This window comes from Synechococcus sp. W4D4 (assembly GCF_047716805.1).
GTDB lineage: Bacteria > Cyanobacteriota > Cyanobacteriia > PCC-6307 > Cyanobiaceae > Vulcanococcus.
Genome location: NZ_CP180404.1, coordinates 1740682 through 1966106 on the forward strand (window position 1 = coordinate 1740682; position 225425 = coordinate 1966106).

The window sequence follows — 225425 nt, forward strand, 5'->3', positions numbered from 1 at the left end:
CCACTGACGCAGGGTAAGGCCCAGAACCCCAGCCCAGAGATCCGCCAACAGGCCCCGCAGGCTCTGGTTGCTGAAGCCACCGCTGGGCAGCTGCCGGCGAGGGCCCACCCTCCGCAGCAGCCCCTGCGCTTCTGCCCCTTGATAGGCGGCACCCTCACCCACCATCGACAGCACCGCCACCTCGATGTCGGGGCGCCGCTGCTTTAACGCCTGAATCACCCGCAGGGCGATCAGGTCTTCCCCATGGCCGTTGCTCAGGACCAGCAGGCGGCCAGGCATCCCGTGACTGATACGATCCGTCCCTGGGAGTTTGCTCCCAAGCGGCGGCATGGCCAAGTGGTAAGGCAGAGGATTGCAAATCCTTTACCCCCAGTTCGAATCTGGGTGCCGCCTTTGAATCGCGCAGAGCTTCGGTGCCCGGAGGCTCAGCGCAGCACCGCGTCCGCCGACCACCGCTCCCCAAAGCGCGTCTGGGCATCGCAGTGGGCCTCAAGGCCGTCGATGCTGCAGGTGCCAACCACCGGAAGGGTTTTCGGGAAGCCCACCACCAGCCCCCGGGGGTTGAACTGCGCCAAGCGCAGCAGCCTGACGCGCAACAGCACCGAGCCATCAAGCTTGCAGACCCCGTCACTGCAGCGCAGGGGCGCAGCGGAGCTGGCCCTCTCCCCCACAAAGCTCACCTCCTGCAGCAGCTCCTGATCCGGCACCGGTGCAATCAGGCTGAAGCGCAGCACCGAGGCATTGCGCTGATCGATCCGCAAGCTGCGGCAGGGCCGCGGAGCCTGTCCAAAGAGGGCCAGCTCACAGCGCTTGGGATCCACCTGCCAACGCCCGAATCCCTCTTGCCTCTCCTCAGCGGCCCAAGCGGGCGCAGCAGCACCTAGCCAGGAGACCAGCAGCAGCAAGCGCGCCGAGCTCAATAGCCGGAATCCGCCACGCACATGCCGATGCAGACCAAGCCATTGCTGGCCGTGCGGCCGCAGTGACCGCAGAGCACGGGGTCCTCCTTCTGATCAGGGGAGGTCTCCGCTGCCTTCGGCGGCGGAGCGCTGGGCTCAGCAGCCGGGCCGGGCAGAGAATTCAGCACAGTGCAAGTCCGCGATGGCTCGATCATGACAAGAGAGGCGGACCAACCGGGCATTGGCGTTGGCACCTGGGCCTGGGGCAACCAGTTCCTTTGGGGCTACGACCCCAAGCGGGACGACGGCCTGCTGGAGCAAACCTTTCAGCGCTGCCTGGAGCTGGACTTCCGCTTCTTCGACACAGCGGACTCCTATGGAACCGGGCGGCTGAACGGCCGCAGCGAGCTCTTGCTCGGGCGTTTCGCCATGCAAGCCAGCACCGCTCAGCGGCAGCAGCTCTGCATTGCCACGAAATTGGCCCCCTTTCCCTGGCGCCTCGGTCGGCATGGCTACGCCAAGGCCTTTGCCGCCTCGCAGAGGCGCCTACAGGGGCAGATGAAACGGGTGCAGCTGCACTGGAGCACAGCGCGCTACGCCCCCTGGCAGGAACCGGCCCTGATTGACGGCCTGGCGGATCTGGTGGAGCGGGGAGAGGTCGCCAGCCTGGGGCTCTCGAACATGGGGCCGAAGCGCCTGCGGACCGTCCACCGGCAGCTCCAAGGGCGGGGGATTCCGATCAGCAGCTTGCAGGTGCAGTTCTCCCTTCTGGCACCTCAACCGCTCGAAGACGGAGGAATCATCACCACCTGCCGGGAGCTAGGGATTGAGCTGATTGCCTACAGCCCCTTGGCCCTCGGCCTCCTTGGCCGAAGTGCAGGGGACCCGAGACAGGTCCCCAAAGGAACCCGGGGCAACCTCTTCCGCCGCCTGGAGACCTCGCTAAGCCCCTTACGCCAGACCATGACAGAGATCGCCGCCAATCGTCCGGGAGGCCTGGCGGCCGTAGCCATGAACTGGTGCCGAGCCCACGGGGCCATGCCAATCCCAGGGCTGCGCACTCCGAAGCAGGTCGAGCAAACAGCGGCCGCCCGCAGCTGGAGTCTGACGGGCGAGGAACGGGCCGCCCTGGATGAACTTGCCCTGATGGAAGGAGCGACACGGATGCCGGCCAATCCCTTCCAGAGCGCCTAGCGCTCAGTCTCCGCCCATCTCCGGGGAAGGATCAGGGGTCAGGACCACCGTCATTTGTTCGCGCTCAGGCGACTGCGGGGTCTCGATCCGACGGACCATGGGCACCACACGCGCACGGGGAGGCTCGGGAGCTACGGGTTCAGGCGGTTGAGGCTGAGCCTCTTCTGCCGGCTCACCGGAGCCTTCATCACAGGCGGAGAGGGCCTCCTGCAACAGCGAGTCAAACGTGGCTCCAGGCAAACGGTGCCGTGCGATCTCAAGGAAGGCACGCGCCAGGGATTCACCAGCGGCAGCCTTCAAGGCCGGATTACTGCGGCGCTGTTCCTGCTCTTCTTCGACGGCCCGGATAAAGCGTTCCGTGACATCCCGCTTGGTCGCGGCACGGATCCGCGTTTCCTGCTCCTGGGGGTTGAGATCGAGCTGCTGATCGAGCTCCTCGAGGCGGCGACACAGGCTTTCCATCACCTCCTTGGCTTCCTTGCCGACGTGAGCCAGCTGACCATCGGAGAGGCGGGGGAGATCTGCGACAAAGACCTTGCCGTGATCCCGCAGGGTCAAAAAGGTGGGTCGGACATTGCTGCGGCCGGGATAGGTGTCGCGGCGCAGGGGACGGTTCGGGGGAACGGGACCGGCGGAACTACGGCGGCGGGTCATCCGCCCCGAATTACCTACAAATGCAGCAGAAGACTGCGCGCTGAAAGACATCTCAAACAACCCTATAAACAACAGAACCTTGAACAGAAAGACATCTGAACAACGGTCAATAGAACTGAATTACGGAGCTACCACAAAACAGCTTGCGTGGAACCTAGGCAGCAACTCGAGAGCAGTTGCCTGGTTTTGGCGCGACTGAAGCAATTTGGCAGGTCCAGATCGCGGCTTAGTACGGCAAACCCGCCAACGGCTCGGCGCCTGCCTCTCCAGCCTCCACACTGCCCAGCAACCAGGCACGGTGCCCAGCCTGCTGGCAAACGCCAATGGCCCGCTCCACCTGGGCCTCAGGCAGCACCAGGGCCAGGCCCACCCCCAGGTTGAACGTGTTCCAGAGATCCCGCTCCGGCACCTCACCTTTCTCCTGCAACCAGCGGAACAGCGCGGGACGCTCCCAGCTGCTGGGGTCGATGCGGCCATGGACTCCGGCAGGGAGAGTCCGCGGCAGGTTTTCCGGCAGTCCGCCACCAGTGATGTGGGCCATCCCGTGGAGATCGAGCCCGTCCTGCAGCAGGCGCTGAACAAGCGACGGATACAGAACTGTGGGCTCCAGCAGGGCATCCAGCACCGGCAGTCCCGCGCCCTCCAGCGGCGTGGAAGCGGTTACCCCATGGGCCTCCAGGATCCGGCGGACCAAACTGAAGCCATTGCTATGGACACCGCTACTGGCCACAGCAACGATGCGATCGCCCGCTTGAACGCGGCTGCCATCGATCAGGGCGTCCTCATCGACCACCGCGACGCAAAAGCCGGCGAGGTCGTAGCGCCCGGGGCCATAGAAACCGGGCATTTCAGCGGTCTCACCGCCCAGGAGAGCGCAGCCGCTCTGGCGGCAGCCGTCGGCGATGCCCTCCACCACTTCAGCCATGGCCTCGGGCGCCAGCTTCCCGGTGGCGATGTAGTCGAGAAAGAACAGAGGTTGGGCACCGCTCGTCACCACGTCGTTGACGCACATCGCGACGAGGTCGATGCCAACGCCGTGGTGACGGCCATGGGCCTGGGCCAACTCCAACTTGGTCCCCACCCCATCGGTCCCCGAGACCAACAGGGGTTTCTTGATCCCCTCAGGAATGCGGCAGAGCCCGCCAAAGCCGCCCAGACCACCGACCACCTCGGGCCTGCGGGTGGATTCAACGCTTGAGCGAATGCGCTCCACAAACGCGCGCCCAGCCACCACATCAACGCCAGCGGTGCGGTAGTCCATGCCCTAGACGGCCCATCTCTCTTCTGATCCTGCCCCGTCAGCCACCCCCGAAGCCCAAAAACAAGTGGACGATCTCAAAATCGCACCAAGACTTGATTAGCGGCACTGATCAAAGCAATGACTCCTGCTAATTGGAGCCCGGCAATTCATTTCTCCTAAGCCCTGATGAAAAGAGAGTTTTTCAGCGAGATTGCCAATCCTGATGAATGCAACCGAACCAAAGTGTGAGGAGACGTTGATGCAAAGCCGGCTAACTTCCGACTGACCTTTTAAGCCCCAAGGAACACCTCCACGCATTCGCAACAGAAACTGCGCGTTTCTGTCGCCACTGCCAACGAGTTGAAGCACAGCCAGTCGCCCTCCCGCGACTAGGTGTTCCGGTTGTTATGCGTCGTCTTTCTCTCCTCGGCGGATTCGCGCTCCTGCTCTCTGGGAGCAGCAATGCCAATCCGGTTCTGGCCATCAAGAGTCCAGCAATCCCCGAGATCCCCGCGGCCAAGGCCGTTGCCCTGCGCAGCCTTGAAACACCCGGGAGCGAGTCGGAAGCACTGAAAAAGCCTGCTGCTCCAGCTCTTCCCATCGCGGCTCCATCCGCGCCCCGCGTCCGTGCCGTCAGCACCGGAGAAGCCAGTTGGTATGGCCCCGGTTTCTACGGCAACCGCACCGCCAACGGCGAGGTCTTCCGACCCGGCACCCTGACCGCCGCACACCGAACCTTGCCGTTCGGCACCAAGGTCCGCGTGACCAACCTCTGGAACGGCCGCAGCGCCATTGTTCGCATCAACGACCGGGGCCCCTTCCACGGCCGCCGCGTCATTGACCTGGCCCACGGTGCCGCAAGCCAGCTCGGCCTGGTCTCCAGTGGAATCGCCCAGGTGAAGCTCGAGGTGCTGCAAGCTCAGTAGGGTTCGCCCCCTCGCTGTGCAGCTGCTGCAAACGCGCGCCGAGCTTGAAGCCTGGCGCGGCATCTCTGGGGATCGGCCCTTGCGCTGCGTTCCCACCATGGGCGCCTTGCATGCCGGCCACGGCAGCCTGATCCAGAGAGCCGGCAGACAGGGCCCTGGAGAAGCCAGGCCCCTGGTCCTCACCAGCGTGTTTGTGAACCCGCTGCAATTTGGGCCCAACGAAGACTTCGCGCGCTACCCGCGCTGCCTGGATGCTGACCTGAAGCTCGCCCAGGAGTCTGGAGCTGATGCCCTCTTCGCTCCCAGCGTTGAAGAGATCTACCCCCAGGGCGAAAGCCAGCTGACCCGGGTTCAACCGCCCAAATCTCTACAGGCGGGACTCTGCGGCCGGCACCGACCGGGACATTTCGACGGAGTGGCCACGGTCGTCGTTCGGCTCTTGTCCCTGATCCGCCCCCAGGTCCTACTGCTCGGGGAGAAGGACTGGCAGCAGCTGGTCATCCTCAAACGGGTCGTCAGGGACTTGGGCCTCCCGGTCCAGGTCTGGGGCTGCCCCACCCTGCGGGAGGCCGATGGATTGGCCATGAGCTCCCGCAATCGCTACCTCTCCAGCGACGAGCGCCGTCAAGCTGCCGTGCTCCCGCAAGCGCTGCGTCGGGCGGCAACGCGCTGCTTGCAGGAGCCAGGCCTGGCCCTGGCGGCGGTGCAAGCCGAGGTTCATCAGGCCCTGGAGGGTGCGGGCATGGTGGTGGACTATGTGGAGGCCGTGAAGCCTCTGTGCCTCCAGGCCCAATCCCGTCTAGACGGACTCACCTTGCTGGCAGTGGCTGCCCACTGCGGCCCCAGCCGACTGATTGACCACGTCTTCCTCATGAGCCGAGCCCCAATCGTTGCCATCGATGGCCCTGCCGGAGCCGGCAAAAGCACGGTGACCCGCGCCTTTGCCGAACGGCTTGGTCTGATCTACCTGGACACCGGGGCGATGTATCGCGCCGTGACCTGGTTGGTGCAAGACCGCGGCGTCGACCCCACCAAAGCCGAACAGGTGGCTCCCCTGCTGGCGAACCTCGACCTCCAGCTCAGCAGCACCGGCAACGGCCAACGGGTCCGCGTCAATGGGGTGGATGTCACCGAAGCCATTCGCTCACCCGAGGTCACGGCCCAGGTCTCCGTGGTCGCGGCCCATGGTTGTGTTCGCGAGGCCCTGACCCAGCAGCAACAGGCGATGGGAGCTCGCGGGGGGCTGGTGGCGGAAGGGCGCGACATCGGCACAGCCGTCTTCCCAGGCGCGGAACTCAAGGTGTTTCTGACCGCCACCGTGACCGAGCGGGCCCGCCGCAGGGCTCTTGATCTGGAGCAACGGGGCTTTGAGGTGCCCGAGCGGGCTGATCTCGAGGCTCAGATTGCTGAGCGCGACCACCTGGACTCCACCCGTGCCGTGGCCCCCCTGACCCAGGCGGAGGATGCGATAGAGCTGATCACCGATGGCATGGCCATCGAGGCGGTGATTCAACGGCTGGTGGATCTCTTCCGCGAGCGCGTCCCCCACGACGCCTGGCCTGACCCCAGTTAGGGGCGCATCAGGGTCTCTAGCAGACCTGAGCAGGCATCCTCGAGCAAATCGAGGACGTGCTCAAAACCCTGTTCACCCCCGTAATAGGGGTCCGGGACTTCCTTGTCGCTGAAGCGGCGGCAATGACTGGTCATCGGTTCCACCACGGCAAGGCCAGGTCGGGAGCCCAGCTCACCAGCCAACGACCGAACAGCCCGCAGGTTGTCGTCATCCATGGTGAGGATGCGATCGAAACTGCTGAAATCCGCTAGCTCGATCTGACGGGCGCGGCTGGGGAGGTTGATGCCGCGGCGCTCGGCGGCGGCGCGCATCCGACGGTCCGCCGGGTTGCCCACATGCCAACCACCGGTACCGGCACTGTCGACCACAAAGCGCTCCTCCAGGCCCGCCTGGGCGATCTGGTGCAGAAAGACCCCCTCAGCCGCTGGAGAGCGGCAGATATTGCCGAGGCAAACAAAGAGCAGACGTTGTTCAGCCATGGGGGTCTCCAGAGTGGTCAATGCGATGCAGTGCCAAGGCGGAACGCCTCTGAACCACAACAGGCGAAAGTGGATCAGATCCTGCTGCCAGGCCAGTCAGCGCACGCCTGAGGGCATCAAGGCTGAGGTCCGAGAAGCGCTTGGCTTGATGAAGAGCTAAGCCTTCTAGACCAACAACGACCGCGTAGCGCACGATCCACTCTCCGTCTCCACAGGCAGCGAGCAGCGCCTGCAGACTTCTCTCAGCCAGCTCTGACGCCTGATCGTCAGACAGAGGCCTGAGATCGAGCCGTCCCAGACCGGAGGCTGCTGCACGCCGGACTGAAGGCCCAATATCCGTAGCCAAGGCTCGCTCGAGCACCTCAATCCCGCGAGGATCGCCAATTCCGGCAAGGGCGCGGACAGACCATGCCCGAGCCCCATAGTTATTGGTCCTGAGCGACGCAAGAATCGGCTGAACAGCAGGTTCTCCGATGGCGATGAGACCATCGACCGCTGCAACGGCTGCCCCTGGATTGTTGAAGCCCAAGATCTCCAGCAAACAGGATGTTGCTGCGGGATCCTTTGCTTCGGCCAAGCACTCAACGGCGCTTAAAAGTGCATCAGCAGAATCAGCCGATTGCACCTTGGCAATCAATTGATCGACAGTCGTTCTGGATTGAATGGGGTCAGACAGCATCTAAAGCAACCCATCCATCACGTCAAAAATTTCCTCATCGAAGCTGTCACTGGGCACAGACTCAACCAAACCCTTCAAAGCAATGAGTTTGAGGCTGTTTTCAGCCAGCGTCTCGGCAATCGCTTGGGTCGCGGGTCGCCAACCAGCCGCTCCGAGGTCCATCAAAGCAGCACGTCTGACCTGCAACTGCGGATGCAACAACAGCGTCTTCAGTCGCTCACCCCAGCGGGAATCTTTGGTGAGTTGAAGCAGTGATCTACAAGCCGAACTTTGAACGACAGGACGCTCATGGGTCAAAAACGACTCCAGAACCTCAAGGACCCCATCACCTGAGATTCCAAGGTCACCAATGGCCTCCAACAGGGCTTCGCAAGGTTCGACCAGATTGGCCGAATCCAACGAGCAGGCCCCAGCGACTTCAGGACCTGATTGCAATCGCGCCAGCAGAGCAGGCAATGCCGCTTTGGCCTTGAGTTCACCCAGGGAGCGAGCCGCAGCTTCCCTCAAGCCGTAATCAGGGTCGTCGAGCAGTTCAAGGAGGGTCGGAATCGCCTCACGCGCGGACGGGCCAAGCTTGCCGACGGCACGGGTGGCATTGCGGGCGACGGCATTCTCTTCAACACCATCACCGAGCTGGCGAGCCCGCCGTTGACGCATCGCGGCCAGTAGTAACGGGAGCGTGTCTGGGTGCTGACTGCGATGACGACCCAGCCACCAGGCGGCGTAGTACTGAGCGGAGGGGTCATCGGTCGCCCGCAACCGCCGCAAAGCCTCCGCTTCGTCGATGGGTTCAGCCATCTCAAAGGTTGTGGAGGAGGGAGCCGACATAACCCGCTCGGAAACACAAGACAAAAAGAAAGACCCCCCAAATTGGGGGGTCTCGAAAGCCAATCGTGCGCTGATCAGATCAGAGCGTTGATGGCGTAGTCGAAGTAGTTGTTGGCTTCGGTTGCAGCCTCACCGCTCAGACCGTGGTTGGCCTTGATGTAGTTGAGAGCTTCGACGTACCAGGAGGGGGACAGTTCGAAGGTCCGGTTGATCTCGTCGAGACCAGCGATCAGGTAGTCATCCATGGGGCCGGTGCCACCTGCCACGAGGCAGTAGGTCACCATGCGGAGGTAGTAACCGATGTCGCGGGAGCACTTGGCCTTGCCTTCTGCCGTAGCGGCATAGGCGGGACCCTGCATCTGGGTGGTGTAGGGGAACTTGGAGTACACAGCCTGAGCTGCGCCGTTCACCAGGGTGTCGGCCTTGGCGGTCAGAGCCTTGGCAGCTTCGAGACCAGCCTTAGCGCGGTTGAAACGACCGAAAGCGCCTTGGATTTCGGTGTTGCCCAGGAAACGACCCTGGGAATCAGCTGCGGCAACGGCTTCGGTGAGAGGCGTCTTCATGACGGAGAAAGAGAGGGGTGGACGTGAACTGGTGCCAGATCAGGCAACAGCGGCAGCAGCACGGTCGAAGTAGGTGCCGATCTCGCTCATGAGGGCGGTGCAATCACCTTGGGTGATGCCAGCCTTGTCGTTAGCGATGGAGATGGCGGCTTCCTTCATCAGGTTCACGCCAGCGGCGACGGAAGCACCGGGGGTACCGAGGGCCAGGTAGGTCTCACGCAGACCGTTCAGGCAGCGGTCTTCCATCACGGAAGCATCGCCGGTGAAGATCGAGTAGGTGACGTAGCGAAGGATGATCTCCATGTCGCGCAGGCAAGCAGCCATGCGGCGAGAGGTGTAGGCGTTACCGCCAGGAGCAATCAGAGCGGGCTGCTGAGCGAACAGCTGGCGAGCAGCGGCCGACACGATGGTGGAGGCGTTGCTGGTGATGCGGTTGACGGCATCCAGACGCTTGTTGCTGTCGGAAACCATGGCGGCCAGAGCGTCAAGCTCACCGGCGCCGATGAATTGGCCCCGGGCGTCGGCCTGGGCGACAACCTTGGTGAAGGCGTCGAACATGAGTTAACTCCTTTGGGCTTCGTCTGAGGGAGGGGACTGCAGACGCTATGGATGGGTCTGCCGGGAGGCATACCGCATCCCGTCGCTGTGATTGTCGCCACACCCCAGTGCAGACCCGCGAAGGCGTTCATAATGTTTAACCAGGGCCATCCCACTGGGCTTGAGCCAGAAGGGATGACAAGTTCTTGAGGTCCATGCGGTTTTCCGCCTGACCCGCTTCCCGCCTCTTACGGTCAACTCCATTGTTTGTGAGTGGACCAGGGCATGGCCAAGGTCGGCGTGGTGTTGCTGAACCTCGGCGGCCCTGAGCGCATTCAGGACGTCGGACCCTTCCTCTACAACCTCTTCGCGGACCCGGAAATCATCCGGCTACCCAATCCCGCTCTCCAGAAGCCCCTCGCCTGGTTGATCAGCTCCCTGCGTGCTGGCAAGTCGCAAGCCGCCTACCGCTCCATCGGTGGCGGCTCACCGCTGCGTCGCATCACCGAGCAGCAGGCACGCGAACTCCAGAGCACCCTCCGCCAACGCGGCATTGAGGCCACCAGCTACGTGGCCATGCGCTACTGGCATCCCTTCACCGAATCGGCCGTCGCCGACATCAAGGCCGATGGGATCGATGAGGTCGTCGTCCTTCCCCTCTATCCACACTTCTCCATCAGCACCAGCGGCTCCAGCTTCCGCGAACTGCAACGCCTGCGTCAGGGCGATCCCTCCTTCTCCAAACTCCCCATCCGCTGCATCCGCAGCTACTACAACGACCCCGGCTACATCGGCGCCATGGCCGAACTCATCGGCAAAGAAATCCAGGCCTGCCCCAACCCCCCTGACGCCCACGTCTTCTTCTCCGCCCACGGCGTTCCCAAGAGCTACGTCGAGGAAGCCGGTGATCCCTATCAAAAGGAGATCGAAACCTGCGCCCAGCTGATCATGGACAAGCTGGCCGCTGATCTCGGCCACACCAATCCCTTCACCCTGGCCTACCAAAGCCGCGTCGGGCCGGTGGAATGGCTCAAGCCCTACACCGACGACGCCCTCAACGAACTCGGTGAATCCGGCGTCAAGGACCTCGTCGTCGTCCCGATCAGCTTTGTCAGCGAGCACATCGAAACCCTCGAGGAAATCGATATCGAATACCGCGAAATCGCAACGGAAGCCGGCATCACCAACTTCCGACGCGTTCCCGCTCTCGACACCACACCGTCCTTTATCAACGGTCTGGCCAACCTCGTCCAACACGCCCTAGAAGGACCAGAAGTCAACCTCGATCAAGCCGCCGCTCTTCCCACACAGGTCAAGCTCTACCCCCAGGACAAGTGGGCCTGGGGATGGAACAACAGCTCAGAGGTCTGGAACGGTCGCTTGGCAATGCTCGGCTTCTCCGCTTTCCTGCTCGAGTTGCTCAGCGGTCGTGGGCCTCTTCATTCCATCGGCTTGCTTTAAACGGACTGAGCCTCGAGATCAAAGAGGACATCGTGGATGTAGGCCTCGGTCCATTCCGAGCCGTAGAAACGGCTGAGCATCCCGCGGGCGGGATCCTTCTCGGCGCGGTATCGCGTGTAGCGCTTTTGGCCTGCCAACAACAGTTCTGATCGCTCCGCAGACACTGGGGTCGCCGTCGCCTCGAGGCTGAGATAAAGCTGGAGGTACTCCTGGAACGCGGGACGAATGACCGTCTCGATCAGCTGATCACCCTCGGGACCCAACGGAATCCGTGTCCAGAGGAACCCCGGGGAGAAGTAGGGCTGGGCTTCTTCGGGAATCGGGCCTCCGTCAGGAAGAGCCTGCTTCCAACGCTCGAAAATCGGCAGGAGTTGTTCCCAAACCGCTTGAGTGTGTTGGCGATCTCCCCGATCGACCGGTTGAAGATCCAGTGCCAACAAATGGCCATTGGGAAGGGTGACCAAATCAGCGCCAAAGAAAGGCAGGTCGTAGCGCGTCCGAGGGTTAATGACGAAGTTCAGAACTGAGGCCGCCATCCCCGCTGAGACACAGGCCGCTCGGACCTGACGAAATTTCTCGCTCTGGCATGCCCAGGTTGCGGTGGCCACAGGAACAGGCTTGGCCTTGGATCCCGTCACTCCCTCGCGGGTGAGGAACTGAGGATCAATGGGATACGGATCAGGGTTAAGCGGTTTCAGCATGGCAATCGCTTCATCCAGAAACCACTGCCACCGCCAATCAGGGAGCGCAACAGGGTCGAGGCTGCTTGCCCGTGTGGCCGCAGGATCAGACATCGGATTCACAGGCGCGCGGGAAAGAGGAACTCACTCAAAAAGGCATCGGCCCATGGCTTGCCGAAATGGCTTGAAAACAGGCCATGGGCGGGATCACGCTCAGCGCTGTAGCGGTCGTACGCCACCTGCAAGTCAGCAACCTCCTCGGCAGTGAGCTGCCCGGCTTCGCTGCGGGCACGATCGTGCATCTGCCAGTAGGCACCCATGAACCCCTCAAAGGCAGGGGGCAGTGAGGTCTGCGCCTCCTCGGCACCGCCGCGACAGAACAGCAGCCAGGGCGAGAAATACTGATTGGGGTCAAAGGAGCGCATGGTCTCCTCGCCACTGAGGTCGGGGTAGCGCTCATGCAGAGCTGACAACTCCTTGTAATGGCGCTGGAGATAGGCCTCTCCCTGCTGAAGCGGCTGAAAATCCAAAACCGCCACCAACTTTTGGCGCGCCCCAAACCACAGCAAGTCCACACCAAGAATCGGGTGGTCCAGGCTGCAGTCCGGGTAGGCAACCGAGTTAAGGACCTGCAAGGTGTCGCCGGCGTCCAGGCGTGTGACGCGCCAACGGCGAAATCCAGGGACGTTCCAGAGCCAACTGCGGATGGTGCTGCTTTGCTTGTCCGACTGCTTCAGGGCGAATTGAGGCTCAACCTCAAGCGGCTCGGCACCACGCTCCTTGAGACCGGCGTGCAAATGCTCCAGAAAAGGATCAAACATCACGCCCCTCCTGGAGTGGAGTAGTGCGACACGAGCGCCTGGGCCTGTTGCCGAGCTGCAGCCAAGTCATCGGATGACGGGCAGCGGAACTCGGTGCAGTACGTCGTCATGGAGACCCCATCAAGGAACTGGACTGAACTCACCCGCATCCGTACCTGATCGGTGACGAACCAACAGCGCTCAATACCAACGTTGGTGTCGTAGCGCGTCGTGATGGTCAGCAGCCCGTCCGCCGCAAAGCTGTACTCACTCAAGACCGGCTTCTTCTCCACATATCCCTTGTCCCTGAGCAAAAAGCCACGGGTGGGATCCGAAGGGTTCGGAGCATCGACAAGGACTGCGGCGTAATCCTCGGAACGACTGCTCTCTTTCAGGTTGCTTTCCCACCAAAACCGAGCACCACCAGCTGCAGCAACAAGGTCAAAATCAAGACTTTCGCAAACCTTGGCAGTCACTGGGTCCTGCTGATCAAACGGCTCAATGATCAGGTTGGAGTCAGCGAACTCGTCGTCCTGATGATCCAAATGATGGACAGCGCGGCGGGTCATCCACTCGCCACGGCTAGCCAAGAAGAAGTCCCGCATGGACATCGGGACGACAAAGGGAACCGCCACGACTCAAGCTTGAGGTTGGGCCAACTGGCTTTGAAGCTGCCCAAGGACCTCCTCTAAGCGGGTGAGTTCCGGGTGGTCCGCCAAGGTGCGATCAATCTTGGCCTGGGGAAGCTTGAGCTTCTGCCCCATGGCAATGACGTCCTGGCGCAGACGATCTCGATAGGCGATGAGCTGCTCAATGGACTCCTGGATGTCCTGAGGGGTTGCGTCCATCACAAAAGGAGCCGTGTGCGGAGAAGCTAGGAGGGGGGCTGGCCTGCCGTTGCCGACAGATCAAATCTGAAATAAATCCGAAGAGCCGAACCAATTACGCCTCAATTGGTCAACCCAAAACCGCCAGACCCGCTGCAGCACAGGACATGAGCAGAAGCTGAGGATGGTTCATAAAGAAGGTTTGCGTATCTGAGGCGAAATGGGGAAGCCGCCGCTGGATTGCCCTTAGGTTCTCTTCGTGCCTTGACCCAGTGGGCCAAAGCAAAGTCACCACCGCCAAGAATTCAGTTCACCTGAAATCGCGTCGGGAGCAGACACCAAACAAACGGTCCGCCGAACGTTTGAGTCAGCTGCTTTAGGTGGCCTCAGCCCCCCCAAAAAGTCCTGCTCTCTCATGCTCGACGCATTCTCCCGCGCCGTCGTTAGCGCTGACGCCAAAACCGCTGCCATCGGCGGTGGCGACATCGCTGCCCTCAAAGGCTTCATCGCCGAAGGCAACAAGCGCCTCGACGCCGTTAACGCAATCACCTCCAACGCCTCCTGCATCGTCTCCGATGCAGTGACCGGCATGATTTGCGAGAACACCGGCCTGATCCAAGCCGGCGGCAACTGCTATCCCAACCGCCGCATGGCTGCTTGCCTGCGCGACGGTGAGATCGTTCTTCGCTACATCTCCTACGCCCTGCTGGCCGGCGACGCATCCGTGCTGGATGACCGCTGCCTGAACGGCCTCAAGGAGACCTATGTGGCTCTGGGTGTGCCCCTTCAGTCCGCAGCGCGTGCTGTGGCCATCATGAAGGCCTCCTCGACCGCTCACATCAACGAGACCAACACCACCGGCACCAACCCCGTGGAAACTCGTTTCCGCAAGATGGAAACCGTCCAGGGCGACTGCTCTGCACTGGTTGCCGAAGCTGCTTCCTACTTCGATCGCGTGATCAGCGCCCTCAGCTGAATCAACGAGGGTTAGCTCTCTCTTTTCTACGCAAACCTCCATCTAAGGATCTCAACGATGAAATCCGTTGCAACCACCGTTGTGACCGCCGCTGACGCAGCCGGTCGCTTCCCTTCCCAGAACGACCTCGAGGCCGTTCAGGGCAACATTCAGCGCGCCGCTGCTCGCCTGGAAGCCGCTGAGAAGCTGGCTGCCGGCCTCGACGCCGTCACCAAGGAAGCTGGCGATGCCTGCTTCAACAAGTACCCCTACCTCAAGCAGCCCGGTGAGGCTGGTGAGAACCAGACCAAGGTGGACAAGTGCTACCGCGATCTGGGCCACTACCTCCGCCTGATCAACTACTGCCTGGTTGTGGGCGGCACCGGCCCTCTGGATGAGTGGGGCATCGCTGGCGCTCGTGAGGTGTACCGCACCCTGCGTCTGCCTACCGCTGCATACGTCGAAGCTCTGACCTTCACCCGCGACCGGGCTTGCTCCCCTCGCGACATGAGCCCCCAGGCTCTGAACGAGTTCAAGGCTTACCTCGACTACGCCATCAACGCCCTCTCCTGATCTCTTCACCGAATCAGATGAGTGCAGGAGGCCTTCGGGCCTCCTTTTTTTTGGTTTCTTGCACCTCAAGGGTGAAGAAAGCGAAGAAGAGAAGCGGAGGATTAAGGTGACCGGAAACGAAGTGGGGGACCCAAGATCACCGTGAGCAACCAAGAACTAGACCAGTTATTTGCAGACCTAGAGCATCCGAATCCCTATATCCAAACCCAAGCCTTTACGGCCATGGCTGAGCGTTGGCAAGTCGAAGCCATCCCTCGATTGATTGGGTTACTCAGTCAGCCCAATGTTGGACTGAGAAGAGCATCGGTACGGGCATTGGGATCATTTGGCGAGACAGCAATGCAGCCCATTGCCGATTGCTTTAAGGCCACGGAAGAGGCGACGGTTCGTGCAAGCTGCGTGAAAGCCTATGCACAACTCGCATCAAACTATCCGGGACTTCGTTTCAGCGAAGGAGCCATGACCGTCCTACGGGATGGACTCAACGATGAATCACCCGTTGTCGCCGTGGCATCGGTGATGGCCCTCGGTCAGGTGGGGCAACAAGCCGTGTCATTGCTCCTTGAGGTGAGCCGCGGGGAGAACCCCGCTCAGGGAGTGGCGGCCATTAATGCCCTTGCGGAGATTGATGATCCCTCTGTGGAGCAAGGTTTCAACACTCTCCTCAACGAAGAGAAGCTGGACAGCTACGTCAAAGAAACCCTCAACTCAGCCATCATGCGGGTCAGGGACCTCCGGGCTCGTCAGGCCTCTTGATTCTTGAGCTGACTGATCGCAAGAGACAGAACGGACTGCACATCCGGTTGGATCTCCTGGTCCAACCGGCTTTGAAGCACATCAATCGATCGGGTGGCCCTGAGCTTCATCAGGGAAAGCGCAGCGTTCTTGCGAACTTGACCAACTGAATCCTGGAGCAATGGCTCCAGCTGAGGTGCAGCCCAGACCGGGTCATGGAGCTTGCCAAGCAACGTTGCCGCCTCGGCACGAACATCGGCATCGACGTCAGATAGGGCTCGAACCACAAGATCTTTAGCGACGTCATCCGCCAGGCTTTGGATCTGATCCCCGAGTGCTGCGATCGCCGCACAGCGAATTTCTGGATGCTCCGATGAGGCGGCGTCCCGAAGGGCATCAGGGGCTCGGGCACCGACGAATGCAAGCGCCCAACTGGCGAGCCCCAGTTGCATGGCCGTGCTCTCTGGATGAATCAAAACGTCCAGCAGCAGAGGAATGGCCTCAGCTCCGACCGCCGCCATCGCGCCAACCGCAGACCCTTGGACCACTGGATCGGGGTCGCTGCGGAGAGCCTCCAGCAGAACAGGAAGCGCCCGGGGATCTTCGATCAAGGTCAGCGTCTTTGCGGCTGCTCGTCGAACCGTGACGCTGTCATGGCCTGACAATGCGCGGCAAAGAGAAGGCACGGCTGCCTTGCCGACGACACCGAGACTCTCAGCAAAGGTCAGGCGCATCAAGCCCCTCGGATCACCTAGGCCAGCCACCATTTTTTCGATGGCGTCCGTGTCACTCGGGGGTAAGTTCCCGCTGCGAAGTTGTTGCTTGAGCTCTTCTGCAAGCTGACTCGCTTCCTGTTCGTTGAGCTGCTGGGGCTGCCCGTTGACGGATAGAGAGTGGGCCTCGGGCACGAGCACGGGGATCAAGCGATCCTGAATTATCGACCGCCAGATTCACGCTTTATGGTCTTCGTCACACTCCAGCTGCCATGACCTGCTTCGTTCTCTCACACAACCTGCAGGTTCACTCCGATGCAGTGCCAGGTCTGACTGCTGACGCGCTGGCAGAAGGTCTAAAGGTGAGCAGCCCACACATCGCCGTCGCCGAGCCACTGGAGCACCCCCATTGGCTTGTCCGCATCGAGTCGGAGCTTGACGCCGCCGCCCTTGCTCTGGAGCTAACACGCTCTTGGCGTGCAATGCGCAAGTCCATGGGCCACGCAGAGGACCATGAGCTGCTTGCACTGGGTGGACGCAAAGACAGCCAGGGGATGCCGGGCTCACCTCTCCAACAAGGGAGCTGGGGCGTTGACGTCGTCGAAACCAGCGATGGGGACGCCTTCCTGAAGGCCATTAATTGGGACGGACTGAAGCAAGGCCGTCCCGTTGATGGTGTCTTCGAAGAGCGGGGCTAACCCTGCTTTTTGCGGCTGCGGCGCCGGGGCTTGGCCTCCGTCTTCGCGGTGCGTTCCATGGTTCGCTCAGGCGTCTGCTCCGCGCCTGACGCGATCAGATCCCGGGCATGGCGCTGGACAGCGATCACTGGAGAACCGTTTTGACGCATGGCGCGCATGGCCTGCGACAAGGCGCCCAGAGGAACACGTACATGCCGCGGGGTATGAAGCTCGGTACGGGTGCCAATGCCAGTAGTCACTGTCAAAGCATTGGAAAGTGACGGTCCCATAGGGCCTCGAGCTGACTGGGTCCAGGTTGCCAACCCCGCGGAGTGGGAGCCAGCCCGTAGATAGTTCTTAACGAGAGCGCAGTCCGGGTCCCTGAGGAACCAAAGTCAACTCTGTTTTAAACGTCTGCGATCTTCGCAGGGTGCGTCGGTGAGTCGCTTCAACAACATCCACCTGGGCTTATCGCACGAGGAGGCTCTCCGCATCCTCACACTGGCAGAAGCGGACCTAGAAGCGGCCAGTGATTACTACATGGCCGCTTCTCACCTGATCAACTTCCCAGGCGATGCATCGGAAGAAGCCTTAATCACACTGCTAGAGCAGGCAAGTGAGAGCCAATCCATCAAGCTCGCGCAACGCAAAGCCGTTGAAGTTCTGGGTCAGCTCAATGCACAGCAGGCCATACCTGTCATTGGTACATGCCTGGATAGCGACGATATTTACCTCGTTGAAAACAGTGCCTGGGCACTGCAGCAGCTCAACTGTCAAGACGAAACACTGCATCAACGCCTCACCAACCTGCTTCAGGATGAAAGGCAAAACAGGCGAGTCATTATTCAAAGCCTTGCCGGCCTGAAGATCAAAGAGGCCGCCGAACGCATCAGAACACTGATCGATGATCCCCAACCAGGGGTACGTGGTGCCGCACGAGCAGCCTTGGCACAACTGATCGACGAACGAGCGCATCTCGAGGCCATTGAGGACCACCTCGTTCTGCCAAACCAGATGGACCGGCAGGCAGCGATCCAGGACATCATTGACGCACGTTCCATAGAGCTATTGCCAAGTGTGCTCAAAGCACCTGTCTCACCAGCCTTTCGCTTAAGAGCCCTAAAAGCCCTGTGGCCAGAACAGACCAAAGAGTGCAGGGGTCTTTCTCTGACCACTGCACTTGATGGACTCCTGCAGGATGAGCCAGAGGATCTTGTGTTGGTGCATCGGTATGACCAGACTCCAGAGCATGCCTTCCTTCTGCAGGAATTTTTTGGCACGGATTTCAGCCGTTGCTATCTCGCCCTCCAGAACCTCAAGGGACAATCCGCGGAAACCATCTGGCCGTTGATCAAGCAGCGCTGGGAGGAGGAAGCGCACAACGACTATGGAGCCCACTATTTCTTTATCCACCTGTTTCAAGAACTGGTGAACTGGCCCGATGCGGCCCTAAGCGAAATCGGAAACTGGCTGATGGATGCCGCGGACACGCTGCGTCCGCAGTTCATGAAATCAAAACCGGCAGCCATTTTGACTCTCGCAACGGTTCTACCCGAGCGATGTCGTCAAGAGCTCGAGCGTTGGAGTGATCCCGAGCAGACGCCATTTTGGGAAAGCCGCTATGCGGCACTGATGGCGATGGAGCAGCTCGGTCGTCAACCAACCCGGACAGAGGATCCGAACCCATTTGTCACCGCAAGGATCGAGTCGTTTAGCGACTGATCTCGGAGTAGCGGGTCTGGCTTGAACCGCGGGAAGCCCAGTACTGCACAAGCTTCTCCCCGCCAGGCCTGGGCACACTGGCTGTGGCACGAAGGATTTTGAAAGCACGATTCGGTCCCATCGGCCAATTCCCGACGGCCTCAACAGTGCGTATGGAACCGCCGATCTCCACCAGACAGCGCTCAAAACGCTCCAGTTGAGCCTGATCCACCGTTTCAAAAATGAAGTCCGTTCCCAAGCAAATCAGGTGTTGGGAGCGAATCCATACACGCAACTGGTTCTCGGATGGAGAAACCGGCATCAGACAACCCCCTGGCGGCTAATCGCTCAGGCCAACGAGCCAGTCTTCTTGAAGATGTTCCGCGAGGAAAGCCAACCGCTCAAACTTCAGCAATCCATGCTCTGAACCCCAGACCAACTGATCGGTATCAGGGTCAAAGCCTCGATCTCGACTCGCCCACGACGACTGATCAACAAACACCTCGCTGACGAGGTAAGTGAGCTTGCCATCGCGCGGGACCAAGCACCCCTTACCCGGCTCAACAGAACCTTGATATCCAAGCTTGGAGTCACCTGTGAAATGCATCGAGCAACCGCAACGCGGCTGCAGGAGATCAATCTTGATCTCATTTAGCAGTGGAAGGTGTTGCGGCGCACCCGCAACTCGTTCGGCATTACGGATACCAAAGTTCTCCACAATGTGAATTCCAGACTCACCTGCCCGTAAACGGTGGACGCCCTGGCGGTAGGGCCGCCAGGGATCGTGGTCATAACTTTGCTCGGAATAGAAGCCGGGTGCCTGAAGCACATCCCAGGGGAGCGGTAAAAAGAAGATATTGATATGGGCGAACTTGCTGGGATCTGCCTGGGCCTGGGCACGGTTGCTGTAGTGACCGCAGAGCGTGCGGGCAAAGAGAAGCGAATCGTGCATCAGAGCGTGAGCCGCCGGACTTCGGAAGCAAACGACGTTTGCAGCACTCCCGAACCCTCCGAAGTACGAAGGACTGATGAACGGCAGCGCACATGCTCAGAGACAAACCAGATCCGCTCTTCCGCAATGGACTGGCCGTACTTTGTGGTCAACACAAAGGTGCCATCAGAGAGAAAACGGTATTGAGAGATGGCCTGCTCTGCCTCGGCATAACCGACGCTGCGAAGCAGAGCGCCACTGGTCTGATCCTCAGGAACAGGAACGAGAACACAAGAGCCACTCGAGACCTCTGAAGGGTCGTCAGGCTCCCAGTCGCTCTCGGCACTCCACTCCATTCGGAAGGGGGACTGAATCAACGCTGGATCCTGGGAGGTGGACTCAAGGAGGTCCAGGACCCGTTGATCATGAGATGTGAGCTGCTCAATCGTGATCTGACTGAGCACCTCTTCGAATTGCTGAAAAGCAAGGGAATGACCACTTCGCATGGAGCGCCAGGTTCCTGCGCTGCGCTCAACAAACGACGTCAGATTCATTCAGTTGCTACTTAGATCCGCTCGTTAAAGCTGGAGGGAGAACCGTCGCGAGCACTCTGAACCATGTGAACCATCGACTCAACCATCATCGACATGGCAGAAGCCGCCTGAGACCCCGAGCCAGAAGCCTTGGCTTCAACACTGGATCGCTGGTCACGATGACGCTGAGAATTCGAGGGCATCAGAGTTGGACCGTGAAACGCCGGTGGGCCATAAAAAAGCCCGGAAGGCAACCTTCCGGGCTCAATCATCGTTCAGAACAGGGCTGGACCGCGGCCCAAGGCATCAAGGATTAAGTGTTCGCAATAGAAAGGATGCGCCCACCACGTCGCTGAATCCCCTGAATGGCCGTGCTCAAGGAGCTGTAGGGAGCCGTGCTGGTCTGCACGGAGCGGCGACGCACACCCACCGGAGCGGCTGTGGTCCATTTGATCGTGTAGCGCTTGCCATCACGGTTTCCAGGTCCAGGAAGCTTGGGCCCAGCAGCAGGTGCAGAGGCGGTTCCCAGACTTGTGGTCAAGCGTGATTGCCTCGAGCCATCGAAGCCGGCAAAGCCAGAATCCATCGCGACAGATCGGGTGTAGCTCAGGTTGCTCTGACCGACCTGGGTGGATGCTCCACGCATCGAGGGAACATGGTCGAGGCCAAAAGCCCCGATGTATTCATCACTGAAGGTGTAGCTGTTGATCTCAGCCTCGTAACCCTCATTGGCGAGACGCTGAACGTGCTCACTAACCTCAGCTTGGTTATGGGGTGCACGCCCAAGCAGGTGCTTGAAGTTGAGTTCGACGAAACGATAGGGACCGTTTTTCTCGAGGAACAAACGCCGATAGGTGTCGGACTGAGCCAAGGCCGTGACAAGGCCTTGAACCGTCAGATCGCCATTGACAAACAGACTCTCGGCTGAAGTGCAACGCTCCTCATCCATCAAGTGAGCATTGCCAAAGACCTGGCGGTAGGCAGCTCGAATTACAGCAGTGGTATCAGTCATGGAAGGAATGAATGTGGTGGTCAATCAAGCGTTGGTGATCAGAGGTTGATCACATCACTTCAGTGATCGAGACAATCCGCCCACCACGGCGATGGATGTAGCCCAACTGAGACGTCATGTCCTTGCCCGAGACCAGATAGCTGGCATTCGGAGTGCGCTGACGACCACCTGCGGGCTGCGCCTGAACGACGATCCGGTAGCGCTTGCCAGTGGGTTCAGTGGTGCCTGAAGCGGCAGCCACCCGATTGATGCGCTGGGTGGTGCTACTCCAATTGGTGGGGACACCATTCGTGGCCACGGATGCCACGAGACTGGAGGCCGACTGAACAGTGTCACTCGCTGCATAGCCCTGTGACAGGGAGAGATGGCGGTTGAAGGCCACCTGGGAGCGACCGGCTTCGGTTGCAATCCGTTGGTAAGGAATCGTGTCCTCACCGAAGACTTCCTGGTACTCGGCAGAGTCCAGATAGCTGTTGATTTCAGCTTCATAGCCCTCATTGGCCAGACGCTGAATGTGTTCGCTCACCTCAGCTTGAGAGGTGGGAGCACGACCCAGGAGATGCTTGAAGTTGAGCTCGATGAAGCGGTAAGGAGCGTTGCTTTCAAAGAAGCGACGGCTGTACTCAGCGGATAGGGCAATGGCCCGAACAAATTCACGGGTACTGGAGAGGCCTTCGGCAAACTTGCTCTCCGCAGTCAGGCTGCGCTCGCTCTCCATGAGATGGGGGTTACCCATCACCTGGCGGTAGGCAGAGCGCATCAGTGCCTGAATCTGATCGGCGGAGTCGCCGGAGGTGCGAGCAAACACTTCCTGCTCGCGCTGACCAAGACCAAAGCCCACATACAGATCGCCACGCATCGGAGCGCTGTCTCCACCGTCAGACAGAGCGCGCTTCACCGGAGCAAACGCCGTGCGACCGCTGCTCGTTCCAGTGAAACCGCCAGCTCCGCCAGCGCTGCGGTACACCTGCGCTGGAACCTTGATCGACAACCTGTTGCCCTTAGCGAGGTTGCCGAGGAGTTGGCTGCTGGCTCCGATCGCAGTGTCACTACCGGCAAAGTTTTGCTCGAGTGCTGCAATGCGGTTAAAGCTCGCCTGGGGCATCCCAGGAGTCGAACCCCAGCTGCGGGCATAGGGAACGGTGTCTTCGCCAAAGGCTGCGAAATACTCGTCTGAATCCAACAGATGATCGATCGCCGCCTCGAACCCCCCAGTGGCCATCTGGGCTACCTGGGCCGTGACTTCGGCTTCGCTTGATGGTCCACGGCCGAGCAGATGCTTGAAGCTCAGCTCCACGGAGCGGTGCGGACCAACCGCTTCGAAGTAGCGAGCGCGGTAGAACTCGGATTTCGCCAGCTGGCGAACGAATTCACGCACCGAGATTTCGCCTTGGCGCAGACGGGACTCAGCACTGATGCAGCGCTCACTCTCCATCGGCTGCACGTTACCGAAGACCTGGCGATAAGCCGCTCGAATCACAACAGCAAGTGCCGTCTCGTCGTCAGGAGCAAATTCGTCGCGAGCTGGCGAAAGATCCTGGTTACGGAAAGACCCGTTGGTCAACGCCGCATCCGCCGATGGCATGCGGTTGCGGCTGTAGGAAACGGGACCCTCGATCAACTGGGTGGCACCGAAGCCAAGGGAATTCGAACGATTGGCAGGCATGGGAAGATGAGATGGGGAGATCCTTGTTCAGAAGGCAGGTGTCGCTCCCTGCGATGACTGGGCAGTTGGCTCTGCTCAGTCATCCAGCTTTTGAAAGCCCTCGCCCTGAAGCGAGGGCCTAGAGATCAGCTGACGGGGGTGATGCTTGCGATCTTTCCGCCCTCGCGGTGAATGCGCTTGAACTGCTCGGAGAGCTTGTCGAAGGGCACGTAGTAGACACGGTTGCCGCGGGTGTAACGGGACACGCGACGAACGTTGTTCGCGCTGTAGGCCGTGACCTCGACGCGGAAGGTTTTGCCTTGGTCGGAAGCACCGACGCCAAGACGGGTTGCTGCATCCGCCAGGTTCTTCGCAGGACGGAAGCTGAAGCCCTGGGACTCCACAGAAGAAGGAGGAACAACCGCCATCGGGCGGTTCTGATAAGCGGCACCGCCCAACTTGCTGGAAATGCCAGCCAGGTCACCCTTCAGGCTGCTGCTGCTGTTGCCGCGAAGCAGCTGGAAGCTCCAGGTGAATTCCTGCATCGTCCCGCAGCTTTCGGTCTTCCAACCGCGCTGATAGGGAACGGTCCACTCGCCGAACGTGTTCTGGTAGTCGTCGGAGTCCAGGAAGCTATCGATATCGGCTTCGTAGCCCTTGGCGTCCAGGCGCTCGGCGTGATTCCTCATTTCCTGGAAATCAACGGGAGCCCGGCCCAGCAGGTGGCGGAACGCCAACTCGATGTAGCGATAGCGGGGGCAAGCGTCGAAGAAGCGCGCCTTGTAGAGCTCGCTCTTGGCGATGCTGCGCACGAATTCGCGCACGCTGATTTCACCCAGCTTGAACTGGGATTCGGGGACGAGCTGACGCTCGCTCTCCATCACGTAGGCGTTGCCCAGGACCTGCTTATAAACAGCCGTGATGATCTGCTCTTTCTTGGCGTCGTCATCGCCAGGAATGAGCTCGAGGGGGGCTTCGCTCTCTTGAGAGAAGCGCTCAACCCCAAGGAGAGAGGCAGGACCGAAGGGCATGGGCTGCGGACGGAATCAGCTGACTCATCCTCAGGGCAAAGGAAACCAGGGGGCTCCCGCCTTCATAAAGCTCAACCAATTGTTTCTCAATGTTGCGTGACTCAACGGAGTCCTAGCCCCCGAGGCTGGTGCGCGTCGTCTCACGGGTGAGCGGGTTCCAGGTGTCCAACTCCTTGTAAGGCCTGGACAGCAGTGCCGCCCGCTCAGACTCGAGTCCCAAGCAGCCCGAAAAATCAGCACCGGAAAGCGTTTCTGCTCCCTCGAGGCGAGCGGAGGTCAGATCGGCAGCCCTGAAATCTGCAAAGTCCAACTGACAGCCCGAGAAGCTGGCGCCCACACAGGACGCTCCCCGTAAAACAGCGTGACGCAGGTCAGCACCAACCAAGCGAACGCCATCCAGCAGCGAACCACTGAGGTCTGCTCCGCTGAGATAAGCCCCCATCAAATTGCATCCACGCAGGTCCAACCCGCGCAGATCCGCGCTGTTCAGAAAAGCGCCATTCAGCTTGGCCCCAGGACCGACAGCTCCCGAGGTGCGGTAATCAAAGCCTTCAGGGAAGCGCGTGAATGCGTCGAAACGCGCCAGGCGTAGATCAGCCCCATCCACCACACAGGCGCTCAGATCGGCCCCTCGCAAATCAACCCTGCAGAGCGCAGCACCCTGAAGATCAATCCCAGCAAGGTCCCGTCCACTCCAATCGGCACCTCTGGCATCAAGAGGAGCCGCAGAACCGACCGTTGGCAGCAGGTCTTCAGGGGGCTGCCACTGCAGAAGGTCAAGCACTGGGTTCAGTGAAGTGAGGGCGAAACGTTAAGGACTTGGCAGAGATTAGGAGTGGCGCAGAGCCGCCAAAGCGACAGTCAGCAACACACGGGTGATCTCGACGCCACCGACCACGGCCACAGCGAGCCACGCCTTCAGGGCCCAAGCCGGAGGCTGACCATTGACCCAAGCCTCTGAAACCTGACCGGACGACGCCCAAGCTTCAGCAGAAACCGGAGCACGTTCGGCCATGGCATCGCGCCAATCCGAGCCATAGCGGGGGAATTGCTGATAGATCGGCAGCTCGCCGGTGGCTCGACCCGGCAACAGCCTGGAGCGCTGGGACGGAACCCGATCAAAACCGAAGTTAGAGATGTATTCGTCGCTATCTAGCAGCTGATCCACAAAAGCCGGGAAGCCCTGCTCAGCAATCACAATCGACCAGCGCAACCGCTCCTCATTGGAGTAAACCTGCCTGCCTAGGACACGACCGATGACCTGGTCGATCATGCGGTAATTGGAGTTGCACTGGTAGTAGTCGCTCAGGAACCGATCCGAAAGAAGCAAGCCACGAATAAAGTCCTTCGTCGTAATCGAACCATTGAGGTATTGCGACTCTAAATAAGGCTCTCGATCAACCTTCAGGGCATGAAAGAAGATTTGCTTGTACGACTTTTCAATGAGAGCTTTACGCTCGTCTTGAGCGAAAGGAGCACTGCCACCCTGCATGGAAGCCTTCAGGGGGACCCGGGAGTTCTGCGTTGTAAAAGGAGCTTCCAGGAGAGGCAGAGCCATGAACCATCAATGCGCTGCGGCCATAGTGCAATGGGCCCCGGCCGCTCCCAGAAAAAGCTTCTTAGCTCTTTACAGAGCCACCAAAAAGCAGTTCATGTAAATTATCAAAAGAGTCTTGAAGCAAGGCCAAGACAGGAGATCGGCCATACAGCGCTTCAAAGGATGCGCTCGAAATCGCGCTCAACTGGCTCAAAGCAAAAGCGAGACCATCCGTGGGAACATTCATCAGCTGATACAGCTCATTCAAGGCATCAATAGACGGCTGATCACTGAAGCGAGGACGGGCTGCGGCAACGGCGTAAATCACAACACGAAAGAAGTTCTCGCAATCACGCCAACAAGCCTCGGCACGCTCTGGAGTTGCCAAAGCACCACCGGCAACAAACAACTCGGGATGCTGCAGCGCCAAAGCTGAACGGGCCTCACGAACACAAGGATCAACCAGACCCTTCAGCGCTAATAACTGATCAGAAGGTAGGTTGGAATAAACCGAAAACAAAGCCAACTCAGGATCACTGAGCTGATGCTTACAGCGATTCGCCTCTACAAGGATTTGCAGGAGATCAGCAGGAAGATCCCCGAAAAGGTCGACGTTGAAGACTTTTGCCCGACGAATCAGAGATTGCAGATTGGAGTTGCCGTCAACCATCCGTGCCTCTCAAAATAAAGCGCCCAGGCAATCGTGCCAATCAAACCGGGGCAGTGCTCGAGGGCCATGGAGGCAAGATTCTTGGAAACACCAAGGCTCAAGAGGATCTCTGTGAACTGCTCCTTGGTCTGAACCGTCTCAGGACGAATAGCAGAGCCGACGACCCAGGTCAATTTTGTCGCCTCAAGATTTCCGCCTGAATTCTCACAAGCCAAAAATAGATTGGCTTCATTCCCTTTTACAGTGGCCTCGTCTTGCCACATCTGAATATAATCTTCTCGAAGATCGATCCGTAGGACTTCTCCGTCTCGATCAAACCGAAGCTCACGATCTCCACCGGACAGCAGACGAAGCCTGTCAATGTCGGAATCAAGAAGGCGCTTCATTGCTCAACCGAGAGTCCGTAGAGCGAACTTAATTCCAACTGGGGGGTATTTCTTGACTCCAGTCGCAAAGCTTTTCAAAACGGAATGGGCCGGCAATTGATCCCCAAAGGTGCTCATGGGTGTCAGGATCGTAGCCACGGTCAATGGTTTGCATCGTTTGAGGGGTCAACTCAAACTCGCTTAACAGATAGGAATCACGGCCTTTGCGAAATACCTTGCAATGACAGCCAGGTTCAACCTTTCCAATGAATCCTTCACTGGTCTTATCCACCCAATAGGTGCAACCGGAAAGCAGCCTTAAATCAGTCTCGACAAGCTCGGCGAGCCTTGCTGGCTGCTCAACAGCACCGTAAAAACGCTCAGGAGACTCGATCGCGAAATTCAAAATGGAAAGGGTCCCATCTTCGAGATACCCCGGCCGCAGCACTCTGACCCGATAAGGTTCATTCGGTGCAATCGCATAAGCCTGCTCTAGCAAGAGGCTATGGGCCTGAAGATGAGGAATTGGGCGAATACGAACGAGAATATTTCCATACAGCGGTGGGTTTTCAAATGCCTGCGCTTGATTGCTAAAGCTGCCCGACAGCATTTGCGTTAGCTCACCAGCAAGATCTGCCACTTGACTTAAATCAATAAAATCAGGATAACACTCTCTTGGATTAACCAAATCCAACGTCGTCACAATGCAAGCGCACCGCCTTCTACTTGCAGTCCAGACGGTTGCGTCTTGCCCTAAAGCCGATACCATCCAGCCAATTCCAGATCTCCTCACATGTCGGCAGGATCGTCAGCCAACCCTGAGGCCCGCTCACAGCCAGACGTCCTCGCATCGCTGAGCCAAAGCCTGGAAGCACTGAGCATCATTGGCGAATCGCTGACTTTCCGACTGCTTGAGCTTGAACAACGGCTCGGGGCCGTCGAAGCAAAAGCCAATCAACTGGCCGAGATCCAACCGACGGAAGGGCTGCACCTAGAGACCGCCGCAACGCTTGAGTGCACCGAACGGCGCATTGCCCGGCTTGAAGACCTGCTCACCAACCCAACCTCGGCGCACGCTGTGAGTCCCGAGGTAGTCGAAGAGATTCAGAATGAGGAAGAATTCCTTGAAGAGAATCCATTCCCAGATGAGGTTGAGCAGCCCTTTATGGATGAATTTGCCGCTTAAACAGTGCGAGCAGAAGGTCTAATCAGAATGCACTAGAGGCCGAATAAACGCAGCCTGAAGTCAGCCACTTGGGATGCCAATTGGGGGTTACTCAGGAAAAAAGGATGATCGGAGCAGGCCTGGATCGCTAAATCTTTTTTCTCTTGCAGGCTCAGATTTTCCTGGCCTCCGGCATCGGCCTGCCGCTTGAACGCAGCATCAAAAACCATACCGAAGCTATCGGCATTATCAAAAAGCTCGCCAGGCTTATCGGGAATGCTGATTGGCATAAAGATGTCCGACTTACGCGGTCAACTATTGGTTTGATGAATGCCAGGACCCAGATTTGAACTGGGGACACGGCGATTTTCAATCGCCTGCTCTACCAACTGAGCTATCCCGGCCCGTCGCTTTCGCGACCCGTGCATCTTAGATCACAGCCCCCCGTCCTCAGGGCTGTTCAAGCAAGCGACTCAGGCCTTGGGCATGGCCCGCAACATGGCAACAAGGGTGCGATGGGCGTCTTCACTGTCGGTCAGGGTGTGGTCAAAGCACACCTCAACACTGGCCCCATCCACCTCAAGCTCCATCACTTCTGGACGAACAGCCAGCATCCTGGCCGAGACAGGGGCCTCAACACCGCCGTAATGACGGGCGTAGGCCAGCACCGCCTCGGCGTGATCGTCATTCATGTGCTTGCAAATCCGGTCACTCACAGCGGGAGTGAGAGGGTCGGCGGACATGGCGACGCGGTTCAGGGCGAGTTGATTCTGACCCCTGCCCTAAGCCCCTGCGAAACGCTGCCAAAGCAAGAGGCCCAGGCGAACCCCTGAGAAGCCCACATACCCCGCCAGAACCACGAACAAAGCGATGGAGAGCCAAGAGGCAAGGCGTTCCTTCACGGAGGGCAAGCGGCAGAAAGCGCCAGTCTGGCCATCCCTGAGGCTGCTGTGCAGCTTGGGCGGTTCAGCACTGGAATCCCCAGGATGCCCTGACGGATCAGGCGCCACTGAGGATTGCGGGCACCACCGCCCAAGCTGATCACACGCTGGATCGGATCAGCTCCCAGACGCTGCAGTGCAGACCAGCCCTGGGCCTCGATCCGCGCCAAGCCCTCCAGCAAGCCCTGCAGGTAGAGGGCATCGCTGATGGGCCGGGGCTCAAGAATCGGCTCCAGGGAGGGATCGTCCACCGGGAAGCGCTCTCCCGTCCGGGGCAAAGGCCGCAGATTCAGACCACTGCTACTGCGCGGATCAATCTGACGACTCAATTCAACAAGTAGGGAATCGGAGAAGAACTGGCGGAGGACGCCGGCCCCGGCGTTGGACGCGCCCCCTACGAGCCAGCGGCCCGCGACGCGATGGCAGCTGATGCCAGGGCCAGTCAACGGTTCCTCAGCAAATTGCTTCAGGACCAGGGTGGTTCCCAGCACCGTGACCCCGTCACCAGGCTGGGGATCAGCAGCCAAGACAGCCGCATTGGCATCGGTGCTACCGGCCACCACCTGGCAGTGAGCCGGTAATCCCAGGGCGGTCCTGGCGGTCTGCGACAAGGGCCCAAGAGCAGTACCCGACGCAATCACCTCCGGCAGGGCCCGACTCCAGGGTTGGTCCCCGATGGCGCCCTGCCAGCGCCTCTGGCGAAGATCCCATCCGAGGCGCAGGTTGTTGCCCTCCTCTCCGAAGCGCCAATCCCCGATCAGCCAACCACTGAGCCAGTCGGCCTGATGCCGAAACAAGACCCCGTCGTCCCTGCGTTCAGCCCGCAACCGAAGCACCCTGGCCAAGCTGCCACTGGCACTGCCCGCGGGCACCGAAGCACTGCCCGCGAGCTCGGCCGACGCAGAGCCCTGCTCCTGACAGGCCAGGAAATACGGAAGCGCACTGCCAAAGGGTTCACCATTGGCTGCGCAGGCCAGGACCGTACCTGAGGTGCCATCGACAGCAACAGCGCTCACCCGGTCGCGTAGAACTTCAGGCAGCTCAGCGCAGAGAGCGATCACCCCCTGACGCCAGCCCAGTGGATCCTCAAAACTGCTGGGGTAATCGCCCGAACTCTCGGCCAGAAGGGTGCCCGAGGGATCAACCAGGGCCAGCCGCAAACCGCTGGTACCCAGGTCAATTCCCAGGCCCAGCGGCTCAAGGCTGCTGGAGATCAAGCGGCTGCGCGGGCGGCCGTGGCTTGCTTCAAGGTGGCAGCAACGTCATCGACGTTCTCCCAGGGGAGGTTCAGATCACTGCGACCGAAGTGGCCATAGGCGGCAACGTCTTGATAGAAGCCACCACCGCGCTGCTGAGGCAGGCTGCGCAGACCGAAGGTGTCGATGATCGCGCCCGGGCGCAGATCGAAGTGCTCCTGCACCAAGGCGGTGAGGTCGTCATTGCTGACCACACCCGTGCCAAAGCTCTCCACCAGGATGCTGACGGGCTTGGCAACACCGATGGCATAGCTCAGCTGAACCTCAGCCTTGCGGGCCAGACCAGCGGCCACCAGGGCCTTGGCGACGTAGCGGGCGGCATAGGCAGCGGAGCGATCCACCTTGGTGGGATCTTTGCCAGAGAAGGCACCACCGCCATGGCGGGCATAGCCGCCATAGGTGTCCACGATGATCTTGCGGCCAGTCAAACCGGCGTCGCCTTGGGGGCCGCCGACCACAAATTTGCCGGTGGGATTCACCAGGAAACGGGTGCCGTCCTTGGAGGGCTTGAGGGTCAGGTCCGCAGTGGCGGGCTCGACGACATGGGCCCAGAGGTCAGCTGAGATGCGCTCACGAATGGCCTTCTCTTCGCTCACCCCGTCGATCTCGGAGATGTGCTGGGTGGAGATCAAGATCGTGTCGATCGCCACAGGCTGGTCGTTTTCGTAAACGACGCTGACCTGGGTTTTGCCATCAGGAAGCAGATAGGGGAGGGTGCCGTCGTGGCGCACCTCTGCCAAACGCCGTGAAAGACGGTGGGCCAGGCTGATGGGGAGCGGCATCAGCTCGGGAGTCTCGTTGCAGGCGAAGCCGAACATGATGCCCTGGTCACCAGCACCCACCAGATCCAAGGGATCACCGGCGTGGTCGTCCGCTTCGTTAACGCCCTGGGCAATGTCGGGGGACTGCTGATCTAGGGCCACCAAGACCGCACAGCTGTTGGCGTCAAAACCACCAGCACGGGCACCGGAATAGCCGATCTTCTGAATCACACCCCGCACCAGGCTGATGTAGTCGACCTTGGCGGTGGTCGTGACTTCACCGGTGATCAAGCAGAGACCGGTGTTGACCACGGTTTCGCAGGCCACACGGGAGGCGGGGTCCTGAGCAAGGAGGGCGTCGAGAACCGCATCACTCACCTGATCGCAGATCTTGTCGGGATGCCCCTCGGTCACCGACTCGGAGGTGAAGACGTATCGGCTCATTCCCAGACTTGGGTTCTTAGTTAAAAGCCAACCTAAGGGAAGGACGGGCGGACACTCAACTCGCTCCAGGCATGCACCAAGGGATGGGGTTCGGCCAAAGGGGGTGTGGTTCTCCAGGCCGCCGTATAGCCCAGGGCTAAGGGATGAGGGATTCCTGCGGCGACCGCCATGCGCAGATCACTATTGGCATCACCGATCAGGGCGCAGCGGCTGACATCAACGCCCATCTCCGCGCAAAGCCCGTGAACCGCAGCGGGATCCGGTTTGCGGGGACGATGCTCAGCGCTCCAGAGCCCGGAAAAGTAACCCCGCAAGCCGTGGGCTCCAAGAAAGTGCTCGATGCCGGCCATGTCGTCATTGCTGATCACGGCGCAACGGACCCCGACCACCTGCAACTGCTCAAGCCAAAGGAAGAGCCCCTCAGTGGTGGAACTTGTGGGAAGCGGGGAGTCCGCAGTGCGGCGAGCATCAACTGCATCGGCCTCTGCGAAAACCTGCTCGCTGAGAGCCAGCGCCTCTGGCCAACCAACACCGACTTGAACAAAAGCCGTCGCCGTGGCGATCAAGTTGTGATCTCGGCTCGCCACCGCGGTAATGCCAGCCGGACAGATGGCGTCGGACTTCAGGCCATAGGCCCGCTGCAGCAAATCCTTCAGCGGGTCACGCCGCTCAACGCTGACCTGCTCCAAGCAGAGAAAAACCCTGGCTTCCGCCAGGGTGAGTAGCTGGGGCTCACTGATGCTGAGGGTGCCGTCCTTGTCGAACAGCACCGCATCAATGGCTCCAAGCTCCGTGCCACGCAACAGGAGCTCAGCCATGGCTCAACTTCACTCGTAAGCCATTTCGCCGTCTTCAGCCTGCTCAAGCAGCATCTGCTTGTAGCGGGCCGCCATTTCCTCAGCCTTCTCGAACACCTTCTGAGGATCGGTGAGCATGTCACCGGGCTCGGGCTCAAGGGCTTTGGTGGAGAGGGAGATGCGACCACGCTCTGCGTCGAGGTCGATGATCATCACCTTCATCTGATCGTTGACATTGAGCACCGTGTGGGGGGTCTCAATGTGCTCGTGGCTGATCTCGGAGATGTGCAGCAGGCCGCTGACACCACCGATGTCGATGAAGGCGCCGTAGGGCTTGATGCCACGGACGGTACCGATGACCACTTCGCCCACCTCGAGGCGATTCATCTTGCGCTCAACCAGGGCACGACGATGGCTGAGGACGAGGCGGTTGCGCTCTTCATCCACCTCCAGGAACTTCAGAGGCAAGAACTCAGCAACCAGCTCCTCCTTGGGCTTGCGGGTGCTGATGTGGCTACCAGGGATGAAGCCACGCAGACCTTCAACCCGCACCAGCGCACCACCACGGTTGGTGGCAAACACCTCGCTGTAGATGGTGGCGTCTTCCTTCTGAAGCTGACGAACCCGCTCCCAGGCGCGCTGGTACTCAATGCGGCGAATCGAGAGGGTGAGCTGACCATCCTCGTTCTCTTCGCTCAGGATGAAGAACTCACGCTCTTCGCCTGGCTCGAGCACATCACTGATGTGCTCGACCCGGTTGATCGACACCTCCTGCATGGGCATGAAGGCGGCTGTCTTCGCGCCGATGTCGATCATTGAGCCCTTGGGCTCAATGGCGAACACGGTGCCCTTTACTACGTCGCCAGGCTTGAAGTTGTAGTCGTACTTGCTCAGCAGCGACGCGAACTCGTCCAGGGTGAAGCCAACGCCATCGAGGTCGCGAGCCACAGCACGGCTGCTGGGGTCGTCGGCGCTGGGCACCTCTTCCGGAATATCCAGGTCGAGCTCAGCAGCAGCGTCAACCACGTCTTGATCGACAGCCTCGACGGCCACGTCCTGATCAACGGCCTCTACGGCCACGTCAGTCTCGCTGGTGTTGAGATCGGAAGGGGTCACGGTCATGGAGAGTCGGCGGACTGCCCGAGGCAGCGCGAAGGGACCAATGCGTCGGCCGCCACCGGCGCAGGGAATCCAAAACTATAGAGGTCAGCTGCTGAAGAACCCTCGCAAGCGAGGCCTAGCCCACCGCAGCCAATGACTTGCCTTTGGGCTTGCGGTTCAGACCATCCAGCGTGGCCACAAAATCTGCGACGCTCTGGAACTGGCGATAGACCGAAGCGAAACGGATGTAGGCAACGTCGCTCATCCCCGCCAAGTGCTGCAGGGCCAATTCACCGATGTCCCGACTGGAGACTTCCCGGCCGCTGCGGCTCTGGAGCTCTAACTCCAGTTCGTCGACAACCAGCTCTAATCGACTGGGTTCCAGTCCCGTTTTGTCACAGGCCCGAAGCAGACCATGCAGCAACTTGCCGCGATTGAAAGCCTCGCGGTTGCCGCTGCGTTTCAGCACAGTGATCGGAACTGTCTCCACCCGCTCATAGGTGGTGAAGCGAAACTCGCAATTAAGGCACTCCCGACGACGACGCACACTGCGACCGGTGTCCGCGGAACGCGATTCAAGAACGCGGCTATCGGTGTGCTGACAGGAGGGGCACTGCATGCCCGAAGTTCCGCCGGAGAAGTTGCTCAAGTTTAGACAGAACATTTCCATTTGAGAAGGGCTGCTGCAACTTGGGTCTTGCCAAGCAACAGAGCGACTCCCCGCGTCAACCGGTGAGACTCAGCAGCGAAACAACAGCCAGATAAGTCGAAATGAGATTGCTTTAAAAGCCGCCGCTGAGCTGATTTGCGGCATTCAGCGCGTCCAAAGCAAAAAGCCCCCGCTTGTGGCGGGGGCTATGAAACTCACCGGGGTCGAATCACTTGCCGATCTTCGGGGGATCGCGGAAGGCGATCGCGAAGAACAGAGTGGAAATGGCCAACGCCAGGATCAGAATGTAAGCAAAGCTTTCCATGGGTTACCTCCGAGGCGCTCAGCTAAGGGTGCTGCCTGCGGGGGGCACATAACCCTCCGGCAGACGACGGGTGGTGCGGTCGCCCAGTTTCTGGAACAGACCGAACTCAACCTGCTCACCGAGATCAGGATCAACGCCGGCAAAGACATCGCGGTAGAGGGTGCGAGCACCGTGCCAGATGTGACCGAAGAAGAACAGCAGAGCGAAGCAGGCATGGCCAAACGTGAACCAACCGCGAGGTGAGCTGCGGAAGGTGCCGTCAGAGTGGTAGGTCTCACGATCGAACTCGAAGGCCTCGCCAAGCTGTGCCTTGCGGGCCAGACGCTTCACGTCTGCCGGATCAGTGAAGGACTGACCGTTGAGGGAACCGCCATAGATGGTGGCCGTTACTCCGGTCTGCTCGAAGGAATACTTCGCTTCAGCGCGGCGGAAGGGAATATCAGCGCGGACGATGCCTTGGCTGTCTTCCAGAACGACAGGGAAGTTCTCGAAGAAGTTGGGCAGACGGCGCACCTCGAGATCGCGGCCTTGGTTATCGGTAAAGGCCACGTGACCAAGCCAGCCCGTGGGCAGACCGTCACCATTCACCATCGGGCCAACGCGGAACAGACCGCCTTTGGCAGGACTGTTCCCGACGTAGTCATAGAAGGCGAGTTTTTCAGGAATCTGGGCGTAGGCCTGTTCCTTCGTTGCACCGTTGTCCAGAGCGGTCTGAACGCGGCGGTTGATCTCAGTTTTGAAGTAGCCCTGGTCCCACTGATAGCGAGTCGGACCGAACAGCTCGATCGGGGTGGCAGCAGCGCCGTACCACATGGTTCCAGCCACGATGAAGGCGGCGAAGAACACTGCAGCGATGGCACTCGAAAGCACGGTTTCGATGTTGCCCATCCGAAGGGCCTTGTACAGGCGCTCGGGGGGGCGAGTCGTGATGTGGAAGACGCCGGCAATGATGCCGACGATGCCAGCGGCGATGTGGTGGGCAACGATCCCACCGGGGTTGAAGGGGTTGAAGCCCTCAGGTCCCCAAGACGGTTGAACGGCCTCGAGGTGTCCAGTCACGCCATAGGCGTCTGAGACCCACATTCCTGGGCCAAACACACCAGTCAGGTGGAACGCACCAAAGCCGAAGCAGCCAAGGCCAGCGAGCAGCAGGTGGATACCAAAGATCTTGGGGAGATCCAGCGCAGGCTCGCCAGTGCGAGGGTCCAGCCAGATCTCCAGATCCCAGTAGGTCCAGTGCCAGATGGCGGCCAGCATCAGCAGGCCGCTGAAAACGATGTGAGCAGCTGCGACACCTTCGAAGCTCCAGAAGCCGGGATCAACACCGGTGGCACCGGTGATGCTCCAGCCGCCCCAGCTGTCCGTCACGCCCAGGCGAGCCATGAACGGCATGACGAACATGCCCTGGCGCCACATGGGGTTGAGCACCGGGTCGGAAGGATCGAAAATGGCCAGCTCATAAAGAGCCATGGAGCCGGCCCAGCCAGCAACCAAGGCAGTGTGCATGAGGTGCACGGCGAGCAAACGGCCCGGGTCGTTAATCACGACCGTGTGCACCCGATACCAGGGCAATCCCATGGGGGTCAGGTCCGAGGAAACAATCCAGCCTTCCGCTTCAGAAAACCGAAACAGGAAGTCAGCGCGATCAGTTTTTGCCAGCAAGAGCCGACAAACACGTGATCCGTGCTCGCGATCGTAAGGGGTTCAGCTGACAGAACGTTTTGAACCGCACCGAGCTGAAACGTGCCGTGACGGGAAAACGACGCTGGAGCCACAAGGAGTGCCCTCTCCGGCGATGCCGCGGTTACAAAACGCAATCCATTCCCTCAGAATGTTCGGATTCCGAGCGATCCGCCATGCCCGTCATTCGATTTGTACGTGAAGGGCGGGACGTGGAGTGCTATCCGGGCGAGAACCTCCGAGAGGTGGCTCTCCGTGAAGGCCTAGAGCTCTATGGCCTCAAAGGTCAGCTGGGGAACTGTGGTGGCTGTGGCCAGTGCATCACCTGCTTCGTCGACGTCGTGGAGGAGAGCAGTCCCGGAAGCCTGAGCGGCCGGACCGCCGTTGAAGATCAGAAGCTGCGCCGGAGGCCCCAGAGCTGGCGATTGGCTTGCCAAACCCTGGTGCAGCAATCAGTGCTGGTGCTGACCCGCCCACAAGTGCGTTTTGGCGATGCCGACGCTCGGATTGCGACCGCCAAAGCCAGCCCTCTCCCGGCCGGGCCCACCGCCTGGCCCGAACCTGAACCGCAAGAGGAGGACGTCACGGAGTCCGCTGCCGAGACCGAAACCACAACGAGGGATGAAGAGGCCTGATCAACCCCCTTTGGCGGTGATACGGTCACCGAGCTCAAGACTTTTGCGATGGAAACCAACGACCTCGGCTTCGTTGCCAGCCTGATGTTCGTGCTGGTTCCGACGGTGTTCCTGATTGTCCTTTACATCCAGACCAGCAGCCGCCAGAGCTGAACTCACGGCCCCGCATCCACTGACCCTGGACGCATCTTCCTGATGGGTCCAAGGCTTTCTTGATCCCAGCGTCCTAGCGGGCTCAACAGCCAACACCCCCAGAGCCCAAGGGCCCTGGGGGTTTTCCTTATTTCAGGTCAGCAGCAAATGGAGGCAGCGGTGACCATCAGCTCCGGCCTTCCGGCTCCCGAACCAAGAGGACCGGCGCAGGGGCATGCACACGGATGTAGTCACTGACCGAGGAACCCAACAGGCGATCGATATCCACCAGCCCGCGGGCCACCAGAGGGCGACGATCCTGAGAGGCGATGACAACCAAATCGGCTTTGTGCTCTTCAGCGGCCTGACAGAAACCCCGGCCGATGTCGCCGGTGCCGTGGATTGCTTTCATCTCAACGCCAAAGCCCCGGGCCCGCTGCACGGCCTTATCGAGCAACTCATCGGCAGGGGTTTGCCCACCGCGAGAGGGGGTGATGTCCTGGCGGCTGATGTGAACACCCGTCAGGCTGCTCCCGGGCACATCGCGCACCAACTCACAGGCCAGCCTGAGCGCGTCGTCACCGACCCCAGTGCCATCAATCGCCACCATCACACGGTTGATGTGACGCACATAGAGGTCGTCGCGCACCAGCAACATCGGCCGGGTCGAGAGCTGGAAGACGTACTGGCTAGCACTGTTGTTCAGGATCGACTGGAGCCGGCCCAAACCCCGAGAACCCATGACGATCAGGTCAGCATCCAGTTCATCAGCCACCTTCAACACCGTTTGCTTGGTGTCCCCTTGGCGAATGATCGTGTTGACCTCAGAAGGGTTGAGCCCCAACCGCTGAACGGCTTCAGCGACGATTCCGGCTGCTTTTTGGGAATGTTCGGCGTAGTCCTGACCCGCCTGCTCTGCGACAACGTGGAGCAGATTGATGCGGGCCTGACGCACGGTGGGAATGTCGCGCAGCATGCGCACCATTTCCTCAACGTGGCCTTTGCCTGAATCGGCGATCAGAAGATTGCGAAACACATCCCAAGGGCGCGTTGGGGCAGCCTATGGCTGAATTGCGCGTAACCCCGACTTGTGCCGGAGACCGTGACGGAGCAGCAACATCAGCGCCCCTGGCACCTGGAGCGATCGGTTCTGCCACAACACACCGACCATGCCGGAGTGATGTGGCATGGCAGCTATCTGGCCTGGCTGGAGGAAGCCCGGGTGGAAGCCCTACGCCAGGCGGGACTTGCCTACAGCGACCTCTCAGAGCGCGGCCTGGAACTGCCGGTGGTCTCACTACAGATCGACTACCGGCAAGCCCTGCTGCATGGAGAATCCATTCGACTCGAGAGCTGGGTCCTACCGCAACAGGGCGTCAAACTCCCATGGCGCAGCGTCTTCATCAAGGCAGATGGAAGCCTGGCCGCCGAAGCCCGCGTGGAGCTGGTCCTGGTGGACCTGAGCCAAGGCCCAGGGCAGAGGCGACTACTACGCAAGGCGCCTGACGACCTGCGGCAGGCGCTAGAGCGCCTAAGACAAGGCCCAGGCTCAGACTCACGGGTCTCGCTATAGTACAGAAGTACTGTCGCGATCGGGTATGGGCGAGCTCCTGCGAGGTCCCTTCTGCTCTGGCCAAGGCCGCAGTTGCCGCCTTGGCGCGGAACCCAGCGAGGCGCATCGCCTCTGGCGCTTGATCTGGAGCCGCTGTCCTGGCGTGGGCTGGCGAAGACTCGAACACCTCGAGAACCTCTTTGAAGATCTCGATCAGGCCTGGCAGGCCTCCAGACAAGAACTGGAGCATGCTCTCCGCGGAACCCAGGCCAGCACGCAGGATCTGGAGCGGATCGATGCCTACCGCCAACAGGTGGGGCCATCACCCGTCAGCCATCCACCAACCCCCGCGCAACGCCTGAAGTGGTCTGCCCGCCGCTGCCTACTCCCTGGAGACCGCGCCTTTCCAAGCTGCCTTGAAGAGATCGCGCAACCACCTCTGGCCCTGCATTGGGAGGGGCGGGGAAGCGTCTGGGCTGCACTGCGAGAACGCCAAGCCATTGCCATCATCGGGACCCGGCGCGCATCCAGACATGGCTTGGCCATGGCCCAGGCGATCGGACGAACGCTCGCGCAGGGGGGCTGGCCGGTGCTGGCTGGCCTGGCTGAAGGGGTTCAGGCGGCGGCCCATCAAGGTTGCCTGTCCGCTGGCGGGACACCCATCGCCATCCTTGGAACACCGCTCGATCAAACCTCGCCACGCACCTTGGCGCCTTTGCAAAAACAGATCTCCGCTGAGGGATTGTTGATCTCTGAATGGCCCAAGGGCACAGCGGTGCGGGCTGCTCACTTCAGCTTGAGAAAACGTCTTGAGACCGGCCTGGTTCAAGCCATGGTCCTGGTGGAATGCCCGCTGCAAAGCACGGCCCTCAAGACCGCACAGTTGGGCTGGGCTCAGGGAATCCCCCTCTGGGTGATTCCTGCGGATGCTGGACGGAGCAGTGCAGCCGGCAGCAATCGCCTACTGGGCCAAGGGGCCACACCTCTGCTCCTCCCCTCAGATCTGTTGAACCAGTTGGGAACCGGTCCGCTAGCGGTGTCCGGCGAAAGGTCCACAGCCCAGGAGCATGCTGGCCTGCTCAGCCGTCAGGCAAAGCTGATGGCTGCCCTTGGCCAGGGGGCAAGCCTTGAGCAGCTCTGCCGGTCCCTTCGCCTCGACCCTGGGCAGATCAGTCAAGGGCTACTGCAGCTAGAGATGGCCGGACTGGTGCGCAGCGCTCCTGGCCTGTGGTGGCATCCCAGCTGAAGGGACGCTGCATAGGCTGAGCGCATGGGCGATTCGGTCACAGCTCAATCACTGCTGAACTGGCGGAAGACCATGCTCCGCCAAGGCGGAGAAGCCAGTGCGCTCGACTGGTTGCTGGATCTCAAAGGCGGGGTGCACTGGCCGCAGTTGCAAGCCCTCAGGCTCTACCCCGAATCGAAGGTGGCGCTGGAGCACAGGCTGGAAACGCTGGAGGAAATCTGGCAAGAGCACCTTGAACAAGGCAAACCCCTCCAGTACCTGGTCGGCCTGTGCCCCTGGCGGGATCTGGAACTGAAGGTGGCCCCTGGGGTTTTGATCCCCAGGCAAGAGACAGAGCTACTGATTGATCTGGCCTTGGCCTGCCTGAGACCTGATCAACAGCAATCACAAGTGAGCTGGGCTGATCTGGGAACCGGCTCAGGCTGCATCGCGATCGGGTTAGCCAAAGCACTGCCAAGCAGCAAGGGCTTCGCCGTTGATCGCTCGACCGCGGCGCTCAGGCAGACGGAGGAGAACGCCAGACGAATCCTCAACAGCAACAGCGTGGAGTTCAGAGAGGGTGACTGGTGGGATGCGATCCAGGACCAGTGGGGTCAGTTGGATCTGGTGGTCAGCAACCCGCCCTACATCCCTGCTGCGGTCTGGGCGGAACTCGAGCCGGTCGTGCGCGATCACGAACCTGAGCTGGCTCTCAATGGAGGGGCAGATGGCTTGGATGCCATTCGCAGGATTACGAGCGATGCCCTCCAATGTCTGGCGCCAGGGGGCTGGCTGCTTCTGGAGCACCACTACGACCAGAGCTCTGCTGTCCTGGGCTTGCTGAAGGAAGCGGGATTGGTCAAAACCCAGGCCCACTCGGACTTAGAAGGAGTCCAACGATTCGCCAGGGCGCAGAAGCCTTCAGATCAGGAGGGTCCCTAGCCATGGAAGGCTGCCTCGATGAAGACCGCTTTGCCGCAGCGCTGCAGCAAGGCCAAGCCGGAGTCTTCCCCACCGACACACTGCCGGCCTTAGCCACCACACCGGAGCACGCTGCTCTGTTGTGGCGGATCAAGCGACGCCCCCAGAACAAGCCCGTGATCTTGATGGGCGCGGACGGCGAGCAGCTCTTCAGCAGCCTGGGCCTGGAACCCGAGCAGAGCTGGCTCCAATTGATGGAACAGCACTGGCCCGGGGCCCTGACCCTGGTGGTGCCAGCGGGTGGCGAAAAGCTCGAGCTGCTCAATCCAGGTGGAGCCGCCCTGGGCCTACGGGTGCCGGACTGCGACCAGGCACGAAACCTGCTGCGCATCAGCGGCCCCTTGGCAACAACCAGTGCCAATCGATCCGGGGAGGAGCCCTGCAAAACAGCGGCTGAGGTGCAGCTGAAGTTCCCTGAACTCAACCGGTTGGCACCCGAACCATGGCCAAGCCCCTCAGGTCAGGCCAGCACTGTGATTGCGCTGGAGCCCGGGGGCAATTGGCGCTTGCTCCGCGCGGGTGCTGTGATGCCCAGAGAGCTCCTCAACTAACCGGCCATGGCTTGGTTGCCCCTGCTGCTGGTGGTCCTGCTGAGCGTGCACGAGTGGTTGTTTCAGCCACTGCTGGTCATCAGCGCTGCTCTGTTTGAGCTGAGGCCACTGCCTTGGCTGCTGCTTGCGGGCCTGGCCTGGCTGATGGCAGGAACCAGCTCATCACAAGGGCGTTAGTCCCTGCTGAGCAGCGTCGAGGTCAGGCATAAAAAAAGCCCCCGGCAGAGCCGGGGGCGCTTGGTCGTCCCTCAAGGGGAGCAAGTCAAGGGTTGATCGAAGGGATCAACCGAACTTGCCAGAGGTGGAGGCGATCAAGAAGGCGGCGTAGGTCACGAAGTAGCCCACGGTGAAGTGAGCCAGACCAACCACACGGGCCTGAACGATCGAGAGAGCCACAGGCTTGTCGCGCCAGCCCACCAGGTTGGCGAGCGGGGTGCGCTGGTGAGCCCAGACGATGGTCTCGATCAGTTCCTGCCAGTAACCGCGCCAGGAGATCAGGAACATGAAGCCGGTGGCCCAGATCAGGTGACCGAACAGGAACATCCAAGCCCAGACGGCGAGGTTGTTGCTGCCGAACGGGTTGTAACCGTTGATCAGCTGAGAGGAGTTGAGCCACAGGTAGTCGCGGAACCAGCCCATCAGATAGGTGCTGGATTCGTTGAACTGAGCCACGTTGCCCTGCCAGATGGCGAGGTGCTTCCAGTGCCAGTAGAAGGTGAGCCAACCCACGGTGTTCAGGGCCCAGAAGACAGCCAGGTAGAAGGCGTCCCAGGCACTGATGTCGCAGGTACCGCCACGGCCGGGGCCGTCGCAGGGGAAGGAGTAGCCGAAGTCCTTCTTGTCAGGCATCAGCTTGGAGCCACGGGCATCCAGAGCACCCTTGACCAGGATCAGGGTGGTGGTGTGCAGACCCAGGGCGATGGCGTGGTGCACCAGGAAGTCACCAGGGCCGATCTGCAGGAACAGATCGTTGCCACCGTCGTTGATGGCGTCCATCCAACCACCCATGTAGGCGGCGCTGGCATTGCTAGCAGCGCTAGCGCCATTGGAGAGGAGCACGTCGAAGCCGTACATGGCCTTGCCAGAGGCGGCCTGCACGAACTGTGCAAAGACGGGCTCAACCAGGATTTGCTTCTCGGGGGTACCGAAGGCCACAACCACGTCGTTGTGGACGTAGAGGCCAAGGGTGTGGAAGCCGAGGAACAGGGAGACCCAGCTCAGGTGGCTAATGATCGCTTCTTTGTGCTCGAGCATCCGAGCAAGAACGTTGTTCTTGTTGGCCTCGGGGTCGTAATCACGGATGAAGAAGATCGCACCGTGAGCGAAGGCACCGCACATCAGGAAGATGGCGATGTACTGGTGGTGGGTGTAAAGGGCAGCCTGCGTCGTGTAGTCCTTGGCGATAAACGCATAGGACGGCATCGAATACATGTGCTGCGCCACCAGGCTGGTCACAACGCCCAGGGAAGCCAGGGCCAGACCAAGCTGGAAGTGGAGCGAGTTGTTGATGGTGTCGTAAAGACCCTTGTGGCCAGCGCCCAAGTCACCAGGGGTGCCGTTGGGGGGGTTGTGGGCTTCGAGGATCTCGCGGATCGAGTGACCGATACCGAAGTTGGTCCGGTACATGTGACCGGCGATCACGAACAGACAGCCAATCGCCAGGTGGTGATGGGCAATGTCGGTCAGCCAGAGGGCCTCACTTTGGGGGTGGAAACCACCCAGGAAGGTGAGGATCGCGGTGCCAGAGCCTTCTGAGGTACCGAACACCTGATAGGCAGTGTCGGGGTTCTGGGCGTAAACGCCCCAGTTACCTGTGAAGAAGGGAGCCAGGCCTGCCGGGTGAGGCAGCACGTTGAGGAAGTTGTCCCAACCCACGTGTTGACCCCGGGATTCGGGGATGGCGACGTGGACCAGGTGACCAGTCCAAGCGATCGAGCTGAAACCGAACAGAACCGCGAGGTGGTGGTTCAGGCGGGATTCAGCGTTCTTGAACCAGGCCAGGGAAGGCCGGAACTTGGGCTGAAGGTGCAGCCAACCAGCGAACAGGGCCCAAGCCGACAGGATCATCATGAAGATGGAGCCCTGGTACAGCTCGGCGTTGGTGCGCATGCCGATGGTGTACCACCAGTGGTACACGCCGGAGTACGCAATGTTCACCGGGGAGGAGGCGCCTGCCTGGGTGAAGGCAGTGATGGCGCCTTGGCCGAAGTGGGGATCCCAGATCGCGTGAGCGATGGGACGGACATGCAGCGGATCGGCGACCCACTGCTCGAAGTTGCCCTGCCAGGCGACGTGGAACAGGTTGCCCGAAACCCAGAGGCCGATGATCGCAAGGTGACCGAAATGGGTGGAGAAAAGCTTTTGGTAAAGCTTTTCCTCCGTCATTCCGTCATGGCTCTCGAAGTCGTGAGCCGTGGCGATCCCGTACCAAATACGACGGGTTGTCGGGTCCTGTGCCAGACCCTGGCTGAACGAAGGAAATTTCGTTGCCATTGGGAAAGGTCAGGAGAGGTCAGCCGACCGCAATGATGCGGGCCAGGAAGAACGACCAGGTGGTCGCGATGCCGCCCAGCAGATAGTGGGCAACACCGACGGCACGGCCCTGGGTGATGGAAAGCGCCCGCGGCTGAATGGCGGGAGCAACCTTCAGCTTGTTGTGAGCCCAGACGATGGACTCAATCAGCTCTTGCCAGTAGCCGCGGCCACTGAACAGGAACATCAAGCTGAACGCCCAGACGAAGTGGGCACCAAGGAACATCAGACCGTAGGCACTGGTGGCGGAGCCATAGCTGTTGATCACCTGTGCGGCCTGAGCCCACAGGAAATCACGCAGCCAGCCGTTGATCGTGATGGCGCTTTGGGCAAAGTTGCCGTTGGTGATGTGGGACACGGAACCGTCAGCGTTGACGGTGCCCCACACGTCGCTCTGCATCTTCCAGGAGAAGTGGAAGATGACGATCGACAGGGAGTTGTACATCCAGAACAGGCCCAGGAACACGTGGTCCCAAGCCGACACCTGGCAGGTACCGCCACGGCCGGGGCCGTCGCAGGGGAAGCGGAAGCCGAGGTTCGCCTTATCGGGAACCAGGCGGCTGCTGCGGGCATACAAAACACCCTTCAGCAGGATCAACACCGTCACGTGAATCGTGAAGGCGTGGATGTGGTGGACCATGAAGTCGGCCGTTCCCAGGGGGATCGGACCGGCAGCAACCTTGCCGCCCACAGCAACCACGGTGCCGTTGAAGACCTCGCTGACGCCGGCGAGGGCGTTAGGTGCGGTGCTACCAGCAGCAGAGGCGTGCAGACCCTGGATCCACTGCGCGAAGACGGGCTTCAGTGCAATGGCGGAGTCACTGAACATGTCCTGGGGACGGCCCAGGGCACGCATGGTGTCGTTGTGGATGTAGAGGCCGAAGCTGTGGAAGCCGAGCCAGATGCACACCCAGTTCAGGTGACTGATCAGGGCATCGCGAGCCTTGAGCACCCGATCGAGCACGTTGTCCACATGCTTGGCGGGGTCATAGTCGCGAATCATGGCGATGGCGGCGTGAGCGCCAGCACCAACGATCAGGAAGCCACCAATCCAGGTGTGGTGGGTGAAGATCGACAGCTGCGTGGGGTAGTCGATGCCGATGTAGGGATACGCAGGCATCGCGTACATGTGCTGAGCGACGATGATGCTCAGTGAGCCCAGCAGAGCCAGGTTCACGGCCAACTGAGCGTGCCAGCTGGTGGTCATGAACTCGTAAAGGCCATCGTGACCTTTGCTGGCGGGGAACAGCAGGGGGTCGCCCTTCTGGCCCTCGAGGATCTCCTTGATGCTGTGGCCAATGCCCCAGTTGGTCCGGTACATGTGACCGGCAACGATGAAGAGCACGGCGATCGCCAGATGGTGGTGAGCGATATCGCTCATCCACATGCTGCCGGTCACAGGATTCAGGCCACCTTTAAAGGTGAGGAAATCGCTGTAAGCAGCCCAGTTGCCGGTGAAGAAGGCATTGATGCCTGCACCGAAACCTGGGAACAGCTGAGCCAGCAGGTCCTGGTTGAAGAACTCGTGGGGCAGTGGGATATCCGCCACGGTGGCGATGGTCTTGCCATTGAGCGACAGGGGGCTGCCGGCATCGATGGCGTCCATCAGCGCGGTGGTGGGCAGAGACACATGGATCAAGTGACCCGCCCAGGACAAGGAACCCAGACCAAGCAGACCGGCCAGATGGTGGTTGAGCATCGACTCAACGTTCTGGAACCACTCGAGCTTGGGAGCTGCCTTGTGGTAGTGGAAGACGCCCGCATTGAGCATCAAACCGGCCATCACCAGAGCACCGATGGCCAGGGCCATGAGCTGGGTTTCAGTGGTGATGCCCCAGGCCCGCCACACGTGGAAGAGGCCTGAAGTGATCTGGATGCCGTGGAAACCGGCACCCACATCGCCGTTAAGGATTTCTTGGCCGAAGACAGGCCAAACCACCTGCGCACTGGGTTTCACGTGCGTGGGGTCGGCGAGCCAGCCGGAGAAGTTGGAGAAGCGAGCACCGTGGAAGAAGGCGCCGCTCAGCCAAACAAAAATGACAGCCAGGTGACCGAAGTGGGCCGAAAAAATCTTCCGGCTGACCTCTTCGAGATCGCTGGTGTGGCTATCGAAGTCGTGAGCGTTGGCGTGGAGGTTCCAAACCCAGGTTGTGGTTTTGGGACCTTTGGCAAGGCTGCGATCGAAATGGCCGGGCTTACCGAACAGTTCGAAGGTGGCCGGGTTGTTCACCCGGTCGACCTGGGCCTTCGCCGTTTTCCCACGCTCTGGTGGGCTGATGGTCATCGAGAGGTTCCTCGAGGGACGGGGTCGAGGTGGAGGTCCACCCTTCTGGCCAGGCAATTCGACGAATCAAAGAGCCGCCAGTGGAGCCACGGACGCAAGCCGGGAGCTCGCGCCATGGGCGCCGGGCCAAGAAAGCCTGTTACGACCGAGGCCGAAACCGCTCTTCCTGACTGGCGCTTTGGGCCCCAATACGGGGACCGCTGGCGGAAGTATAAAAGCGGAATCCAAGCCTCTCGGCCTGGCAGTTACAAAGGTTCAACCCGGAGCCGAGCCAGTCAGGGACTGAGTTCTCACGGGAGCAAAGAATCATCAATTTTTCTCAGATTACCCCGCTCTTGTTAAGCAAATCAGGCCATTTCAAGGGATCTATTTATCGAGAATGCATTAGTCCTTCCGGTCAAATAGTCCGCAAACCTGCAGAATGTGTTCAGTCATTTGCCCGAACGAGTGGGGAGAGGCAATCGCATGTGCCAGTCAGCACTGAAGGCCATCTCGGCCGTGGTGCTTGCGGTGTTGCTCATGGTCACCAGTGGCTGCACATCCGGCGCCAGCGCAAGAGGGAGCAGGAGCGAGGTCTCCCCAGTCACAAGCTCAAAGCCGAGTGGAGAGCTGCAGGAAGTTGCCCCACCAGGAGCAGTTCAACAACTAAGGGAAAGGTTGAACGACCGGGCACCACAGATCGACGTGTTGGCCCCCGCAAATGACAGCAGCCTTCCCGCCGGTCCCTGGACGCTGAAGCTCAACGTTCAGGACTGGCCCCTCTATGAAGACGAGAAAAACGGGCTAGGCCCCCACCTGGTCGTCCAACTGGATGATCAGCCGCCCCTGCGGATTAGCAGCAACACAGAGGCCCAGGCGATTGCCATGCCGGAGCTCAGCCCAGGCAGCCATCGCCTGACCGTGTTCGCCGCCCGGCCCTGGGGGGAGGTGGTCAAAGCACCCGGCGCCAGTCAGCAATTGCGCCTGCATCGGGTCGCCCGCAATCCATCTCAACTTCCCAGCTCTGGCTCGCCGCAACTGATTGCGGCCAGTCCTTCGGACCTGCAGCACAGCGAACCGGTTCTGATCGACTGGCTGCTGATCGACGCACCGCTGCAGCACCTCCGGGATGACGACGCCCGTTGGCGTCTGCGGGTCAGCGTCAACGGCGACAGCTTCCTGGTGGATCGGCAGACACCCCTCTGGCTCAAGGGCCTGAAACGGGGCAGCAATGCCGTTCAACTGGAACTGCTGGATGGACGGGGTGATCCCTTAAACCCGCCGTTTAACAGCGTGGTTCGTGAGGTAGTCATCGACACCAGCCCCAAGCCCAGTTGGCAGCAAGCCAGTCTCAGCGCTGAAGCCCTCGCGGCCCTCAGTGGCACGCCGACACCCGAACCCGAGGCCAGCGGCGCCGTGGTTGTTGAGAAAGCAGCAGTTCCTCAGCCCGCACCGCCGGAACCTGCCGAACCGCAGGCGACTGAAATCGAACCCCCAGCAGTAGCTCCGGAGACTCCTGCGGCACCAGTCAGCGAGGCCCAGCCCGAGGTCGCCAAGACGGAACCCAGCCCAGAGAAGCCCGAGGAACCTCAACCCGCCGCAGAGACACGGACTCCATCGCCGGCTTCAATGGGCGAGGCCGAACCCACGCCAGCAACCAGTCCCAAGCTGACTCCCGCGCCGTCACCGGTTCCAGCGCCAGAACCTGATCCAAGCGCTGCCCCCGCGCCTGCTGCGACAGCGAGCACGGAGCCACGAACGGCTCCCAGTAGTCGCCTGGGCGGTTCGGCCCGAGATTTGGTCAGTAGCGACGGCTCCCTGATCGAAGCCCAGCCCAAGGGCCCCTTTGGCGGCCTGAAGGCGAAGCTGGGTGGATGAACGACAGCCTGATTTGGGGTTTCAGCCTCAGCGCCAGCGGCCTGCCGCTGCTGCGACGCCTACTGCAATCAGGCGACATTGACCGTCTGGCCAGCCCGGCCAATGGCAGCCACTGGGAAAGCGGGGAACTGCAGACCCTGCTTCAGGCCAATTGGAGCGTGAGTCGTGCCTTTGTAGCCGTCGGGGCCTGCGGTGCCATTACCCGTCTGATCGCCCCTCAGCTCAGGGACAAAGCCAGCGATCCGGCGGTGGTCGTTCTCGATCCCAGCGGACGCTTTGCGATCCCCTTGCTTGGGGGACACGAAGCAGGCGGGGAGTCCTTAGCCCAGACCCTGGCGGCCCGCTGCCAGGGAGAAGCGGTGATCACCGGAGCCGCCCATGGCGAAGGCCGTGTCGCCCTGGACAGTTTCGGTCAAGCCTGGGGCTGGAAACGGAACGGCGGCCCCTGGAACGAGCTGATGAAGGCGATCGCCCGGGGGGAAGCACTGGCCAGCCAACACCTACAGGGGAATCCCCGCTGGCAAGAGCTCCCGGGCCTGGCCCCAGGGCAAGAGCAGGCCACACAGGAGCTCTCAGTTGGCATCACGGCAGAGCGAGGCTGCCGCTGGCACCCGCCCAGCGTTTGGCTGGGCATGGGCTGCGAGCGCAATACCAGCCTGAGCCTGCTGGAGCGCTGCTGCGACAGTTTGATCCAGCAAAACCAGATCGCACCGGAAGCAATCGCTGGCTTGGCCAGTGCCGATCGCAAGGCCGATGAACCAGCGCTGCTGGAGCTGGCGGAACGTCGCGGCTGGCCCCTGCGCTGCTTCAGCGCTGAACGCCTGGCTCCTGTGGCTGTGCCCAACCCATCCGCGGTAGTGGCCGCAGAACTGGGGACGGCCAGCGTGGCAGAAGCCTCGGCCCTGCTCGCCGCGGGCCCTGACGCGAGGCTGCTCGCGGAGAAACAGATCACCCGCGCCGAAGCCGAGGAGCAGGGGGCGGCGACCGCAGCATTAGCCCAGGCCGCAAGCCAGTGGGCACCCCATCGCGGCCAGCTGCACCTGATTGGCAGTGGGCCCGGACGCCTGGACCTCTTAACCCCCGACGCCAAAGCGGCCTTAAGTCAGAGCTGCGTCTGGGTGGGCTATGGGCTCTACCTGGATTTGCTCGAACCGCTGCGGCGGCCGGATCAACTACGCAGTGACGGGCAACTCACGCAGGAGCGGGAACGCTGCAAAGAAGCCCTGAGACTGGCCTGCGAGGGACAGACCGTCTCCTTGATCTCCTCGGGCGACAGCGGGATCTACGGAATGGCCGGTCTAGCCCTGGAGCTCTGGCTGGAGCTAGATCCAGCCGATCGACCCAGCTTTGAAGTCCACCCCGGCCTCTCGGCCCTACAGGTCGCCGCAGCCCGGGCAGGGGCACCGTTGATGCACGACTTCTGCACCATCAGCTTGAGCGACCGTCTAACGCCCTGGGCTGTGATCGAAAAGCGCCTGGAGGCAGCGGCCGCAGGCGACTTTGTTGTCGCTCTGTACAACCCACGCTCCAAAGGCAGGGATTGGCAACTGGAGCGCGCCCAGCAACTTCTACTCACCGGCAGATCCGAGACCACCCCTGTGGTCCTGGCGCGCCAACTGGGCCGCCCCGACGAGCAGGTGACCCTGCACGAACTGGGTAGCCTTCCCATCGAGCAGGTGGACATGCTCACCCTGGTGATGGTGGGCAACAGCAGCAGCCGCGCAGAATCTGGCCAGATGGTTACCCCGCGGGGGTATCCAGGCGCTGAGCTGCAGTGAGAATCGGGATGACAGGATTCGAACCTGCGGCCCCTTCGTCCCGAACGAAGTGCGCTACCAAGCTGCGCTACATCCCGATGGGCGGAGTGTAGGAGATGGTGGCCCAGTCGCTTCCTAGAGTCAGCAAGCCCTTTGGTGCCTTCGGCGCGCTCAAGATCCCTTGCTGAAACCCGACTGGCTGCGCGTTAAAGCTCCCCAGCGGGAACGCATCGGTGAGGTGGCCGATCTGCTGCTGGATCTCAAACTCAACACCGTTTGCCAGGAAGCCAGCTGCCCCAACATCGGCGAATGCTTTGCCGGCGGCACAGCGACCTTTTTGATCATGGGTCCGGGCTGTACCCGGGCCTGCCCTTACTGCGATATCGATTTCGATAAGAGCGTTCGCAGCCTTGATCCGACCGAGCCCGAGCGGCTGGGCGAAGCCACCGCTCGGCTTGGCCTCAAGCATGTGGTGATTACCTCGGTGAACCGGGACGACCTCAGTGATGGCGGAGCCAGCCAATTCGTGGCCTGCATCGAGGCCGTTCGCCAGCGCTCTCCCCAGACCACCATCGAGCTCTTAATCCCCGATTTCTGCGGGGACTGGAACGCCCTGGCCACGGTCATGGAGGCCGGACCCGATGTCCTGAACCACAACATCGAAACCGTCCCCCGGCTCTACAAAAAAGCCAGGCCCCAGGGCATTTACGAACGCTCCTTGGAGCTGCTGCTGCAGGTGCGGGAGCGCTGGCCTAAGGCCTACAGCAAATCCGGGTTAATGGTGGGCCTGGGTGAGAGTGATGAGGAGGTCATGGAGACCCTGCAGGATCTGCGCGAGCACCGGGTCGACATCGTCACCATCGGCCAGTACCTCTCCCCAGGACCAAAGCACCTGCCGGTGGATCGCTTTGTCACCCCCGAGCAATTCGAGCGCTTCCGGCTCCACGGCGAGCAAGAGCTGGGCTTCCTGCAGGTGGTCAGCACTCCCTTGACCCGCAGCAGCTATCACGCCGGTGAGGTGCAGCGACTGATGCAGCTGCACCCTCGCTAGGGCTGGCTTAGGCCTAGGGATCCAGCAAAAATTCGGCTTCCAATGCCTGGGCCTCGGGGCTCTGGCCCAGCGCATCCAGGCGTTGATTAACCAGGCTCACAGGGGCGTCTAAGCGAACACAGTGTTCGAGCAAGGCCAGTGTCATCTGGCGTGCGAACAGCTGCTGAAAGGGTTGGGCGAACTCAGGAGGCATGGCTCCGTTGCAGGTGCCAGAACGCTATGGAAGGTCTCAGCTTGCAGCGGTCGGGCCAGCCGAACCAAGGGGTGGGGTCAGCCGACCCCCTGGTGCAGCAACCGAACGCAATGGACGGTGAACCGGCGGCTTAGGCCGCCACCGCCTGCCGCTCAGCCAAGCCGACGTTGGCCTTCTCGCTGGGGGGGACGAGGACCTTGAAGCGCTCCTTCCAGCTGGACCAATCCGCAAGGATCGCGGCGGCCTTGGTGCTGCCGGTGGCTGAGACATGAGCCTCCAGCAGGGGCTTGAGCATGGCCTCCTGCTCCGGGGTACTGAGGGCACAGATCTCGACGATCTCGGGGTTCACCCGATCGCGCAGACCACCAGTCTCGTCCAAAACAAACGTGACTCCACCGGTCATGCCGGCGCCGACGTTGCGGCCAGTGCTGCCGAGCACCACGACCACACCACCGGTCATGTATTCACAGCAGTGGTCGCCGGCACCTTCCACCACGGTCTTGGCACCACTGTTCCGAACAGCGAAGCGTTCGCCGGCGCGGCCGAGGGCAAACAGCTCACCGCCGGTGGCGCCGTAGAGGCAGGTGTTCCCGAGGATCACCTGAGCACCGGGATCATTGCCGCCCGCAGGGGGAACCACGGTGAGGCGACCGCCGTTGATGCCCTTGCCGACGTAGTCGTTGGCTTCACCCACCAGGCGCACATTCATGCCCTGAACGGTGAAGGCACCGAAGCTCTGACCAGCAGCGCCCTCATAGGTGAGGTCGAGCTGGCCCTTGAAACCGGTGTTGCCATGGCGTGCCGCGATCTCACCGCCGAGGCGGGCGCAGACGCTGCGATCGGTGTTGATGATCGGCAGGGTCCGGGCCAGCTGGCCGTGGTTCTCGATGGCGGCCATCAGCTCGGCGTCAGCCAGCAGCTGATCTTCCAGGATCACGCCGTTGCCATGGGCTGCCTCGGCATGACGCAACCAGCCGCGATCAGCCGCCTGAGGGATGGGATCCAACAGGCAGGAGAGGTCGAGGGCCTTGGTTTTGGCCAACTGCACGGCGCGGGGCTTCAGCAGATCCGAGCGGCCGATCAGGTCCTCCAGACGGGCCACGCCCAGGACGCTCATCAGCTGACGCACCTCCTCAGCCACAAACAGGAAGAAATTGACCACCTGCTCCGGCAGACCGGTGAAGCGCTTGCGCAGGGCTTCCTTCTGGGTGGCCACCCCGACCGGGCAGTTATTGGTGTGGCAAACGCGGGCCATGATGCAGCCCTCGGCGATCATCGCGATCGAACCGAAGCCATATTCCTCAGCACCCAGCAGGGCCGCAATCACCACATCCCAGCCGGTCTTCAGGCCGCCGTCGGCCCGCAGCAACACGCGATCGCGTAGGCCGTTCTCGAGCAGGGCCCGGTGCACCTCGGTCAAGCCGAGTTCCCAGGGACCGCCAGCGTGCTTAATCGAGCTCAGGGGCGAGGCGCCGGTGCCACCGTCATGGCCAGAGATCTGGATGACGTCAGCATTGGCCTTGGCGACACCCGCCGCGATAGTGCCGATGCCGATCTCGGCCACCAGCTTCACGCTCACCTTGGCGGCGGGGTGCACCTGGTGCAGGTCATGAATGAGCTGCGCCAGATCTTCGATTGAATAGATGTCGTGGTGGGGCGGGGGTGAGATCAGAGCCACCCCAGGCTTGCTGTTTCGCAGCCAGGCGATGTAAGGGTCGACCTTCGGACCCGGGAGCTGTCCGCCTTCACCGGGCTTCGCGCCCTGAGCCACCTTGATCTCGAGCTGCTTGCCACTGCGCAGGTATTCGGGGGTGACCCCGAAGCGACCCGAGGCGATCTGCTTAATCGCCGAGCAGGCCGTGTCGCCATTGCGGAGCCCCTTGATCGAGGGCAGGGTGGCCGAGAGGCCCTCCGCATTCACGTCGCCGAGGACGTTAAAGCGTGCTGGGTCTTCACCGCCCTCACCGCTATTGCTCTTACCGCCGATGCGGTTCATGGCCACCGCCAACACCTCGTGGGCTTCGCGGGAGAGCGCACCCAGGCTCATGCCACCGGTGCAGAAGCGCTCACAGATGCTCTCGATGCTCTCGACCTGATCGAGGGGAAGCGGCGTGGCGGCGGGCTGCAGTTCCAGCAGATCCCGCAGGGCCGTGACCGGACGGTTCTCCACAAGGGTCTTGTAGGTGGAGAAGTGGTCGTAACCAGGGCCCTGCTTGATGGCTGCGTGGAGCGCCTTGGTCATCTCCGGGCTGTTGAGGTGGTACTCGCCGCCCGTGCGGTACTGCACAAAGCCCATGAACTCGAGCTTGGTGCGATTGAGTTCTGGGAAGGCCTTGGCGTGGAAGGTCAGGGTCTCGCTCGCCAATTCCGCCAGGCTCAAGCCAGCCACACGGCTGGTGGTGCCCTTGAAGGCCCGCTCAATCAGATCCGCACCGACACCGATCGCCTCGAAGATCTGAGCGCCGTGATAGCTGGCCAGCAGGGAAATGCCGATCTTGGAGAGGATCTTGCGCAGACCGTCTTCCAGGGCCTTGCGCACATTCGCCTGGACCTGATCTGGGGTGAGGGCCGGCAGTTTGCCCCGTTCGATCAGCTTCTGGGTCTTGGGATGAGCCAGCCAATGGCGGGTGGTCTCCCAGGTCAGCCAGGGGCAGACCGCGCTGGCGCCATAGCCAATCAGGCAAGCCAGATGGTGAGTGCTCCAGCACTGGGCGGTTTCAGCCACCAGGGAGGTCTGCAGCCGCAGACCTTGCTTCAGAAGGTGATGGTGAACCGCACCAACCGCCAGCAGGGGCGGGATATAGGAGGTCGTCGCCGTGATCCCACGGTCGGAGAGCACCAGGATCTGGTTGCCGCTGCGCACTGCGGCTTCCGCGTCGCTGCAGAGCTGGGCCAGCGCCACCTCTAGGCCAGCTGGTCCGCCGCTGATCGGCATCAGGGTCGAGAGGGTGCGGCTCGCAAGTCCCTGTTGGGTGGCTGCCGCCAGCTCGGCCTCGTTGAGGATCGGGCTGTTGAGATGCAGAACCTTTGCAGCTGAAGCATCGGGCTTGAGGGGGGAACCCCGCTTACCCAGGTGCATCTCCAGGCTCATCACCAGCTTCTCCCGCAGGGGATCAATCGGCGGGTTGGTGACCTGAGCGAAGCGCTGTTTGAAGTAGTCGTAGAGCAGGTGGGGCTTATCGGAGAGCACCGCCAAGGGGATGTCATCGCCCATGCAGTAGGTGGGCTCCTTGGCGGCACCGGCCATGTCCTCGATCACCAGATCGAAGTCCTCGGCGGTGAAGCCAAAGGCAGTTTGCTGCTGCAGCAGCTCGAGATCCCCCAGCTGTCGCTCCTGCATCCAGGGCAAAGCGCTCAAGGTGCGGCGATGCTCAGCCAGCCACTGGCCATAGGGGTGACGCGACGCCACCTCCTGCTTGACGTCCCAGTTGTGGAGCAGACGGCCGTTCTCGAGGTCGACAGCCAGCATCTGGCCGGGGCCAAGACGCCCCTTCTCGATGATCCGGCTTTCTTCGAGCTCCACAACACCGGTTTCAGAGCCCATCACCACAAAACCGTCACTGGTGATGCAGTAACGGGCGGGCCGCAGACCGTTGCGGTCCAGGGTGGCGCCGACGCTGCGGCCATCGGCAAAGACCAGCAGGGCTGGACCATCCCAGGGTTCCTGGGTGCAGGCCGAGTACTCATAGAAGGCTGTGACCTCTGGCTTATCCGCCAGGGCAGGCTGATCGCGGAAGGCCTCCGGCACAAGGGTGAGCAGGCTCTCGGTGATCGGGCGACCACTGCGTACCAGCAGCTCCAGGGTTGCATCGAGGTTGGCGGAGTCGCTGAAGGCGGCATTCACCACCGGCTTGAGATCAGCAGCGGCATCGCCCCAAACCGCATCAAGGTCCGCTTCGGCGGCCCGAGCCCAGTTCAGGTTCCCCAGCAGGGTGTTGATCTCCCCGTTGTGGCCGAGCAGACGCATCGGCTGGGCCAGGGGCCAGCGAGGCAGGGTGTTGGTGCTGAAGCGACGGTGATAGACCGCAAAGCTCACTGCAAAGCGCTCATCGCGGAGGTCGCCATAGAAGGCGGAGAGAACCTCCGAGCGAACCATGCCCTTGTAGACAACGGTCCGACCGCTCAGCGAGGCGAAGTAGAGGTCGCTAGGCACCGCACCCCAGACGCTGCGGGCGCGATCACCACAGCGGCGCCGCAGACGGAAGAGCAACGCTTCGAGGGCATCGCCGTCGCACTCCGCGGAGAGCAGCCACTGCTCAATCACCGGAGCGGTCCCGCGGGCCAAAGGACCCAAGACGCTGGGGTCGACGGGGACCGCGCGCCAGCCCAGGCTGCGCAACCCCAAGGACTGTGCTTCCTCGTCGCAAAACGCTTTGGCCTGATCGCGCTTGCCGGCCTCGGCAGGCAAGAACACCATGCCCAAACCCCGAGTAGCGCCGGATGTGCCGGCGGCTTCAGGCCAGACCGCCTCGAGATAGGACCAAGGAATGCCGCAGAGAACGCCTGCACCATCACCAGAGTCGCCGTCGCCGCCGCAGCCGCCGCGGTGCTCCATGCAGTCCAGGCCACGCAGGGCCTGCTTCAGCACCCAGTGGCTGGTCTCACCCTTGAGGTTCGCCAGGAAGCCAACGCCGCAAGCGTCCTTCTCGCCAGCCACCTCGAGCGGAGCGGGGCTGTCGCAATGGGGCCAAACAGGACGAGAAGACAGCGGCATAGCCCAGCGACAACAGGTCTATCGGTAGTAACGAAGCAGCCGGGTCGACGGCCTGTTCTGAAGGCCTTCAGTCCCGCCGAACCGAACGGAAGGCGACGAATCGCCCTAAACCGCGGTCCCGCTGCGAACTTCTGAATCTAAAAGCTGGACCACCTTCAGCGAAAGTCAGTCCTGGCGGAGCGCCGCAACCTCGCTAGCGTTTCTGGACCCAGTGGGCTGCTTCATGGCATTGATGCCCGTTCTGGCAGCCCTGCATCCGGGGATTCCGCTGCTCCCGCCGCCGCCTCTGCCCGCCGAGGAGAGGCCGATTCGGCAAGCGGAAGGGTCCCTGGTTCGATCCAATGGCCTGACCCAACCAGCCCGCTGGCGCATCGAGCGTGGCGAACTGTGGCTCACCCTCGAATTTCTCGAGAACCAACTCGGAGTCCATCGCTCCAGCGGCGAGAGAGGCGGCCTGCAGCTGGAGTGGTTTGGTACCGAGATCAGCCTCTCCTCGAGACGGCAGAAGTCCCTCGGGGATGAAGTCGCCGTTCCCGTCAGTGATCTGATGCGCCGGGTTGGCGTCCGCTTTGCGCCGTTTGGGAAAAAAGAACTGAGCTTGGAGCTGCCCGCCCGTCCGCTTCAGGCGGTGCGCGCCCGGGACAACGGGATCAGCGGCAAGCGGGTGGTGCTGGACCTCAGCGCCCCGGCCCTGGTACGCAGCGACGATGGCCAACTGGCCATAAGTGCCGACAGCAACCGAGAGCAGCTGCAGCAACTCGCACGGCTGGGGCTGAACCCCCGCCAAGAGCGGGGCTGGCTGCTGCTGAAAGCAGATGGAGAGCGTCTGACCCTGGGGCGCCCTTGGCGCCTGGTCCTCGACCTACCCGGTGACACCGCCCTCAGCACCCTCAATCGGCCCAGCGCCAATGCAAAGAACACCGCCCTGGCAACGCTGCAACGCCAAGGCCTGGTGCTCAATCGAACGGTCGGCCGCATCGGCAACCGCCAAGTTCTGATCAACAGCGTCCAGCTCGACCCCCGCCGGGTGCCTGTCGATATCCGCCCCCTGAACCGCCCTAACGGAATGAAGGGACTGAGCAGCCTGAGTCAGCTGGCCCGCAATGAATCAGCCCTGATTGCGATCAATGGAGGGTTCTTCAATCGGGTCAACCGGCTTCCCTTGGGGGCACTGAAAGACAACGGGCAATGGCTCTCAGGACCAATCCTGAACCGGGGGGCCGTGGGCTGGGGTGATGGTGAACTCCCTGAGTTCGATCGCCTGCGGCTCCAGGAGAGCGTGCTGGATCAACGCCAACAACGTCTGTCACTGGTCAGCCTCAACAGCGGCTATGTCCGAAAGGGAGTAGCTCGCTACACCGAGGACTGGGGGCCTCGCTATCAACCCTTAACGGGTCAGGAGCTGGGCTTCGTGCTCCGCGATGGCGTGGTGCAACAGCGCATCGAAGCCATTCCCCAACCCGGGGTCCCGCTGCGCACCGGTGACGTGCTCTTGGTGGCCCGGGGCGGAGTCAAGGTCGACTGGCAGCCGGGGGAGCGACTGGTCCTCAGCAGCCGCTCGACGTCCATCGTTGGAGACAAACCCTTTGTTGTCGGCGGCGGACCGCTGCTGTTGCGTTCAGGGCTCGTGGCACTCAATGGCCAGGCGGAAGGGTTCAGCCCAGGCTTCATCCGCCAGGGGGCGCCGCGAACCGTCATTGCCAGCGATGGACGCCAGCTCTGGCTGATCACCCTGCAAGGGGTGAACAATGCCGGTCCGACCTTGATGGAGACGGCCTTGCTGCTGAAGCAACAAGGTCTCAAGGAGGCCCTGAACCTCGACGGTGGCAGCTCCACCGGCTTGGTCCTTGCGGACGTTCAAACCGTGAAGGGGCGCGGGATTGCCGGATCGGTGCACAACGGCATTGGACTGATCCCCCGCATACCGCTACCGATGCCGAACCGCCCACCCGCAAGGCTGGCCTCCAGCCCGCCCTGACACACTGATTCGACCCAGCCATTCTTTTGCCATGCCCAAGGGCCAAGGCATGCAAGTCACCGCAGCGGCTGCCGCAGAGCTCGGCCGCCAAGCGGCCGTCGCCGGCACCCCGGGGATGATGCACCTTGACCTGGTGGATGGCAGCTGCGAGCGCTGGGTGATTCGCATCCGTCCCGGCCGTCTGGCAGGCGTTCCCGTGGCACGCGCCGATGGGATCACGCTGTTCGCCCCCGGCGACCAGGAGGAGCGACTCAACACCCTCGAGCTCGACTATCGCGGTGATCTCAGCGGGGGCGGATTTCTGATCCGCACCGGCCGTGACCACCGCGTTTGCGCTTGTGGTGCGGCCTTTGGCCCCGCTGACGAACCCTCTCCGGGTACCAGCACCTCGACAAAGTAATGTGGCGGATTGTCGAAACGGTCGGCTCCCCGACCTCGCTTCCGGCCCCTCGAAAACTCCCGGCCCTCGATGCCCACGATTCAGCAGCTGATCCGCAGTGAGCGGACGCGCCTTACCCGCAAGACCAAGTCGCCCGCACTGCGCTCCTGCCCTGAGCGCCGTGGTGTCTGCACCCGCGTTTACACCTCAACCCCCAAGAAGCCCAACTCGGCTCTGCGGAAGGTGGCTCGTGTGCGCCTGACCTCCGGCTTCGAGGTGACCGCCTATATCCCCGGTATCGGCCACAACCTTCAGGAACACTCCGTGGTGATGATCCGCGGCGGTCGTGTGAAGGATCTGCCCGGCGTCCGCTACCACATCATTCGCGGCACCCTGGACACCGCTGGTGTGAAGGACCGTCGTCAGTCCCGCTCCAAGTACGGCGCCAAAACCCCCAAGGATTGATCTCCTTCGACGTTCGTTTCTGACTTCCTCCCCTTAGCTCTATGTCACGCCGCAACGCCGCTGAGAAGCGCCCGGTTCTCCCCGATCCTCAGTTCAACAGCCGTTTGGCAACCATGATGGTTGCTCGGCTGATGAAGCACGGCAAGAAGTCCACCGCCCAGCGGATTCTTTCCGACGCCTTCACGCTGATCAACGAGCGCACCGGCAGTGACGCCCTCGAGCTGTTCGAGACCGCAGTGAAGAACGCCACTCCCCTCGTGGAAGTCCGCGCTCGTCGCGTCGGTGGTGCCACTTACCAGGTGCCCATGGAAGTACGCCAGGAGCGCGGCACCGCCATGGCCCTGCGCTGGCTGGTCAACTTCTCCCGCGCCCGCAACGGCCGCAGCATGGCCCAGAAACTGGCTGGCGAACTGATGGATGCCGCCAACGAAGCTGGCAGCGCCGTCCGTAAGCGGGAAGAGACCCACAAGATGGCAGAAGCCAACAAGGCCTTCGCCCACTACCGCTACTAAGCCTCACCGGCAGGGCCGCGAGCGGTCCTGCTGCTTCTCGGGTCGGGTGAGACCGACTTGTAGAGTGACGCCCGCTTTTTTGTCGATCCCACCCTCCGGAGACCTGCCCCGTGGCTCGCGCTATTCCCCTGGAACGCGTCAGGAATATTGGTATTGCGGCACACATTGATGCCGGTAAAACCACCACCACCGAACGAATCCTGTTCTATTCAGGTGTGGTGCACAAGATCGGTGAGGTGCATGACGGCGCCGCCGTGACCGATTGGATGGCCCAGGAGCGCGAGCGGGGCATCACCATCACCGCTGCTGCGATTTCCACCAGCTGGAACGACCACCGGATCAACATCATTGATACCCCTGGTCACGTGGACTTCACCATTGAGGTGGAGCGCTCCATGCGTGTGCTGGACGGTGTGATCGCCGTCTTCTGTGCTGTGGGTGGTGTTCAACCCCAGTCTGAAACCGTCTGGCGTCAAGCGGATCGCTACAGCGTTCCCCGCATGGTGTTCGTCAACAAGATGGACCGCACGGGCGCTGACTTCCTTAAGGTGCACGGTCAGATCAAGGACCGCCTGAAGGCCAACGCTGTCCCCATTCAGCTTCCCATTGGCGCTGAGGGTGAACTGAGCGGCATCATCGACCTCGTCAAGAACCGCGCCTTCATTTACAAGGACGACCTCGGCAAGGACATCGAGGAAGCCGATGTGCCCGCCGACATGAAAGATCTCGTCGAGGAGTGGCGCGCCACCCTGATGGAGACCGTTGCCGAAACCGACGAAGCCCTGATCGAAAAGTTCCTCGAAGAGGGTGAACTGAGCGAGGCTGAACTCGCCAAGGGCATCCGCGAGGGCGTTCTGAAGCACGGCCTGGTGCCGATGCTGTGCGGCTCCGCCTTCAAGAACAAGGGTGTTCAGCTTTTGCTCGACGCCGTTGTCGACTACCTGCCTGCCCCCGTAGATGTGCCCCCGATCCAGGGTGTGCTCCCCAACGGTGACGAGGCCGTTCGTCCCTCCGATGACAGCGCTCCCTTCAGCGCCCTGGCGTTCAAGGTGATGGCCGACCCCTTCGGCAAGCTGACCTTCATCCGGATGTATTCCGGAGTGCTGCAAAAGGGCAGCTACATCCTCAACTCCACCAAGGACAAGAAAGAGCGCATTTCTCGTCTGATCGTGCTCAAGGCCGACGACCGTGAGGAAGTGGACGAGCTGCGCGCCGGTGACCTCGGCGCTGTTCTGGGTCTGAAGAACACCACCACCGGCGACACCCTGTGCGTCGATTCCGATCCGATCATTCTGGAATCGCTCTACATCCCCGAGCCTGTGATCTCGGTGGCTGTGGAGCCCAAGACCAAGGGCGACATGGAGAAGCTCTCCAAAGCCCTCCAGTCCCTGTCCGAAGAAGACCCCACCTTCCGGGTCTCCACCGATCCGGAGACCAACCAAACCGTGATCGCCGGCATGGGCGAACTCCACCTGGAAATCCTGGTGGACCGCATGCTTCGTGAGTTCAAGGTCGAGGCCAACATCGGCGCCCCTCAGGTGTCCTATCGCGAAACCATTCGCGGCAGCGCCAAGGGCGAGGGCAAATTTGCCCGTCAGACCGGTGGTAAGGGCCAGTACGGCCACGTGGTGATCGAAATGGAGCCCGGCGAGCCGGGCACCGGGTTCGAATTCGTCAACAAGATCGTTGGCGGTGTCGTGCCCAAGGAGTACATCGGTCCGGCTGAGGCCGGGATGAAGGAAACCTGCCAGTCCGGTGTGATTGCCGGTTTCCCCCTGATCGATGTCCGCGTCACCATGGTCGACGGGTCGTACCATGACGTCGACTCGTCGGAGATGGCGTTCAAAATCGCCGGCTCCATGGCCTTCAAAGACGGCGTCAAGAAGTGCAACCCTGTACTCCTTGAGCCCATGATGAAGGTCGAGGTAGAGGTTCCCGAGGACTTCCTTGGAAGCGTCATCGGTGACCTCTCATCGCGCCGCGGTCAGGTTGAAGGTCAGTCCATCGACGATGGGCAGTCCAAGGTCCAGTCCAAGGTGCCCCTGGCCGAGATGTTCGGCTACGCCACCCAGCTCCGATCCATGACCCAGGGTCGGGGTATCTTCTCGATGGAATTCAGCCATTACGAGGAAGTTCCTCGCAACGTGGCAGAAGCCATCATCTCCAAGAATCAGGGCAATTCCTGATCTTTTTCCTACCCATTTACCCCCCGATTCTTTTTCATCATGGCTCGCGAGAAGTTCGAAAGGAATAAGCCCCACGTCAACATCGGCACCATTGGCCACGTTGACCACGGCAAGACCACCCTCACCGCCGCCATCACCAACGTGCTGGCCAAGAAGGGTCAGGCGAAAGTGCAGAACTACGCCGACATCGACGGTGCTCCTGAAGAGCGTGAGCGCGGTATCACCATTAATACCGCTCACGTCGAGTACGAGACCGCTGGTCGTCACTACGCCCACGTGGACTGCCCCGGCCACGCGGACTACGTGAAGAACATGATCACCGGTGCTGCCCAGATGGACGGCGCCATTCTGGTGGTGGCCGCCACCGACGGCCCCATGGCCCAAACCAAGGAGCACATCCTCCTGGCCAAGCAGGTGGGTGTTCCCGCTCTGGTTGTTGCACTGAACAAGTGCGACATGGTCGACGACGAGGAGATCCTCGAGCTCGTCGAGATGGAAGTGCGTGAACTGCTGAGCAGCTACGACTTCCCCGGCGACGACATCCCCGTGGTGAAGGTCTCCGGCCTCAAGGCCATCGAAGGCGACGCTGATTGGGAAGCCAAGATCGATGAGCTGATGGATGCGGTTGATTCCGCCATCCCCGAGCCCGAGCGTGAAGTCGACAAGCCCTTCCTGATGGCTGTCGAAGACGTCTTCTCCATCACCGGCCGCGGCACCGTGGCCACCGGCCGCATCGAGCGCGGTGTGGTCAAGGTGGGCGAGGAAATTGAGATTGTGGGTATCAAGGACACCCGCAAGACCACCGTCACCGGTGTGGAAATGTTCCGCAAGCTGCTCGATGAGGGCATGGCCGGCGACAACGTGGGTCTGCTGCTCCGCGGCATCCAGAAGGAAGACATCGAGCGCGGCATGGTGCTCGTGAAGCCCGGCTCCATCACCCCTCACACCAAGTTCGAGGGTGAGGTCTACGTGCTGAAGAAGGAAGAAGGCGGCCGCCACACCCCCTTCTTTGCTGGCTACCGCCCGCAGTTCTACATCCGTACGACCGACGTGACCGGTCAGATCACCGCTTTCACCGCCGACGACGGCTCCAACGTGGAAATGGTGATGCCCGGTGACCGCATCAAGATGACCGGCGAGCTGATCTGCCCCGTCGCCATCGAGCAAGGCATGCGCTTCGCTATCCGCGAAGGCGGCCGCACCATCGGTGCTGGCGTGGTCTCCAAGATCATCGCCTGATCCTGCTGGTCCGGCCTCGGCCGTGATCTAGGGTTGAGGGGTGGAGCTGGTCTCCACCCCTCTCTCGTGCACCTCGACAATCCAGCTGCTTTGGGTTTGTTCCGGTTCCCCGGCACCCAGCGCTTCCCTTCCTGCGCCTTCATCCTTCAAGGATCAAGCCAGAACCGTTGAACGCTTAACGACGTCAGACACTCCATGTCCACCGCTATTGCCCAGCAGAAGATCCGCATCCGCCTGAAGGCGTTTGATCGCCGCATGCTGGATCTGTCCTGCGAAAAAATCATCGAAACGGCTGATCACACCGCTGCTACTGCGATCGGTCCGATTCCCCTGCCTACCAAGCGCAAGATTTACTGCGTACTGCGCTCGCCCCACGTGGACAAGGACTCCCGTGAGCACTTCGAGACCCGCACCCACCGCCGGATCATCGATATCTACAGCCCTTCGGCCAAGACCATCGACGCGCTGATGAAGCTCGACCTACCCAGCGGCGTTGACATCGAAGTCAAGCTCTGATTCCTAGGCTCCGCAGCTGGATCCCCAAAACCCGCCCCAGGGCGGGTTTTTTTGTGTGTTCGAACCACACGACGGCGAATCATCACTGCCTAGCATTCGCCCTCTTCAGGCTCAGGTGCAACGACGTGACGCAACTGGCCGTGAGAGAACTGCCGCTGTTCCCGCTGCCGGATGTGGTGCTCTTCCCCCAGGAAGTGCTGCCGTTGCACATCTTTGAGCCGAGGTACCGGATGATGCTGCGCACGGTCCTGGAGAGCGACCGGCGTTTCGGGGTGGTCCGCTGGGACCCCCAGGAAGGAACGATGGCGAGCGTGGGCTGTTGCGCTGAGATCCTCCAGTGCCAGACCCAGGACGATGACCGTAGTTACATCGTCACGATGGGCCAACAGCGCTTCAGGTTGTTGGAGGTGGTCCGTGAGGCCCCCTTCAAGGTCGGCCTGGTGAGCTGGATCGAAGACGATCAGCCTGACGACCACGCCCAACTGCAGGATCTCTCGGGCGAAGTCAGCAGTGCTCTTAAGGACGTAGTGGAGCTGACCGGCAAATTGATGGGTAAACCCACCAGCCTCCCCAACGATCTGCCTGATTTACCCAGGGAGCTCTCGTATTGGATTGGCTCGCACCTGGGGGGCCCCGTGGCCGATCAACAGCAAGCCCTACTGGAGATCACCAACACCGAAGAACGGCTGCGCCAGGAGTTCGAGCTGCTGGATGAGACCCGCCGCCAGCTCGCCGCACGAACGGTCTTGGAGTCAACCCTGAGGGATCTGAAGGCCGGCGAGAGCGAGGAGAACTGAGATGCAAACCAGTGCCGTGTTGGCGCTGCTCAGCCCCTGGGCGAGCGGCGTCATGCTCATGATCGCCGTTGCGGCTGTACTGCTGTTGGTGGGTCTGGCGATTTGGTCAGCGCGAGATCGTGCTTTTGAGAGCACCGCCAGCGTGGCTGAGGCCTACGACCGCTGGACCGACGACCAACTGCTCGAGCGGCTTTGGGGCGATCACGTGCATCTGGGCCACTACGGCTCCCCCCCGCAATCCAGAGACTTCCGAGCCGCCAAGGCTGACTTCGTCCACGAACTGGTGCGCTGGAGCGGCTTGGATCAACTTCCCCCCGGCAGCACCGTCTTGGATGTGGGCTGCGGCATCGGTGGCAGTGCCCGGATCCTGGCCCGCGACTACGGCCTGAATGTGCTCGGCATCAGCATCAGCCCAGGACAAATCGAACGGGCCCAGCAACTCACCCCTGAAGGCCTGAGCTGCCGCTTCGCCGTGATGAATGCCCTGGATCTGCAGCTGGAGAACGGCAGTTTTGATGCGGTCTGGAGCGTGGAAGCTGGCCCCCACATGCCGGACAAACAGCGCTACGCCGATGAACTGCTGCGGGTTCTCAAACCCGGCGGTCTGCTGGCTGTGGCCGACTGGAACCGCCGCGATCCTGAGGTCAAGCCCCTGAACCGCAAGGAGCGCTGGGTGATGCACCAGCTCCTGGTGCAGTGGGCCCACCCGGAGTTCGCCAGCATCCCAGGTTTTCGCCGCAACCTTGAGCAGAGCCGCTGGAGCAGCGGTGCCCTCGTGGAAACCGCCGATTGGAGCCGCGAGACCCTGCCCTCTTGGATCGAGTCGATCCTTGAAGGAGTCCGCAGACCCAGGGCCGTCCTGGGTCTTGGCCCCAAAGCCGTCTTGATGGGGCTGCGGGAATCCCCCACCCTGCTGCTGATGCACTGGGGCTTCGCCACTGGAATGATGCAGTTCGGCGTCTTTCGAACCCGCAAACCCTCGGCCTAGAGCTGGGTCATCGGGTAGGCACCAAACACCGCCAGGTGCTCACAGAGGGGCCTGAGCTCCTCCATGGCCTGATGCAGGGGCTCCGGTCCATCCGGGAGCTCCAGGTCCACAAAAAAGATGTATTCGCCCATCTCCCGCTTGGAGGGGCGGGACTCGATCCGGCTCATGTTCAAGCCACGGTGCGCGAAACATGCCAGGGCTTTGAGTAGGGCACCGGGCTGGTTGGCCTGTAGGGAGAAGGCCAAGCTGGCCAGCTCCCCATGCCAATTGCGTTCCCCCTGACGGAGCAGCAAAAAGCGGGTGCAGTTGCCGGGCACATCATTGATGGGGTAGGCCAGCTCCTTGAGGCCATGATCCTTGGCGGCCTGCTGGGAAGCGATGGCCGCCCGGAAATGACTGCCGGCGACCATTCGTGCAGCCTCGGCGGTGGAGCTGGTGGGCAGCTGCAGGGCATTGGGCAGGTTGTTGCTCAGCCAGAGGCTGCACTGCGCCAAGGCCTGGGGGTGGGAGAGCACTTCACTGACCCCATCGACACTGCCGCTCCCGACGAGGGCGTGACGAATGGGAAGGACCACCGCCCGTGAAATCTCCAGCTCGGGGTGCTCCCACAGGGCGTCCAGGGAAGCGGTGACCCCACCTTCCACCGAGTTCTCGACGGGGACCACGGCGGCATCAACCCGGCCTGCCGCCAGGGCCTGGATCACCGCGCGAATCCCCGTCTGGGGGAGCAGTTCAGGTGTCTCCCACTGCTCCAGCTGCGCGAAGGCCTGGGCCGCCTGCTCCCCATAGGTGCCCACCGGACCAAGAAAAGCAATGCGCATGGGGCTGATCGGGCCGTGCTCGATAGGATCATGGCCCCTCGGCCGACCTTTGATGCCTCTGGCCTTCAGTGCCAGCCAAGCCTTGCAGTTGCCGGTGCAGCAGAACGCACAGCGTTTGGCTGCCTACCTGGACGACGAGGAGCAGGTCATTGAAGCCCTGCTCGAGGCCGAGCAGCTCAGCAAGATCGCACCTGGGCGCTATCGCTACACGGTGACCAAGCTGCAGGTCTTTCAACTGCAGATTCAACCTGTGGTGGACCTGGTAGCCCGCCGCAGCCCCAACCGCATCGAGCTCGAAGCCATCGACTGTCAGCTCGAAGGGCTGGGAGTCGTCGACGATTTCCAGCTCAGCCTGGGCTCATGGCTTGAAGCGCGAGACGGCGCCTTGGTTGGGGAGGCCAGCCTGGCGGTGAGTGTCAGCCAACCCAGCCTGCTGAAACTGATCCCAGCAAAAGTGCTGGAAGCCACGGGACGCTCACTGCTGGCAGGCATCTTGCTGGGCATCAAAACCCGGGTGGGACAGCAACTGATCAGCGATTTTCAGCGCTGGTGCAAGCAGCACGCCATCAACCCTGCAGGCGTCGAGGCCTAAGCCGCCAGCACCTTGCGCAGAAAACTGTGGCGATGGAGGACTGTTGGGCCGAGGGAGAGCACAGCGGCCCGATGTTGTGCTGTGCCATATCCGGCATGGCGCTCAAAGCCGTAACCCGGATAGCGCTCTGACAATCGCACCAACAGGGCATCCCGGGCCTGCTTAGCCAGCACACTGGCCGCCGCAATCTCAAGGTGCGCGCTGTCGCCTCGCACGACTGTCTCCTGGGAGCCAGCCCAGAGGCGCAGGGAAAGGTTCCCATCCACCAAGACATGCTCTGGAGCCGGAGAACCCAGGCGCTGCAAGGCCCGCAGCATGGCCCGTTCAGTGGCGCTGCGGATCCCCACTCCATCAATTTCCTGAGCGGAGGCCTGCCCTAGAGCCCACGCCTCCGCCAGCTCCACGATCAAAGGGACCAACAGGGCCCGCCGCTTGGCCGAGAGCGCTTTGCTGTCGGTCAAACCCGCCGCGGCCAGGGTCTCTCGAGCGGGATCGCTCAAGACCACAGCCCCAGCAAAGACAGGGCCGAACCAACAGCCCCGTCCGACTTCATCGACGCCAGCGATCCGCATCGCCGCCGCAGGCCTCAGTCGCTGGCCGATGAACGGCGACGGCGACGACGGGGCTCTCCGTTGTCGTCGGTCTCGTCTGCCGGAGGGCTCGAGACCACAGCGGCTTCAGCCACAGGAGCTTCGGTGACAGCCACGGCACCGCTGGAGGTGCTGGCACTACTGCGGCTCCGGGTGCGAGTCCGGCCCGTGCGGGCTGGAGCCGGCTCGTCTTGGGCCGGCGAAGCCGATGTATTGGTGATCGCCACCGTGGTCAGCGGGGCCTCCGTGATCGCCACTTCCGTGATCGAAACGGTGGGGAGCGGCGTGATCGCCACACCGGTGGGTTCGACCTGAGCAACGGCCACCGGAGCGGGCACCGCGCCGTTGGTGTTGGCGTTCTGTCCACCGCGACCTCGGCGACGGCGGCGGGGACCAGCAGCGGCCAACTGCTGACGGGCCTCATCCAGGACCGCATCAGCGTCTTGCCCCGGACGGACCACTCGAACCATCAAGTTGTCGGGATTCGGAGCAGGATCCAGGAGCAGGGCTGGGTTGAGACCCAACCAGCCATAGACCAATTCCTGTTCAGGTTCCATCGGGACAGCGACCAGTTCGGGCTCAGGCCGGCGGTTGTGGCCTTCCGAGCTGCTGGTCGTGGCGACAGGATCAGCCTGGCCAGCGGCCACCAAACCACTGTCTTCGTAACCCGTGGTGACGTCCCCATCGGAGCTGCGTCCACCGCGACCCCGACCGCGGCGGCGGCCGCCGCTGCCGCCCTCCAGGGCCACAGGGGTCGAGGCTTCAGCACGGGCCGAGGCAGCCGAGCGAACCAAGCCCGACACGCTGGCCAGGGGTTGAAGGGTGTCTTGCCCGGGCAGGACCACCACACGACCCAGACCACCGCAGCTGGGACAGGCCCGACCGAAGAGTTCGTAAATGTTCTGGCCCTGGCGCTTGCGGGTGAGCTCCACCAAGCCCAGTTCACTGATCTGAGCGATCTGGGGACGGGCTGAATCCGAGCGGACTTCAGAGGTGAAGTGCTCCAGCAGTTGCAGCTGATCGCGGCGCGACTCCATATCGATGAAGTCGATGATCACGACACCACCAATGTTGCGCAGTTTCAGCTGACGGGCGATCTCGGTCGCCGCCTCGTAGTTGGTCCAGAGGACGGTCTCGCGCGCATTGGCCGAACGGGTGAAGGAGCCCGAGTTGACGTCAATCACCGTCAGGGCCTCGGTGGGCTCGATGATCACGTAGCCGCCCGAAGGCAGATCCACCCGAGGCTTCAGGGCATCGCGGATGGCCGCATTGACCTTGTAGTGCTCAAGGATCTCGGTGGGCTCGCTGTGGTGCTCCACCAGCACCTGATGGGGATCGCTGCCCAAGAAGGTGTTGACCCGGGAGACCGCGTTCTGGGCATCCACGACGATCCGAGCCACCTCAGGGGTGTAGTGGTCCCGCAGGATGCGGTGGATGAAGTCGTCGTCGCGGTTCAGCAGAACCGGAGGCGTTGCGGATTCGGCCGCCGTCTGAATGGCTTCCCACTGGCGCAGCAGCGCCTCGAGATCGTCGATCAGCAGCTCTTCGCTGATGCCTTCGGCTTCAGTACGGATCAGCAGACCCGCACCGGGGGGCTTGATCAGCACACCCAGGGCGCGGAGACGATTGCGCTCGCTTTCAGCCGTGATCCGGCGGGAGATATTGACGCCCTGGCCATGGGGCTGCAGCACCAAAAAACGACCAGGAAGGGTGAGGTTGCCGGTCAGGCGAGGGCCCTTGGTGCCGGTGGGCTCCTTCATCACCTGGACGAGAACCTTCTGCCGGGGCTCGAGCAGCTCTGTGATGCCAACGGTGCCTTTCTTCAGGCGAAGGGGACCGAGATCGGAAACATGAATAAAACCGTTCTTCTCGCCCTCTCCGATATTGACGAAGGCGGCATCAATGCCGGGCAGAACGTTCTCGATCGTCCCGAGATAGACGTCGCCGATTTGGTAAAGGCCCTGTGCGACGACAAGCTCGTCGACACGCTCATCGGTGAGAACGGCGGCAATGCGCAGTTGCTCGGCGATGACGATCTGCTGGGGCATGGAAGGTCAGGAAAGGACCTGCACAAGGCAGGCGGGGTTAAGAAATGACTGGACGAACGCAGTGCGTTGGTCTGAGACAGAGATCTGATCGCGGCATCGCCGATGCCGGGAGACTCCTGCCAGTGGGATGTGAGAAAAGCTCAGAACGCGACGCCGAGGCTGAGGCTGCGGCGAAAGGTGAGGGCGTTGAACCAGCGAGGTTGAACGCGAAAAAGTTGCGGGTGCCAATTGGTGCCCGTCTGAACAGCGCCGCCGAGAGCGACTTTCAGGAAGGGAAACTCGTGAAAGCTGCTGAGGAGGTTCCGATCGCTTTCAGCCAACGTCGGCTGGCTGGGCGAGGGAGAGATCGACTAACCGGCTTCGGTCAAAGATCTGCCGTCCTGTTTGCAAACTAGCACGCTTGATTTCAACAGCCAGAAGGGGTTTGCAGCAGTAACGAGCGCCGCCGCAGGCCCACCATCGCCAGCGGCCGACCCAAGCTGCGCGAGAACCAATGCTGAAGCTGTTCCGGCTTCAAACTGCGGCCGGCTGGATCGACCACGGCGCTGTAGTGCAGCACCTGACGGTCCGGATCATCCGCCGAGCGGGGGAGCAGCTCAAGCTCCCCGAGGTAGGGACGCAGGTCCCGTTGCCGGGGCCGACCTTTCTTGTCGGTGTCCTCCCAAATCCAGCTCTCCTCTGCCAACAGCTCCGACACCGCCTCTTGCCAAGCCTCGAGAGACGCAATGGCATGCCCCTGCTCCACACGCATCTCGACCGCCCAGGTCGCGCCAGAGAGCTCCTGCGACAGGCTTGAACCAAAGACCTCAACGGGCTTGACCTCAAGCAGCGCGAATCCAGGGGGCAATTGGCGCTGAAGCTGCTGGCGAGCCGACTCGGGCTCCAATGGAACAGTGAACTCCACATCCATCCATTCCCCATCCGCCTCAGCACCCAGGGGTAGAGCCAAGGCGAACTGAACCCGGGGCAGGGGATGGAAGCCTCCGGTAAAGCTCACCGGCAAGGCCGATCGGCGCAGGGCGCGCTCCATCAGGCGCACGAGATCGAGGTGACTGAGCAAGGCCAAGGAACCGGTCTTGGCAAAGCGGAAGCGCAGGCGTTGCACGCGCTCACTAGCCGGGGGGCGCTGGGGGCTCGGTTCGGGAATCTCAGGAGGAGCGACCACCACGTTGTGGCCCAAATCGGGACCACAGACCCCACAGCTGCTGCAACCGTCAAAGGAACAGTCCGGGACTACTGCCGCGGCCAGGGCATTGCGCAGGTCCTCCGCGAGCCAGCTTTTCTCCACCCCTGAATCGATGTGATCCCAAGGCAGGGGCTGGGCGCAGAAAGCCGCCAGATCACCAGGGTCCATCCCCTCGGCAGAGCTCCATTCCCCCATCTCGTGCTCGCGGTAGCGCCCGCCCAAATCGGCCGCCTCGATCGCATCGGTCCAGGCCTGATAGGTGCGATCCGCTGCTTCGAACCAGGCATCCAAACCCGCCCCGGCGCGCCAGGCCGCCTCAATCACGGGAGCGAGGCGCCGGTCCCCCCGCCCGACAAAGTCCTCCATCGCCGAGAGGCGCACATCGGTGAAGTTCGTCTTCAGACCGCGCAACTGACGCAGGGCCTGGCGCAACAGCTGCTGACGACGCACAAATTCAGCCGTGCTGACGCTGTGCCACTGGAATGGGGTATGGGGCTTGGGCGTGAAATTACTGATGGTCAGGTTGAGCTCCAACCGCCCCAGGTCCCGGCACTGCTGCTGCAACGACCTGCAGGTCTCGGCGATGCCCAGGACGTCGGCATCGGTTTCACCCGGCAGGCCGATCATGAAATAGAGCTTGACCTTGCGGTAGCCGCTCTCCATGGCGGTACGAATCCCCCGCAGCAGCTCTGCATCGGTCAAGCCCTTATTGACGATGTCCCTCAGCCGCTGGGTGCCGGCCTCCGGCGCAAAGGTCAGACCAGCCCGGCGGGTGCCGCCAAGGATGTGGGCAATGTTGCTGTCGAAGCGATCGACCCGCTGACTCGGCAAGGTCAAGGTGACGTTCTTATCCGCGAGGCGGTTGCGTAGCTCCACCCCCACCGCCGGCAGAGCCAAATAGTCCGAGCAGCTGAGCGAAAGCAGGGAGAAGTCCGAATAGCCCGTGCGCTCCATGCCCGTCTCAATGGCCTCCACCACGGCCTGCGGTTCCACGTCCCGGGCCGGACGGGTCAGCATCCCCGGCTGGCAGAAACGGCAGCCGCGGGTGCAGCCGCGACGGATCTCGACGGTGAGACGATCGTGCACCGTCTCGATGTGGGGAACCAGGCCCATGGCGTAGTGAGGCATGGGCGTGGCGGTGCGGCGCATGACCCGCTTGGGCACCCCCGGATGCAGCGGCTGCTGACTGACCCCATCGGAACCCGGGCCATACAAGGAAGGGACATAGACCCCCGGCACCTGGGAGAGATCCCGCAACAAAGCGCTGCGGCTCAGGCCCGCAGCCTTGGCTTCTGCCACAACGAGACCCAACTCTGGGAGCACCTCTTCACCGTCCCCCAGAACGATGAAGTCGAAGAAGGCGGCGAAGGGCTCTGGGTTGCTCGTGGCGGTGGGACCGCCGGCAAAGATCAGTGGAGGGGCGTCTGGATCCGCAAGAGGCAGATCGCCGCGATCAGCGGCCCGCACGGGGACATGGGCCAACTCCAACATCGCCAGGATGTTGGTCGCCCCCAACTCGTAACTCAGGGAGAAGCCAAGGATGTCGAAGGCGGGAAGCGGCCGACGGCTCTCCACGGCAAAGAGGGGCTGACCCCGCTCACGCAAGCGCTCCGAAAGATCAGGGCCTGGCAGATAACTGCGATCACACAACTGGCCTGGAACGCTGTTGAGGATCGAATAAAGAATGATGTGACCGGTATTGCTGGAGCCGACCTCGTAGATCTCGGGGTAGGTCAGGGCCCAGCGCACGGCAGCGGCGGGCCAGACCTGATCCCAGTCGCGCTCCTGAACCCCGAGTTCGTTGCCCAGATAGCGGCCCGGCTTGGCAATGCTGCGATCCACCAAGGCATCGAAATCCACCGGTGCATCGAAAACGGCGGTCACAGCAGCAGGCCTTGGCACTGACTTGATCGTATGCAGAGGCACCCCCAGGCGGCCCCCTCCGCATAGGACAATCCGGCCAGTACAACCGGGCCCGCGCGGCCCCTCGGTGAGATGGCCCAGGTCAACGGCAACTATCTGAAGCTCAAAGCGGGCTACCTCTTCCCTGAAATCGCCCGCCGCGTCAAGGCGTTCAGCGAAGCCAATCCCAACGCTCCGATCATTCGCCTGGGCATTGGCGATGTCACCGAGCCCCTACCTGAGGCCTGCCGCAACGCCATGAAGTCGGCCATCGATGAGATGGGGACCCGTGAAGGCTTCCATGGTTATGGCCCCGAGCAGGGCTACGCCTGGCTGCGCGAGAAGATCGCGGCCAACGATTTCCAGGCCCGCGGCTGCACCATCAGCGCCGAGGAGATCTTTGTCTCCGACGGCTCGAAGTGCGATAGCTCCAACATCCTCGACATCCTGGGTGCCGGCAACCGGATCGCCGTCACCGACCCCGTCTACCCGGTGTACGTCGACAGCAACGTCATGGCGGGCCGCACGGGCGATGCCGATGACGCCGGCCAGTACGGCGGTCTGACCTACCTGCCCATTAGCGCCGAGAACGGCTTCACCGCCCAGATCCCATCCGAGAAGGTGGATCTGATCTACCTCTGCTTCCCCAACAACCCCACCGGTGCGGTGGCCTCCAAGGAGCAGCTCAAGGCCTGGGTGGACTACGCCCGTGCCAACGACGCCTTGATCCTGTTTGACGCGGCCTACGAGGCCTTCATTCAGGACCCCTCGCTGCCCCACTCCATCTATGAGATCGAAGGTGCCCGGGACTGCGCCATCGAGTTCCGCTCCTTCTCCAAGAATGCCGGTTTCACCGGCACCCGCTGCGCCCTGACCGTGGTGCCCCGTGGACTGATGGGCACCGCCGCCAATGGCGAGAAGGTGGAACTCTGGGGCCTGTGGAACCGCCGTCAGTGCACCAAGTTCAACGGTGTCAGCTACATCGTTCAACGCGGCGCCGAAGCGGTTTATTCCGCTGAAGGTCAGGCCCAGGTGAAGGGGCTGATCAGCTTCTACATGGAGAACGCCGCCATCATTCGCCGCGAACTCAGCGGTGCGGGTCTGACGGTCTACGGCGGCGAGCAGGCCCCCTATGTCTGGATCAAAACCCCCGCAGGCGTTGACTCCTGGGGCTTCTTCGATCTGCTCCTGAGCCAAGCCAACGTGGTCGGCACCCCCGGCAGTGGTTTTGGTGCCGCCGGCGAGGGCTATTTCCGTCTTTCGGCCTTCAACAGCCGCGAGAACGTCAACGAAGCCATGCGCCGGATCAAGGAAGCCCTGGCCCCTTCTGCTGCTGCGGCCTGAACAGCTGACTAAAGTCCCTACCTCGTCATGCCGGAGCTGATCAGGATGATCCGATCAACTCAGACGCCCAGCCGCGAAAGCGGCGGCGCCGCTGTGATGGAGAAAGCGCCGGAGCGGGTGCGCAAACCCTCGCCCCGCTACAAGGTGCTGCTCCACAACGACCCGGTGAACACCATGGAGTATGTGGTGACCACCCTGCGGCAGGTGGTGCCCTCCCTCAGTGAGCAGGACGCCATTGCCGTGATGATGGAAGCCCACAACACCGGGGTGGGCCTGGTGATCGTCTGCGACATCGAGCCGGCGGAGTTTTACAGCGAAACCCTCAAGGCCAAGGGCCTGAGCAGCACGATCGAACCCGAAGAGTGATGCAGGCCCCCACCAGATCAACCTTGCACTGGTGGGGAACGCTCCTCTATGTCCCCGTGCTCTACGGGCTGGGTTGGCTGAGCGCAAGGCCGCTGGCGTTGGTCTTTCCGCAATGGCGTCCTGACCAGGTGGACCTTGCTGGGGTTGTCGTGGCACTGCTATTGCTGCTGCTCACCCTCCCTTGGCGCTTGCGCCGGAGCTGGGGCATCGAGCATCCCTGGCAAGAGCTCGGGGTTGTCGTCCCTGCCGCTTCGGGCCTACGAGCCTTCCTTCGTGGGTTGCTGAAGGCCACTGCACTTCTTTTTGGCGTGGTGGTGGTCCTCCTGCTCAGCGGCAAGAGCGAATGGCAGGGACAACTCACGGCGGGACAACTTCTCAATGCCATCGCCCTTCTGCTTGGGGTGGGCTTTGCCGAGGAGTTGCTCTTTCGGGGTTGGCTCTGGGGTGAGCTGGAACTGCTCGGGGGCCGGCAGCGGGCCATCGGTCTGCAGGCCGCCTTCTTTGCCCTGGTGCATCCCTGGTATCAGCTCCCCGGCTTCGATTCCATCAGCTTGCTGGTGGGGCTGGTGCTCCTGGGGCTTGCCCTGGCCCTGCAACGGCGGGCCGACCACGGTGCGCTCTGGGGCTCGGTTGGGCTCCACGGCGGACTGGTCGGGGGCTGGTTTGCCCTGCAAGCCGGCCTGATCAGCGTTCCGGCGATGGGCCCCGCTTGGCTCCTGGGTCCCGGCGGGGCCAATCCCAACCCGATCGGAGGCCTCCTGGGCTGGGCCGGGCTGGCGGGGTTAATCCTGGTGCGTCGCCACTGGTGGCGCTGAGCTAGCGGGTCGCCGTCGCCAAGGCCTTGCGGCCTTCAACTGGTGCACGCAGCGCTTCTTCGAGTGGAGCTGCGCCGTAGTCACGCTCAAGCAGTTCCATCACGGTGCGACCGAAGTCGGCGGGATTGCGCTCAAAGGCCTCCAGACAGATGCGGCCAAACGTGCTGCCCATCGGTTCGGGATTCCAAAGCAGTTGCCGTGCCGTCCAGGGGAGCATGCTCATCGGGTTGTAGCCGGGCTTGATCAGGCCCTGATCGAAGCCGTACTGCTCCAGATGGGTGTGGGGCTGCAGACCGATGAAAAAGATCGCCGGCTCCACCTTGTCGGCACCAAAAATGCGCTCCAGTTCGCGGTGGTAGGCGACGGTTTGGCGAATCGTCTCCGGACGCTCGTCAATGACATTGAACGAGTAGTTGACCGAGACGTGTTCCCGGAAGCCCGCCTCAGCGAGCAGACGGCAGTTCTCGAGAACCGTGCGCAGGTTGTAGCCCATCCGCATCTTGCGCACGAGCTCCTGGGAGCCGGAGGTGATGCCGATCTCGAAGTAGTCCATACCGGTCTCGACCATCAACTGGGCGAGCTCGGCATCGAGGTTGTCGGCTCGGATGTAGGCCGCCCAGCGAATGTCGGTCCAGCCTTGGGCCTTCACCGCCCGCAGCAGCTCCTTGGCATCGTCGATGTAGCGGCGAGCCGGGATGAATTGGGCATCGGTGAACCAGAACCCGCGCACCCCACGGCGATAGAGCTGATGCATCTCAGCAATCACCTCATCGACGGGATTGACCCGGACTGCCTTGCCTTCCACCACCGTGTAGACGCAGTAGCAGCAGTTGTGGGGGCAGCCCCGCTTGGTCTGAACGCCGACGTAGAAGTCACCCCCGTCGAGGTACCAATCGAGCTGCGGCCAAATTGAGGCGATGTAGTCGTAGTCGCAGGCCGTCTTCTCCATCCCGGAGGGCTGCTCGTGGATCAGGCCCGGACGGGGCGGTTCCCCCGCCAGGAAACAGCGCTCATTCGCCAGAGACTCCCCGCGCAGGAGCTTGTCCAGCAACGGTTCCCCTTCACCGACAGAAACGACGGTCCCCCGGGGGAGACGTTTGCCGAGCTGCTCATAAAAAACGCTGACCGCACCACCGCCTAGAACGGCTTGCGCCTCAGGGTGATAACGCCGCGCCCGCTTGAGACCACGACGCACCAGGCGCAAATTGCGCCAGAGCTCCCCATAGAACGAGGCCATCAGGCGTAAACCGCCCAAGGCGCCGCGCAACCGGCGAACAGGATTCAGGGCGTAGAAGACCTCAAACGAGTTTTGAAGGGGATTGCCTCCGCGGCCATCCACTGGGGCATAGATCTGGATGTCGCGCCAGGAGAAGACCAGCACCGTGGGCTGGAAACTCTCAATGCGCTCCAGCAACACCGCCTCGACATCCAGCAAGGGGACCGCCGCCAGATCAAGGATCTGCTGCGGCAACGCGGGAAATTGCTTGTGCAGGTGATCGGCCAGATACACCGGGCCGATCGGGAAAATCGGATTGCACGGGAGCCGCACGAGCAACACCCGCTGATCAGCTGGCGGTAGTGGTCTCAAGCTGCGACGCCCATGGCGAAGTTGGACGCTAACAAGCAGCTGTTGCCCAACGTTGCTGGAGCTTTTGGTCGATCCGCTCCACTCTCGTCCGTAGGGCAATGGGCAAACGCTGCCACCAGCGGCGATGAACACAGGTGCGGGGCCTGAGTTGCCGGCCAGACGCTTCAACCACCGCCTGAAGCTCCCCAATGGTCGGTTGTGGATAGGCCGGATTGATCACATCGGCAAGATCGATCCCGCCCAGGTCATCGATGCCTGCGGCCAGGGCGGAGGGAAGCGCCGCTAAAGGCCAGAGGTTGGGAGGCGTCTGCAGATGAACCTCCGGCGGGAGCAACTCGCGGGCCACCGCGATCAATTCCAAAAGATCTGCCTGCTCTTCAGAAGAGAGCGCAACGGCTGAAACGCCATCAGGGCGCCAGGGCTGAAGAATCACCTCCTGCACATGACCCCAACGCAGCTGCAAATCCCTCAAGAGCTCGAGGGCCTCGATCCGACTGGCGCGGGTTTCGCCAACTCCAAGAAGCAGTCCTGTGGTGAAAGGAATGCCCAGACGACCGGCCTGCTCGAGCTGAGCGACTCGAACCTCAAGTCGCTTGCTGGGGGCATGGGCATGCAATGGGACATAGGCCGGCCCGAGGCCTTCGAGCATCAATCCGAGGGATGGATTGCAGCGGCCGAGGCGTGCCATCTCCCTCGAACTGAGAGGACCAGCATTGGTGTGTGGCAGCCGCCCCTGGTGAAGAGCGAGCTGACTGAAATGCAGCAAACGAGCAAACCAAGCGGAACGACCCGGTGAGCCAGGCGCCTCCTCGCCGCTCAAGAGCAACACCTCAGCGGCAGCGGGGCGCTGGCTGAGGTGTTGCTGGGCCTGCTCAACCGTCAAGGGGACAGCCAGCTCCGGAGAAACACGGAAACTGCAGTAGCCGCACTGGTTGAAGCAGCCGTGGGTCGGCACCAACGTGACACTGGGGCTCCAGGTAACAGCAGCGTCAGGCAGCACAGGGGGGCGGAGCAAGCAGCAGAACTAATGCCACCGATTAGCAGGGCTGGGGGCGCGGCGAGCCTGAGAACGCGTTACGCGTCGCAATGTGGCGCAAAAACCCGTTACATTGGCGATGGCAGGGCGGGTTACCGACCTGTCCTTCCCTGACCGCCAAGCGTTCGCGCGAGGCCTTTCTTTCCCGTACTCATGACGACCACCATCCAGCAGCGCCAAGGCGCTTCTGCGTGGAACCAGTTCTGCGAGTGGGTCACCAGCACCGACAACCGCCTCTATGTGGGTTGGTTCGGCGTTCTGATGATTCCCTGCCTGCTGGCCGCCACCATCTGCTTCATCGTTGCCTTCGTGGCAGCACCCCCCGTCGACATCGACGGCATCCGTGAGCCTGTTGCCGGCTCCCTGATCTACGGCAACAACATCATCTCTGGCGCTGTTATCCCCAGCAGCAACGCCATTGGTCTGCACTTCTATCCCATCTGGGAAGCTGCCAGCCTCGACGAGTGGCTGTACAACGGCGGTCCTTTCCAGCTGGTTGTTTTCCACTTCCTCATCGGCATCTACGCCTACATGGGTCGTGAGTGGGAACTCTCCTACCGCCTCGGCATGCGCCCCTGGATCTGCGTTGCTTACAGCGCACCCGTGGCTGCTGCTTCCGCTGTGTTCCTGGTGTATCCCTTCGGTCAGGGCTCCTTCTCGGACGCCATGCCCCTCGGCATCTCCGGCACCTTCAACTACATGCTGGTGTTCCAGGCTGAGCACAACATCCTGATGCACCCCTTCCACATGCTTGGTGTGGCTGGTGTCTTCGGTGGTTCCCTGTTCTCCGCCATGCACGGCTCCCTGGTGACCTCCTCCCTGGTGCGTGAAACCACCGAGAGCGAGTCCCAGAACTACGGCTACAAGTTCGGCCAAGAGGAAGAGACCTACAACATCGTGGCTGCCCACGGTTACTTCGGTCGCCTGATCTTCCAATACGCCTCCTTCAACAACAGCCGCAGCCTGCACTTCTTCCTGGCTGCCTGGCCTGTGGTTGGCATCTGGTTCACCGCCCTGGGCGTGAGCACCATGGCGTTCAACCTGAACGGCTTCAACTTCAACCAGTCGATCCTGGATTCCCAGGGTCGTGTGCTGAACACCTGGGCTGACGTGCTGAACCGCGCCAACCTCGGTATGGAAGTGATGCACGAGCGCAACGCTCACAACTTCCCCCTCGACCTGGCTGCTGCTGAGTCCACTCCTGTGGCTCTGCAAGCTCCCGCCATCGGCTGAGGCTGAACCCCAAAAACGATTCAGCTTCTACTCGAACCTCGAGGACGGTTGAATCAGAAGCCCCCACCAAAAGGTGGGGGCTTTTTGTTGTTGCCAATGGGACAACCATTGGAGCCAATGTGCCAGGAGTGCTACGCCTTATTCCAGTGAACGGGCTTACGGCGGTTGGGATAAAGCTCTTGGCACAAGGGGCAGACACGTCCATCACAACCGCGGGCCGTGCAGAACTCCCGCCCGTAGAAAATGATCTGCAGGTGCAGCTTGTTCCAGGCGGATTTGGGGAAGAGACGCTTGAGGTCTGTTTCGGTGCGGGCGACGCTCTGGCCACTGCTCAAGCCCCAGCGCTGCGCCAAACGATGGATATGGGTATCAACAGGAAAGGCCGGCACACCAAAGGCTTGGGCCATGACCACACTGGCGGTCTTGTGGCCAACGCCAGGGAGGGCTTCAAGGGCCTTAAAACTGCTGGGCACCTCACCGTCATGGCGCTCCAGGAGCAACTCAGCGAGGCGCTTGACATTCTTTGCCTTGGTTTTGGCTAACCCCAGCTGACGAATACAACCAAGGATCTCTTGCTCCTCCAGCTGTGCCATCGCCGCAGGATTGGGTCCTGCGGCAAAGAGAGCAGGAGTGACTTCATTGACCTTTTTGTCGGTGCACTGGGCACTGAGCAGCACCGCGATCAACAGCGTGAAGGCATCGCTGTGATCCAGGGGGACGGGAGTTTCGGGGTAGTGCTCCTCGAGGCGCTGCATGATCAGCGCCGCTCGCTCCTCTTTTCTCACCCAATTGGTCTCTTGAAGGCCGCGACGCTAATCCGTGGCGATGCAGCGCTGCCGCCTGCTGCAAGCAGACCAGAAAAGGCAGAAGGATTCAACCGGCAAACGATCTTGCGGGAACACCGGAAACCCCCGGCTCTGCAACAAACAGACTCCCCGCCAAGGGCTGCTGCTTTAGTTCTGCTTCCGTCAAATTGCGGCGGGCCGTGGTGATGAACAGCTGATCCATCGCTGGGCCACCAAAACAACACGACGTAACCTGCTGGCAGGGCAACCGCAAGGTGGCGAGATGTTCGCCACTAGCAGGATTCCAACGGGTTACGGCACCACCGCCAAAGAGAGCGATCCACAGCATTCCCTGGTCGTCAATGGTCATGCCGTCTGGCAAGCAGTTCCACGAAGCAGGGATCTCAATGCAACATGACGCGGCTCCAGCGAGATGCCCATCAGGCGCCAACGGAATGCGCATGACCTGAAGGGTGGGGGAGTCGATCAGGTACAACCAACGGCGATCCAAGCTCCATGCCAATCCGTTGGAGATGCTGAGATTGTCCAAAGCACAGTGGCTATGGCCAGACGTTCCCAAACGCCATAACGCTCCAGCTCCAGCTGAAAAGTCGTAGGCCATCGTGCCTGCCCAGAAGTGACCCCAGGGATCGCACTTGCCATCGTTAAAACGATTCCCAGGCTTGTACTGCTCAGGGTGATGCAGGGGAGTCAAGTCGCCGTTGCTGGGATCAACGCGCAAGAACCCTGTCGCCGTGGCCGCCAGAAGATCCCCGCCAGCCGTTGGGACCGCACATCCCACATGACTACCGATGAACAGGTCACGATTGCGGCCTGTGGTGGGATCCAACAAGCCGATGGTGGAAGCCTCAATATCAACCCAAACGAGTCGATGCTTCTCCTGCCACCAGTGGGGGCCCTCTGCCAAGCCAGCACGAGCCTGAAGAACAGGACGGACTTCTATCTCGAGGTCAGCCCCATCCAGGGAAGGCGGAGCCATCCACGCCACTGCTTTTGGTCAGTATGGGCCTGCCTTCGACTCTTTACGCTCGTGGGATCGTGAGCTTGTTATGGGCAGCAGCTTCGGCGACCTCTTCCGCATCAGCACCTTCGGGGAATCCCACGGTGGTGGTGTTGGCGTGATCGTGGAGGGCTGTCCGCCGCGATTGGAACTCGACCTGGAGGCGATCCAGAGCGACTTGGATCGGCGCAAGCCAGGTCAAAGCAAAATCACCACCCCCCGCAAGGAAGACGACCGAGTCGAAATCCTGAGTGGTCTGCTCGATGGGGTCACCCTCGGCACCCCGATCGCCATGGTGGTGCGCAACAAGGATCAGCGGCCGCAGGACTACAAGGAGATGGAGGTGGCTTTCCGCCCCTCCCACGCCGACGCCACCTACCAAGCCAAATACGGGATCCAGGCCCGCAGCGGCGGCGGACGCGCCTCCGCCAGGGAGACGATTGGCCGCGTGGCCGCCGGTGCCATTGCCAAACAGCTCCTAAGCAAAGCCCACGGCACCGAAGTCGTGGCTTGGGTCAAGCGGATTCATGACATCGAAGCGCAAGTCGATCCCGCCGCAGTGACCCTGGATGCCGTGGAACGCAACATCGTGCGCTGCCCCGATCCCGCTGTGGCAGAGCAGATGATCGAGCGCATCGAAGCGATTGGCCGCGAAGGGGATTCCTGCGGCGGAGTCATCGAGTGTGTGGTCCGCGGTGTTCCCGCCGGGTTGGGGATGCCCGTCTTCGACAAACTCGAGGCGGATCTGGCAAAAGCGGTGATGTCACTGCCGGCCACCAAGGGCTTTGAGATTGGCTCTGGTTTTGCCGGAACCTTGCTGAAGGGCAGCGAACACAACGATGCATTCCTGCCCACCGGTGATGGCACCCTGCACACCGCCACCAACAACTCCGGTGGGATTCAAGGGGGAATCAGCAACGGCGAAGCCATCGTGATTCGCGTGGCCTTCAAGCCGACAGCGACGATTCGAAAGGCTCAGCAAACGATCAACGCTCTCGGTGAAGCCACGACCCTGGAAGCAAAAGGTCGGCACGACCCCTGCGTGTTGCCCAGGGCCGTGCCGATGGTTGAAGCGATGGTCGCCCTCGTACTGGCTGACCACCTCCTGCGGCAGCAGGGTCAGTGCAGCCTCTGGTGAGAACGAGTCAACGCAAGCTGGTCAGCTGAGCGGCTCCGTTACTGCCATTGGTGGAGGGTGCCCCGCCCAAACGGCCGACCGCTTTCGCCATCCGCTTTGCCACTGAACCGCCAGCTCGGGTCACTCCGGTCTTCTTCACCGGGTTGCGTGCGGCTTTCTTCGCGACTGGCTTGGCCTTCGGCGCAACCTTGGGTTTAGCTGCTGCTGCCGGCTTGGCCTTCGCCTTAGCCGCAGTACTCGCTGCTTTCTTGGGGGCAGCTTTCTTGACAGCGGTGGTCTTGGCGGCTGGCTTGGCCTTCACGGCGGCCCGCTTGGTGGTGGTTGGCGATGCTTTTTTAGCTGAGGCCTTCTTGGGGGCCGCTTTCTTCGGAGCTGCCTTGCTGATGCTGCTGCGGCTGCGATGGCTCAGGATCAGTGCCCATTCCGCATCCGAGAGATTCCCAGGCTTGGCGCCATGGGCGTTGGCGAGCTTGGCCGCTTTCTCAATATCGGAAATGAGGTTTTTCCAGGAGGTCGCGAAGCGCTTGTCGGATTGCGACTTGGCACCGCTTTCAACCAGGGTCTCGACAACCCCGGCTGCGGTGACTTTCTTGCGGCGGCGATTGAAGATCTCCTTTTGGAGCTGAGCGATCAGAGCATCAGCTTTATCGCTCAACTTGATGGTGAGTTGAGACATAGATCGAAAGACGTCTATCTCATGAGTAACACTCTGGTCTCAATCTGACAACAAGCGGCCATCGGCTCGCTCTTCGAGCCATGCGAGCAATGCGGTCAATCCAGGGCGCAATCGAGGCGGTTCGTGCGGAGCCAGAGACGTCTTAAACAAGCTGCCCCCCAGGGCAACTGCATCCACACCGGACTCAAACCAGAGCCGTGCATCCATGGCTGACAACCCACCAGCCGCAATGCAGTAAGGCAATGGCGACAGGGGACCTGCAAGCGAAGACCAATAGCTCGGGCCCACACTGCTGGCCGGGAAGAGCTTCACCGCTGGCGCCCCGAGAGCCTGGGCCTTCGCCACTTCCGATGGGGTGTACACACCGGGGACCAGGGTGATGCCGTCCTGCTGGGCTTGAGCCAAAAGTTGAGGCTCAAGGATCGGGGACACCACGTAGTCCAGACCGGCTTCTTCTGCTGCGGCCAAGCCCTGGAGACAACGGACCGAGGCAGCACCGAGGCGAAGCGCGGGAAAGCGCTGACGCAGGTCAACCGCAAGCTCCACCCAGGCGGGTGTCAGCGTCACGGCCAACTCGACGTGGCGCAGCCCGGCATCAACCAGTTGGCTCAGCTGCTCTTGAGCCGAACGGAGCTCAGACACACGAAGCACCGCCAGCACAGGCTGGCGGTGCAATCCCTTCAGGAGACCAGAAGGATCTGAGGGGAGGACCTCAGACGTATTCGGCGACGCGCACATCGCTTCGGATCAACAGCTCTTGAAGATCCTCAGCATCGACGGTCTCCCGCTCCACCAGCATCTCGGCGAGCTCATCGAGCACGCTGCGATTGCCATTGAGAACCGCAGTCGCCCGCTTGTAAGCCTCGGCCACCAGCAGACTCACCTCTTCATCGATGGCGGCGGCGGTGTCCTCGGAGAAGTCACGCTCCGAGGCAATGTCACGGCCGAGGAACATACCGCCTTGGCTGCGACCCAGGGCGACCGGACCGAGACGATCACTCATGCCAAAGCGAGTCACCATTTGACGGGCAACTCGAGCGACCTGCTGGAGGTCGTTGGAAGCACCCGTGGTGACTTCGTCTTCGCCGTAGACGATTTCTTCGGCAACTCGGCCGCCAAGAGCAACGGCCATCTGGTTATGCAGATAGGCACGGGAGTACAGGCCCGATTCCATGCGCTCTTCACTGGGGGTGAAGAAGGTCAGACCACCGGCGTTGCCGCGGGGAATGATCGAAATCTTCTGCACGGGGTCGTAGTCAGGCATCAAGGCACCGACCAGAGCATGTCCCGCTTCGTGATAAGCCACGAGGCGCTTGCGCTTCTCACTCATCACCCGATCCTTCTTCTCAGGACCAGCCATGACCCGCTCAATCGCATCATTCACTTCGTCCATCGAGACTTCGGTGAGCTGACGGCGAGCGGCAAGGATTGCGGCCTCGTTCAGAAGGTTGGCGAGATCAGCACCGGTGTAACCGGGGGTACGGCGAGCGATCTTGTCGAGATCGACGTCCTTGGAGAGCGTTTTGCCGCGGGCATGGACGCCAAGGATCTGAAGACGACCGGCGTAATCGGGGCGATCCACCACCACCTGGCGATCAAAACGGCCGGGACGCATCAGCGCCGCATCCAACACGTCAGGGCGGTTGGTTGCCGCAACGATGATGATTCCGGTATTGCCCTCAAAGCCATCCATCTCCGTGAGGAGCTGGTTGAGGGTTTGCTCGCGCTCGTCATTGCCGCCGCCGAGGCCAGCGCCGCGCTGACGACCCACGGCGTCGATCTCGTCAATGAAGACGATGCAAGGGGCGTTCTTCTTGGCCTGCTCAAACAGGTCACGGACGCGGCTGGCGCCAACACCGACGAACATCTCGACGAACTCCGAACCGGAGATCGAGAAGAAGGGAACCCCAGCTTCGCCTGCAACAGCCTTGGCCAGCAGGGTTTTACCGGTGCCCGGAGGGCCCACTAACAGAACACCCTTGGGGATCTTGGCGCCGACTGCGGTGAAGCGATCGGGGTTCTTGAGGAAGTCGACGACCTCGGTCAACTCGAGCTTGGCGCCTTCGATGCCGGCAACATCACCGAAGGTGACTTGGGTCTCGGGCTCCATCTGAACCCGGGCCTTGCTCTTGCCGAAGTTCATGGCGGGGTTCCCGCCACCGCCCTGGGCGCGGCGGAGCAGGAAGAAGAGGCCACCCAGCAGAAGCAGGGGGAAAATCAGGGAACCCACGGCTTGCTGCCAAGCCTGGGGCTGACGGGAAGGCTCAACAGCGATGTCGACCTTATGGCCTTCCAGGAGCTTGAGCAGATCCTTGTCAGGGGCAAGGTTGACAACGGCACGCTGACCGTCGTTTTCCACCACTTGGGCGGTGCCCCGATCAGGAGCAATCAGGACCCGGGACACCTCATTGGCTTCAACGGCTTCAACGAAGTCGCTGTAGCGCAGGGTGCGTGGCGCATTGGCGGGATCAGGACGATCCAGGAACGCCGTACCCACGGCGATCACCACTACGGCTAATAGGACGTAAAGCCCTGCATTGCGCCAGCGCTTCTTCACTTGGTTCTCCGCTCGATCGAGGACAGTGATTAAGGAATGTTAACCGGACTCAGGCAGCTGAGCGCAGAACCTCGACAACGCTCTTGAAAGCGAACCATTCGGGAATTTCTTCGCCCCCGCGCAGCATCTGGCGGAACTGGGTGCCACTCAGCTTCCTGACGTGCAGGCCGCGGGCGTCAGCATGCTCGGCGGTCACGTAGCCCTCTTCCTCGGTGTAGACGAGGTTCAAGGACGGAACGGTCTCCATCCCCAGTTCAGGAGCGTTCTCGCGGGCGAAGTCCTGAGCCTGGTATGCGCCGTAAAAGTCTTCACCGCTGATGGAGGACTTACAGCCGGCCATGTCGCGGCCGATGATGAAGTGGGTGCAGCCGTAGTTCTTGCGGATGATCATGTGCTGCAACGCCTCACGGGGTCCAGCCATGTGCATCGAGTAGGGGAGATACGCCCAGCGGATGCGGGGGTTGTTCACTTCAGCGGCCAGGCGCTCATAGGTCTGGAAGCGAACAGCGCCGGGGATGTCGTCGTCCTGGGTGGGGCCGCAGGTGGGGTGCACCAACACGACACCTTGGTCGCTCACATTGGTGGCATCCAGGGCCCGAGTGAAGAGCTCGTAGTGCGCACGGTGGATGGGGTTGCGGCACTGGAAGGCCACCACGTCCTGGCCCTCGGGCAGGTTCGCGCGCACCTCAGCGGGGGTCTTACAGGGGAAGACGCGCTCGGGCAGCTCCAGGCCTTGAATCGAACCGCCCAGGTAGAAGCGACCGCGCTCGGTGGCGATCATCTTCACCGCCGGGTGCTCCAGAGAGGACGTGCCGTAGCAGCCCACGGCCTCACGGGCCTTGTCGGGCTCCCACTTGCTCTCAACGGTCATCACGGCCAGCTCTTGACCGCGGTAGGTCAGCAGCAGCTTCTGGCCGACGGCGATGTCGTCGCGATCGGTGTCCATCACGATCGGTAGACCGAAAAGGAGGCCGCTAGTGGTGCGGTTCTTCTCGACCACCGAGAGGTAGTCGTCCTGGTGCATGAAGCCGCGCAGGGGCGAGAAGCCACCCACCATCAGCAGCTCAACGTCACAGGCATTGCGGTCGGAGCACTCGACCACGTGGTCCACGCCGGCCTTGACCGCCTCGCGCTGCTCCGCAGGCACCCGCAGGTCCACGAGGGTTCCGCCGTGGGGAGCGATCAAACCCTGACGGGGTGCTGCAGCTGCGGTGGTCATGGCGGCGCGGAGTGGATCCAATTCCGGCGATTCTCCCAGAGCACCCGAGAAGCCATAAAAAAGAGGGCTCCGAAGAGCCCCCTCATCAAGCGTTCTGAGTCCGGAGAGGGATCAGGCCTTCTCGAGGCGGCCGTAGAGCTGGCCAACGATCTTGACGTCGACGGGGTCATGGCTGCCCATGTCGGTGTCAGAGGGCTGAACAGCGGTGAAGACGCCGGCGAACTCACCGGTGGAAGCATCCACCTTGGTGATCGAGAGGTTCATCTCACCGGTGCCGTCGATGTAGCGCTTGCTGTTCTCACGGGCCAGCTCGTCGTCCTGACCGTTCAGAGCGATCAGGCCTTGGGCGTACTGAACGCCAGTGGTCAGCGCACGGCCCTTGGGATCCAGGAAGTTGGAGGTGCGGTAGCTGGGAACGCGATAAGCGCCATTGAGGTCGGTGCTGGTGCTGATGGCGGTGCCGTCAGCGGTGGCGTCGAGCTCCTTCGAGGAGAAGGTGAAGGGCACCTCCTCACCACCGGGCAGCAGCACGGTCACGATCTGGAAGTCGATGCCGCCCATCTCCTTGAAGTTGATGCCGTTGCCGGTCACCGCCAGGTCGCCATAGACCTGATCAAGGCTGGTGGTGAAGCGAGTCAGAATCTTGGTGGCCACAAACTGGGCCTCCTGACGCTTGTTGGCGGGCTCGCCCTTCACATAAACCTCAGCCGGGTGCATGCAGACCTCGCGCAGCAGGTACTTGGTGTTGCTGTCGAGGGGGATGGAGCCGCGGGCGGAATCCGGGAGGGTCGGGCAATCATTAGCCAGACCGGTGTTGTGGATGTCGTCGTAGGTCAGATCGGCCCGATCAACAGCCTTTGCGCCGCTGCAAGCAGTCACAAGGGTCAAACAAAGGGCCAGCACGACGGCCAGCAAAGGACGGAAACGCATGGGGGAGAAACCGGTCTGGCGGGGAAAACCTCAGGGATGGGGTACGCCCGATCGGGATACTACCGGTGCAAAACGCCCATTCCGCGTACCATGTCGCGGCTCTCAACAACCTGTATGCGAGAGCGGCTGAATTAATCCCTGTATGAGCGACGCCTGCACCACCTCCCAGATCGACGACAGCTTGGTCCGAGGCGACTGGGAGGCCCGGCTGAGTTCAGAGCTGGAGAGCCTGGAGGAGCTGGCCGCCGAGGTTGATGGAGAAGCCCAGGCCCTGCTGCTGCTGCTCCGTCGCCTGGAGGAACTGCATCGGACGATCCAGGACGGGGCCTTCCGCTCAAGCCTCCCGTCCGATCGCGGAGAGCTCTTCAATTTGTTGAAAGGCATGGAAAAGAGCGGCGGCTGGCCCTACATCCCCAGGCTTCAGCTGAGGACCTTCATGGACCTGCTGCAGAACGACGACGACTCAGCCCTGGCCGCCTGAAGAGGCAGCCAGTGCACTGAGCAGCCGATGGGCCAGGGCGAGCTTGCTGGCCGGCTGAACACGCTCGACTGCCGCACCGGGGCCGAGGATCCAACCCTCGTTGGACAGGCTGCCAAAACCGGCCCCTGGCGCATCAATCGGGTTGGCGAAGAGCAAATCACACCCTTTGCGCGCCAGCTTGGCTTGCGCCTGCGGGAGCACATCACCGGTGTGGGCTGCGAAACCCAGGATCACCTGGCCTGCGGGGCGACGATCCACCAGAGCACGCAGGAGATCGGGCACAGGCTCCCAGCCCGCCTCCATCGCGAGCGCGAGGGCCTGCTTATCGGGCTTGTGACTGAAGCACTGCTTGGGACGGTGGTCAGCGACTGCCGCGGACATGGCAATGGCACTGGCCTGGGGCTGGAGCTCCTCAAGACACTCCTGAAGCTCGGCTCCGGTCTCAATCGGATGGCAGTGCACACCCTCAAGCCAGGCCGGCTCGACCTGGAGGGGCCCATGCACCAAATCCACCTCAGCGCCGCGTAGACGCGCAGCCTGAGCAAGTAAGACCCCCATGCGCCCGGTACTGGGATTACTCACGCAGCGGGCTGGATCCAACCACTCCCGCGTCGGCCCAGCGCTCACCAGCAGGCGGCGTCCTGTCCAATCGCGCTGCCACCCCCAGGTCGCGAGGGACTCCAGCGCGAGCAGTAACGACGCGGGCTCGGCCATGCGCCCGGCCCCTTCCCGGTCACAGGCCAGCAGGCCTTCAGCGGGCCCCAAAGGCAACACCCGCTCGAAATGCTGAAGGGTTTGCCAATTGCGGAGAACCCCAGGGGAACTCCACATGGCGGTGTTCATGGCCGCAGCCGCCAACACCGGAGCTTCGGTGGCCAGCAACACTGACGCCAAGAGGGTGTCCCCGAGCCCATAGACCCAACGCCCCAGGCTGGTGGCCGAGAGCGGAGCCAACAGCACCAGCTCTGCCCACTCCGCCAGTTCCACATGCAGGGGGCGAGCGGCGGTGTGGCTCCACTGGTCCGCGTCGAGGTAGCAGCGCTGACGACTCAGGCTCGCAAGCGCGACCGGACTGACCAGCTGCGCGGCGCTGGGGGTCAAGACGCAACGCACCTCTGCCCCGCGCTTCGCCAGAGCACTGACCACCAGTGGGAGCTTGACCGCAGCAATGCTGCCGCTGATCCCCACCAGCACACGACGTCCCTTGAGGGGATCGGCCAGGGGCTCAGTCCTCATCAAAAGGTTCTTGATCGACCAAGTGCACGTAGGGACGCGCCAGCTCCGGACGGTGAATGGCAATCGCCCGCAGCAGGTGCCAATCGTTCAACGCCGCAAAGGGGGTGGGGTAGTCATCGTCATCCAGACGACGCCCCAATTCCTCCATCGAGGCCTCGGTCTGCGCAGCGATCAACTCAGGGGTGATGGAGGCGGAATCGGTCATGGCCATTGAGGACTGATAAGTTCTGGCCAGGACAAGGATCCTTCCTGGTCTTTGGGGGAATTAGCTCAGCTGGTAGAGCGCTGCGATCGCACCGCAGAGGTCAGGGGTTCGAGTCCCCTATTCTCCATCCACCCTTGAAATCCCTGCACGGATCTGGCCATGAACTGGAAACCAGAAGCAGAGGTCAAACTCAAGGAGATCCCTTTTTTTGTGCGTCCAGCCGTACGCAAGCGCATCGAAGCAATGGCCACTGAGGCCGGCTTAGATCTGATCGACGAAGCCTTTTTTGACGACGCCAAGGCCAAATTCGGCCAGAAGTAAGCCGCCCTTGAACCCTTGTGGGGTTTTGCGTGCTGGCTGCGGCCCGGTCTCTGCTAAAGGGCGATGGGGTAAAAGGGTTTAGCTTTCGAGACCTTTCCCGCTCATGTCGCAGTCGAAGCGCGAGCAAGTGGTGAGCCACCTGCGTTACATCCGCCAAGAACTGCGCGAGATGCATCAAGGCGTCATGGAAGACGGTCTGCTCCCTGAAGCAGGCGAGGTGCGTGGGGTGATGGCCCAGATGGAAGCGCTGCTGGAATTACTGGAAGGCAAGGGCAGCCGCAAAGCCAAAGACGCCGATAGCTGAAATCAGCTGATCTGCTCAGCCCGGGGAAACCCGGGCTTTTTTAATGCCCCTGCGGTAAACCTCAACCAACCTGCTGAAGGCGCCTCCCCTGACCCTGCTGCCCCCACCCCAACGCACAAGGCTGCAGCGCAACCTTGGTGGCGCCTGGCCGCGCCTGGAGCGCTGGGCGAGCAACCCCTGGCGGCGACTCTCGGTGCTGCTGATCGTGCTGCTGAGCACCTTTTTCCTGGGCAACGCCATCGCGACTCTCACGGGCGCGCGTTCGTTTCTCGACCCCCCAGCCGCCCTGCTCTGCGTCTTGGCCATCGAAGCGGCCATTCGTCTGCGGGGCCCACTGCTGCGAAACACCAGCAATCGCCTGGGGTTGCAACTGCTGGATATGAGCCGGATGGGTTTTTGCTATGGCCTTCTGCTGGAGGGCTTCAAGCTGCTCTGAGCTAACTGGCCGCCAAGAGATAGAGCAGGGCCATCCGAATCGGAATGCCGTTGGTGACCTGCTCCTCCACCAAGGAGAGGGACGGGTCATCGAGCAGTGCTCCGCTCATCTCGACCCCACGGTTCACCGGGCCGGGATGAAGGACCGGGAGCTTGCCTGGAAGGCGCTCATGGGTGAGACCAAACCGGCGGTGGTAGCTCTCCAAGCTGGTGAGCAGATTTTGGTTCATCCGCTCCTTCTGCAGGCGCAGGGTCATCACGGCATCGGCTCCGACCAAGGCCTGATCGAGATTGCGCTCGATGCTGATGCGGCCGCGCTTGGCCACAGGATCACTGGCCTGCCCCGGCGGTGGGGCTTCAACAAAACTCTCGAAGGCCTGCGGCAGCAGGGTGGCTGGAGCGCAAAGGACCACATCAGCGCCGCACCCGGTCAGGGCCCAGAGATTGGAGCGGGCCACGCGGGAGTGGAGGATGTCGCCAACAATCACGATCCGCCGGCCCCGCAGCGCTTCGGGGGTTGGGCTCTCAGGGTTGAACTGACGCGCCAGGGAAAACAGGTCCAGCAGGCCTTGGCTCGGGTGGCTGTGCAAGCCATCCCCCCCATTGAGGACCGCGACGCGCTCGCCGCTGAGGTCGAGGTCGTTGGCCAAGGACGCCGGAATCCCCGTGCAGCGGTGGCGGACGACCAGCAAGTCGGCGCCCATGGCCACGTAGGTGCGCACCGTGTCGAGAAGGCTCTCGCCTTTGCTCAGGGAACTGGAGGAGGGAGAGAAGCTCTGAACATCCGCCGACAACCGCTTGGCCGCCAGCTCAAAGCTGCTGCGAGTGCGGGTGCTGGGCTCAAAAAAGAGGGTGGTGACGAGCTTGCCCTGCAGGGCCGGCAACTTGCGGGCACCACTGGTGGGCATAGCCCGAAACCGCTGGGCCAGCTCTAAAACAGTGGTGTAATCCTCAAGCGAGAAGGCCGCCAGATCCAGCACATGGCGGTGGGTCCAGTCGCTCAAGGTCTGCGGCAGTCGTCAACTGCAGGCTAGAAGCCCGAGGGACAAGAGGCCACGTCCCAGGCTTCAGCGACCGCAGGGGTGCGGTCCCCCTTGGCGCGGCGACTAATGCTGCGGCTGCTGCGCAGGTACCAGCGCCAAGGGGTGTCCTGGCCCTGGCTGATGCCGATGCGGCTGGTTTGAACCAGGTCATCCGCTGGAAACGCGGCGTGCCGTGGGGCGAGCCAAAGCCCCTGCTCCGGGTGGCTCGGGCAGCGGTCATGGCCGCGGTCGAGGCCAAAACGGCGCGCAAGCAGGGCTGGACCCGCTGCAATCCGCTCCGGCTCGCCCGGCATGACCAGGGCCCTGAGCAGAACGCCGTTAGCCCATTCGGCCCTGTGGGTCACCACGTTCACGCAGTGGTGGATGCCATAGCTCACATAGACGTAAAAACGCCCTGGCTCACCAAAGAGCGTTTCGTTGCTGGGGGAGCGGCGGCGGTAGCCGTGGCAGGCGGGATCGTCCTGGGAATACGCCTCCGTTTCCACCACCACACCCCAGAGCAGGCTGCCGCCTGTTTGGCGTTTCACCAACTTGCAGCCAATCAGTTCAGGTGCCACCACCTCGGCAGGACGGCAGAAGAAGGCGTGGGGCAGGGCTGGGAAATCCTGAGTGATGGGAGGGGTGGCTATGGGAGTGGCTGCTGGTCTCCCTTCATCTTGGTGACGACCAACCAACTGCTCTAAGTCCAGTTGCAATGGGGTTAGTGGTGGCGAAACTCCCGCCAGAAGTGAGCTCAAGCGACATGCAGCAGTCCATCCGTTTGAGCCTCTCCCTCACTGGTGCTGCAGCGCTGGCACTGGCATCAATGCCGCAGGTGAGCGCCAAGCCCGCACAAGTCGCCCAAGGGTCTGCCAGTGACCTGGGTGTGATGAGCATTCAGCTCAAGGACATCGTCACACCACAAGTTGGTGTCCAGGCTCAAACCCAAGCGGCTGGCACCCCCAACCAAGCAGGTCTGGGTGGCTTCCTTCCCCTGGTGGTCGGCAGCAACAGCGTCTTCTTTGCTGATGTCTTGGCGAATGCCAACTTCTCGGACTGGGGTAACAGCAGCAGCATCATCAACACCACCGTTGCTGGCACCACCATCTCCACCTCATCCCGCCTGGGCTATCGCTGGCTCAATGGTGACCGCAGTTGGATGTATGGACTGAATGCGGGCTATGACACCCGACCAATGAGCACGGGTCCTGCTGATACAGGCATCCCTGTCTATGCCTCACGCACCGCTTTCTTCCAGCAGGCGGCTGTCAATGCAGAAGCGGTAAGCGATAAGTGGGCACTCAGTGCCTATGCGCTCATTCCCACTGGCACCACCAACGCCCAACTCAACACCGTCTATCAAGGCGGCTCGCTTGATACCTATGGCTTGGATGCGGGCTACAACCTCACGAAAGCTCTAAAAGCTTCTGTTGGTTACTACTACCAAAATGGTGACCTCAATACAGCAGATGGCTCTGGTGTCTTGGGTCGCCTCGCCTATGCCATCAACAACGGACTAACGGTTGGCACCAACCTCTCTTATGACAGTGCCTTCAAGTCACGTTTCTCGGCAGACATCAAGTGGCGTTTCAATACGAATGGCGGTCCTGGCAAAGAAACACCGAAAACCAATGCTGCCGTTACTGCCCTAACATCAACTCCAAGCAATAGGGATGTGCGGGTGCACGACTGGTATAGCTGCCGTTATATAGGTCCCAAGCATAACTTATCCGCGCTAACAAAACGAAGCAATTATGTCTGCCATGGTCATTGGTGGTAGTAGATGTCCTTTTTAAGCTTAATGATTGAATTCCAGCATGGTTGAGGCGCCTAGCCTAACCACCCAAAGCCCCTGCAAACGCAGGGGCTTTTTATTTCTTCAGTCACACCCATAAGCCAGCAAATTAGCCTCTAATACCTGGCACTTTCGTCATTAACGCAACCTGAGGACAGCCCCGTCAGCGCTCCATCGCAATCAAGCCAAAAACTCAAGACACACCAAAGCAGTCCCCAATATCTCTTCTACCTACTTCTATCCTTATTGCCTCAACACATTCACCAATAACTTCGCTCCCTTTCGCCATCACGGATGCCATTGGCGCGTCTAAATCTCACTTCCACCTGCAGCCAATCAGCTCAGGGGCAACGACGTCCGCTGGACGGCAGAAGATGGTTTTAGGTAATGCGGGGAAATCGGTGGTGATGGGCTTGGTGGCTATGGGAGTGGCTTGTCTTTTCCCAGCTTGCCGCCACCAAGCGAAGTGCTCTAAGCCCAGTGGCAATGCGACATTTCTTGGCGAAACTCCCGCCAGAAGTTGAGCGCGAGCGCAATGCAGCATTCCATTCGCCTGAGCCTCTCCCTCACGGGCGCTGCAGCGCTGGCACTGGCATCAATGCCGCAGGTGAGCGCCAAGCCCGCACAAGTCGCCCAAGGGTCTGCCAGTGACCTGGGTGTGATGAGCATTCAGCTCAAGGACATCGTCACACCACAAGTTGGTGTCCAGGCTCAAACCCAAGCGGCTGGCACCCCCAACCAAGCAGGTCTGGGTGGCTTCCTTCCCCTGGTGGTCGGCAGCAACAGCGTCTTCTTTGCTGATGTCTTGGCGAATGCCAACTTCTCGGACTGGGGTAACAGCAGCAGCATCATCAACACCACCGTTGCTGGCACCACCATTTCCACCTCATCCCGCCTGGGCTATCGCTGGCTCAATGGTGACCGCAGTTGGATGTATGGACTGAATGCGGGCTATGACACCCGACCAATGAGCACGGGTGATGCCGATACAGGCATCCCTGTCTATGCCTCACGCACGGCTTTCTTCCAGCAGGCTGCCGTCAATGCAGAAGCGGTAAGCGATAAGTGGGCACTCAGTGCCTATGCGCTCATTCCCACTGGCACCACCAACGCCCAACTCAACACCGTCTATCAAGGCGGCTCGCTTGATACCTATGGCTTGGATGCGGGCTACAACCTCACGAAAGCTCTAAAAGCTTCTGTTGGTTACTACTACCAAAACGGTGACCTCAATACAGCAGATGGCTCTGGTGTCTTGGGTCGCCTCGCCTATGCCATCAACAACGGACTAACGGTTGGCACCAACCTCTCTTATGACAGTGCCTTCAAGTCACGGTTTTCGGCTGACATCAAGTGGCGTTTCAATACGAATGGCGGTCCTGGCAAAGAAACACCGAAAACCAATGCTGCCGTTACTGCCCTAACATCAACTCCAAGCAAGAGGGATGTGCGGGTGCACGATTGCATACCGCGCAGACCACGATGCGGAAATTAGTGATTTTGTGCGGCGATGACGATTAGAGGACGGGACTAAGCATTTTGATTGATAAGTGATAGGCTAACCACCCAAAGCCCCTGCAACCGCAGGGGCTTTTTATTTCTTTATTCACACCAGTAAGCCAACAAATCAGCCTCCAATACCTGGCACCATCGCCCTCGGCTTAGCCCAATGGCAGGTCACTCACGGCATTCTTTGCCTCATCTCAAGACCGCAAGACACACCAAAGCCTCCCTAGCCTCCCTCAATATGTTTCTCCCTACTTCTATCCTTATTGCCTCAACACATTCACCAATAACTTCGCTCCCTTTCGCCATCACGGATGCCATTGGCTCGTCTAAATCTCACTGCTATCTGGTGCCACTCGTCAGGGATTTGGTTGAGCCGCATATCAAACGCAAACGGTAGTTGCTGCTGCCCAGGCGATACACGATTTTTCTTGCTTCTTTGATGACCTCTTGCCTCAACCAATCGCTTCAGCATCCTTGAGCCCCAGTGGCACTTGGCTGCTCCTTTGGCGTGATGACGATACCGCTGACAAAACCGCTCATAACGCTTGGAGCATCCCTCCAGTGTTGGCGCCAGTTGCAGGAAACTTGGGTGCCATTCGCTGATGCCATCACTCGCCAACCTGCCGTAGTGCCCGTAGTTGGAATAAGGGTCATAAAACCCCTTTCGCACTCCAGCTGCTTTGGGGTTGGCGTGGATATACCGCAAGGTATTGAGCACTCGTCTGTGGTCTTTAGGCGCAATGGCAGTGGCGTAATACCTGGCTTCCCAAAAGTGCCCGCAGCGACCCGTTAGGCGATTGAGTGCCATTGCTGAATACCAGCCAAACCAGTGCATCAGCCTTGGCAGTTGGCGTGCATCATCAGGTTTGATGAGCAGGTGCAGGTGATTTGCCATCAAACAAACGGCATACAACCTGTGAGGGACCTTGGCTTGTGCCTTGGCGAGCACTGCTAAAAGCACATCCCGCCTCAATCCCTTAGCAATCAAAAACTGACGGCTGTTGCACCGCAGCGTGATGTGAAAGGAATAGCCCTGTGGCAGGCAGCGTGGTGAGCGTGACATTTGGAATGTGAGGGCATCTTGGCTTTCACCTTGATGCTCTGCCCTTAGGGGTCTTGGCGTATTCCTGTTGGATTTGACTGATAAGAAGACCCTGCAGGTCTCTATAAGCCCGATTGACCTTCTGCACCTCAATCAACATTGCTGCTTCCACATCAGGCAGGCGAATAGCAATGGTTTTCATTTGTTTTTCTCCAGTCGCTCCAACTTCTCCGCAATCGCTGCACGACAGAATGCTGAGATATTGAGATGCTGGCTTCTTTTCAGCAGGAGCAGTGCCTGATGGAGTTGTTGGGCATCGCCTTCTGGGTAGGTGATGGTGAGTTGGTTTCTTCTCATTTCTTTTGGGGTGATAGGTCGCTGTTGAATGGGTCAAGGGCAATCAGCTCCAAGTTGGTCTGTTTTCCCAAATAACTGCTAATGCATCTGTAGTCATCATCCTGTGGGTTGATGCGTTGAATATCTATGGATTTCCATTTAGACAATGCCTTGACTTTATTTGGTAGTCGCTTATGAAACAGGGCTTCCATCTCAACTTGGGTATTTAGGCTCCCTGGCAACTTCTCCACAATCAGGTGGGTGTGGAATTGACCTGTGCCCTGGTGGCTGGTTTCGTGGAAAAACAGCATCTTTGGGTAGAGATATTCACCAGCACCCTTGATGCTCTTATCACGGCTCTTGTAGATGATGCGATGCAGTTTTCGCTTGAGGTCAGCGACATCTTTGAGTAACTCATCTTCTTTGCTGTGGTGGTCTCGGTAGTGAAAGCTGATGAGCCACCAGGGGTTGATGCTGTGGAGCTCACCTTTGATGAGGTGTTTGATATTCCGTTTCAAGCGTTGGGCTTGCCTGCGCTCTTCTTGTTGTATTGATTTCACTTGAGTTTCTCCTGCTTCTTCTCACGCAGAGACACTGACACCAATTCCTTGGCATCCAGCGCATCTCTTCTGTTAGTTGCTCGCAGCGGTTGCTTCTCAATCCACCAAGTAAGCACTGCAGGCGTTAGTTATTTATGCGAGTTGCACCTTTTACAGGGTCGTCATATGAGGATTGACTGACACTCCAATATCTGCAGGCAAAGCCAACAAGAGCGATACATCACGCAGGCTTGTTTTTATTGCTATTTCCGCCGTATATCAAGCCCTGACGCACCCACTTTTATAGATTGGCTCTTAACATCTTTTTTGGTATTTGTTTCAAGCTGTCTGCCAAGTCGGCATCTTCAATCTGCCTGTTGGCTTGGCATAGGTATCAAGCAGCATCTTGGTGGAGTGCCCTGCTGCCGCTGCCAAGTCAGCTGGGGAGTTTCCCATCGCTAAAGCGTGAGACAGGAAGCTATGGCGTTGGGCATAGAGACGGCGGGGCTTCAATCCACAACGCTCAAGCGACCGCTTCCACACACGACCCACCAGATGGTCGTAGATGTTGCTGTAGCTGGTGGGGGCGACAAACACCAGCCCATAAGGGTCGTAAATCTCCAGCAGCTCCATCTCAGCCTTGTGCTGTCTCAACACCTCCAGCACCTGTGCGGTCAGGGGCACCACACGCTCTCTCCCTGTCTTCGTCGTTGCCCAGCTGTGCTGACCTGAGGAATAGCCATCACGCCTCAAGCTCTTGCACACCAACACCTCACCTTCTTCCCAGCGGATGCAATCCCAGGTCAAGCCCCTGATTTCGGCATTTCGCATCCCCGTGCTGAGCCACAGCAGAAACAACGGGTAAAACCAAGGCTCATTGCTCTCCAGGTCAGCCAGCACAGCTTGGATTTCATCCACGCTCAGCACATCGCTCTGGACTGACCGCCGCTGCCACTTGAGCTTGTGAGAGAAGAGATGACGATTGCCACCGCTGCACTGGCGGTAGTGGGTCATCAACCCAGCAATGGTGCAGTCGCTCAAGCCACGCTCCTCTCTCAACCAACGCAAAAACTCCTCTGCATCGCTTCTGGTGCGGATGGGCTTTCCGTAGTGCTCCAGCAGCTTGTGGGCGTGAATGGCAGCAGCCTGGCGTTTGCTCTCTGCCCGCACCCTCACTGCCTCCAGCAGTCCCACCTGCTTGCCATTCACTAGCGGCTGATATGCCATCAGGCTGCGGTCAAAGCTCCCCTGCTGGTAGTCGCTCCAGATTTGGGCGGCGATGGCGTGGGCTTTAGCCACTGCCACAGGGTCATCCCAGCGACCCAGGCGGTTGATAAACGCATCCCTGCCATCAATCCGCACACGGACCTGGAGAGTGCCGTTGTTGTTGCGTAGAGAAGGTGGTTTCCTCAAGCTTTGCTGCCGCTGCTGACACCAGGGCTACGGCTGCACCACTGATTCAGCCAAGACAGCCGCGTCCACGTGTAGCCCTTCGTAGCTGGGGGAGTGCTCTGGGCGAAAAATCGGGGGATTTTTCTGGGAGTGGCTTGGCAGTTGGCTGGGAGACCCGTTGGAGCTGCTGAAACTTCAAGCCCAGCCTGAGGTCTTGGAGCGACGGGCTCGCTTCACGCAGTGGTGGATGCCATAGCTCACATAGACGTAAAAACGCCCTGGCTCACCAAAGAGCGTTTCGTTGCTGGGGGAGCGGCGGCGGTAGCCGTGGCAGGCGGGGTCGTCCTGGGAATACGCCTCCGTTTCCACCACCACACCCCAGAGCAGGCTGCCGTCTGTTTGGCGTTTCACCAACTTGCAACCAATCAGCTCAGGGGCAACGACGTCCGCTGGACGGCAGAAGAAGGCGTGGGGCAGGGCTGGGAGGTGCTTCTCCATCAGATCCGCGCGACCTGCAGATCACAGTTAACCGAGCCGCCGCTGCAAGCCCCAGCCACGGACGCCAGAATCAAGCCATCGGCTCCGCCACTGCGATGCATTCCGACGGCTTCACCCTTGCCACGGTCCTGATTGGCGGCAGCGGTCTTTTCGTGCTGGCCACTTTGTTCTTCGGGACCAAGGGCGGCTACTACGACACCGACAAGTACGACGGCAACGGCACCGCCCACTAGAGCCGCCTAGGTCTCACTGGAGAGCCGCTCCGACTGAGGACAGTCCGAGGTGGTCTCGAGATCGTCCGGCAACGCGGAGCGACTGAAGTACGCCAGGCGGGTGCTGACCGCTCCAATGGAATCAAGGCGGACGGTTTCCTCCCAGCTGTGGAGTTCGTCGTCGTCTTCAGCGTCGTAGCGAAGGGTCACCAGGTCGCCTTCAAGCTCAACGACCAGTGCCTCTTCGATCCAGCGCTGCTGGTCGCGCAAGAACACCCAGATGGGCCGTTTCTCGCACTGATAGCGGTAAAGGCGTCGCTGAAGCATGGGCCGCCGCCGGATACCTAATCCTAGGGATACTGAACCAATCTCACGCCGCAGCTCCGTGGTTGCTCACTGCACCGAAGACATCCGACTGCAGCTGCGGAGCTGGCCCGAGGTGGAGGCCTATCTCCAGCAGAACACAGGGGTGATCATTCCCCTGGGGTCTACCGAGCAGCACGGACCCACCGGGGCCATCGGCACCGATGCCCTGACCGCTGAAGCGGTGGCCCTTGAAGTCGGTCGGCGCCTGGGGGTGCTGGTGACCCCCGCCCAGGCCTTCGGCATGGCAGAGCACCATCTGGGGTTTGCCGGGACCATGAGCCTGCAGCCCTCCACCCTGCTGGCGGTCCTGCACGACCTGATCCTGTCCTTGGCCCGCCATGGTTTTGAGCGGATCTATGTGATCAATGGCCATGGCGGGAACATCGCCACCTGCAAAGCCGCCTTCGCCGAGGCCTACGGCACTGCCGCGGCCCGCGGCCTTCCGAATGCCGGGCGACTGCGCTGCAAGCTCGCCAACTGGTTCATGACCTCAGAAGCCATGGGCCTGGCCAGGGAGCTCTACGGGGACAAGGAAGGACACCACGCCACCCCCAGTGAAATCGCCATCACCCTGGCACTGGAGCCCAGCCTGGAGAGCAAGCAGCAACCCCTGCCGGACCCAGCCCCGGCCGGGCCAATTCACAGCCCCGAGGACTTCCGCCGCCGCCACCCGGATGGCCGCATGGGATCCCATCCCTCCTTGGCCACCGCCGAAGACGGTCGCCGCTTTTTGGATGTGGCCGCGACGGGGCTGGTCACTGATCTGGAGCGCTTTTTGAGCGAGTCGGCCAGCTAGGTTCACCCCATGAGCAACATCAGCGCCGACGACGTCCGCAAGGTGGCCAAGCTGGCTCGCCTGGAACTGCCCGAAGAGAAAATCGCGACCTACACCGGTCAACTCGAGCGGATCCTCGACTACGTCGACCAGCTGCAAGCAGTCGATACCGATGGCGTTCCCGCCACCACCCGCGCCGTTGAAGTGGTCAATGTGACCCGCGAAGACACCGTGGTGCCGACCGAGGTGCGCGAGCAGCTGCTGGATGAGGCGCCCCTACGGGAAGGCGACTTCTTCCGCGTTCCCAAAATCCTGGCGGACTGACCAAACTCAAGCTGACGGCAGCGCTCGATCTGTAAAACCAGTCGATCAGCGGCGGGGCGAAACCGCCGTACGGTGCAGGAGAGCGACCACATGGCGGCGGGCCCTGAACGAGGGCAGCAGTCCAGCGATCGGACGGAGTTTGCTGCGGCGGCGGCGATGGCTGCGCACCCCCAGGACGATGTCGTAAATGAAATTGGTTAAATCACCCTTGGTCTCGAACAATCCGAGCCGCTGAGGAGAACCCTTGGCATCAAGGATTGGCTTGGTTGCGTGATACGCGGGGCGGTATTCAAACCAGGGAATTGACGGCCAAAGGTGATGAACCAGGTGATAGTTCTGGCCCATGATCAGCCAGTTCATCAGACGCCCGGGATAGACCCTCGCGTTGTGCCAACGATTCCTTGAAGAGAAGGGGCGGTGCGGCAGGTAATCGAAGAACAACCCAAGGGTCACCCCAACCATTAGGGCTGGAGCAAACCAGACATTGAAAATGAAATCAATGAAGCCGTATTTGATCCCAGCCAGCACAATCGCGAAGAAGATGCCACGCCCTAGTCCCCATTCAAGAAGTTCATGTCCGCGCCAAAGCTTGCGCTGGAAGAAGAAGTACTCGTGATAGAAAAATCGAGGCGCAATCAGCCAGAGCGGACCGAAGGTGCTGACGATGTGATCGGGATCGTTCTTCGGATCGTTCACATGGGCGTGATGCTGCAGGTGCACGCGGGTGAAGACCGGGAAGCTGAAGCCCAACAGCAACGCCGCTCCATGCCCCATAAAGGCATTCCAGAAACGGCTGGGATGCGCCGCGTTGTGGCAGGCGTCATGGATGACCGTGCCCTCCAGATGCAAAGCCAGAAAACCCGTGGCCAGCAGGACCGGTAGCGGCCAGCCCCAGAGGAACCAGCCCGCAATGCTTAGAGCCGCGAGGACATAGCCGCCGAGGAACAATCCCACCGTCGGGTTCCAGGGAGCCGGGGGATCGAGGTATTGCCTCGGCACAGCACTCACCGACGCACGCACCTCTTGGCGTCCAAGCTCTCTCGACTCAGCTGGGGCCAAGGTTTGCGTCATTCCTACTGAATTAAGGAGCAGCTTAGAAAAGCTGACGTCTCGAACGGATGCCCACCGGGGGACTTGAACCCCCACGACCGAAGCCACTGGTACCTAAAACCAGCGCGTCTACCAATTCCGCCAGGTGGGCAGGGCATGACTGTAGAGAGCGGCCCAGAATGGGGTCAACGCCTCAATTCCAATGCTGGCCACCCTTGGCGGAACCCTTGCCCTGCTGGTGGGCCTGACGGTGATGCTGCTGCCGCTGCTCGCAACAGAGCTGAGCCGCCCTCGCGATGCCGCATGGGGAGCTGTGGTGCTCCTGCTGGGCCTGACCCTGGTCACCAGTGCAGACCGGCTCACCGGCTCACCGATGCTGGCCGTGCTCTGCGGAGGCCTACTGATCGCTCGCCTCGGCAGCGAGGTGCTTCAAAGCCGCTGGCGCATGCTCAGCCCCGAGGAGCAACAGCGCATCGCGTCCCTGGAGCGCTGGCAGACCAGCCTGAGCGAGCTGTTCAGCAGCAGCTCCCAGGCCGCTTCGGTGTTGAGCTCAACCGGCGGCTCCCTGCTGAGCACGTTGAAAGGTGGCCCCAAACCGGGCAAGACCAGCAAACGCTGGGTTCGCGCTGAAGCTCAGAGCGAAGCCAAAGGACCCAACGAAGGACCCAGCGAAACCACCGTTGAGGCAAACGACGAAAGCGAAAGCGAACCTGCAGTGAAAGCAGCTGTTGCACCCACCTTGGTGAGCTCCTTCGAGGAGGTGGACGCGCTGATCGAGGCATCCAGCCCCCAAGCGGGATAATCGACCCTTGCTGCCCCAAGCGCTGTGACCGCCAGCACTGCTTCCGAGTCCTCCGCCAACGCCGGGCAGATCTCCTACAAGGACACCCTTAACCTGCTGAAAACGCCCTTCAACATGCGGGCGAATTCACAGGTGCGCGAGCCTGAGATCCAGGCCTTTTGGGCTGAGCGGAGGCTCTACGAACGTCTCAGCGAAGAGAACACGGGACCCTGTTTCACGCTCCACGACGGGCCGCCCTACGCCAACGGCGCCCTGCACGTTGGGCACGCGCTGAACAAGATCCTTAAGGACATCATTAATAAGACCGCCCTGCTGCAGGGCAAACGGGCTCGCTTCATCCCCGGCTGGGACTGCCACGGTCTGCCGATTGAGCTCAAGGTGCTGCAGGGGCTCAAGAGCAGCGAGCGGGCTGAGCTCACCCCCGTCAGCCTGCGCAAGAAAGCCCACGCCTATGCCCTCGAGCAGGTAGAAGGCCAAAAAGCCGGCTTTCGCCGCTGGGGCATCTGGGCCGACTGGGATCAGCCTTACCTAACCCTGCAGAAGGACTACGAGGCCGCCCAGATCGGGGTGTTCGGCGCCATGGTGCTAGCCGGCCACATCTACCGAGGCCTCAAGCCAGTCCATTGGAGCCCCAGCTCCCGCACGGCCCTCGCGGAAGCTGAACTCGAATATCCCGACGGCCACAGCTCACCCAGCGTGTTTGCGGCCTTCCCCGCGGTCGAGCTCCCCAGCGGCCTGGCGAGCACCCTCGAGCAAGCGGGTCTGGGCCCCGATCAAGCGACGGCCCAAGGCGGTCTGGCGGTGGCCATCTGGACCACGACCCCCTGGACGCTGCCCGCCAACCTGGCGGTATCCGTCAATGAACGCCTCGACTACGCCATCTGCGCCATCGAGGCCCATGGTGACAACCCCGCCCCTGCCGCCAGCCACCTGGTGGTCGCCGCAGAACTGCGCGAAAGCCTCGAAACCAGCCTGGGCCTGACCCTCAACCCCCTGGTCAGCGTCAAAGGGGCCGCACTCGAAGGCCTGCAGTACCGCCATCCGCTCTTGGAGCGCACCAGCCCGATTGTGATCGGCGGGGACTACATCACGACCGAAGCAGGCACCGGCCTGGTCCACACCGCACCGGGCCATGGCGTCGATGACTTCAACACCGGGCGCAAGTACAAACTCCCCGTGCTCTGCCCGGTCGATGAAGCCGGAAACCTGACGGCAGAGGCCGGGCCCTTCGCCGGCACGAACGTGCTGAAGGATGCCAACCCCACGATCATCAGCGCCCTTGAAGAGACCGGCCTGCTGCTGAAGCAGGAGCGCTACGAGCACCGCTACCCCTACGACTGGCGCACCAAAAAACCGACCATCTTCCGGGCCACGGAGCAGTGGTTCGCCTCCGTGGAGGGTTTCCGTCAGGCCGCCCTCGATGCCATCGCTCAGGTGGAGTGGCTACCCGCCAGCGGCCGCAACCGCATCGAAGCGATGGTCAGCGAGCGGGGGGACTGGTGCATCAGCCGTCAGCGCACCTGGGGCGTGCCAATTCCAGTCTTCTATCACCGTGAAACCGGCGAGGTGCTGCTCAATGAAGCCACCCTCAGCCACATCCAAGGACTGATCGCCGAGCACGGCGCCGATGTCTGGTGGGAGCGCGACGAAACTGGGCTACTGCCTGAGGCCTACGCCGCCGAAGCCAGCCAATGGCGCAAGGGCACCGACACGATGGATGTCTGGTTTGACTCCGGCTCTTCCTGGGCGGGCGTGCTCGGTGGAATCGAGGGCACCAGCAGCCGGGCGCCCCAATTGCACTACCCAGCCGACCTGTACCTCGAGGGCAGCGATCAACACCGGGGCTGGTTCCAAAGCAGCCTGCTCACCTCCGTAGCGGTCAACGGACACGCCCCCTACAAGCGGGTGCTCACCCACGGCTTCACCCTCGATGAGAAGGGCCGCAAGATGAGCAAATCCCTGGGGAACGTCGTCGATCCAGCGGTGCTGGTCTCGGGCGGCAAGAACCTGAAGCAGGAACCGCCCTACGGCGCCGATGTGCTGCGCCTCTGGGTGAGCTCGGTCGACTACTCCGCCGATGTCCCCTTGGGGCCTGGGATCGTCAAACAGCTGGCGGACGTCTACCGCAAGGTGCGCAACACCGCGCGCTACCTGCTGGGCAACCTCCACGACTTTGATCCCAGCCAAGACGCCGTTCCCTACGAGGAACTGCCGCTTCTGGATCAGTGGATGCTCCAGCGCACCGCGTCCTTGATTGACAGCGTCAGCGGTGATTTCGAGCGCTTTGAGTTCTATCGCTTCTTCCAGGCCCTGCAGAACTTCTGCGTGGTGGACCTCTCCAACGTCTACCTCGACATCGCCAAGGACCGCCTATATGTCAGCGGTGCCGACGACTTCCGCCGCCGCAGCTGCCAAACGGTGTTGGCGCTCGTTGTGGAACGGCTCGCCGGCCTGATCGCCCCAGTCCTGTGCCACATGGCCGAGGACATCTGGCAGAACTTGCCCTACTCCGTCGCGGAAACCTCGGTGTTCGAGCGGGGCTGGCCCACGGCTCCAGAGCCGTGGCGTCAGAGCGCCCTTGAGCAACCGATGAACCAGATCCTGGAACTGCGGGCCCTGGTCAATCGGCAGCTGGAAAGCTGCCGCAGCGCAGCCAAGCTCGGGGCCTCCCTGGAAGCGCAGGTTCAACTCAACTTGGGCGAGGGAAGCGCAGCAACCCAAGCCGCCCTCCACTGGTTGAGCGAAAGCGCCCATCCGAAGGTCGACAACCTGGCGGATTGGCTCCTGGTCTCGGCCCTTCAGATCGGCGGCTCAAGCCCCGACGCCGTGCTGGCCGAAGCGAGTGAGAACGGAATCACCGTCCGGATCAGCAAAGCTGACGGTCACAAGTGTGAGCGCTGCTGGCACTACGAAAGCGACATTGGCGAGCACGCCGCCCATCCAACCCTCTGCGGCCGCTGCGTCGGTGTTCTGACTTAAAGCCAGGCGGCTGGCTCGAGGAAGGCCTGAGCCCCTGAAGCACTGGAGAGGCACTGCTCAGCCTGGGGGTTGAGCGGGCCCTGCAAGAGCTCGGTCTGCTCGATCCGGGCCGCTTCAGGCAGCAGCGGCTGATCGGGATCAAAACCCGTGGGGTGGGAGACGCTGCTGGAGAAGCCCCGAAAGATCAGCAACTCAAAGGGCTCCAAACCATCAGCAACCGGTAAGGAACCCCGCAGACGCAGGACCCGATCAGGACGACTTCGGCTGATCTCCTCCAACTGCAGCAGCAGCTCAGCAACCTTCAACGCCATGGCCGTGCCCTAGAAACCACCGGCCACCCGGCCCTGCTTGGGCAAGCGGACAATCAGCCACTGCAGCAGGCCGACGCCGTAGGCCACTAGGGACACGTACCCAACAAAGGCAGCAATTGCAGCGGTCCAGCTCCCGCCAAAGACGAAATCAAAGAAGCCGGCCACACCGCCATGCAAGTCATCGGGGGCCTCAAGCCACACCTGGCAGATCGGCCTGGTCAATCCACCGCCGACACAGTTCAAGGCCACGGCACTCAAGGCCGCGCCCAGAAGGCCAAACACACTCAGCCCCCAGCGCCAGGCGCGCACCACGAACGGCAAGGGGCGCCAGGGCGGCAAGTCCGCCAACTCCTCATTGAGATCCACCCAGAACCAGACGCTGATAACCACCAGCAGCTGAGACAAAACCGCCAGCAAGTAGCCCAGGGGTCGGTTGTCGGTCAGCAGCAGCACGGTGATCAGCAGCAGGCTGGCCACCTTCCAATAGATGCCCATCAAGCGGGTTAACGCTTGCTCGCGCTTCAACGCCGACCAGATCAGCAGCACCAGGGGCAACCCCAGGGCGAAGACCGCAGCCAGGCGGTAATCCAGCCAGACGAGGGTGCGATAGAGCAGCAGATCTGGCACGCAGCAACACTCAGTCAACGGCCATTATCTGCAGCCCTGCCGCGAAAGGAAGCGGCTGTAAGGTCCGCCGATGGCCTGGACCGCTCGCCTCTCCCCATTTTTGCCCTGGCGAACAGCGCCGCAGCAGGCGCAGTGCACGACGGCGCTGAGCCGTGAGCCAGCCCTGGAAACCGCCATCGCCGATCTGGCTCAACAGCTCAAACAAGCCGGTCAGCGCAGCCAGGCTGACCTTGGGCTGGTGTTTTGCTCCAGCGCCTACGCCACCGACCTCCAGCGGTTCATGCCGCTGCTGCAGCAAGCGATTGGCGCGAAGCACTGGCTGGGCTGCTGTGGCGGCGGGGTCGTCGGCACCAACACCGAGGGCTCGGCCCAAGAGCTCGAAAACGAGCCCGCCATCAGCGTCACGCTGCTCTCTCTGCCCGAGACAGAGATCGAGCTCTTCATGCTCAAAAGCGATGCCTTGCCCGATCTCGACGGGTCACGGCAGAGCTGGATCGACTGGGCGGGAGTCGTCCCAGACGGCGGACATTCCATGCTCCTGTTCATTGATCCGACCTGCACGGCGATCAACGACGTGATCAGCGGCTTGGACTTCGCCTACCCCGAAGCCCAGAAGATCGGGGGCATCGCCGCGCAACACAACGCCCAACATGGCTCCCTGTTGCTCGGGGACAGCGTGGTGAACGGCGCCATCGGCTGCCTGATCAAAGGGGCCTGGCGCATTGATCCGGTGGTCGCCCAGGGCTGCAAGCCGATCGGTCCGGTCTTTGAGATTGAGCAGGCTGAGCGCAATGTGCTGCTGCGCCTGAGCCATGACGGAGACGCGGACACCCCCGTGGCCTGCCTGCAGACAATCCTTCAGGGCCTCTCTCCAGAGGAGAAGGAACTGGTACGGCACTCACTGTTTCTAGGAGTCGCCAAAACCAACTTCCAGCTACCCAGCGATGGATCCCCTGCTCCTGGACCCGCGGTTCTGGTGCGCAACCTGCTTGGCGTCGACCCCCGCACCGGATCAGTCGCGGTGGCCGAGCGGCTACGGGTAGGGCAACAGGTGCAGTTTCAACTGCGTGACGCCGAGACCTCACGGCAAGAACAACAGCAACTGCTTGGGCGGCAGCAAACCCGCAACGCCGACCCGCTGGCGGCACTTCTGTTTGCCTGCCTTGGCCGTGGCGAAGGCCTGTACGGCAGCCCCAATGGGGATGTGGAAGGGTGCCGGCAACAGTTCCCGGCCGTGCCCATCAGCGGTGCCTTCTGCAATGGCGAAATCGGCCCCGTCGCTGGTGCGACCCACTTGCATGGCTACACCGCCAGCTGGGGCTTTCTGGTGCCGAACACCCCCTGATTTCCGATGGTGCGCCAACACGTCAACCCGCTGAGCCGCTTCTTCCAGTTGCCGCTGGAGCTGCCCCCACCGCAAGAGCTCTTCGCCGATCCCGGCCTACCGGTGCATCTCGACATCGGCTGCGCCCGGGGGCGCTTTCTCCTAGAGCTCGCCCAGCAGCAGCCCCAGGTCAACCACCTCGGAATTGAGATCCGGCGTCCCCTGGTCACCGCCGCGGAAGCCGACCGTCAACAGCTCGGCCTGGGCAACCTGCACTATCTGTTCTGCAACGCCAACATCAGCACCAGCGCCTGGCTGCAGGCCTTGGCACCCGGTCAATTGGATCTGGTCTCAATCCAATTCCCCGATCCCTGGTTCAAAAAGAGGCACCACAAGCGACGGGTGCTGCAACCGGCACTGCTGCTTGCGATCGCCGCGGCCCTGCAACCGGGCAAGCGCCTCTTTCTGCAGAGCGACATTCTGGACGTCATCGAGCCCATGGTCGCCGTCACCGAAGCCAGCGGTTGCTTCAAGCGACCGGCGGACGACGCCAAACCCTGGCGCGAAGGCAACCCCCTACCGGTGCCAACCGAACGGGAGACCTACGTCCTCGGCCAAGACCTACCGGTGTATCGGGTGCTCTACGAACGCAACGAAACGCCGTTACCCAGCCTGGAAGCACTGGAGCAACGGCTGGAAGCCGCCGATAATCCCGAGACATCAACCCACCCCTCGGCATGAGCGCAGGATCGGCGCCATCCACCCCCTGGCTGTTGCGATGGCAGGGGACGTTGGGCAGTGCCAGCGAGGGGCCCCTCGGATCAAGACTCAGCCTGGTCGCCGGGATCGTGCTCTGCCTGCTGATGGCGGCGATGCCCTTTGTCACGCGGGCGGGCCTGAGCCTGTTGATCCTCTCCTCGGGGTTGCTTTGGCTGATGTGGTCACTCGTTCTCCCCGCCGGCCGCATCGGCCGCATCAGCGGTTGGCTCCTGCTGATGCTGGGCATCGCCGTATTGGCAACCGGGTTCTCGCCGGTCACCCCTGCCGCGTTCAAAGGCCTGCTGAAGCTGATCAGCTACCTGGGGGTCTATGCCCTAATGCGGCAGCTGCTTGCGCAGGCACCCCGCTGGTGGGATCGGCTGGTGGCGGCTCTGTTGGGAGGTGAACTGCTCAGCAGCGTCCTCGCCATTCGGCAGCTCTACGGCGACACCAGTGAGCTGGCCCGCTGGGCGGATCCCAACTCCGTCGCCGATGGAACGATCCGGGTCTACGGACCACTGGAGAACCCAAATCTGCTGGCGGGATACCTGATCCCGATCCTGCCCATTGCCTTGATTGCTCTGTTGCGCTGGCGTTCTTGGCCGCAACGCCTGTTTGCCGCCAGTGCCCTGATGCTCGGCAGCAGTGCCCTCTTCCTCAGCTACAGCCGGGGTGGCTGGCTTGGGATGTTGGGAGCCCTTGGGGCCACGGTCCTGCTGCTGGTGTTGCGGCAGACGCGCCACTGGCCGCCCCTTTGGCGCCGCCTCTTCCCGCTGCTGCTGATCGCGGCTGCGGTCTGCGTGCTTGTGGTCGCCATCACCCAAATCGAGCCCCTGCGGATCCGAGTCATGAGCCTGGCGGCCGGCCGCGGGGATAGCTCCAACAACTTCCGCATCAACGTCTGGCTCGCGGCCATCGAGATGATCCAGGAGCGGCCTTGGCTTGGGATCGGGCCCGGCAACAGCGCCTTCAACCTGATCTACCCCCTCTATCAACAGCCCAAGTTCAATGCCCTGAGCGCCTACTCCGTGCCGCTCGAGCTTCTGGTTGAAGGGGGTATCCCCAATCTGCTCGCCGCGTTGGGCTTGCTCTTCGCCAGCCTGCGGGCTGGTCTGAGCCAACTCAAAGGTGAGTCGATTTGGGCTCTGCCTGCCCTCGCCGCCATTGCCGCCATTGCTGGGCTCTGCGTTCAAGGCGCGACCGACACGATCTTCTTCCGGCCGGAAGTCCAACTCACAGGCTGGTTCTGCCTGGCCACATTGAGCGCCAGCCAAAACGCCAGCAGCAGTGATGGCTGAAGGCCCCCTGCTGGCTGGCTTTGACGCTGGACAAACCCACACCAGCTGCAAGCTGGCTTGGCTCAAGGGCAATGGAGAGCTGAGCCCCATCGGCCAGGGATATGGACCGGGAGTTCGCCATCTGGCCGCCCCAGGCGGCGAAGCCTGTTTCCGCGAGGCCCTGCAGCAGAGCCTTCGCGATGCACTCCAGCAAGCCGGACTGCCTGACGATCAGCCCTTCGCCGTCGGTGTGGGCGCCAGCGGCATTGAGCGGGGCAGCGCAATCCAGAGCCAAGGGGAAGCCTTGGCGGCCGATGCTCTCCACCTGCCCAAGGCCTCTGTTGCGGTCAGCGGCGATGAACACACCGCCCTCATTGGTGCCCTGGACAACGATCCGGGCGTTCTGGTGATCAGTGGCACCGGCTGCATCGCCCTCGGCCAAAACGGCTCAGGACGCTGGCATCGCAGCGGCGGCTGGGGCTGGCTTCTGGATGGAGCGGGCTCAGCAATGGATCTTGGCCGCGATGGATTAGCGATCAGCGTCCAAATGGCCGATGGCCGGCTGAGCGAAACCGCGCTGAAAGACCAGCTCTGGCAAGCCCTGGGAGTCAGCACTGCCCAGGAGCTGAAGGCCGCGGTCGTCGCCGAAGGATTTGGTGCCGCAGGCTTTGCCCGGCTCGCTCCGGTCGTGGACGCGAGTGCCAGCAGCGGCGATCCCCATGGCCGCGTGATCGTCGAGCGCTCCGCCCTGGCCCTCGCTCAGATGGTCAGCAGCATCGTCACAACGCTCGAGCTGCAAGCTCCACGGGTGTGTTGCAGCGGCGGTGCGCTTACGCACCTGAAGACGCTGCGTGAGGCCTTTGCCGCGGACCTCGCGCAACGCTGCCCAGGCGCAACCTTGGTGGGACCCAAGGGTGATGCCTGTGATGGAGCCCTACGGCTCGCCGTTCAGGCAGCGTTGAGGTGCTGATCGGCGAGTTCCGCGAGATGGCGACTCCAATGGTCGACATCCGCCTGCTGAGCCGCCTCCACCATCACCCGCAGCAACGGCTCGGTGCCACTGGCCCGCACCAACACGCGCCCGCTGCCGGCCATCGCTGCTTCGGCGGCCTGAACCTCCTTCAGCAGGGGCAGGCAGTTCTCCCATCCGGTGCGCTTGCTGCGATCTGGGACGGTGACATTCACCAATTTCTGTGGATAGGGCTGGAAGCTGCCATCGAGCCAATCACTCAGGGAGCCCCCCTGAGCCTGGATCAAGCTCGCCACCTGCAACGCCGTCAGCAGTCCATCACCGCTCATGCCGTGGCGGGCCGAAAGGATGTGACCGGACTGTTCACCGCCTAAAGACGCCCCGAGCTCCTCCATGGCGGCATGCACATATTGATCGCCGACCGCGGTGCGCTCAAGCACGCCGCCTTGGGCTTGCCAGGCGCGCTCAAACCCCAGATTGCTCATCACCGTCGCGACAATCCGGTTTTCCGGCAAAGCGCCCTCAGCCATCAGGGCCTGGCCCCAGAGGTAGAGGATCTGATCACCATCGACGACCCGGCCGCGGCCATCGACCGCGAGCATCCGATCGGCATCGCCATCGAAGGCAAAGCCCATGGCCGCACCTTGCGCGATCACCTTCGCCTGAAGGGCCGCGAGATGGGTGCTGCCGCAGCCCTGGTTAATCCGCGTCCCATCGGGCTGGCCATGGAGCACCGTGACATCGGCGCCCAACTCACGAAAGACGCTTTCACCGCAGCTCGTCGCCGAACCCCAGCAGAGATCCAGCACCACCTTGGCGCCATCGAGCCGGGCTGAACCCACGCTCTCGAGCAGGCGCTGGCGGTAGTCGTTCAGCAAATCCGGTCGCTGCTCGAGCCGTCCGTTGGCACGGAAACCGCTGAGGACATCGCCGCTGCCATGCAAGCCCGCTTCGATCTGGGCCTGCTGTTGCTTGGCCAACTTGGCACCGCAGGCCCCGAAGACTTTGATGCCGTTGTCATGGGGGGGGTTGTGGCTGGCCGAAACCATCAGACCGCCACTGGCTCCGAGCTGACGGATGGCCCCAGGAACGGCAGGGGTTGGACACAGACCGATATCCAGCACATCTCGGCCAGCCGCGGTCAGACCCGCGGCCAGGGCGGCCACCAACATTGGTCCGCTGCTGCGGGAGTCCATCCCCAGCACGATGGGACCGCCGTCGGGGAGAACCAGGCCGCACCAGTAGCCAACCTGGAGCGCCAGGGCCGGAGTAATCACCTGACCAACGCGGCCGCGGATGCCGTCGGTTCCAAAACTCGCCGTACCAGAAGGGAATGGCGCCCCAAGCGGAGACATGACGAGCCAGTGCATCAACGCTGGCGGCAGGCTAGGTCGTGTTTGGCATGCAGGCGGAGCCCATCTCACCAAGAATGCGCGCAGTGATTGCACCGCTTTGGCCCAGCGCCCCCTCTCCGCTGAACAACGCCAAAGCCTTCTTGGCACCGCGCTGATTGGTCTCTGCTGCCTTGGAACAGGCATTGCCCTGGCAGCCGGACGTCAGTGGCTGGTGCAACTGGCTCCTCCCCTAACCCCCAACAACAGCGCGGCCGAGCTAGCCCGCAACCGAAGGCAAAGCCTGGATCCAGACCGGAGACGGGATGCGGCACTCCTGCTGAGTGCCCAGCCCAAGAGCACGCCCGAAGAGCGCCGGTATTGGCTCCAGGGCCAGGGCTGGGGCAATCACGGAAGCAATCGAGTACTGGCCGCCATCAGCCTCAAGCGCGCGGCCCAGGCTGCCCAAGCCAGCGGACGCCCCCAGGAAGCCCAGGTGCTCTGGGGGGAATTGCTGCGCCGCTTCCCGCAGGAGCCCGCCAGTGCTGATGCCCTGTATGCCCTGGGCCGGCGGCAACCCAAGTTGCGGCGCACCCTGCTGAAGCGCTTTGCCCCCCACCCAGCAGCCCTGGCCGCAGCGCTGGAAGCAGGCGATGCGCTGCATCTGGCCCGCTGGGGAGCCCGCTGGCCCGGCGCTGAAACGCTCCTGCTCCAAACCTGCGAAGAGCAACAGGCCACGCTCAGCGCTGAAGACAAACAGCTGCTGGCCGCGGGTCTCGTGCAACTGGGGCGCGGCCAGCAGGCCCTGAACTGCCTGGGGGAGACGGCCCCCACAGCTGAACTGCAGCTTCGACTCGCCCAAATCCTGCTGCGTGGGAGCCGCGCGCAACAAACGCAGGCCGCAGAGTTACTAGGGCGCCTTGCCAACCGCGAGGGCCCGGAGGGATTCAAAGCAGCGCGCCTGCTGGCGCAGTCTCCTGCTCCCAGAGCGGTTGAACAGCTCCAGCAACTGCCGCCGTCGCTCCAGGACAGCGCCCCGGTGCAGGCACGTCTCGCCGAAGCCGGGATCGTTGACCCAGCAGCGGTGCTGAGCCGCTGGCCCAACGATCCCGCCAGCTGGGAGCTGCAGTGGAGCGAGGCCCGCCAGGCGCTACTGCAGCGTGACTGGAGCCAAGCCAGTCGCTGGCTCAGCCAATTGAACAGCGCAACCCTGCCAGCCCCCCTGGCGGCGCGCCAATTGTTCTGGCAAGGCTGGAGTGCCCAGCAACAGGGGGACCAGGCGAGCGCCGAGCAGTTCTGGCGGCGAACCCAACGGAGCCAGCCGCTGGGCTACTACAGCTGGCGGGCCCAAGAACGTCTGGGTGAGACCAGCAACGGCGAGCCCAGCGCAGAGGCGCTTCAGTTCTGGCAACCCCTGGCCAGTGCTGATCCACGCATCGATGCCCTCTGGCAGCGGGGCCAAGCGCTGGAAGCCTGGGAAAGCTGGCGCACCAAGCAAGGGGGAAAGCCCCCCCTCCATCCAGAGGAGTTCCTGATCGAAGGTCGCCTGCGCACGGCGATCGGGGATGACTGGACGGGCCTGGGACAACTCGAGCGCGCCAGCTTCCGCCTCCCCCAGATCGGCTGCAGGGGACAACTGGAGCGTGAGCGCCAGCTCCACCCGAGGCGCTTCTCAGCGGAGCTGAGTGCTGCCAGCCAAGCCAACGGTGTCGATCTGGCCCTCTTGCTGGCAGTCGCAAAACAGGAATCGCGCTTCAGCCCAACCGTGCGCTCAGTGGCCGGAGCCAGTGGGCTGCTGCAACTGATGCCGGCCACCGCCAGCGAACTGGCAGGAGAATCCCTGGACCATCAGGCCCTCAGCGACCCCGAACGCAACGGAGCCCTAGGAGCGGCTTACCTCAAGCAACTCCTCAGCGGCGCCGCGGGGAATCTTTTCCAAGCGATCGCCAGCTACAACGCCGGCCCCGGTGCCGTCGGCAGCTGGCTCAAACGTGAAGGCTTCGATCTGCAGCGCGAACCTGAGCTCTGGACTGAAGCCATCCCCTATCCCGAAACCCGGCTGTACACCAAAAAAGTGCTGGGGAATTACTGGAGCTACCGGCAGCTTGGCCAGCGGGCAGAAGACCTTTGCCGCTGACCTCAGCGGTTAACCGAAAACGAAGCCCAGATGGGCATAGAGGGAGCGACCCACCAGGATCCCGGACAGGACCCAACCGCACAGCACAAACGCGCTGAGCAAGGGAGCCGGGGCAATCCTCAGCCGCGTGAGATCCAGCCGAGCGAGCAAGACCGCAGAAGCCAACACCAGCACTTCCGAGAGCACCGCCAGGTGCAGCAGATACAGGCCCCCAGTGATCACCACCAGCAGGGTGACCACCAAGGTCAGGGCCTTACTGGCGGCCATCAGCTGCGAGAGCTCCCGCAGAAGCAGATCGGGCATGGTGCAAAGCACCACCACCAGAAGGGCCTGCATGCACTGCAGGGGCCAGAACCAGGGGCCAGCGAACTCCTGCTGCAAGGGGGTGCTGGCCTGGTCAACCAACTGCGGAGCCACATCGGCCCAGTGCAGGCCCATGAAAGCGCTGACACCAAACAGCACCAACAACATCGGTGCCCGCAGCGGCAGGACCAACAGGCCAAGAACAGCAGTCACAGGGCGCATGAACGGGCGCATCACTGGTCAGCGGTCACAGCTTGATCCAACACCAGGGCGATGGCTTCAAACGGACACGAGGGGATGCATTGCTCGCAAACCAGACAGCGCTGCGCGTTGAACGTCAGCCGCCAACTGGGGGCGGTGCAACTCAGGGCTCCACTTGGGCAGACGCTGGTGCAAATCCCGCAGTCCACGCAACGCTGCGGATCAATCGCAATCTCACCGGAGGCCCGGTTCAGGCCCAGACCCTGCCCCTCCAACCACTGCTCGGCCGCATCCAGATCGTCGATGTCGCCCGAGAGCTCCACCACCATCGTCCCGCTCTGATTGGGCGCGATCTGAGCCCGAAGGATTTTGGCGGCGATATCAAATTCAACCGCCAGGCGATAGGTAATCGGCTGATGCACCGCCTCCCGCGGAAAGTGAAGGGTGATGCGGCGTTTCAAGGGCGCAACTCAGCCACCGTCAGGGTATCGACGCGGAATGCGAACAGCCCTGGCAGATTGGCCCAAAGCATGAACACACCTCCTGTGGACAGCAACACAGCAGCCCTGGGAAGGCGCGAGCGGATGCTGCTCGCCGCGGTGGCAGCCCTGCTGGCCCTGGGGCTCTTCCTTCTGCGCGGTGGGCTCTCGCCGGCCGCCCCGTTGGAAAAACTGGCACGCCAATCGCTCGAACCCGCCGTCGCGCTCAGCAACGGCCGGCCGAGCCTGATCGAGTTCTACGCCGACTGGTGCGAGGCCTGCCAAGCCATGGCCCCAGCGATGGAGCGGGTGGAAGGCGAACACCACGAGCAACTCGATGTTGTGCTGCTCAATGTCGACAACCCCCGCTGGCAACCGGAGGTGGATCGCTACGACGTGAATGGCATCCCGCAGCTGGAGTTCTTCGATGCCAGTGGCGCCCCCATTGGCCGCGCCGTTGGGGCCCGCAATCAAGGCGAATTGGAGGCCCTGAGCGCCGCCCTGATCAGCGGTTCCCCCTTACCGGCCATGGCTGGAGTCGCCGAGACCAGCGTTTTACCGAAAGCAGAGACCACCGCCATGGCAGGTCCCCGCAGCCACAGCTGAGTCCCGCAAAGCCCGTTACCCTGCAGCACCAGCTCCCAACTCCATCGCCCGCCCATGAAACGCTTTCGGGTTGAGCTGATTGCAGCGACCCCCAACCCCCAGCAGTGCGTCTACGCGGGGATGCACCAGGACTACAGCGAAGGGTTTGTGGCCGCTGATCGGGCGGAATGGCCTGATGAGACCCGTGCCGGAGAGATCTGCGTCAAACGTCTACTGGCCGGCGAGCGCGGTCACTACGGCCCGCTCGAGCACGCCCAGATCGTTCTGAATGTCGGCTGGTTCCCCCACTCTGTGATGCAGCAGGCCCGCACCCACAGGGTGGGCGTGAGCTTTGACGTCCAATCGATGCGCTACACGGGCGATCGGATCTGCCGTGCGGCCAACGGGGAACTCGAACTGGAAGAGGTCTTCTACCTCCGCCCTGAAGGGCAGTACAGCGATCGACAAGGCAAGAAGTACACCTACACGGCTGAAGAGCGGCAGAAGGATCTCGCCCTCTGCCAAGTGGCCGCTGAGCGCTACCGCGACATGCTGGCGGCAGGCTTCGCGGAAGAACACGCCCGCGGCATCTTGCCCTTCGATTACCGCCAGCACTTTGTGGTGAGCTTCTCGCTGCGGGCGTTCCTGCACTTCATGGACCTGCGCGCCAAGCTCGACGCCCAGGAAGAGATCCGGGTGCTCTGTGACCTGATGTGGCCACACCTCCAGGCCTGGGCCCCAGAGTTTGCGGCTTGGTACGAAAAGAGCCGCCTACACAAGGCGCGCTTGGCTCCCTGAGCCTCAGATTCGCGCCAGAGTCACCCGCTCGGGCTGGTGCTGGTACTTCCCGGCCCGGTCCTTGTAGGTCGTCTCGCAGGGGTCTCCTTCAAAAAAGAGCAGCTGGCAGATGCCCTCATTGGCATAAATCCGGCAGTCCGCACCGGAGGAGTTGCTGAACTCCAAGGTCAGGTGACCTTCCCAGCTGGCCTCAGCTGGAGTGGTGTTGACGATGATTCCCAGGCGGGCATAGGTGCTCTTGCCCAGGCAGATCACGGTGATGTTGGGTGGTACACGCATCTTTTCGAGCGCCACACCCAACCCATAGGAATGGGCCGGGAGGATGAAGTACGCGCCGTCTTCGTCCTCGTGCAAGGGCACCGGCTCCAAGTTGGCTGGATTGAAGCGCTTGGGGTTCATGATCGTTCCAGGCACGTGCCGGAAGATCAGGAACTCCTGGGGGGACAGGCGCAGGTCGTAGCCATAGGACGAGCAGCCAAAGCTCAGCACCGGCTTTTCGCTGTTCTCAGGGTCGAGATGACGAACCAGCTGCGGCTGAAACGGCTCGAGCATGCCTGCAGCGGCCTGCTCATTGATCCAACGGTCGTTTTTGAGCATTAGAAACCTCGGCGCAGCTGGGTGACCTGATCAGCCATGGCCAACAAAGCCGTGGGCATGGACGGCCCAGTCAGGATCACATCCAGGTGAGAGGGCCGCTGCTCCAGAGCAGAGACCACTTCCACCTCAGCCAGATAGCCCAACTCCACCGCCAGACCGAGCTCATCCAGCACCAGCTGATCGAGCTGACCACCCAGGAGCTGCTCCCGGGTGTACTCCCAGATCTCCCTCACGGCCTCCACATCCGCCTGGGACGCAGGCGTGGGCTCCGCCAAACAACCCGACACCGCTGGCCTGAGCCACTGCAGACGGCCACAGAGCCAGACGCTGCGCTCGAGGCCTTGATCGACGCCACCTTTAAGAAACTGGCTGACCAGGACACGACTGCCCAGTCCTGCACTGCGCAAGGCCTGACTGAACACCCCGCTGAAGCTGCCGCGGAACGGCGCTGTATGCACCTGAAGTTGCCCCTCCTGCTGGGCCGCCAGACGAACGCTGCGGGAAGGAGCAGACGCTGGAATCGAGGCCAGCGGGCGCAGGTGTCCAGCACGGGGCGTAGCGCTGGGAGTGGCTGCAAGGCTGGCCGTCATCGATTGCATGGCTGCCGCTTGGGATCCTGAATGTAGCGGCGTTAGGCCGTCCGGCAAGCAACAAGCACTACCTGTAGTGCAAACACCCGTACCATCGAGACACTGAGCCAGCCCGCAATGAGCAGCACCCAACCCCGGCGGGACGGCCGCGGCGCCATGGATCTGCGCAGCACTCGCTTCGACTGGGATCCGATGGGGTTTGCCCTGAGCTCAGTCACGGTTCACACGGGGCGAACCGCCGTGATCTGCAGCGTTTGCCTCGAAGAAGGCGTCCCGAAATGGCGAAAAGGTTCAGGCAAAGGCTGGCTGAGTGCCGACTACAGACTGCTGCCGGCCAGCACCCCCAGCCGCCAGCCAAGGGAGCTGATTAAGCTGAGCGGCCGCACCCAGGAAATTCAACGCCTGATTGGCCGCAGCCTCAGGGCCTGCCTCGATCTCGAGGCTCTGGGCGAGAGGACGCTGCAGATCGATTGCGACGTTCTGCAGGCCGACGCCGGGACCCGCACGGCCTCCATTACTGGGGCCTGGGCCGCCTTGGCCCTGGGACTGCGCCGGCTCGAGCAGCGGGGGGTGCTGGAGCGATCTCCCTTAATCGGTCAGGTGGCAGCAGTCTCGGTTGGCCTGGTCGATGGGGAAGCGCTACTGGATCTGGACTACAGCGAAGACAGCCGAGCCGAGGTGGATTTGAACGTGGTGATGAATCAAGAGCAGCATTTGCTCGAAATTCAGGGCACCGCAGAGGGCGCACCCTTCAGTCGCCAACAGCTTTCTACCCTGGTTGACCTGGCCGAAGCTGGAATCCAGCGCCTTCTGAGCGCTCAGAGCCAGGCCTTGGCAGAAGCCCCGAATTAGTTTCAATGGCTACATGGCTGCCCTGGACTGATCCGTAGGTTCATAAACACATCAGTCGCGCTGACATGGTTGTGGCCACGCAAGGATTCAGCCGCTACTCCCCTAGCCCCACTACCGGTACGTCCGTGATCGCACCGATCGCGGGCAGTCCGCTACCGCCTAATGCAACGCTCCTGGATGTGATCCGGGGCCTCAGCGGCAGCACGACGGAAATCGTCGAGCGCGGCAAAACGATCTTTTTCCCTGGGGATCCAGCCGAGAAGGTCTACCTCCTCAAACGCGGAGCAATCCGCCTCTCCCGCGTCTATGAATCGGGCGAGGAGATCACGGTGGCGCTCCTGAGGGAAAACAGCCTGTTCGGGGTGCTCTCCCTGCTGACTGGTCAGCGCTCGGACCGCTTCTATCACTCCATTGCTTTCACCCGCGTCGAGCTCGTGACAGCCCCCGCCACCTCGGTGCGGAAGGCCATTGAGCAAGACCCCGCGGTGGGCCTGCTGCTGCTGCAGGGCCTGTCCTCTCGGATCCTGCAAACCGAGACCATGATCGAAACCCTCACCCACCGCGACATGTCCTCGCGACTGGTGAGTTTCCTGCTGGTGCTCTGCCGCGACTTTGGGGTTCCCAGCAGCGAAGGCATCACGATCGACCTGCGTCTCTCCCACCAGGCCATCGCCGAAGCGATTGGATCCACCCGGGTCACCATCACACGCCTGCTGGGTGACTTACGCAACGACGGTCTGGTGCAAATCGACCGCAAGAAAATCACCGTTTTCGATCCCTTGGCCCTCGCCAAACGCTTCAGCTAAACGGCTGAACTGGTGGCTGATCCCAGCTGATTTCCCACCGCCTGCAACCGATACTGACCGTCGTCGCCCAACGTCGTGTCCGGCTGGATCCTCATCCTGGCGCTGCTCATCCTCGGGGGAGTGCTCTCCACCCTGGGAGATCGCTTGGGATCCAAGGTCGGCAAGGCGCGTCTGAGCTTGTTTCGGCTCCGGCCCAAGAAGACGGCCGTGGTCATCACGGTCCTGACGGGCAGCTTGATCAGCGCGATCTCGCTCGGTCTGATGCTGCTCGTCAGTGATCGCCTGCGCACGGGGCTGTTCGAACTCGATCAGATCGAGCAGCGCTTGCGGGACAGCCGCAACGACTTGGCACAGAGCCGCACAGCCCTTCGCAGTGCAGAGAAGGAACGCAGCGAGGCCCAAAGCCAACTCAAGGTGGTGGCCCAGCAGGCCAGCCGACTCCAACGGGAACTGGCCCCGCTGATGGAGCAACGCCGGCAACTGGAAGCCGAGCGCGATCGCCTCAGCCGCGACATCGCGGCCAAGGATGCAGACCTACAACGCAACCGCTCTGAGCTCGCCAAGCTGAACAGCAAGATCAAGAGCAGCAGCCAAGAACTGGAGCGCCTCGAGCGCAATCTGATTGCCCTACGGCAAGGCGATGTGGTGATCAGCAGCGGCCAACTCCTCGAGGTCGCCAAGGTGCGAATCGAGAAACCCAGCCAGGCCAGGGAGGTGATTCACGCGCTGCTGCAACGCACGAATCTGAACGTCTACCAACGGGTGCTACCCGGGGAGACACCCAACCGCCAAATCCTCCTGGTCCCGCGCAGCGACATCAGCAAATTGGAGACGACCCTCAGCAAGAGAGGTGAGTGGGTGGTCAGTCTGATCTCGGCCGCCAACGTGCTCAAGGGCGAGCGTCAGGTGGTGGCTTTCCCAGATGTCAGGCCCAATAAGCGGGTCGTTCGCAGCGGTGAGCAACTGGCCACCACCGTCCTGGAGATCGATGAACGATCACCAGATCAGGTGCGCAGCCGCCTCAACCTGCTCCTAGCCGCGGCCTTCACCCGCGCCCAACGCCAAGGGGCTCTAGCCAATGGCCTCCAATTCGACCCGGCGCGCCTCAGCCAACTGGCCGACGCCCTGGTGAACCGTCCCCAGGGAAAGACGGCGAAACTCGAGGCCGTCTCGAGAGCCAACAGCGATCTGGCCGACCCCATTGCCGTGGACATCCGCTGGCAAAGCCCATGAGCACTTGGCTCGGCCTGGACCCAGGCCTCAGCAAATGTGGATTGGCCTTGTGTGACCAGGTCGCCGGGATGGTCACCGTCGCCGCCGTGCTCTCTCCTGAGGACTGCCTGGCTCAAATTCAGATCTGGCAGGTTGACCCTGGCCTCGAAGCGGTGGTGCTCGGCAATGGAACGGGCAGCAAACACTGGCAACAAGAGCTCATCGCCCTCGGCCTCAGCGTCCACGTGACCCCTGAAGCTGGAACCACCCTGGCCGCACGCTCGCGCTACTGGCAGCTGGAACCGCCTCAAGGCTGGCGGCGATTACTGCCGGAGGGCCTCAGGCTGCCCCCACGGGACTACGACGATGTGGTCGCGCAGCTGCTGCTGGAACGCCATTGGGGCACTGAACTCAGACGTTCTCCTGGCTTGCCCCTGCTGCGCCTCAAAACTTCGCGCGAACGTTGAAGGCGTAGTCCCCACCAGCCTCCAGCTGGTAGTCGGTTTTCAGCAGGAAGCGCAGCAACGCGTCCTGAATCAAAGCCCGGCCCAGGGAGGGCTCCACCTGCAGCTCGCCGCGATCAAAGAACCAGGCGAAGGTCCACTGAAATCCACCAGCACTAACCTCACCCTCGAGCACCCGCTGGCTAAAGCTTTGGCGCAGCACCCGCAATTGCGCCGTCGTGGTGGGGAGGCGACTCACGCGGACTCAGGCAGTGGGTTGCTCGACCAGCTTGGCTGCAGAGGGAGCAACAAAACCGTTGAGCCTGTTACCAGCCCGCTCAAACCCCAGGCGTTGGATCAGATCGAGGCCAGACAAGACCTCATCAATGACTTCCCCAAGAACCGGCTGTTCGGCGACTGCAAAGCGGCCGAGCACGTGGCCAACGGTGCGCTGTTTGCGCTCAACCGGGTTCAGTGCAGGGGCACCAATCCCAATCCGAAGGCGAGGAAACTCTTGACTCCCGAGATGGGAAATGGTGCTGCGCAAGCCGTTGTGTCCCCCAGCACCACCCGAGAGCCTCAAGCGCAATCGACCAAGGGGAAGATCCATGTCATCCACAAGGATCAGCATCTGAGCCGGTTCAAACCCAAACCAATCCAGAGCCGCCCGAATCGAGCGACCGCTGTCGTTCATATAGGTCTGGGGCATCAACAAACGCAAACGCTCTGCACCTTGCCCCACTTCAGCCAGCAAGCCATGCAACTTGGACTGCTGCTTAAAGCTGCTGTTTTGACGCTTCGCCAACTGCTCAAGCGCCATGAAACCGACGTTGTGGCGGGTGCCTGCGTACTTCTCGCCCGGGTTACCCAAACCAACAACAAGACTCAAAGGAGTCATGAATGCCTCAACCGGCCGCTTGCTCGTCTTCGGCCTTGAGTTGAGGCTGCGAATCGGGAGTTGCCTGAGTGACTTCAGCTTCCACGGTGTCGACGGCCTTACGGAACTCCTGCTCAAATTCCTTCGAGGCGGACTGGAAGCCCTTCAAGGTTTTCCCAAGGGTGCGACCCAATTCAGGGAGGCGCTTGGGACCAAACACCAAAAGACCTACGGCGGCAATCACCGCCATCTCAGGAAGTCCGATCCCAAACACGTTCATCGAATCAGCCGATGCCGTTCCAGTTCACGGTGATGCCGTCGAGGATCAGCGACTTGTTGTACAGCTGAAGGATCACCAACAGGAACACCAGGAACAGGGCCATGAACACGCCCATCACTGGAGTGGTACCCCAGCCAGGCACAACCTTGCCGTACTCGGAGTTCAGGGGACGCAGCAGATCTCCCAGGCGGGTGCGTTGAGCCATGACGGGCTGTGCTCTCTGGCAAGGAGTAGGTGTCGTTACTGTAAGGGGCCTGGCTGCTCGAGCGGCCGGCCCCGTCGAGAGTTGTGATGGAAACCACCTCCCCAGCCATGTCAGTGGCACTGGCCGTCTTGGTCGTGCTGCTGGGCCTGACCGGCTTCGGGATCTACACCGCTTTTGGACCACCGTCGAAGCAGCTCAGCGACCCCTTCGACGACCACGAGGACTAGTCGCGTTCCAACTCCAGAGCCAGCAGCTGCCACGGCTTGAGCACAAGGCCTCCGCGCGTCCATGGCTCACTGTCTCCATAACGCCAGCGCCAGTTGGAGACCAGGGTCCAGCGCTGTCGCTGGGGACTCAGGTTCTGCAGCCTCAGCGCTAGTCGCCCTGGGCGAGACCCAGGCCTGCAACTGAGAACCCGGACCTGGGCATTGGCCCAGTCGACGCCCTCCAACAGGTCGATGGAACCGGCGATCTCGCGCTGACCACTGACCTCCTGGGCGCGACGTGGAGCAGGCCGAATCCAAAGGGGCTCGCGAAAACGCCCTGCCAAACGGGGCACTTCAGCCGAACTCCAGCCGTGCCGAGAGGGGTACAACGCGAGGCGAAGGCGCTGGATGCCGTTATCGCCAGAGGGATCCGGCCAGGTGGGAGCCCGCAGCAAAGAGACGCCCAGCTGATCTGAAGTCACGGAGACCCCCTGGGGACCATCCAGCAAGACCGCCAGACCTCCCGCACCCGCTTTGGACTGGCTGGCCACCCAGCTGATCGCCGTCACTTCCCAGCGAGCTTGCTCCCTCGGCGTCAAGGCATGGGCCGGCCGCTCGAGGACCCCAGCGGAGGTATCAGCGGCGTAGCGCTCGGCCACTTGCGCCAACGGCAACTCCAGCCGCAGGAGCTCATGGCGCTGGCGCCAATCGACCGTCAAGGTCAACTCCACATACGGAGAAGCAGCCCGCAGCTGAATGTCGAGCCGGAGCGGGCTTTGCCCGCAGCGGCCTCGAGCCACAAACCGGCAGCAGAGCGGTCCTTGCTCCACCAGCTCTGGAGCTCCCTGCCATAAGAGGGGCAAAGGGTGGTCGCGGTAGTCCGCCGCGATGTCCCAGGCATCCCAAAACTCCCCCTGATCGCGCCAACGGCGCCATTGGATGGGCCCTGAGAGTTGCGGCACACCGTCACCCCCCCAGAGCTGCTGGATGCCGTCCGCCCCGATCTCCACCTGCACCAACCCGTTGCCCAATCGCCAGGTCTCACCGGTGGCCTCCAGGGCAACCGGATGCGTGATGTCCGCAGGGGCCTGCATGAGCCGATCGGAACGCTCGAGGGGGATCGCCTGAAGGCCAGCGGGCAGGGGGAGTTGAACCCAGGTGCCGCCGGTCGTCCGCGCCTGGCTCGGGAGCTGGTCTTGGGCACCCTGGATGCACCACGAGCCGGCGGGCAGGCGCAGGGTCACCAGCTCAGCGGGCTGGGGTTGCAACTGCACCAGCCACCAGGGCTGATCGCCGCCGCGGGCTGGAAGTCGGTCCTGCAGAAGGCGATCCCGCTGACTGGAGGCCTGGCGGCGCGCCTGCCGCCATTGGGGTTCCGCCTGCTCAAAAACCTCGGGAATCGAGGTGCCAGGAAGGATGTCATGGAACTGCTGAAACAGCAGCGGCCGCCAATCAGCGCCAGGCTGGCCCGCGCCCCCGAGGTGGAGCAGGGCCGAGGTCCAGTCGAGTTCCCTCAGCAAGCGCTCCAGGGTCCGGTTGTGGCGCTTTTGATCGGGGCGGGTCGTGGCACAGCCCTGATGCAGCTCGAGATAGAGCTCATCGCGCCAAACTGGCAGCCCGCTCGCCAGCGGATCCAAGCCCTCGAGGTAGCTGCGCAAGGTTCCGTGCTGCTGCGGGCAGGCCACGGGCTGGTGCTGCCAGAGGGCCAACTGCTCGAGCATCTCCGCGGTCGGACCACCACCGTGGTCGCCCACCCCCGGGAGCCAAAGGGCCCGATCCACGCCCGTCGCCGCCTGCCACTGCTGCCGGTAGGTCTCCATCCCCTGGGGATCGCCACCAGTGCCAATCGGAGCCGTCGCCAACGCCAACAGCTCTGAGCCATCGGCACTACGCCAACGGAACAAGCGATGGGGGAAGGCGTTGGTGCTGTTCCAGGCCAACTTGTGGGTGCAGAACCAGCGCACTCCGCTCAGCTGCGCAACGGCAGGCAACCCGGCGGCGAAGCCAAAACTGTCCGGCAACCAGCACAGCTCGTGTGACCACTGGGGAAAGCGGCTGCGGCTATAGGCCTGCCCCTCCTCGAACTGCCGCAGCAGCGATGGGACACCCACCAAGACGCAATCGCTTTCAACCCACGGGCCATTGATTGGCTCAAAGCGGCCCTGCTCCATCGCCGCTTGAAGGCGGGCAAAAAGAGCCGGCCGGTGCTGCTCAATCCAGGCGTACAGCGCCGGGGTGGAGTGGGCGAAATGAAGCGATGGATCCCGATCCATCAGACCCAGCGCCGACTCAAAGGTGCGAATCGCCGCCTGCCAGGTGTCCGCCACCGGCCACAGCCACGCCAGATCCAGATGGGCATGGCCCAGCAGATGAAAACCGCCAGGAGGACGGGCCTGGGCGAATTGCCTCAAGACGCTGGAGACACCCCCAGCTTCCAGCTGAGGCTGCAAGGCAGCCAAGGCCTCCGGCGCCAGACGTGAGGCCCCAAGAGCCAAAGCATCGGCGGCAAGCACCCCAGCGGGGTCGCCGAGACCAGTGGGCTCCTGATCGACCCGGCTATGGATCAAGGCGCCGTCGTCATGCAGGGGAGAGCGCAGCCGCAATTCCAACGGCAAGGGCTCCCCGTCCCACCAGGAGGACGGCAATTCCCAGCGGCAGGCGCTGTCGAACAGGTCACCTTGGTGAACCAAGACGCCGCCGGCCCAAAGCTCCGCGGCATCTGCCCACCAGCAGAGGGCCAAACGGGCGCGCCTGTCCACCTGCTGAATCGCCTGCCAGGGCTCTGGGCAAACCAAGTCCAACCGCAGGCTCAGCCAACGCCCACCGCGCGGCCAACTCAACAGTCCGCGTCGATGCCAGTCAGGGCGGTGGCACGCACCCCAGGGGTCGTCCAAGGCCAAACGACTGTCCCCACCTGGACTTTGCACGCTCCAGAGCGGCAGCAGGTCCCAACGGGTTTGTGCCTGAAACGTTTCAATCCAGGAGCGAACAGCGCCCTCTGGCCCCTCTGTCATCAGTCAGCGTGTTCACGACCCATAGGATGATGCGGCTGCCGCCGGCTCGTTTAGGGCCCATTTGGCGCTTGTCACTCCCTGTCACCCGCCGGACAGACCCATGCTTGCCCTCAAGATCTCGGTTTACTCGGTCGTTTTCTTCTTTATCGGGATCTTCGTGTTCGGCTTCCTGGCCAGCGATCCCAGCCGCACCCCAAGCCGCAAGGACCTTGAGGAGTGATCCTCAGAGCCCCTGAGGTGGGCTGAGCAACCGGCACGACCTCATCCGTTTGACCAGATGGCCGTGGCAGTATCACGGCCTTGCGCGACTCCTTGGTGACTCAGCTCCGGAAGAGACTGATCCAAGGGGTTTCTGCATGTTCGATTGCGGCCATCAACTTGGCGCCCGTGGGTGCTGCTTGGGCGGCAAAGCCGGCAGCGGTGCCCTCTGTTTCAGCGCTCACCAAAGCCAGCGCTGATCAGTCCCCGCCGGTCGTGATCAATCTGCTTGCGAACGAGCAGGGGTTCGATCAACGCATCAATCGCTTTGTCGCCAAGGGCGACGTTCAAATTGATCTAGCCGGCGGCCGCGTCCTGGCTGATCGACTCGAGTACGAGACCGCAACACGCACGCTGCTGCTGACCGGGCGCGTTCGCTTCCAACGCGGTGAGCAGTACTTCCAGGCCAACAGCCTCCGCTACAGCCTGATCGAAAACAGCGGTGATGCCGATGCCGTCTACGGGGTCATCGACTTCGACACCAGCGAGGTCGACTTCGACCTCAAGGCCTACCCCTCCGTTGCGCTGCCGTCGCTGAGCTATTGGCCCACCTCCAGCTCCTACGAAAGGCCGTCCTTTGGAACCGCATCGCCAGAGCTAATTCGAAGAGGCCCCAGGGGTCAGGTTCTGGTGAGCGCCAACTGGAGCAACCAAGCCACGGCCGCCGAGCTGGCCCTCGCCCAATCCCCCCTACAACACTCCGGCGAAGCACTGCTGCCGGGATTAGCTCTCAACGGGGTTACCAGCTCAGAGCAACTCCTGGGGCTACCGGAGCCAGCACAACTCGCGGATTGGCGGGTTCCGCCGATTGCTGTGGCACCCGCGGCCCAATCAATGGTCTGCGCGCCACTCATTCCTCCCGTTCCGGATTGGCATCCCTATCCCCTTGCCGTGACCGCCTGGGGCTACGGACAAGCGATCGATGCCAGCTTCGGTGACTCCTTCACCTTCAACGGACGCTGGCGACCCGAAAACGTCTGGGGCCTGAACTTCAACAAACGGCTTGTCGACGCCGGCCCCCTGGCCATGGAATTCGATTCCAATGCCTTGCTGCACAAAACCAGCTGGCAGCCCGGAGGCGAGTTCAACAACAGCGAACCCTTCGCACCGCTTCCCCCCCAAACCTTCGGTGAATTCACCGCGGCCCTCGGCCTAAGGGCTTGGCTGCAGCCCTGGTTGAGCCTTGGGTTCTTCGAAGGCGTGAGCTTGCTCACCAGCAACAGCCTCTACGAGCAGACCTTCCGGCAGAACTACCAAACGTTCCTCAACTACCTGGGCTTTGAAGTCGAAGCCCTGGTCAAACCCCAGTGGTCCGTGGTCGGTCGCCTGCACCACCGCTCCGGTGCCTATGGCACCTACGGCGGCGTGAGCGAAGGCAGCAATGCCTACTTGGTCGGCGTTCGCTACCGCTATGGCCAATCCACCCCCCCGCGGATTGCGCCACTGATGCCCCCTGCAGCCGGCTGCCCTGGCGCACCCAGCCCCGACGAAGAGCAGAGGCAGAAGCCCCTTGCTGATCAGCTGAACGCTGTCGCCGAAGCCAAGCCTTCGCAGGCCACCAGTGCCAGCCAACCACCGGTCGCTCCAGCGCTTTCGACTGTCCCTGCGGCTGAACTGGAGGCTGAACGACACGAAGCGATCGAGGCCATCGTCGATCAACGCATCAGCGACCTCTATTACGTCCGCAGCCTCAAAGTTGAGCGGCGTGCGGGTACGCAATTTGTCAGCCGAGCGCAAGAAGAGGACGACTTCGGCACCGTGCAGCCGAGCCAGTTGATGAATCCCAATGGCGATCAAAAACTGATCGAGGGATTTGTCAGCCGCTGGCGTTTTCAGGCTGCCCGCATCTTGATCACACCCACGGGGTGGGCTGCCAATCGCGCCGCCTTCAGCAACGACCCCTTTACCCCGGCACAGTCCTGGATCGACCTGGAAGACGTGGTCGCCGTTCAAGAAAGCGAGGAACGCACCAAGATCAGCGCCAAGCGCAGCCGCTTGATTCTTGAAAACCGTCTTCCGATTCCGATGCGAAACAACATCGCCCTGGAGAAGGATCAACCCGCCGACAACGCTTGGGTGATTGCTGATGACGGTGTGGATCGCAGCGGCATCTACTTCGGGTACAACCTCAAAGAAATCGAACTGATCAAAGGGCGCTCCTTCACCAAACCCAACGGCGTCCGCGTTGAAGAGCAGCCCCTCAAGTTAAAAGTTCAACCGCAATTCATGGTGGCCCGGGCCCTCAATGGTCAGGTCAATAGCTTTGTGCTGCCTGGTGATCCAGTCGGTGGGCCCACGGGCTCACAACCCGCACAAATCGGCGACCTCTTCGGTGCCCTGATCAAGCTTGAGGGATCGGTCTTTGGTTATTCAACGAGTGACTTCACCGTCAGTCTGCCAACCTTGAATCCCCAAAACATGGCCAATGGCACCCGCAGTTGGGGCGACTTCTCGAGGCAGATCTTTATCCCCAAAATTGGCTTGATTCCAGGCGGCACCTACACCACGCGACTCTTCGGCGCCTACCGCTACAAGACCTACAACGGATCGCTCGGCCAACAGGATGTCTACTCAGCACTCGGCGCTTCGATTGAGCGCCAAGGCGACCTGAAACCCTGGGGAAAGATCAACCACAACTATTACTGGCGTGCCGCCTTCGGCAACTTCCAAGGCAGCGAGTTCAACAGCTCCAACCTCATCGACAGCACCCGCGGCAGTTTCTACGGGGCTGTGAACAGCAGCTTGCAGCTCTGGCGGGGCAAAGCTGGCGACCGAGACAACCCCAGGACCACGCAAAACACCCCCAGACCGATTGAACCCGGACTCCGGCTAAACACCAACACCAACGTCCGTCTCGATTACTACGGGGATGGGACGAGCCAAAACACCGTCACGCTGACCGGTGGACCGACGCTGACCTTGGGCCGGCTGGAGAAAAACTTCTTCGACTTCACACAGATTTCCATCTCCGGTGGCGGCAGCCTGCAGCAGGGCCAAAGCCCCTTCAGCTTTGACCGAAACGTCGATCTCGCCACCTTGGCGTTCGGCTGGAAGCAGCAGCTGATTGGCCCATTGCTCTTCAGCGGTGGCATCGGCTTCAACGTCGATGGCAATTCGGGCTACTACGGCGACATCACCGGCTCCTTCGCCGAGCTGATCTGGCAGCGCCGCAGCTACGAATTCGCGATTTACTACAGCCCCTACGAGCAAGTCGGTGGCATCCGCGTGAAGCTCAACGACTTCAACTACAGGGGTACGGGTCTGCCATTCGTGCCTTACACCCCAACCGATTTCACCAAGAAACGCCAGGGCCTCTATTGAGGGGGTAACTGCGGCAATGGACTCGGTCCATCCAGCACTTCACCACCCACCATCAAGTGGCTCCCGGTGAAATCCACACCCACCAGGACCGTCTGATCGAGTTTCAACCCAGGGGTCAGGGCCTGAATCATCACCGCTCCGCTCAAGTTGGCGCGGCTCAAGTTGGCGTCACTCAGATCCGCATTGCTGAGCCGGGTGTCCTGCAGCAGTGCACCCTCCAAGTTGGCGCCAGTGAGATCCGCTCCTTCCAAGTTGCTTTGGCGTAGATCCGCTCCGCGCAGGTCCGCCTCGCGCAGATCGATGCCGTTCAGCATCAAGCCCCTCAGGTCAGCTCCGCGCAGATCACAGCCAGGGCAGCCCGGCCAAGCCGGGGCACCCAGACCAGCTGCCTCTGGGTAAGGCTCGACAATCAGCGGAGCAGATTGCAGCGATCCCTGGCAGCAGAGCAAGGCCAGCGCAACCCCAGCCGATCCACTCCCAAGCCAGCCGATCGCCATCGCCGTTGCGCCGCTATCTCATTCATAGACAGTGGCGCAACTGTCCGCCACGGATCAGGCGGCTTGGAACTGACGCAGATAGGGGAGCCCTTGGGCCGTGGCCTTGAGCGCATCGTCATTGGCGAGCAACTGACCCGTGGCATCCCACTGCCCGCTGAGCAGCATCTGCTTGGGACCCGCCGCCAAGGTCAACGCCCACTGCTGATCTCCGCTCGAGAGGGTCAAAGCATCAACATCCACCACGAAACCCGCGGTTGCATCGGCCTCAGCCGCCGCCTGAATCGCCAGCATGGTGTCGTGATCGGCTGTGAGGCAGGGAATTCCAAGCGCCAGGCAGTTCCCAAAGAAAATCTCAGCGAAGCTCTCACCGACCACCACCCGGATCCCCCAACGCATCAGGGCCTGCGGTGCATGCTCACGGCTTGAACCACACCCGAAATTGCGGTTCACCAGGAGCACGGACGCCTCTTGATGCTCCAGGCGATCAAAGGGATGCGCCCCAGCCAACTCGGCGCGGTCATCGGCGAAGGCCGCAGGGCCCAAAGCGTCGAAGGTGACGCACTTGAGGAAGCGGGCCGGAATAATCCGGTCGGTGTCGATGTCATCGCCGCGCACCACAACGCTGGTGCCAGAGACACGGCTGATCGAACCGGAAGGAAAAGGAGTGGAGCTAGCCATCGGTTGAGAAGAAAAACGCGGTCTGAAACCCGATCAATCAGGCGTTGAGTAACGCGCGCACATCACTGACGCGGCCATGAATCGCTGCTGCAGCCACCATCGCTGGGCTCATCAACAGGGTGCGGCCGCTGGCCGAACCCTGGCGCCCCTTGAAGTTGCGGTTGCTGGAGCTCGCGCTGATCTGGCGGCCTTCCAAGCGGTCGGGATTCATCGCCAGGCACATCGAGCAGCCCGGCTCACGCCACTCAAATCCAGCGGCTTCAAAGACCTTGTCGAGGCCTTCGGCTTCCGCAGCGGCCGCCACCTGCTCACTGCCCGGGACCACAAAGGCCTTGATGCCCTCAGCCACGTGACGTCCCTTCGCCACCGCTGCCGCGGCCTGGAGGTCACTCAATCGGCCATTGGTGCAGCTGCCGATGAAGCAGACATCCACCGGCAGCCCGGCGATGGGGGCGCCGGGCTGCAAATCCATATAGCGATAGGCCTCCTCTGCGAGGGGACGCTCATCGGGCTCGGTTTGCTCCAGGGTGGGCACGGCCTCATCCACGCCGATCCCCTGGCCCGGGGTGATGCCCCAAGTGACTGTGGGTGCGATGGAGGCAGCGTCGAAACGCACCTCATCGTCAAAGACGGCATCACTGCTGCTGGCCAACCCACTCCACCAGCGCACCGCCTCAGCCCAGGCCTCACCACTTGGAGCGAAGGGGCGGCCCTCGAGATAGTCGAAGGTGACTTGATCAGGATTGACGTAGCCGCAGCGGGCCCCACCCTCGATCGCCATGTTGCAGAGGGTCATCCGCTCCTCCATCGAGAGGGCCTCAATCGCTGGACCAGCGAATTCGTACGCATAGCCCACCCCGCCCTTCACCCCCAGGGTGCGGATGACATGCAGCACCAGGTCCTTGGCATAGACCCCGCGCTGGAGCTGACCATCCACCCAGATCCGGCGCACCTTGAGCTTGCCCATCGCCAGGCTCTGGCTCGCCAGAACATCACGCACCTGACTGGTGCCAATGCCAAAGGCGATTGCCCCGAAGGCCCCGTGGGTGGAGGTGTGGGAATCACCGCAGGCCACGGTCATGCCCGGCTGGGTCAATCCCAGCTCAGGAGCAATCACGTGCACGATCCCTTGGCGACCACTGCCGATGCCGTGCAGGGTGATGCCGTGCTCCGCGCAGTTGGCCTCCAGGGTCGCGAGCATTTCCTCCGCCAGCGGATCCGCGAAGGGGCGCGCCTGGGAAGTGGTCGGAACGATGTGATCCACCGTTGCGACCGTGCGCTCGGGATGGCGCACCGTCAAACCCAAGTCTTTCAAGCCTGCAAAAGCTTGGGGACTGGTGACCTCGTGGATTAGGTGCAGGCCGATGAAGAGCTGGGTGGCCCCACCCGGCAGTTGGGAGACCTGATGCAGATCCCAAACCTTGTCGTAGAGGGTGCCGGAGCTCACGCCGATGCCTGCAGCGGAATCGACGAGCCTACTCAGGCCAACTGCAGCCTCAATCGGTTCAGGGCCTCACCCGCGCTCAAGGTCTGAATCCAATGGCGGCCGCGACTGGCGCCAAAGCGGATGCCCTCGCTGCTGCAACCGCTGGGACCGGCCACCGCGATATGGACCAAGCCCACGGGCTTCTGCTCGGTGCCGCCGCCCGGTCCGGCCACCCCCGTGATCGCCAGGGCCCAATCCGCTCCCGTCAACCGACGCGCCCCTTCAGCCATCGCTTCAGCAACTGGATCGCTGACAGCACCGTGGGTTTCGAGCAACGCCTGGGGCACTCCGAGGACCTGCTGCTTGACGCGATTGGAGTAGGCGATCACCCCGCCGAGGAACACGTCGGAGGCCCCGGGGACTGCGGCCATGGCCGCTCCCAGACCACCACCAGTGCAACTCTCGGCAACGGCGACGGTCTGGCCCCGCTCCCGCAAACGCTCCAGCACCACCGCAGCCAGGCTCTGCTCATCCACCCCAAAACAGCTCTGCCCAGTGCGGCTTCGGATCTCACGCTCCACAGGAAGGAGCAGGGCTTCGGCCTCCGCTTGACGCTCTGCGCGAGCCGTGATCCGCAGCTTGACCTCGCCAGCACCGGCATAGGGAGCCACGGTCGGGTTGACCTGCTCGAGCAGATCGGCCATCTCCTCGGCCAAGGCCGATTCCGAGACACCCCAGAAGTGCAGCATTCGGCTCGCGAAAACCCCAGCGGCCAAGCCGGACTGGCGCAACCAAGGGGCAGCGGTCTGCTGCCACATCGCCTTCATCTCACTGGGAACTCCCGGGAAGGTCAGCACCGTGAAGCCCGGAGTCGGGCTCCAGATCATTCCGGGGGCCGTCCCGGTGGGATTCGGCAGCAGCTCAGCCCCCTTCGGCAAAAACGCCTGGCGGCGATTGCTCGGGGAGCAAGTCCGGCCTCGGGCGGACAACCGCGCTTGGATCTCGGCCCAGACCTCGGGGTGTTCGACCAAGGGCGTCTCAAACGCGGCGGCAATCGCCTCGGTGGTCAGGTCGTCGGGGGTGGGGCCCAGCCCCCCCGTTGTGATCAAAACGCGGCAGCGCCCAGCAGCCTGCCGCACCTCGGCCATCAAGCGCTCACGGTTATCCCCCACCACCATCTGGCGTTGATGCGGAACCCCAAGAGAGGCCAACTGCTCAGCAATCCAACGGGCATTGCCATTGGTGATGTTGCCCAGCAGCAATTCGCTGCCGATGCACAGGATCTCAGCCGTCAACGCCCTGGTCCTGGCGTGCCCGCTCACGGCTCAAGCTGCGGCGGCAGATTGTCACGGCGGCGATCAAGACTGCGGTGGCCAGCGTCAACCACAGGAAGCGCAACTCGGCTCCGGCGAAGACCAACGCCAGAGCAGCCAGCCACTGGGTGAAGGCATAGATCAAGAGCACCGTGCGGCGATGACTGAACCCCGCCCGAAGCAAGCGGTGATGCAAGTGCCGCCGATCGGGATAGAAGGGGGAATGCCCCTCGCTGACCCTGCCCATGATCACGGCGGACATGTCAGCCAAGGGCAGGGCCAGGATCAGTAGGGGGAAGAGCAAGCTGACGCTGGTCAAGCCCTTCGCCGGCCCAACGATGCTGATGGCCGCCAAAGCAAAGCCCAAGAAGTAGGAGCCTCCATCGCCCATAAAAATCTGGGCTGGATTGAAGTTGTGGCGCAGGAACCCGAGGCAACTGCCCGCCAGCGCCGCGGCCAGGAGGCCAGGGGCCGGCTGAGAGAGGCTGTAGCTCACCGAGAGCAAGGCCACTGCTGCAATTCCACTGACACCGGCAGCCAGACCATCGAGCCCATCTAGCCAATTGATGGCGTTGGTGATCCCAACGAGCCAAATCACGGTGAACAGCAAGCTCAGCGATTCCGGCAATGGAATCACCCCTGAACCACCACCGAAGGGCAGATCGATCGCACCGATGCGAACCCCTTGGCTCCACACCGCCATGGCCACCGCCACCTGGCCGCCCAGGCGGGGCAAGGGGGGCAGGGCGAACAGATCATCGGCCAGTCCAATGACGAAGTAGCAAAGCGATCCAGCCAGGGTGGTCCAAATCAGGGCATCCCGCTCAGGCGGCAGCGCCACAAAGCCGCCCAGCCGCCAGATGAGGAGCAGCGCCAGCACAAAGCCAGCAACAATTCCGATGCCACCCAGACGCACCATCGGGGTGGTGTGCTGCTTTCTGGGATCAGGCTGATCAATCAATCCCCAACGCAGCCCTAACTGGCGCACCAGAGGAACGATCAAGGCGGTCAGCACCGCAGCGCTCCCGAAAGCCAGTACAGCGGCAAGATCCGGCCGGCTGGAGATCATCGAAGGCGGTGCTCAATGCAATGCGCAGTGACCCGCGCGGATCGGCGCCAGGCAAAAGGCCCTGCCGGCCAAAGCTTAAGCAGGGCCTGGGAGTTCGGCGATAGCCAAGGCCCATTCAGGGGCCAGTCGCTCAAGCGGGCTGCAGCTCACGCTGATGGGCGTAAAGGGGGAAACGCTCACAAAGGGCAGCCACCCGCTCACGGCAGCGCTCCTCTATGGCCGAGTCCTCCGGATTGAGCAGGCGATCTGCGATCACATCCGCCACCTCACGGAAGGCCTCTTCATCAAAGCCACGGGTGGTGCAGGCGGCCGTTCCCAAACGCAGACCACTGGTCACGAAGGGGGACTGGGGGTCGAAGGGCACAGTGTTCTTGTTGGCCGTGATGTGCACATCGCTGACCAGCAGATCAGCCACCTTCCCGGTCATGCCAATCCCCCGCAGGTCAAGCAGCACGATGTGGTTATCGGTGCCAGCACTCACCACATCAATGCCGCGCTCCTTGATGCGGGCCGCCAGGGCCTGTGCGTTGGCAACCACCTGCTGGGCATAGGACTTGAAGCTGGGCTGCAGGGCCTCGCCAAAGGCCACGGCCTTGGCCGCGATGACGTGCTCCAGCGGACCGCCTTGGCTACCGGGGAAGACTGCTTTATCGAACTGCTTGGCGAACTCGGCGTCACGGCAGAGGATGAGGCCGCCGCGGGGACCGCGCAGGGTCTTGTGGGTGGTGGTGGTGACCACATCACAGACGGGAACCGGATTGGGATGCACACCGGCGGCCACCAGGCCAGCGATGTGAGCCATATCGGCCAGCAGGAAAGCACCCACCTCATCGGCGATGGCCCGGAACGCCTGGAAGTCGATCGTGCGGGGATAAGCGGAATACCCGCAGATGATCAACTTGGGCTTGTGCTCGAGCGCAAGCTTGCGGATCGCCTCGAAGTTCAGCTGCTGGGTGGCTTCATCCACGCCGTACTGGACGACGTTGAACCACTTGCCGCTCACGTTGACCGGCGAACCATGGGTTAGGTGACCGCCATGGCTCAAGTCCATGCCCATGATCGTGTCGCCTGGCTTCAGCAGCGCCAGGAACACCGCAAAGTTGGCCTGCGCGCCGCTGTGGGGCTGGACGTTGGCCCAGGCCGCACCGAAGAGCTCTTTGGCCCGCTCAATCGCCAGCTCTTCGATCGCGTCGACGTGCTCGCAGCCGCCGTAGTAGCGCTTGGACGGCAGGCCCTCGGCGTACTTGTTGGTGAGGACCGAGCCTTGGGCTTCCATCACGGCCTGGGAAGCGAAGTTCTCCGAGGCGATCAGCTCCAGGTGCGTCTGCTGACGCTGCAGCTCCCTGCCGATCAAGGCAGCGATGGCGGGATCGCTGGCAGCCAGGGGGCGATTGGTGGCTGCTGCGGTGGACTCCGCCATGACAAATCAGGGCTCAGGTTGATCTGAATCGTAAGAAACCGCAGCACTGCACGCCGACCGGCGATCCAGCAATAAAAAAGTCGCCCCGAAGGACGACTCTTTGAAAACGCGCCTGGAGAGATTCGAACTCCCGACCCTCTGATCCGTAGTCAGATGCTCTAATCCGCTGAGCTACAAGCGCTTGCGCCAGGACATTCTGCCCACATCGAGGGCCCACACGTCAACCAACCAAACTGGAGCCAACGAGCAGCAGCCCAGACATGCCGATCCGTTGGTACGGACCTGCCAACCCCGAGGACCCCACCTACCGGCACTTCAACCGGATCGTCAATCTGGTGCTGCACACCATGGTGTTCGCGGCCCTCAACAGCGGGCTGTGGTTTGTCCAGGAGATGCGACACCCCTGGAGCCACCTCAATTGGCTCACCAGCGCCTGGGCCGTCCTGCTGGCTGCCCACCTGATCAGCGTGGCCGTTCAGCGCCCAAGGGCGTCATCCTGAGCGCAGCTCTGAACGCGGTTGGCATGGCCCTCTCTCCTAGCGAGATCCGCGACCTACAACTCGAGATCGCTGATCGCATCTATATCCAAATCGGGGGCTGGCACCTCTATCTCGGAGACGCCGGACTCGCTGAAGCATTGGCGATCGAATGCGCCGCCAGGCTTGATCAAGGGGCTGGGGTCTGCGCCCGTCAGTCGCTCGAGGCCGTGCAGGTCCCGATTGGTGGCGGGAGCAGCAAGCTTCCCCTGGCCCGCCTCGTCCCGGCCGGACAATTGCAAGACCTAGAGGATCTTCTGAACAACCGCAGTTAGGGTTGCCCCCACCTGCCAGGGCCCCGTGCTGGTCATCGAGGTCACCAACGCTCGCGAGGTGGTGCGACAGCGCATCGGTCGTTTAGGGAGCCGCTTGATCGGCAAAGTTGTCGATGCGGAGGCCCAAGTGGAAAAGGCCCTGATCCAGGAAATGGAGACCGCCTTTCGCGACTTCGGCATCGAAGCGCGGATCTACTCCGTCGACGGTCCAGCGATGGTGGGCAAGAGCCACCTGGAGCTCCCGATCCAAGTGCGCGAAGAACGGGTCGTCGAGCTCTAACCAAGGCCGGGAAGACGCAGCCGCAGCTGACGGCCGATCTCCAAAGCCTCGGGCACCTTCGCTGCACCAGCGATCAAGCCATAGACCAATAGGCCCAGTCCACCGCTGAAGCTGCACTGCAGCAGCAAGCCGAGCAGATCCTGGGGCCAACCAATCCAGTGGGAAGTAGCCCAAGCGATCAGACCCGAAACCAGAGCCGCCAGCAGCAACAGCGCGCTGTCCCGTGCCCAAATCGCGAGCGGCATGCCAGAGACCCGACGCTGCAGGGCCAGCAGCAGACCAAAGCAGGTGATCAGATTCACGCCCACCGTGGCGAGCACCAGCCCAGGCGCTCCGAAGTTCAACGCGGGAAGCTGCAGCCCCCAAGGCGTTGGGCCACCCACCAAGACCCAATCAAACAAGGCATTCAGCGCGATCCCCGCCATGGAGAAGCGGAATGGGGTCGTGCCGTCACCGAGGGCGTAGAAGACGCGCACCAACACGTCCCGACCGAGATAGGCCGGCATCCCCACGCCGTAGGCCATCAGCAACCCGCCCACCAAGGCCGCCGCTCCGGCGTTGAAGGCCCCGCGTTCGTAGACCAAGGCGACGATGGGGCCAGCCAAGGCCACCATCAGCGCCCCCAGGGGAAGCATGGAGGCGTTGGAGAGCATCAAGCCCTGGCGAATTCGATCAATGAGCTCAGGGCGATCAGCCGGTGCCGTGAGACGGGCAAACACGGGCAGGAGTGGCACCAGCAAAGCGTTGGAGAGCAGACCCAGAGGGGTTTGCACCAGGAGGTTGGCGTAACCCAAACCAGCCGCCGCGCCAACGATCCCCGAGGCAAAAAAGAGATCGGTGAAAACGTTGATCTGCAACATTCCCGAGGAGAGCGTGGCCGGGCCCATCACCTGAAGCACCTCCTGAACGCCGGGGTGCTTCCAGTCCCAGACCAGCTGGAACTTGTTCAGCCCCTGCTTGGCCAAAGCCGGGAGCTGAATCAGCCACTGGAACACCGCCCCCAGCAAGGTCGTACCCGCCAGGACCGCACCACCCAAGAAGGCGTACTGGGGCAGAGCGATGTCGGAGCCCAGGTGCAGCCAGAGAATCCCAAGACCGGCGATCACCGCCACGCTGGAGAGCAGGGGACTGACTGAAGGCAGCCAGAACTCATCGGCGGCGTTCAGTGCTCCAAAGCCCAAGCCAATCAAGCCAGCGAAGAGCGCCATCGGCGCCATCCAGCGCAGCTCCAGCACCGCGATCGCGTGGCGCTCGGCATCCAATCCCGGTCCCACCAGATCAATCAGCGGATCAGCTGCCAAAAACAGCAGCAGGGTGACGCCGATCAGCGCCGCCCCAACCAAGGTGTTGATCGCAGCGAGCACATGGGCGCCCTCCTCGCGGGGACGGCGGGCCAACGCACTGACCATGGCGCTGTGAAACGGTCCGTTAATCCCGCCAAGCAGGATCAGCAGAAAGCCCGGCAGCACATAGGCGTAGTTGTAGGCGTCGTAGGCCGCCCCAACGCCAAAGGCGGCGGCAATGGCCTGCTGGCGCACCAGGCCAGCCAACTTGCTGAGGGCGGTCGCCACCGCCACGATCAAGGCGATGCGGCGCAGCGAGCGGTTGGCTTGGCTCATCGAGGCGCCTGCGGGCCCAAACTCGGGCGATTCTTGCCGCTTTACATGCCCGCTGCCGCATCCCCCACAGAACGTCTTCCGGTTCTGGCCCTCGAGGACCTGCATGAGGGGGTGCTGCTCAAGCGCTACAAGCGCTTTCTGGCGGACGTGGAGCTCAGCAACGGCGAAGTCGTCACGGCCCACTGCGCCAACACCGGGCCGATGACGGGGGTGCTGCAGATCGGCGGACGCGTCAGGCTGCGCTATGCCCCCTCGCCCACCCGCAAGCTCTCCTGGACCTGGGAGCAGGCTGAGGTGCCGGGTGCCGATGGCCAGCCGGTGTGGGTGGGCATCAACACAGCGCTCCCCAACCGACTGGTACGCGCCACGATCGAAACCGGCTGCCTCGAGCCCTGGCTGGGACCGATCGCCAGCATCCGTGCGGAGGTGGCCTATGGCCTGAACCGCCGCAGCCGCATTGACCTACTGCTCACCCCAGCCAAGGGGGCTGAGGACCCGCGCCCGATCTACCTCGAGGTCAAAAACACCACCTGGTGCGACGGCGATCTCGCGCTCTTCCCAGACACGGTGACGGAACGGGGGCAGAAGCACCTGCAGGAGCTCATGGGCGTGCTGCCGGAGGCCCGGGCGGTGCTCGTCCCCTGCCTGAGCCGCTCGGATCTCCAGCGCTTCGCCCCCGGCGATCAGGCCGACCCGCGCTACGGGGAACTCTTCCGCGAAGCCCTCGATGCAGGCGTGGAGGTCCTGCCCTGCCGATACAGCTTCAGTGAAAGCAGCATCGACTGGCTCGGGGTGGCCGGCGTCCAAGCCCAGAGCGGAGACTCATAGAGTTAGGAACCTCGAGCCAGCCGCTGTGGATACCCGCGCGTTTAAGCGATCGCTCCATCACTCCGATCGCTACAACCGCCGCGGCTTTGGTCTGGGCGAAGAAGTGGCCGGCAGCCTGGAGCAGGCCTACCAAAGCAATCTGATCGCCAGCATCCGCGAGAACGGCTATCAGCTGGAGCATGGCCGCCTCCAGGTGAAATTGGCGGAAGCCTTTGGGTTCTGCTGGGGTGTCGAACGGGCTGTGGCCATGGCCTACGAGACCCGAAAGCACTACCCAACCGAGCGGATCTGGATCACCAACGAGATCATTCACAACCCCTCGGTGAATGATCATCTGCGGGAGATGGACGTGCTGTTCATCGACGTGGAGAACGGGGTCAAAGACTTCTCCAAAGTCGCCAGTGGCGACGTGGTGATCCTTCCCGCCTTTGGCGCCACCGTGCAGGAGATGCAACTCCTCAACGAGCGGGGGTGCCACATCGTCGACACGACTTGTCCCTGGGTCTCCAAGGTGTGGAACACCGTGGAGAAGCACAAGAAGCACGACATCACCTCGATCATTCACGGCAAGGTGAAGCACGAGGAAACCCTCGCCACCAGCTCCTTTGCCGGCACTTACTTGGTGGTCCTTGATCTGGCCGAGGCCCAGATGGTCTGCGATTACATCCTCGCCAGTGCGGGTGGCCAAAGCCCTAGCGCGGAACAGCACCAGGCCTTCATGGAGCGCTTCTCCAAAGCCTGCTCTCCAGGCTTTGACCCAGACCGGGATCTGGTGCGCGTGGGCGTGGCCAACCAGACCACGATGCTCAAAAGTGAAACCGAAGAAATCGGCCGGCTATTCGAGCGCACGATGCTCCAGCGCTTTGGCCCCGCTGAGCTCAACGACCACTTCGTAGCCTTCAACACCATCTGCGATGCCACCCAAGAGCGGCAGGACGCCATGTTCGCGCTGGTGGATGAGCCCCTCGATCTGATGGTGGTCATTGGCGGGTACAACTCCTCCAACACCACCCACCTGCAAGAGATCGCCATCACCCGCGGGATTCGCTCTTTCCACATCGACACCCCCGAGCGAATTGGCCCCAACAACCGGATTGAGCACAAACCCCTGGGGGGCGATCTAGAGGTGGTGGAGCCGTTCCTTCCCGGCGGTCCATTGCGGGTTGGCATCACCTCTGGCGCTTCCACCCCCGATCGCGTTGTGGAAGACGTCATTGACCGCTTGATCGCCTTGGCCGACGGCTAGTCCAGCTGTCACAGACGCTGCAGAGCCCGGCCCCGAGCGGGCTTTACATTGATTCATCTGACCCAAAACCAGACCCTCCAACAGGGCCTTCTGCGTTGATCTCATCGGTGACCACACCTGAACCTGAGGTCGACGCCAGCGACCTGCCCCTTCGGCGTTGTCACGACACGCGGGTGCGCTGTTACAGCAGCCAGTTTGCTGATGTGATGGAGATGCGTGCCCCAGCCAAAACCGTGGCGGCCTACCTGGATCGCCATGAAGGTTGGTTCCGGCGCTGCGCGGCTCCGATGGAGGTCGACAGCTTGGGGCAAAACGGCTATCGGCTCACCCTCGGACGCTTTGGCAACTTTGGCTTTGAAGTCGAACCGACGATTGGCTTAGAGCTCTTGCCGCAGAGCCAAGGCGTCTATCGGATTTGCACGGTGCCACCTGAACAGTTCCAGCCAGGACTGCGGGACCTCTATGACGTGGAGTTCAACGCCGCCCTGCGGCTGGAAGAGCAAAACGCTGAGACACCACACACCGACGTGCGCTGGGAACTGGATCTCAGCGTCTGGATCAAGCTCCCAGCCGTGATTGGACTTCTGCCCGAGAGCCTGGTGCAAAGCAGCGGTGATCACCTGCTGCGCCAAATCGTGCGCCAAATCTCCAGGCGCCTGACTTGGAAGGTTCAGGAAGACTTCCACGCCACCCACAGCCTGGAGTGCCCGCCAAGGCGGCGGGCCCAGTTCTGATCAAGCGGGGCGGTTTTCCCAGATCTTGTTGAGGATCTGCATGCCGCTCACGGCTTGCCAAAGGAACAGGGTGAAAACGCCCATGTTCATCATCACGTGCAGCTTGCGGGCGATCAGGTTGCCTTGCTGCATCAGCGGGGACATGGCTGCGGCCAAAGCCAGACCGCAGGTCATGGCAATGCCCACCAAGAGGTGGGGACCCACGAAGAGCTTGCCGTTGTTCAAGTAGGTGACGGCCATGCCACCAAAAGTGCCCAGCACCATGACGGCCAAAACGGCACTGCCGTAGAGGTAATGGCGCTTGGCGAACTGCCCTTTGATCAGGGTCTTGCGCGCTTCAGCATCGGCGGTGCGGGTTTTCTTGGCCTTAATGCCAAGGAACATCGCGTAGCCACTCAGGGCAAGCAGGCCCCACATCGCCAGCGGGTGCAGGAAGTTGAGATTGAAGGCGAGAGCTTCCGGCATGGAGCGCTGGCTTAAAGAACGGACCGCGCGACGCTAAGTCAGTGCAGGAAATCAGTGCAGGAAATGGCGGCGGCCTGTCACCACCATCACGAGGCCCAACGCATCGCAAGCGGCGATGGAGTCGGCATCACGGACGCTGCCGCCGGGCTGGATCACAGCGGTGATCCCGTGCTGCGCCGCCAAACGAACGGTGTCGTCAAAGGGGAAGAAGCCATCACTCGCCAAGACGGCACCACGGGCCTTCTCACCAGCGGTCTCGAGAGCGATCTTGGCCGAGCCAACACGGTTCATCTGACCAGCACCGATCCCGAGGCTTTGTCCGCCGCGGGCCACGGTGATGGCGTTGGAGCGCACATGGCGCACCAAGCGCCAGCAGAAGGCCAAATCCGCCAGCTCCTCCGCGCTGGGCTGACGCTTGCTCACCACCTGCCAAGCGGTTTCATCAACGGGCTGATCGTCCAGGTCCTGAACCAGAAGACCGCCGAGGACACTGCGGAGCTGTTGACGACTGGCGCGCTCAATCGCCTCTGGAGCCAGCTCCAACAAGCGCAGATTGGCCTTCGCCGACAGCAGCTCGCGAGCTTCGGCGTTGAACGAGGGCGCGACCACACACTCCAGGAAAAGGCTGGTCAAATGCCCGGCGGTCGCCCCATCGACGGGGCCATTGATTGCCACGATGCCGCCAAACGCCGAGAGGCGGTCAGCATCGAGTGCCCGCTCAAGCGCATTCGCGCTACCCGTGCCAGTCGCCACGCCACAGGGGTTGGTGTGCTTCACGACCACCGCCGCCGGCTTGAAGGCGTTGCCGCCAGCGGGCTGGCCGCCGTAGCCGAACTCGCGCACCGTGGCGAGAGCGGCCTCGAGATCAAGGATGTTGTTGTAGCTGAGCTCCTTGCCCTGAAGCTGCTCGCCCGCACCCAGTCCCGCCCCAGGCTGGGCAAACCAGGTGGCGCTTTGGTGGGGGTTTTCGCCGTAGCGCAAGCTTTGACGCGCGGGGAGTTCAAGGCTGAACGTGCCAGCACTCTGAGCCTCAAGCTGGGCACTCAGCCACTCGCTAATGGCCGTGTCGTACTCGGCGGTATGGCTGAACGCCTCCAAGGCCAGCCGACGTCGTAACTCAGGACTGATCGCCCCAGCGGCCAATGCCTCCAGAAAAGCGGGGTATTGCGCCGGACTGGTCAAAACGGCCACATCGGCATGGTTCTTGGCAGCCGCACGCACCATCGCTGGGCCGCCAATGTCGATGTTCTCAATGGCCGCGTCCCAGCTGACGTCAGGCCGAGCAATCGTCTCGCGGAAGGGATAAAGGTTGACCACGACCACGTCGATTGGGGCGATGCCCTGGTCAGCGAGATCACTCTGATGCGACGACTCGGAGCGCTTCGCCAGGATGCCGCCGTGAATCCGGGGGTGCAGGGTTTTGACGCGGCCCCCGAGGATTTCGGGTGCGCCAGTGTGGTCCGCGACCTTCGTCACCGGGACCCCCGCTGCGGCCAAGGCCGCAGCGGTGCCACCGCTCGAGATCAATTGATAGCCGGCTGCCAACAGCCCCTGGGCCAAGGGCACCAGTCCTTCCTTGTTGGACACGCTGAGCAGGGCCGTGGGCGCCATGGCGATGCAGAGGTCGGCAGAAGGTCCAACCTACGCAGGAGCAGCTCCCAGTTCCGCCCATGACTAGCCGTCCCGACCAGCTCCAGCTGGGGCCAGAGCCAGCGCAACAACGCCTCGTTCTGCTGCATGGCTGGGGCGCTGATGCCGATGACCTCTTGGATCTCGGGGAACTGCTCGTCAGCCCCCAGACCAGTGTTGTCGCCCTGCGCGCCCCCGAACCCCATCCCTACGGAACAGGTCGGCAGTGGTATGGCCTGCAGCCAATCGAGTGGGACGCCCTACCTGCGGCACGCTCCAGCCTCCAAGCTCGGCTCCTCGCCCTTGGAGAGAGCGTGCCCCTGGAGCGAACCGTGCTGCTGGGGTTCTCTCAAGGTGCAGCCATGGCGCTCGATGTCGGCACAACACTGCCCTTGGCGGGCATCGCTGCCTGCAGCGGTTACCCCCACCAGGGCTGGGAGCCGCCATCGCCCTGTCCTCCGGTGCTCCTGACCCACGGCCGCCAGGACCCCGTGGTCCCCTTCCTGGCCAGTGAAGAGCTGCAGCAGCAACTCCAGGCCAGCGGTCAGACGGCGCGACTCCTTCCGTTTGAGGGCGGCCATGGCATTGATGAATCGGTCCTCCCTGAGCTCAAAGGCTTTATTGCAGAGCAGATCGAGCAAGGGCCAATTCAGCCCTAGAGACCAACAAAAAAGCCGGCCTCACGTGGAAGGCCGGCCCAATGCCCTTCGGGGAGAGGGTGGAAATCAGACGAAGGCGTATTCGTACTCTTCCATCTCCTCCCAGTCGTCGGCAGCCAGAGCCTCCAGACCGGCGAAGAGGTTGTCCTCACCGATGCGATCGACGATTTCACGCAGGGAGGGGAACAGGAAATGGTTCTCCTCGGCGTATTGAGCACTGAACAGACCCTTTTCGCCCCAGAAGAAGCGGTCGGTGGTGTGCTCGTTACGACGGACATTCACCAGAGCGGGAGGAACAATTCCTGACTCTGCGATGTAGCGGCGAGCAGCCGTCACGGGCTTGTACTCACCGGTTTCGATGTTGTGAACGCCGACATGGGCCAGAACTCGCTGACCGGCGAGCCGGCGGCGGCTGACGCGCTTACGCTTTTTGGACATGAGAAGGAACCCCGAAGGGCGGAGGGGACGAAGAGACGAAGACAGAAGGCCTTCAACAACGCCCAAACCTCTGACAGCCCAAAGTGACAGCAAAGCGAGCGTTGGCGTTCAAAGCAGCAAAGAGAAGCATCTCTACTGCTGTAACCTCGTTGCAACAAAGTTGCAACCAGAGGCAGAAGCCACCGCCGCGCTGCCTTCATCAGGCCGCTCGGTATTGGTCGATACCCAAAATCTTAAGACTTTTTCTCGGATTTGAACCAAGTCCCCGAGAAAAGATCTTTTCGAAGGCCGTGGACCAACCTCAAGCCGCCGCATAGATGCAAGTCTCCAAGCGGTTTCTCGCGCTGCTGAAGCAACAACTTGCCCAATTCGCAGATCGTCCCGATCTGCGAACTTTGGTGGTGTACGTCGCCCTCCCAAGCGCCAGTGGGGAGCCCTCGCTCCTCTCGATCGGCGAATGGCCCCAGCAGGCTCTGGTCCTCGAGAGCGGTGTCAGCGAGTCATCACCGGGAGATGGCAGCACCCGCCGCTGGCTCGCCCTGCGGGATGGCCCGCTGCTGCTGGGCGCCCTGCGGATCGACACGGACTGCTGGCCCTGGCCGAGGCCCCTGAGTGATCGACTCGAAGCGACGGCGCTCTGCCTCACTGAAGCGCTCAAACTCGACTTAGACCAGCAACGGCTCGGCAGGCAACTGGCCCTGCGGGATGACCAGCTCAAGCTGCTGGTCCACCAGGTGCGCAATCCCCTGGCGGCCCTACGCACCTTTGGCCAACTGCTGAGGCGCCGCCTTGATGGCGATAGCGCCAACCAGGCCTTGGTGGACAACCTGCTGAGCGAGCAGCACCAGATCAATCGCTATCTGGATGCGATTGATCAACTCAGCCAAACACCGCTGCTCCCCCCTGCCGAAGGCGGACTGCAACCCCTCCTCTTGCCGCCAGCCTTCAGCAGTGACGCCCTGCGCTCGCTCAACCAAGTGCTGGAGCCCTTAATGGAGCGGGCTGCTGGAACCGCCAGCCTGCAGGGCCGGCGTTGGGTCCCGCCGGGGGAGCTTCCCACCCAGCCATGCAATGCCGCGGCCGTCTCAGAAATCGTGGCCAACCTGCTCGAGAACGCCTTCCGCTACAGCCGCCCAGGCGGCCGCGTCGGCCTCTTGTGCCAAGAGCAAGGCCATCAACTGGTGCTGGCCGTTTGGGACGAAGGTCCAGAAATCCCAGACGCCGAACGGAAGCAGATCTTCCAGAAGGGGACGCGGGGTAGTACCGGCAGTGCCGTCGCTGGAAGTGGTCTCGGACTGGCGCTGGGTCGTGACCTCGCGGAGCGCCTTGGTGGTGCCCTGGAGTTGCTGATCCCGCCTTCCTGCCTCGATCCGGCGCTACCGAATGCAGGCAACGCCTTTCAGCTCAGCCTGCCCAAGACGCCACCGCAGCCAACACCAACAGCGTCCAACTAAGGCTCCACTCCACGCAGGCGCCATAGCTATCGCCGCTGTGGCCGCCCAGGCGCCGTCCCAAGGACCAGGGAATCACCAGTGCTGGAAGCACTCCGAGCCAGCCCAGGACCGCCCATTGACTGAGACCGAGAGCCAACAGCAGCCCACTCAGGGCAAACACCAGCAGCAGGGAGGGCACCAACTCCGCCAGCAATCCCTGCCAATGGCTCAGATGAAAGGCGGCCGTGCCCTCGCGCTGGCGCAGATAAGGGAAGCCCTCCATGGCGAAGAGCGGTGAAACCCGGGCCCAGATCGAGGCCCAGACCAAGGCGACGGGCGCTGTAGAGCCGAGCCAGGCCAACGCCGCAATCCGGAGCAACAGGGCCACCAGAAGGGCCTGGACCCCACTAGCTCCAACCCGGCTGTCATCCATCGCCTCCAGCCGGCGCTCAGCGGGAGCGGCCAAGCCATCGGCCGTATCCATGAGCCCATCGAGATGCAGGCCACCGCTCAAGCTGATGCCCAAGGCCAACACCAGGGGGATCTGCACCAGCAGACCTGCAGGCATCAACAATTGCCAGAGCCCGGCTTCCAACAGGCCAATGGCCAGGCCCACCCAGGGAGCGAAGCGCGCGATGCGCTCAAAGCGCGGGGTCACCCCCGGCGGCAGCGGCAAGACGCTGTAAAAGATCCAAGCTCCAGCCCAATCCCTGAGCATGCGGGCGGCCAGCAACGATGGGGCCAGATGATCCTGCCGCCTCGATGAGCTTCCACTTCGAGATCACGGCCCGCTGCACGCGCACCGGAGCCCGCTGCGGCTGCTTTCACACCCCCCACGGCGTCGTGACCACGCCGCGCTTCATGCCCGTGGGGACGCTCGCGACGGTGAAGGGGGTCACCCCAGCGCAACTCAAGGACACAGGCGCGGAGATGGTGCTCTCCAACACCTTCCACCTGCATCTGCAGCCCGGTGAGCAGATCGTCGCCGATGGCGGTGGATTGCATCGCTTCATGGCCTGGGACGGGCCGATGCTCACGGACTCCGGCGGCTTTCAGGTCTTCAGCCTGGGAGACATCAACACCATCAACGACCGCGGCGTGGTCTTTCGCTCCCCCCGCGATGGAGCACGCATCGATCTCACCCCTGAGCGCTCCATGGCCATTCAGATGGCCCTGGGTGCGGATGTGGCGATGGCCTTTGACCAGTGCCCGCCCTACCCAGCCACAGAAGCTGAGGTGGAGCTCGCCTGCCGGCGCACCCATGCCTGGCTCGAGCGTTGCATCAGCAGTCACACCAAAAGCGATCAAGCCCTCTTCGGCATCGTGCAGGGGGGCTGCTTTCCGCGCCTGCGGGAGGAATCGGCACGCGTGGTGAGTTCGATGGGCCTGCCTGGCATCGCTGTCGGTGGTGTGAGCGTGGGCGAACCCGCCAAGGAGATGCACCGGATCGTGCGGCAAGTCGGCCCCCTACTCCCAGACGACAAGCCGCATTACCTCATGGGTGTGGGCACCCTTCCGGAGATGGCGATCGCGGTGGCCAATGGCTTCGATCTTTTTGATTGCGTTCTGCCCACCCGCCTGGGACGCCATGGAGCGGCCCTGGTCGGCGGAGAACGCTGGAACTTGAAAAACGCCCGCTTCCGCCATGACCACAGCCCGCTCGATCCAAGCTGCAGCTGCCCGGCCTGCACGGTCCACACCCGTGCCTACCTGCATCACCTGATCAAAACGGACGAATTGCTCGGAAAGATCCTGTTGAGCCTCCACAACATCACCCAACTGGTGCGCTTCAGCACCGCCATGGGACGCGCCATTCGGGATGGCTGTTTTTCAGAGGATTTCGCTCCGTGGGAACCAAACTCTCCAGCCGCCCACACGTGGTAGCTTCCGTCCCTAGCCAACGACGATTCCGGGATGGCCGCCTACGCCCTGCAGACCTTGGCCCAGCTGCCCGAGGCCTACCAAGCCTTCGGTCCTCTGGTGGACATCCTGCCCATCATTCCTCTGTTTTTCCTGCTGCTGGCTTTTGTCTGGCAAGCCTCCGTCGGCTTCCGCTGAACCAGAGCTGAACAGCACTCAATGAGTCAAGCGGTGGGGGCCGACGGGTCTCCACCGCTTTTTGCTGGCTTCAGCCCCGGCGCAGAACCGCCCAGGCAAATTCCGGCAGGGCCAACATCCGCTGCCAACGGCTGGGCTCTTGAACCAGGCGATAGAGCCATTCGATCTGGAGCCGGCACATCCACTGCGGCGCGCGCTGCTTGGCACCCGACCAGACGTCAAAGCTGCCGCCGACACCCATCCAGAGGCCGGGCTGATGGAGATGCATCCGCTGAATCCAGGTTTCCTGGCGCGGCACCCCCAAGGCGACCAGCACCAGATCCGGGCGAGCATCCAGCAGTTGCTGCTCGATACCGGGCCATTGCTCCGGGCTTTGATAGCCGTGGATGCTGAATTGCAGGTTTAAGCCGGGGATTTCCTTCTTCAGCCGGGCCGAGACCAGCGCCATCACCTCGGGGGTGGCTCCCACCAGGGCCACCCGCCAGCTGCGAGCAGCCGCCTCGACCAACAGCTGACGGGCGAGCTCAATGCCAGGGCTGCGCCGCACCCGGTAGCCCTTGCGCTTCAGGGCCCAGACCACACCAGCGCCATCAGGAATCACCAGATCCGCAGCCGCAATGGCCTCGCCGAGGGCGGGATCGGCAAGGGCCGCCATCGTCATCTCCGCGTTCAAAGTGACGATCTGACCGCCGCCCTGCTGCTTCAAGGCCAAGGCTGCATCGAGCACGTCAGTGGCCACGGCCACCTGCACACCCAAGACCTGGGTGACCTCCCAGACGGGCTGATCGAACGCTGTGGGGCTGGCGGGAGTCGCCATTGATGCCGTCGGGGATAGGCCGCACGAGAGAATCTATGGCTGGCCTTCAGGCAGTGCTCGCCCATGACCCTCAGCAGCGCCCCTGTGGCTCAAAGCGCCGCACCGCTGCAGCTGAGTGCCGCAGAGGCCTGGCAACGCCTGAATGAACTGGACCGGCAAATCGATCAGGTGGTGCTGCAGCGCCAGCATCCGATCACCGGCCTGCTCCCCGCCAGCACAGCCAACAACGTCCATGGCAACTACGGCGATGCCTGGGTGCGGGACTGCGTCTATTCGATCCAATGCGTCTGGGGCCTCGCCCTAGCCCACCGCCGACTGAGTGGCGCCACTTCCCGCGTCTACGAGCTGGAGCAACGGGTACTGCAACTGATGCGGGGCCTGCTCAACGCCATGCTGCGCCAGGCCAACAAGGTGGAGCGCTTCAAACAGACGCTCTCACCGCTCGATTGCCTGCACGCCAAATACGACACGGGCAGCGGCGATCCCGTGGTCCCCGATGACGGCTGGGGCCACCTGCAGCTCGATGCCACGGCCCTGTTCTTGCTGCAGCTGGCGCAGCTCACCCGCTCGGGACTGGTGGTGGTGCAAACCAGCCACGAACGGGATTTCCTGCAAAACCTCGTCTATTACGTGGCCCGCGCCTACCGGGTGCGCGACTACGGCATTTGGGAGCGGGGCGACAAGGGCAACCACGGCCTGCCGGAACGCAACGCCAGCTCCATCGGCCTCGTCAAAGCAGCCCTCGAGGCCCTGGAGGGATTGGATCTCTATGGCCCCCATGGCAGCGGGCAAAACCATCTGCACATCCCCCACGACGCCATCGTCCGGCTGCGGCGCGCCCTGAGCGGCCTGCTGCCGCGGGAGTCGGCCAGCAAAGAAGTCGATGCGGCTTGCCTCTCGGTGATTGGCTACCCGGCCTGGGCCGTGGAAGACAGCGCACTGGTGGAGCGCACCCGCGAGAAGATCCGCACCGAGCTGGGCGGGCCCTACGGCTACAAGCGCTTCCACCGGGACGGGCATCAGACCGTGGTGGAGGACCACAACCGACTGCACTACGAACGCGAGGAACTGGCCCAGTTCGAGCACATCGAATGCGAATGGCCCCTGTTCTTGGCCTATGAGCTGATCACGGCCTGCTGCGAAGAGCGCTGGAGTGAGGCCTGGAGTTGGCGGGAGCGTCTGCGCAAAGTGGCGCTCGAGGTTGATGGGGTGGAGCTGCTCCCTGAGGTGTATGTGGTGCCCGCAGCCCGCATTGAGGCCGAGCGCCAGCAACCAGGAAGCCAGGAGCGCGTGGCCAACGACAACGTGCCGTTGCTCTGGACGCAGAGCCTGACCTGGCTCAGCGATCTGATGCTGTTGGGTCTGCTGGAGCCGCAGCAACTCGACCCCAGCGAGAGGCGCCGCAGTCGCAGCCTTGGCGCGACGGAGGTGCTGGTCAGTTTTGTTCCCGCACGGGAGAGCATCGCAACGGCGCTCGAGCAGGCCGGACTCGCCGTGAGCCGGCCTGCCGGTGCCACCAGCATTGCCAGCTCCAAAGAGCTGGGCCGGCGGATGGCGCAGGTGGGGGCCAATGCCCGCCTGGGGCTGAGCGGTCACCCGCGCTTGCGGATGGAAACCATGGCCACCGCCCGGCTCTACCGCCAAGACGGCCAAACCCTGGCCTTTCTGCCGGCGGTGCTGGAGGAGGACACCTTCTATCTCTCGGATGACCCCGAGCAGCTGGTCGATGCGGTCACCAACGAAATCAGCCAGCTGCAGCGCCACTGGCGCGGCAGCGGTCTGCCGCTCTTGCTGATCCCCGTCGAAGAAGGCCCCTTCCAGCGCAGCCCGGAGACGTTCCTGCGGCTGGGGGAGACCCTGCGCAGCGGCGTCCTGGGTGGCACAGCCGTTCAACTCGGCAGCCTGGATGTCCTGGCCAGCCAGGCTTGCTGGGCCGAACTGCCCAGCTACCAACACGAGGCAGCCGCCAGCGCACCGGCGGAGCTGACCCAGGGACTGCAGAGCAGCAACCTGGATAAACCACTGACCGCAGCAGAGGAGCAAGAGCTCGAGGAATCCAGCCTCGATGCCCTGCTGGAGCGGCTCTGGCAAAGCGCATCCCTGCAGGAGCAAGCTGAGCTCCTGGAGCTGCTGGTGCGCCGGCTCGGCCTCTCCGCCGTTCTGACGGGTCCAAGCGGCAATGCAACGCCCAAAGCCCTGCTGGAGGAGGCCTACCGCCGGGGCCTCAAAGAAGGCGACTGGAACGTGGTCCGGCGCTGCGCTGGGGTGCTGGGGCTCGCGCATCCCCAACTCGAGGATGCCCTGACGGATCTGCTGGTGCGCCAGAAGCAAGTCGTGGTGGGACGCAACTACACCAATGACTCCCTGATCACCCAGCCCCTGAGCAGCAAAGCGATTGCAGCGAGGATCCGGCGCTACAGCGGCGAGGACAGCCGCGAATGGGTACTGCAACAGGAGCTCCTACTCGCCCTTGATGGCCTCGCCCGGCGTGATCCAGCGCTGCTGAGCGGCAGCCTCACCCTCCAGCTGGGGCAGCTCTTGCTGCTACTCACCAGTGAAGTAGCCGGGGAGCAGAACCTCTCACCGAGTGACGCCTTCGAGGCCCTCTGCGACACCCCTCCCCATGCCATCGGGCGCCGACTCAAGCAGGTGCTCAGCGATGTGGAGCACGCCAAGGCTGCCCTCCAACGCAAGGAGCAACTGCACCTCAGTGGCCGGGTGAGCTGGGAAGCGCCAGAACCGCTCGAGGAACTCGAAAAAGGCGAAAACTGGCTGAAGCACCGCGAGCGAATGGGGGCTCTGCAAAACGTCCCGCGGGACTTCCACCCCGGGATCTGGAGCCTGCTGCACCACTGCCGCGGCCTGGTCATCGGCGACAAGCTCGAACGCCGGAACAGGCTGGAGAGCGCGCCACTGCTCAAGGAGAAAACCCCCGGCGAGCGCAACTTCGCCGTACACGTGGAGCACCTGATCAGCAAGATCGAAGCGCCTGAATACCGGCGCCTCTGCATCGAGACCCTGGTGACCCTGATTGCCTTTGTCGATGCCAACCCAGAGGTCAGCGTCGATGACGACCTCGTTCTGGATGTGGTGATTGGCCACGCCGTTCGGGTCGGTTGGCAACAGCGCCACCCCGACTCCAACCCCTCTGACTACGGCAGCCACAAAGGCGATGCCTGGGAGGAGTTCTACCGCTCGTCACCCGCAGACTGCCGCCGCTGGCAACTGCTGGCCCTCAAGGAACTCGCTGAGATGGCCTGAGCTAGATCGGCTCCGGCAGGGTCATGCAGATGTTGGCCTGCTCAACGCACTGCTCAATCAGATCGGCCAACAGCAAGGCACGCGAGGCCTGAGGGCCATCCACGGCGGGGAGCTCCTCACCGCGAACGCACTGGAGGAAGTGCTCGAGCTCAGCCACCAGGGGGTCCACCGGGGACGTGCTGACCTCTTCGATGAAGCCGTCGTTGCGGTAGAGCAACTCCCCGTGATCAGCGCTGAAGGACTGGTGGGTCCGCCGGTGGATCTGCAGGCTGCGGTTGAGGAAATCCGTTTCCACCAGAGCACTGCGGCAGTGGGCTGAGAGGCTGCGGATCTTGCGGTGGGCCATCTTGCTGGCCGTCAGGCTGGCGACGACACCATTGGCAAAGCCCAAGGTGGCATTGACGTAATCGATTGGACCATCGGCGCTGCGGCCACCGGCGGCAGCGAGGCGCACCACGGGCGCCTGGGCCAGCTCAAGCACCAGATCGATGTCGTGGATCATCAGATCCAGCACCACGGACACGTCGTTGGCACGGTCCGGGTTGGGGCTATGGCGGCGGGCCTCCAGCACCACGACCTCTTCGCCAGCGACCACCTTGACCAGCTCACGGAAGGCCGGGTTGAAGCGCTCGATGTGGCCCACCTGCAACAGACGGCCGGCGGCTTTGGCGGCCCGAATCAAATCGGACGCTTCGTCTTGCGTCGCCGCGATCGGCTTCTCGATCAGGACGTGGACCCCAGCGTCAAAGCAGGCCATCCCCACCCGGTGATGAACCAGGGTCGGCACCGCGATACAGACCGCTTCCACTTCTTTAAGCAGCTCGGCGTAGTCGGCAAACCAGCGGCAACCAAACTGCTCAACCGCCAGCTGACCGCGCTTGGGATCAGGGTCTGCGACTCCAACCAGCTCGGCATCTTTCAGCAGGCTGAGCACCCGAGCATGGTGCCAACCCATATTTCCGATTCCGATCACTCCAACGCGGACTGGCTTCATGGCGTTGGAATTCCGGCGCAGCAATTATCAGGGATCAGAGGTCGTCTTCGCTGGCGGGTTCAGCCAAACGGCGACTGATCTCTACACGGTCAATCCGAGGGCCATCCATCGCCAGGACCTCGAACTGGTGTCCCTTCCAAAAGACGCTCTCCCCCGGTGAGGGGATGTGCTGCAGACGCTCCAGCAGGAAGCCCGCAAGGGTGTGATGTTCGTCGGATTCCGGCAACTGAAGGTTGAGCTCCCGGTTGAGCTCATAGATCTCGAGATCGCCTGCCACCAGCCAGCTGTGGTCCTGGAGCTGCTGGAGATCCTCCTCGGGATTCTCGGGATCCTCTTCCTCACCGACGATCTCGCTGGTGAAGTCGGAGATCGTCACCAGGCCTTCAGTCCCGCCGTGCTCATCCACCACCAACAGCAGCGGTTGACCGCTGCGAATCAAAGGCAGCAATTCCGCCACCGGGGTGGTCTCTTGCACCTTGGTCACCGGGGTGACATAGGGAGCCAAGGGTGAATCGCGCTGCAGTAGGCCCTTGGCGATCGGCTCAGCCAGGCGGCGCAGGTCAAGAACCCCGCGCACGTCATCGAGGGAACTACCCAAGACGGGGAAACGGGCGTGATGGGTCGTGTGGACCGCCTCCATCAATTCGCCAAAACGGACCTCCAGCGGCAGGGTGACCATCCCTGAGCGGGGCACCATCACCTCCCTGACCTGGGTGTCACGCAGCGAAAAGAGCCCCTCCAACATGTCCCGTTCATCAGGCATCAAGCCCGTGACGCTGTTGGACTCAATCAACGTCTCGAGCTCACCGGCGGAGAGGGCTGGGACCAACTGATCCCAGTTGCGGGGCAACCCCAACAGCCGCAGCACCCCATCACCCAGGCGTTCGACCACTGCCAAAAACGGTGCCAGGGTGCGAATCAGGTTCTCCAGCACCGGAGCCAGCCGCAGCGCAGTGGCCTCAGGGCGATGCAAAACCCAGGCCTTGGGGACCAAACCACCCAGCAGGGTGGCCAGCAGCACCAGCACGGCAAACACCGCGATGTCCCACCAGACCTGATGGCTTGAGGCTGCAGAAAGCCGTTCCGCCAAGGCGCGACCGCTCCAGCCCAAGGCCAACAGCGCCATCGCCATGCCGAGCTGCGTCGCCACCAGAGCCCGGCGCAAGCGACGCTGCAGGCGGGCGACGGCGGTTGCCCCGGCATGACCGTCCTCCTCCAGCAACTGCACCCGGGTCGGACGCAGACGAATCAGAGCAAACTCGGACGCCGCGAAGAAGGCCAGCAGGATCAGCAGGGCCGCCGGAGCCAGGAATCGCATCGCCAAGGAGTGGGGGTCGCGAGGATCGAACTCGCCTAAGGCGGATTATGAGTCCGCTGCATTCACCAGATTGCTAGACCCCCAGCGGGTGTGGTTTACCACAGGCCACGCACGGGTGTCACAGCAGGCTCAATCGGCGTGCTGGAGAGGCCGCAGCCGCCCTGGGGCAACCCCTGGCAGAAGCCATTGGAAACATCGGCTGTGCGCCAAGGCAATGGGTTGCTCTGCTGATCCAAGAGCACTTGATAGGTGTTCTCAACCGCCGAGCCATCCCAAACGATCGTCTGATCGGGGAAGCCCAGGCCCATCACCCGATTGCCTTCGCGGCCGCCCATGGCAATGCCGAGAACGTCAGTGATCTGATTGATCACGCTCACCCCACGGGCGTAGGGGGCGGTGTAGCTGAAGAAGCGCTGCTCCATCAGCTCAGACGTCGTCGTCACGGGAGCGCAGCGACTCACTTCCACCAAGGGCGAACCATCCAGGGGTGCCTCAATGCTGGTGCGGCAGACAACCGGCCCCGCCGAAGCAGTCGGGATGGTCCAAGCAGCAAGACCAGCAGCGATGGCAAGCGAGCGGAGCAACTGCATCCCCGGGGCCGTGAGCTCTAGGCGCAAACTAGACAGACCGAGAGCCCGACGCCCGCGGAGTGACGACAACCATTTCCCTGCCTGCCACCAGCACCGAACAGCGGCAGCTCCTGCTGGAGCTGCTCGCCACGCGGGCCTACCGCCGCGGCAACTTCACCCTGGCCTCCGGGCGCACCAGCAGTCACTACGTCAACTGCAAACCCGTCAGCCTCAGTGGCCTCGGCCTGGCGCTGCTGTCGGCGCAAATGCTGGAGGTGGTGGAGCCCGGCGCCGTGGCCGTCGCGGGCCTCACCCTCGGCGCCGACCCCCTGGTCAGTGGTGTCGCCCAAGCCGCGGCCTTGGCCGGCCAACAGCTGGATGCACTGATCGTCCGCAAAGAGGCCAAGGGCCATGGCACCGGTGCCTGGCTGGAGGGGCCCCTCCCCGAACCCGGCAGTCGCATCACCGTCCTTGAAGACGTCGTCACCACCGGCGGCTCATCCCTGAAAGCCGTCAAACAACTGCGGGAAGCGGGTTACGTGGTCGAGCGCGTCGTGACCATCGTCGATCGCCAAGAAGGTGGTCTGGCCGCCATGCAAGAGGCCGGCCTGGAGCTGCGCAGCCTGTTCCAACTCGATGAAGTCGCTGCCGCACACCAGGCATGAGCGCTGCCAGCCGCTGGGGCACCCCCGTCAGCTTGATCCGCCTAGAGGGCAGCGACACCCGTCGCTTCCTGCACGGCCAAAGCAGCCAAGCGATTGAGCTAGCCCAACCCGGCGCCTGCCTGGCCACCTGCTTAATCAGCCCCACGGCCCGCATGCGGGGCCTTGCCTTGGTGGGTGTGGATGACTCCGGCGCCGATTTGATCGTGATCGCCGGCGATGGCGAAGCCGTCCGCATCAGCTTGGATCGCGTGCTCTTCCCGGCTGACAACGTGCGGCTGGGTGCTGTTGAACCGGCCACCCTCTGGCAATGGCAGGGCGACGTCGAAGTCGATGGCGCTGATCTGCTGCAACCCGGCGTTGACCTGGGCAGCGGTCCCGATGCTTCTGTCCTGTTGCAGCGCTCTGGATCAAAGCTGCCGTCCTGGCTTGAGGCCTTGCCGCAATGGTCCAGCGAACAGGTGGAAGCCAACCGCCTGCGCCATGGACTGCCCGCGGCACCGGGCGAACTGAACGACGACACCAACCCCTTCGAGCTGGGACTCGCGGCCTGGGTGAGCCTGGACAAGGGCTGCTACGTGGGCCAAGAGACCCTGGCGAAACTCGCCACCTACGACGGTGTCAAGCAGCAGCTGCGCTGTTGGCAGAGCAGCAAAGCCGTTGAGCCGGGCACCAGCTTGAGCAACGCCGAGGGTGAACGCGCAGGTGTGGTGACCTCCGCACAGGGCCACCAGGGACTGGCGCTGATCCGCCGCTCCTGCTTGGACGCCGCCACGCTCCAAGCCGGCACAGTCACGCTGACCCTCAGCAAGCCTCTGGGCTTCATCGATCCGCCGGTGGGGGCCGGCGGTCAGGGCTAACGCCCGTCCTGCTCGAGCAGCCAGCGCGCCACCACCCAGGTGGCCAGGCCATCGTCGTGGTTGTAGCGGAAGATCCGGCGCAGGTTTTGGCGGGAGCCACGGCCATCAGCGCCGGCTCCCCCCAGACGCCAACGCCGCCACCAGAGCAGCGCCCGCGCACCATCAACCCCCGGCTGACTCCAGCGGAAACCGAGCCAGCTGGCCACCGCCTTGAGCCCATAGCTGTTGGTGGGCATCCACCAGTGCTGGCGCAGACGCTGATGCACATCCAGCATCCGGGCCCGTAAAGCCCTGAGCTCCCGCTCGCGCACCCCCAAGCGCTGGCCCATCTTCACCAGAGCCAACACCTCCGTCTCACCGAAGTGCAACACCGGCCAATCGGGATAGGTCTCGAGCAGACGCATCAGACGCTCCCAGAGGCGCTCTTCGCCATGCTCAAGCAGGGCCAGGATTGGGTGATAAGGCGCCTCTGAGGCCTGAGCCAGATCCGGCCAGCTGCCATCGGGATTGCGGGGCAGGCGCACAAAGCCGTGCAAGAAATCGTCCCGGGCATCGGGATCCGATTCGATGTCGTAGATCAACACCCCAGGGGCATCGACCACTTCCGGCAAGGCCGCCAGAGGATCACGCCGCAGCGGTTCGCCCTTCGCCTGAACCTGGGCCTGGGTCACCAGCTGCGGGGCGATCTCCGCATGCTGCTCGCCGTAGGTCATCAGTCGATCGGCCAGATCGCCTGGATCAGCCTGAGCCAGGGTGCCGAGACGGTCAATTCCCAGCTCGAGCAACATGTCGCGCCGCTTTGCGCCAATCCCGCTGACTTCGCTGAGGTGCCCTTCCGCCGCCGCCACTTGATCGCAGCTGGACTTCCAGCTGCAGAGCACACACTTCTTGCGATCGGCCACCAACGGGGGCGGCGTGGGACGGCGCAGGTCATCCGCCAGACGCCCCAGCGCCTCATCCAGTTGACGCGGCAGGCTGCCAGCCAATGGGACGGTTTCCTGCTGGAGGCCGCGCCCGGATCCAGAGAGCACTAGGGCCGTTCGCACCGGCGCCTGTTGCGCCTCCGCCAGCAAGCCTCCCCAGAGGGCGAGGACATAGCGGTGCTCACGGGTGGTGCGCCGGCCCGGCCGAAACAACACCGGCCGGTAGCTATGGGCGCCCCATCGGCTGGAGCCTTTGACCCGCTGCAAGAGAGGGGGGTGGGCTTCAACGCCCTCTCCCTTCAAACGCAAGCCCACCACCGCTGGAGCACCCGCACGGGCAGCCGCCTCGCCACGGCCCGGGCGCTCAGGGAACAACGTGACGAAACTGCGGCGCTGCTCATCGAGCTGCAGCTCCCGGTGGGAGGTCCACTGGCGCTGGGAGCTGTCGCCATGGCAATCCAGCCAAGCGCGGCGCTTGCAGCGCAGCCAACTGCGCAACAGCCGGTCGGTCAGCAGGATTTGGCCAGACACCCGTTGACGCTAGGTGGCCGTCTTCTGGTCCGGCACCTGGATCGACGCAGGCGGTGAGGCGGGCTGCTAGCACCATGGATAACGCCCGTGCCCTGCTCCGATGGCTTCAGCGCCCCTGCCCTTGGAGGCCAGCCCGATCGCCTTCGGCACCGATGGCTGGCGAGGCATCCTCGGCGTGGACATCACCGTCGAGAGGCTGCTGCCGGTAGCGGCGGCTTCGGCGCGTGAGCTGGAGGCTTCGGCCCCAGCCAACCTGAACAGCCGCGAAGTGGTCATCGGCTACGACCGCCGTTTCCTCGCTCCTGAACTCGCCGAGGCGATCTGCAGCGCCGTCCGTGGAGCCGACCTGGTGCCGGTGCTTGCGGAGGCGCCCATCCCCACTCCGGCCGCCAGCTGGGCTGTGGTGGAGCGGCAAGCCCTTGGTGCACTCGTCATCACCGCGAGCCACAACCCGCCGGAGTGGCTGGGCCTCAAGATCAAGGGCCCCTTCGGGGGATCGGTGGAAGGGGACTTCACCCAGCGCGTGGAGCGGCGGCTGCAGGCCGGCGGCATCTCCGTGCCGATCCACGGGGAAACCCTGCGCTTTGACGCCATGGGGACCTACTTGGCCGGCCTGAAAGCCAAGGTCGACACCCAGGCCCTGAGCGATGGCCTGGAGCGCCTGGGACTCCAAGTGATCGTTGATCCCATGCACGGCTCAGCTGCGGGGGGCCTCAGCCGCCTGCTGGAGGGCGCCGCCCAAAGCGATCACCTGCGGGAAATCCGCTCCAACCGCGACCCCCTCTTCGGCGGCAATCCACCGGAACCCCTGGCCCCCTACCTGCAGCAGCTGATCGCGGAGGTGCGGGCCTCGACCCTGGCCGGCCGGCCAGCGGTGGGCATCGTGTTTGACGGCGATGGCGATCGCATCGCTGCGGTGGATGAACACGGACGCTTCTGCAGCACCCAACTGCTGATGCCGCTCTTCATCGATCACCTGGCCCGCGCCAAGGGGCTGAGCGGTTCGGTCGTCAAAACAGTGAGCGGCTCGGACCTGATGCAACTGGTGGCCGAGAACCTAGGTAGGCCCGTGCTGGAAAAAGCCGTGGGCTTCAAGTACATCGCCGCCGAAATGCTCAGCAGTGACGTGCTGGTGGGCGGCGAAGAGTCGGGCGGTGTGGGCTTCGGTAGCCACCTGCCGGAGCGCGATGCCCTCTACGCCGCGCTGCTCTTGATTGAGGCCCTCGTGGAGGGAGGCCAGCCCCTCGGCGTCCGGGTCAGCGAACTCCAGGAGCGCTGCGGTGGCGCCGCGGCCTACGACCGATTGGACCTGCGCCTGCGCGACATGGCCACCCGGCAACGGCTCGAGCAGTACCTGGCCAGCACGCCGCCGGCGGAGGTCGCCGGAGCCGTGGTGCAAGAGGTGATCACGACCGACGGAGTGAAATTGCGCCTGGGCCCAAGCCACTGGTTGATGCTGCGCTTCTCCGGCACCGAGCCCTTGCTGCGGCTTTACTGCGAGGCCCCAAGCGAGGCACGCGTGGCTGAAGTACTCAGCTGGGCCCGCCAGCTGGCCGAGGGGATCTGATGACCACCCTGGTGATCGCCAGCGGCAACGCCGGCAAGGTGCGTGAGTTCAGCCAGCTCCTGGAAGACCTGGGCCTCAACACCCAACCCCAGCCTGAAGGGATTGAGGTGGAGGAGACCGGTGACACCTTTGCCGCGAACGCCCGCCTGAAAGCCGAAGCCGTTGCCCAAGCGACAGGGCAGTGGGCCCTGGCCGACGACTCCGGTCTGAGCGTGGATGCCTTGGGTGGCGCGCCTGGAGTGCACTCGGCCCGCTACGCCGCCACGGATGCCGCACGCATTGAGCGGCTGCTCCAGGAGCTCAGCGCAGCCGGCGCCCAAGACCCAACCTCTCGTTCAGCCCGCTTCACCGCTGCCCTAGCCCTCGCCGACCCCAGCGGGCAGGTGGTGCTTGAGGTGGAAGGGCACTGCCCCGGACAAATCCTGACGGAATGCCGCGGTGCGGGCGGCTTTGGCTATGACCCCATCTTTTTTGTGCCGGAAGCGCAGCTCACCTTTGCGGAAATGCCCAAGGCACTGAAAGCGGAGTTGGGGCATCGGGGCCGCGCCTTCGCCGCCCTGAGACCCCAACTGCAAGCCCTCTTGGCTCACGACAGGCAGTAATCCAAGGCCAGGCTGACCGAGTTGCGCGGCGCGGGCGCTTCATCAGGGTTGAAGCTGGCCGAGAAAGCGCGGTTCATCGCCACCGGCCGCGGGGAAGTGCCACCGCGCTGATTAATCCGCAGCAGCTGAACCCGGCGCAGTCCAAGGGCATCGGCCGTGGCCTGGGCTTGGCGCTTGCCATCCACCAGAGCCTGGCGCATCAATTGGGCTTGCACGGTCTCCGCACTGCCACTCGCGGCCAAGGAGGTGAATCCATTCAGGTTCACTCCCGGCAGCTTGCCGGCGGCCTGAATCAAGGCGTCGTAGTTCGCCTTGCTGACCTCGCCGGAGACGTTGGTCGTCGCCCGCTGACGCCGCGGCCCGGCGCTACCCCCACCAATCGCGTAGGTCCTGGGCGCCGGGATCGTGATCCGCCCGCTCACCAGGGGCGTCAAAGCGGAGCGCAGTCGCTCAAGCCGGGCATTGAGCTGCTGCATCGCCTCGGCCTTGGTCGCAGCCTCCGCCGAGAGGTCCAGGTTGAAGCGGAAGCGATCGAAGGCGGTCGTGCCGCTCTGGCTGACCTGGAGTTGATAGAGGGTGCCGCCGCAGCGATCACCACCCCCGGCCTGGGCAGGTGAAGGCATCATCAGGGCGGGCAACAGAGCGAGGCCGAAGGCGGCAGAACGCAGACGGACCATGGCTCAAACAGCTGATGATTCCGGTCTAAGGGCGATCGAGGGTGCGGTCACAACCCGACCCAGCCGCAGCTGCGACTAAATCCAACTGGCCCCTCAGATCACCCCGAGATCGCCCACCGCTGGGCGCCACTGCTGCAGCGTCCACTCCACCCCGCCACTGAGGAGCATCGGATCCTGCTGAATCAGCGCTTCGGCTTCGCGGTAATCCGCAGCCTGCAGCAAGAGCAATCCCCCGCCACCGGGCTGACCCTCGCCATCCACCAGATAGCCGCTGCTGAGAATGACACCGTCAGCGCGCCGTTGCTCGACCCAGCGGCGATGGGCCTCGAGGTGGGTTTTCATCTGGGCGTAGGGCCGCAGGAAGCGCTCGGTTTTGATGAACCAGGGCATCAGGCCTGGGCCCAGCTCCCATGCAAGCCATGGGGCACCGCCAAGGGGAGCTCCAACACCGCCACCTCCGCCAGGCTGGCCGCATCCAGGATCACCAGATCGCTGGCACAGCGGGCACCGTTCCAGACCAGGCAGAGCACCCAGCCGTCATCCTCCGCCGTCGCACCAGGGCGCGGCACCATCACGGGCTCGCTAACAAAGCCACGGGGCGCCGCACTCCAAACCCGGCCTGCACCCGTGCTGAGATCCAACTTCTTGATCGCCTGCAGCGGGTCATTACCGCGCTCCCGCTCCGCCACCGCCATCCAGCTGTAGTGGGCGTCCAAACCCTGCCGCTCGGGGTTGACCATCGCGAACTCGCAGGTGCGGGCCTCCAGCACTTCCGTGCTGACCGCACCGCTGGTCAAGTGAATGCGGCAGCGCACCAGCTGACCCTCCGGGATCGATTCGAAATCGACCTGGCGGAAGTCCACATCCGGACCGATCGAGGGGAAATCGTCGTAGTAAATCGAATCCACCACCAGCTCCTCGCCCTCCTCAAAGGCGTTGAGGTGGTGGAAGACAAAGCCCTCAGGGGCCGAGATCTGCAGCGGCTTGCCCTCACCACTGCGGGGAATCAGCCAGAACTGTCCCTTCTCCCCAGGCTTCGAGGCCAGGCACTGGGCTGCACCCTTTTGACCGAGGACAAAACCAGTCGGGTTGAACGCCACCGCGTTCTGCAGGAACACCGCCCAGTTCGGGGTGATCGCGAAGTCGTGCAGGAAGGCAAAGCCCTTGAAGCTGTGGCGGCTGTCCGCCAGCAGCGCACCGCTGCTGGAGAACTCCATCAACCGAATCGTGCTGCGGGGGCCGGTCTTGACCCCAAAGGTCACCATCCGCGGTTCGCCGTGGTGACCCGGGTCAAAGCGCGGGTGGGCACTGAACGCCTCACCGGGCTTCAGCAATCCGTCCAGCCGACTCAAACCACTGGTTTGCAGGGTCTCGGGGTCCAGCGCATGGGGCTCGGCGGCTTCCCAGAGCGCCAGCAACTGATCCCCCAGCCGCACCACGTGGGTATTGGCAATGTTCTTCAGCCGCAGGTCAAAGGCATTCGCGGCCAGTCCGCCGGGCTTCTGGGTGCCAAAGACACCCCGGTAGAGAAATTTGTCGGCCTGCTCTTCTGCCTCGAAGCCTTCCGTGCGCACGAAACGATTTCGCAGCTGGACTTGACCGTCCTCAAACCGCAGGGCCGTGATCATCCCGTCGCCATCGAAGGGGTGATGCACCCACTGCCCGCCACGCTCGAGCCGGCCAGGACCATTGCGGTAGAGCGTGCCCTTGAGCTCAGCCGGAACCGCGCCGCGGGCGGCAGTCAGCGCCACCCCATCGAGCTCTACCCCGACATTGCGGAAGGCACTGGCCCAATCCGAGCGGTCGTAGCCGAGAGCAGGGGCGACGGTCATGGGCGAAGACGCAGAGCGACTTCGCCATCATCGCGTAACGGAGTGTTAAGCGGGCCTAGGCGCCCGCGCGCTCCAACACGCCCTTACTGCTGGGAACAGCTCCAGCCCGGCGCGGGTCCACCTCGGTGGCCAAGCGCAGGGCCCGAGCGAAGGCCTTGAAGCAGGCCTCAACGATGTGGTGCGAGTTCACCCCATCCAGCTGGCGGATGTGCAGGGTGAGACCGGAGTTGTTCACCACCGCCACGAAGAACTCTTTGACGAGCTCGGTGTCGTAGCTGCCGATCTTCTGAGCGGGAATCTGCAGGCCAAAGCTCAGGTGCGGGCGGCCACTGCAGTCGAGGGCCACCTGCACCAATGCCTCATCCAAGGGCGCCACGAAATGACCGAAGCGGTGAATCCCGCGCCGGTCCCCCAGGGCCTGGGCCAAGGCTTGGCCCACGGCGATGCCCACGTCCTCATTGGTGTGGTGATCGTCGATGTGGGTGTCACCCACGGCCTTGATCTCCAGATCGACAAGCCCATGGCTGCTGATCTGGTGAAGCATGTGATCGAGGAAGGGCACCCCCGTGCTGGCACTGCATTGGCCCGTGCCATCGAGATTCAGCTTGACGCGCACATCGGTTTCACCGGTCACGCGATGGATTTCGCCCGTACGCATGTGTGACGCGTGCCTTCAGCTGGCTTCGATCATCGCGAATCGCGCAAGCTCAGGTCCAGATCAGAGCTCGCTCAGAGTCCGGCGTCTGGGCGGCGGGATGCTCGCTCGAAAGCAGCAAACGCGACACGGCTGCGCTGATCCGATTCATCGGTAGGGCGAGATCAGCGGGTGAAAAGGGCGTTTCGATAAACGCCCCCAAGCGCTCCACAGCAATGAACAGCAACATCACGACCCAGCCCACCCAGCCTCCGTAAGGGGCGTAGAGGGCATCCATCCGCAGGAACAGCAGATAGCCGAAACTCCAAACCGCAACCCGTACAAACACGTCATAGGGAGCAGGTAAAGGGTGATTCCGAATGCGCTCGAGGCCACCAAGGGCATCAACGGTTCGGGCGTGCACATCCATCAGCTGAAGCCGTCCCCAGCTATCAATCGCCCCTGAGCGGTAGAGGTCAGCAACTGCCTGGGCCTGCGATTGCAGCAAGGCATCAGCCGATGAGCCGTTCCAGTCCAGGGCCGCTAGTGCCCTTCGGGCAACGGGATGGGAGCGCCCACGGAGTTCCAGGTTGATGACCCAAAGCAACATCGCCTGCTGCTGAAGCAGGGGAGTCGCCGAGTCAACCATCAATGCACTCAACTGATCGCGCCAGCTGCGGCTGTGGTTCAACAAAGCGCCCCAGAGCTTGCGGGCTTCCCACCAACGCTCATAGGCCTGGCCATGGCGAAAACCGATGAACACCGATACGGCGATGCCCCAGATCGGCAAAAGCACCTCTGGGGCGAATTTCTTAGCCAGGAGCGGATTCAAAGGAACGCTGGCGGCGCATAGGGCACCAGCGAGCAAAAGATCCAACCAGAGATGCCGAAGCAAATAGGCCGCAACCTTGAAACTGCCGAGTGGGCCGACCTGGCGCAGCATCGCTCACATGCCGGTGATGCAGTAACCGGCGTCGACATAGATGGTTTGACCGGTGATGCCAGAGGCCAGGTTGCTGGCCAGGAACGCCGCGGTGCCGCCCACCTCGTCCTGGGTGACAGTGCGGTGCAGGGGAGCCTTCTCTTCGACGTTGTGGATCATGTCGAGGATGCCGCCGATGGCCGAGCTGGCCAGGGTGCGGATCGGACCGGCACTGATGGCGTTCACGCGCACCTGCTTCTCGCCCAGCTCAGCGGCCAGGTAACGAACGGAGGCTTCCAGAGCAGCCTTGGCTACGCCCATGACGTTGTAGTTAGGGATCGCACGCTCAGCGCCGAGGTAGCTGAGGGTGATCACACTGCCGCCTTCGCTGAAGAGCGGTTTGGCGTGCTTGCAGAGCGGTGCCAGGGAGTAGGCGCTGACCTCGAGGGCCCGGGCAAAGCCCTCGGGAGAGATGTTCGAGTAGTCACCGATCAGCTCGTCCTTACCGGCGAAGGCCAGGCAATGCACGAGGACATCGATCTGACCCCACTGCTCCTTGACCTTGGCAAACACCGCCTCGATCTGAGCCGGATCCTGGACGTTCAGGGGCTCAAACAGGGTCGGAGCCAGGGGCGCGGTCAGCTCACGCACCTTGCCTTCAAAGCGCCCTTTCTCATCGGGGAGGTAGGTCACCCCGAGCTCAGCACCGGCGGCGTGCAGCTGCTGGGCGATGCCCCAAGCGATCGACTTGTTGTTGGCGATGCCCGTGACGAGGGCCTTCTTACCGCGCAGATCGAGGAGCATGAATCGGGCACTTGCGATCGGGGGATTCTCACCCAGCCACGGCCGTGGACTCAACCGGGCAGGATCAACGGCCCCCAAGACCCCGCCGTTGGCTAGTCCCTCCCTGCGCGGAGTGCCCCTGAACTGGGATGAGCACCCGGGCGATCTTCCCCGCCAATTCACAGACCGCAGCGAGCTCGAGCGCGCGTTGCAACAGCTCTTTCCCGAGGCCAGCGGCAACCTGAGCCCGATCCAAGGAGGCCGCCATCAAGCCGAGGCTCTGCTGAACAAGGTCAAGCCCGAGCGCTACACCAAGGCCCGCAACTTCCTCAGTGGTCCCGTCACCCGGCTCTCGCCCTACATCCGCCATGGGGCGATCAGCCTGGCGGAGGTGCGGGATGCCGTCTTCGCCCGCACCAAGCAACGGCAGACCAGTGAAAAGCTGATCAATGAGCTGGGCTGGCGCGACTACTGGCAGCGCCTCTGGGCTCAACTGGGCGACGGGATCTGGAGGGATCAAGAACCCCTCAAGACCGGTCATCACCCCGGGGCCTACGCCGAGACACTGCCGGCGGATCTGGCCGAAGGTCAGACCGGTTTGGCCTGCATGGACGGCTTCATCCAGGAGTTGCACCAGACCGGCTGGCTCCACAACCACGCCCGGATGTGGCTGGCGGCCTACGTCGTCCACTGGCGGCGGATCCGCTGGCAAGCAGGCGCCCAGTGGTTCCTGCGCCATCTGCTGGATGGAGACCCGGCCAGCAACAACCTCAGCTGGCAGTGGGTGGCCAGCAGCTTCAGCCACAAGCCCTACTTCTTCAACCGCTCGAACCTGGAGCGCTATAGCGACGGCCGCTATTGCCAGGACTGCGGACTGCGCGCCAAGGGCTGCCCGTTTGAGGCCAGCTACGAGCAGCTCGAACAACGCCTGTTCCAGCAGCAAGCCGCCATCCGCGACACGGGTGATCGCCCCAACCGCCGCCAACGCCCCTCGAGCTCCAAAGCCTCCGCCTTCAGCCGCCCCGCCAAACCGAACCGATGAACCATCCGATTCTTTGGCTGCACGGCGACGCCCTGGGCCCCAGCAACCCTGCTTTATTGGCCCACCCCGGTCAGCCGGCCGTGTTCGTCTTCGACCGCGAGCTGCTGCGGGGCAAGAGCCCCACCACCGCCGATCCCCAGGACGCCGCGCCGGAGGCCGTCAGCCTCAAGCGCATCGGCTTTCTGTATGAATGCCTGTTGGAGTTGCCGGTCAGCCTGCGCCACGGGGATGTGGCCCATGAGGTCCTGCGCTTTGCCCAGGCCCATGGGGCCGATGGCATCGTCACGAGCTCCAGCGTCGATCCCCGGGTGGAAAGCATCTGCCTCCAACTCGAGCGAGCCCTACCGGTCGTGCAGTTGGATCCGGTGCCGTTCGTCGAGCTCGACGGGGCCGTGAATCTGGGGCGCTTTAGCCGCTACTGGAGGCAAGCCGAACGGGAGGTCTGGGCCGACTGGGCGCCGCAGGCTTAGGAAGCTGCGTTCTCCCCAGGGGGACTGAGCAGATCCCGCTCCTCCAGCATCGGGAAGGCGGGAGCCGTGACCTCATCGGCGCTGCGGGGTGGCGCCGCCCACCGCCAACGGGCCTTGGGTGCGCGCTGGCGGCAGAGGGCTTGCAGCTCCTGCCGCAGCGCCCGCTGGACGTCCTTGCGGTTTGCCGCCTCAAAAAACTCCTCGCGCGACGCCAAACCAGTGCTGAAGGGACGGCTGCCGTTGCCGTTAAAGAGCCGGGCTGGATCCACCAACCAGCGGGGCTTACAGACTCCGGTCTCGCGGGTATCGGTCGCGAGCCAGATGTGCAGCCCATAGCCGTCGGGCTGGTTGACCACCGCCAAACCGTCGTGGGGCTGGGAGCGCTGAAGGGGATAGATCGTCCAAGTGGCGCTGCGGTGGGCGGGCACGCAACCCATCAGAGCCAAGGCCAGAAAAGCCGCTGCAGGACGGGGCCAACCCAAGGCAGTTCAGGGCACAATCAGCCCCATTCTGGTGGCGTTGTCATGGTGCTCACCCCGTCTGAAATGTTGCCCCTAGGAACGCCCCTGCCGGCGTTCGCACTGGAGCGGGCCACGGGGGGACGCTGGGAGACCGCAGCGCTGGAGTCCAAGCCAGTGCTGGTGCTGTTCATCTGTGCACACTGCCCCTACGTCATCCACATCGAGCCCGAGCTGGGCCGCCTGGAGCGCGACTACGGCGAACAGGTGCAAATCGTGGCGATCTCCAGCAACAGCACGATCACCCACCCCCAGGACGGCCCCGAAGGCTTGAGGGCCCAGGCCGAACGCCAAGGCTGGTGCTTCCCCTATCTCTTTGACGCCAGCCAAGCGGTGGCCAAGGCCTTCCAGGCAGCGTGCACCCCCGATCTCTTCCTGTTCAACAGCCAGCACCAGCTCGTCTACCGCGGCCAACTGGATGGGAGCCGTCCCGGCAACGACGAACCTCTTACCGGGGCGGACTTACGGGCTGCAATCGATGACCTGTTGGCGGGCCGAGCCGTGAACCCCGATCAGCTTCCCTCGATTGGCTGCAACATCAAGTGGCATCCGGAGGAGGCCTAAAAGGCCGAGAACCGAATCTGGGCCTTAAGGTTGCCGGCATGCAGGTGCCCCCTTTCAGCCTCACCGAACAGCTTGAGCAGCTCGGGCCTGAGCTGGATGCAGCGGTTTTAGAGGTCCTCCGTAGCGGTCAATACATCGGCGGAGGGGTCATCGCGGCATTCGAGAAAGCCTTCGCCGAGAGCGTGGCAAGCCCCTGTGCCGTGGGCTGCAACAGCGGCACCGATGCCTTGATCCTGGCCCTGCGCGGTCTGGGCATTGCTCCTGGCGATGAGGTGATCACCGCCTCCTTCAGCTTTTTTGCCACGGCCGAGGCCATCAGCGCGGTGGGCGCCACCCCGGTCTTCGTCGACGTTGAGGAAAGCTCCTATCTGATCGATCTGGATCAGGTGGAGGCCGCCATCACGCCGGCGACCAAAGCACTGATCCCGGTCCATCTCTTCGGCCGGCCCGTCGACATGGAGCGAGTGAGCTCCATGGCCAAGCGCCACAACCTGAAGGTGGTCGAGGACTGCGCCCAAGCCAGCGGAGCCAGCTGGGCGGGACGGCCCGTGGGCAGCTGGGGCGACGTGGGCTGCTTCAGCTTCTTCCCCACCAAGAACCTCGGTGGTGCCGGCGACGGTGGTGCCGTGACCTGCAAAGACGAAGCCCTGGCCCAGCGCATGCGGGAACTGGCGGTGCACGGGATGCCCCGCCGCTACCTCCACAGCGAACTCGGCTACAACAGCCGACTCGACTCCATCCAGGCCGCCGTCCTCAACGTCAAGCTGCCCCACCTGAGCAGCTGGGTCGAGAAGCGGACGGCTATTGCCCAGCGCTACCGCACAGAGCTGAGCGGCAGCGACGGCTTCGCCCTACCCAAAGCCGGTCCCGCCGGCCACAGCTGGAATCAGTTCGTGGTGCGCGTTCCCGCCTGCAGCCCCAGCCCGGCCTGCGGCTCCACTTGTACCCCCTCCGCCGACAGCGCAACCTTCGGCCTACCCGAGGCCTGCTGCCGCGACTGGCTCAAGCAGCAGCTTCAGGACGCCGGGGTCACGACGATCATTTACTACCCAATCCCGATCCACCGGCAGCCGGCCTACGCCCACCTGAACTACGCGCCCGGCTCGCTGCCCATCACAGAGCGCCTCTGCTCTGAGGTCCTGAGTCTCCCGATCTTCCCCGAACTCAGCGCAGAGCAGCAGGGTCGGGTAATCGAAGTTCTTTGTGAACTGACCAGCCAAACAACTCGCCAAGACAGCCTAAAAGTCGCTGCATAGTTCAGATGGGAAACATCTTCAAACCCTTCTACAGGCGCGCACGAGACAAGGCCTATTCACTACTCCCCATTCAAACCTGCAAAGAGGGCTTCAAATTTGAGGGATCACTCGATCGCTTCGAAAACTCAGCCGATGAAATTGGCACTCAGATTGCGATCAAACTCCTCTCACCCAAACTCAAACGATTCGTCAACCCAGGAGCCAATGCTGGCTACTTTTGCCTGCTAGCAGAAAAGCTCGGCCTCTCATGCATCGCATTTGAGCCCGAAGACAAAATGTTTAAAAGGCTTCGAAAAAACCTAGCTGCAAACAAGTCCAGCTCCATCGCTATCCCAGCAGCACTATCAAACGCTCGCGGAACAGCTGATTTCTTCGGAACCGGAACCGCGGGGTCCCTAATCCCTGGCCTATCAGGTACACCGTCCTGGGACAAACAGACAGTTCCAACCATTCAAGTTGATCAATTCCTTGGCTCTATTCAAGGATCCGAGCTCTGGCTCATGGATTGCGAAGGAGCCGAGCCCTTAATCATCGAGGGGGCCAAAAACTACATCCAATCAAACAAGCCTCTTTTCATTATTGAATACGAACCAACTCGCGACCCTGAAGGCTGGAGAAACATCATCCAACTATTCGCTCTTCTTGGATATAGTCACTGTGCACCATTATCAGAACTTGCGACACAAAATCGCACATCGGCTTTCAGTCTCGATGAGTTAGCCAAGCACTCGGGAGACAATATCTTGTTCTTCGACTCCATCCATCACCGTGAGATTGTTACAGAGCTCTTCATCTAGCCCTTCGGCAAGGACGCATAGAGCGCCTTGAAGTGCGCCTGCTGCTGCTTATGGCTGACGATCGGTGCGGGGTAGCCGCGGCGCTCCATCGGGGTGATCTCGCCGCTGAGCAGGTCCTTGGTGTTGACATGCTTGAGCTCCGGTAGCCATCTGCGGATGTAGTCGCCGTCTGGGTCGAATTTGATGGCCTGCGTCGCCGGATTGAAGATCCGTAGGGGCTTGGGATCCATCCCGCTGCTGGCACTCCACTGCCACCCACCGTTGTTGGCCGCCAGATCCCCATCAACGAGGCGGACCATGAAAGCGGTCTCACCTAGGCGCCAATCGCAGATCAGGTCCTTGACCAAATAGGAGGCGACGATCATCCGGCAGCGGTTATGCATCCAGCCGCTCTCGTTGAGCTGGCGCATCGCCGCATCAATGATCGGCATGCCCGTCAGCCCATCGCACCAGGCCTGATAGCGCTCGGGGTCGTTCTCCCAAGGGAACAACTTCCACTGGGGCCGGTACGGACCATCGGCGAGCTCCGGGAAATAGAACAGCGCCTGTTGGTAGAACTCGCGCCACGCCAGCTCTTGCTCCCACACCTGAATCGACTCGTGCTGCTCATCGCTGCGGGCCAAGGCCTTGGCTTGCTGCGCCGCATCCCAGGCCTGACGTGGGCTGAGGGTTCCGAACTTCAACGCCGCCGAAAGACCCGACGTCCCCGCCTCTCCCGGCATGTTCCGGCCGGGCTCGTAGGACAGCAGAGGGCCACCATCACAGAAAGCCTGAAGTTGCTGCAGCGCCGCAGCCTCACCCGGGCGACAGGGGCAGAGATCCGCTCCAGCAAAGGTTTTGCCAAGGGACTCCAAGGACGGCAGCTCTCGGAGCAAGGGCAAGCGTTCTGGCAGCTCTGCCCCATGAGCCAACAATCCCTGAGGGGCAGGCCGCAGCGCCAACTCTCCGGCCGCAGCCCTGTGCTCAACCTGGCCAAACCAGTTGCGCTTGAACGGTCCGTACACCCTGTACGGATCTCCGCCGCCTGTCTTGAGTGTTTCAGGAGCCACCAGGAGCTGATCCCAGTCCACCAGGACCTTTTGGCCCTGGGCCTGCAACGCCGCCGCCACTCGCCGATCACGCTCACGCCCATAGGGCTCCACATCACGGTTCCAAGCGACGACTCCCGCACCGATCGCCTCGGCTAACTGCGGCAAGACCTCAGCAGGATCCCCCTGAAGCAACAGCAACTCACTGCCAGCCTGGCGCCAATTGGCCTGGAGTTCCTTCAGGCTCTCGAGCAGAAACCAGACCCGTGCCGGCGCCATATCCGCCGCCGAGAGGATCGCCGGATCCAGCACAAACACCCCGGTGACCGCAGGGGTTGCCGTAGCCGCGGCCGCCAAGCCGAGGTTGTCGGCCAGGCGCAAATCACGGCGATGCCAAAACAACCAACGCTCCGCTGCCATCAGATCCCCAACACTTGTTTGGCGCGGAACCAGGCGGTCACGCTCTTGCCATCGAGGTACTCGTCCCCGCTGGCGATCAGCTGATCGAGTTCCGCCGGTGTCATCAACACCACCTCCAGGTCCTCATCGTCATCCCCTGGGGGCCGCTCGCTCAGTTCAGTGAGAGCACGGGCCAAGAACAGGTGGATCACCTCATCGGAGTAGCCCGGACAGGGCAAGAGTGCCCCCAACGCGTCCCAACGGGTCGCGGAGTAACCGGCTTCCTCTTGCAGTTCCCGCTGCATCGTGCTCAGTGGGGTCTCGCCTGGATCCAAGGTGCCGGCCGGAAACTCCAACAGCCGGGTCGCCACCGCAAAGCGGTACTGACGCAGAACGACGACACGGCCATCGGCAAGCACCGGCACCGCCAAGGATGCACCCGGGTGCTTCACCATTCCGAAGGTTCCCTCGACGCCCATCGGCAGCTCCATCCGATTGACCTCAAAGCGCAGCTTGCGTACATCGAGGCTGGCCGTGGTCTCGAGCTGGCGCGCAGGCTCTGGAGCGGGCAGTGGCGCCATGGGGCAATCTGAAGGCAATGGCCATCAGCATCGCGCAGCCGCTTTCCCGATGACTGCTCCGCTGCTCAGCATCGTGACCGTCGTGCGGAACGAACTCCGCGGTCTCAAGCGCACACTGCGGTCAATCGAGGCGCAGCTGGGCGTACTGAGAACGCTTCCGACTGAGCTCCTGATCGTGGATGGGGCCTCAAGCGATGGCTCACGTCAGGTCGCCGAGGCCTTCCGAGACCAACGCGCGCTGCCGGTTCGGGTGCTCGGGCAGCAACCCCAAGGGGTCTACCCGGCGATGAACCTGGGCTGGCGCCAAGCCCGTGGTCGGTGGTTGATCTACGTCAATGCTGGAGACCTACTGGGCAGCATCCAACCCTTGGCTGAGGCTCTGCAGAGCAACGACCCGTCGGTCTGGGCTTATCAGGGCCGTTCAGCGATGCAGCCACCCGGCCTGACCTGGGCGATCGAAGTTCATTCGGAAGCCGTCCACTGCCACCAGGCTTTGGCCTACCGCCGGGAACTGCACGAGCGGCTCGGGCCCTATGACGAGCGATTGAAGGTCTGCGCTGACACCGCCTTTATGGGGCGCATTCCGCCCCAGCAATGGCAATACCTGCCAGCCCTGCTGGCGATTTCGACCGTCTCCCCGTCGGATCTGTCACGGACGCCCCGGGCGATCCGACGTGACCTCCAGACACTCCAAGCCATCCAACCCAACTTGCGGCCATGGCCGCGGGCCCGCGTCAGCCTGGCGATCCTTGAAATCGAGCGCCTCCTGGGGATCAGTTGGAGCGTCTGGATCCGGGCAGGACTGGGCCTTCTGCGCGGTAACCACAAGCTCGTAAACCTTGGCTAACTCCACACCTCTGCAGCTGCTGATCCAAGGGGGCCTGGGAAACCAGCTGCTGCAGTGGGTCCTGGCGAAAACGCTGGCTGCGCGCCAGCAACGCGAGCTGCGGATCGACAGCACCCTGATGCGCTCCTGGAGCCGCGCCAGGCGAGGGCTGAGTCAACGGCAGATCAGTCCGTTACTCGGTCCCGCCGACAATGTCTGGCACCACTGGCTCCTTGCAAGGGCCCGCCGACGCCTGCAGCCCCTGGATCGGTCGACGCTGACGGACGCCCAACTCCTCGCCGCGGGCAGCAGCGAAGAACTGTTGGCGCTGACCCCGGATCGACTGATCACCCACGGGACAACGCCGCTGCTCTTTGGGGCGCCGTTTCAAGAGGTCTGGCAAGACGTCCACCGGCGTCTGCCTCGGGTCCGAGCACAGGCAGGGCTCGGGGTGCATCTACGCCGCGGCGACTACCTCGACCCTGCTTCCGGCTTCATGGCCTTGCCCCTGGACTACTACCGCCGCGCCATCCAGCAGATCTTTGAGGAGATGCCGCAGCTGGAACGCCGGATCCTGCTGTTCAGCGATGACCCGGACTGGGGCCAAGCCCACCTGAGCGATTCCAGCTGGGAACTGCAGATCGCAAGCGGCACACCGGAAGAAGACCTGGCCTCCATGACCGCGATGCCGGCCCTGGTGATCAGCAACAGCAGCCTCTCTGCCATCGCCGCCCATCTCGGCGAAACCTTTGGAGCGCTGCGACTGGTGATCTGCCCCGATCAGTGGCTGAGCGATCCCAACCGCAAGGCCCTGGGGGATCTGCGCAAGCCCAGCTGGATCAGCCTGCCCATCCAGCCGTAGGTGGCATCCGTAGCGGTGGCTGCTGCTCACCAGCCAAGACCTCCTCGAGCTGGGACTCGAAGCCTCCGTCGAGAGCAGCCAGCGGAGCCAAGACAAAGGCCCGTTCCGCCCAGCGGGGATGGGGCAGCTCCAACTCAGGTATTTGGAGCTGCAATGCCCCCCACCAGAGCAGATCCAGATCCAGCGTCCGAGGACCCCAGCGCTCCTCTCGCACCCGACCAAATTGAAGTTCCAAGGCCTGCAGCCGGCGAAGTAAACCAAGCGCCACCGACGCGGTGGGCTCAGGTGGCTGATCCACGACCACCACCGCATTGATGTAATCAGGCTGGTTCGGTGGGCCACCGACCGGAGCCGTGCGAAAGAGCGGTGACCAGCGCAGACGCACCTCGCCTAAACAGACCTGAATTTCGGCGCTCAAACGGGGCCGCAACGCGATCAGAGTCTCGATCGGTCCACCCGCAGCGCTGGGCAAATTGGCACCAAGCCCAATGGCCAGGCCTTGATCAGCGAGACTGGCGCCCACGACGAAGTCCTCCGGCGTCTCCATGGTTGCAAGTGGTACTGCCGCCAGGGCCTTTCCCCTGGCCGCCATCACCGGCCACGGCACCCTGAAGCTCGCTCTGCTGCTGGCCGCCGTTGATCCCGGCCTGGGCGGTGTGGTGATCGCCGGCGGACGGGGCACCGGCAAATCCGTCTTGGCCCGGGGCCTGCATGCGCTGCTGCCGCCGATCGACGTCCTTGATGTCGCGGGCTACGGCCTGAACACCGATCCCCAAGCGCCGGAGGACTGGGATGCCCCAACGCGAGCGCGGCTGACGGAACGGGAAGCCGAGGCCGAGCTGCCCACCAAGGTCATTCCTGCCCCGTTTGTACAGGTTCCTCTTGGCATCACCGAAGACCGGCTGGTGGGCTCGGTCGATGTCACCGCCTCCCTCGCCAGTGGTGAAGCAGTCTTCCAGCCGGGCCTGCTGGCAGAAGCCCACCGCGGCGTACTCTACGTCGACGAGCTGAACCTGCTGGATGACAACGTCACCAACCTGCTGTTGGCGGCCATTGGGAGCGGCGAAAACCGGGTCGAACGGGAGGGCCTGAGTCTCTCGCACCCCTGCCGCTGCCTGCTGATTGCCACCTACAACCCAGAGGAGGGGGCCATCCGCGATCACCTGCTGGATCGCTTTGCCATTGCCCTCTCGGCCAACCAGGTCCTGGAGCTGGATCAACGGGTCGAGATCACCCGCAGTGCCATCGGCCACGCTGAATCCAGCGATGCCTTCCGCCAGCGCTGGCAAGAGGAAACCGACGCCCTCTCCACCCAGCTACTGCTGGCGCGCCAGTGGCTGCCGGATGTGCAGATCAGCCGTGAGCAGATCGCCTATCTGGTGAATGAGGCCCTGCGCGGCGGCGTTGAAGGTCATCGCAGCGAGCTCTATGCCGTGCGCGTCGCCCGGGCCCATGCCGCCCTCAGCGGCCGGGACCAGGTCGAAGCCGAAGACCTTCAAGTCGCAGTGCGCCTGGTGATCGCTCCGCGGGCGATGCAGCTGCCGCCGCAGGATCCCGATCAGCAGATGGAGCCCCCACCGCCGCCACCGCCGCCGCAGGGCGAGGAGCCCCAGGACAACCAGGAGCAAGAACCCGACGAACCCGAAGAGGACAACGAGAAGGAGGACGAGCAGGACGAAGAGGACACCCCGGAAGATCAGGCGCCGCCCTCGATCCCCGAGGAGTTCATGCTCGATCCTGAAGCGATCGCGATCGATCCGGACCTCCTGCTGTTCAATGCCGGCAAGGCGAAGACCGGTGGCAGCGGCAGCCGGGCGGTTGTCTTCAGCGACTCACGCGGCCGCTACGTCAAGCCGATGCTCCCCCGTGGGCCGGTCAAGCGCATCGCTGTGGACGCCACGCTGCGGGCCGCTGCGCCCTATCAAAAAACCCGACGCGAGCGGGAACCGCACCGCAAGGTCGTCGTGGAAGATGGGGACCTGCGGGCCAAGCAACTGCAGCGCAAAGCCGGGGCTCTGGTGATCTTCCTGGTGGACGCCAGCGGATCGATGGCCCTGAACCGAATGCAAAGCGCCAAGGGTGCCGTGATTCGCCTGTTGACCGAGGCCTACGAGAACCGGGACGAAGTCGCTCTAATCCCCTTCCGCGGGGAGGCAGCTGAAGTGCTCCTACCGCCAACCCGCTCGATCACCGCGGCTCGGAGACGCCTGGAATCGATGCCCTGCGGCGGCGGGTCGCCCCTGGCCCATGGACTCTCCCAAGCCGCCCGGGTCGGTGCCAATGCCATGGCCACTGGAGAACTGGGCCAGGTGGTGGTCGTGGCCATCACCGACGGCCGCGGGAACGTGCCCCTGAGCCGCTCCCTGGGTCAGCCCCAGCTGGAGGGTGAAGAACCGGTGGATCTCAAGGAAGAGGTCAAGCAGGTGGCCAGCAAGTACAGATCTCTCGGCATCAAGCTGCTGGTGATCGACACCGAGCGCAAGTTCATCGGCAGCGGCATGGGCAAGGACCTCGCCGACTCCGCCGGCGGCAAGTACGTACAACTGCCCAAGGCCAGCGATCAAGCGATTGCAGCGATCGCCATGGAGGCCATCAGCGGGGTCTAATCACCGGCTGGTGTCAGTCTTCTCGGGATAAACCTCGTCAAAGAAGGCCCCCAGGCCAATCGCCACGCTGCGCAGACCATCCATGAAGCGCTTGTCAGAGGTGAGCTTCTCGATATCACCGCCCACCCGATCCAGGGTGGTGGTTAGATCCTCCAAGTTGGCAACCGTTCCCTTGAGTTCGCTCAGGGTCTTGGGGTTATCCAGGGCCCGCACGAAGTTGAGGATGTGCGCTGTGGACGCGTTGAGGTTGTTGATCGTCGGCTTGACGTCACGAACGGTGGTCTGGAGCTCGCCGATCAACCCCTGACCGTCCTTCATGAAGGCCGTGGCTTCTTGGGCCGTGGTGTTGATGCTGCTGATCGTTGTGGAGAGCTTGGGAATCAGCTTCTCTTTCTCCGCCTGATCCAGCAGCTGCTGCAGCGTCGCCGTCACCTGGCTCAAGGTCGCGGCGCTCTTGCCCTGAATGACGGAACCGTTGCAGACCGTCAGGGCATGGTTGCAGTTGATCGCTTTGGGGCCCGGGGTTCCCTTGGGCAGTGGCTTGATCGGCGCCGTCAGGGCCACAACCGCATCCCCACCCAAGAGCGAAGCCGCCTCCACCCGCGCCTCCAGGGGTTGGGGGAGCTGCAGGTTGGCTTTATCGATATCGATCTGCACTTCCACCGCCGTAGCCGTGGGTGTCACTTCCTGGACGTGCCCCACGGATACACCGCGATAAGTCACCGCCGAGCGGGGTGCCAAGCCAGCGGCGTCAGAAAAATTGACCTGGAAACGCCAGGTGCGATTGCTCACCGACACCCCTTTGAGCCAAAGCCAGAACAACCCCGCCGAGCTCACTGCCGCCAGCAGCGTGAAGCCGACGATTGCTTCTTTCACACTGCGGCGCATGGGGTTTAGAGCTCCGCGGGTTGCATCGGTCCGCTGAGACTAGCCGTGCGGAACTGAAGCACATAGGGATTGGTTGTGGTCCGAAAGTCCTCCACACTTCCTTGCCAGCGGAATAAACCGTCGTAGAGCAAGACCACCTGATCGGCGGTGCGCTCAATCGTGCTCATCACGTGGCTCACCACCACCGAACTGCCACCGGCCATTTGGGTGGTTTGAACGATCAGGTCTTCAATCCGGGTGCAGGCCACCGGATCCAGGCCCGCGGTGGGTTCATCGAAGAGCAGCAACGGCACCTTCCCCGCTGATTGGCTGGGGTCACTGATCACAGCGCGGGCAAAGCTGACCCGCTTCTGCATCCCGCCGCTGAGTTCTCCTGGGTAGAGGTCTTCTGTCCCCGACAGGCCAACCGCCTCAAGGGCATCAGCCACCCGCGCGCGAATCTCCCGCTCGCTCAGGCGACTGAAGCGATCGAGCAAAAAGCCCACGTTCTGGCGAACGGTCAATGAGGCCAGCAGAGCCGGGTTCTGGAACACCATCCGCACATCGGGCGGGTTGCGCTGATCCAGCCGCAGATAGGTCTGTGGCACACCGTGGATCTCTAAATGACCACTGCTGGGCAAAAGCAAGCCCGACAGGAGCCGCAGAATCGTGGACTTCCCCGCACCCGAGGGGCCCACCACCGCCAAACGTTCTCCCGCGTCCAGGGTCAAGTCGACGTCGCTCAGCACCGTGTTGCGGCCCCACCGCACGCTGACATCGTCCATCTGGACCACTGGGGTGGATTGCACCGGATCCTTCACGAATGGGGGCATCTTGGCGGTTTCTCCGTAACCTGGCTCCATGCCGGCTCGAGGACAGCGCAGAGGGAATCGCTCGAGACCTCGCCCGAGCTGGGTCGGCAACGGCGATCTGCGTCAGAAGGACCTGGTCAGCCGTTCTAGGCGCGCCGCCCGTTGGCTGCAGCCCGGGCTGGTGGTCAAGCGCTGGATGCTGACCTCAGGCGTTGGCCTGTTCCTGCTCTTCCTTGGAGCCGCCGTTTGGGCTGACCTGCAGCCGATCTACTGGCTGCTGGAGTTCATCCGCTGGTCCCTGGCCAACATCACCACGGTGCTTCCCCGGGAGTTCACCGGACCGCTCGTGCTCGTGGTGGGCGGTGGCCTGATCTGGCTGGGACAAAGCCGAAGCTTTGGGGCGATCCAACAAGCACTAGCGCCCGATCGCGACACCTTGCTGGTGGATGCCCTGGCAGCTAAGAGCCGTCTGAACCGCGGCCCCTCGATCGTGGCGATCGGCGGCGGCACCGGACTCTCGACTCTGCTGAGCGGGCTGAAGCGCTACAGCAGCAACCTCACGGCAATCGTCACAGTGGCCGATGACGGTGGCAGCTCAGGCGTGTTGCGCCGGGAGCTCGGGGTCCAACCCCCAGGGGACATCCGCAACTGCCTGGCGGCCCTGGCCACAGAGGAACCTCTGCTGACACGGCTGTTCCAGTACCGCTTCCGCGCAGGTACGGGTCTTGAGGGCCACAGCTTCGGCAACCTCTTTCTCTCGGCCCTAACCGCCATCACCGGCAGCCTGGAGGGCGCGATCACCGCCAGCAGTCGGGTTCTGGCGGTGCAGGGCACGGTGGTCCCCGCCACCAACGCCGACGTGAAGCTCTGGGCGGAACTGGCCGATGGGCGCCGAATTGAAGGTGAATCCCAGATCGGCCATGCCACGAGCCCGATCGTGCGGGTGGGCTGCATCCCAGAGCGGCCTCCTGCTCTACCCAAGGCCCTTGAAGCGATCGCCAATGCCGATCTGATCGTGCTCGGGCCTGGGAGCCTGTACACCTCGCTACTGCCCAATCTGTTGGTGCCTGAGCTGGTGCAGGCGATCAGCCGCAGCAAAGCCCCGCGCCTGTACATCTGCAACTTGATGACCCAGCCCGGAGAAACCGACGGACTGGATGTCGAAGGGCACCTGCGGGCGATTGAGTCGCAGCTGGCCAGCCTGGGGATCCAGCAGCGGCTCTTCTCCTCGGTACTGGCTCAGGAAGACCTTGGAACGTCCAGTCTGGTGGAGTACTACCGCCAGCGCGGCGCAGATCCTGTCGAGTGCGACAGCCGGAAACTGCGCAGCCAGGGCTACGACGTCACCATCGCTCCATTGCAGGGGGCGCGGCCGACTTCAACCCTGCGCCATGACCCCCGCAGCGTCGGTCTAGCGGTAATGCGCTTCTACAAGAAGCACCGCAGGGACAAGGAGAAAACTCAGGAGCGGGGTTGATCCAGCTCTTGAACAAGCTCCAGAACTGAGGTCGCCGTGGCGATGGCTTGATCGGCGTCGCCCAGATCGAACAACGCCGACGGCGGTGTCGCATCAAGTGGATAGCGGCTTGTGGCACTGATCCTGCTCAAGTTGTTGAGCGGCAGTGCCTTCAAGGCATCAACGTTCAATCCCTGGTTCGCCAAGGCCTCCAGCAATTGCGAGAGCACATGGGTGCGCGGCGGTTCTTGGCCCAACTCCAACAACAAACCCTTGAGGGCTTTTTCAGCCGCCTGAGAGGAGTGATAACAAGACTGGGCAAAAAAACCGTTGTCTCGTGTGAGTCGAGCCACCGCCAAATCATCCGTTGCTTGCTGGAACCAGGCTTGAGGCCGTGCGTTCATGGCAGATCCCCCATTAAGCGCCGGGCATCTCGAGCCACACCACACCAGTAAGGCGAGGGGTCAGCGGCGAGTTGACTCCAGCGGCTCTGATCCATGGACACCACGTCATCACCAATGCCAGCTACACGCAAGCGCTCGGCTATCCGCTCAGCTAGAGGCTGATCGCAACCGACCACCAAGAGATCCGTGTCGGAGAAGCCGTCCCAATCGCCGCGAGCTCGGGATCCGAACAGGTAAATGGCCCAGAGGGATGGGTCGGCTTGCTCAGAGGCAAGAGCCTCACCCAATTGTTGCTGGAGTGCGGTGAGCCAGCTCCTGTGACGCTGATCGCGCAGCTGCTGCAGTGGGCTGACGGAGGCCACCGCAATCAATAAGCGTCCTGCATTTCGTAGAAGTCCGGCTGGACGTAGTCCTTGCGCAAGGGGAAGCCTTTCCAGTCTTCCGGCATCAACAGGCGCTTGGGTTGAGGATGCCCCTCAAAACCAATGCCGAACATGTCGAAGGTCTCACGCTCGGGCCAGTCGGCGCCTCGATAGAGCGGGTAGAGACTTGGGATCGTGAGATCACCATCACGGGACAGGAAGACCTTGAGGCGAACCTCCTCAGGCTTGACCTCTGCAGGAAGGTGCTGCGAAGCGGCGGACTGATCAGCCAGGCCCGCCAACTTGACCAGGTGATAGAAGCTCACCAACTGGCCACCGGGGCCCTCGTCGTAGCCACCCTGCACCTGCAGGTAATCGAAACCCGATGCCTTCAAGGCCGCAGCGATAACTGGAAGGAAGGGCGCATCAACGCCAATCACTTCAACGCCGAGGTGATCGGGCTCGAGCAGCTGATGATCAAAACCCTGGCTGGTGAGCCACTGGCTGACCGGGCCAGCCTGGGGTGCAGTAACGGCAGCAGTGTCCTCAGGCATCGATCTCAGGCTTGCTCAGCGGGAATGGAGGCTTTGGCGGAGGCGGCAACGGGCAGGCCAGCGGCAGCCTGAAGGGCCGCCTGTTGGGTTTCGGCGCGCAGGTAGCGACCATCCACGATCGGCTCGACCTGCTTCATCTCATGGGCGACCGTGAAATAACGGTGAGTCGGCATCAGGTTGCCGCGCTCCGAGAGGGCCTCGTTGCCGACCTTCTTCCGCAGCTTGACCACCGCATCAAAGATCGCCTCGGGACGGGGCGGACAACCGGGCAGATAGAGATCGACGGGGATCAGCTTGTCCACACCGCGCACCGCGGTGGTGGAGTCCGCCGAGAACATGCCACCGGTGATCGTGCAAGCGCCCATGGCGATCACGTACTTGGGCTCGGGCATCTGCTCATAGAGACGCACGAGGGCCGGAGCCATCTTCATGGTCACGGTGCCAGCCACGATCAACAGGTCCGCTTGGCGCGGGCTGGAGCGAGGCACCAGGCCGAAGCGGTCAAAGTCGAATCGCGAGCCGATCAGGGCCGCGAACTCAATGAAGCAACAGGCGGTTCCGTAGAGCAGCGGCCAGAGGCTGCTGAGGCGGGCCCAGTTGTGCAGGTCATCGAGGGTTGTCAGGATGACGTTCTCGGAAAGATCCGAGGTAACTGCTGGAGCACCAACAGGGTTGCAGCTGGATTCGCGTTGATCGCGCAGAGCCGCAACCGAGAGGGCTTCGGCCATGCCGGATGTGACAGGGGAGGGGGTCATCTCAGATCAGCTCCACTCAAGGGCGCCTTTGCGCCAGGCATAGGCCAGAGCCACCACCAGGATGGCGATGAAGACCAGGGCTTCGATAAAGGCCAGGAGCCCCAAGCGGTGAAAGGCGACCGCCCAGGGATAGAGGAAGACGGTCTCCACGTCGAAGATCACGAAGACCAGGGCAAACATGTAGTAGCGGATGTTGAACTGAATCCAGGCACCGCCGATGGGCTCCATGCCCGATTCGTAGGTGAGATCCCGTTCGCCCACACGTGACTTGGGGGAGACAAGCTTGTTGGTGACGAGCGCCAGCACAGGCACCGCCGCTGCAATCAGCAGGAAGCCGAGGAAGGCGTCGTAACCGGAGAGAACGAACACAGGGCGAAAGCGGCCCAACCTGGGGAGCAGTCTGGCATCCACCTCTCAGGACTGGGAACGGGCTGGAAGCTCAGAGAATCGATGTCTCAGTAGGGGGAACGCCTGAGAAGAAGCAAGCTCAGACTTGAAGAGGCTGCCTCACCGGTCTCGACCTTCTTAAAGTCCGCTTCACTGATCAGTGGTTGCCGATGAGCGAGGACACCCTCCCGGAGGAACTCAATTCGCCAGAACCAACAGCAGAGAGCACCGAGATCGCTGTTGAGGCCACTGACGACCCTGACACGCATCGATTCGAATGCCGCGCTTGCGGCTTCGTCTACGACCCCGATGAAGGCGTCAAAAAACTCGCTATCGAGGCCGGGACGCCGTTCAGCGCCCTCGACCCCGACACGTTTCGCTGCCCGGTCTGCCGCAGCAAAACACTTGCGTTTAAGGACATCGGTCCCCGGAACAAGCCCAGCGGCTTTGAGGAGAACCTGGGCTATGGCCTTGGAGTGAACACCCTCACGCCTGGCCAGAAGAATGTCCTGATCTTTGGCGGCTTTGCTTTGGCGATCGCCTTTTTCCTCTCCCTCTACTCCCTTCGCTGAGCTGTATTGATGAAACGCCTACTCTCATCGTTGACCGCACTCCTGGTGACGATTGTGCTGACTGGGTGCGTCAGCACCTCACTGCCAACTGCACAAGCCAGTCCGTGGGAAGCCGTCGACATCCACACGAAGTCGAACCCGCTGGACCTGGCCTTCACGAACGGCCAGCACGGGTTCCTAGTCGGCAGCAACCGCTTGATTCTCGAGACCAACGACGCCGGGGCGTCTTGGACCGAAATGGCCCTGGATCTTCCGGAAGAAGAAAACTTCCGCCTGATCAGCGTTGACTTCTCGGGAGACGAAGGGTGGATCGTCGGTCAACCCGGCCTTCTGCTCCACAGCGAAGACGCTGGTCAAAATTGGAGCCGGTTATTCCTCGACACCAAGCTGCCGGGCGAGCCGTACATGGTCACGGCCCTCGGGAAGGACAGCGCAGAACTAGCGACCAATGTCGGCGCTGTTTATCGAACCAATGATGCGGGCAGCTCCTGGCAGGCCCAAGTGGAAGACGCCGCTGGGGCGGTGCGTGATCTGCGCCGTAGCCCAGAGGGCGACTACGTCAGTGTGAGCAGCCTCGGCAACTTCTTCGCGACGTGGAACAAGGGGGAAGCCCGTTGGACCCCCCACCAACGGGAAAGCAGCCAACGACTGCAGGCGATGGGCTTCCAGCCCAATGGGAATCTCTGGATGGTGGCCAGGGGCGCGCAGCTGCGCTTCAACGACGATGCCGCCAACCCCGACGAGTGGAGCAAGCCCGTGGTGCCCATCACGAATGGCTATGGCTACCTCGATATGGCCTGGGATCCGAGCGGTGCGATCTGGGCCGGGGGCGGCAGCGGAACCCTGCTGGTGAGTCAGGACGAGGGGAAAACTTGGCAGAAGGATCCTGTGGGCGAAAAGCAACCCACCAACTTCAGCCACATCGCCTTTTTCCCTGATGGCAAGGGCTTTGTCCTAGGAGAGCGAGGCTCTCTGCTCCGCTGGATCGGCTGAGCGACAACTCTCTGTAACCAAGCGACCAGACTCATCTCGCTGGCCGCTGGCTTCCCTTTAGGATCTCCGAGCTGAACGCTTCCAGACCATGGCCGCCGGCTCTACGGGTGAACGCCCGTTCTTCGAAATCATTACGAGCATCCGCTACTGGGTGATCCACGCAGTGACCCTGCCGTCGATCTTCCTGGCTGGATTCCTGTTCGTGTCGACCGGCCTCGCCTACGACGCCTTCGGCACCCCTCGTCCGGATGCTTACTTCCAGGCTCAAGACGCCAAGGCCCCTGTGGTTAGTCAGCGCTATGACGCCAAGTCCTCACTCGACCAGCGCCTGAAATAAGCCATGACTCAAGTCCCCGCAAGCACCACTCCCCGCAACTACCCGATCTTTACGGTTCGGTGGCTTGCCGTGCACGCCCTTGGTATCCCCACGGTGTTCTTCCTGGGTGCCCTAGCTGCAATGCAATTTGTTCGCCGCTGAGGCATTGATCGATGGAACGCAACCCAAACCCGAACAATCTCCCGGTAGAACTGAACCGCACAAGCCTGTATCTGGGCCTGCTGTTCGTCTTCACCTGCGGGATCCTGTTCTCCAGCTACTTCTTCAACTGATCAGGAGGATGTGAAATGAGCGGAAAGAAATCTGGACTTCCTGACGGAAGAATTCCTGATCGGCTACCTGACGGGCGACCTGCAGTTGCATGGAAGTCGCGTTGGACAGAGGGTGTTCTGCCGCTTTGGCTTGTTGCGACAGCAGGGGGCATGGCAGTTATCTTTGTAGTTGGACTGTTCTTCTATGGCGCATATACCGGCGTAGGTTCAGCATAGAAAAAAGATTCTCGTAGTTAGATCAGGCCTCTTTAGAGGCCTTTTTTTCGGAAACCAACCAAAAGAAATCTGTATATCTGTCCCGTGTCAATCAGGTTGATGTGTGGCGTCAATCTGGTTGACGCGTAGGCGTGGTTCTTCCGAGCCCTCTTGATCCCTGAGAACGCTGTTGGGATCGTGATCGTGACCAGGCTGTCGCGACGCGTCAATCAAGTTGTGGGTCGCGCCTTAATTCCATGGCCGGTGGCCTTGCTTTGCAGCTGCAGCCCCGTCACCGCCTGGCTCCAGGGCAAGTGACGTCGATCGTGACCACCGTGACGCCCGCGTCAATTACGTAGGCGGGTCGCTCTCATCGTCGGAAATCCTTGCCGCAGCTGCTTTCTGCCGGTAGCTATCTCCCTTGATGCCCACGATGTGGCAGTGGTGCAACAGCCGGTCCACCGCCGCCACCTTCATCGATCCACTCGGGAAGATCTCGTCCCACTCCCGGAACGGTTGGCTGGAGGTCACCAGCAGAGATTTGCGCTCGTAGCGGTGGCAGATCAGCTCAAACAGCACCGAGGTCTCCAGCTCGTTGCGCCGTACGTAGGAGATGTCGTCGATCACCAGCAAGGCGTAGCGATCCAGCTTCTGGATCAGCGCCGGCAGCTCATAGCTGGCCTTGGCCTTCTGCAGCAGCTGCACCAGGGCCGTGGCCGGAATGAAGCGGCAGGGCTGGTCCTGCTCGATCATCGCCATCGTGATCGCAATGGCCAGGTGGGTTTTGCCCACACCGCTGGGTCCAAACAGCAGCAGGTTCTCCGCCTGCAGCAACCAGGTGTAGCTGCGGGAGAGGACCTGGAGCTCCTGCCAGTGCTTGGGTTCGAGGTGTTGGTGATCAAAGCCATCCAACCCCTTCTGCCACGGGAGATGCGCCTCGCGCAGTAGGCGTTGGCGCCGGGCAATCAGGCGGTGGTCAACCTCCTGCTCACAAAGGGCGTAGAGGAACTGGGCCGGGCTCCAGCCTTCTACCTCAGCTTGTTGGCTGAGCGGCTGCCAGTGGCTGCGAAAGCGCGCGAGTTTCAGCTGTTTGAGCAGGAGTGGCAAGGCCGCTTCCACCGCCTGCGAGCGGGGAACCGGAGAGGAGGTGGTCATAGGAGGCCAGCAGGTGTTGGGGGATCACGGGATCAGGCAGGGCGCTGAGACGCGGCGGCACCCGGAAGCGCTGCTGCAACAGCGAGAGAGACAGGGCGTTGCGTTGGTGGGCTTGCTGCAGGAAGGCGAGCACCAGCTCAAAGGACGCCACCCGCACCGCGACATACAGCGCCTCAACCATCAAGCGAGCAGCGCCGTCACGGTCACCGCCAGCGAGCAGGTGCTGCCAGAAGTCCCACCAGCGCTGGTCGGGGAATAGGTGGCGCTGGTAGCGGCAATGGAGCAGCGCCCGCGGTTTGGCACGCAGGCCGTCGGTCAAATGCTCCAGATCGATGCACCAGGCGCGCTTCTCGCCGGAGGCGCCATAGGCACGTGGGAGCTGGAAGACCCAGTCGCTGCCCAGGTAGACGATCAGGCGGTCATGGTGCAGCCGCACCGTGACCTGGCGACAGATCAAGGTGGGCGGCACTGAATAGACGACCTGCCGCACCTCGATCGTGCTGGTGCTCCGCACCCGCACCGTGAGCAGCTCGTAGTCCGCAAAGCGGAAGGCCGGCAGCGCGGAGAGGTGTTCCAGCTCCTGCTCATAGCGCCGCTGGCGCGGGACATTGAGGGCACTGAACACCTCGGCCAGCAATTCGCCGTATTCGGCGGGTTCCTCGAAATCACAGCTGCCGCGGAGGATCAGCTTCAGCTTCAGCGGCCGTTTCACATGACCGTGCGGTGCCTCGACGATCCCGTTCTCATGGGCCACACCGCGGTTGTTGCGGCTGGCGCTCAGGCCGTAGTGAGCGCAGAGCGCCTGGTAGCGGGGCGTGATGTCGAGGGCGTAGCTGCCGTCACGGTTGCGGCTGGCGGCCGATAGGCGATCCGTGCGCAACTCCCGTGGCGTCCCACCACAGGCAGCCAGGGCGTTCTGCAAACCCTCGGAGAGCGCCACAAAGCTCTCGCCGCCATGGATCACCTGCCCTTAAGCCCAACCGCTCCACGCCAGGCGGTAGTGGAACAGCAGGTGCGGGAACGGCTCGCCCCGCAGGGTGATGACAACCCGCTTGACCTTGGTGAAATCACAGAAGCCGATCTAACCGGGCTGATACGCCAGCGGGAACATCACCTCAGGTGCCGGGCCATGGAGGGCCTTCCAGTGCTGCACACGCCGCTGCAGGGTGCGTTTCACCGAACTCCAGTCTTGATAAGGCTTTTGCTCCTGTAGGTGCTCCAGCAGTGTGGTGGGCGTGAGGGCCGGATGGCGCTCCAGCAGCGGCACCAGCAATGGCTCCCAGACCTCCGCGAGTGGATCGGGACGCCGCCTACTACGGGGCTTGCTGGCTTTGGGTTGCAGGCGGCCGCAATCAATCCGTTGAGCACGGCTCACCGAGATGCCCGCCGCAGCGGCAGCCACCTCCTGGAGGCTGCCGGCTCGTCGTTTGGACATGTAAAGCGCAATCTGTTGAGCGGTGAGGGGAGCAGGCATGACCCGGTGCCCTGCGCATGGCAACCGGATTCAGCGCAACCCCTCCAGAGCGGTCAATCTGTTTGGCGCGACCCCTCAACCTGATTGTCGTCGGACAATATCAACGAGCGTTGCTTCCTGCAAATACAAATAATGTTTTAAGGAGGATTTTCAAATCCATAGAAAGACTCCAGTTTTTTTGGTAATAAAGATCAGTGTTTATTCGAGCTGACATCAAACCGAGCTCGGGGGTTTCTCCTCGAAGACCTCGGACCTGAGCTAGTCCAGTAATACCAGGCTTACAACAATGCCTTTGCATGTAACCAACGATTAAGCTGCGGTAATACTCGTTGTGTTCGGTGGCGTGTGGCCTTGGTCCGACTAAACTCATATCTCCTAGTAATACATTCAGGAGCTGGGGAAGTTCATCCAAGCTAGTGGACCTGAGAAAGTGACCAAGGTAAGTAATGCGCGGGTCCCGATGGCGAGCCTGGATTGCGGGAAGACCAGCAGCAGACTGAAACATAGTACGAAACTTAAAGCAGCGAAATGGACGACCATCGATTCCGTACCGTGTCTGAAGAAAAAGTACCGGTCCAGGCGAGGACAGACGAACAAGTAAAGCTATGAACAAAAGAATAGGAAGGAGAGTAAAGAGAAGGAAAGCAGAAACAAAGATATCAGCCAATCTTTTTATGGCTAGATCAAAGGCTGAAGGGGGCATGCCCCAAAGATTGACGCAAGGTTTTCTTCCGACGGGATCTAAAGAGAAATTCATAGTCGGAAGAACCCAGCCTGGCAGGAAGAATGTGGGAATTGAGGTATCTCCAAAAACAGTGATGAGCGATGATAACTCTGAAGAAGTAAGAGACTCAGTTTCAAAATAGATGCGATCTACAGTTTCAGACTTAAGGTAGTCGCGGAGTTCATCAATAGAAGCAAGCAATTGAACACCTGAAGGGTAGGCTGCTTGTACTGATTGAGGGGAAAAGTTAAAGAAGGCATTGACGCGGAGACCCATCCAAGGGGATGAAGCCAACTCAGCAACAAAACCATAAAAAGAATTGGGTGTACCGCAAAACAAAGTGGAAAGGGTGTTTCCTCCATAAGCGCGGAGACGACGGAGGATAACCCTAGCGAAACAATGAGTAGAAGTTAGCCATGCCAAAGAAAGCATGCACCAGTATATGTACGACGACAAAGGAAAGAGCTGAGAAGGCAGGAAATACAAGAACAGGCAGGTAAGTGTAGAAATACACAGAGAGGTTCGTAGAAGTATCTTGCGAAAGAGTGTGAGCAAGGACGTTGAGCGAAAGCTCACGTAGAGGCCAGCAGAGGGCAAAAGTAGATAAAAAGAGACAAGGACGATTGACCAAGAAGGAAGTGTAAGCAAATGCAGGGAGAAAGAGTCAGGAAGAAGAATCCGATAAAGAAATAAGATGATGACTGGATCTACGATACGCTGAAGCGTTGAGATATCTGAACCATGGAGATGCAACAGACCAGACCATGGCTTGGACGTTAAGTTGACATCAGGTATACTCATTTAAGTGCGTAGAGATCAGACTTAAACTGTTCGAGAACGAGACTACGTTGATAGCGTGTGAGAGCAATCTGACGCGCAGATCGTCCCTTGTGATACCGTAGGTTCTTGTCAGTAATAAGCGTACGTAGGGCATCGGCAAAAAGTTGAGGATGGCCCGGTGGACAAGAAAGACCTGCTTCTGACGAGATGAGGGCAAGTTCTGAATCGGGTGTAGATGAGGAGACAACAGGACGCCCGGAAGCGAGTATTGTAATTAGTTTAGAGGGGAGAACCAAGGACTCAACGCCTTCTTTTTGTGGGATCATGTGAATATCAGCCAGGGCCAGAAGGTCATTTAGACGTTGATCAGGCTGGAGCGAAAGATGAATGATATTGTCAAAGTTACTTGTTGCGTTTAGGAATTGGGATTTATAGGCTCCATCTCCAGCAAAGATCCAGCAAAGTTGTTTTAGATCTGCAAGAAGCGGAATAATTTCAACAAAGATGGAGAGTCCTTGCTTCAGACCCATAGAACCTGAATACATTAGTACGACAGAGTCAGCACGTATATCAAGCTCGGCGACGTAAGGATTACATGGAATCCGATGATGAGACCTTGGAAAGATTGATTCGGTATCGACCCAATTAGGAAACATTAACAATTTATCTTCAGGAATACCCTTATCAATTGCGTGTTGAGACATAGAGCGACTGATAGTTGAAACAGCGTCAAAGCGTTTAAGCAGGAATGCTTCAGCACTGGTTAAAAGTGAATGGATTCGGGGGTTCCGGAAAAGGCCTAGATTGTAGGCTGCATCAAACTCATAGTCCTGGATATGGAGGAGGGTCTTACATGATCGTGCGGATAAAAGCTTAAAGAACAAAACAAGTGGTGCACAGAAAAGAGTCGGCGCAACCAATATGATTCGATGAGGAGACCAAAAGAGATGAAGGAAAAGAATTGGGGCTGAAGTAATGGCGAAGGAAAATAGATGTACGATTCGCTTGAAGAACAAGGGCTTACGCGGAACATAGATTGGGCATCGAAAGATTTGGAACCCATTAGCAAAAGATCGAGAAGAATATCGGTTAGGGAACCCATAAAAGATTTTCCATTTAGGGAAATAAGGCTGTGAGGTAACGACATGGACAGTATTTTCCCTAGATAACCATTCTGCTAAATCAGTCGAGTATCGCGAGACGCCTACGACTTCTGGAGAGTAGTTAAGGGAAATGAGGAGGATTTTCACAGCTCGTTGTGCTTAGATATCAGATGTGGATTCTTGGACCTTTAAGATAATAAGCCATTCGTAGAATGATACGAGCAGAGAATAAGTGAGGCCTGGAGACCCATCAAGAAAGCCTGATTTAATTATATAGAGGTAGATAAATTTGATGATGGGGCGAAACGGCAAGTGGTAATAGATGCTTTTGAGATACTTTCGCTTCGAAGAATAGTCGGCTGCCCGCATCATGGAGCTTAATAATCGGGGGAGAGACTCCTTAGGTCTGGAAAGGATGTGCTTTGCCTCAAGGGAGCTATAGCTGTTGTGGCGATCGATCCAATGCGAGATACCTTTTGAAAATGGGTAGTGGGCGAGAGAATTATTGAGATTACCAGTGAGACCCCGCACGATTGTTACGGGATTGATAATGCGTTCATACGAGATAAATTCGGGTCTAACAAACCTGGTATACCATGAAGTAGATTGAGCGTGCGTCAGTAATTTAGATTGGAAGAAATCACAGCGACGAACTCTCCAAGCCACCTCAGAGCAAGTGGTATTAGCTATGGCTGTTAACTCTGCGATCAGTAGATTAGAGAGAACCTCATCAGCATCGAGGATGAAAACCCAAGGGTATTTAAAGGTGATATTTCTTAAAGCCCAATTGCGATGAGACGACTCATCACCACCAAAGTACTGTGATTTGTCGTAGTCGGGACGTTGAACTAGGCGGGCTCCATAGAGACGAGCAATGTCTGGGGTGCGATCAGTACTAAAAGAGTCATATACAACAACGTCGTCTAGAAGAGACAGCGAAGAGAGACATCGTGGTAAGTCATGCTCCTCATTACGTGTTACTATAAGAACAGAGAAAGAGATCATCTGATACGTGTAGCGTGAATATGACTGGGATCAGTAAACTTAACTTTAAACCCATTTTCCTCAAGGAGTGAGACCAATAGATTGGGGGCTTGCTCTGATTCCATCTCTTTTAGAATAGAGAAATGGACCTCAATGAAAATATGCGTGATGTGACTAGATGAGAGGAGCGACGATGCCCCCTTAAGGACTTGGAGCTCATGACCTTCTACATCTATTTTGATGACGTTCGGCGGTGGGAGTAAGTTGAAACAGGAATCAAGTGTTCTAAGCTGAACAGATAGGACTGTAGATTGGGATCCATCAGAATAAAGGCTATTCGTAGGTGAAGCAGGATCTGTGCCAACGTAGAAAGGAATAGTTCCAACACTAGATCCAACAGCGTAGGGATAGAGGTAAACGTTAGGGAGAAGAAGTGTTTGAGACTTGAGGATGTCGAAGGCTGAGGGGTTAGGCTCAAATGCGTGTACAGCTCCACTAACTCCAACCAGATCTGCGGCCAACTTTGTGTAGTAACCGACATTGGCACCAATGTCCCAAACAGTCATTCCTGACTGAATAGACGAAAGGAATGCCCGTTTGAACTGTTTTTCATATGAGGAGTTAAGCAGTCTGTACAGACTAGATCTTTGAATAAGACCGAGCAGGCCGATATTACGCAAAAAATCTCGAAGACCTATGGCAAGCGGGTTGGTGTACATTAGGTAGCAAGACGCATTCGAAGGAGCCTTGATAGTCGGATTGTAAGCATTATAAGGGTGAGAGTCGGATTCGAACTGCCACCTGTGGGGAATACAGAGCAGCTTGCAAGATAGAGATTGCTTGTACGATGAACCAATAGATTGTGATCAACAACCCCTTGGCTAGGAGAAGAAGACATTCGCGTTCCGCCCATAAGGTGAAAGGTATCAGAGATGGAAGTATGTTGGGTATCTAGTTTTGGGAGAGGGTACCATTCGATGGAAGGACCATACTGAGATCGATTCCAAAACTCGGTAAAAAGCGCCTTGTACTGGCTCATAGCCGAAAGCTCAGGATTTCCCCAGGCCCAAGAGATTCTGGGAAGTGGCTGTCCGAGTCGATCAGTTCGAGTTGATAACTGAATCTTATTTTGGAGATTAGGAGGCTGCTCAGTATCAATATGGAGAAAGATCTTGGCAGAGTTGGCCTCAAGAAGCCTGCGCTTAAAGTACCGGTAATAAAATAAACGAGTTGCAGCAGGCGCATCTTTCAAAGCGCGTGAAAAGACGGTCAATAGATGGCTAGCTTTGCTACTTTGACCAGATTGGATCAATCGCAGCACCTGACGAAGTGCAGTTATGGTGTCATTATCCTGCCTTTGAAAGACAATATGCCCCATCGTATTGGGTGCGGAATATTTCGCTTGCCAAAAAGGTGATGTTTCGAGCTTTGGCGTGTGTCGTGTATTTTGATAGAAAGAAGGGCTATAGAGGTCCAGGAAAGCTCGGCGGTTGGTGGGAAAGAGTTGCGCCGATCGGAAGGATATATGATCATGGATACCTAGTCCCAAGAGGTTGGATGAATTGCCCATAGTTCCAGGGTGTTGGTTCCTGGAAGCAAGGAGCAAGCGTATCGTTTCTATAGTTCCTGACGCTATAACTGTGATGCGCGACTTAAAAAGTATAGATTGTTTAGTATCCAGGGTAACAACAGCGGCTATCACCTTGTCCCCTTTTTCGCTTAGGATTAATGATGTTGCAGGTGAATTGACAAACACTCTTGTGGAAGGGTTTTTAATACAGCTTCTACCTAAAGTCTTCGCAACATTACGATGAGAGAATGGAGCCCATTTTGAGTAGCGGATTGATAAAGAATGCGCGAGATGAGCAGGAATTAGAATCTTAGGAGAAAAAGGGGGGGCATCATCAAACGGAAGATGATTAACCGAAAGGAGGTTTTCAGCCTCGTGAAGGTACGGCTGAAGGTCGTCGTTACTAATAGGCCAGCCTGAATTCGGTATGTAGTTACGTTCCGCAAAGTCGTTGGAGGATAGAGGGAGTAACTGCCCCCCCCAAGCAGTTGAAGAGCCGCCAAAGACACGGAAACGCCCCTCAGTAGCGCCATGATGACGAAATTTAGTCATTTCAGCCTCAAAGAGAGACTGACTATCCTCAGAGGTCCGTAAACCACCGGCCTCAATGATATCTATAGATAGATTGGTGTCTTGAAGGGCAGAAGCAAGGGTTAGACCAGCAACACCTGCGCCAACGATAAGCAAGTCGCTATGGTATGTTGTATCGTGAGACTGCGAGGCTAGATCAAATAATGGCATATTTAGAAGACAGAGTTGAAAGAAATCTAGCAAAACTGATAAGTTCTGCATCTGACCAGGAAGAGTTTTGGATGCAGGTCATGATATGCGCAAGATTACCAGGCTTAGTGGTAGAGAATAGATGAATAGAACTGGGATTGACGAGTTGTTTGGCGGCAAGTACTACGGCTGCAAGGTTAGGTTTAAGTGTGAGGTCAATGCTAAGGCGATCAGACCATAGGCGACACAATGCAGGGGCAGTAGAAAAGCTAGATTGAAGGATAGGAGCAAGATGTCTGATATGGCCAAAAAATGAGTGCACGCCGGTTACGTGTGGTGTTAAAGCTAACGACGGAGAAGAGGTGCCAAGCTGAATCGCATCAAACAAGGAGGGATATTTATTAATATAGTATGATGCCGAGGATGGATTAGCCGCTATACCAATATATCTGATAAGTCCGTTGGCCTTGAAAGAGTCAAACAAAATAGGAAGACTTGGATCGAACTGATCAGAAGGAAGTGGATCGTGCATGTATAAGATGTCAACCAAGTCGGTGTTAAGAGACTTTAGGCTGTGAAGAAGAGATTCTTGGCACGCTTCAGATGAAAAGGTTCTGCTAACAGCAATATGACTATAGAGCTTTTTGGCAAGTCTAGTAGTCAATTTATTTCTTCTAATCAGCGAACGAAGCAGAGATTGTCTATTCGAGAACTTCTTAAATAATAGGGGGTTATCAAGTCCAAATTTAGTGGCAAGTGTAATCTTGCTTCGTTTTGTCGCGAGAAGAGGACGAAGTTCTTGCTCTGCATGGCCAAGACCGTACATTCTTGCTGTATCAAAGTGTGTGATTCCATGATCATATGCAAGGTCAAGAATATATGTACGCTCACTCGAACTGGGGATATTCATAAGGCTGGCACAGCCAAAGCCAAGTGAGCTTGTTTGGCGCCCGTCTGGCATAGAGATGGGTTTAAACATGTTACTTGTGAAGATGGTAGCTAGATTTCGGGGAAGACATCAGAGTCCAAGCAGAGTCAGCCTGGGCAGATATTGGAAGAGAAATTCTATATCAACGGTATGCATAAACGATGGTCGCATCAGCACCTTCGTACGAATAAGCAATCTGCGTACAGAAGGTTGCCGTCAAGGTTGTTTTGATTGTAAGTAGACACACGGTCATAGCCTCGAATATTAAGATAGTTAGTAAGCACGGATAGAGTTGGCTGAGATTCATAGAGATCAACTTCAGTAACCTCAATATAGATATACTTGATTCTTGAGATGGTGGTCTTATCAATACCTTGGAGTACGGAGAGTTCGGATCCTTGCACATCGATTTTCAGCAGAATTGAACTGAAAGTAGAAAAAGGATAGACAAATGAGGAAAGGGTGATTTGCTGTACTTGACAGGTGCTAAATGTCTGTGATCTAGGGAAGATCTTATTGTTTAAGTTCGTAGGGGTACATAGTGACGAGTTATCAGACGAATGCGATAAGTTGAGTATGACGCTTTTATTTGCATCTCCTAGAGCGATATTAGAGAATTTGAACCTAGACCCATATGCTGCTGTCAACTGGTCTGCACTCGATTTAAAGCAGGAAGGATGTGGATCGAATGCAAGAACTGGAACATGCCGCCAAGCCTCGAGTGCGAGTGAAGAGAATTGCCCCTTATTGAAGCCTACGTCAATAACAAGATCAGGTATATATCCCAAAGAGAGGAAGTGTCTATGTTCGAAGGCCGTAGCAATTAGAATGGGTGATTTAGGATGAGTTAGTTTAAATAGAATAAGCCACAGTCCCTTATGGATTTTGTGGGCAAGGGATATACTTTGGCGAAGTAAGGATCGTGCAAGCGACATATCAGGAAGAGCAATTGGAGAGGCGCATCAGTGGAGCCGTTATGTAAGGGGAACAGTACTTACGTGAGTTTTGGATTGCTTGATTGGAGAGCTCATTCCAGAGGGATGGATTATCAACCAGCGAGGCCATGGCCTCTCTTAGCGAAAGCGCTGACGAGCTGGCGATGGATATGCAACCTCGTGAGGCAATCTCGGGTCCGGCCGTACCGTGGAGAAGTAAAGACGGTGCACCATATCTCTGTGCTTCGATTGCAGGGAGGCCGAAAGATTCATAAAGACTCATTGAAATATAGGCAAAGCTCGATCTTAAGATATCCTGAAGCTCGGAGTCTGGCAGATAGTCGGTAATAGTTTTAATGGGAATACCAGGATAGTTATCGAGATCTGATTTAATAGATTCATAGTAGGAGGTATTGCAAGGCTTGCCGATGTATATCAACTCGAAGCTGCTTGAGACGTTGTGATAGAAGTCGATAAATGCCTGGAATATGAGGTGAGCTTGTTTGTAAGCAATAATCGGACCGACCGCTACGAATGCGGTACGAGGAGATAGCTCAGGAAGATTGTTGATAATATGTTCTGGTATGGAGGGTACAGGATTGTAAAGTAACAAGGTTCTCGTAAATGAATGGTTAAGTCGTAGAGACTTTTGGGCTAGTAGTTCTATATGCCTACTATTAAAGGCAAGATATCGCTGTGAAGAAGTGAATTGAGCAGAAAGGCGGAAGGCTAGGAGAAGGGTTTTGAGATAAATTGAAGACGAAAAGTCATTGGTAATGTCGGAAGGAAGAAATGGAATGGGATTTTGAATTAGAGTGACTTGATAACCTTTCTTAAGAAAGATAAAGTATCCGGAGACGGAGAAGAGAAGCGTGTTGGAAGGGATGAGAAGCGGAAGGACAAGCTGTTCATAAAGGATGCGCAAAAGGGTGCTTCTTGCGAATATAGAATTTACAATGATAATCCTTATACGTCTAAGAAGGAGATGCTCTGAAAGGTTTTTGAGAAGCGGGGAGGAAGATGTGACCAGCAAGATAATTTTTGAGTCTGGTTCCAGTGTTAGTATATTTAGGACATGGCCAATAACAACATTGGCGGATGATTGATTATTAGCACTCAGAGCATTTACGAAATAACTCTCAATTTTAATACCAGAAGAATTGCAATTAGTAAAAGACTTCATTGCTTAGGTCTCACAATTGGGCTAACAAGTGAAAGAAGAAGGAAGAATAAGAATACATACAATGCGCTCTTGACGGAATTTTCGAGAGGGTTTCTAAATGATAATATAAAGTAGATCATCCACAACGGAAAGATGCTAGAGACGGAAGAGATAGAAGAGCGTAGATCTTGAGTTGTAGTTGATGAGTAGTATGACTGTCCAACCATATCAAGCAGAAAACATGCGAAGAAGGCGGCAATTGGAGCAATAAATGGGCCAAAGTTGAGGACAAGTTCAACGACCTGAGAAGGGCCACCGAAGTAAAACCTACTGGAAGTAATTCCAATATCATTGAGTAGGCTATAATCAATGGGCTGTACTAGATCTAGGCCATGACGGATAGCATTAGGGATCAACCCCGAAAATATATTGAGATAGGAAGCCTCAGAGGCAAGATAAAACTTATCAAAGTAGGCCATAAGCATATTAAAGAGATAAAAAGCGTACTCATAAGTCATGAATACTGATTGAAGCGTTATGGTTTCGGACAGTCGCAGCAAGAGGTAAATATTAGCCAAGGCATTAAAGAGGATAATAAAGACTGAAAGCAGGAGATAGGTTCTCAGTGCTGTAAGCTTAACTGGTGAGGTTGAGAGCCATATCAATAGCAGCAGAGCTAATGGTTCAACAATAAGTGTTCTTGTGCCAGAGAGAAGGCATGCAAACATGTAGACAAATATCGGCAAGTAATTGAGCAGTTGTGTCGCAGAGTTAACTCTTCTGTATGTACGAGATCTCAATAGTCGTTCAATATAGAGTGAAAGGACAAGAAGAAGAGCAACACGAGACTCTACTAGAAATCTGACAGCGGTAAGCCCCCGTGATGCTAGTTCTGTACTAAGTCCATTGATATTAGAATAAGAATAAGTAGAATAGATAAATAGAATGGAATAGGTCAATGAAAGAAATGTCGCCAACTGACGGGCCTTGGAAAATGGCAGAAACACATATATCTTTGGGAGTTTAAACTTGGGCTTAGAGATGTAGAATCCTAAGACCAGCGAGATAAAGATTAGGATGGTATAAGATAACGTTATCGCAAATAGAGAAGACGATGTTGCAGCATACAGCCCAATTTTAGCTAAGTGAGATGATTCACTACTGAAAAGTCCATAGCCCAAAATTGAAAGTATTGGGCCAAGGAGAAAGAAGCAGAAAAATATCGTTACAGCAAATGCTCGGTAGTTATATCTAGGCAAATATTGTTGGTTGGTTTTTGTGGGATGGTACTGATTTGACATTGTACTAATACTCAAACCGCTGCAGAAGGTGGGGAGCCGTTGTCTTACGAAGTGCGAAATAAGAAAGGGCCCGTGCGATTACAAATACAACTAGATATGGACAGTAGACGGTTGATTTGCGGACCACTGACATTAGCATCGTTTTAAGGGATTGCTTTGTGTCATCAGTGAATAGCCTGGAATAGATAGCAACTCCGTATTGATACTTTAGGAAGTTAAAGGCATGATATATTGGCAAGCGACATTTAAAAACATCAAGAATGCACTGTCTAAACTGGTAATCGCACTTTAAGCTTTTAATCCAAGATGAGTTGTCAGTATTTACATTATAAGCTATTCGATAGCTGGCAAGAGTACGACAGAGATGTAGGGTCTTATAGTGAGTGGCGAGAGTAGTGCAGAATACGTAGTCTGATATGGGATAAAGAGATTGTTTAAATCCCCTCTCTTTGAGGAAGATAGATCTTGAGAAAGCAATACCAAGAGATCCGCAGTGGCGATTAGCAAAAAAGTAGTCTCGAGGATGAACCTCATAGGAGTCCTTATGTTGCAGGGATAGGCACAGCTGTTGACTAAAGTGTTTTAGTTTTGTTGCAACTGTTTGCCGAAAGATAGCATTGCTTTCATCAATAAGCTCTACGTTGCAACTGTAGAAAGCATATTGAGGACGACTCCTGATGGTTTGTGAAATTACCTGTACATAGTCTACGCTTAAGAGGTCGTCATCATTAAGGATAGTAACGTGACTAGTTGTTGCCAGTTCAATACATTTATTCCAGTTGGGATACATTCCTATGTTGCTTGAATTCTGATAGTACTTAACGCTGGAGAAGGCAGGCTCATTAAGGAGGCGACGATATCTTGTTCGACTATCATTCGATGGATTATTATCAACAATAGCGATGGAGTAGTTGTAATCTGTTTGCTGGTTAATAGCCGATCTAAGAGTAGCTTTTATTGTATCAAAACGATTATATGTAGGGATCATTATTGATAGAATTGGGTGCTGCATGCCTGCATCTTGAACTTGGTTTGTTGAAGCCATCTTGGTAGATATTGTGCGCCTTGTTTTAAGGCACTAAGTGTCTTGACACACCTTCGACAAGGGTGTTGGTAGATACTATTGGTAGAGACGTATTGTAATGACTGCCTATATCTGTAGGCATAAGAGTGCGTAGTACTGGCTCTGGCGAAGCTGCAGTTATCGTGATTTCTTGACCGTATAGAACTTTGATCGAATCAGCGATACGTCCAGCTAGCTGTAATACAGATAGCGAATTCCCTGTTGCATGGACAACTCTTACTCTATTGTTATAGAGAAGCATATCAACGGATCTAAAAAGAGTTTCTGCCATAGTCCAGTTACGCCTTTGCTGACCACTAGTGTTTAATTGGATGCTGCCGGACAACAAAGCTTGCCTGGTTAGATCAAATGGTGCAAGTGTCCAACGATTAAACGTGTTCCAGGAGGCCGGAGCAGCTAATAGATTACCAAGACGGAGGACTGAAGATAACTGGTTATCCAACAGATATTGTTCAGCCCTATGATGCAACATTCCATATGTGCTAACGGGTGAAGGCGTGGAAGATTCTTTAACTTGACCCTGATAAGGTCCAAAGACGTGCGCTGTTGAGATATAAATAAATTGAGCACTGAATGCTTGACTTAAGCCATAGAGTTGTTGTGTGGCATTGATTGTCAAAAGTTGTGCGTACTCAGGATCTAGTTTACAGATAACTTCATTTGCTGCTGCTGCGTGTATGATGAAATCAAGTTTCGAAAATAGACTCCTATCTGGCTTGAAGCTGGAAAGATCAGTTAAGTCAAGACGTACATCAGCGTCTAAGGCTTTACCTAAAGTGAAGATGCTATGCCCGTTAGAGCGAAGATAGGATAGTATAAGTTGGCCAACATATCCTGTATAGCCACTAAGCAAGATATTAAGCTGTTTCATTATGGGACGATAAAGAGTTTGTTCTGAGACAGGAATTCCTCAATATGAGGGAGTGTCTTGTCACGTTGACTTAATACAGGATTGGGAAAAGGCCAATCGAATCCAAATGACTCATATGCAACTCCAGTATCGTGTGTAGGTGAATAACACTTAGTAACATTATAAAGCAGGGTTGATTGCTCAACAATAGAGGCAAAGCCGTGACATACTCCTGGTGGGATAAGAATTGATTCTGAGTGAGTGGACATCTCGAAACTATAGTGATGCTTAAATGTTGGAGAGTCACATCTAAGGTCTAAAACAACATCAATCACCTGGCCAGCAATACAGGTCACAGTTTTATATTGAGCGTGCGGAGGGGTCTGCAAATGCATTCCTCGAACAACATTTGACTTTGAGGTAGTCACAAATTGTTCGGCCAATATGAATTGTTTAGAGAAGAAGCTTGGGTGAAACGTCTTCAAGAAGTAACCCCTTTCATCAACATAGGCTTGATGGTTATAAAGATAGCAATCAGGAAATACTTCGATCATTTCTTGGTCAAGCCTTTGTTATTCAGATTAGAGTATTGTAGGGACTGTTCCTCTAGCGAAGGCGCGTACTTATTTTCAATGAACGCGAGTACTGCCAAAAGAAAGTTAATTGCAAGCTCTATTGCTCTATATACCTTGATATACGGGGGGGCTTTAAAGTAGAAGTGGTCAATAAGGATATACTTTAACGGTCTCAATGCAAAATTCCTCACCACAACGCGAGAAGGAGAAGATGACTTGCAGGCAAGAGAGATCTCATGGGATATATATCTACCAAGCTTGCCATATTCCAAGCTTAAAGATTTAAGGTGCTGATGGTGAAGATAGATATTGCTTAGCCTGCCTTGGTCTAAAACAGATTTACTGTGCACCAAGGAATTATGAAATGTCTGTGGGCGATATACGGCGCCTCCTCTTCGACAGCCACGTGCCATTCCCTTAGATACATCGAGAAGGTAGCGTGAGTCTTGCTTATTAATTACTACATTAAAAAGGCACTCAAGTTTTATAACGCTGATTCCAGAGTTTTCTTCCATCAAGAGAGTATCAACCTGGCACATATCAGAAATATTGACGTATTCATCAATCATCATATAAAAACATCTGCCGCTTACCGAATGTTGATTGACGTAGGACACGTAGTGTCCCTCACCCACCAAGTCTATTCCTTCTCTACGATATATACTGCCATTTGCCTCCATAATCAGCTCGTATGATTGATCGTCACTACCTCCGTCTAGAAAGACTAAGTCAAAGCACGAGTAAAGACTCATGAATTGGGATAGCCTCTTCGCTTCGTTATATATAGGTACAACGATTTCTAGTTTTTGGCCGGATCGATTATCAACGATACAACGAAGAGACTGATCTGGAGGATTGAAGATCTCGCCAGAAATCTCGTACAAAGCCATGAAGAGAGTTTAAGGAGAGCTAGACATCAAGATCCCAGCTTATCATGATCATCTACAACAAGTTAGTGCGTTTTTGCTGCGCAGTCAGACGGAAAATATGATGAAGCTTTTTCCAGCTCTTTCAGCTCGCCTAGCGATGAGTGTTGGATTGTCTGTAAGTCCACTTTTAAAAGGCATTTTAGTTGGGATAGTCACCCCTATTGATCTGTTCTGCTATCTGCTTACCCCGAAGAATGCAGTCATCACTCCAGTAATACTTCCACTGGCCATATCTTCCTCCCAGAAATATTTCCGAAGTAAGTTTAGATTTAGAATTCTCTCGTCTTGTCCATTCGGTCATAGGATCAAGATCATCAGCTTGTCGCTCCAGTCCAAAATTCTCAAGATATGTCAGTATAGCTGAGAGACTTGCTCTCCGATAATGATCACAAATTATATTTGAATATGGAATATACTGCGTATGAACAGAGTGTATTTTTTTGATAAGCCCCATATCTTGGAGCTCCTTAACGACGCAATCACTTATTTCGCTGTGATCACGATTCAGTTGCCTATATTTTGACTCATATACTTCAACCTGAAACCCTCCGAGATTGTCGGGAGTATTGTGCTTAGACAAGAGGTGAGTTTGGGTAATACGCGTAGAGTATTTTTGTCGATCATATACATAAATCCAATGGTACGGAGAGGGAGTCTGAGTCTCTGCAAGAATGTTGACAAGCAGCATTGATGTACAAGATAGATTTCTTGCCTCCCTCAAGATACAATCGGGAACGTCATTTATTAGTGTTATAAATTTATCTAGGGGGATAGTATTTACCAGGTATTTATATTTGAGCTTCGTGCCTGCTTTAGTGGTTACTTCTTTGTTTTTTATATCTATACTTATGACTCTATCGTGGATGACGTTTGCATTTTTTCTCATGCCGGCAGTGAATGAATGGAATCCGCCTTCTGAAGGATATTCAACACTTTGAATATAGTTATTTTTACTTCTTAAACCTTTGCTATAACCAGCCTTCACAGCTTGAACATCAGGCTTTGATACTCTGTACCCAAGCCAGTCAACTGTTAAATTAGATGGTGGGCATGTCCAATACTTCTCAGTATAGGCTGCAGCAAAAGTAGTGGTGAATGTTTGACCGTAGCACGCGAGAAGCCAATCTTGATAATTAGGCCTTTCACTGGAGGATGAAGCCATGGATGATGCTTGAACTATCTCTTGGAGACACTGTTGTGCGAGTTGCTGCGGCATGCAATCGAGATTATATTGTGCAGGATGAGGTATCCATGTAGTTTGAAAGTAATTGCCAGATTCTGCTGTGTACTGCAAAGGGATTTCTCCGAGGCTGGTATTGAGCATTTGCCTAACGTATTCATTTTTAGTAAATGAGATATGAGGCCCTTCATCCCAATAAGCTCCATCCACCAAATGAGAATATGTGTGACCACCTAAATAATTCTTTTCTTCTATGATGGTGCTTCTTTCAGGCCCTAGGTGTTGCGCCACGCTCAACCCAGTTATGCCTCCTCCCAGTATCAGTACTTTGGTACTCACTGATTATATAGATAGTTTCGTTAGAAATCTAGCATACTCTGGAAACCGTATAGTTAAGAGCGGCTCAGGCTTGTCTTTTGTTTCGTGTGAAGACCAATGGTAATACAGGAGATGTAATGAAGCCATCTGTGCCCGTTTTATGGAACGGCAGCTTCTATATCTCATTATTTACTTACGGCTTCATCAAGTTAGTGCTCAGAATTATTCAATGTTAGGTGCTTCTCATGGACTCACATGGCTGAGAGAATAGTAACTAGTGCTTCTATCTATCCGCTTCTGGATGATTGGATACTGGCATACGTAATTTAAAAATCAATGGATTCGCAAGTAACACTACTCTTGCTTCTAACAGACAGAAGATTTTTGAAGTATCTGTTGTTGTCTTTAAGGTCATTATAGTTTCCTGTGCCGACGATGCGCCCTTGATCAATAACAACAATTCTATCAAAGTCTTTTACTGTGGATAGACGATGAGCGATCGCGATGATGGTTATCTCTTCTTCTAGATTATTTATGGCTGTTATGACTTCAACTTCTGTCTTATTATCCAAAGCGCTAGTTGCTTCATCAAGCACAACAAGACGAGCTTCTTTATAAAATGCTCTAGCCAGTCCAATACGCTGACGTTGACCACCACTTAATCGGAAACCTCTCTCGCCTACTAACGTGTTGTAACCGTCTTTAGAGCTCGTGATTAACGCATGAATTCTTGCTTTGATGCATGCATCTTGAACTTTCTGCATATCTATTTCGTCTTTTGATATTCCAAAAGCTACATTCTCCGCAAACGATGAATCAGTTAAATAAATAGTTTGAGGAACATAGGCGACGGCTTTTTGCCAATTATCAAGAAGTTTCTGATTCTTCTGGACATGTCCGGAGCTTTCGACAGCAATTGTGCCAGAAGTAGGCTGAAGCAAGCCCAGAGCCAAATCGGCAATCGTACTCTTTCCACTGCCAGTTTGACCGACTAAGGCAACTTTTTCGCCAGTCCTTACAGTGAGATTGAAGTTCTCAATTGTATATTCAGATGCATCCTGATATTTAAAGCTCACATCTCTAAAAGCAACCATTACATCACACTCGGCAGTAGTATAACGAGAGTACATCTTTTCCTGCAATAAGCTAGATGTATCCTGCTTCAAGAACGGTAGTATTTTCTGAATTGAGCTTCTATGTGCATGAATACTACTGATTCCAGCAAAGCAATTCTGTAGAGGTTGCAGTAATCTATATGCACCAAGGGCTAGTGCACCGGCTATGGGTATTTTCTCTGCTACATATTCATTCTTCGCCTGACCGAAACAAAAAGCCAGTCCGATTATTAGAATCAGCGTAAAGCCTTCAATTAGATACTTGGGGACTTGTGCGTTAATATTAATATCAGCATGAGCAAGCCTGTACTCCATGATATCTTCTTTATACTTAACCACAAAGATCTCGCCTGACTTGCCTAAGATAATATCTTTAATTCCACCCAGCGCCTCTTGGGCTATTTTAACACTGGCTTGATATGCTTGGGTCATTCGTAGTCCATTTTGTTTGAGCTTACCTCTAGTTTGCGTAAATATAAACCAATAGTATATTAGATAAACGGCTGAAGCCGCAATCATTACTGTTGGCGATAGATATAAGAGAGCCGCTGATATAGACACAACTACTGATCCATTTACAACAAGGAGCAATGTTTCTTGTATCGAGAGATTGGTAATATCGACGTCCTTTGTGAGGTATCCCAAGACAAGACTACTATTATTATTTAAGTGCCATGTCAGGGGTCTGTGAATCGCGGCTCTTAGAACTTTTTCTCCGAGGTCAGCTGCTATCTGAGCTGCCAGGCGTATTTGCAATCTTATACCCACTACTCTAAGTAGAGTACTTATAAGAATTGCAATAACGAAGAGCGCGCCTAAAACTGCTAGCTTTGACTGCCGTGAATAGGGAAGGAGGTCTAAAAACAGCAGCGATCTGCCTTCTGAGTCATTTGCTAATATTTCCAGGAACGGAAAAAGAATGTACATATTGCATATCTCTGAGACTGCGGATAAGATTCCTATAGCTTGCAAGAGTGCCAGCCTCTTCTTCCGCTGCAAAGAGAGAGAGTCCCAAATCCCTTTAATCAAATCTATGGACATATGATCGGCTGCTCTGCTATTCATGTGATTGAAGTGATATTAGGATAATTGATGGCTAGGGAGGCCGAATCCTCTAAGATTGTTCTTAATTATGTCTAGACATAAGCCTACTTGACTTTCCTTAGTCGTTCCATGAACATTGGCTGTGGATTAATAATTGCATCCATTGGGCTTCGTGAGCGACTTAAGGCATACCATAGCGGCTTCTGGAAACCTATGGGTAAATGAGCGTATCGGAACCGAAAGTGCATGCATCAATAATAGTATATATCTATTCCAGAAAACCTATGAATCGACCTCTGGGCTTTACCTAAAAAGAACATCTTTCTATTGTTACTCAAACCTTAAGCAACTTTTTCTGTTGCGACGTATCTTTCCCGGTTAGCTGGATGAGAATGGCTGTCGCTGTTTCTTCACAACGATGTTGACGACTTAAGTTATTTGCAGGAATCTACCCACAGAGTTTATTGGATTACTGCTTCCCGTCTGAAAGTAATTATTACAGACCTGAACTCACAAAGATCTATCAGCACTGAGATCCGCGATCGGCTTCAGTGGATTAGACTTATTACTGCCAGCAGATTAAACCCTGCTATGTCAATAGCCAACTGCTTGATTCGCTCTTTGTCGTCATTCCTGAATTTAGGGCTTCAAGACCTTCTAGGACTTCGTGGTCCTTAGGCAAACCCGCCAGCATGCCGTCGGTATTGGTGGATCTACGACACAGCAAACTCAACAGCCTCTCACTGATCACAGAGGTTGACAGATTCCAGAACAGCTGGATATTCGAATCGTATTTGCTCTTCATTCACTAGAGCGATATTGACTTGCAAGACGGACTGCTCACAACGCAAGTATCAAGAAGCTCAGTCCCCAATTCAGTCAGCTCGATGTAAGAAGCCACGTCGTGACACCCGGTGCGATGCCCCTGCCATAGAGCTCATCTCACAACAAAGCTTTCACCCTTGGCGGCGGGAGCTGCCAGCTCAAAAGTGAGTCCAGATCACCAACGTCACACGCGGGGGCAACATCTACCAGCGCACCTGCAACTTCAATCCGATGGGAAGAAACATCAGCTTCCACAACTTGTGACTAGAAGCATGCAGGATGGTTAACTGGCTCGACCGTTCTCTCGCTTTCAGACCATAGTGCTCAACGAAATTGGTGGTGTGTTTTTGACAATTTAACAATTAGCCCATTGGGTAGCCTGATTGGGACAGGTCTTTTAAAGCCCCTACCAGCTGGTTCCAATTGAGACGGCGACTACTCCAGAAGCCGCTGTGCTTCTCGGGATCATAATCTGACATACATGAAAAGTCGCTTCAGAAAACCTGTCAGAGCTGCCTGCATAGGCGCTGTCAGAGCTATTGCGGTCTGGACACTATTTTTGTGCAACTTCGCCCTGGAAGCCGCACCTGCCACAGAGCCGGGAGCTGCCAAGGAGACCGAGCACTCACGTGTCACCTACGACAGCTACATCCTCGGCCCCGGCGACAGCCTCCAGATCGAGCTGCTCGACATCCCCGAGCTAAGCGGCACCTTCTCGATCGGGCCCGACGGCACCATCTACCTACCCCGCCTGCGTGCCCTCTACGTCGAGGGGCTCACCGTTGAGGAGCTGCGCTACTTCCTCACCGAGCAGTTCAAGACCTACGTCAAAACCCCCCAAATCTTCGTCACCCCCGTTGGCTACAGAGCTGTGCGGGTCTACGTCGGAGGCGAGATCTCGAGGCCTGGCTATTACATGCTCTCCGGCGGACAGGTCATTGAGGATCAGCTGAATATCCGCGAAGGAACCAGCCCGAACGCGTTCCGAGCCCAAAGCAGCTCGCTCAAGGATTTTCAATCCGCACGTCTCCGCCTACTGCGCTCGGCACCCGACGACATCACCACGCTCCAAGGGATCAGCTCCACGCCCAACCGTTGGCCCACCTTGTTCGATGCCTTGCGCGCCGCCCAGGGCGTGACCCCCTATTCCGATCTCGCCGCGGTCAATGTCATTCGCAAGCAACCCATGAGCCAAGGAGGCGGAAAGGCGCAGGCTCAGGTGAACTTCCTCTCCCTCGTCACCGAGGGTGATGAAAGCGTCAACATCCGTCTCTTCGATGGTGATGTAGTCAAGGTTGGGCGCTCGGATGAGCTCTTGAGGGATCAGCTGCTGGCCGCCAGCCGCACCAACCTCTCTCCAGATTTCATTGAGGTGTTCGTGAGCGGCCGGGTCAAGGAGCCAGGACCTCAAAGCCTTCCCCAAGGCGCCACCCTCAACCAGGCCATCGCCGGTGCCGGTGGCACCAAGTTGCTGCGGGGAGGCATCGAGTTTCTGCGTTTTAACCCCGACGGCAAGACCGACCGTCGGCAATTCAGCTACAACCCCTCTGCCAAGTCAGGTGACTTCAAGAACCCAGTCCTGATGAGCGGTGACGTGGTTCGCGTCAACGACTCACTCCTCTCTGCAGGGGTCGAGGTCCTCAACGAGATCACGGGCCCAGCCGTGGGCATCTATTCGGTCTACAGCCTGTTCAAGCCGTGAGCCAAACACCCATCAACAACGTCAGCACTGACGATGAGATCGATCTGCGGCAACTGGCTGCCGCTCTGAAGCGGCGCTGGCCATGGATCGCAGCCGGCACCCTTGCCGGTGGTCTTGCAGCGAGTCTGCTCACGGTGATCTCCAAGCCGGTCTGGGAAGGCGAGTTCCAGATCGTGCTGTCGCAGAAGCAATCCGGAGCCGGCGGCACCCTGGCTTCACTGGCCGCAAGCAACCCCATGCTCGCCAACCTGGCTGGCCTTGGTGGAGCGGGCGGTGGCTCTGAACTGGAGACCGAGGTAAAGATCCTCGAGAGCCAATCGGTACTCCGGCCGGTCTTTGAGTTTGTCCGTACCGCCAAGGAGCGCAGTGGCCTCGACGTTTCGAAGCTGCGGTTTGCTGATTGGATCAAAGACTCGCTGAGCGTTGAGTTGGAGAAGGGCACCTCGGTGCTATCCATCGCCTATCGCGACACCGACAAAACGCTGGTGCTGCCTGTCATGCGCCAGATCTCCAAGGCCTATCAGCAGTACTCCGGGCGCGACCGCTCCGAATCGATCAGCAACGGTCTGATCTACGCCAAAGAACAGGTCGCACAGTTCCGTCAGCAAGCAGCCGCGTCCAACCGGGCTTTGGATGCTTTCTCGATTCGCTACGGCATCTCTTCAAAAGGTGGTGCAGTGAGCAGTGCAGGAATCGACGTCGGGAAATTATTGGGATCTTTCAAGCCTGATGCCAATAACGCGGGGGCTCTCCTCAATCTCTCTGGATCGAGTAGAGCAGGATCAACCGGATTGAATGCTCAAGGTGATCCTCTAAGCCAGCTTGCAGCGGTTAATCAAGAACTCATTCGACGCAAGAAGCAGTTCACAGACCGCGATCCTGGTGTGCAGGCCCTGATCCGCGAACGTGACGCCCTGCGGCGTTACGTCGAGATGACGGCCGGCGGCAGCCTTGCCCTACCGGGACAGCAACCCGCCAACAAGGAACAGGCCCAAGAACTGATCCTCAAATTCCAGGAACTTGAGCGCACGGCCAAACGAGATGTGGCCACCCTCGACTCACTGGAGAGCACACTCCTGTCGCTGCAACTCGAGCAGGCCCGCTCCACCAAACCCTGGGAGCTGATTTCTAAACCCACACTCCTCGATAAGCCCGTCTCTCCCCGTCCAGCACGCAACCTTGCCCTCGGCCTGTTGACTGGCTTGGTGGCAGGCAGTGGGGCCGCTCTGGTGGTCGATCGCCGCAGTGGTCGCATCTTCAGCAAGGACGAGCTCCTTGCTGGACTTCCCACACCCCTATTGGCTGACCTGCCCATCGAGCAACCCACCAGCTGGCAGGACAGCTTGCACTTGCTTGCCCGTCACGGCCTTCAGGGATCAAGCCTGGCTGTATTGCCCCTGGGTGATGTGAGCCGGCCGCACTGCAACGGGCTGATTGAAGGCCTGAAGAAAGCTGGACTCAACAAGGTGGAGCTCTGCCGCACGCCTCTGGAAGCTGAGGGTTTTGATCAGCAGCTCCTTCTGGCCTGCGCAGGTTCATGCAAGCGGCAGGGGCTCAACAAGTTGCTGCAAGAGCTCAGGCTGCAGCAGAAAACCCCATTGGGCTTGATCTGGCTGGAGAGCAGCGCCAGCAATGGCTAAACGTTCAATGCGGCAAGGGCTGGTGAGGCTGCTCGCACTCACCAGTGGTTATCCCCTGCTTGGAGCCCAAGCCCAAAGCGTCTGGGAGCCGCTCAGCCTGCCTCAATCTGAGCAACTGCGCTGGCAGCCCTTACCTGACCCGCCGCGCACGGCTGGAGTGCAATGGAAACGGTTGCCCCTAGCCACTGAAGAGTCATCCAGCATCGTCTGGCAGCCACTGGAGGAAGACAAAGACACGCTTATTGCCACGCCGCAGAAGCGACCGCAATCCATAGCGGAAGCGGAACGCCTGCTGGATTCGATTGAGCCATCTCCAGACGACTACTACCCGCTGTTGCGCCTAGGGCCTGCTGTTCCAACAGCCAACCAAGTTGATGAGTTGCAGGGTGCTCAGCTGAGTTTCTTCCAGATGGCACCCATGGCTGGAGGCGGCGATGCAGGCGGTACGGGCAACCAGAACTATGTGGGCCGGATCGATCTTGGTGTTAACGACAAGCTGCAAGTCAGCGGCTTCTACTCAGAGGCGGATGACCCGCTGTTCTCCGCCGTCAAGATCAACGGACAGCTCGCGAACCCCTCCAACTTCTGGCAGAGCTACGGCGGCGGGGCTCAAGTCGAGCTCGTTTCTGCGAGAACCTGGAAGCTGGCGGTAGGGGGCTCGCTGGAGGGCTGGAACGTTGGCAGCGGTGGTGCTCTGGGAGCGGGACAGGTCTCCCAGTTCGGCAGTCCAAACATCTTCAACGACTCCGGTCAACGGGTTTACACGAGCAACGTCGTCGGCTCATTGGCCTTCCCGCTCAGCTGGCAGGCCAGCAAAACCGTTGAACTCACCTTCACCCCCGGTGCCAGTTTCCTGCCCGCGACGCAAGGTGCTGGTCAGGGAGGAGCCGGCCAGTTCTACGGGACAAACATCACCGTGGCCGCAGGCGCCGCCTGGAAGCCCTCGAGCCAAGTCACGCTGTTCGGTTCGGGCTTGTTGCCGTTGGGGCCTGGCAGCAACAGCTTCAACAGCAACCTTGAGTTCCAAAAAGTCCCGATCCTGACGGGCGGACTCAATTACGCCCTCAATCCTCGAATCGGCCTGGAGGCCGCCCTCACGAACGGTTTCGGAGGCACCCCCGCCACCGCGGTCCTGGCCCTGCCCTCAGCCAACCAGCTGATGTACACGGCTCGAATGGTCTGGAACCCCCAGGCCGCCGACACCCCACAGCTGAACTTCACCAACCGCTCCCGCAGCCTCACTCTTGGAGGCGTCAGTGTAAATACCGCCCTGGTGCCTCCAGCGAGCGTGATCAACGTCTGGGCGAACGCTGATGACAAAGGCAACCTGTTCGGCCAGGTGGGCTGGAGCGCTTCGAACGATTTCCAATTCATCCTGTTTGACGCCGGTGCCTTCCAGCAGGTGAGCCCGATCACCCCGCTGGTGAGCACCTACGCCAACAACGGCGGCTTCAACCAACGCTTCGGCGGGAAGGCGGTCTTCCTGCAGCAGTTGCGGGGAGCACCACTGACCGCCTCCGGCGCGATCACCCTGGGCCGTAACTACGACGCCTCTAGCTTCCAGGGCTACCTCTTTGCAGAAACGATTGGCACCTGGGAGGCGAACGAGCACCTGGCCTTCAACCTCAACCCCAAACTTGCCTGGAGCGGTGTCGATACCCCCTTCGGCATTGGCGTCAGCGCCAACTTGCAGCTAGGCGGGAGCTTCCAGCTGATCCCTGAGGTCAACGCCGTCGCAACGGATGTGGGCTCCAGTAACGGAACCCTCTCGCTGCGCTGGCTGCCGCGGCCGACGACAGCCGTCGACATCTACGTCAGCAACGCCGCCGGTGTGTACGACATGGGCCAACTGCTGAAAAACGACTCCGCCCGCGTCGGTGCCAAGTTCACGATTCAGCTCTAGCCCGCAGTTCGCATTGGGCCAGCAGCTGTTCAATCGCCTCCAGAATCTCGTTGCGCTCGGCAGGCAACGGGAAGGGCCCTTCTTCATAGCGGGCCTCGACCGCATAGACCTGCAACTCCAGCAGCACCGCATTGCACTCCAGGCCTGATAACTCCGCCAGGGTTGTGAGGTCATGCACCCGCGGTGGCTGACCATTGCGGATCACGATCCAGGCCTTCAGCAACTTCTCGACGGCCTGCTGCGCCGTGAAACCCCAGTCCTCAGCGGGATAGGCCTCATCCAGCCCAAGACGCAGCACCTGCAGATGCCGGCGCACGATCGCGAACAGCAGCAGCGCGTCTTCAAGGGGCGACATAGAGCACCCTCCCCTCGCGGGCCACATCGCCCATCACATGCCACCGGGACTGGCTGAGCCGCTTGGCGTCGCCGCTGCCCTGCACCACCAGATCACAACCCACCGGCACCGAACCCAGTGCAGCGCGGCATTGCTTCCAGAATTGCAACTTGGCCTGTGGCGTCAGCTGGGGCTCTTTGGCAATCACCGCCAAATCCAGATCGGAGTCCGCGTGCGGATCGCCACGGCCGCGGGAGCCAAAGAGCACCAGCGCCTGCAAATCCGGTAAAGCGCAGAGACGCTGGAGTGCGATGGGCAGCTCAAAGCCTTCAAGTCCAGGCCCGAGGTCAACCCCGTCCAGCTCCAACGGCTGTGCCACGAGCCAAGGGATCGTTGGAGGGGCGAAAGTACCCATGCGCCAACGCTAACGGCTTTCCCCCATGGCCACCTCTTCCCAACTAGCGCTCGGCGTCGCCGTCCTTCTGACCAGTGGCCAGGCAATCGCCAAGCCCATCCTGCGGGGAAGCCAGGGCGACTATGTCGTCACTGAGTTCGTTGGCACCACACCGCAACGGGCCTGGGCAGTGCTGACCAATTTCAACAGTCAAGCGGAGTGGGCCCCGGACATCAGCCAAACCAAGGTGCTCAAGCGCAGCGGCACCAACTTTGAGCTGCAGCAGACCTACCGCGCTGGCTACACCTTCGGCTTACCAATCAAGGCTCGTCTCAGCGTGCAAGAGACCCCGCCCAAGGGCTTCAGTTACAGGCTGATCCAGGGAGACCGTCTGAACACCCTGCAAGGCAGCTGGTCGATTCAACCCGTCGCTGGAGGCGTTCAACTGAAGCACCAAATGCAGGTGGATCCCCAGGTGCCCGGCCCGCTGCGCCCTTTTTATTACGAGCAGCAGGAGCAAAACCTGCGGCAGTGGATGACAATCCTCAAACGCCGCATGGAGGCCAACTGACTGTCCTCATCACCGGCGCAGCAGGGTTCATTGGTGCGGCCACCGCGCTGCGGTTGCTCGAGCGAGGAGAAGAGGTCATCGGGCTCGACAACCTCAATAGCTATTACGACCCAGCTCTCAAGATGGCCCGGCTAGCCCGGATTGAGAGAGCAGGAGGGCAATGGCAGTTCGTGCAGCGCAATCTTGAGGATCAATCCGCGATCGCGGCATTGTTCGCGGACTGCAAACCCAAAGCCGTAGTGCACTTGGCGGCCCAGGCGGGCGTGCGTTACTCGATTGAGAACCCCGCGGCCTACATCCAGAGCAACCTCGATGGCTTTGGAAACGTGCTCGAGGGCTGCCGCCACCAGGGCGTGAAGCACCTGGTTTATGCCTCGAGCAGCTCGGTCTATGGAGGCAACCGCCAGATGCCGTTTTCAGAGCAGCACGCGGTCAACCACCCGGTGAGCCTCTATGCAGCCACCAAGAAGGCCAATGAACTGATGGCCCACACCTACAGCCATCTCTATGGGCTGCCGGCGACCGGCCTGCGCTTTTTCACGGTCTATGGCCCCTGGGGCCGGCCCGACATGGCGCCAATCCTGTTTGCCAAGGCGATCCTCTCGGGCCGACCGATCAAGGTCTTCAACCAGGGCCAAATGCAGCGGGATTTCACCTACATCGACGACATCGTCGAAGGGGTCATCCGCTGCCTCGATAAACCCGCCACAGCTGATCCCAACTTCGATCCACTCAATCCAAATCCCGCCACCGCAGCGGTGCCGCATCGGCTGTTCAACATCGGTAACTCGCAGCCAACACCGCTCCTGCGCTTCATCAAAGTGCTGGAGAAAGCCCTGGGGAAAGAGGCCAACAAAGACTTCCAGCCAATGCAGCCTGGCGATGTCGTCGCTACCGCCGCCGACACCTCTGCGTTGGAGGCCTGGGTTGGCTTCCAGCCCGACACATCGCTAGACATCGGCCTAGAGCATTTTGCCCAGTGGGCAAAGGACTACCCGGAGTTAATTGGGCTGAAATAGAAAAAGAGGCGAACGAAACAGATGCCACCCAGCGAGAACTTGATCCCTGAGTCAGAGCGATGGCTGCATGAGCCTAAGGCCGCTTCACGGCTAGATCGCGCTATCGCGGCAATGAATCAGCCACCAAAGGAAGCCGATCTAGATGGGCTCGAAGATCAACTCCGAAAGCTGACCTAGCTCCCGCCCTGCAACTGCCTCAGCAACTCGTCTTCATCTAACTCAGCCACCGCCTGCAGCTGCTCATCCCAAGCCTGATCAATCGACTCAGCCACCGCTGGTGCGGGCACAACCGCGGCAGCCCGAGCCGCAGACTGCTCAGGGAACAACACTGAGAGGAAATACGCCACCAAGTCCTCGATGGTGGGGTGTTCAAACACCAAGGCTTCCGTCAGGGTGATTCCGAGGTTTTTCTCCAGCAACACCATCAACTCCAGCGCCATCAGGGAATCGAGGCCCATGTTGAACAGCGGCTCGCCGGGGTCAATCTGATCGGGATCGGCCACACCCATCACCTTCGCGAGCTGCTGCTGCACGAATCCCTGCAATAGGCTGCGCCGCTCCGCCACGGGCGTCTCCAACAACAACGCCACCGTGGGCGGCGGACCACTGGGTGCCTCCGCTGAATCCTGCTGAGCAGCCGCGGCCATGAGCTCAAGCGGAGCTCCCTGACGGCTACCGGCGTTGCGAGCAATCCGTGCCCACTCCACGTCCAACACACCGATCGATCCGCTGGCGCCCCTCGCAATCAATTCACCCAAGGCCTCTAAGGCCAGATTCGGCTCCAGTAGGCGAACCCCGAGGGCCTCGAGCCGCTGCTTCTGACGATCCTCGAGCGCTCTAGCCATGCCGCCGCCGGCCCAGGGCCCCCACTGCAGGCTCATCCATCCAGGCCGATTCGCCCGTACCATCGCCCCATCGAGAGTTCCATTTGCGGCTGCGTAGTTGCTCTGGCCGGGTGACCCGAGCAAAGCCGCCATGGAGGAGAACTGCACCACCAGCTCCGGATCCAGTCGGGAGAACTGCAGCGCTGTTTCGATGGTGTGCCAGCCACTCCACTTCGGCGCCAAAACTCCCGCCAACCGCTCAGGGGTTTGCCACTCGAGCAAGCCGTCATCGAGCACACCTGCGGCATGGAAGACGCCACGAAGATCGACGTCTTGGAGTGCGACGGCCAACGGCTCAACTGCCGCCTGGTCAGACAAATCCAAGGCCAGTGAAAGACACGCAACCCCTTTGTCCTGACAGTCCTTCAGCAACTGCTGCGCATCCGGACTGGGGTTCGCGGCTGAGCGGGCCACCAGCACCAATGACTTCGCTCCCTGCTCCACCAACCAACGAGCAAGCTGCAGACCGATGCCGCCGAAGGCGCCCGTGATCAGATAGCTGCCCTCGGCACGAATGCCAGCAGCAACCGGTCGCTCGGGCTGAGTGATCACCACCTTGCCCACGTGCCGGGCCTGGGCCATCAGGCGGAAGGCCTCCACGGACTGCTCCACCGGGAAGCTCTGCAGCGGCAACAGCTGATAGCTGCCATCCGCCAGATCAGCCATGAGCTGCTCGAGCAAACCGCGCACCAAGGCGGGCTCCGCAGAGGCCACCTCGAGCAAGTCGAAGGGGAGATAGCGGGCATCAGGCCGACGCTCACTCGCCTCGGCTTTGCTCCAGATCTCGATCTTGCCGAGCTCAATGAAGCGGCCGCCCTGAGCCAGGGCGTCAAAGCTGGCGTCCACCCACTCGCCCTTGAGGCTGTTGAGGACCACATCCACTCCCTGCCCCCCGGTGGCAGCCAGCAGCTGCTCGCTGAACTCGAAGCTGCGGGAATCAAAGACCGCCGTGCAACCCTGCTCCAACAAGCGCGCCTGCTTGGCGCTGCTGGCGGTGGCGTAGACCGTGGCGCCGCAGCGGAGGGCCACTTGAAGTGCGGCCTGACCGACCCCACCAGCTCCGGCATGGATCAGGACCGATTCACCCGGCTGCAGCCGAGCCAAGGTCTCCAGGCCATAGATCGCCGTCAAAAAGGCCGTACTGACACTGGCGCCCTGCTCAGGAGTGAGTTGCTCTGGCACAGGGACGCAGAGCTCGGAGCGGCAAACCACATGGCTGGCAAGGCTGCCGACCGCCAAGGCCGCCAACACGCGCTGACCGACGAGCTCGGGATCCACACCGTCGCCCACTGAGGTGACCCGGCCAACGCACTCCCCGCCAAAGGGCACCTGGGCCGCCTCATCGAGGCCCAACTGACGGGAGTAGCTGCGCAGCAAGCCCAGAGCATTCAGGACATCGCGGAAGTTCAGACCTGTCGCTTCGACCGCGATCTCCAGCTCCCCCGCAGCCGGAGTTTGCGCGGCCAAGGGTCCTGGCCGCAGGCTCTCGAGCATCCCGAAGCTGCCCGTGCTGTAACGGAACCGAGCCGGAGGCAGCGGCAGCAGGCGTTGCTTAAAAAGCCGCTCACCATCGAAAGCAATTACCGGTTCAGTCGCCGCCAGCTCCTGGATCTGCGGCCAAGGAATCGGCAACTTGCCTGAGATCTGCAGGGTGAACCAGCGGGTAGCAGGCCGTTCGAGAGCCGCGGTCCGAGCAAAAGCCGCTAAGGCCTCTTGAACCGGTCCCGTGCCCTCGAGCACCAGCCAGATCTCAGTCGGACTGGTTTGGGCCAAGGCCAGCAAGTCTTCAGTGGCCTGCTGCACCGACGTGGCCTCTGGATCGGGCCAATGCAGAGGCAAGTGGCTGGGGTGCTCCGCCAGCAGTTCACCCAAGGCCACGTCCAGCGGAACCCAGCCCTGGCGCACCAACCAACCCCGTTCGGGTTGCGGTTCGGACTCGTCTTCGGGAAGTGGGAAAAGCCAATCCAGGGCTTGCCGCGGGAGGCGGCGCAGGCGGAAGCCCTGCACCCAGCCGATGCGTTCGCCGCCAGCGAACAGCTGCAGATCCGCCTTCACAAAGGCCGGTTCATCACTGGCGCGCAGCTGCACCCGACATTCCAGAGCATCCGGCAGGGGGAACTGATGGAGCTCAAGCTGCTCAAAGCCCACCGGCAAAAACAGCTGACCCGCCGCCGCATCTGGGTCGAGCGTGGCGGCCACCGCCTGGAAGCAACCATCCAGCAGGGTCCAATCGGCGGCTCCCGTGGGACGTTGCAAGGTGGCCCAGGCCTGTTCACCATCTCGGACGAGCTGGGTTATAGGACGGAAACTCGGGCCGTAGCTCAAGCCGAAGCGGGCCAAGGCTTCGTAGAAAACCTGGAGATTGAGTGCACGACCAGCACCGGTGGGCAACTCACTTAGCGCTGTAGGGGGCTCATCAACGCCGGCGAGGCAACGGCCATGGCTCCGCCAACCATTGGGGCCTTCGCTATGGAATTCCAGCTGTTGCCCCAACACCAACTGCACTGGAGTGAGTGCATCGTCTAAGCGAAGCGGCTGATCGAGGTTGAGATCCCGCAGCGCCAAGGGCTGCTCGCTCTGAACCAGGGCTTGTAGAGCCAGGTCGATGAAGCCCGCTGCGGGAAAGACCACCTGGCTACGGATGCGGTGATCCAAGAGGTGCTGGGCCGACAGCTGAATCTGGAACCGCTGCTCCTGGCCGCCAGGTAATGACAACGGCTCGAGCCGGCCAGCCTCAACAACTGGACGGGGTGCCGCCGGAGCGGTGCTGCCGCCCTTGATGTGATCAAGCCAGAGGCTGGCGCCGTCCTGGACGCCGCTCCACCAGTAGCGCTGCCGCTGAAAGGGATAGGCCGGCAACTCAATCCGCCGGTGCGGGAAGGGCCGATGCAGGGCCTTCCAATCGATCGCAAAGCCCTGGCGGTAGAGCCCCGCGAGGCTGGAGAACAGTTGCTGGACATCCGGTTGTCCCGGGCGCAGGCTCGGCCACCACTGCAGCTCGGGATCGCTTAGGCACTGCCGTCCCATGCCGATCAAGGTCGGCCGGGCACCGAGCTCGATAAAGGTGCTCACGCCCTGGGCCGCAGCAGCCTCGATGCCCTCGGCAAAGCGCACCGGATGAATCACGTGGTCGCACCAGTAGTCACTGGAGGCGATCTCCGGGCCCGCCAGGCGGCCCGTGAGATTGCTCATTAGCGGCAGAACCGGAGCGCGGAAATCGATCTGGCTGAGGAGCTGCTCAAACTCCGCCAACATCGGCGCCATCGCCGGCGAGTGGAAAGCATGGGAGACCGCCAGGCGCGTGGCCTTGATGCCGGCCTCCGTTGCCCGTTGTTCGAGCAACTGAATCGCCTCGAGCGGTCCCGACAACACCGTGTTGGTAGGCCCATTGAGTGCGGCCAGGGACAGCCCCGGTACCTGGGCCATCATCCGTTCGGCCTGGTCTTTGGAGGCCAGCAGCGCCAACATTCCACCGCCACTTGGGAGGGCCTGCATCAGGCGTCCCCGGGCCGCGATCAGCTGCAGGGCGTCCTCCAGGGCGAACACCCCAGCCAGGTGAGCGGCGACCACCTCACCGACGCTGTGGCCCAGCAGCAGATCGGGCCTGAGACCCCAGCTGATCCAAAGCTGGCTAAGGCCATAGCCCACCGCAAAGATGGCCGGCTGACTGAAGCCGGTTTGATTCAGCAGCTCCGCCGCTTCCGGCTCGCTACTGAACAAAACGGCTCTGAGTGGCTTGGGGAGCAATGGATCAAGCACCGGAGTGCAGCGATCGAAGGCCTCGCGGAAGACCGGGTGCTGGCCGTACAGCTCTTGGGCCATCCCCAGGGCCTGGGAGCCCTGGCCTGTGAAGAGGAACGCGAGCTTCCCGGGACGGCGTGAAGCCTGGGCAATTTCAACTCCAAGTGGCAGCTCCGATCCCGCCGAGACTGCCGCGAGTTGCGCAAGCAACTGCTCCCGATCAGCGGCGAGGGCCGTCAGACGCCGGCCAAGGTGGCTGCGCTGTTGGTTGGCGCTGGCACAGAGATCCGCCAACTGCAGCCTTGGATCTGCCGATAACAGCTGATGGACCTGCTGGGCCTGCGCCTGGAGTGCCTGCTCGCTGCGGGCCGAGAGCGTGAGCAACTGCAGCGGTGCCTTCGCCCCAAAGCGCGCCGGAGCCTTGGCTTTCGGGGCCTCCCCCAATACGGCATGGGCATTGGTGCCGCCAAAACCGAAGGAGCTGACCCCCACCACCGCCGGTGCATCGGCCTGCGGGAACGGCTCCAGTTGGGTCTGCACCTGCAGCTTCAGGCCAGCGAAGTCGATCGATGGGTTCGGCGAGCGGAAATGCAGGCTGGGGGGCAGCTGGCGGTGGTGCACGCAGAGCGCCGCCTTGATCAAACCGGTGATCCCTGCGGCGGTTTCCGAGTGTCCGAGGTTGGTCTTCACCGATCCAACCCGGCAGGTCTCACCCTCAGGCCGGCCGTCACTCAACACCGTGCCCAGCGCCCTCAGCTCAATCGGGTCCCCCTGTCGGGTGCCGGTGCCATGGGCCTCCACGTATTGCGTTGCCGCAGGAGCAATCCCGGCGCGGGCAAAAGCCTTGCGCACGCAGGCGATCTGAGCGCGAAGGTTGGGTGCAACCATGCCGTTGCTACGGCCATCGGAATTCACCGCCGTGCCGTGAATCAGGGCGTAGATCCGATCGCCATCGGCCTGGGCCGCTGAGAGCGGCTTCAGCAACACCGCCCCTGCCCCCTCCGAGCGCACGTAGCCGTTGGCGGCTGCATCGAAGCTCTTACAGCGGCCATCAGGGGCTAAAAGCCCCGCTTTGCAAAAAGCACTCTGCAGGCCCGCATGGATCAGAGCCTGCACCCCGCCAGCCAAAGCCGACCGGGATTCACCACGCCAGAGGCTCTCGCAAGCCAGATGCACAGCCACAAGAGAGCTAGAGCAGGCCGTGTCGACCGTGAAGCTGGGGCCCTTGAAATCAAAGAAATAGGAGAGGCGATTGGCGGCGATGCAACCGGTGTTCCCCGGCAGCACAAACGGCTCGTTGTCGGGAATCGCGTAGTTCTCCGCCGATGCCCAGAGCAGCGAGCTGTAGTCGCTGCTGGAGATGCCCATGAACACACCGGTGGTTGTGCCACGGATCTGCTCGAGGGGTATGCCGGCGTCCTCCATGGCCTGCCAGGCCACTTCCATCAGCAGCCGCTGCTGCGGGTCCATGCAGACCGCCTCCCGCGGCGAAATGCCAAAGAAGGCTGGATCGAACTGGTCAATCCCATCGATGAAGCCCCCATGGCGCACGTGCTGGTGCAACGGCGTCTGGGGATCAGCGTTGAAGTGCTGGCCTAGATCCCAGCGCTCCTCGGGGATCTCCGTAATCGCATCCCGTCCATCCCGCAGCAGCTCCCAAAACGCATTGGCGCTATTGGATCCCCCGGGGAGCCGGCAGCCGATGCCAACAATCGCAATCGGCTCTGGTGCCTGGGGGATTTGTGCCATCAATGCTTGAGATACAGAGCCTGTATTCGACGGCGATTCTCTAATAGAACCTTGTCAAACGGCCCCAATGTTTTCGCGGACAACTGCGGATTGAGATCCGCCAACTGGGCCAAGGCCTTCACGTCCAGGTTGAGTTCATAGGCCGTGATCCAGCGCGCAATCGGTGCCGCGAACCAGCGATGCAACGGTCCAGGCAGCACCCGAGGCATGTAAAGCAACGTCGTGAGTTGAGTGCTGGTGTCGCTGATCGGCAAAAAGAACATCACCACCCGCAAGCGAAAACGGCGCAGCTGGTCCCCGCGCCGCCAGATCTGCTCGTAGACCGTCAGCGGCGGTTCAAAGGTTGTGACCCAGTCATTGGCGAACCGATCGCGCGGGCGAATATCGATGAAGGCATCAAACAGCCGCGGAAAAGGCTTTTGCGGGCCGCTATTCCACACCTTGGTCGCCGCAGGTTCCAGCTCGAGCCGCAGCTCTACCTCAGCGGGGCTACGAAAACCAAACACCTGGTGAATCGTCGTGGTGTGCTCGGTCTCGGTGAAGTTGTCGAGGGTCAACTCCAGCGGTGCCGGCACCGTATGGAAGGTCACCCCCGCCGGCTCCAGATCCCTGCAAGCCCAATGCGGTAGCGCCGGCGTGACGGTTTCCCCGGGTTGAGGCTGTCGCAACCAGAGCAGCCCATGGGCCTCCCGTAGCTGAAAGGCGGGCTGCTGGAGCTCCGCCGCCGGCATCAACGGGCAACTGACCTGACCAGCGGCATCGAAGCGCCAGCCGTGATAAGCGCAGACCAGCTGCTCGCCCCGCACCTGCCCGGCCGCCAGGGACATGCGCCGGTGCGGACAGACCTCCTGCAGGGCCACCGGCTGTCCCGAAGCAGTGCGGAACAAGACAATCGCCTCACCGCAGAGCTGGCGCCGAATGGGCTGGCGCCCGAGCTCAGTGGAGCGCAGCAGTGGATGCCAGTGCTGCAGGCCAGCTCGGTAGCGGCAGGCGGCGTCAGCCATGGACCAACAAATCCGCCAGGAACGTCCGCGCGTAGGGATCCACCAACCGCTCGAAGTCGGGGCACTCCACGCCAAGCGAGCGCAGTCGCTCCAGGGAGCGGGCACAACTGGGACGGGCCCGCAGACCAGGGGCGTTCAACTCGGGATAGGTGAGCTGCTCAGTGCCCCAGCGGTGGGTGAAGAACGGCTGCAGGGGATAGAGCGGATTGCTCGGTTGCGCAGCCAAGGCCTTAAGCCAGGAGTCGAGCTCAATGGGCTCTAGCGGGGCACCGCGTTCCACCAAGCCGCCCAGGAAGTCAGACCAGAGCACCGGCCGGGGGTGATGCAGATGCAACACATCGCAGCCCTGAGCGGGCGACCAGGCGAGTGCTCCGATCGCTGCAACCACGTAGTCGACGGGAACAAGGTCCAACTCCATCGGCAGGGATGGCGCCTGCCGCAACGCCAGACAGCCACGCACAAGGCGGTGCAGAAAATCCTGCTCGTGCCAGGCCCCGGTTTTGGAGTGGCCCGCAATCAACGGGGGCCGGTAGAGACGCACTGGCAGCCCCGCCCGGGCTGCTCGCCAGACCAACCGCTCACTGACCCACTTGGTCTGGGAGTAGCCCAGATGAATCCCCTGCCAAGCGCTCAGGTCACTGGACTCATCCAGCGCCTGGCCCCGATATTCAGCCGCCTCATACACCGAGGTACTGGAGATGTATTCCAGGGGAACCGAAGCAGCGGCCGCCATTCGCAACACCTCGACGGTGCCAGACACGTTCGAGGCCTTGAGCTGGCCATAGGGGGCGACATAGCTGAGCTGGGCGCCGTTGTGGAGGATCCCACCAAGCCGCTCCACCAACCCCTGCCAGGTGGTGTCGTCGAGGCCCAATCGCGGCTGCGCCAAATCGCCTGGCACCGCGACAATCCGGGACGCCCAATCGTCCTGCCAGAGGCCGTAGTGCTCGAGGTTGCTGCGCAGACGAGCGCGGCCAGCTCCTGCCCCCTCAGCCCGCACCAAGCAATACACGGTCAGGCCGGAGTGACGCTCCAACTGATCCGCCAGCAAGAAAGCGCCAAGGAAGCCCGTCGCCCCCGTCAGCAACACCGCCTGAGCCGGACCCGCCTTGGGCGTGATCGCCCCTAGTTGCTCGATCAAGTCCTCGGGCAACTGGGCTTCTGCGCCCAGATCAATCTGCTCGAGCTCAGCACCCGGGTTCTGCAGCAACGCCAGCAGGTGGGCCGAGAGACTCTCCAAGGTCGGATCCCCCGCAAGCGCCCCCATCCCCAAACTCAGCCCCAGCGCCGCCTGAACCGCCGAGGCCAACTCCACGGCCATCAGCGAATCGAGGCCCAGGGCATCCAAACGGGTCTCGCTTTGGAGATCAGCTCGCTCAAAGCCGCCGAGCTCGCAGAGCAGCTCCGCCAAGCAAGACTCCACGAGGCCAAGGGCTTCATCCGCGGCGGCCTCAGGCAACGCCTCGGCCAACGCCTGCAGCTGCAGCACCAGCGGATTGCTGGCCGCAGCGGCCTGGAGATCAGCCAAGACCACCTGGCCCTGGTGGGGGAGCCAACGCTCCAGCAAGGCCAGGGCATCAGCCGGTTGCAGAGGCTTCAGCCCTCCCTGGTGTTGGGCCGCCATGCCGCCTCCAGCCCAAGGACCCCAGTTGATGCTCAAGCCCGGCAAGCCCGCATGGGAGCGCTGCTGCATCAAGCCATCGAGAAAGCCATTGGCGGCCCCATAGGACGCCTGGCCAGGGGAGCCGACCGCTGCCGCCAGCGACGAGTAACTCACAAAGAAGTGGTGAGGCATCGCCCGACTGCAGCGATCCAAATGGAGCGCCCCTTGAACCTTGGCGGCAGCGACAGACGCACAACGCTCAGGTGTTTGATTGCTCAGCAGTCCGTCATCCAGGCTGCCTGCGGCATGGATGATCCCCGCCAACGGGCGGCCGCTGGACTTGAGCCGATCAAACAACGCCTCCACCTGGACGACGTCCGAAACATCCAGCTGCTCCACGTGGACGCTGGCACCGGCCTGCTCCAAGGCCGCGATGCGCTGCTGTTGCTGATCATTCGGCGCACGGCGCGAGACCAAGGTGAGGTGCCTAGCCCCAAGCCGCTGCAGTGCTTCAGCGGTGGCCAGACCAAGGGCCCCCAAGCCACCGGTGATCAGGGTGGTGCTGGTGGGGGGCAGCAGTGTTCTTGCAGTTCCCGCACTTGGGACACTCACCAGCGCCAGCTGACTGCGCTCCAAGCCGGCAGGACTGACACGCCACTCCTCACCAGGCTGGATGGCCTCGAGCAGCGGCAGCAAGCTGCTGAGATCGGCCCCCCAAAGCAGACCACCGGACTGGGGGCCCAGTTCTCGGGCCATGCAACGGGCCAACGCGGCCCAAGCCTCGGCGTAGGAATCTCCCGACTGGGGGATCCACCAGTGCACGCGCTGGAGTGAACTCAGCTGGGCCAAGACCCCTTGAAGCCTGGGAAGGGCCACCTCCCAGTCGCGTTGATCCAGCCCATGAATGAACGCCGGCGGAGCCACAAGCAGCACTGGCCGCTCGACCGTGCTGTTGAGGGCAGCCTCAACAGCAGGCAGATCCGGGAACTGCCGAACCGAATCGGGCAAATCAGAAGAAGCCGCCCCAAGCAACCAGATCGGAGAGGCAGCCCCAACGGAGGGAGACAAATCGGAAGCCACCCATTGGGGCTGGTGCTGCAAAGACGCCAGGCCCTCGTCAGCGTTGAGGTCTTCGTCGATCCAGCAGCGCACGCGATCGAAGGGCGTCACCGGCAGGACCTGCCGCTGCCAACGTCCCTCAGGCGCGAGTCCGGTCCAGTCGATCCGATGACCCAACAACCACAGCTCGGCTAAGGCCGCTGCCGTTGGAGCCGCCAAAGGGAGCGGCGGTCCATAGCCGTGCTCCTGAAGCTGGGCCTGCGACTCCGCGTGCGGGATCAAACGCAGCTGAGCGGGCTGACCCGCCAGCTGTTGCGCTAGGCCTTCCTGGCCAGAAGGCACCACCAAGGCGGACGCTTCCAGGCCGAAGTCAGCCCAAGCCTCTTTCGCTTCGCGCGTGGATTCAGCGGACAGAGCAAAAGCCAGGCGCTTCGGTTGTGCTGGGGCTTCGCTGGCCGACCAATTCCCCCGTAGCTGTGCAATGGCGTCTTCTTTGGAACAGGCCTGGATCGCCAGGCGCCAACGGCCCGCGCTGCGGGCCAGACGACTGGTGGCGGCAATCGCGGGCCAGGCGTGCTCCGGTTGATCGACCAACCAATCCACCATCCGCAGGGCCAACTGCTGCAAGCCGGAGTCGGAACCAGCGCTGAGCAAGAGCAATTCGCGCTCCTTGAGCAATGGCGAAGCGTTGACGGCTCCAGCGCTCAACTCCGGTGCCTGCTCAAGCAGCACATGGGCGTTTGTACCGCTGAAACCAAACGAACTCACGGCCGCGCGCCTGGGGCCCTGCTTCTCAGGCCAGCTCTGCGGAGAGGTGGGCACCGTCAATTGCCAATCTCCCCAGTTCAGGTAGGGCGTGGGCTGGCGGAAATGCAGATGCGGCGGGATCTGGCCGTGCTGCAGCATCAGCACGCTCTTAAGGAGTCCAGCGATGCCCGCGGCCCCTTCCAGGTGACCGATGTTGGTCTTCAGCGAACCAAGCCGCAAGGGTTCGACGCGCCCGGGCTGGCCGTAAATCGGTGCAAGGGCCTTGAGTTCAATGGGGTCACCGAGAGGCGTGCCGGTGCCGTGGGCCTCGAGCACATCGATTTCGTTGCCGGTGAGCTGGGCCTGGTCAAGGGTCCGGCGGATCAGGCCGGCCTGGGCCTCGCCATTGGGGACCGTCAGACCGGCACTGGCTCCGTCTTGGTTGACCCCGCTACCCCGGAGCACCGCCAACACGGGGTCCCCTTGGGCTATCGCATCGGCGAGACGCTTGAGCACGACCACGCCACAGCCCTCCCCGCGGACATAGCCATCGGCGGAAGCATCAAAGCTTTTGCAGTGCCCATCCGCCGCCATCATTCCGCTGCGGGCAAAGCAGAGACTGTTGACCGGGGTGAGAATCAGGCTGACCCCGCCGGCCAAGGCCACATCGGTGCTGCGGTCCCGGAGGCTGCGGATGGCCAAGTCCACCGCCACAAGCGAGCTGGAGCAGGCGGTGTCCACCGCCAGTGCTGGGCCCTGCAGCCCCAAGGCATAGGCCAAGCGGCCCGGTGCCATCGAGAAGCTGGTGCCCGTAGCGAAATACATGTCGTAGTTCGCATCCGGGGCCGGAGCCCTGAGCTGGCGCCAGGCGTAGTCCGTGGTGCAGAGGCCCAGGTAGACCCCAGCCGGAGTTCCCCGCAGAGACTCAGGCGAGAGAGCGGCCCGCTCCAGTGCTTCGGCGGCCACCTCCAACAACAAACGATGTTGGGGATCGATCGCCTGGGCTTCCCGCGGCGAGATGCCGAAGCGGGAGGGATCGAACTGATCGGGCTCCGCCAGAAAGGCTCCATGGCGGCAGTGCATCTTTCCCGGCGTCCCCGGGCTGGCGTCGTAGTAGCGCTCGAGATTCCAACGGCTATCGGGAACCTCAGAGACCGCCTCACCCCCCTGCAGCAAGAACTGCCAGAACTGCTCCGGCGTCACCAGATCCGGTCGCCCAGGTCCCGCAGGCAAACGGCAGCCCATGCCCACAACAGCGATGGGTTCTGCGGCGAGCAGACGCCGCTGCTCGCTGGCCTTCTGGGCCAGCAGCGCCAATTGCAACGCGGAGAGCTGCTCAGCCATGAAGCAAGCGCTCCACAATCACGCGCGGATCACCATCCAGGCGGGACGCGGCGTAACGCTGCCTGAGGGCCTGATAGGTCTCCGGCTCATCCAGCCAGAGCTGAATAACCTGAGCCAACTGCCGGGGCCGCCGGATGGAAACCTCCAGACCGAGCTGCTTGAAATAGCGAGGAGCCAAGAGCTCCTGGGGCATGGTCAGGCCGTAGTGGTTAAAGATCAATGGACAGCCCATCGTCAGGGCCTCCGTTGCCGTGCGCGCGCCAGGGCGACCCACCAGGACCCAGGCCTGCCGGTAAAGGTCGGCCATGGCTTCGGGGCCAAGGAAGCCCCTGGTTTCGACCGCCAACGCAGGGTGGACCGCACTCCACTCCTGCACGGACTGGATGGCGTCTTGGCTCTTGCCGCAAAGGGCGATGACCTCAAGCCGCCCGGCAAACGGCAACAGTTGCTCAAGCAGACGCGGGTGATTATTGGCTCCATTCGCACCCGTCCCGAGGACCAGAACCGGAAGCCCCGCAGGTAGCAGCGCCGGAGCTGGAGAGTGGTGGAAGGCGGTGGCATGAAGCGGCCCCAGGCAACTCACACGCTCGGAGGGGAAGCGACGACGCCTGAGTTCACGGTCAACGCCTGGGGTCAAGGTCCAAAAAAGATCCGTCCGGCGACTGACCCAGTTGCGGCTAAACCCAAAGCCACCATCGAGCTCCGTGCAGCAGGTGATGCAGCGCAACTGCGGGCCCACAACCCGTTTGGCCAAATCAAAGTGACCGCGGTTGGTGTGGGGATGGGTCGAGATCAGTAGATCCGGCTGGTAGCTGCGAAACAACTCCACCAGATAGCGATGCCCGAATAGGACAGTGCCTGGCTTGATCAGATCCTCGAGCTCAACAATCCGCCAGTAGATCTGATGGAGCCAAGGGGCTTTTTTCTGGATCCAGTTATAGAAAGAGGTGCCGCCATGGGTGAACCAACTGGCATTCTCCAGCACCTGGTCAACGCGCACCTCACAGCCAGGGACCAGCTGCTGCAACCAATCCCGAAGCGCATAGGCCGCGACGTCGTGGGCTGTCCCGCCGCTTGAGGTAAAGATCAGCACGCGCATTATGTCAGTTTCTCATTCCTCGAAGAGAAACCAGGGGCTAAGGCAAGAAAGACAAGGAGTTGCACAAGCCCGACGATCCCAAGCCCGACCGCCAAAGCACGACCTGGCCCAGATCCGAGCAAGGACCAGTCCAGCTGAGCCAAGACTGGCGCCAGCCAGCGGTCCACGAGCAAACCACCGAGGGCCACGGTGAGCAACCGAGCTGTCCAATCCCAGGCGTAACGGGCGGCAAACAGCGCAGGCTGCCTGTCCTGAGGGATCCAACGGTGCCAAAGGCTCTGTTGGGCCGCGAGCACGGGCGGCACTGAGCAATTGAAAACCGCCACACCAAAGAACCAGAGCCAAACGGTGGCTTGGGCCGATTGGAACAACGCCCCCGTGAGCACCAAACCCTGGACCAAGAGGCCAGCCACAAACACACGAGGCCATTGGCCTGGACGCTGCGCCCAGAGCCACTGCCAGAGCAAAAGCCCGAGTCCATAACCACCTCCACTGACGACGAGGGCTGCCGTCAGACGATCAACCCCAAGGGCCGCCAAGACCCAAGCCGGAAAGAGCAGTTCCGCCGCCGCGAACCCAGCCATCAAGACCGTGCCGAGTAGAAGTAACCCGCCGAGCCTGGATTGCTGAAGCAAGCTCAGGCTCGCCGCCATTAGACCCGAACTTGCTCCCTTATCGAGCCGCAAAGGGGATGCAGCAGACCTGGGCCAAGAGCCCAGCCCGAGGCACAAAAAAGCAACCCCAAAGCTGAGAAGGTCCAAGCTCAGGACGCCAGCCATGCCCAACCTCGCTACGCAAAGGGCGCCCAAATAGGGCGCAACCAAATAGACGAGACCGTCTGTCGTTGCAAAGAGCCCGTTGGCCAGGCCGAGCTGGTCTTCTCTGACCAACTGGGGAATGAGCGTCGAAAAGCTCAACACCAAGGTGGATTCAGCCATGGCGCCGGCGGCCAGCAGGACCAGCAGCAACGGGAACGGAAGCGCAGAGCCATATCGCCAAAGGGACACGGCAACGGCAGCTGTGACGCCACCACCCAAGACATAGGCAGCACCCATGACCCGCCTACGGGGCCAGTGGTGAAGACGGCGACTCAGCACAGGCAACGCCATCAAGCGCCCGAACTGAACAACGAGGGCAACAGCCGCATAGGGCCCAAACTGGTCAGCTCGGGTGAACAGCCAGAGCCCTAGGCCATAAAAACTGATCTGGCTGCCGAGATTGGAGAGCCACTGGCCAAGCCAGAGCCGCTGAAACTGGGAACTCAGCCGCACCCAACCCGCCAGACCTGCAGGCCCGCTGCACGAGCAGCCGCAAGATCGGCGATCGAGCGGGCGTCAAAGAGCCAGGCCGGTTTGCGCATACGAGGCGCCAGGTCTGCCCAATCCAGCTGAGCAAAGCTGGCCCACTCAGTCAAGATCAATAGGGCATCTGCCTGGGCAACGGCCTCTGCTGGGGTCGCGACACGTTGCCAAACCCCTTCTCCGCTTAGGGGACCGCCGGTTGGGGCGTCCTGGGGCTCTGTCGCGAGGTCAGCGCCCATTTGATATGCGGGAACTTTGGGGTCGTAAATCGCCAGCTGAGCGCCTTCCTCCAGAAGGTCCTTGCAGATGCGGATCGCGGGGGCCTCTCGGGTGTCGTTGGTGTCCGCCTTGAAGGCAAAACCAAGAACGGCAATGCGCTTACCGGTCACGGTTCCGAAGAGCCGTTGAACCACGAGCTGCGCAATGCGATCCTGCTGCCAGGTATTGAGGTCGACGACGCTTTGCCAGTAGGCAGCCTCGGCGCTCAGTCCGTAATGACCGCAGAGGTAGACGAGATTGAGAATGTCCTTCTGGAAACAGCTGCCTCCGAAGCCAGGTCCCGCCTTAAGGAACTTGGGTCCGATACGCGTGTCAGTTCCGATGGCATGGGCGACTTCGTTGACGTCGGCCCCAGTGGCCTCACAAAGAGCGGCGATGGAATTGATTGAGCTAATGCGCTGCGCCAAGAACGCATTGGCGGTCAGCTTGGAAAGCTCAGAGCTCCAAAGGTTGGTGCGGAGAATCCGTTCTTGCGGGACCCAGTTGCCGTAAACCGAGGCCAGGCTCTCAATCGCTGCTGGATCCTCTCCAC

Annotated in this window: 230 protein-coding genes, 7 tRNA genes and 1 pseudogene (2 of these 238 only partly in view); 97 read left to right on the forward strand and 141 right to left on the reverse strand. The window is 60.9% G+C overall.

Translation table 11 applies throughout. The features are described from left to right. Positions 1-279: the beginning of a lipid-A-disaccharide synthase-related protein gene (locus ACLM42_RS09785; protein WP_415398948.1), read on the reverse strand. It extends 981 nt beyond the left edge of the window; only the first 279 of its 1260 coding nucleotides appear in the window; it begins with the start codon at positions 277-279; the stop codon falls past the left edge of the window. Positions 280-322: 43 nt separating this feature from the next. Between ACLM42_RS09785 and ACLM42_RS09790 the strand changes: the two genes are divergently transcribed. Further along, a tRNA-Cys gene (locus ACLM42_RS09790) sits at positions 323-393 on the forward strand. Between the two features lie 32 nt (positions 394-425). Here ACLM42_RS09790 and ACLM42_RS09795 read toward each other — a convergent pair. Together ACLM42_RS09795 and ACLM42_RS09800 are read right to left on the reverse strand one after the other, a co-directional pair. Continuing rightward, entirely contained in the window at positions 426-920 is a 495-nt protein-coding gene (locus tag ACLM42_RS09795; protein WP_247911868.1) for a hypothetical protein, read from the reverse strand. Continuing rightward, the gene (locus ACLM42_RS09800) at positions 917-1087 is read right to left on the reverse strand and encodes a hypothetical protein (protein WP_247911869.1); all 171 of its coding nucleotides are present in this window, start codon (positions 1085-1087) and stop codon (positions 917-919) included. Before ACLM42_RS09800 ends, ACLM42_RS09795 begins: the two co-directional genes overlap by 4 nt. Before the next feature lie 25 nt (positions 1088-1112). Here ACLM42_RS09800 and ACLM42_RS09805 point away from each other — a divergent pair, with 25 nt between their 5' ends. Further along, positions 1113-2093, forward strand: a complete 981-nt coding sequence (locus ACLM42_RS09805; protein ID WP_415398949.1) for an aldo/keto reductase — start codon at positions 1113-1115, stop codon at positions 2091-2093. A 3-nt stretch (positions 2094-2096) separates the two neighbouring features. Here ACLM42_RS09805 and ACLM42_RS09810 read toward each other — a convergent pair whose 3' ends face one another. Next, positions 2097-2747: a hypothetical protein gene (locus ACLM42_RS09810; protein WP_247911871.1), complete on the reverse strand. Its 651-nt coding sequence runs from the start codon at positions 2745-2747 to the stop codon at positions 2097-2099. 226 nt (positions 2748-2973) lie between these two features. Further along, a complete protein-coding gene (gene purM, locus ACLM42_RS09815) occupies positions 2974-4008 on the reverse strand; it encodes a phosphoribosylformylglycinamidine cyclo-ligase (protein ID WP_415398950.1) in 1035 nt (344 codons plus the stop codon). Positions 4009-4394: 386 nt separating this feature from the next. Here purM and ACLM42_RS09820 point away from each other — a divergent pair, with 386 nt between their 5' ends. Further along, positions 4395-4913: a septal ring lytic transglycosylase RlpA family protein gene (locus ACLM42_RS09820; protein ID WP_247911873.1), complete on the forward strand. Its 519-nt coding sequence runs from the start codon at positions 4395-4397 to the stop codon at positions 4911-4913. Between the two features lie 16 nt (positions 4914-4929). Then, positions 4930-6486, forward strand: a complete 1557-nt coding sequence (locus ACLM42_RS09825; protein WP_415398951.1) for a bifunctional pantoate--beta-alanine ligase/(d)CMP kinase — start codon at positions 4930-4932, stop codon at positions 6484-6486. Here the strand turns inward: ACLM42_RS09825 and ACLM42_RS09830 are convergent. From ACLM42_RS09830 to ACLM42_RS09850, 5 genes are all read right to left on the reverse strand, one after another. After that, positions 6483-6965, reverse strand: a complete 483-nt coding sequence (locus tag ACLM42_RS09830; protein ID WP_247911874.1) for a low molecular weight protein-tyrosine-phosphatase — start codon at positions 6963-6965, stop codon at positions 6483-6485. The two genes, ACLM42_RS09825 and ACLM42_RS09830, sit on opposite strands and share 4 nt — an antisense overlap. Next, the gene (locus tag ACLM42_RS09835; protein WP_415398952.1) at positions 6958-7644 is read right to left on the reverse strand and encodes a HEAT repeat domain-containing protein; all 687 of its coding nucleotides are present in this window, start codon (positions 7642-7644) and stop codon (positions 6958-6960) included. Before ACLM42_RS09835 ends, ACLM42_RS09830 begins: the two co-directional genes overlap by 8 nt. Beyond that, complete coding sequence (locus ACLM42_RS09840; RefSeq protein ID WP_415398953.1) at positions 7645-8442, reverse strand: HEAT repeat domain-containing protein; 798 nt, start codon at positions 8440-8442, stop codon at positions 7645-7647. Between the two features lie 104 nt (positions 8443-8546). Further along, positions 8547-9035: a phycocyanin subunit alpha gene (cpcA, locus tag ACLM42_RS09845; protein WP_010314791.1), complete on the reverse strand. Its 489-nt coding sequence runs from the start codon at positions 9033-9035 to the stop codon at positions 8547-8549. A 39-nt stretch (positions 9036-9074) separates the two neighbouring features. After that, positions 9075-9593 (reverse strand): phycocyanin subunit beta, encoded by a 519-nt coding sequence (locus ACLM42_RS09850; RefSeq protein WP_010314789.1) that lies wholly within the window; start codon positions 9591-9593, stop codon positions 9075-9077. A 264-nt stretch (positions 9594-9857) separates the two neighbouring features. Between ACLM42_RS09850 and hemH the strand changes: the two genes are divergently transcribed. After that, a complete protein-coding gene (gene hemH / locus ACLM42_RS09855) occupies positions 9858-11033 on the forward strand; it encodes a ferrochelatase (protein ID WP_247910766.1) in 1176 nt (391 codons plus the stop codon). Here the strand turns inward: hemH and ACLM42_RS09860 are convergent. Genes ACLM42_RS09860 through ACLM42_RS09875 form a run of 4 tightly spaced genes read right to left on the reverse strand, consistent with a single transcriptional unit; the run spans position 11030 to position 13361 of the window. Further along, on the reverse strand, positions 11030-11827 hold the full coding sequence (locus tag ACLM42_RS09860; RefSeq protein WP_247911877.1) for a phycoerythrobilin:ferredoxin oxidoreductase: 798 nt from the start codon (positions 11825-11827) through the stop codon (positions 11030-11032). The two genes, hemH and ACLM42_RS09860, sit on opposite strands and share 4 nt — an antisense overlap. A gap of 5 nt (positions 11828-11832) precedes the next feature. Continuing rightward, a complete protein-coding gene (locus ACLM42_RS09865; RefSeq protein ID WP_247911878.1) occupies positions 11833-12534 on the reverse strand; it encodes a 15,16-dihydrobiliverdin:ferredoxin oxidoreductase in 702 nt (233 codons plus the stop codon). Further along, entirely contained in the window at positions 12534-13118 is a 585-nt protein-coding gene (locus ACLM42_RS09870; protein WP_415400165.1) for a phycobiliprotein lyase, read from the reverse strand. Before ACLM42_RS09870 ends, ACLM42_RS09865 begins: the two co-directional genes overlap by 1 nt. 33 nt (positions 13119-13151) lie before the next feature. After that, positions 13152-13361, reverse strand: a complete 210-nt coding sequence (locus ACLM42_RS09875; RefSeq protein WP_247911879.1) for a hypothetical protein — start codon at positions 13359-13361, stop codon at positions 13152-13154. 394 nt (positions 13362-13755) lie between these two features. Here ACLM42_RS09875 and cpeB point away from each other — a divergent pair, with 394 nt between their 5' ends. The 3 genes from cpeB (at position 13756) to ACLM42_RS09890 (ending at position 15624) form a co-directional block, all read left to right on the forward strand. Continuing rightward, positions 13756-14316 (forward strand): class 1 C-phycoerythrin subunit beta, encoded by a 561-nt coding sequence (gene cpeB, locus ACLM42_RS09880; protein WP_247911880.1) that lies wholly within the window; start codon positions 13756-13758, stop codon positions 14314-14316. 57 nt (positions 14317-14373) lie between these two features. Further along, positions 14374-14868 (forward strand): class 1 C-phycoerythrin subunit alpha, encoded by a 495-nt coding sequence (gene cpeA / locus ACLM42_RS09885; RefSeq protein WP_010314769.1) that lies wholly within the window; start codon positions 14374-14376, stop codon positions 14866-14868. Positions 14869-15009: 141 nt separating this feature from the next. Next, complete coding sequence (locus ACLM42_RS09890; protein WP_247911881.1) at positions 15010-15624, forward strand: HEAT repeat domain-containing protein; 615 nt, start codon at positions 15010-15012, stop codon at positions 15622-15624. On the opposite strand, the gene ACLM42_RS09895 is transcribed toward ACLM42_RS09890, so the two are convergent. Then, the gene (locus tag ACLM42_RS09895; protein WP_247911882.1) at positions 15612-16511 is read right to left on the reverse strand and encodes a HEAT repeat domain-containing protein; all 900 of its coding nucleotides are present in this window, start codon (positions 16509-16511) and stop codon (positions 15612-15614) included. The two genes, ACLM42_RS09890 and ACLM42_RS09895, sit on opposite strands and share 13 nt — an antisense overlap. A gap of 77 nt (positions 16512-16588) precedes the next feature. Here ACLM42_RS09895 and ACLM42_RS09900 point away from each other — a divergent pair, with 77 nt between their 5' ends. Further along, on the forward strand, positions 16589-17014 hold the full coding sequence (locus ACLM42_RS09900; protein WP_247911883.1) for a DUF2656 family protein: 426 nt from the start codon (positions 16589-16591) through the stop codon (positions 17012-17014). Here ACLM42_RS09900 and ACLM42_RS09905 read toward each other — a convergent pair. Next, positions 17011-17253 (reverse strand): hypothetical protein, encoded by a 243-nt coding sequence (locus ACLM42_RS09905; protein WP_415398954.1) that lies wholly within the window; start codon positions 17251-17253, stop codon positions 17011-17013. The two genes, ACLM42_RS09900 and ACLM42_RS09905, sit on opposite strands and share 4 nt — an antisense overlap. A 178-nt stretch (positions 17254-17431) precedes the next feature. On the opposite strand from ACLM42_RS09905, the gene ACLM42_RS09910 reads away from it, so the two are divergent. After that, complete coding sequence (locus ACLM42_RS09910) at positions 17432-18715, forward strand: HEAT repeat domain-containing protein (protein ID WP_415398955.1); 1284 nt, start codon at positions 17432-17434, stop codon at positions 18713-18715. Here ACLM42_RS09910 and ACLM42_RS09915 read toward each other — a convergent pair. The 11 genes from ACLM42_RS09915 to ACLM42_RS09965 all read right to left on the reverse strand — a co-directional run bounded on the left by ACLM42_RS09915 (position 18705) and on the right by ACLM42_RS09965 (position 27121). Further along, positions 18705-19016 carry a CpeR family transcriptional regulator gene (locus tag ACLM42_RS09915; protein WP_247911886.1) on the reverse strand — a complete coding sequence of 104 codons (312 nt, stop codon included), beginning with the start codon at positions 19014-19016 and terminating at the stop codon, positions 18705-18707. The two genes, ACLM42_RS09910 and ACLM42_RS09915, sit on opposite strands and share 11 nt — an antisense overlap. An 18-nt stretch (positions 19017-19034) precedes the next feature. Next, complete coding sequence (locus ACLM42_RS09920) at positions 19035-19646, reverse strand: chromophore lyase CpcT/CpeT (protein WP_415398956.1); 612 nt, start codon at positions 19644-19646, stop codon at positions 19035-19037. Further along, positions 19646-20179: a phycobiliprotein lyase gene (locus tag ACLM42_RS09925; RefSeq protein ID WP_415398957.1), complete on the reverse strand. Its 534-nt coding sequence runs from the start codon at positions 20177-20179 to the stop codon at positions 19646-19648. Before ACLM42_RS09925 ends, ACLM42_RS09920 begins: the two co-directional genes overlap by 1 nt. 292 nt (positions 20180-20471) lie before the next feature. Next, positions 20472-21170: a phycobilisome rod-core linker polypeptide gene (locus tag ACLM42_RS09930; protein WP_247911889.1), complete on the reverse strand. Its 699-nt coding sequence runs from the start codon at positions 21168-21170 to the stop codon at positions 20472-20474. A 49-nt stretch (positions 21171-21219) separates the two neighbouring features. Continuing rightward, positions 21220-22836: a phycobilisome rod-core linker polypeptide gene (locus ACLM42_RS09935; RefSeq protein ID WP_247911890.1), complete on the reverse strand. Its 1617-nt coding sequence runs from the start codon at positions 22834-22836 to the stop codon at positions 21220-21222. Positions 22837-22961: 125 nt separating this feature from the next. Beyond that, on the reverse strand, positions 22962-23846 hold the full coding sequence (locus ACLM42_RS09940; protein ID WP_247911891.1) for a phycobilisome linker polypeptide: 885 nt from the start codon (positions 23844-23846) through the stop codon (positions 22962-22964). A 112-nt stretch (positions 23847-23958) separates the two neighbouring features. Next, complete coding sequence (locus ACLM42_RS09945; RefSeq protein WP_247911892.1) at positions 23959-24630, reverse strand: pentapeptide repeat-containing protein; 672 nt, start codon at positions 24628-24630, stop codon at positions 23959-23961. Positions 24631-24675: 45 nt separating this feature from the next. Then, on the reverse strand, positions 24676-25404 hold the full coding sequence (locus tag ACLM42_RS09950; protein ID WP_247911893.1) for a phycobilisome rod-core linker polypeptide: 729 nt from the start codon (positions 25402-25404) through the stop codon (positions 24676-24678). Between the two features lie 61 nt (positions 25405-25465). Beyond that, entirely contained in the window at positions 25466-26053 is a 588-nt protein-coding gene (locus tag ACLM42_RS09955; RefSeq protein WP_415398958.1) for a hypothetical protein, read from the reverse strand. Then, positions 26020-26439, reverse strand: a complete 420-nt coding sequence (locus ACLM42_RS09960; RefSeq protein WP_415398959.1) for a hypothetical protein — start codon at positions 26437-26439, stop codon at positions 26020-26022. The genes ACLM42_RS09955 and ACLM42_RS09960 overlap by 34 nt, the downstream gene beginning before the upstream one ends. Positions 26440-26467: 28 nt before the next feature. Then, a complete protein-coding gene (locus ACLM42_RS09965; protein WP_415398960.1) occupies positions 26468-27121 on the reverse strand; it encodes a chromophore lyase CpcT/CpeT in 654 nt (217 codons plus the stop codon). Between the two features lie 90 nt (positions 27122-27211). Here ACLM42_RS09965 and ACLM42_RS09970 point away from each other — a divergent pair, with 90 nt between their 5' ends. Then, positions 27212-27604: a hypothetical protein gene (locus tag ACLM42_RS09970; protein ID WP_247911897.1), complete on the forward strand. Its 393-nt coding sequence runs from the start codon at positions 27212-27214 to the stop codon at positions 27602-27604. A 32-nt stretch (positions 27605-27636) separates the two neighbouring features. On the opposite strand, the gene ACLM42_RS09975 is transcribed toward ACLM42_RS09970, so the two are convergent. The 10 genes from ACLM42_RS09975 to psbB form a co-directional block, all read right to left on the reverse strand. Next, complete coding sequence (locus ACLM42_RS09975; protein ID WP_247911898.1) at positions 27637-27873, reverse strand: hypothetical protein; 237 nt, start codon at positions 27871-27873, stop codon at positions 27637-27639. Between the two features lie 41 nt (positions 27874-27914). Further along, positions 27915-27987, reverse strand: a tRNA-Phe gene (locus ACLM42_RS09980). 69 nt (positions 27988-28056) lie between these two features. Beyond that, entirely contained in the window at positions 28057-28326 is a 270-nt protein-coding gene (locus tag ACLM42_RS09985) for a DUF2470 domain-containing protein (RefSeq protein WP_247911899.1), read from the reverse strand. Between the two features lie 155 nt (positions 28327-28481). Further along, on the reverse strand, positions 28482-29741 hold the full coding sequence (locus ACLM42_RS09990) for an FGGY-family carbohydrate kinase (RefSeq protein ID WP_247911900.1): 1260 nt from the start codon (positions 29739-29741) through the stop codon (positions 28482-28484). Next, positions 29738-30985 (reverse strand): methionine adenosyltransferase, encoded by a 1248-nt coding sequence (gene metK / locus ACLM42_RS09995; protein WP_247911902.1) that lies wholly within the window; start codon positions 30983-30985, stop codon positions 29738-29740. Before metK ends, ACLM42_RS09990 begins: the two co-directional genes overlap by 4 nt. Before the next feature lie 32 nt (positions 30986-31017). Further along, positions 31018-31803, reverse strand: a complete 786-nt coding sequence (locus tag ACLM42_RS10000) for an HAD family hydrolase (protein WP_415398961.1) — start codon at positions 31801-31803, stop codon at positions 31018-31020. A gap of 9 nt (positions 31804-31812) precedes the next feature. Continuing rightward, entirely contained in the window at positions 31813-32904 is a 1092-nt protein-coding gene (locus ACLM42_RS10005; protein WP_247911904.1) for a 30S ribosomal protein S1, read from the reverse strand. Positions 32905-33019: 115 nt separating this feature from the next. Beyond that, positions 33020-33502 carry a transcriptional regulator NrdR gene (nrdR, locus tag ACLM42_RS10010; RefSeq protein WP_247909469.1) on the reverse strand — a complete coding sequence of 161 codons (483 nt, stop codon included), beginning with the start codon at positions 33500-33502 and terminating at the stop codon, positions 33020-33022. 259 nt (positions 33503-33761) lie between these two features. Then, a complete protein-coding gene (locus ACLM42_RS10015) occupies positions 33762-33857 on the reverse strand; it encodes a photosystem II reaction center protein T (protein WP_010314684.1) in 96 nt (31 codons plus the stop codon). Positions 33858-33875: 18 nt separating this feature from the next. Beyond that, complete coding sequence (psbB, locus tag ACLM42_RS10020; RefSeq protein WP_247909470.1) at positions 33876-35435, reverse strand: photosystem II chlorophyll-binding protein CP47; 1560 nt, start codon at positions 35433-35435, stop codon at positions 33876-33878. 278 nt (positions 35436-35713) lie between these two features. Between psbB and ACLM42_RS10025 the strand changes: the two genes are divergently transcribed. Then, positions 35714-36172 carry a 2Fe-2S iron-sulfur cluster-binding protein gene (locus ACLM42_RS10025; RefSeq protein ID WP_247909471.1) on the forward strand — a complete coding sequence of 153 codons (459 nt, stop codon included), beginning with the start codon at positions 35714-35716 and terminating at the stop codon, positions 36170-36172. A gap of 48 nt (positions 36173-36220) precedes the next feature. Next, the gene (psbM, locus tag ACLM42_RS10030; protein ID WP_010314676.1) at positions 36221-36325 is read left to right on the forward strand and encodes a photosystem II reaction center protein PsbM; all 105 of its coding nucleotides are present in this window, start codon (positions 36221-36223) and stop codon (positions 36323-36325) included. A gap of 166 nt (positions 36326-36491) precedes the next feature. Here the strand turns inward: psbM and ACLM42_RS10035 are convergent, their stop codons facing one another. Continuing rightward, the gene (locus tag ACLM42_RS10035) at positions 36492-37340 is read right to left on the reverse strand and encodes a universal stress protein (RefSeq protein ID WP_415398962.1); all 849 of its coding nucleotides are present in this window, start codon (positions 37338-37340) and stop codon (positions 36492-36494) included. A 66-nt stretch (positions 37341-37406) separates the two neighbouring features. Between ACLM42_RS10035 and ACLM42_RS10040 the strand changes: the two genes are divergently transcribed. The 5 genes from ACLM42_RS10040 to ACLM42_RS10060 are packed head-to-tail and all read left to right on the forward strand — an operon-like array spanning position 37407 to position 40790. Further along, positions 37407-37877, forward strand: coding sequence for an acyl-CoA thioesterase (locus ACLM42_RS10040; protein WP_415398963.1), 471 nt, complete (start codon positions 37407-37409; stop codon positions 37875-37877). Positions 37878-37902: 25 nt separating this feature from the next. After that, positions 37903-39102, forward strand: coding sequence for a DNA-processing protein DprA (locus ACLM42_RS10045; RefSeq protein ID WP_415398964.1), 1200 nt, complete (start codon positions 37903-37905; stop codon positions 39100-39102). Positions 39103-39126: 24 nt separating this feature from the next. Next, a complete protein-coding gene (gene prmC / locus ACLM42_RS10050) occupies positions 39127-40023 on the forward strand; it encodes a peptide chain release factor N(5)-glutamine methyltransferase (protein WP_247909475.1) in 897 nt (298 codons plus the stop codon). A 2-nt stretch (positions 40024-40025) separates the two neighbouring features. After that, a complete protein-coding gene (locus ACLM42_RS10055; RefSeq protein ID WP_415398965.1) occupies positions 40026-40613 on the forward strand; it encodes an L-threonylcarbamoyladenylate synthase in 588 nt (195 codons plus the stop codon). 6 nt (positions 40614-40619) lie between these two features. Next, positions 40620-40790 carry a hypothetical protein gene (locus tag ACLM42_RS10060; protein ID WP_247909477.1) on the forward strand — a complete coding sequence of 57 codons (171 nt, stop codon included), beginning with the start codon at positions 40620-40622 and terminating at the stop codon, positions 40788-40790. Between the two features lie 105 nt (positions 40791-40895). On the opposite strand, the gene psaB is transcribed toward ACLM42_RS10060, so the two are convergent. After that, positions 40896-43106 carry a photosystem I core protein PsaB gene (gene psaB / locus ACLM42_RS10065; RefSeq protein ID WP_247909478.1) on the reverse strand — a complete coding sequence of 737 codons (2211 nt, stop codon included), beginning with the start codon at positions 43104-43106 and terminating at the stop codon, positions 40896-40898. 19 nt (positions 43107-43125) lie between these two features. Then, positions 43126-45429, reverse strand: coding sequence for a photosystem I core protein PsaA (gene psaA / locus ACLM42_RS10070; protein ID WP_247909479.1), 2304 nt, complete (start codon positions 45427-45429; stop codon positions 43126-43128). A gap of 684 nt (positions 45430-46113) precedes the next feature. On the opposite strand from psaA, the gene ACLM42_RS10075 reads away from it, so the two are divergent. Together ACLM42_RS10075 and cobJ are read left to right on the forward strand one after the other, a co-directional pair. Then, positions 46114-47286 (forward strand): hypothetical protein, encoded by a 1173-nt coding sequence (locus ACLM42_RS10075; protein ID WP_415398966.1) that lies wholly within the window; start codon positions 46114-46116, stop codon positions 47284-47286. Then, complete coding sequence (gene cobJ / locus ACLM42_RS10080; RefSeq protein WP_415398967.1) at positions 47283-49064, forward strand: precorrin-3B C(17)-methyltransferase; 1782 nt, start codon at positions 47283-47285, stop codon at positions 49062-49064. The genes ACLM42_RS10075 and cobJ overlap by 4 nt, the downstream gene beginning before the upstream one ends. 3 nt (positions 49065-49067) lie before the next feature. Here the strand turns inward: cobJ and ACLM42_RS10085 are convergent. Then, positions 49068-49141 (reverse strand) — tRNA-Pro (locus ACLM42_RS10085). Positions 49142-49224: 83 nt separating this feature from the next. Here ACLM42_RS10085 and lipA point away from each other — a divergent pair. Then, on the forward strand, positions 49225-50094 hold the full coding sequence (gene lipA, locus ACLM42_RS10090; protein ID WP_247909482.1) for a lipoyl synthase: 870 nt from the start codon (positions 49225-49227) through the stop codon (positions 50092-50094). A gap of 13 nt (positions 50095-50107) precedes the next feature. Here the strand turns inward: lipA and ACLM42_RS10095 are convergent, their stop codons facing one another. Both ACLM42_RS10095 and gltB read right to left on the reverse strand, forming a co-directional pair. Beyond that, positions 50108-50287 (reverse strand): hypothetical protein, encoded by a 180-nt coding sequence (locus ACLM42_RS10095; RefSeq protein ID WP_415398968.1) that lies wholly within the window; start codon positions 50285-50287, stop codon positions 50108-50110. 130 nt (positions 50288-50417) lie between these two features. Continuing rightward, the gene (gene gltB, locus ACLM42_RS10100; RefSeq protein ID WP_415398969.1) at positions 50418-55001 is read right to left on the reverse strand and encodes a glutamate synthase large subunit; all 4584 of its coding nucleotides are present in this window, start codon (positions 54999-55001) and stop codon (positions 50418-50420) included. A gap of 232 nt (positions 55002-55233) precedes the next feature. Between gltB and ACLM42_RS10105 the strand changes: the two genes are divergently transcribed. From ACLM42_RS10105 to ACLM42_RS10145, 9 genes are all read left to right on the forward strand, one after another. Then, positions 55234-56979, forward strand: a complete 1746-nt coding sequence (locus ACLM42_RS10105) for a phosphodiester glycosidase family protein (RefSeq protein ID WP_415398970.1) — start codon at positions 55234-55236, stop codon at positions 56977-56979. Between the two features lie 31 nt (positions 56980-57010). After that, positions 57011-57379: an AIR synthase gene (locus ACLM42_RS10110; protein ID WP_415398971.1), complete on the forward strand. Its 369-nt coding sequence runs from the start codon at positions 57011-57013 to the stop codon at positions 57377-57379. 69 nt (positions 57380-57448) lie between these two features. Further along, entirely contained in the window at positions 57449-57823 is a 375-nt protein-coding gene (rpsL, locus tag ACLM42_RS10115; protein ID WP_010314630.1) for a 30S ribosomal protein S12, read from the forward strand. A 41-nt stretch (positions 57824-57864) separates the two neighbouring features. Next, entirely contained in the window at positions 57865-58335 is a 471-nt protein-coding gene (gene rpsG, locus ACLM42_RS10120; protein WP_010314628.1) for a 30S ribosomal protein S7, read from the forward strand. Positions 58336-58445: 110 nt separating this feature from the next. Next, positions 58446-60521: an elongation factor G gene (gene fusA / locus ACLM42_RS10125; protein ID WP_415398972.1), complete on the forward strand. Its 2076-nt coding sequence runs from the start codon at positions 58446-58448 to the stop codon at positions 60519-60521. Positions 60522-60560: 39 nt separating this feature from the next. Continuing rightward, complete coding sequence (gene tuf, locus ACLM42_RS10130; protein ID WP_247909488.1) at positions 60561-61760, forward strand: elongation factor Tu; 1200 nt, start codon at positions 60561-60563, stop codon at positions 61758-61760. Positions 61761-61955: 195 nt separating this feature from the next. Then, positions 61956-62276, forward strand: a complete 321-nt coding sequence (gene rpsJ / locus ACLM42_RS10135) for a 30S ribosomal protein S10 (RefSeq protein WP_006910513.1) — start codon at positions 61956-61958, stop codon at positions 62274-62276. Positions 62277-62401: 125 nt separating this feature from the next. After that, positions 62402-63073 carry an LON peptidase substrate-binding domain-containing protein gene (locus ACLM42_RS10140; protein WP_247909489.1) on the forward strand — a complete coding sequence of 224 codons (672 nt, stop codon included), beginning with the start codon at positions 62402-62404 and terminating at the stop codon, positions 63071-63073. A 52-nt stretch (positions 63074-63125) separates the two neighbouring features. Then, complete coding sequence (locus ACLM42_RS10145) at positions 63126-64061, forward strand: methyltransferase domain-containing protein (protein ID WP_415400166.1); 936 nt, start codon at positions 63126-63128, stop codon at positions 64059-64061. Here ACLM42_RS10145 and pheA read toward each other — a convergent pair. Then, positions 64058-64882, reverse strand: coding sequence for a prephenate dehydratase (pheA, locus tag ACLM42_RS10150; RefSeq protein WP_415398973.1), 825 nt, complete (start codon positions 64880-64882; stop codon positions 64058-64060). The two genes, ACLM42_RS10145 and pheA, sit on opposite strands and share 4 nt — an antisense overlap. A gap of 52 nt (positions 64883-64934) precedes the next feature. On the opposite strand from pheA, the gene ACLM42_RS10155 reads away from it, so the two are divergent. Continuing rightward, complete coding sequence (locus ACLM42_RS10155) at positions 64935-65474, forward strand: DUF1997 domain-containing protein (RefSeq protein ID WP_247909491.1); 540 nt, start codon at positions 64935-64937, stop codon at positions 65472-65474. Here the strand turns inward: ACLM42_RS10155 and ACLM42_RS10160 are convergent. The 3 genes from ACLM42_RS10160 to ACLM42_RS10170 all read right to left on the reverse strand — a co-directional run bounded on the left by ACLM42_RS10160 (position 65471) and on the right by ACLM42_RS10170 (position 71182). After that, on the reverse strand, positions 65471-66046 hold the full coding sequence (locus ACLM42_RS10160; RefSeq protein ID WP_415398974.1) for a ribonuclease HII: 576 nt from the start codon (positions 66044-66046) through the stop codon (positions 65471-65473). The genes ACLM42_RS10155 and ACLM42_RS10160 overlap by 4 nt on opposite strands. 14 nt (positions 66047-66060) lie before the next feature. Further along, positions 66061-68112: an Rne/Rng family ribonuclease gene (locus ACLM42_RS10165; RefSeq protein ID WP_415398975.1), complete on the reverse strand. Its 2052-nt coding sequence runs from the start codon at positions 68110-68112 to the stop codon at positions 66061-66063. 406 nt (positions 68113-68518) lie between these two features. Next, positions 68519-71182 carry a TIGR03960 family B12-binding radical SAM protein gene (locus tag ACLM42_RS10170; RefSeq protein ID WP_415398976.1) on the reverse strand — a complete coding sequence of 888 codons (2664 nt, stop codon included), beginning with the start codon at positions 71180-71182 and terminating at the stop codon, positions 68519-68521. Between the two features lie 111 nt (positions 71183-71293). On the opposite strand from ACLM42_RS10170, the gene ACLM42_RS10175 reads away from it, so the two are divergent. From ACLM42_RS10175 to ACLM42_RS10185, 3 genes are read left to right on the forward strand one after another with little or no spacing between them, the layout of a single operon-like run. Then, positions 71294-72544, forward strand: coding sequence for an LL-diaminopimelate aminotransferase (locus ACLM42_RS10175; RefSeq protein WP_415398977.1), 1251 nt, complete (start codon positions 71294-71296; stop codon positions 72542-72544). 45 nt (positions 72545-72589) lie between these two features. After that, positions 72590-72910, forward strand: a complete 321-nt coding sequence (gene clpS / locus ACLM42_RS10180; RefSeq protein ID WP_247909496.1) for an ATP-dependent Clp protease adapter ClpS — start codon at positions 72590-72592, stop codon at positions 72908-72910. Beyond that, positions 72910-73725 carry a lysostaphin resistance A-like protein gene (locus ACLM42_RS10185; RefSeq protein ID WP_415398978.1) on the forward strand — a complete coding sequence of 272 codons (816 nt, stop codon included), beginning with the start codon at positions 72910-72912 and terminating at the stop codon, positions 73723-73725. Before clpS ends, ACLM42_RS10185 begins: the two co-directional genes overlap by 1 nt. A 1-nt stretch (position 73726) precedes the next feature. On the opposite strand, the gene ACLM42_RS10190 is transcribed toward ACLM42_RS10185, so the two are convergent. Further along, entirely contained in the window at positions 73727-75283 is a 1557-nt protein-coding gene (locus ACLM42_RS10190; protein ID WP_415398979.1) for a photosystem II high light acclimation radical SAM protein, read from the reverse strand. 58 nt (positions 75284-75341) lie between these two features. Beyond that, complete coding sequence (cofG, locus tag ACLM42_RS10195) at positions 75342-76328, reverse strand: 7,8-didemethyl-8-hydroxy-5-deazariboflavin synthase subunit CofG (RefSeq protein WP_415398980.1); 987 nt, start codon at positions 76326-76328, stop codon at positions 75342-75344. 174 nt (positions 76329-76502) lie between these two features. On the opposite strand from cofG, the gene psbA reads away from it, so the two are divergent. Further along, on the forward strand, positions 76503-77582 hold the full coding sequence (gene psbA / locus ACLM42_RS10200; protein ID WP_247909500.1) for a photosystem II q(b) protein: 1080 nt from the start codon (positions 76503-76505) through the stop codon (positions 77580-77582). Positions 77583-77713: 131 nt separating this feature from the next. On the opposite strand, the gene nth is transcribed toward psbA, so the two are convergent. Both nth and ACLM42_RS10210 read right to left on the reverse strand, forming a co-directional pair. After that, on the reverse strand, positions 77714-78367 hold the full coding sequence (gene nth, locus ACLM42_RS10205) for an endonuclease III (protein ID WP_415398981.1): 654 nt from the start codon (positions 78365-78367) through the stop codon (positions 77714-77716). 88 nt (positions 78368-78455) lie between these two features. Next, positions 78456-79367: an SMP-30/gluconolactonase/LRE family protein gene (locus tag ACLM42_RS10210; protein WP_415398982.1), complete on the reverse strand. Its 912-nt coding sequence runs from the start codon at positions 79365-79367 to the stop codon at positions 78456-78458. Between the two features lie 70 nt (positions 79368-79437). Here ACLM42_RS10210 and aroC point away from each other — a divergent pair, with 70 nt between their 5' ends. Further along, complete coding sequence (gene aroC / locus ACLM42_RS10215; RefSeq protein ID WP_247909503.1) at positions 79438-80526, forward strand: chorismate synthase; 1089 nt, start codon at positions 79438-79440, stop codon at positions 80524-80526. A 7-nt stretch (positions 80527-80533) separates the two neighbouring features. Here the strand turns inward: aroC and ACLM42_RS10220 are convergent, their stop codons facing one another. From ACLM42_RS10220 to ACLM42_RS10240, 5 genes are all read right to left on the reverse strand, one after another. Further along, the gene (locus tag ACLM42_RS10220) at positions 80534-81202 is read right to left on the reverse strand and encodes a hypothetical protein (protein WP_415398983.1); all 669 of its coding nucleotides are present in this window, start codon (positions 81200-81202) and stop codon (positions 80534-80536) included. 39 nt (positions 81203-81241) lie between these two features. Further along, positions 81242-81940 (reverse strand): bifunctional 4-hydroxy-2-oxoglutarate aldolase/2-dehydro-3-deoxy-phosphogluconate aldolase, encoded by a 699-nt coding sequence (locus ACLM42_RS10225; protein ID WP_415398984.1) that lies wholly within the window; start codon positions 81938-81940, stop codon positions 81242-81244. Next, positions 81915-83759, reverse strand: a complete 1845-nt coding sequence (ftsH3, locus tag ACLM42_RS10230; RefSeq protein WP_247909506.1) for an ATP-dependent zinc metalloprotease FtsH — start codon at positions 83757-83759, stop codon at positions 81915-81917. The genes ACLM42_RS10225 and ftsH3 overlap by 26 nt, the downstream gene beginning before the upstream one ends. 49 nt (positions 83760-83808) lie before the next feature. Next, positions 83809-84978, reverse strand: coding sequence for a sulfate adenylyltransferase (sat, locus tag ACLM42_RS10235; RefSeq protein ID WP_415398985.1), 1170 nt, complete (start codon positions 84976-84978; stop codon positions 83809-83811). 111 nt (positions 84979-85089) lie between these two features. After that, a complete protein-coding gene (locus tag ACLM42_RS10240) occupies positions 85090-85908 on the reverse strand; it encodes a photosystem II manganese-stabilizing polypeptide (protein ID WP_415398986.1) in 819 nt (272 codons plus the stop codon). A gap of 142 nt (positions 85909-86050) precedes the next feature. Here ACLM42_RS10240 and ACLM42_RS10245 point away from each other — a divergent pair, with 142 nt between their 5' ends. After that, positions 86051-86389: a hypothetical protein gene (locus ACLM42_RS10245; protein ID WP_415398987.1), complete on the forward strand. Its 339-nt coding sequence runs from the start codon at positions 86051-86053 to the stop codon at positions 86387-86389. On the opposite strand, the gene coaBC is transcribed toward ACLM42_RS10245, so the two are convergent. Next, positions 86372-87625: a bifunctional phosphopantothenoylcysteine decarboxylase/phosphopantothenate--cysteine ligase CoaBC gene (coaBC, locus tag ACLM42_RS10250; RefSeq protein ID WP_415398988.1), complete on the reverse strand. Its 1254-nt coding sequence runs from the start codon at positions 87623-87625 to the stop codon at positions 86372-86374. The genes ACLM42_RS10245 and coaBC overlap by 18 nt on opposite strands. After that, positions 87615-87830, reverse strand: coding sequence for a DUF2555 domain-containing protein (locus ACLM42_RS10255; protein ID WP_415398989.1), 216 nt, complete (start codon positions 87828-87830; stop codon positions 87615-87617). Before ACLM42_RS10255 ends, coaBC begins: the two co-directional genes overlap by 11 nt. A 54-nt stretch (positions 87831-87884) precedes the next feature. Between ACLM42_RS10255 and ACLM42_RS10260 the strand changes: the two genes are divergently transcribed. From ACLM42_RS10260 to ACLM42_RS10275, 4 genes are all read left to right on the forward strand, one after another. Continuing rightward, a tRNA-Ala gene (locus ACLM42_RS10260) sits at positions 87885-87957 on the forward strand. A 32-nt stretch (positions 87958-87989) separates the two neighbouring features. Next, positions 87990-88151: a PCP reductase family protein gene (locus ACLM42_RS10265; protein WP_247909511.1), complete on the forward strand. Its 162-nt coding sequence runs from the start codon at positions 87990-87992 to the stop codon at positions 88149-88151. Between the two features lie 103 nt (positions 88152-88254). Then, complete coding sequence (locus ACLM42_RS10270) at positions 88255-88455, forward strand: hypothetical protein (RefSeq protein ID WP_010314552.1); 201 nt, start codon at positions 88255-88257, stop codon at positions 88453-88455. A gap of 193 nt (positions 88456-88648) precedes the next feature. Continuing rightward, positions 88649-88891: a DUF565 domain-containing protein gene (locus ACLM42_RS10275; protein WP_371820566.1), complete on the forward strand. Its 243-nt coding sequence runs from the start codon at positions 88649-88651 to the stop codon at positions 88889-88891. Between the two features lies 1 nt (position 88892). Here the strand turns inward: ACLM42_RS10275 and ACLM42_RS10280 are convergent, their stop codons facing one another. Next, positions 88893-89894: an aspartate carbamoyltransferase catalytic subunit gene (locus ACLM42_RS10280; protein ID WP_415398990.1), complete on the reverse strand. Its 1002-nt coding sequence runs from the start codon at positions 89892-89894 to the stop codon at positions 88893-88895. 26 nt (positions 89895-89920) lie between these two features. Beyond that, positions 89921-90562 carry a DNA-3-methyladenine glycosylase gene (locus tag ACLM42_RS10285; RefSeq protein WP_415400167.1) on the reverse strand — a complete coding sequence of 214 codons (642 nt, stop codon included), beginning with the start codon at positions 90560-90562 and terminating at the stop codon, positions 89921-89923. 113 nt (positions 90563-90675) lie between these two features. Here ACLM42_RS10285 and ACLM42_RS10290 point away from each other — a divergent pair, with 113 nt between their 5' ends. Together ACLM42_RS10290 and ACLM42_RS10295 are read left to right on the forward strand one after the other, a co-directional pair. Further along, positions 90676-91692: a carbamoyl-phosphate synthase L chain gene (locus tag ACLM42_RS10290; protein WP_415398991.1), complete on the forward strand. Its 1017-nt coding sequence runs from the start codon at positions 90676-90678 to the stop codon at positions 91690-91692. 550 nt (positions 91693-92242) lie between these two features. Then, the gene (locus ACLM42_RS10295) at positions 92243-93202 is read left to right on the forward strand and encodes a carbamoyl-phosphate synthase L chain (RefSeq protein WP_415398992.1); all 960 of its coding nucleotides are present in this window, start codon (positions 92243-92245) and stop codon (positions 93200-93202) included. 291 nt (positions 93203-93493) lie between these two features. Here the strand turns inward: ACLM42_RS10295 and ACLM42_RS10300 are convergent, their stop codons facing one another. The 5 genes and pseudogenes from ACLM42_RS10300 to ACLM42_RS10320 form a co-directional block, all read right to left on the reverse strand. Next, positions 93494-94279, reverse strand: coding sequence for a transposase (locus ACLM42_RS10300; RefSeq protein ID WP_415398993.1), 786 nt, complete (start codon positions 94277-94279; stop codon positions 93494-93496). Between the two features lie 25 nt (positions 94280-94304). After that, positions 94305-94652 carry a hypothetical protein gene (locus ACLM42_RS10305; RefSeq protein ID WP_415398994.1) on the reverse strand — a complete coding sequence of 116 codons (348 nt, stop codon included), beginning with the start codon at positions 94650-94652 and terminating at the stop codon, positions 94305-94307. Further along, on the reverse strand, positions 94612-95154 hold the full coding sequence (locus ACLM42_RS10310; protein ID WP_415398995.1) for a hypothetical protein: 543 nt from the start codon (positions 95152-95154) through the stop codon (positions 94612-94614). Before ACLM42_RS10310 ends, ACLM42_RS10305 begins: the two co-directional genes overlap by 41 nt. Before the next feature lie 318 nt (positions 95155-95472). Next, positions 95473-96546: a site-specific integrase gene (locus tag ACLM42_RS10315; protein ID WP_415398996.1), complete on the reverse strand. Its 1074-nt coding sequence runs from the start codon at positions 96544-96546 to the stop codon at positions 95473-95475. A gap of 213 nt (positions 96547-96759) precedes the next feature. After that, positions 96760-97023, reverse strand: a pseudogene (locus ACLM42_RS10320) (DNA-3-methyladenine glycosylase); the annotation flags it as partial. Between the two features lie 95 nt (positions 97024-97118). On the opposite strand from ACLM42_RS10320, the gene ACLM42_RS10325 reads away from it, so the two are divergent. After that, positions 97119-97256, forward strand: a complete 138-nt coding sequence (locus ACLM42_RS10325) for a hypothetical protein (RefSeq protein ID WP_185186311.1) — start codon at positions 97119-97121, stop codon at positions 97254-97256. A 6-nt stretch (positions 97257-97262) separates the two neighbouring features. On the opposite strand, the gene ACLM42_RS10330 is transcribed toward ACLM42_RS10325, so the two are convergent. After that, the gene (locus tag ACLM42_RS10330) at positions 97263-97562 is read right to left on the reverse strand and encodes a DUF6679 family protein (protein ID WP_247909514.1); all 300 of its coding nucleotides are present in this window, start codon (positions 97560-97562) and stop codon (positions 97263-97265) included. Positions 97563-97620: 58 nt separating this feature from the next. Between ACLM42_RS10330 and ACLM42_RS10335 the strand changes: the two genes are divergently transcribed. Then, positions 97621-98397, forward strand: a complete 777-nt coding sequence (locus tag ACLM42_RS10335; RefSeq protein ID WP_415398997.1) for a creatininase family protein — start codon at positions 97621-97623, stop codon at positions 98395-98397. Between the two features lie 9 nt (positions 98398-98406). Beyond that, positions 98407-98700, forward strand: a complete 294-nt coding sequence (gene gatC, locus ACLM42_RS10340; RefSeq protein WP_247909516.1) for an Asp-tRNA(Asn)/Glu-tRNA(Gln) amidotransferase subunit GatC — start codon at positions 98407-98409, stop codon at positions 98698-98700. Positions 98701-98745: 45 nt separating this feature from the next. Here gatC and crtR read toward each other — a convergent pair whose 3' ends face one another. Further along, positions 98746-99771: a beta-carotene hydroxylase gene (crtR, locus tag ACLM42_RS10345; RefSeq protein WP_247909517.1), complete on the reverse strand. Its 1026-nt coding sequence runs from the start codon at positions 99769-99771 to the stop codon at positions 98746-98748. Between the two features lie 48 nt (positions 99772-99819). Then, positions 99820-99901, reverse strand: a tRNA-Leu gene (locus ACLM42_RS10350). A 51-nt stretch (positions 99902-99952) separates the two neighbouring features. Between ACLM42_RS10350 and ACLM42_RS10355 the strand changes: the two genes are divergently transcribed. Both ACLM42_RS10355 and ileS read left to right on the forward strand, forming a co-directional pair. Then, positions 99953-100552: a Ycf66 family protein gene (locus ACLM42_RS10355; protein ID WP_415398998.1), complete on the forward strand. Its 600-nt coding sequence runs from the start codon at positions 99953-99955 to the stop codon at positions 100550-100552. Between the two features lie 114 nt (positions 100553-100666). After that, positions 100667-103531: an isoleucine--tRNA ligase gene (ileS, locus tag ACLM42_RS10360; protein WP_415400168.1), complete on the forward strand. Its 2865-nt coding sequence runs from the start codon at positions 100667-100669 to the stop codon at positions 103529-103531. On the opposite strand, the gene ACLM42_RS10365 is transcribed toward ileS, so the two are convergent. Continuing rightward, entirely contained in the window at positions 103528-103842 is a 315-nt protein-coding gene (locus ACLM42_RS10365) for a hypothetical protein (RefSeq protein WP_415398999.1), read from the reverse strand. The two genes, ileS and ACLM42_RS10365, sit on opposite strands and share 4 nt — an antisense overlap. Before the next feature lie 9 nt (positions 103843-103851). Beyond that, a complete protein-coding gene (locus ACLM42_RS10370) occupies positions 103852-104469 on the reverse strand; it encodes a DUF3177 family protein (RefSeq protein WP_415399000.1) in 618 nt (205 codons plus the stop codon). Positions 104470-104539: 70 nt separating this feature from the next. Here ACLM42_RS10370 and ACLM42_RS10375 point away from each other — a divergent pair, with 70 nt between their 5' ends. From ACLM42_RS10375 to ACLM42_RS10390, 4 genes are read left to right on the forward strand one after another with little or no spacing between them, the layout of a single operon-like run. After that, a complete protein-coding gene (locus ACLM42_RS10375) occupies positions 104540-105814 on the forward strand; it encodes an FIST N-terminal domain-containing protein (protein ID WP_415399001.1) in 1275 nt (424 codons plus the stop codon). 9 nt (positions 105815-105823) lie between these two features. Continuing rightward, positions 105824-106534 (forward strand): tRNA (guanosine(46)-N7)-methyltransferase TrmB, encoded by a 711-nt coding sequence (trmB, locus tag ACLM42_RS10380; protein ID WP_415400169.1) that lies wholly within the window; start codon positions 105824-105826, stop codon positions 106532-106534. Further along, positions 106531-107850 carry an IctB family putative bicarbonate transporter gene (locus tag ACLM42_RS10385; RefSeq protein ID WP_415399002.1) on the forward strand — a complete coding sequence of 440 codons (1320 nt, stop codon included), beginning with the start codon at positions 106531-106533 and terminating at the stop codon, positions 107848-107850. The genes trmB and ACLM42_RS10385 overlap by 4 nt, the downstream gene beginning before the upstream one ends. Beyond that, the gene (locus tag ACLM42_RS10390; RefSeq protein WP_415399003.1) at positions 107843-108799 is read left to right on the forward strand and encodes an N-acetylglucosamine kinase; all 957 of its coding nucleotides are present in this window, start codon (positions 107843-107845) and stop codon (positions 108797-108799) included. Before ACLM42_RS10385 ends, ACLM42_RS10390 begins: the two co-directional genes overlap by 8 nt. On the opposite strand, the gene glmM is transcribed toward ACLM42_RS10390, so the two are convergent. After that, the gene (gene glmM / locus ACLM42_RS10395) at positions 108778-110154 is read right to left on the reverse strand and encodes a phosphoglucosamine mutase (protein WP_415399004.1); all 1377 of its coding nucleotides are present in this window, start codon (positions 110152-110154) and stop codon (positions 108778-108780) included. The genes ACLM42_RS10390 and glmM overlap by 22 nt on opposite strands. Positions 110155-110251: 97 nt before the next feature. On the opposite strand from glmM, the gene ACLM42_RS10400 reads away from it, so the two are divergent. Then, positions 110252-112267: a transglycosylase SLT domain-containing protein gene (locus tag ACLM42_RS10400; RefSeq protein ID WP_415399005.1), complete on the forward strand. Its 2016-nt coding sequence runs from the start codon at positions 110252-110254 to the stop codon at positions 112265-112267. A gap of 9 nt (positions 112268-112276) precedes the next feature. Here the strand turns inward: ACLM42_RS10400 and ACLM42_RS10405 are convergent, their stop codons facing one another. Both ACLM42_RS10405 and ACLM42_RS10410 read right to left on the reverse strand, forming a co-directional pair. Next, positions 112277-112804 (reverse strand): hypothetical protein, encoded by a 528-nt coding sequence (locus tag ACLM42_RS10405; protein ID WP_415399006.1) that lies wholly within the window; start codon positions 112802-112804, stop codon positions 112277-112279. Then, positions 112804-113232, reverse strand: a complete 429-nt coding sequence (locus ACLM42_RS10410; protein WP_247909527.1) for an NIL domain-containing protein — start codon at positions 113230-113232, stop codon at positions 112804-112806. The genes ACLM42_RS10405 and ACLM42_RS10410 overlap by 1 nt, the downstream gene beginning before the upstream one ends. Positions 113233-113301: 69 nt before the next feature. Here ACLM42_RS10410 and ACLM42_RS10415 point away from each other — a divergent pair, with 69 nt between their 5' ends. Both ACLM42_RS10415 and thyX read left to right on the forward strand, forming a co-directional pair. Then, entirely contained in the window at positions 113302-113856 is a 555-nt protein-coding gene (locus ACLM42_RS10415; RefSeq protein ID WP_415399007.1) for a thioredoxin domain-containing protein, read from the forward strand. A 54-nt stretch (positions 113857-113910) separates the two neighbouring features. Then, entirely contained in the window at positions 113911-114633 is a 723-nt protein-coding gene (gene thyX / locus ACLM42_RS10420; protein ID WP_415399008.1) for an FAD-dependent thymidylate synthase, read from the forward strand. Positions 114634-114636: 3 nt separating this feature from the next. Here the strand turns inward: thyX and dcd are convergent, their stop codons facing one another. Together dcd and ACLM42_RS10430 are read right to left on the reverse strand one after the other, a co-directional pair. After that, a complete protein-coding gene (gene dcd, locus ACLM42_RS10425) occupies positions 114637-115230 on the reverse strand; it encodes a dCTP deaminase (protein WP_415399009.1) in 594 nt (197 codons plus the stop codon). Then, positions 115230-115820, reverse strand: coding sequence for a cob(I)yrinic acid a,c-diamide adenosyltransferase (locus ACLM42_RS10430; protein ID WP_415399010.1), 591 nt, complete (start codon positions 115818-115820; stop codon positions 115230-115232). The genes dcd and ACLM42_RS10430 overlap by 1 nt, the downstream gene beginning before the upstream one ends. A gap of 117 nt (positions 115821-115937) precedes the next feature. On the opposite strand from ACLM42_RS10430, the gene rph reads away from it, so the two are divergent. From rph to ACLM42_RS10450, 4 genes are all read left to right on the forward strand, one after another. Further along, positions 115938-116672 (forward strand): ribonuclease PH, encoded by a 735-nt coding sequence (gene rph / locus ACLM42_RS10435; protein WP_415399011.1) that lies wholly within the window; start codon positions 115938-115940, stop codon positions 116670-116672. 65 nt (positions 116673-116737) lie between these two features. Beyond that, on the forward strand, positions 116738-117478 hold the full coding sequence (ntcA, locus tag ACLM42_RS10440) for a global nitrogen regulator NtcA (RefSeq protein WP_415399012.1): 741 nt from the start codon (positions 116738-116740) through the stop codon (positions 117476-117478). A gap of 75 nt (positions 117479-117553) precedes the next feature. Beyond that, complete coding sequence (locus tag ACLM42_RS10445) at positions 117554-118711, forward strand: DUF3084 domain-containing protein (protein ID WP_415399013.1); 1158 nt, start codon at positions 117554-117556, stop codon at positions 118709-118711. After that, positions 118708-119157 (forward strand): resolvase, encoded by a 450-nt coding sequence (locus ACLM42_RS10450; RefSeq protein WP_415399014.1) that lies wholly within the window; start codon positions 118708-118710, stop codon positions 119155-119157. Before ACLM42_RS10445 ends, ACLM42_RS10450 begins: the two co-directional genes overlap by 4 nt. Here the strand turns inward: ACLM42_RS10450 and ACLM42_RS10455 are convergent. Genes ACLM42_RS10455 through psbH form a run of 4 tightly spaced genes read right to left on the reverse strand, consistent with a single transcriptional unit; the run spans position 119135 to position 120495 of the window. Next, positions 119135-119392 (reverse strand): DUF3146 family protein, encoded by a 258-nt coding sequence (locus tag ACLM42_RS10455; RefSeq protein ID WP_247909533.1) that lies wholly within the window; start codon positions 119390-119392, stop codon positions 119135-119137. The two genes, ACLM42_RS10450 and ACLM42_RS10455, sit on opposite strands and share 23 nt — an antisense overlap. 6 nt (positions 119393-119398) lie before the next feature. Then, a complete protein-coding gene (pth, locus tag ACLM42_RS10460) occupies positions 119399-120031 on the reverse strand; it encodes an aminoacyl-tRNA hydrolase (RefSeq protein WP_247909534.1) in 633 nt (210 codons plus the stop codon). Between the two features lie 7 nt (positions 120032-120038). Next, a complete protein-coding gene (locus ACLM42_RS10465; protein ID WP_247909535.1) occupies positions 120039-120290 on the reverse strand; it encodes a TatA/E family twin arginine-targeting protein translocase in 252 nt (83 codons plus the stop codon). 4 nt (positions 120291-120294) lie between these two features. Continuing rightward, positions 120295-120495 (reverse strand): photosystem II reaction center phosphoprotein PsbH, encoded by a 201-nt coding sequence (gene psbH, locus ACLM42_RS10470; protein WP_010314489.1) that lies wholly within the window; start codon positions 120493-120495, stop codon positions 120295-120297. 86 nt (positions 120496-120581) lie between these two features. Here psbH and psbN point away from each other — a divergent pair, with 86 nt between their 5' ends. Further along, positions 120582-120722 (forward strand): photosystem II reaction center protein PsbN, encoded by a 141-nt coding sequence (gene psbN / locus ACLM42_RS10475; protein ID WP_247909536.1) that lies wholly within the window; start codon positions 120582-120584, stop codon positions 120720-120722. Here the strand turns inward: psbN and ACLM42_RS10480 are convergent. Beyond that, complete coding sequence (locus ACLM42_RS10480; protein WP_415399015.1) at positions 120719-123715, reverse strand: alpha-mannosidase; 2997 nt, start codon at positions 123713-123715, stop codon at positions 120719-120721. The genes psbN and ACLM42_RS10480 overlap by 4 nt on opposite strands. Before the next feature lie 100 nt (positions 123716-123815). Here ACLM42_RS10480 and ACLM42_RS10485 point away from each other — a divergent pair, with 100 nt between their 5' ends. Both ACLM42_RS10485 and ACLM42_RS10490 read left to right on the forward strand, forming a co-directional pair. After that, on the forward strand, positions 123816-123935 hold the full coding sequence (locus tag ACLM42_RS10485) for a photosystem II reaction center protein I (RefSeq protein WP_010312075.1): 120 nt from the start codon (positions 123816-123818) through the stop codon (positions 123933-123935). Positions 123936-124102: 167 nt separating this feature from the next. Further along, the gene (locus tag ACLM42_RS10490) at positions 124103-127294 is read left to right on the forward strand and encodes a DUF3769 domain-containing protein (RefSeq protein WP_415399016.1); all 3192 of its coding nucleotides are present in this window, start codon (positions 124103-124105) and stop codon (positions 127292-127294) included. On the opposite strand, the gene ACLM42_RS10495 is transcribed toward ACLM42_RS10490, so the two are convergent. The 7 genes from ACLM42_RS10495 to ACLM42_RS10525 form a co-directional block, all read right to left on the reverse strand. Further along, positions 127288-127791, reverse strand: a complete 504-nt coding sequence (locus tag ACLM42_RS10495) for a pentapeptide repeat-containing protein (protein ID WP_415399017.1) — start codon at positions 127789-127791, stop codon at positions 127288-127290. The genes ACLM42_RS10490 and ACLM42_RS10495 overlap by 7 nt on opposite strands. Positions 127792-127845: 54 nt before the next feature. Beyond that, positions 127846-128469: a 3-isopropylmalate dehydratase small subunit gene (locus ACLM42_RS10500; RefSeq protein ID WP_415399018.1), complete on the reverse strand. Its 624-nt coding sequence runs from the start codon at positions 128467-128469 to the stop codon at positions 127846-127848. A gap of 37 nt (positions 128470-128506) precedes the next feature. Further along, complete coding sequence (gene leuC / locus ACLM42_RS10505) at positions 128507-129916, reverse strand: 3-isopropylmalate dehydratase large subunit (RefSeq protein WP_415399019.1); 1410 nt, start codon at positions 129914-129916, stop codon at positions 128507-128509. 32 nt (positions 129917-129948) lie between these two features. Next, positions 129949-131190, reverse strand: coding sequence for a competence/damage-inducible protein A (locus ACLM42_RS10510; RefSeq protein WP_415399020.1), 1242 nt, complete (start codon positions 131188-131190; stop codon positions 129949-129951). Further along, positions 131180-132277, reverse strand: coding sequence for a glycosyltransferase family 4 protein (locus ACLM42_RS10515; RefSeq protein ID WP_247909543.1), 1098 nt, complete (start codon positions 132275-132277; stop codon positions 131180-131182). Before ACLM42_RS10515 ends, ACLM42_RS10510 begins: the two co-directional genes overlap by 11 nt. A 130-nt stretch (positions 132278-132407) precedes the next feature. Next, positions 132408-133697, reverse strand: coding sequence for a serine hydroxymethyltransferase (glyA, locus tag ACLM42_RS10520; RefSeq protein WP_415399021.1), 1290 nt, complete (start codon positions 133695-133697; stop codon positions 132408-132410). Positions 133698-133804: 107 nt separating this feature from the next. Then, a tRNA-Arg gene (locus ACLM42_RS10525) sits at positions 133805-133878 on the reverse strand. Between the two features lie 79 nt (positions 133879-133957). Between ACLM42_RS10525 and ACLM42_RS10530 the strand changes: the two genes are divergently transcribed. Genes ACLM42_RS10530 through ACLM42_RS10540 form a run of 3 tightly spaced genes read left to right on the forward strand, consistent with a single transcriptional unit; the run spans position 133958 to position 134788 of the window. Further along, positions 133958-134197, forward strand: coding sequence for a hypothetical protein (locus tag ACLM42_RS10530; protein WP_415399022.1), 240 nt, complete (start codon positions 133958-133960; stop codon positions 134195-134197). A 23-nt stretch (positions 134198-134220) separates the two neighbouring features. Then, positions 134221-134508 (forward strand): DUF3181 family protein, encoded by a 288-nt coding sequence (locus ACLM42_RS10535; protein ID WP_247909546.1) that lies wholly within the window; start codon positions 134221-134223, stop codon positions 134506-134508. Positions 134509-134533: 25 nt separating this feature from the next. Next, on the forward strand, positions 134534-134788 hold the full coding sequence (locus tag ACLM42_RS10540; protein WP_010314477.1) for a hypothetical protein: 255 nt from the start codon (positions 134534-134536) through the stop codon (positions 134786-134788). On the opposite strand, the gene murJ is transcribed toward ACLM42_RS10540, so the two are convergent. Continuing rightward, entirely contained in the window at positions 134785-136407 is a 1623-nt protein-coding gene (gene murJ / locus ACLM42_RS10545; RefSeq protein ID WP_247909547.1) for a murein biosynthesis integral membrane protein MurJ, read from the reverse strand. The two genes, ACLM42_RS10540 and murJ, sit on opposite strands and share 4 nt — an antisense overlap. Before the next feature lie 45 nt (positions 136408-136452). On the opposite strand from murJ, the gene sfsA reads away from it, so the two are divergent. The 3 genes from sfsA (at position 136453) to ACLM42_RS10560 (ending at position 139215) form a co-directional block, all read left to right on the forward strand. Next, positions 136453-137235, forward strand: coding sequence for a DNA/RNA nuclease SfsA (gene sfsA / locus ACLM42_RS10550; RefSeq protein ID WP_415399023.1), 783 nt, complete (start codon positions 136453-136455; stop codon positions 137233-137235). Between the two features lie 25 nt (positions 137236-137260). Further along, positions 137261-138481: a 4-hydroxy-3-methylbut-2-enyl diphosphate reductase gene (locus tag ACLM42_RS10555; protein ID WP_247909549.1), complete on the forward strand. Its 1221-nt coding sequence runs from the start codon at positions 137261-137263 to the stop codon at positions 138479-138481. Between the two features lie 95 nt (positions 138482-138576). Further along, the gene (locus tag ACLM42_RS10560) at positions 138577-139215 is read left to right on the forward strand and encodes a DUF1997 domain-containing protein (RefSeq protein WP_415399024.1); all 639 of its coding nucleotides are present in this window, start codon (positions 138577-138579) and stop codon (positions 139213-139215) included. Here ACLM42_RS10560 and ACLM42_RS10565 read toward each other — a convergent pair whose 3' ends face one another. Then, a complete protein-coding gene (locus ACLM42_RS10565; protein WP_247909551.1) occupies positions 139216-139680 on the reverse strand; it encodes a DUF4079 domain-containing protein in 465 nt (154 codons plus the stop codon). 51 nt (positions 139681-139731) lie between these two features. Continuing rightward, positions 139732-141291, reverse strand: coding sequence for a bifunctional phosphoribosylaminoimidazolecarboxamide formyltransferase/IMP cyclohydrolase (purH, locus tag ACLM42_RS10570; RefSeq protein ID WP_415399025.1), 1560 nt, complete (start codon positions 141289-141291; stop codon positions 139732-139734). A 59-nt stretch (positions 141292-141350) separates the two neighbouring features. On the opposite strand from purH, the gene ACLM42_RS10575 reads away from it, so the two are divergent. Then, positions 141351-141968 carry an alpha/beta hydrolase gene (locus ACLM42_RS10575; protein WP_415399026.1) on the forward strand — a complete coding sequence of 206 codons (618 nt, stop codon included), beginning with the start codon at positions 141351-141353 and terminating at the stop codon, positions 141966-141968. A 66-nt stretch (positions 141969-142034) separates the two neighbouring features. On the opposite strand, the gene ACLM42_RS10580 is transcribed toward ACLM42_RS10575, so the two are convergent. Further along, positions 142035-142406, reverse strand: coding sequence for a DUF3155 domain-containing protein (locus ACLM42_RS10580; RefSeq protein ID WP_247909554.1), 372 nt, complete (start codon positions 142404-142406; stop codon positions 142035-142037). 317 nt (positions 142407-142723) lie between these two features. Here ACLM42_RS10580 and ACLM42_RS10585 point away from each other — a divergent pair, with 317 nt between their 5' ends. After that, positions 142724-143860: a sensor histidine kinase gene (locus ACLM42_RS10585; protein ID WP_415399027.1), complete on the forward strand. Its 1137-nt coding sequence runs from the start codon at positions 142724-142726 to the stop codon at positions 143858-143860. Here ACLM42_RS10585 and ACLM42_RS10590 read toward each other — a convergent pair. Further along, the gene (locus ACLM42_RS10590) at positions 143811-144557 is read right to left on the reverse strand and encodes an adenosylcobinamide-GDP ribazoletransferase (RefSeq protein WP_415400170.1); all 747 of its coding nucleotides are present in this window, start codon (positions 144555-144557) and stop codon (positions 143811-143813) included. The genes ACLM42_RS10585 and ACLM42_RS10590 overlap by 50 nt on opposite strands. Before the next feature lie 44 nt (positions 144558-144601). Here ACLM42_RS10590 and tgt point away from each other — a divergent pair, with 44 nt between their 5' ends. Further along, a complete protein-coding gene (gene tgt / locus ACLM42_RS10595) occupies positions 144602-145723 on the forward strand; it encodes a tRNA guanosine(34) transglycosylase Tgt (protein ID WP_415399028.1) in 1122 nt (373 codons plus the stop codon). A gap of 30 nt (positions 145724-145753) precedes the next feature. Beyond that, complete coding sequence (locus tag ACLM42_RS10600) at positions 145754-145897, forward strand: photosystem II reaction center protein K (protein ID WP_094589924.1); 144 nt, start codon at positions 145754-145756, stop codon at positions 145895-145897. A gap of 70 nt (positions 145898-145967) precedes the next feature. Here the strand turns inward: ACLM42_RS10600 and ACLM42_RS10605 are convergent, their stop codons facing one another. After that, positions 145968-146714, reverse strand: coding sequence for a WecB/TagA/CpsF family glycosyltransferase (locus tag ACLM42_RS10605; protein ID WP_247909557.1), 747 nt, complete (start codon positions 146712-146714; stop codon positions 145968-145970). Positions 146715-146777: 63 nt separating this feature from the next. Here ACLM42_RS10605 and ACLM42_RS10610 point away from each other — a divergent pair, with 63 nt between their 5' ends. Next, positions 146778-149975 carry a glycoside hydrolase family 15 protein gene (locus tag ACLM42_RS10610; protein ID WP_415399029.1) on the forward strand — a complete coding sequence of 1066 codons (3198 nt, stop codon included), beginning with the start codon at positions 146778-146780 and terminating at the stop codon, positions 149973-149975. A gap of 1 nt (position 149976) precedes the next feature. On the opposite strand, the gene ACLM42_RS10615 is transcribed toward ACLM42_RS10610, so the two are convergent. The 4 genes from ACLM42_RS10615 to ACLM42_RS10630 all read right to left on the reverse strand — a co-directional run bounded on the left by ACLM42_RS10615 (position 149977) and on the right by ACLM42_RS10630 (position 152877). Further along, positions 149977-150969, reverse strand: a complete 993-nt coding sequence (locus ACLM42_RS10615) for a Gfo/Idh/MocA family protein (protein ID WP_247909559.1) — start codon at positions 150967-150969, stop codon at positions 149977-149979. Positions 150970-151003: 34 nt separating this feature from the next. After that, on the reverse strand, positions 151004-152287 hold the full coding sequence (locus ACLM42_RS10620; protein WP_415399030.1) for a hemolysin family protein: 1284 nt from the start codon (positions 152285-152287) through the stop codon (positions 151004-151006). A gap of 10 nt (positions 152288-152297) precedes the next feature. Beyond that, positions 152298-152370, reverse strand: a tRNA-Ile gene (locus ACLM42_RS10625). 12 nt (positions 152371-152382) lie between these two features. Beyond that, the gene (locus ACLM42_RS10630; protein ID WP_415399031.1) at positions 152383-152877 is read right to left on the reverse strand and encodes an Occludin/ELL family protein; all 495 of its coding nucleotides are present in this window, start codon (positions 152875-152877) and stop codon (positions 152383-152385) included. Between the two features lie 59 nt (positions 152878-152936). Between ACLM42_RS10630 and pyrE the strand changes: the two genes are divergently transcribed. Then, positions 152937-153521 carry an orotate phosphoribosyltransferase gene (gene pyrE / locus ACLM42_RS10635; protein ID WP_415399032.1) on the forward strand — a complete coding sequence of 195 codons (585 nt, stop codon included), beginning with the start codon at positions 152937-152939 and terminating at the stop codon, positions 153519-153521. Further along, on the forward strand, positions 153518-154378 hold the full coding sequence (locus ACLM42_RS10640; RefSeq protein ID WP_415399033.1) for a YgfZ/GcvT domain-containing protein: 861 nt from the start codon (positions 153518-153520) through the stop codon (positions 154376-154378). Before pyrE ends, ACLM42_RS10640 begins: the two co-directional genes overlap by 4 nt. On the opposite strand, the gene ACLM42_RS10645 is transcribed toward ACLM42_RS10640, so the two are convergent. Beyond that, positions 154375-155832, reverse strand: coding sequence for a TM0106 family RecB-like putative nuclease (locus ACLM42_RS10645; RefSeq protein WP_415399034.1), 1458 nt, complete (start codon positions 155830-155832; stop codon positions 154375-154377). The genes ACLM42_RS10640 and ACLM42_RS10645 overlap by 4 nt on opposite strands. Before the next feature lie 100 nt (positions 155833-155932). Between ACLM42_RS10645 and ACLM42_RS10650 the strand changes: the two genes are divergently transcribed. Further along, positions 155933-157399, forward strand: coding sequence for a phosphoglucomutase/phosphomannomutase family protein (locus tag ACLM42_RS10650; RefSeq protein WP_415399035.1), 1467 nt, complete (start codon positions 155933-155935; stop codon positions 157397-157399). Continuing rightward, positions 157399-158001 (forward strand): RdgB/HAM1 family non-canonical purine NTP pyrophosphatase, encoded by a 603-nt coding sequence (gene rdgB / locus ACLM42_RS10655; RefSeq protein WP_415399036.1) that lies wholly within the window; start codon positions 157399-157401, stop codon positions 157999-158001. Before ACLM42_RS10650 ends, rdgB begins: the two co-directional genes overlap by 1 nt. On the opposite strand, the gene ACLM42_RS10660 is transcribed toward rdgB, so the two are convergent. From ACLM42_RS10660 to fabI, 6 genes are all read right to left on the reverse strand, one after another. Next, a complete protein-coding gene (locus ACLM42_RS10660; protein ID WP_415399037.1) occupies positions 157986-158678 on the reverse strand; it encodes an SIMPL domain-containing protein in 693 nt (230 codons plus the stop codon). The genes rdgB and ACLM42_RS10660 overlap by 16 nt on opposite strands. 93 nt (positions 158679-158771) lie before the next feature. Further along, positions 158772-159068, reverse strand: coding sequence for a YciI family protein (locus ACLM42_RS10665; RefSeq protein ID WP_415399038.1), 297 nt, complete (start codon positions 159066-159068; stop codon positions 158772-158774). Further along, a complete protein-coding gene (locus ACLM42_RS10670) occupies positions 159068-160510 on the reverse strand; it encodes a carotenoid oxygenase family protein (protein ID WP_415399039.1) in 1443 nt (480 codons plus the stop codon). Before ACLM42_RS10670 ends, ACLM42_RS10665 begins: the two co-directional genes overlap by 1 nt. Before the next feature lie 55 nt (positions 160511-160565). Then, positions 160566-161168: an imidazoleglycerol-phosphate dehydratase HisB gene (gene hisB, locus ACLM42_RS10675; RefSeq protein WP_415399040.1), complete on the reverse strand. Its 603-nt coding sequence runs from the start codon at positions 161166-161168 to the stop codon at positions 160566-160568. A gap of 49 nt (positions 161169-161217) precedes the next feature. Next, positions 161218-162087, reverse strand: a complete 870-nt coding sequence (locus ACLM42_RS10680) for a bestrophin family ion channel (protein ID WP_415399041.1) — start codon at positions 162085-162087, stop codon at positions 161218-161220. A gap of 3 nt (positions 162088-162090) precedes the next feature. Beyond that, positions 162091-162870, reverse strand: a complete 780-nt coding sequence (gene fabI / locus ACLM42_RS10685; protein ID WP_415399042.1) for an enoyl-ACP reductase FabI — start codon at positions 162868-162870, stop codon at positions 162091-162093. A 112-nt stretch (positions 162871-162982) separates the two neighbouring features. Here fabI and ACLM42_RS10690 point away from each other — a divergent pair, with 112 nt between their 5' ends. Further along, positions 162983-163891, forward strand: coding sequence for an FAD-binding domain-containing protein (locus ACLM42_RS10690; protein ID WP_415400171.1), 909 nt, complete (start codon positions 162983-162985; stop codon positions 163889-163891). Continuing rightward, positions 163888-164361 carry a hypothetical protein gene (locus ACLM42_RS10695; protein WP_415399043.1) on the forward strand — a complete coding sequence of 158 codons (474 nt, stop codon included), beginning with the start codon at positions 163888-163890 and terminating at the stop codon, positions 164359-164361. The genes ACLM42_RS10690 and ACLM42_RS10695 overlap by 4 nt, the downstream gene beginning before the upstream one ends. Here the strand turns inward: ACLM42_RS10695 and ACLM42_RS10700 are convergent. Beyond that, a complete protein-coding gene (locus ACLM42_RS10700) occupies positions 164358-164843 on the reverse strand; it encodes a hypothetical protein (RefSeq protein WP_415399044.1) in 486 nt (161 codons plus the stop codon). The genes ACLM42_RS10695 and ACLM42_RS10700 overlap by 4 nt on opposite strands. Positions 164844-164885: 42 nt before the next feature. Here ACLM42_RS10700 and ACLM42_RS10705 point away from each other — a divergent pair, with 42 nt between their 5' ends. From ACLM42_RS10705 to ACLM42_RS10715, 3 genes are read left to right on the forward strand one after another with little or no spacing between them, the layout of a single operon-like run. Further along, complete coding sequence (locus ACLM42_RS10705) at positions 164886-165443, forward strand: thioredoxin family protein (protein ID WP_415399045.1); 558 nt, start codon at positions 164886-164888, stop codon at positions 165441-165443. A gap of 38 nt (positions 165444-165481) precedes the next feature. Then, positions 165482-166699: a DegT/DnrJ/EryC1/StrS family aminotransferase gene (locus ACLM42_RS10710; protein ID WP_415399046.1), complete on the forward strand. Its 1218-nt coding sequence runs from the start codon at positions 165482-165484 to the stop codon at positions 166697-166699. A 5-nt stretch (positions 166700-166704) separates the two neighbouring features. Further along, entirely contained in the window at positions 166705-167496 is a 792-nt protein-coding gene (locus ACLM42_RS10715) for an FkbM family methyltransferase (RefSeq protein ID WP_415399047.1), read from the forward strand. Here the strand turns inward: ACLM42_RS10715 and ACLM42_RS10720 are convergent. Both ACLM42_RS10720 and ACLM42_RS10725 read right to left on the reverse strand, forming a co-directional pair. After that, entirely contained in the window at positions 167493-168944 is a 1452-nt protein-coding gene (locus ACLM42_RS10720) for an FAD-binding domain-containing protein (RefSeq protein ID WP_415399048.1), read from the reverse strand. The two genes, ACLM42_RS10715 and ACLM42_RS10720, sit on opposite strands and share 4 nt — an antisense overlap. After that, positions 168944-169504, reverse strand: coding sequence for an NUDIX hydrolase (locus tag ACLM42_RS10725; protein ID WP_415399049.1), 561 nt, complete (start codon positions 169502-169504; stop codon positions 168944-168946). Before ACLM42_RS10725 ends, ACLM42_RS10720 begins: the two co-directional genes overlap by 1 nt. Here ACLM42_RS10725 and ACLM42_RS10730 point away from each other — a divergent pair. Together ACLM42_RS10730 and ACLM42_RS10735 are read left to right on the forward strand one after the other, a co-directional pair. After that, the gene (locus tag ACLM42_RS10730) at positions 169503-170351 is read left to right on the forward strand and encodes a glycosyltransferase (RefSeq protein WP_415399050.1); all 849 of its coding nucleotides are present in this window, start codon (positions 169503-169505) and stop codon (positions 170349-170351) included. The genes ACLM42_RS10725 and ACLM42_RS10730 overlap by 2 nt on opposite strands. After that, the gene (locus ACLM42_RS10735) at positions 170344-171192 is read left to right on the forward strand and encodes an alpha-1,2-fucosyltransferase (protein WP_415399051.1); all 849 of its coding nucleotides are present in this window, start codon (positions 170344-170346) and stop codon (positions 171190-171192) included. Before ACLM42_RS10730 ends, ACLM42_RS10735 begins: the two co-directional genes overlap by 8 nt. Here ACLM42_RS10735 and folK read toward each other — a convergent pair. After that, positions 171170-171739, reverse strand: coding sequence for a 2-amino-4-hydroxy-6-hydroxymethyldihydropteridine diphosphokinase (gene folK, locus ACLM42_RS10740; protein WP_415399052.1), 570 nt, complete (start codon positions 171737-171739; stop codon positions 171170-171172). The two genes, ACLM42_RS10735 and folK, sit on opposite strands and share 23 nt — an antisense overlap. On the opposite strand from folK, the gene bchD reads away from it, so the two are divergent. Further along, on the forward strand, positions 171738-173798 hold the full coding sequence (bchD, locus tag ACLM42_RS10745; protein ID WP_415399053.1) for a magnesium chelatase ATPase subunit D: 2061 nt from the start codon (positions 171738-171740) through the stop codon (positions 173796-173798). The two genes, folK and bchD, sit on opposite strands and share 2 nt — an antisense overlap. On the opposite strand, the gene ACLM42_RS10750 is transcribed toward bchD, so the two are convergent. Both ACLM42_RS10750 and ACLM42_RS10755 read right to left on the reverse strand, forming a co-directional pair. Continuing rightward, on the reverse strand, positions 173799-174686 hold the full coding sequence (locus tag ACLM42_RS10750; RefSeq protein WP_415399054.1) for an MlaD family protein: 888 nt from the start codon (positions 174684-174686) through the stop codon (positions 173799-173801). It lies immediately after the preceding gene. A gap of 5 nt (positions 174687-174691) precedes the next feature. Continuing rightward, on the reverse strand, positions 174692-175498 hold the full coding sequence (locus ACLM42_RS10755; RefSeq protein WP_415400172.1) for an ABC transporter ATP-binding protein: 807 nt from the start codon (positions 175496-175498) through the stop codon (positions 174692-174694). Between the two features lie 28 nt (positions 175499-175526). Here ACLM42_RS10755 and ACLM42_RS10760 point away from each other — a divergent pair, with 28 nt between their 5' ends. Beyond that, on the forward strand, positions 175527-176954 hold the full coding sequence (locus ACLM42_RS10760; RefSeq protein WP_415399055.1) for a gluconeogenesis factor YvcK family protein: 1428 nt from the start codon (positions 175527-175529) through the stop codon (positions 176952-176954). Here ACLM42_RS10760 and ACLM42_RS10765 read toward each other — a convergent pair. From ACLM42_RS10765 to ndhC, 5 genes are read right to left on the reverse strand one after another with little or no spacing between them, the layout of a single operon-like run. Next, positions 176939-177337, reverse strand: a complete 399-nt coding sequence (locus ACLM42_RS10765) for a HEPN domain-containing protein (protein ID WP_415399056.1) — start codon at positions 177335-177337, stop codon at positions 176939-176941. The two genes, ACLM42_RS10760 and ACLM42_RS10765, sit on opposite strands and share 16 nt — an antisense overlap. Further along, positions 177334-177699 (reverse strand): nucleotidyltransferase domain-containing protein, encoded by a 366-nt coding sequence (locus tag ACLM42_RS10770; RefSeq protein ID WP_415399057.1) that lies wholly within the window; start codon positions 177697-177699, stop codon positions 177334-177336. Before ACLM42_RS10770 ends, ACLM42_RS10765 begins: the two co-directional genes overlap by 4 nt. 5 nt (positions 177700-177704) lie before the next feature. Further along, entirely contained in the window at positions 177705-178253 is a 549-nt protein-coding gene (locus ACLM42_RS10775) for an NAD(P)H-quinone oxidoreductase subunit J (protein ID WP_415399058.1), read from the reverse strand. A 5-nt stretch (positions 178254-178258) separates the two neighbouring features. Further along, positions 178259-178981 carry an NADH-quinone oxidoreductase subunit NuoB gene (nuoB, locus tag ACLM42_RS10780; RefSeq protein WP_185188386.1) on the reverse strand — a complete coding sequence of 241 codons (723 nt, stop codon included), beginning with the start codon at positions 178979-178981 and terminating at the stop codon, positions 178259-178261. Positions 178982-179014: 33 nt separating this feature from the next. Next, positions 179015-179377 carry a photosynthetic/respiratory NAD(P)H-quinone oxidoreductase subunit C gene (gene ndhC / locus ACLM42_RS10785; protein ID WP_185188387.1) on the reverse strand — a complete coding sequence of 121 codons (363 nt, stop codon included), beginning with the start codon at positions 179375-179377 and terminating at the stop codon, positions 179015-179017. Positions 179378-179565: 188 nt separating this feature from the next. On the opposite strand from ndhC, the gene ACLM42_RS10790 reads away from it, so the two are divergent. From ACLM42_RS10790 to ACLM42_RS10815, 6 genes are all read left to right on the forward strand, one after another. Next, positions 179566-179967 carry a rubredoxin gene (locus ACLM42_RS10790; protein ID WP_185186408.1) on the forward strand — a complete coding sequence of 134 codons (402 nt, stop codon included), beginning with the start codon at positions 179566-179568 and terminating at the stop codon, positions 179965-179967. Positions 179968-179976: 9 nt separating this feature from the next. Next, complete coding sequence (locus ACLM42_RS10795) at positions 179977-180960, forward strand: photosynthesis system II assembly factor Ycf48 (protein WP_415399059.1); 984 nt, start codon at positions 179977-179979, stop codon at positions 180958-180960. Between the two features lie 88 nt (positions 180961-181048). Next, positions 181049-181297, forward strand: coding sequence for a cytochrome b559 subunit alpha (psbE, locus tag ACLM42_RS10800; protein ID WP_185186410.1), 249 nt, complete (start codon positions 181049-181051; stop codon positions 181295-181297). Positions 181298-181300: 3 nt separating this feature from the next. Continuing rightward, positions 181301-181438: a cytochrome b559 subunit beta gene (psbF, locus tag ACLM42_RS10805; protein WP_010314382.1), complete on the forward strand. Its 138-nt coding sequence runs from the start codon at positions 181301-181303 to the stop codon at positions 181436-181438. Between the two features lie 11 nt (positions 181439-181449). Then, on the forward strand, positions 181450-181569 hold the full coding sequence (locus ACLM42_RS10810) for a photosystem II reaction center protein L (RefSeq protein ID WP_185186411.1): 120 nt from the start codon (positions 181450-181452) through the stop codon (positions 181567-181569). Between the two features lie 15 nt (positions 181570-181584). Continuing rightward, positions 181585-181785 carry a photosystem II reaction center protein J gene (locus ACLM42_RS10815; RefSeq protein ID WP_185186412.1) on the forward strand — a complete coding sequence of 67 codons (201 nt, stop codon included), beginning with the start codon at positions 181585-181587 and terminating at the stop codon, positions 181783-181785. Between the two features lie 330 nt (positions 181786-182115). On the opposite strand, the gene istB is transcribed toward ACLM42_RS10815, so the two are convergent. From istB to ACLM42_RS10905, 18 genes are all read right to left on the reverse strand, one after another. After that, the gene (istB, locus tag ACLM42_RS10820; RefSeq protein WP_415399060.1) at positions 182116-182871 is read right to left on the reverse strand and encodes an IS21-like element helper ATPase IstB; all 756 of its coding nucleotides are present in this window, start codon (positions 182869-182871) and stop codon (positions 182116-182118) included. After that, positions 182798-183883: a Mu transposase domain-containing protein gene (locus ACLM42_RS10825; RefSeq protein ID WP_415399061.1), complete on the reverse strand. Its 1086-nt coding sequence runs from the start codon at positions 183881-183883 to the stop codon at positions 182798-182800. Before ACLM42_RS10825 ends, istB begins: the two co-directional genes overlap by 74 nt. A 117-nt stretch (positions 183884-184000) precedes the next feature. After that, positions 184001-184393, reverse strand: a complete 393-nt coding sequence (locus tag ACLM42_RS10830) for a hypothetical protein (RefSeq protein ID WP_415399062.1) — start codon at positions 184391-184393, stop codon at positions 184001-184003. A gap of 100 nt (positions 184394-184493) precedes the next feature. After that, on the reverse strand, positions 184494-185918 hold the full coding sequence (locus tag ACLM42_RS10835; protein WP_415399063.1) for an exopolysaccharide biosynthesis polyprenyl glycosylphosphotransferase: 1425 nt from the start codon (positions 185916-185918) through the stop codon (positions 184494-184496). Continuing rightward, a complete protein-coding gene (locus ACLM42_RS10840) occupies positions 185915-187147 on the reverse strand; it encodes a WcaI family glycosyltransferase (RefSeq protein ID WP_415399064.1) in 1233 nt (410 codons plus the stop codon). Before ACLM42_RS10840 ends, ACLM42_RS10835 begins: the two co-directional genes overlap by 4 nt. A gap of 12 nt (positions 187148-187159) precedes the next feature. Next, positions 187160-188005: a glycosyltransferase family 2 protein gene (locus tag ACLM42_RS10845; RefSeq protein WP_415399065.1), complete on the reverse strand. Its 846-nt coding sequence runs from the start codon at positions 188003-188005 to the stop codon at positions 187160-187162. Beyond that, complete coding sequence (locus tag ACLM42_RS10850; RefSeq protein WP_415399066.1) at positions 188002-188703, reverse strand: FkbM family methyltransferase; 702 nt, start codon at positions 188701-188703, stop codon at positions 188002-188004. Before ACLM42_RS10850 ends, ACLM42_RS10845 begins: the two co-directional genes overlap by 4 nt. Beyond that, positions 188703-190295 carry a GMC oxidoreductase gene (locus tag ACLM42_RS10855; protein WP_415399067.1) on the reverse strand — a complete coding sequence of 531 codons (1593 nt, stop codon included), beginning with the start codon at positions 190293-190295 and terminating at the stop codon, positions 188703-188705. Before ACLM42_RS10855 ends, ACLM42_RS10850 begins: the two co-directional genes overlap by 1 nt. Continuing rightward, on the reverse strand, positions 190282-191253 hold the full coding sequence (locus ACLM42_RS10860; RefSeq protein WP_415399068.1) for an aldo/keto reductase: 972 nt from the start codon (positions 191251-191253) through the stop codon (positions 190282-190284). The genes ACLM42_RS10855 and ACLM42_RS10860 overlap by 14 nt, the downstream gene beginning before the upstream one ends. A gap of 119 nt (positions 191254-191372) precedes the next feature. Then, positions 191373-192137: an FkbM family methyltransferase gene (locus ACLM42_RS10865; RefSeq protein WP_415399069.1), complete on the reverse strand. Its 765-nt coding sequence runs from the start codon at positions 192135-192137 to the stop codon at positions 191373-191375. A 1-nt stretch (position 192138) separates the two neighbouring features. Beyond that, positions 192139-193320: a glycosyltransferase gene (locus ACLM42_RS10870; RefSeq protein WP_415399070.1), complete on the reverse strand. Its 1182-nt coding sequence runs from the start codon at positions 193318-193320 to the stop codon at positions 192139-192141. After that, positions 193317-194045: a hypothetical protein gene (locus ACLM42_RS10875; protein ID WP_415399071.1), complete on the reverse strand. Its 729-nt coding sequence runs from the start codon at positions 194043-194045 to the stop codon at positions 193317-193319. Before ACLM42_RS10875 ends, ACLM42_RS10870 begins: the two co-directional genes overlap by 4 nt. Before the next feature lie 559 nt (positions 194046-194604). After that, the gene (locus ACLM42_RS10880; protein ID WP_415399072.1) at positions 194605-195645 is read right to left on the reverse strand and encodes a glycosyltransferase family 2 protein; all 1041 of its coding nucleotides are present in this window, start codon (positions 195643-195645) and stop codon (positions 194605-194607) included. A gap of 25 nt (positions 195646-195670) precedes the next feature. After that, positions 195671-196555, reverse strand: coding sequence for an NAD-dependent epimerase/dehydratase family protein (locus tag ACLM42_RS10885; protein WP_415399073.1), 885 nt, complete (start codon positions 196553-196555; stop codon positions 195671-195673). After that, entirely contained in the window at positions 196555-197088 is a 534-nt protein-coding gene (locus ACLM42_RS10890) for a dTDP-4-dehydrorhamnose 3,5-epimerase family protein (RefSeq protein WP_415399074.1), read from the reverse strand. The genes ACLM42_RS10885 and ACLM42_RS10890 overlap by 1 nt, the downstream gene beginning before the upstream one ends. Further along, entirely contained in the window at positions 197085-197999 is a 915-nt protein-coding gene (locus ACLM42_RS10895) for a hypothetical protein (protein ID WP_415399075.1), read from the reverse strand. The genes ACLM42_RS10890 and ACLM42_RS10895 overlap by 4 nt, the downstream gene beginning before the upstream one ends. Before the next feature lie 178 nt (positions 198000-198177). Continuing rightward, a complete protein-coding gene (locus ACLM42_RS10900; RefSeq protein ID WP_415399076.1) occupies positions 198178-199509 on the reverse strand; it encodes a protoporphyrinogen/coproporphyrinogen oxidase in 1332 nt (443 codons plus the stop codon). A gap of 353 nt (positions 199510-199862) precedes the next feature. After that, positions 199863-201716 (reverse strand): ABC transporter ATP-binding protein, encoded by a 1854-nt coding sequence (locus ACLM42_RS10905; RefSeq protein ID WP_415399077.1) that lies wholly within the window; start codon positions 201714-201716, stop codon positions 199863-199865. Positions 201717-203079: 1363 nt separating this feature from the next. Here ACLM42_RS10905 and ACLM42_RS10910 point away from each other — a divergent pair. From ACLM42_RS10910 to ACLM42_RS10920, 3 genes are read left to right on the forward strand one after another with little or no spacing between them, the layout of a single operon-like run. Then, the gene (locus ACLM42_RS10910; protein WP_415399078.1) at positions 203080-204222 is read left to right on the forward strand and encodes a polysaccharide biosynthesis/export family protein; all 1143 of its coding nucleotides are present in this window, start codon (positions 203080-203082) and stop codon (positions 204220-204222) included. Continuing rightward, positions 204219-205862 (forward strand): GumC family protein, encoded by a 1644-nt coding sequence (locus ACLM42_RS10915; RefSeq protein WP_415399079.1) that lies wholly within the window; start codon positions 204219-204221, stop codon positions 205860-205862. The genes ACLM42_RS10910 and ACLM42_RS10915 overlap by 4 nt, the downstream gene beginning before the upstream one ends. Positions 205863-205884: 22 nt before the next feature. Then, the gene (locus tag ACLM42_RS10920) at positions 205885-207765 is read left to right on the forward strand and encodes a hypothetical protein (protein WP_415399080.1); all 1881 of its coding nucleotides are present in this window, start codon (positions 205885-205887) and stop codon (positions 207763-207765) included. Here ACLM42_RS10920 and ACLM42_RS10925 read toward each other — a convergent pair. Continuing rightward, positions 207749-208120: a HEPN domain-containing protein gene (locus ACLM42_RS10925; RefSeq protein WP_415399081.1), complete on the reverse strand. Its 372-nt coding sequence runs from the start codon at positions 208118-208120 to the stop codon at positions 207749-207751. The two genes, ACLM42_RS10920 and ACLM42_RS10925, sit on opposite strands and share 17 nt — an antisense overlap. After that, positions 208107-208514, reverse strand: a complete 408-nt coding sequence (locus ACLM42_RS10930; protein ID WP_415399082.1) for a nucleotidyltransferase family protein — start codon at positions 208512-208514, stop codon at positions 208107-208109. The genes ACLM42_RS10925 and ACLM42_RS10930 overlap by 14 nt, the downstream gene beginning before the upstream one ends. Before the next feature lie 25 nt (positions 208515-208539). Between ACLM42_RS10930 and ACLM42_RS10935 the strand changes: the two genes are divergently transcribed. Beyond that, positions 208540-209064 carry an SRPBCC family protein gene (locus ACLM42_RS10935; protein WP_415399083.1) on the forward strand — a complete coding sequence of 175 codons (525 nt, stop codon included), beginning with the start codon at positions 208540-208542 and terminating at the stop codon, positions 209062-209064. After that, positions 209025-210083 (forward strand): NAD-dependent epimerase, encoded by a 1059-nt coding sequence (locus tag ACLM42_RS10940; protein WP_415399084.1) that lies wholly within the window; start codon positions 209025-209027, stop codon positions 210081-210083. The genes ACLM42_RS10935 and ACLM42_RS10940 overlap by 40 nt, the downstream gene beginning before the upstream one ends. Before the next feature lie 173 nt (positions 210084-210256). On the opposite strand, the gene ACLM42_RS10945 is transcribed toward ACLM42_RS10940, so the two are convergent. The 6 genes in view from ACLM42_RS10945 to ACLM42_RS10970 are tightly spaced (each overlapping or abutting the next) and all read right to left on the reverse strand, a layout consistent with a single transcriptional unit that may run on beyond the window. Beyond that, on the reverse strand, positions 210257-216457 hold the full coding sequence (locus ACLM42_RS10945; protein ID WP_415399085.1) for a type I polyketide synthase: 6201 nt from the start codon (positions 216455-216457) through the stop codon (positions 210257-210259). After that, positions 216457-217461 carry a Rieske 2Fe-2S domain-containing protein gene (locus ACLM42_RS10950; protein WP_415399086.1) on the reverse strand — a complete coding sequence of 335 codons (1005 nt, stop codon included), beginning with the start codon at positions 217459-217461 and terminating at the stop codon, positions 216457-216459. Before ACLM42_RS10950 ends, ACLM42_RS10945 begins: the two co-directional genes overlap by 1 nt. Next, positions 217454-222214: a thioester reductase domain-containing protein gene (locus ACLM42_RS10955; RefSeq protein WP_415399087.1), complete on the reverse strand. Its 4761-nt coding sequence runs from the start codon at positions 222212-222214 to the stop codon at positions 217454-217456. The genes ACLM42_RS10950 and ACLM42_RS10955 overlap by 8 nt, the downstream gene beginning before the upstream one ends. Then, positions 222207-223313, reverse strand: coding sequence for an MGDG synthase family glycosyltransferase (locus ACLM42_RS10960; protein WP_415399088.1), 1107 nt, complete (start codon positions 223311-223313; stop codon positions 222207-222209). The genes ACLM42_RS10955 and ACLM42_RS10960 overlap by 8 nt, the downstream gene beginning before the upstream one ends. Beyond that, positions 223313-224584: a hypothetical protein gene (locus tag ACLM42_RS10965; protein ID WP_415399089.1), complete on the reverse strand. Its 1272-nt coding sequence runs from the start codon at positions 224582-224584 to the stop codon at positions 223313-223315. The genes ACLM42_RS10960 and ACLM42_RS10965 overlap by 1 nt, the downstream gene beginning before the upstream one ends. Continuing rightward, a protein-coding gene (locus ACLM42_RS10970; RefSeq protein ID WP_415399090.1) for a nucleotide sugar dehydrogenase crosses the window boundary here: on the reverse strand, positions 224575-225425 show its 3' portion. The gene runs 562 nt beyond the window's last position; only the last 851 of its 1413 coding nucleotides appear in the window; its start codon lies beyond the right edge, outside the window; its stop codon occupies positions 224575-224577. The genes ACLM42_RS10965 and ACLM42_RS10970 overlap by 10 nt, the downstream gene beginning before the upstream one ends.

Excerpts from the sequence above, each read along its gene's own strand:
- tuf (WP_247909488.1), top strand. The coding sequence starts at position 60,561 with ATGGCTCGCGAGAAGTTCGAAAGGAATAAGCCCCACGTCAACATCGGC.
- crtR (WP_247909517.1), bottom strand. The coding sequence starts at position 99,771 with ATGACGCAAACCTTGGCCCCAGCTGAGTCGAGAGAGCTTGGACGCCAA.
- ACLM42_RS09950 (WP_247911893.1), bottom strand. The coding sequence starts at position 25,404 with ATGGCTCTGCCTCTCCTGGAAGCTCCTTTTACAACGCAGAACTCCCGG.
- nrdR (WP_247909469.1), bottom strand. The coding sequence starts at position 33,502 with ATGCAGTGCCCCTCCTGTCAGCACACCGATAGCCGCGTTCTTGAATCG.
- ACLM42_RS10905 (WP_415399077.1), bottom strand. The coding sequence starts at position 201,716 with ATGAATAGCAGAGCAGCCGATCATATGTCCATAGATTTGATTAAAGGG.
- ACLM42_RS10815 (WP_185186412.1), top strand. The coding sequence starts at position 181,585 with ATGAGCGGAAAGAAATCTGGACTTCCTGACGGAAGAATTCCTGATCGG.
- ACLM42_RS09870 (WP_415400165.1), bottom strand. The coding sequence starts at position 13,118 with ATGCGGGACTTCTTCTTGGCTAGCCGTGGCGAGTGGATGACCCGCCGC.
- ACLM42_RS09925 (WP_415398957.1), bottom strand. The coding sequence starts at position 20,179 with ATGAATCTGACGTCGTTTGTTGAGCGCAGCGCAGGAACCTGGCGCTCC.
- dcd (WP_415399009.1), bottom strand. The coding sequence starts at position 115,230 with ATGCTCAAAAACGACCGTTGGATCAATGAGCAGGCCGCTGCAGGCATG.
- ACLM42_RS10530 (WP_415399022.1), top strand. The coding sequence starts at position 133,958 with ATGCCGATCCGTTGGTACGGACCTGCCAACCCCGAGGACCCCACCTAC.
- rpsG (WP_010314628.1), top strand. The coding sequence starts at position 57,865 with ATGTCACGCCGCAACGCCGCTGAGAAGCGCCCGGTTCTCCCCGATCCT.
- hisB (WP_415399040.1), bottom strand. The coding sequence starts at position 161,168 with ATGCGTACGGGCGAAATCCATCGCGTGACCGGTGAAACCGATGTGCGC.
- ACLM42_RS09970 (WP_247911897.1), top strand. The coding sequence starts at position 27,212 with ATGTCGGCAGGATCGTCAGCCAACCCTGAGGCCCGCTCACAGCCAGAC.
- ACLM42_RS10860 (WP_415399068.1), bottom strand. The coding sequence starts at position 191,253 with ATGTTTAAACCCATCTCTATGCCAGACGGGCGCCAAACAAGCTCACTT.
- ACLM42_RS09830 (WP_247911874.1), bottom strand. The coding sequence starts at position 6,965 with ATGGCTGAACAACGTCTGCTCTTTGTTTGCCTCGGCAATATCTGCCGC.
- psaA (WP_247909479.1), bottom strand. The coding sequence starts at position 45,429 with ATGACCATCAGCCCACCAGAGCGTGGGAAAACGGCGAAGGCCCAGGTC.
- psbB (WP_247909470.1), bottom strand. The coding sequence starts at position 35,435 with ATGGGATTGCCCTGGTATCGGGTGCACACGGTCGTGATTAACGACCCG.
- ACLM42_RS10765 (WP_415399056.1), bottom strand. The coding sequence starts at position 177,337 with ATGAACGCACGGCCTCAAGCCTGGTTCCAGCAAGCAACGGATGATTTG.
- purH (WP_415399025.1), bottom strand. The coding sequence starts at position 141,291 with ATGGCGCCCACGGCCCTGCTCAGCGTGTCCAACAAGGAAGGACTGGTG.
- ACLM42_RS10890 (WP_415399074.1), bottom strand. The coding sequence starts at position 197,088 with ATGATCGAAGTATTTCCTGATTGCTATCTTTATAACCATCAAGCCTAT.
- ACLM42_RS10670 (WP_415399039.1), bottom strand. The coding sequence starts at position 160,510 with ATGACCGTCGCCCCTGCTCTCGGCTACGACCGCTCGGATTGGGCCAGT.
- ACLM42_RS10160 (WP_415398974.1), bottom strand. The coding sequence starts at position 66,046 with ATGCGGATCGCTGGCGTCGATGAAGTCGGACGGGGCTGTTGGTTCGGC.
- pth (WP_247909534.1), bottom strand. The coding sequence starts at position 120,031 with ATGACTCCTTTGAGTCTTGTTGTTGGTTTGGGTAACCCGGGCGAGAAG.
- psbM (WP_010314676.1), top strand. The coding sequence starts at position 36,221 with ATGGAAACCAACGACCTCGGCTTCGTTGCCAGCCTGATGTTCGTGCTG.
- ACLM42_RS10585 (WP_415399027.1), top strand. The coding sequence starts at position 142,724 with ATGCAAGTCTCCAAGCGGTTTCTCGCGCTGCTGAAGCAACAACTTGCC.
- tgt (WP_415399028.1), top strand. The coding sequence starts at position 144,602 with ATGAGCTTCCACTTCGAGATCACGGCCCGCTGCACGCGCACCGGAGCC.
- ACLM42_RS10615 (WP_247909559.1), bottom strand. The coding sequence starts at position 150,969 with ATGAAGCCAGTCCGCGTTGGAGTGATCGGAATCGGAAATATGGGTTGG.
- ACLM42_RS10155 (WP_247909491.1), top strand. The coding sequence starts at position 64,935 with ATGCCTCTGGCCTTCAGTGCCAGCCAAGCCTTGCAGTTGCCGGTGCAG.
- ACLM42_RS10325 (WP_185186311.1), top strand. The coding sequence starts at position 97,119 with ATGCATTCCGACGGCTTCACCCTTGCCACGGTCCTGATTGGCGGCAGC.
- ACLM42_RS09835 (WP_415398952.1), bottom strand. The coding sequence starts at position 7,644 with ATGCTGTCTGACCCCATTCAATCCAGAACGACTGTCGATCAATTGATT.
- ACLM42_RS10025 (WP_247909471.1), top strand. The coding sequence starts at position 35,714 with ATGCCCGTCATTCGATTTGTACGTGAAGGGCGGGACGTGGAGTGCTAT.
- ACLM42_RS10870 (WP_415399070.1), bottom strand. The coding sequence starts at position 193,320 with ATGAAGTCTTTTACTAATTGCAATTCTTCTGGTATTAAAATTGAGAGT.
- ACLM42_RS10060 (WP_247909477.1), top strand. The coding sequence starts at position 40,620 with ATGGCTTGGTTGCCCCTGCTGCTGGTGGTCCTGCTGAGCGTGCACGAG.
- ACLM42_RS09840 (WP_415398953.1), bottom strand. The coding sequence starts at position 8,442 with ATGGCTGAACCCATCGACGAAGCGGAGGCTTTGCGGCGGTTGCGGGCG.
- ACLM42_RS10610 (WP_415399029.1), top strand. The coding sequence starts at position 146,778 with ATGACCCTCAGCAGCGCCCCTGTGGCTCAAAGCGCCGCACCGCTGCAG.
- gatC (WP_247909516.1), top strand. The coding sequence starts at position 98,407 with ATGAGCAACATCAGCGCCGACGACGTCCGCAAGGTGGCCAAGCTGGCT.
- ACLM42_RS09975 (WP_247911898.1), bottom strand. The coding sequence starts at position 27,873 with ATGCCAATCAGCATTCCCGATAAGCCTGGCGAGCTTTTTGATAATGCC.
- ACLM42_RS10865 (WP_415399069.1), bottom strand. The coding sequence starts at position 192,137 with ATGTCGCTTGCACGATCCTTACTTCGCCAAAGTATATCCCTTGCCCAC.
- nuoB (WP_185188386.1), bottom strand. The coding sequence starts at position 178,981 with ATGGCCGAAGCCCTCTCGGTTGCGGCTCTGCGCGATCAACGCGAATCC.
- ACLM42_RS10480 (WP_415399015.1), bottom strand. The coding sequence starts at position 123,715 with ATGACAGAGGGGCCAGAGGGCGCTGTTCGCTCCTGGATTGAAACGTTT.
- ACLM42_RS10660 (WP_415399037.1), bottom strand. The coding sequence starts at position 158,678 with ATGGTCCGTCTGCGTTCTGCCGCCTTCGGCCTCGCTCTGTTGCCCGCC.
- ACLM42_RS10720 (WP_415399048.1), bottom strand. The coding sequence starts at position 168,944 with ATGGCAGCGGAGCGTTGGTTGTTTTGGCATCGCCGTGATTTGCGCCTG.
- bchD (WP_415399053.1), top strand. The coding sequence starts at position 171,738 with ATGGTTGCAAGTGGTACTGCCGCCAGGGCCTTTCCCCTGGCCGCCATC.
- clpS (WP_247909496.1), top strand. The coding sequence starts at position 72,590 with ATGATCCGATCAACTCAGACGCCCAGCCGCGAAAGCGGCGGCGCCGCT.
- ACLM42_RS10680 (WP_415399041.1), bottom strand. The coding sequence starts at position 162,087 with ATGCTGCGCCAGGTCGGCCCACTCGGCAGTTTCAAGGTTGCGGCCTAT.
- ACLM42_RS10245 (WP_415398987.1), top strand. The coding sequence starts at position 86,051 with ATGAGCGACGCCTGCACCACCTCCCAGATCGACGACAGCTTGGTCCGA.
- rdgB (WP_415399036.1), top strand. The coding sequence starts at position 157,399 with ATGACCACCCTGGTGATCGCCAGCGGCAACGCCGGCAAGGTGCGTGAG.
- ACLM42_RS10290 (WP_415398991.1), top strand. The coding sequence starts at position 90,676 with ATGCAGCAGTCCATCCGTTTGAGCCTCTCCCTCACTGGTGCTGCAGCG.
- ACLM42_RS10515 (WP_247909543.1), bottom strand. The coding sequence starts at position 132,277 with ATGATCTCCAGCCGGCCGGATCTTGCCGCTGTACTGGCTTTCGGGAGC.
- ACLM42_RS10565 (WP_247909551.1), bottom strand. The coding sequence starts at position 139,680 with ATGCCGGAAGCTCTCGCCTTCAATCTCAACTTCCTGCACCCGCTGGCG.
- rpsJ (WP_006910513.1), top strand. The coding sequence starts at position 61,956 with ATGTCCACCGCTATTGCCCAGCAGAAGATCCGCATCCGCCTGAAGGCG.
- ACLM42_RS10265 (WP_247909511.1), top strand. The coding sequence starts at position 87,990 with ATGAACTGGAAACCAGAAGCAGAGGTCAAACTCAAGGAGATCCCTTTT.
- ACLM42_RS10240 (WP_415398986.1), bottom strand. The coding sequence starts at position 85,908 with ATGCGTTTCCGTCCTTTGCTGGCCGTCGTGCTGGCCCTTTGTTTGACC.
- ACLM42_RS10855 (WP_415399067.1), bottom strand. The coding sequence starts at position 190,295 with ATGCCATTATTTGATCTAGCCTCGCAGTCTCACGATACAACATACCAT.
- ACLM42_RS10495 (WP_415399017.1), bottom strand. The coding sequence starts at position 127,791 with ATGGCGATCGGCTGGCTTGGGAGTGGATCGGCTGGGGTTGCGCTGGCC.
- ACLM42_RS10885 (WP_415399073.1), bottom strand. The coding sequence starts at position 196,555 with ATGAAACAGCTTAATATCTTGCTTAGTGGCTATACAGGATATGTTGGC.
- ACLM42_RS10705 (WP_415399045.1), top strand. The coding sequence starts at position 164,886 with ATGGTGCTCACCCCGTCTGAAATGTTGCCCCTAGGAACGCCCCTGCCG.
- ACLM42_RS09820 (WP_247911873.1), top strand. The coding sequence starts at position 4,395 with ATGCGTCGTCTTTCTCTCCTCGGCGGATTCGCGCTCCTGCTCTCTGGG.
- ACLM42_RS10415 (WP_415399007.1), top strand. The coding sequence starts at position 113,302 with ATGAACACACCTCCTGTGGACAGCAACACAGCAGCCCTGGGAAGGCGC.
- ACLM42_RS10165 (WP_415398975.1), bottom strand. The coding sequence starts at position 68,112 with ATGCCCCAGCAGATCGTCATCGCCGAGCAACTGCGCATTGCCGCCGTT.
- ACLM42_RS10755 (WP_415400172.1), bottom strand. The coding sequence starts at position 175,498 with ATGCCCCCATTCGTGAAGGATCCGGTGCAATCCACCCCAGTGGTCCAG.
- ACLM42_RS10925 (WP_415399081.1), bottom strand. The coding sequence starts at position 208,120 with ATGTCGCCCCTTGAAGACGCGCTGCTGCTGTTCGCGATCGTGCGCCGG.
- ACLM42_RS10930 (WP_415399082.1), bottom strand. The coding sequence starts at position 208,514 with ATGGGTACTTTCGCCCCTCCAACGATCCCTTGGCTCGTGGCACAGCCG.
- ACLM42_RS10830 (WP_415399062.1), bottom strand. The coding sequence starts at position 184,393 with ATGCCTGCTCCCCTCACCGCTCAACAGATTGCGCTTTACATGTCCAAA.
- murJ (WP_247909547.1), bottom strand. The coding sequence starts at position 136,407 with ATGAGCCAAGCCAACCGCTCGCTGCGCCGCATCGCCTTGATCGTGGCG.
- ACLM42_RS10590 (WP_415400170.1), bottom strand. The coding sequence starts at position 144,557 with ATGCTCAGGGATTGGGCTGGAGCTTGGATCTTTTACAGCGTCTTGCCG.
- ACLM42_RS09850 (WP_010314789.1), bottom strand. The coding sequence starts at position 9,593 with ATGTTCGACGCCTTCACCAAGGTTGTCGCCCAGGCCGACGCCCGGGGC.
- ileS (WP_415400168.1), top strand. The coding sequence starts at position 100,667 with ATGCGGGCGAATTCACAGGTGCGCGAGCCTGAGATCCAGGCCTTTTGG.
- ACLM42_RS10955 (WP_415399087.1), bottom strand. The coding sequence starts at position 222,214 with ATGGCTGAGCAGCTCTCCGCGTTGCAATTGGCGCTGCTGGCCCAGAAG.
- ACLM42_RS10015 (WP_010314684.1), bottom strand. The coding sequence starts at position 33,857 with ATGGAAAGCTTTGCTTACATTCTGATCCTGGCGTTGGCCATTTCCACT.
- ACLM42_RS09875 (WP_247911879.1), bottom strand. The coding sequence starts at position 13,361 with ATGGACGCAACCCCTCAGGACATCCAGGAGTCCATTGAGCAGCTCATC.
- ACLM42_RS10810 (WP_185186411.1), top strand. The coding sequence starts at position 181,450 with ATGGAACGCAACCCAAACCCGAACAATCTCCCGGTAGAACTGAACCGC.
- ACLM42_RS10535 (WP_247909546.1), top strand. The coding sequence starts at position 134,221 with ATGGCCCTCTCTCCTAGCGAGATCCGCGACCTACAACTCGAGATCGCT.
- ACLM42_RS10465 (WP_247909535.1), bottom strand. The coding sequence starts at position 120,290 with ATGAACGTGTTTGGGATCGGACTTCCTGAGATGGCGGTGATTGCCGCC.
- ACLM42_RS09955 (WP_415398958.1), bottom strand. The coding sequence starts at position 26,053 with ATGGTTGACGGCAACTCCAATCTGCAATCTCTGATTCGTCGGGCAAAA.
- ACLM42_RS10095 (WP_415398968.1), bottom strand. The coding sequence starts at position 50,287 with ATGCCTCCTGAGTTCGCCCAACCCTTTCAGCAGCTGTTCGCACGCCAG.
- ACLM42_RS10145 (WP_415400166.1), top strand. The coding sequence starts at position 63,126 with ATGCTCATGATCGCCGTTGCGGCTGTACTGCTGTTGGTGGGTCTGGCG.
- ACLM42_RS10110 (WP_415398971.1), top strand. The coding sequence starts at position 57,011 with ATGCCCAAGGGCCAAGGCATGCAAGTCACCGCAGCGGCTGCCGCAGAG.
- ACLM42_RS10175 (WP_415398977.1), top strand. The coding sequence starts at position 71,294 with ATGGCCCAGGTCAACGGCAACTATCTGAAGCTCAAAGCGGGCTACCTC.
- ACLM42_RS10485 (WP_010312075.1), top strand. The coding sequence starts at position 123,816 with ATGCTTGCCCTCAAGATCTCGGTTTACTCGGTCGTTTTCTTCTTTATC.
- ACLM42_RS10630 (WP_415399031.1), bottom strand. The coding sequence starts at position 152,877 with ATGCAGTTGCTCCGCTCGCTTGCCATCGCTGCTGGTCTTGCTGCTTGG.
- ACLM42_RS09960 (WP_415398959.1), bottom strand. The coding sequence starts at position 26,439 with ATGAAGCGCCTTCTTGATTCCGACATTGACAGGCTTCGTCTGCTGTCC.
- ACLM42_RS10895 (WP_415399075.1), bottom strand. The coding sequence starts at position 197,999 with ATGGCTTTGTACGAGATTTCTGGCGAGATCTTCAATCCTCCAGATCAG.
- ACLM42_RS10575 (WP_415399026.1), top strand. The coding sequence starts at position 141,351 with ATGACTAGCCGTCCCGACCAGCTCCAGCTGGGGCCAGAGCCAGCGCAA.
- ACLM42_RS10300 (WP_415398993.1), bottom strand. The coding sequence starts at position 94,279 with ATGTCACGCTCACCACGCTGCCTGCCACAGGGCTATTCCTTTCACATC.
- ACLM42_RS10450 (WP_415399014.1), top strand. The coding sequence starts at position 118,708 with ATGAGCACTTGGCTCGGCCTGGACCCAGGCCTCAGCAAATGTGGATTG.
- glyA (WP_415399021.1), bottom strand. The coding sequence starts at position 133,697 with ATGGCGGAGTCCACCGCAGCAGCCACCAATCGCCCCCTGGCTGCCAGC.
- ACLM42_RS09865 (WP_247911878.1), bottom strand. The coding sequence starts at position 12,534 with ATGTTTGATCCTTTTCTGGAGCATTTGCACGCCGGTCTCAAGGAGCGT.
- thyX (WP_415399008.1), top strand. The coding sequence starts at position 113,911 with ATGAAACGCTTTCGGGTTGAGCTGATTGCAGCGACCCCCAACCCCCAG.
- purM (WP_415398950.1), bottom strand. The coding sequence starts at position 4,008 with ATGGACTACCGCACCGCTGGCGTTGATGTGGTGGCTGGGCGCGCGTTT.
- ACLM42_RS10795 (WP_415399059.1), top strand. The coding sequence starts at position 179,977 with ATGAAACGCCTACTCTCATCGTTGACCGCACTCCTGGTGACGATTGTG.
- sfsA (WP_415399023.1), top strand. The coding sequence starts at position 136,453 with ATGCCCGCTGCCGCATCCCCCACAGAACGTCTTCCGGTTCTGGCCCTC.
- folK (WP_415399052.1), bottom strand. The coding sequence starts at position 171,739 with ATGGAGACGCCGGAGGACTTCGTCGTGGGCGCCAGTCTCGCTGATCAA.
- prmC (WP_247909475.1), top strand. The coding sequence starts at position 39,127 with ATGGGCGATTCGGTCACAGCTCAATCACTGCTGAACTGGCGGAAGACC.
- ACLM42_RS10640 (WP_415399033.1), top strand. The coding sequence starts at position 153,518 with ATGAGCGCTGCCAGCCGCTGGGGCACCCCCGTCAGCTTGATCCGCCTA.
- ACLM42_RS10695 (WP_415399043.1), top strand. The coding sequence starts at position 163,888 with ATGAACCATCCGATTCTTTGGCTGCACGGCGACGCCCTGGGCCCCAGC.
- ACLM42_RS10950 (WP_415399086.1), bottom strand. The coding sequence starts at position 217,461 with ATGGCTGACGCCGCCTGCCGCTACCGAGCTGGCCTGCAGCACTGGCAT.
- ACLM42_RS09985 (WP_247911899.1), bottom strand. The coding sequence starts at position 28,326 with ATGTCCGCCGACCCTCTCACTCCCGCTGTGAGTGACCGGATTTGCAAG.
- ACLM42_RS10760 (WP_415399055.1), top strand. The coding sequence starts at position 175,527 with ATGCCGGCTCGAGGACAGCGCAGAGGGAATCGCTCGAGACCTCGCCCG.
- ACLM42_RS10880 (WP_415399072.1), bottom strand. The coding sequence starts at position 195,645 with ATGGCTTCAACAAACCAAGTTCAAGATGCAGGCATGCAGCACCCAATT.
- ACLM42_RS10000 (WP_415398961.1), bottom strand. The coding sequence starts at position 31,803 with ATGGCTGAGCTCCTGTTGCGTGGCACGGAGCTTGGAGCCATTGATGCG.
- psbE (WP_185186410.1), top strand. The coding sequence starts at position 181,049 with ATGGCCGCCGGCTCTACGGGTGAACGCCCGTTCTTCGAAATCATTACG.
- ACLM42_RS09935 (WP_247911890.1), bottom strand. The coding sequence starts at position 22,836 with ATGCCTGCCAATCGTTCGAATTCCCTTGGCTTCGGTGCCACCCAGTTG.
- ACLM42_RS10850 (WP_415399066.1), bottom strand. The coding sequence starts at position 188,703 with ATGTACACCAACCCGCTTGCCATAGGTCTTCGAGATTTTTTGCGTAAT.
- ACLM42_RS10330 (WP_247909514.1), bottom strand. The coding sequence starts at position 97,562 with ATGCTTCAGCGACGCCTTTACCGCTATCAGTGCGAGAAACGGCCCATC.
- rpsL (WP_010314630.1), top strand. The coding sequence starts at position 57,449 with ATGCCCACGATTCAGCAGCTGATCCGCAGTGAGCGGACGCGCCTTACC.
- ACLM42_RS10710 (WP_415399046.1), top strand. The coding sequence starts at position 165,482 with ATGCAGGTGCCCCCTTTCAGCCTCACCGAACAGCTTGAGCAGCTCGGG.
- ACLM42_RS09810 (WP_247911871.1), bottom strand. The coding sequence starts at position 2,747 with ATGACCCGCCGCCGTAGTTCCGCCGGTCCCGTTCCCCCGAACCGTCCC.
- psaB (WP_247909478.1), bottom strand. The coding sequence starts at position 43,106 with ATGGCAACGAAATTTCCTTCGTTCAGCCAGGGTCTGGCACAGGACCCG.
- psbA (WP_247909500.1), top strand. The coding sequence starts at position 76,503 with ATGACGACCACCATCCAGCAGCGCCAAGGCGCTTCTGCGTGGAACCAG.
- ACLM42_RS10845 (WP_415399065.1), bottom strand. The coding sequence starts at position 188,005 with ATGATCTCTTTCTCTGTTCTTATAGTAACACGTAATGAGGAGCATGAC.
- ACLM42_RS10500 (WP_415399018.1), bottom strand. The coding sequence starts at position 128,469 with ATGGCTAGCTCCACTCCTTTTCCTTCCGGTTCGATCAGCCGTGTCTCT.
- pheA (WP_415398973.1), bottom strand. The coding sequence starts at position 64,882 with ATGCGCATTGCTTTTCTTGGTCCGGTGGGCACCTATGGGGAGCAGGCG.
- ACLM42_RS10790 (WP_185186408.1), top strand. The coding sequence starts at position 179,566 with ATGAGCGAGGACACCCTCCCGGAGGAACTCAATTCGCCAGAACCAACA.
- fabI (WP_415399042.1), bottom strand. The coding sequence starts at position 162,870 with ATGCTCCTCGATCTGCGCGGTAAGAAGGCCCTCGTCACGGGCATCGCC.
- ACLM42_RS10375 (WP_415399001.1), top strand. The coding sequence starts at position 104,540 with ATGGCCTGGACCGCTCGCCTCTCCCCATTTTTGCCCTGGCGAACAGCG.
- ACLM42_RS10620 (WP_415399030.1), bottom strand. The coding sequence starts at position 152,287 with ATGCGATTCCTGGCTCCGGCGGCCCTGCTGATCCTGCTGGCCTTCTTC.
- ACLM42_RS10600 (WP_094589924.1), top strand. The coding sequence starts at position 145,754 with ATGGCCGCCTACGCCCTGCAGACCTTGGCCCAGCTGCCCGAGGCCTAC.
- ACLM42_RS09915 (WP_247911886.1), bottom strand. The coding sequence starts at position 19,016 with ATGCCGGTTTCTCCATCCGAGAACCAGTTGCGTGTATGGATTCGCTCC.
- ACLM42_RS10225 (WP_415398984.1), bottom strand. The coding sequence starts at position 81,940 with ATGTGCGCGTCGCCGAATACGTCTGAGGTCCTCCCCTCAGATCCTTCT.
- ACLM42_RS10255 (WP_415398989.1), bottom strand. The coding sequence starts at position 87,830 with ATGACCGATTCCGCCTCCATCACCCCTGAGTTGATCGCTGCGCAGACC.
- ACLM42_RS10935 (WP_415399083.1), top strand. The coding sequence starts at position 208,540 with ATGGCCACCTCTTCCCAACTAGCGCTCGGCGTCGCCGTCCTTCTGACC.
- ACLM42_RS10960 (WP_415399088.1), bottom strand. The coding sequence starts at position 223,313 with ATGCGCGTGCTGATCTTTACCTCAAGCGGCGGGACAGCCCACGACGTC.
- ACLM42_RS09900 (WP_247911883.1), top strand. The coding sequence starts at position 16,589 with ATGACCTGCTTCGTTCTCTCACACAACCTGCAGGTTCACTCCGATGCA.
- psbH (WP_010314489.1), bottom strand. The coding sequence starts at position 120,495 with ATGGCTCAACGCACCCGCCTGGGAGATCTGCTGCGTCCCCTGAACTCC.
- ACLM42_RS09860 (WP_247911877.1), bottom strand. The coding sequence starts at position 11,827 with ATGTCTGATCCTGCGGCCACACGGGCAAGCAGCCTCGACCCTGTTGCG.
- glmM (WP_415399004.1), bottom strand. The coding sequence starts at position 110,154 with ATGTCTCCGCTTGGGGCGCCATTCCCTTCTGGTACGGCGAGTTTTGGA.
- ACLM42_RS10650 (WP_415399035.1), top strand. The coding sequence starts at position 155,933 with ATGGCTTCAGCGCCCCTGCCCTTGGAGGCCAGCCCGATCGCCTTCGGC.
- ACLM42_RS10365 (WP_415398999.1), bottom strand. The coding sequence starts at position 103,842 with ATGGCGTTGAAGGTTGCTGAGCTGCTGCTGCAGTTGGAGGAGATCAGC.
- ACLM42_RS10730 (WP_415399050.1), top strand. The coding sequence starts at position 169,503 with ATGGGGCAATCTGAAGGCAATGGCCATCAGCATCGCGCAGCCGCTTTC.
- ACLM42_RS10185 (WP_415398978.1), top strand. The coding sequence starts at position 72,910 with ATGCAGGCCCCCACCAGATCAACCTTGCACTGGTGGGGAACGCTCCTC.
- cpcA (WP_010314791.1), bottom strand. The coding sequence starts at position 9,035 with ATGAAGACGCCTCTCACCGAAGCCGTTGCCGCAGCTGATTCCCAGGGT.
- gltB (WP_415398969.1), bottom strand. The coding sequence starts at position 55,001 with ATGCCGCTGTCTTCTCGTCCTGTTTGGCCCCATTGCGACAGCCCCGCT.
- ACLM42_RS10385 (WP_415399002.1), top strand. The coding sequence starts at position 106,531 with ATGAGCGCAGGATCGGCGCCATCCACCCCCTGGCTGTTGCGATGGCAG.
- ACLM42_RS09940 (WP_247911891.1), bottom strand. The coding sequence starts at position 23,846 with ATGCCCTTCGGTCCTGCCTCTCTCCTTGGGGTTGAGCGCTTCTCTCAA.
- ACLM42_RS10355 (WP_415398998.1), top strand. The coding sequence starts at position 99,953 with ATGCTGGCCACCCTTGGCGGAACCCTTGCCCTGCTGGTGGGCCTGACG.
- ACLM42_RS10665 (WP_415399038.1), bottom strand. The coding sequence starts at position 159,068 with ATGCCCTGGTTCATCAAAACCGAGCGCTTCCTGCGGCCCTACGCCCAG.
- ACLM42_RS10210 (WP_415398982.1), bottom strand. The coding sequence starts at position 79,367 with ATGGCTCCGCCTTCCCTGGATGGGGCTGACCTCGAGATAGAAGTCCGT.
- psbF (WP_010314382.1), top strand. The coding sequence starts at position 181,301 with ATGACTCAAGTCCCCGCAAGCACCACTCCCCGCAACTACCCGATCTTT.
- ACLM42_RS10405 (WP_415399006.1), bottom strand. The coding sequence starts at position 112,804 with ATGCGCCCGTTCATGCGCCCTGTGACTGCTGTTCTTGGCCTGTTGGTC.
- cobJ (WP_415398967.1), top strand. The coding sequence starts at position 47,283 with ATGAACGACAGCCTGATTTGGGGTTTCAGCCTCAGCGCCAGCGGCCTG.
- ACLM42_RS10430 (WP_415399010.1), bottom strand. The coding sequence starts at position 115,820 with ATGACGGCCAGCCTTGCAGCCACTCCCAGCGCTACGCCCCGTGCTGGA.
- ACLM42_RS10005 (WP_247911904.1), bottom strand. The coding sequence starts at position 32,904 with ATGACCGTGACCCCTTCCGATCTCAACACCAGCGAGACTGACGTGGCC.
- psbN (WP_247909536.1), top strand. The coding sequence starts at position 120,582 with ATGGAAACCACCTCCCCAGCCATGTCAGTGGCACTGGCCGTCTTGGTC.
- ACLM42_RS10775 (WP_415399058.1), bottom strand. The coding sequence starts at position 178,253 with ATGCCTGAGGACACTGCTGCCGTTACTGCACCCCAGGCTGGCCCGGTC.
- ACLM42_RS09920 (WP_415398956.1), bottom strand. The coding sequence starts at position 19,646 with ATGCACGATTCGCTTCTCTTTGCCCGCACGCTCTGCGGTCACTACAGC.
- rph (WP_415399011.1), top strand. The coding sequence starts at position 115,938 with ATGAGCAGCACCCAACCCCGGCGGGACGGCCGCGGCGCCATGGATCTG.
- ACLM42_RS10725 (WP_415399049.1), bottom strand. The coding sequence starts at position 169,504 with ATGGCGCCACTGCCCGCTCCAGAGCCTGCGCGCCAGCTCGAGACCACG.
- ACLM42_RS10715 (WP_415399047.1), top strand. The coding sequence starts at position 166,705 with ATGGGAAACATCTTCAAACCCTTCTACAGGCGCGCACGAGACAAGGCC.
- ACLM42_RS10045 (WP_415398964.1), top strand. The coding sequence starts at position 37,903 with ATGGGCGAGCTCCTGCGAGGTCCCTTCTGCTCTGGCCAAGGCCGCAGT.
- cpeB (WP_247911880.1), top strand. The coding sequence starts at position 13,756 with ATGCTCGACGCATTCTCCCGCGCCGTCGTTAGCGCTGACGCCAAAACC.
- sat (WP_415398985.1), bottom strand. The coding sequence starts at position 84,978 with ATGACCACCGCAGCTGCAGCACCCCGTCAGGGTTTGATCGCTCCCCAC.
- ACLM42_RS10055 (WP_415398965.1), top strand. The coding sequence starts at position 40,026 with ATGGAAGGCTGCCTCGATGAAGACCGCTTTGCCGCAGCGCTGCAGCAA.
- ACLM42_RS10295 (WP_415398992.1), top strand. The coding sequence starts at position 92,243 with ATGCAGCATTCCATTCGCCTGAGCCTCTCCCTCACGGGCGCTGCAGCG.
- ACLM42_RS10945 (WP_415399085.1), bottom strand. The coding sequence starts at position 216,457 with ATGGCACAAATCCCCCAGGCACCAGAGCCGATTGCGATTGTTGGCATC.
- coaBC (WP_415398988.1), bottom strand. The coding sequence starts at position 87,625 with ATGAGGACTGAGCCCCTGGCCGATCCCCTCAAGGGACGTCGTGTGCTG.
- cpeA (WP_010314769.1), top strand. The coding sequence starts at position 14,374 with ATGAAATCCGTTGCAACCACCGTTGTGACCGCCGCTGACGCAGCCGGT.
- hemH (WP_247910766.1), top strand. The coding sequence starts at position 9,858 with ATGGCCAAGGTCGGCGTGGTGTTGCTGAACCTCGGCGGCCCTGAGCGC.
- ACLM42_RS10580 (WP_247909554.1), bottom strand. The coding sequence starts at position 142,406 with ATGTCCAAAAAGCGTAAGCGCGTCAGCCGCCGCCGGCTCGCCGGTCAG.
- ntcA (WP_415399012.1), top strand. The coding sequence starts at position 116,738 with ATGGTTGTGGCCACGCAAGGATTCAGCCGCTACTCCCCTAGCCCCACT.
- ACLM42_RS10605 (WP_247909557.1), bottom strand. The coding sequence starts at position 146,714 with ATGGCGACTCCCGCCAGCCCCACAGCGTTCGATCAGCCCGTCTGGGAG.
- ACLM42_RS10835 (WP_415399063.1), bottom strand. The coding sequence starts at position 185,918 with ATGAGTATACCTGATGTCAACTTAACGTCCAAGCCATGGTCTGGTCTG.
- ACLM42_RS10270 (WP_010314552.1), top strand. The coding sequence starts at position 88,255 with ATGTCGCAGTCGAAGCGCGAGCAAGTGGTGAGCCACCTGCGTTACATC.
- ACLM42_RS10750 (WP_415399054.1), bottom strand. The coding sequence starts at position 174,686 with ATGCGCCGCAGTGTGAAAGAAGCAATCGTCGGCTTCACGCTGCTGGCG.
- metK (WP_247911902.1), bottom strand. The coding sequence starts at position 30,985 with ATGAGCCGATACGTCTTCACCTCCGAGTCGGTGACCGAGGGGCATCCC.
- ACLM42_RS09805 (WP_415398949.1), top strand. The coding sequence starts at position 1,113 with ATGACAAGAGAGGCGGACCAACCGGGCATTGGCGTTGGCACCTGGGCC.
- ACLM42_RS10390 (WP_415399003.1), top strand. The coding sequence starts at position 107,843 with ATGGCTGAAGGCCCCCTGCTGGCTGGCTTTGACGCTGGACAAACCCAC.
- aroC (WP_247909503.1), top strand. The coding sequence starts at position 79,438 with ATGGGCAGCAGCTTCGGCGACCTCTTCCGCATCAGCACCTTCGGGGAA.
- ACLM42_RS10105 (WP_415398970.1), top strand. The coding sequence starts at position 55,234 with ATGCCCGTTCTGGCAGCCCTGCATCCGGGGATTCCGCTGCTCCCGCCG.
- ACLM42_RS10220 (WP_415398983.1), bottom strand. The coding sequence starts at position 81,202 with ATGTCTCAACTCACCATCAAGTTGAGCGATAAAGCTGATGCTCTGATC.
- ACLM42_RS09930 (WP_247911889.1), bottom strand. The coding sequence starts at position 21,170 with ATGACTGATACCACTGCTGTAATTCGAGCTGCCTACCGCCAGGTCTTT.